This window comes from Aestuariispira insulae (assembly GCF_003385955.1).
Lineage (GTDB): Bacteria > Pseudomonadota > Alphaproteobacteria > UBA8366 > Aestuariispiraceae > Aestuariispira > Aestuariispira insulae.
In genome coordinates, this window is sequence record NZ_QRDW01000003.1 from 113592 (window position 1) to 340480 (window position 226889).

Consider the following 226889-nt stretch of genomic DNA (forward strand, 5'->3'; position numbering starts at 1 on the left):
CAGCGGTGCTTTCGCTCAACAGGGTTTCCAGCGAGCGGATCGAGGTCCGGATCTTTTCCAGGTCATTCTTGACCGCCAGATTGTCCCCCAATGCAGCTTCAACCCGTTCCAGGGCGGCTGCGACGGCGGTTACACTCACGCCTTCAGTCATGTTAACTCTCCAAATATATCAAATGCCTGATTGGCAATACTTAAAGTAATTTATTGATTTTTTGCCTTAGAGCGCTTCGCCCCGGACCAACCGGGGCAGGTCACCAACCACCCCCATGGCATGGCGCATGAAGAGCTTTTTCAAGGGCGGCAGCTTGTTGACCGCCGCCAGCCCCATGTCACGGGCCAGGCGCAGCGGTTGATTATCATTGGAGAAGAGCCGCAGCAAGCCATCGCAGACGGTCGCCAGCATCACATTGTCGAACCGGCGCCATTGTTCGTATTTTTCCAGCACCATCGGCCCCCCTAGATCCAGCCCCAACCGTTTGGCATCCACCAAGACTTCGGCCAGCGCCGCCACATCGCGGATCCCCATGTTAAAGCCCTGTCCGGCGATGGGATGAATGCCATGGCCGGAATCTCCGGCTAATACCAGGCGTTCCGACAGATAAGTACTGGCCAGGGAAAAGCTCAACGGATAGGAAAAGCGCGGCCCCGTCAGGCGGATCTTACCCAGCCAGTCCCCGAATTTTTCTGACAATTCCGCCAGAAAGGCCACATCATCAAGCGCCATCAACTGCTTAACCACTCTGGGGTCTTCCGACCAGACGATATTAGAACGGTTATCGGTCATGGGCAGCATGGCAAAGGGGCCAGTTGGCTGAAACAGCTCAACCGCGACCCCCTCATGGTCACGCTCATGCTCGACCGTGCAAACAATCGCGGTCTGGTCATATTTCCAGGTCGTCTGGCTGATACCGGCCGCTTCACGGATCGGGGAAAACTTGCCATCGGCCGCCACCGCCAGATCTGCCCGGATCACCCGGCCGTCGGACAAATGCGCCTCGGCATAACCCCGCTGCCGGTCCAGGCTCTCAACTGCCACAGGAGAGATCAGAATCAGATTCTCCAGCGTTTGCGCCAGTTTGAACAGGCCGACCCGGGTCACCCGGTTCTCAATGATATAGCCCAGAGGCTCATCGCCCAGATCACGATGGTCATAATGCAGAAACAGCGGTGAAATCCCTTCAATCTGGTTACCATCCACCACACGCACATCACGGATCGGGGAAACATCCGCCTCAATCAGATCCCAGAGGCCGATCCCCTTGAAAACCTGGGCGGACCCATAGGAAATGGCAGAGGCTCGGCCATCATAGGCTCCTTCCTGCTGTTCGGCCGGCGCATCGCGGTCAATCACCACGACATCAAGGCCGGCTTTTGCCAGGGCACAGCCCAGGGTCATGCCGACAAGGCCTCCCCCCGCGATCAGGACATCATGGCGGGCAGGGATTTGTTTTGGTTCAGCAGGGGACATGTAAGGCAACCGCTTAGCTGGATTGACGATGCCCTAGGAATAGCCAATTGCCCCCATAAGTCCAGATGCAAAAGCGCCGCACCATTGTGATTATAATTTAATCACTTTTTATATAGTGACTAATATTTAATCATCATGAAGCACATTAATCCTAATTGATTAGTTTAGATATCTTTCATTAATAACTGTTTTATTTATGTTTTATGCCAAGTTCATAAAACTGGCACAGCCCTTGAAATAGAGTGGGAAATGTGATTGTGCGCCGCACCAATCCGATGGCGGACACCGGAACAACCACTCCAAGGGAGGCAAGCCATGAAGCTTGTGATGGCCATTATCAAACCCTTCAAGCTGGAAGAAGTCCGTGAGGCTCTTACCACGCTTGGCGTGACCGGGATGACGGTAACCGAAGCCAAAGGGTTCGGACGTCAGAAGGGACAGACCGAAATATACCGCGGCGCTGAATATGCCGTGAATTTTCTGCCCAAAGTAAAGCTGGAGGCCGTCGTATCCGACGATCAGGCCGCCAGCGTCGTTGAAGCAATCCAGAATACCGGGGCAACCGGGCGCATTGGCGACGGCAAAATCTTCGTGCTCGACGTAGCCCAGGCCGTTCGCATCCGGACCGGCGAAACCGACGATGCGGCCCTGTGACGGTAAAAGGAATGGAATGATGACAATGATCAAAAAACTTTCGAAAAATGCGGGAAAGATCACCGGCCTGGGCGCTGTGCTTGCGTTGGCTTTCTCAGCACCCGCCCATGCCGAAGTTTCCGCTGAAACCGGCTATATCCTCAACACCTTCTCTTTCCTGGTGAATGGCGCGCTGGTCATGTGGATGGCCGCAGGTTTTGCCATGCTTGAATCCGGCCTTGTCCGATCCAAGAACACCGCCACCATCTGTTTGAAAAACATCGCGCTCTATTCCATCGCAGGCTTGATGTTCTATCTCGTCGGCTATGGCCTGATGTATACCGATGTTTCCGGATATATAGGTTCACTGGCCGGTGCCTTCTACAACCCGAGCGACGCCGAATTAGCGCTGCTGGGTGCGGAAGAAGCCACCGCAGAACAGGTCGCAGCCGTGGTCGGGAACGGTTATTCCGTTGCCTCCGACTGGTTCTTCCAGATGGTTTTTGTCGCCACTGCGGCCTCCATCGTGTCCGGTACCCTGGCAGAGCGCATCAAGCTTTGGCCCTTCCTGATCTTCACCATCGTTCTGACCGGCATCATCTATCCGATCCAGGGATCCTGGACCTGGGGTGGCGGCTGGCTCTCCGAAATGGGTTTCTCCGACTTTGCCGGTTCTTCCATCGTCCATAGTGTTGGCGGCTGGGCGGCCCTGGTCGGGGCCATCATCCTGGGTTCCCGCCGGGGCAAATATGGCAAAGACGGCTCCATCCATCCGATGCCGGGTGCCAATCTGCCCCTTGCCACGCTTGGCACCTTCATCCTGTGGCTCGGTTGGTTCGGTTTCAACGGCGGTTCCGTGCTGGCCCTGGACAGTGCCGCCAATGCCACCTGGATGGCGATTGTCTTCACCAATACCAACCTGGCGGCGGCGGCCGGCGTTGTGGTCGCCATGATCCTGACCCAACTGATTTATAAAAAGATCGATCTGACCATGTCACTCAACGGCGCCATCGGCGGTCTGGTTGCCATCACCGCCGGCCCGGATCTGACAAATCACTTTCTGTCGATCATTGTCGGCGGCATTGGCGGCGTTCTGGTTGTGGTCAGTGTGCCGGTGCTGGACAAACTCAAAATCGACGATGTTGTCGGCGCGATCCCGGCGCATTTGGTATGCGGCATCTGGGGCACGCTGGCGGTCGGCATCTTCGGGGCAGGCGACATTGGCACCCAGATCATCGGTATCCTGGCGATCGGCGCCTTTGCCGCCGGCACCAGCACCATCTTGTGGCTGGCCCTCAAATTCACTGTGGGCATCCGTGTCCATGAAGAAGACGAGATGCTGGGCCTGGATAAGGTCGAGCTGGGCATGGAGGCCTATCCCGAATTCGGCAGCGGCTCCCAGACCATCTAAGGAAACCAATTTCCAGAATTTTCAACCTCCTCCAACTAGGGACTTCCGAGACCCGCAACTTGCCCCGGTGCATTGCACCGGGGTCTTTTTTTAGGGGACCTAAGCCTTTGTAAATCCAATGAGAGAGTAGGGGAGGGGAGGGGAGGGGCGGGCAGGCCCCCCTGTCATTCCGCCTCTTTTGGCAGCGGGGGTGCCTGTGCCGCAATACGCCGCCTGGCTTCCTCATATTCCTCTTGGACGATCCTTGAAACCGTGCCGTTACGCCGCAACGCCCCCAGGGTTTCATTGAAACCGTCCACGAGGGCGGCACAGGGATTTTCGGCAGCAAACCCCATGTGGAGCAGCATGATATTCACGTGGTTATGCAACATGGAAAACCGCTGCCGGTAGGTCGGGATTCCATCAAGGGCAACACAGAATAATAGCGGTGCAGCCCGAAATCCGCCCGCCCGACCAGGACCATGCGCATCACATTATCCAGCCCCGGCACTTGATAGACCGTGGCTTCCTTTTCCAGGAACGCGTCCAAAAACTCACCCCAGCTGTTCCCACGGGTGGTGGCAATGGTCAAATTGCGCATATCGTCCCAATTTACATAGCTCAAAGCCGCGTCCCACCTTTTGACCAGAACCACCTCATCCACGGCATAAAACTCTGTGAAACGGATGAAGGTTTCGCGTTTTGACGTTTTGGGCAGCGCCACCAGAAGATCCAGCTCGCCCCCGCGCAAAAGGGCGATATTGCGCTTCAAAGGCCCGGTGAAACGAACATTTAGCTTCACTCCGTTGGCCTCGGCGACCTGCTCTGCGATCCGGATGGAGGCGCCACGCAACTCCCCGCCATCCTGCCAGGACCAGGGCGCGAATTCAGGATTGCCGGAAATGCGCAGGGTCTTGCAACCCGCCATTGGATCGGCATGTGTGACGTCCGGAACTTGCATTCCCAGCAATGCAGCCAACATCATCCCGAAGCGGTAAATCATCTCTCTCCCGCAGTTTGCCGATCTCTGTCCCACCCCCTGACTGCCCGATTATCCAATCCAAGCGTTAAATAATCATCAAGATTAGCCGCTTGCTGAGTGCCATCCCAGCCGCTAACTTAGGCGCCCCGGATTCACCTCTTGTTCCCCTTTCAGACCAGTTATGAAAACCCATGCCACAGTCCGAACTCACGCAGCTTCATGATTATCCCTACCGCCGCCTGGCGGCATTGCTGGGCGATGCCCCGGCGGGAATGGATGTCATCAACACCCATATCGGAGAGCCGCAAAACCCGGCCCCTGCGATGGTTGCTGACACGGTCGCCCAACATGCCGACCTCTGGTCGAAATACCCACCGCTGAAGGGCACAGCCGACTATCGGCAGGCCGTTGCCGATTTTTTGACCCGGCGCTATCGCCTTGATGCGGGATTCATCGATCCCGACAAAAACATCCTGCCGGTGGCCGGGACACGCGAAGCCCTGTTCCAGACGGCCCTGCTGGCCGCCAGTCGCAAGCGCGACCGGCTTGATGCCGGGCAGACACCGATTATCTGCCTGCCCAATCCGCTCTATCATGTTTATTTCGGCGGCGCCCTCATGGCCCATGCGGAGATCATTGCAGTCGATGCCGTTGCCGAGAATAATTTTGTACCGGATTATGAAGCCCTTTCGCCGGAGATTCTGGACCGGATCGCGCTTGTCTATCTGTGCAGCCCCGGCAATCCGACCGGCACGGTTGCCAGCCTGGACCGGCTCAAGGCGATGATCACCGCCGCCAGACGCCATGATTTCATTCTCGCGGTCGACGAATGCTATTCGGAGATCTGGTTCGATACACCGCCCGCCGGCGGCGTGGAGGCCTGTGCGGCGCTCGGCGGCGGACTGGAAAACGTGATTGTGCTCAATTCCCTGTCCAAGCGTTCCTCCGCGCCAGGCCTCCGCTGTGGCTTTGTGGCCGGCGAGGCTGGCCTGATGGAAGATTTCGCCATGCTGCGCGGCTATGGCGGGGTGCAGGTGCCTGGTCCACTGATGGCAGCGGGCACAGCGCTCTGGCAGGATGAACGCCACGCCCAGGAGAACCGCGACCTCTATGCCAATCTTGTCGCGACCGCCGAACGGATCCTTGGCGAATATCCGGGGTTCCAGCGGCCCGAAGCGGCCTTTTTCCTGTGGCTGGATGTTTCCCACGCCGGATTGACCGGCGAAGAAGCCGCCAAGCGATTGTGGGAGGAGCAGGCGCTCAAATGCCTGCCCGGGCGCTATATGTCGCGCCGCAGAGCGGACAATACCAGCCCCGGTGACGCCTTTATCCGGGTGGCGCTGGTGCATGACAATGCTATTGTGGAAGAGGCCTGCCGCCGCATTGCCGCCATATTGGAATTGTAAACGGGCCAAGCCGGAACATTCCGGTCTTTTACGTGAAGCTGGAACGACTATTTTAAGACAGGTTTGGGAATTGGGGCCGAACATTCATTCGGGGTTAGTGTAAAAAAGAGCCATGGCAAAACTGAAGGGTAAAGAAAAAACAAGATTCCTGCCGCAAGGGGTCGCGGAAAACCTGAGAAACCGGGGCCTGGAAGGCATTGGGGTTTTGTTGATTGCCGCAGCCCTGGTCTATGCGGCCAGCCTGATCACCTATCATCCGACCGATCCGTCCTTGAACCGGGCCACCGGTGGCGAGATTGGCAATATTCTGGGCATGAGCGGTGCCATCACCGCCGATCTGATGCTGCAGACGCTGGGCCTGGGCTCGGCGGCCCTGGTGCCGCTGTTGGCGGCATGGGGCTGGCGGTTTGTGGCAGATCATCAGCTCTCTTTGCCCTGGATGCGCCTGGCGCTGGCTCCCCTGGTGCTGCTGGTTTGCAGCATCGCCTTTTCCGGTTTTTCCGTATTCGATTCCTGGCCGCTGGATCCCGGGCTCGGCGGCATTACCGGTGACTTCATCATCGCTTCCCTGGTCCAGAATATTCCCCAGGCATTGCCCTATCACTACGGTCTGGGTTTCGGTTTTTCCGGATTGATCCTGCTGCTTTATGTCATGGGCATTCCGGCACGGGAATGGATCGCTGGCCTGCGCGGTTTGCTGGGGCTGGGCATGCATGCCAAATCCGCCGTCGAGCAGGCCGGCCAGATGCGCCACAAGGTCTCTGACGCGGCCCAGGCAGCTGTGGCGCGGGTCAAGGGCGAGAGGATGGAACCGACCCTGTCTGCGCCTAGCAAACCGCGCGACAAGGTGGTTCAGGAACCGCCAGAGCCGAGACCGGTTAAAAAAGACCGTATCGCCGCGCCGGAAGAAAAACCGAAACCTGGCAAACGGGTGGTCGCGGAAAAACAGATCACGCTCGATCTGCCCGATGATGGCGAATATCACCTGCCGCCGATTGATCTGCTGGACGATTATTCAGACCATCCGTCGAAAGCCAACCATGATACGGAAAGCCTGGAACAAAATGCCCGCCTGCTGGAAGGGGTCCTGGAGGATTTCGGGGTCAAGGGTGAGATCGTCAAGGTGCGGCCAGGGCCTGTTGTCACACTCTATGAACTGGAGCCGGCCCCCGGCACGAAAACCAGCCGTGTGATCGGCTTGTCCGACGATATCGCACGCTCCATGAGTGCCATTTCAGTGCGTATTGCGACAGTACCCGGCCGTTCGGTCATCGGGATTGAAATGCCCAATGCCGACCGCGAGATGGTCCATCTGCGCGAGCTTCTGGCGTCCAGCAAATATGAAAATACCAAGGATAAGCTGCCCATGGTGCTGGGCAAGGATATCGGCGGCGGGCCGGTGATTGCAGACCTGGCGACCATGCCGCATCTGCTGATCGCAGGGACCACCGGTTCGGGCAAATCGGTCGGTTTGAACGCAATGATCCTGTCCCTGCTCTATAAGCTACCGCCGGAGCGTTGTAAATTCATCATGATCGATCCCAAGATGCTGGAACTATCAGTCTATGACGATATCCCGCATTTGCTGGCCCCCGTTGTGACCGACCCGAAAAAGGCGGTTGTCGCCCTGAAATGGACCGTGCGGGAGATGGAAAATCGATATCGCTCCATGTCCAAACTTTCTGTCCGCAACATCGAGGGCTACAACAAGCGGGTGACCGAAGCCGCGAAGAAGGGCGAGACCATCAACCGCCAGGTCCAGACCGGCTTTGACCCGGAAACCGGGGAAGCAATCATCGAGGAGGAACCGCTGGACCTGACCCCACTGCCCTATATCGTAGTGGTGGTCGATGAGATGGCGGACCTGATGCTGGTTGCCGGCAAGGATATCGAAGCCTCGATCCAGCGCCTGGCCCAGATGGCCCGTGCGGCGGGCATCCATATCATTATGGCGACCCAGCGCCCATCGGTCGATGTGATCACCGGTACCATCAAGGCAAACTTCCCGACCCGTATTTCCTTCATGGTGACCTCCAAGGTCGACAGCCGTACCATTCTCGGCGAACAGGGCGCAGAACAGCTGCTGGGCCGTGGTGATATGCTGCATATGGCCGGTGGCGGTCGGGTTGCCCGTGTCCATGGTCCCTTTGTTGATGACGCCGAGGTGGAAGAAGTCTGCAACTTCTTGAAAGCCCAGTCCGCGCCCCAATATCTGGATTCTGTCACGGATGAAGACGACATGTCCGGCGGATTCGAAACCGATATCTCCGGGGCTTCGGCGCCAATTGGCGGCGGTGACAGCGGGGATGCACTCTATGATCAAGCTGTTGCCCTGGTGGCGCGGGAGAAAAAAGCCTCCACCAGTTTCATACAACGACATCTGCAAATCGGTTATAACCGCGCTGCGAGGATCATTGAGCAGATGGAGAAAGAAGGTGTGGTCAGCCCTGCAAACCATGTCGGCAAACGCGAAGTGCTTGTGGCAGACCATAGCAGCTAAAGTGAAGGTTTTTATGAAAAAAACAATTTCGGCGTTGATCGCCACTCTCATGATCGGCGCTGCGTGGACCGGCCCTGCAACGGCAGAAACCGCCAAATCCGCCGTCGATTTGAAAAATCCGGAAGTCGTGGGCACCCTCAATCAGCTGGAAGATTATCTGTCTTCAATCACGACAATCAAATCCCGCTTCATTCAGGCCAATCCCGACGGCTCCTATGTGGAAGGCACCATGTATATGAACCGGCCGGGCAAGGCGCGGTTTGAATATGATGCCCCCGTGCCAATCCTGCTGGTGGCGACCGGCAATTTCTTCATCCATGTGGATAAGGAATTGAAACAGGTTACTCATATTCCGCTTTCCTCCACCCCGGCCTATCTGTTGCTGCGCGAGGATATCAATTTTCAGGACAACCTGGAAATCACCGGGTTTGAGCGGCGTAACGGTTTGATAAGACTCAGCCTGGTGGAACGGGAGAACGAGGATTATGGCGAGGCCAGCCTGATCTTTTCCGAAAGCCCATTGGAGCTCAAACAGTGGACCATTACGGATGCGCAACAGCTCCGAACCACGGTGACATTGATGAATTCCGAAGAAGGGCTGGAACTGGATGAGGATCTGTTCCATTTCCATAATCCCTGGGACGGCATTGGCGTGAATGACAACTGACGGCTGGATGACCCGATGGATGGAGACAGACAACCGCTGATCGGTGTGACCGGCAACAGCCAGGCAACCGACAATGCCATGGCCTATTCTGTCGGGGATAAATACATCCTCTCTGTGATTGAGGCCGCGAATGCGCTGGCGGTGATGATCCCGCCCGTTAGCGACCGTCAGGACGCTGATGCCTTGGTTTCCCGGTTGGATGGGATTGTCTTCACCGGTGCCCCGGCCAATCTGGACCCGGCGCTTTATGGCCAACCAGCCGAAATTGACCAGGATGAATGGGATCCCGCCCGGGACGCCACCAATTTGCCGCTGATCCACGCCGCAATCCGGGCCACGTTACCTATATTCTGCATCTGCCGAGGACATCAGGAACTGAACGTGGCGCTGGGCGGCAGCCTGCATCAAAAGGTTCAGGATCTGCCCGGCAAGCTGGATCACCGGTCCGACAAAACACTGCCCCCGCCAGATCGCTATCGACCCCGCCATCGGATCAAAATTGCCCAGGAGGGCAGGTTGGAGGCGATCACCGGCTATTCCGGCGAGCATCAGGTCAACAGTCTTCATCAACAGGCCATCGACCAACTCGCGGACCGTCTGGCCGTTGAAGCGGTCTCGGAAGACGGCTTGATCGAAGCGGTTTCCCTCCGGGAAGCCGGGTTTTTCAACATTTCCGTCCAATGGCATCCCGAACATCCCGACGCCTTAAGCGACCCGTTCAATAAACGCCTGTTTGAATCCTTTGGCAAAGCCGCCTATAGACATAGTCAAAGCAAATAGGGCTAACCCGCCCCACAAATTTTCTTCTCCGACCCAACAGGGAGTTCTTCATGCGCCTGGTTACCTGGAATATCAATTCCGTGCGTCAACGTTTGCATCTCATCCAGGAATTCACCGACCTCTATAATCCGGATGTCATCTGCCTGCAGGAGACCAAGGCGCAAAACACCGATTTCCCGATCAAGGAAATCCGGGCCATGGGCTATGATCATACCGAAATCCACGGCATGAAAAGCTATAACGGGGTGGCCATCCTGTCCCGGCACAAACTCGACAATCTCCACAGCCACGAATGGGTCGGCAAAAAGGACTGCCGCCATTTATCCGCCACCCTGCCCAACGGGATCGAGGTGCATAATTTTTATGTGCCGGCCGGGGGTGACATCCCGGACCGCACAGTCAATGACAAATTCGACCACAAGCTTGATTTTGTTGATGAAATGGCTAGCTGGTTCCCGGCCAACAAAAAGAACAGCGACCCGATGATCCTAGTGGGCGATTTGAATATCGCGCCCCTGGAAAATGATGTCTGGTCCCATAAGCAACTGTTGAAGATTGTCAGCCATACCCCGATTGAGGTGGAAAAACTGAATAACGCGCAACAGGCATTCGGTTGGGTAGATGCCATGCGACACTTTGTTCCGGATGAGGAACGTTTATATAGCTGGTGGAGCTATCGGGCCCGCGATTGGCGTAAGGCGAATAAGGGACGCCGGCTTGATCATATCTGGGTCACCCCGCCGTTAAAGGAAAAACTGGTTTCCATGGACGTGGTCAAAGACGCCAGAGGCTGGGAAAAGCCTTCCGACCATGCACCTGCAATGATCGAAATAAAAGACTAAGCTTTCCAGTACTATAATATAAGTTATTTAATGTTATACATGAAATATCTGCCGGGTGAGATTCCGTCCGGCAGATCCATTTGGAACGCCTGGTAGCAACGCATTTCCTGGTCACAGACAATCACGGCATCCGGTGCCAGAAACGGCCGCAGCGCTGGTCCCAGCCAATCCGCGAAGGCCCGGTTGCGCTCTTCATCCCCGGTCCCGATATCCGCATGGATCAAAACGGCGCTGCCTTTCAAGCGATCCTCCGCCTGCAGCAGGGTTTCACGCATATCCCCCAGAAACAGATGATCCTGGTCGGGCACACAGTCCGGATGAGCGCGCACCTCACGTTCAAAAACATGAATTTCATGATCCGGCAACCGGTCGCGCAGATGATCAAAGGTGCGCCCGTTGCCAAGCCCCATTTCCAGTATCACGCCCTGTTTGCCTGCCACATTCTCTGCCGCGCAATCCAAACAGGCGCGCTGCGCTTGTAATCGACGGATGACACTGTCCAGTCTGGACATGATACTTCCCCCTTTTGCCCGAATGGGATCCGGCGCCATTACAGCTCTGCGGTTGTTTCACCCATGCAATCCCGCAGCCGCGCGGTTGTATTTTCCAATTTATGAGCCAACTCTCGCAATAGCTCCAGCCCGATCGCCGGAAACTCTTCAATCAAACGGTAGAACAGATCCTTCGAAATGATCAATGCAGACAATTCTTCGCGGGCGGTAACCGTCGCCGTTCTTGGAATATCGCACAACAGGGCAATTTCCCCGACGATTTCATTGGCTCCCAGCAAGTTGACTTCCTGCGGTCCATCCGGGCTTTCCACCGAAACACAGGCGGACCCCTTGATGATGATATAGGCCGCATCCCCCGGATCCCCTTCCCGGAAGAGCACCTGGCCGGGCTCGTAGGTCATGCGTTCGCTGGTGAATGCGATCAGCTTGAGTTTTGAGGGCTCCACTTTGGAGAAAAGTGGAATATTCCTCAACAAATCCACTTCTTTTTGAAGGGTCATGTATCTGGGACTACCTTATACCGTCATGTTCGCGCATTAGCCTGCCAACAGCGCAGGTTCCCTGCAATATGACAGTTTCAGGTAAAGACGCAAGCCACTGTCCATTCTCTCCCGATATATCGGTGGAAGACTGATCAACAGTAATTGATCCGGAAATTTTTTAGTTTCTCCAACAGCCAAAAAGACTTAAAATGCCGCTGCTGTTTTGGATTGGCTGCTTCTTGAAGAGTGATCGCGTTTTCCTGCGATCTGCAATCCCAGCATTGAAGGCAAAGAAATAAGGAAATTCACGGTGGTCACACAGAGAAGGCATATCCGTGTCTTGATGTATAGTCATGACACGTTCGGCCTGGGCCATCTGCGCCGAACCCGTGCCATTGCCCATTCCCTGGTTGAGCAGAATGAGGATCTGTCCGTGCTGATCCTCACCGGTTCACCGATCATCGGCAGTTTTGATTTCCGGTCCCGGGTAGATTTTGTCCGCATTCCCGGCGTGATTAAGCTGAAAGACGGCAATTACACCACGTTGAAATTGAAAATGGCGATCGAGGATACGCTCGCCATGCGGGCCTCCATCATCAAACATACGGCAGAAGCGTTCAATCCGGACCTGTTCATTGTCGATAAAGAACCGCTGGGCTTGCGCGGCGAAGTGCATGACACCCTAATTTCCCTGAAGGAGCGGGGAACACCGCTGGTCCTGGGCCTGCGTGATGTGATGGATGATCCAGACCTTCTGGAACCGGAATGGAAGCGCAAGAATGTCAATCCGGCCCTGCGGGATCTTTATGACCAGATCTGGGTCTATGGTTTGCCCCAGATCTGCGACCCGCTGGAAGGGGTGACCATCTCGGATTCCGCCCGCCGAAAAATGGTCTATACCGGTTATTTGAAGCGACAGCTGCCCGCTACGGCCGATCTTGAATATCAGCCCGGTAAAATCACCCCGCCCTATATCCTGGTGACGCCGGGCGGCGGCGGGGACGGCGACGCCATGGTAGATTGGGTACTGCGCGCCTATGAACATGACCCCAACCTGCCGCATCCGGCGCTGGTGGTATTCGGTCCCTTCATGAAATCCGACCGGCAATCGGAATTCATGACCCGTGTGGATCGCCTGTCCAATGTGGAGGCCATCACCTTTGATGCCCGGATGGAAAGCCTGATGGAACCCGCAGTCGCCGTGGTCGCCATGGGCGGGTACAACACGTTTTGTGAGATCCTGTCTTTTGACAAGCGGGCGCTGATCATTCCGCGCACCCGACCGCGCATGGAACAATTTATCCGTGCCAGCCGGGCCCAGGATCTGGGGCTTGTCACAATGCTGGAAGACCGGTCCGACCGCGATCCGATCATGATGGCCACCGCCTTACGCCAGCTTCCGCAACAACAGCGGCCTTCCGAAGTGGTGGTGCCCGGGCTGATGGATGGTCTCTCCAATGTCAACCGCCTGGCGGAGAACCTGGCGTCCGCCTCCTGCCGTTATCCGCAACGCCTCACCAGTACCGCCGACTGATATCACCCCAAACGCAATCCAGGGTTTAAACCTGCATGTCTGTTGCATTCGTTCTCAAAGGCTATCCCCGCCTGTCCGAAACATTTATCGCCCAGGAAATCCTTGGCCTGGAAAAACGGGGGCTGGATATCCGGATCATTTCCCTGCGCCACCCGACCGACAAGGCGGCGCATACAATCGTTTCCGAGATCCAGGCTCCAGTCAGTTACCTGCCGGAATATCTCCATAACGAGCCGGCCAGGGTGTTGAAAAGCCTGGTAAAAGCAAAAAAACTCAGCGGTTTTTCAAATGCTTGGCACGCTTTTCAACGGGATTTCGCCCGCGACCGGACCCGCAACCGCATCCGCCGGTTCGGCCAGGCCTGCGTGTTGGCGGCGGAATTGCCCGATGATGTGACCCGCCTGCATTTCCATTTCCTACACACACCGGCATCGGTGACGCGCTATGCCGCGATCATGCGCGGCCTTCCCTGGTCCGGATCGGCCCATGCCAAGGATATCTGGACCAGCCCTGATTGGGACTTGCGCGAGAAACTCGCGGAAATGGACTGGCTGGCTACCTGCACCGCCTATGGCGCGGAACATTTGCGCGCCCTTAGCAATGATCCGAAAAAGGTGGATCTAACCTATCACGGCCTTGATTTCAGCCGTTTTTCGGACGTGAAGAAGAGTTATTCGAAAGCCGATGGCAGTGATCCGAACCATCCCGTCCTGCTGCTGTCGGTGGGTCGTGCAGTTGCCAAGAAAGGCTATGATGATCTGCTCGAAGCACTGGCCCTTATCCCAACCGGCCTTTATTGGAGATTTATTCATATCGGTGGCGGAACATTATCCGGAACACTGAAGGAAAAAGCCCGGAAATTGGGAATCGCCAGCAAAATTGAATGGCGCGGCGCCCAGCCGCAGGATGTGGTTCTGGAAAGCCTGCGCGATACCGACCTTTTCGTATTGGCGAGCAAAATTTCCGAAGATGGTGACCGGGACGGCCTGCCGAATGTCTTGATGGAAGCACAAAGCCAGGGCCTGCCCGTTCTTTCCACTGCGGTTTCCGCCATTCCCGAACTGATCCTGCCCGAGGAAACCGGCATCTTGGTCCCGCCCGCTGACAGCGCCAAGCTGAGTGAGCAGCTGGAGCGGTTGATCCGGGACCCAAAATTGCGCAAAACTCTGGGTAAGAATGGGAAAACCCGCGTACGATCGGAATTTGACGCCCATCACTGCCTGGGGGATCTGGTCCGCCGGTTCGGACTTTCCGACCATCAGGATCAAGGAGCTAATACCGATGCGGATGGCGATACGGGAAACAATGCCGCATGAAAATTGCTTTCTATGCGCCGCTGAAAGCCCCGGACCACCCGGTTCCCAGTGGGGACAGACGGATGGCCCGCTTGCTGATGGCCGCATTGGAGAAAGCCGGGTTCGACGTAGAGCTTGTCTGCCGCTTTCGCAGCTTTGATGGCAAGGGCGACGGCGCGAACCAGGAAAAACTGCGCCGGGAGGCTGAAACCGAGGCCGATTGGCTTTGTGACCATGTGGAAGCCGATCTCTGGTTTACCTATCATCTTTATCATAAGGCACCGGACTGGATCGGGCCGGCGGTCTCAAGCAAGCTGGGGATCCCCTATTGGCTGGCCGAAGCCAGTTTTGCCCCCAAACAGCTGAATGGCCCCTGGCATCAGGGGCATCAAGCGGTTGAGGAAGCCATCCGCCAAGCAGACGGGATCTTAGAGCTGAACCCGACGGATCATGGCGGCATCGCGCCATTGCTGAAACCAGAGGCCAAATGCCTATCCGTTAAACCCTTCCTGGATGCAGCACCCTATCTTGCAGCCGCGGCGAACCGGACGAATACCCGGGAACAACTCGCCCGCCGCTTAGGTCTGGACAGCGGCAGGGTTTGGATCGCCACCACCGCCATGATGCGGCCAGGTGATAAATTGCAATCCTATCAGTTGCTTGCAAATTCACTTTCGGCGATAGGCCACCATGATTGGCAATTACTGGTCATCGGCGACGGCCCGGCCCGGGGAGAGGTTGAAAAAGCATTCACCGAAACCGGACGCGTTGCTTTTCTGGGCCTCTGTGAAGAAGGGGAACTGCCGGAAATCCTGTCGGCCTGTGATTTATTCGCCTGGCCGGGCATCAAGGAGGCTTTTGGCCTGGCCATGCTGGAAGCGCAGGCGAGCGGCCTGCCGGTGATCAGCGCCAACCGGCCCGGCATTGCTAATATGATCCTTCAGGGCAAAACCGGGCTGTTGAGCACAGAGGGGGATATAGATGGGTTTTCCACTTCCTTGGCGTGCTTGCTGTCCGACCCGGACCGGCGCCGGGAAATGGCGCAAAACGCCGTGAAAAACATCAAAAAAAGCCATGATATCCAGATTGTGGCAGCGCTGCTGAAGCAGGAGCTGAGCCGATGATCCAATTGCTGGCCATCCGTCACGCCCCCACGGCCTGGAATGCCGAAAAACGCCTGCAGGGCCATACCGATATCCCAATCACGGCCGAGGCCCGCGACTGGGTGAGCCGATGGCAGCTGCCTCGGGATTTTGATGGTTTTGACTGGATCTCCAGCCCGCTTAACCGGTGCCGAGTCACGGCGGAAACCCTGCGTGGCATGCCTGTTGCAGCCGAACAACGCCTGATCGAGATGAGTTTCGGTGAATGGGAAGGCCAAATTCTACCGGATTTGCGGGCAAATCTTGGATCCGAAATGCAAGAGAATGAGGATCGTGGTCTCGATTTCCTGCCTCCCAATGGGGAAAGCCCACGCATGGTACAGACCCGCATTGCCCCTTTGCTGATGGAACTGGCCGCCCGCGGTCAACATACCGTCGCCGTTACCCATTTCGGTGTCATCCGGGCGCTAATGGCGCGGGCATATGATTGGCCGATGCTGGGAAAACCGCCGGTCAAACTGCGCCAGGGCTGTGCCCATCTCTTTGAACTGGATGAAACCGGTCATCCGTCCGCTGTAGCCATGAACATCCCGCTGACGGAAGAGGAAGCACCATGACCAGGCCGTACCGGCTTTTTTTCCATGTCCAGCATCTTCTGGGCATAGGGCATCAGATGCGGGCGGCCGCCATCGCACGGGCTTGTGCGGCGGCAGGGATCGAGGTTCATTATGCCACCGGTGGTTTTGAAGACAGGGACTGGGATCTGGGTAGTGCCGAGGTGCATCAATTGCCACCGGTCCGCGTCCGAAACCGGGATTTTTCCCAGTTGGAAGACGATACCGGCCAATTGGTTGATGACCAATGGTGGGACCGGCGCGGAGCCTTCACCCTGGATCTTTTCAAACGGCTGAAACCAGATTTTCTGCTGCTGGAGGGGTATCCTTTTGCCCGGCGCAAATTTGGCCGCGAGCTTCTGCCAGTCATGGCGCTGGCCCGCTCAGTGGGCATTCCAGTGGCCAGTTCGATCCGGGATATCCTGGTGCCACCGTCCAAGGATCAAAAACGCCTAAAAGCCTTGGAAATCGCCGATTCCATGCTGGATCTGATGCTGGTTCACGGAGATCCGGCCTTCACCCCCCTGGAGGCCAGCCTGCCCGGTGTGGAGGCACTATCCCAAAAAATCCGCTATACCGGTTATGTGGATGGCGGGGACGGATCCGTTCAGGCTTCCGACCATCGGCAGGGAATTGTGGTTTCCGTCGGCGGCGGGGCCGTTGGGGAGCATTTACTGCGCCAAACCGTTCAGGCCGCTCGGCAGATCAACGATCCGGATCTTCACTGGCGTTTCCTGGCCGGGCCAAACCTACCCCTTGCCGTCCAGCAGGCTTTGCAGGAAGAAATCTCTGGATTGAATGCCACACTCGAACCGGCCAGGCCTGATTTCCGCGCCCTGCTGGCCAAAGCCCGTTTGTCCATCAGCCAGGCCGGTTATAATACGGTGATGGATATCCTGGCGGCCGGATGCCCGGCACTCCTGGTGCCCTTCAGCACAGATGGAGAAAGCGAGCAGCCGATGCGCGCAAATCTGTTGGCCAAAAGCGGATATGCCCGGGTCGTTGATGAAGAGACGGCCGATACCGGACAAATGACCAGCACCATCAAAGCCATGTTGGCATCACGAGAAAAAACCCCACCCCCCCCGTTTTCACTGGATGGCGCCGAAAAAACAGCCGATATCCTGCTGGCAGTAATGAGAAGGAAGGGTTGAATGTCGATCTGGGATGAATTGGGCCAGGAATTGGATCTCTGGCAGGATATCGGGCTGGTGGCGGAATTCTGGTGGCGCGATGACGACGCGATTGCAGCAACCGATGCCCTGGAACAGCTTCTGGCAAGCGCCGGTGAAACACCGATCAATATCGCGGTGATCCCGAAATTCGCCGAAAGCGGCCTGTCACAGCGGCTACAAAAAGAAAAAAATGTTACGATATCGCAACATGGATGGCAGCATGTTAATCATGCCCCCAAAGGTCACAAAAAGGCGGAGTTTAAGGAAGGTCGGCATAAAACCTTGCAATCAAAGGATATTATCCAGGGGCACCAACGGTTGACCCAACTGTTTGATCAGCAATTCCTGCCGGTATTTGTCCCGCCATGGAACCGAATAGATGCCAGTGGTGCCGAAGCTCTGGCAGAAGCAGGGATCAAACTGCTCTCGACCTTCAATGCCCGCAGCGGCCGGGAGCCCGATATCGCGCGCTTGAACACCCATATGGATATTATCGATTGGCGCGGCAGCCGCGGCTTTGCCGGCGATGATTTCGTTCTTGCCCAGGCATTGACCCATCTCAAAGACCGGCGCTTGCAAAACCGGATAGACCCGGCAGAGCCGACCGGCCTCTTGAGCCATCACTTAGTCCATGATCCGGGATGCTGGTATTTTTTAAATAAATTCAATAATTTCATACGAAAACATCCGGCCGCCTGCTGGATTGGCGCTGATACAGAATTGAACCGCCGGGAGCAGACTTCGTGACCGAAAACCTGCATTATTCAAAAAAATCGATCCAATTGGATTTCCTGCGTGCCGGTGCCGGTTTGGCCTGTACTTTGCTGCCGCTGGCTCTGGTTGGCCCGCTGGTTTGGGTCGGCTGGATCTGTGCCGCGCTGGCATTTATCTTCGCACTATACGGCGTCAGAACCTATTATCGCGCCCGCACCGTTGCCCGTCTGGAACAGGACGGCCTTTATTGGCGCGATTGGCGCGAAAAACAGATCCTCTGGGAAAAGCTGAATAAGCTGAAACTGCGCTATTATTCAACCCAAAGAAATCGTGAGAATGGCTGGTTTCAGTTGCAATTGGAAACAGATAGCGAAAGAATTAAACTCGATACAAATCTGGAAGAGTTCGACCGGATTCTGGCGACAGCCTTTCGCGCTGCTCAGGGTCACAAACTTTCACTGGATACAGCGACACGGGAAAACCTGATCGCCCTGAACCTGATGGAGCGGGCGTGACGGTTCGGGAATAGACCGAAAATGGTTCGATCCGGCAGCCGCAGGGGATAATTCGGCACCGGATCCAAGGGAAACGGGGAACGTTATGATGGATGCCGACCGGGAAAAGAACCGGGTGGGGGAAAACCGTGCCGATGCGCCGGATCTTTTATCGATCCGCGATTTACGCATCAGTTTCCATTTGCCCGAAGGTACCATCCAGGCGGTCAAAGGTATCAATTTCCGTATCCCGCCCGGCAAGACCGTCGCCTTGGTCGGGGAATCCGGCTCCGGTAAATCCGTTGTCAGCCAGGCCATCATGGGCATTCTGCCAAAAACCGCAAAGATCGACGGCGGGAAAATAGATTTTTGTGATGAAGCCGCTCTGGCCGCCGGCGCACCAGTGGATATCGCCAAACTGAACCGCAACAGCGCGAATATGCGGAAAATCCGCGGCGGCCGCATCTCCATCATCTTTCAGGAACCCATGACGTCGCTCTCCCCGCTTCACACAGTGGGGGACCAGATCATTGAAGCGCTGGAGCTGCACCGGTCGGAACGGGGCAAGGCGTCCGAAAAACTGGCCCAGGACATGCTGGCCATGGTTGGTTTTCCTGATCCGGAACGGGCCTTGAAGACCTATCCGTTTGAATTGTCCGGCGGTCTGCGCCAACGCGCTATGATCGCCATGGCCCTGGTGTGCCGTCCGGCCCTCTTGATCGCCGATGAACCGACCACCGCGCTGGATGTAACCATCCAGGCCCAGATCCTGAAACTGATCCGGGATCTTCAGGAAGAATTGGGCATGGCGGTTTTGATCATCACCCATGATTTGGGCGTTGTCGCCAATGTGGCTGACGAAATTGTCGTGATGTATCACGGTGAAATTATGGAAGCAGGCACAAAAGAAGATATCTTCAACAACCCCCAGCATCCTTATCTGAAAGCGCTTTTGAAGGCCGTGCCGCGCTTTGACATGGAACCGGGCGAGCGCCTGGTACCGATCCGGGAGATCAAATCCAAGACCGGCCATTTGTTGAAGATGCGGGACGCCGTGCCGATCGTCAGCGATTATGATGCGCCAATCCTGAAGGTTGAGGGCCTCACCAAGACCTATACCATCAAGAAAGGCGGTTTCTTAGGCGCGAAGAAACGCAACCAGGTCCGGGCAGTCGATCATGTGAGTTTTGAGATCCCGCGTGGCAAATGCCTGGGCCTGGTCGGGGAAAGCGGCTGCGGCAAAACCACCCTGTCCAAGATCCTGATGCGCGCGCTCAGCCCGGATGAAGGCACCGTCACCTTTCATGATGGCGGCGTGGATCTGGATGTTCTCTCCCTCAGCAGGGATGCGTTGATTCCGTTCCGGCGCAAAATGCAATTCATTTTTCAAGACCCGTTTTCATCCCTCAACCCGCGCATGACGGTGTTTGACATCATCACCGAACCCCTGGTGATCCACAAAGTCGGTGATCGGACGGAACAGCGGGAGATGGCTGCGGAACTCATGGAACTGGTCGGGTTGGATGTGCGCCATCTCAACCGTTATCCACACAGTTTCTCCGGCGGCCAGCGCCAGCGGATCGGCATTGCCCGTGCGCTCGCGCTGAAACCGGAATTGCTGATCTGTGACGAACCGGTCTCCGCGCTGGATGTTTCAATCCAAGCGCAAATCCTGAACCTACTCAAGGATTTGCAGGCCAAGCTGGGCCTTTCCTATCTGTTCATCAGCCATAATCTGGCCGTGGTGGATTATATCGCCGATGATATCGCGGTCATGTGCCGCGGTCGGTTGGTGGAGCATGCGCCGCGTGAACTGCTGTTCCGCAACCCCATGCACCCCTATACCAAGGGGTTGCTGGCAGCGGTGCCGGAACCCAGTCTGGACAAGCCCCTCGATTTTGCCCATCTCATGAATGAAAAAGCATCGATTCCGGACCAATGGCCAGCCCCTTTCACGGATCTGGGTGATGGACAAAACCGAATGGTGGATATGGGCAACGGCCATTTCGTCCGTGTACAGCCCGAGGCAGCCAGTGGAGCATTGGTGGCATGAATCAGGCAATCACCCCACTCCGGACCGCCATGGCCATCGTGGCTTTTGCCACTATTGTCATCCTGACAGTATCTCAATCCCCGGCCCAGAATTTTGTCAGCCCGCCCTTCCTCAGCGACCGGGAGGCTGACGGCCAACTGCCGTCAGTGGAAAACCGGCTGCCGGAAAATCCGATGGTTCTGAATGTCAGGGCAATGGGTCTGATCCCCGGCCGACATGGCGGCACCTTGCGCATGGCCATGCAAAAAAGCAAAGACACCCGGCAAATGGTTGTCTACGGCTATGCCCGCTTGGTGAAATATGACCGCCATTTCAATATTATTCCGGATATTCTTGAATCCGTAGATGAAGAAAATGGCCGAATATTCACCCTGCATCTGCGCAAAGGCCATAAATGGTCCGATGGCCATCCTTTCACCGCTGAGGATTTTCGCTACTGGTGGGACGATATCGCCAATAACAAAGAACTCTATCCGGCCGGACCGCCAGCCCGGCTGAAAATCAGTGGCAAATTCCCCAAAGTCGAAATCCTGGATGATCATACCGTCCGCTATAGCTGGCCAAGCGCCAATCCGACCTTCCTGCCGTCCCTGGCCCAGGCCAGCCCGCTTTATATCTATGCGCCCGCCCATTATCTGCGGCAGTTTCACGCGAACCATACCGATGAAACCGTGCTGAATGCCCTTGTGAAAGAGGACGGCTCAAAGAGTTGGGCCTCACTTCATAACAAAGTTTCCAAAAGTTACAAAAACAGCAATCCGGATCTGCCAAGCCTACAGCCCTGGGTGTTGGCCGGCGATTCCGACGGCCAGCGGTTTGAGTTTCTACGCAATGCCTATTTCCACCGCATTGACGAAAACCGGCGTCAATTGCCCTATATTGATCGCTGGATCTTCTCCATGACCGAGAAGAAACTGATCCCGCTGAAGGCCGCCACAGGCGAGATTGATCTTCAGAGCCGGAACCTGAAATTCGAGGACATTTCGCTTCTGAAACAAAATGAAGATCAATATGGTTTCTCCACAAGGCTGTGGCGCACGGGAAAGGGCGCACATATGGCGCTGTTTCCCAATCTCAACCATGCCGATGAAAACTGGCGCAAGATCTTACGCGATGTCCGGTTCCGCCGCGCACTCAGCCTGGCGATCAACCGCTATGAGATCAACCGGGTGATCTATTTCGGTCTGGCCGTTGAAGGCCAGAACACATTGCTGCCGGCCAGTCCGCTCTACAAACCCGAATATCGCAAACGCTGGACCCATTTCGACCTGAAACAGGCCAATGAGTTGCTGGATGAGATGGGTTTGCGTGAACGCGACGGTCGCGGCGTGCGTCTGATGCCCAATGGCGAGCCTCTTGAGATCATTGTGGAAACAGCCGATGCCGGCACCGAACAGCCCGATGTCCTGCAATTGATCGCCGACAGCTGGCTAGATGCCGGCATCAAACTGCATATCAAACCGACTTCCCATGATGTGCTGATCCCAAGGATTTATTCAGGCCAGACGCTCATGACCATCTCGTCGGGCTGGGAAAATGGGTTGGCGACCGCCGATATGGCACCCCGGGACCTGGCACCGGTCACCCAGGATCACTATCAGTGGCCCAAATGGGGCCAATATATTGAAACCGGCGGAAAATCCGGTCAGGAGGTTGACCTGCCCGCCGGTGAGGAACTGCTCCGGCTTTATCGCCGATGGTTCCAGGCGGACCAGCGCGCCGAACGGGTCGCCATCTGGGAGCGGATGCTGGATATCCAAACCGATAATGTCTTTACCATCGGCATTGTTGCCGGAATCCTGCAGCCCGTGGTGGTCCGGGACGGTTTAATCAATGTACCCGAGGAAGGCATGTGGAATTGGGATCCGGGCGCGCATTTCGGGGTCTATGACACCGATCTTTTCTGGTTTGAAAATGGGGCAGATCGCAGCTGATGTTTGGTTATATTGTCCACCGCCTGTTCGTGATGATCCCGACCCTGCTCGTGATCAGCGCCCTGGTTTTCATCATCATCCAGTTGCCGCCGGGTGATTATCTGACCACCATGATCAATGAATTACGCGCTCAGGGCGAAGCAGGACAGGATAAAATAGCCTTTCTGCGCAAAGAATACGGCCTGGACCAGCCCATGGTGGTGCAATATCTGACCTGGGTCGGGTTATGGCCGACAGAAGTGAATGGTGAATATGTCTTCAACGGCATGCTGCAAGGTTATTTCGGTTACAGTTTTGCCGAAGATAAACCAGTCGCAGACGTCATTGGTGAACGGATGTTCCTGACCTTCGTGTTGAACTTCTTTACCATCCTGTTCATTTACATTGTCGCCTTTCCGATCGGCGTCTATTCCGCCGTCCGGCAATATTCAGTCGGGGATTACGGCCTGACCTTTATCGGTTATCTGGGCCTGGCAACCCCCAACTTCCTGTTGGCGCTGATCCTGCTTTATGTGGCAAAATCGCAGTTTGGTGTGGATGTGGGTGGATTGATGGATGAAGAATATATCGGTCAGCCCTGGTCCATTGGCAAAGCGGTTTCGGTGCTCGAACATCTGATCGTGCCCGTGATTGTGATCGGAACATCCGGCACGGCCGCCATGATCCGACGGTTGCGGGCCAATCTGCTCGATGAATTGCACAAGCAATATGTCATCACTGCCAAAGCCAAGGGCCTGCCGCCGGGCAAGGCGCTCCGGAAATACCCTTTGCGCATGTCGCTCAACCCCTTCATTGCCGATATCGGCAACCTGATCCCCGATGTGGTTTCCGGCTCGGCCATTGTCTCAGTCGTGCTGGGTCTGCCGACCACCGGCCCGATGCTGCTGAATTCATTGATTAACCAGGATATCTACCTGGCCGGCAGCTTCCTTATGTTCGTCGCCTTCCTAACTGTGGTCGGGATGCTGGTTTCCGATCTGGCGCTGGCTTTGCTGGATCCCAGGATCCGGCTGGGAGCGGAGGCGTCGAAATGAGCAAGCTGGACCATTACGTCAATAAGGCCCCGTTTGATCCCCATCGCGCAGTTGTGCTGACGCCGGAGCAGGAACGCTATTACATGGCGTCGCAATGGCGGCTGATGTGGTGGAAGCTGAAGCGCCATCGGCTCGGCCTGGCCAGCGGCATCATCCTGGTCCTGGTTTATTTTTCGCTGCTGATCTCGGAATTTCTCAACCCCTATAACCCGTCCCACCGCCATACGGACTATCTCTATATGCCGCCGCAAAGCGTGCATCTGTTCCATGAGGGCGAGTTTATCGGCCCCTTTGTCTATGGCATCACGGTGGATCGCGACCTGACCCGTATGCAATGGGTCTATGGCGAAGATAAAACCGATATCCAGCCGATCCGCTTTTTCTGTTCAGCCGGTGACTATGCCGGGGCGGAGTATGAATTCTGGGGGCTGATCCCGGGCGACACCCATCTTTTCTGCCCGGCCGAGGGCGGCCAACTGTTCCTGGCCGGAACCGACCGATTGGGCCGGGATATGCTGTCCCGCATGGGTTATGGCGGGCGTATTTCGCTGACTGTGGGCCTGGTCGGTGTGATCATCTCCTTCGCGCTCGGCATATTCTTTGGCGGGATCGCCGGATATTATGGTGGGTTTGTCGATGGTTTCATCCAGCGCATGATCGAGATTATCCGCTCCTTCCCGCATCTGCCCTTGTGGATGGCCCTGTCCGCCGCTTTGCCGGTGACCTGGAGCCCGATCTGGGTATTTTTCGGCCTAACCGTGATCCTGGGCATGCTGGACTGGCCGGGACTGGCCCGGGCGGTCCGCTCGAAACTGCTGAGCCTGCGGGAAGAGGATTTTGCCGTTGCCGCCGAATTGATGGGGGCCAGGCCCAAACGCATCATCATGCGCCATCTGATGCCAAGCTTCATGAGCCATCTGATCGCCTCGGCCAGCCTGTCGGTTCCGGCCATGATCCTGGGCGAAACCGCGCTCAGCTTCCTAGGTCTTGGCCTGCGTCCGCCCGTGGTCAGCTGGGGGGTGATGATGAATGAGGCGCAGAATATCAATGTGGTGGATCTGTATCCCTGGCTGATCCTACCCATGTTCTCGGTGATCCTGGTGGTGCTGGCCTTCAATTTCCTCGGCGATGGTCTCCGGGATGCGGCGGATCCTTACAAATAGATTGGCCGCCGCATCCTGAAATTTAGCCCTGAACATTCCTTAATGTGCAGGATCAACGACCTGCGACCGCTTGATATCGAAAGGCATGAAGCAGGCAACACAGGATATCACCAGCAAACCCACCAACAACCACAGCCCCATCACCGGGCTGGCCTGGCCGACCAGCAGGGTGACCGCGCCGATCATCAGGGCTTTGACCAACTGCATCAAGGCAGGCAGCGCGGTCGACACACGGCCCAGATAGCGCGGTTCGATATGGTTCATCATCCAACTGTTGCGGCTGATCCGGATGATGCTGTTGGCCGTGCCCAGGAAAATAGCCATCCAGACCAAGGTTACCTCGCCTGGCCAGATCGCTTGCAGGATCATCACCGTGGTGAAAAGAACCATACAGCTATTGATCATCAGTCTATTGGTATAGCGGCGCGCCAGGAATGGGACCAGCAGGCCCGCCATAACCGCACCGCCGCCAAACATCATCTCATAAAGCGCCAGTTCCTGGACGCTGGCCTGCACCACCCGCACCAGCAGAACGGGCAGGAGGAAATTATTGGTCTGGACACAAAGATAGGGCATGAAGCTGCCGCACAAGAATAGGAACCGGCCTGGATGATGGATCAAATGGCGCAGACCGCCAAAAAACCCTTCCCAATAGCCATCAACCGAGGGTTCCGCCACATGGTTCGCGTTTTCCCCCATGTTCTTTCTCTTCAACAGGCCAACCAAAACGGTTGACCCGGCAAACAATGCCATATTGACCAGGATGATCTCGGCAAGGCTCCATCGGTCCAGCATCAAGGCCGCAACACCGCCGGTGATCACCGCCGCCAGTTGGCCCTCGATTTCGATCACCGAATTCAGCGCCTGATAGCTTTTTGGGTCATAGTTTTCCTGGATAAAGGCGGTCCTGGCCCCCTGGTTCAGCATTAAAAACAAGCTAGAGAGCATGAAATAAGCCGATAAAAGCCAGCTGATCGCATTGTCCCCGGCGGGTGCCAGCAACAGCATCGCCGCCAGGATAAGCAGCATCACCAGCCGGAAGGCAACCAGAACCCGTTTCCGGTCATAGCGATCGATGAAAACCCCCAGGAAAGGGCCGGTCAGGAAAATCAGGAAGTAAGCAAGAAAGGCGATAAAACCAAAGCGGGCCTCGCCACCAGGCTGGTTGATCAGAAGCCAGGGAATGGCAATCAGCGCGATCCCATAGCCCATGGAGGTCAGAAGATTGGCCCCGACCAGCAGATATACATTTCGATCACGGAACAAACTAGATTGGAACATGAGCCATACTCCGCGGCAGAGGTTCTTAAAAGAGTTCCGAAACAGCTATTCCTTTTCTCCATGATGCATAATATGTATAAATCCGGAACTTATTTTTCTTTTTCGGAAATAATCATCATGCGCCGCAGTTTTGACCGGCACCATCTCATGACCGTGTTCCAGTCCGTTGCCCGGCAGGGCAGTTTCAGCCGGGCAGCCAGGCATCTGGGATTACCTGTATCCTCGGTCAGCAAGTCGGTAACCAGCCTGGAAGACAGCCTTGGGATCAAACTGATCTATCGCACCACCCGCCATCTCAGCCTGACCGACGAAGGCCAACGGTATCTTGGCAAGGTCGATCAGATCCTGAACCTGATCGACGATGCGGATGATGAAGTGAGAGGATCCCAGGGACAGCCTGCCGGACGCCTTCGGATTGTGGCCCCCACCATCTGGGGCCAGTTCCGCCTGGCTCCGGCCTTGAGCCGTTTCATGATGCTCTATCCGGATATCAAGCCGGAATTATGGCTGGAGGACCGCACCCTTGATCTGGCGGAAGAGGGGATTGATGTGGCCTTCCGGCCAAAGCTTACACCCGCTGACCAGGATCATTTCTGCCGGCCCTTGCCGCCCTCCCGGCAAAGGCTGGTGGCATCACCCGGCTATATCGCGGGAAACCCGATGCCGCTCGCCACACCGGAAGACCTGCTGCACCATCGGACCCTGAGCTACCAGGGCCATGACCGGGTCGCCCCCTGGCAGTTTTGGGATGACGAAGGTAACAGCCATTCCATCAAAACCGACCCGGTTTTAGGGTCCAACAATTATGGCGTGGTTCTGCAGGCGGCCCTGGACGGGGTCGGCATCGCCAGGCTTTACGATTATATCACGGAAAAAGCCCTCGACAGGGGAGAGCTGATCCCTTTGCTCACCAAATATCAGCAACCGGAAAGGGATCGATATCTGGTCTACCAGCAACGCCGTGTCGGCTCTGCCAAGCTGGCGGCTTTCCTGGATTTTATTGAAACCGAATTGGGGACAAAAACCGCTTACGGCGCGGGTTAGCGCCGTTTGCGCAACCAGATGCTGGTTTCATAGGCGCTATCCGGCTTATGCAGGGAAGAGGCCACCGATTGCCCCACCGCATCCTTCATCCGGCTGGCAACATAGTGCGAAGACCATTCAAGATCATATCCACCCCCGGTGATCATCGGCACAACGCCCTGTTGTTCGTTGTAATTCCGCCAGTCCCAAAGAACCGGATAATCATCCGGCAGGGTGATATCATGGATATGCACCAGCACCCCGTCCGGCAGTGACGGCATCACATGATTGAACAACAGATCCACATCCGTACCCGGCATCAGGATATGGCTTGAATCAATGAATAAGACATCCCCGGCTCCCAGCTGGTCGAAAATCGACAAATCAACCTGCTGCACCGGTTTGTTGATGATCGCAACCCCCGGCAGCGCCCGGATATCGGCACGCGGCGCCGGATCAATCGCCGTGATTTCGGTCGCCAGCCCTTCATCCGCCAGCGCCCGGGCCATGAAGCGGGTCGAATGGCCGGATCCCACTTCAATGATGCGGCCGGGTTTAAAACGCCGGACAAGCGCATATGCCATGGCCCCATCCAGCCTTGGAAACCAATCCTGTTCAAATCTTGGGGCCGGCGGTTTGGTACCATGAAACCCATTCAGGTCGTCGGCATATTCCGAAAGGGCATCGAGATGTCCCTGAAACCGGTCTTCCGCCGCCCGACAGATCTCGGCCACGCTCCGGTAAACCGGCCTATGACCGGCCTGCAGATCGCTGGCCGCATAGCGATAAGGAATGAAATAGCCCTGTTTCGACCACCCCAGAACGGTTTTGAGGCCGAGTTTCATCCGGCGCCATTTCTTGGAAAAAGACATAGAATTTTACCTTCGGGAGCAAACGGGGCTGATAAGACGCCTGTTACAATGTGAGGGTTTCCCCCTCTTTGGCAACAATCGTACCGGGGCGGACTTTTTCAACTTCCGCAGCGATGCCATCCATGAAAACATCGTTATGGGAGGGATCATGGTGGAATACAACCAAACGGCCTACATTAGCCGCATCTGCCAGCCGGACGCCTTCCGACCATGTGGAATGGCCAAAGCCGACAAACCGGTCAAATTCCTCATCTGTATATGTTGAATCATAAATTATCAGATCGGCATCCTGAACCAGATCCAGGATATTCTGATCGGGTCGGCCTGGCACATGTTCGGTATCGGTGATGTAGCAGACACTTTTCCCTGCAAAATCAACACGATATCCGGTTGCCCCATTGGGGTGATTAAGCGGTGCTGTCCGAATTTTGATGCCATCACCCACATCTGGCGGGCTCTGGGGCTCGAAATCATGAAAGGCCACATCCGCCTGGAAAATCTCCGGCGGGATCGGAAATAGCGGCGGTGCCATCATATCGGACAGGGTTTGTTTCAACGTCCTGTTCGGCAGAAGATGCCCCGCCCATAGCCGCACCTGGTTCCCTGGAATATGAAGCGGCGCAAAAAACGGGATACCGACAATATGATCGAGATGGGTATGGGTCAGCAAAAGATCCACCGGCAATTCGGATGGCACCGGCTCGGTCATGATTTTGCGCCCCAGGTTGGGCAACCCCGTGCCACCGTCAAAGATCAGGCGCTTGTTTCCGCACATCACTTCCAGGCAGGAGGTGTTGCCGCCATAGCGGATCGTATCTGGCCCGGGACAGGCGATTGAGCCCCGGGTTCCCCAAAAGGTAACGGACAGATTGTTATTTACCTCAGCCACTACAGGCCGCCTCCCGATTGCTTACTGCCCCAGAACCATGGTTTACGGCACCAATTTGTAGCCACCTGGCTCTGTCACCAGGATCTGGGCATTGCCTGGATCCCGCTCGATCTTCTGACGCAACCGGTAAACATGGGTTTCAAGGGTATGGGTCGTCACACCGGCGTTATAACCCCAGACTTCTCCCAGTAGGGTATCGCGGGCGATAACTTTTTCCCCGGCGCGGTAAAGATATTTCAAAATGGCGGTTTCTTTCTCCGTCAGCCGGACCTTTTGATTGTTATCCTCATCCATCAGGATTTTCTGGGACGGTTGGAAAGAATAGGGGCCGATGGCAAAAACCGCGTCTTCACTTTGCTCATGGGTGCGCAATTGCGCCCGAAGCCTGGCCAGCAGAACATTCAGACGGAACGGTTTGGCCACATAATCATTGGCCCCGGAATCCAGGCCCAGGATCTGATCGGAATCGGAATCATGGGCGGTCAGCATGACGATCGGGCATTTCACATCATTACGCCGCATCAGGCGGCAGGCCTCACGCCCATCCATATCAGGCAGTTCAACGTCGAGCAGCACCGCATCGAAATGTTCCGACTTGGCCTTTTCAATACCGTCCTTGGCATTGGCGCATTCCGTTGTCAGGAATTCTTCATGCAGTTGGAGCTGTTCTGCGAGCGACTGGCGCAACGCGTCATCATCATCAACCAGCAGGATTTTTTTTCCGGTCATTCATCCACCCGTAGAAGCCTGATTTTCCCGGCGGCAGCTTTTGACCTGCAACCGCACGGCAATATCTCTCATATTTCATTGGACGCTACTTTACCATGGCAATTGGCCATGGCGAGAGTAAAACGTGGAATCAACCGCTTATCAAGGGTTTGCCCTATATCGTGACGATACAGGGTGAGCAATCATCCCCGCTTGGCACCGGCTTTGCATCTTCTTTCCGCGAGGAGATTGAGACAATGCTGAACAGCCCGTCAAGCTATGACCGGATTGCTGCGCCGTGGTCGCTGATGACACCGGAACCGCCGCGCCTTTCCCCACCAAATGCTCAAGCCGTTGAAAAAAGCGGGACACAATCCAATACCAAGGGTCCTACGCCGGTAGACGGGAAGGATATGTTTGGTGAGGATGGCCTGTCCTTTTCCGATTTCTTGGACGTGATCAACCCGCTGCAGCATATTCCGTTGGTATCCTCGCTCTACCGGGCCGTCACCGGCGATGAAATTTCACCGGGGGCCCGGATGGCCGGGGGCACCCTCTATGGCGGCCCCATCGGTCTGGCAGGGGCGGTTGTGGTCAATGCCATGGAAGAACATTCCGGATCCAGCGTTGAAGAACGGATGCTGGCATTGTTTGATTCAAATGACAAAAAAGACACAGCGGCCAAACAGATAGCGGAAACGGAAACCGCTACCGAAACGGCTGTTTCCCAGCCGACAGTTACAACAAGCGGCAACGAATCCGCCATTGTTGATCTCGATCCTGAGATGGCGGCCAGATTGAATGCATTCATCACCGCCAGCGGCGGCAACCGGACCGCCCGGGCTCCGAGCCAGGCAGCGGCGGGCCAGCCAGCAACGGGAATTGCGCCCGGTTCCGTTGATTTCAGCCATCTGGTCCCCAAGCCTGTGCCAATAACCGGCAATCCCGAACCCGCGCCCGCCAATCCTATGAATATGGCGGCCAATTCTGCCGCACCGGCAACCGGGGAAACGATTGCGTCTCCCTCCGCCAACCCGATCCCGGCTTTGTCATCCCGGTCCAGATTATCGCCGGATATCGCACAGCAACTGGCCCGTGTGGTCCATCGACGCCGGGCCCTGGGACAGGAACAACTGCACAGCCAAAATCCACCACCTGGCATTGGCACTTCCACCGAAAATCCGGGATCTTCCGCAGCCACCAAGCCTGAGCGATCGGCCCCTAACGCTCCGCAGACTGCTGCTTCCACACAGCAGGCGCCTATTAAAAAACCGGAGCGGACGAAGAATGATCAGGTTCCATCCTACATGCCGGACCCGGTTCCCCTGCAAAATGTTCCGGAAGCCATGAAAGCGGCATTGGAAAAATATCAGGCCATGCTTTCCAAGCCCTGATGGATCAGCAAGATTAGACTGACGCGGCAAATAATGTCTCTTGAAGTAGGCCTAGAGTCAGGAAACCCCTATGGATTACCAATCACTTATATATGTTGATGGCAACGGATTGACCATGCCGGACGGCCATTTGGTCAAATGCGCGTTGGGGCGCGGCGGGATCGGTCCGAAATCCGGGGAAGGGGACGGCATAACACCCGTTGGTACATGGCCCATGCGCCGTTTCCATTACCGGGCGGATCGGATCCAAAAACCGATAACCGGCCTGGAAGGGCGGGCCATCGCCCCCGATGACGGCTGGTGCGATGCATCCGACCATCCGGATTATAACCGCCTGGTGAAGCTGCCCTTTCCGCACAGCCATGAAAAAATGTGGCGCGAGGATCGGCTCTACGATCTTGTCATTGAACTGGGTTATAACGATGATCCGGTTATACCGGCAGGTGGCAGCGCGATTTTTATGCATGTCGCCAGGCCAGATTTCAGCCCGACCGAAGGCTGTGTCGCCTTGCCGATCGAAGATCTAAACAAACTCATCGGCCATTGCGGACCCGGCACGCAGTTGGTCATCCGTTGTTAATCCGCCAGGCCGCTTCCCACTTCAGGTGGAATAGTCCCGGGCACCGAAGATAGCAGACCCCACCCGGACATGGGTGGCACCAAATTGCACGGCAACATCAAAGTCACCGCTCATGCCCATGGATAGCTGAGTAAGGCCGTTGCGCCGGGCGATCTTGCGCAGCAACGCAAAATGCAGGGACGGTTCCTCATCCACCGGCGGAATGCACATCAAACCGGTGACGGGCAAGTTCAACTCATCCCGGCAATAGGCGATAAACTCATCCGCTTCCTTCGGGAGGACGCCCGCCTTCTGATCCTCCTCACCGGTATTGATCTGGATAAAACAGGTCGGACGCTTTGCCTGTTTTTCCATTTCCGAAGCCAACGCACGGGCCAGTTTCGGGCGATCGACTGTTTCGATCACATCAAAAAGCTCAACCGCCTGCCGGACCTTGTTACTTTGCAGCGGGCCAATGAGATGCAGCTCGATCCCATCAAATGCCGCGCGCAATCCCGGCCATTTGGATTGGGCTTCCTGCACCCGGTTCTCCCCAAAGACCCGATGGCCTGCGGCCAGGGTCGGATGAATGGCATCCGCGTCAAAGGTCTTGCTAACCGCCACGAGCGTGACCTCTGCTGTTTCTCGATCAACCGAAGCCGCTGCGGCATTGATTGCCGCCACAACCTCATTCAATTGTTCAACCGCATATTCGGCCATCACACCCTCACCTGATAAATACTAATATATGATGCGTCGGATTGTTGGATCTCGATCACAGGGCAAAAACCGGCATAAGGGCCCTTCCCCCCCCCTGGAGAACCTTTCCAGATTGTTTCAATCTAACAAATGCCTTTCCAGGATCAAGCGAAAGCACAATCTGGTCCGGGCCAATCAAAATGCCCGCAAATTCTTCTGGTTTTGCCCCGAATACACTTTGTTGCAATTTTGCCACAGGTGATTTCAAAAGCTCTCAAACCCCCATCAACGCCGTTGCAGTGGGAAAGCAGTCCCGGTAATTAAGATGGCGGAAGCAGGTTATGCGATGTGGTTATCGCTTGCTGTGCTTCGAATGAACAAGGTCTTAATTGTCGTAGACCACACGTTTTGGAGATAAATAATGCGCAAAACTCTTCTGGCGACCTCTGCCCTGATCGCAGCTGGCGTACTGAGCGGCCAGGCAATGGCTGAAGTTAAACTGACCATCAGCGGCGGTGCTAAATACGAAATCGATTTCGTTTCCGACGACGCTGGTTCCGGCGGCACCGAAGTTGACGATCAGAGCGTTAAAGAAGGTCGTTCTTCCACTCAGATCTTCTTCACCGCTGAAAACACCGCCGACAACGGCCTGACCTACGGTTACAAATTGGACCTGCGTCCGAACTCCACCGCAGACTCCTCCGCTCCGAACACCGATGAGTCCTACATGTACTTCTCCGGTAACTGGGGTACCTTCCACATCGGTCAGGACGACAACGTCATTGACAACCAGGTTGTAACCGGTGCTGACGTACTGGCTGGCGCTGCTGGTTTCGACGGTTCCATCGGTACCCGCGGTTCCCACATCGGTACCGCTAAAGTAGCTCCGGACCTCGCCACCTCTGAAGGCGACGATTCCAAAGTTGCTTACTACTCCCCGAAATTCTCCGGTTTCCAGGTTGCTGTTTCTTACGCTCCTGAAGTTGGCGGCGCATCCACCCGCGACAACATTGTTGCTTCCGCCATCAACTACTCCGGCGAATTCGGTGACGTAAACGTTTCCGGTGGTGTTGGTTACCTCTTCGGTGATCACGACGCTGACCAGCAGGACTACGAAGGTCTGCAGGCTGGTTTGAATGTTGGCTTCGGCGCATTCTCCTTCGGCGCTGGTTACACCACTGACTTCGACTCCGTTGTTTCCAACGCTAGCACCCTGACCCCGATCGCTTCCACTTCTACCGCTTCCGGCGCAGAAACCTGGGACTTCGGTGTTGCTTACAACTACGGCGCTGGTAAAGTTTCCCTCGGTTACCTGTACTCTGAAGCTGACGACGGCGCTAACGGCACCGACAACGCTCAGGTATTCGTAGTCGGCGCTGACTACAACGTTGCTGAAGGTCTGGTTGCTTACGGTGAATTCCAGTACAGCGAATCCGAAGACGACTCTGCAGCTGCTAACGCTGACGAATACGAAGCTTCCGCTTTCGTAATCGGTACCAAACTGAGCTTCTAATTTTTAGAAACTTAGTCTGAGTTTTAAGGGCCGGGGGCATCAACAAGAGTTGATGCCCCCGATCCTTTTTGGCTACTATACGGCCCGAACTGTCTTATCCCTTTAACGGTGCCCAATCTTATGCCGATTTTCCGCATTCTATTTTTGACTTTCATTACTCTTTTTATGGCTTCCTGCACTTATGAAGGTGTCGAACCGGTCAGGGACAAAAATGAAAAAAGAGCCGACCAATCCGGCAAGCTCTTTGGCGAAGGCCTATCCTCAACCAATCTGCTGAGCAACGATAGTGACAGCGCCAACGGCGGCGGTGTTTCGGTCAACAGTTTCCTGTGGCGTGCATCGCTCGATACACTTTCATTTGTGCCGCTTTCCCAGGTCGATCCCTTTGGTGGCGTGATCATTACCGATTGGTACAGCCCGCCGGAAACACCGAATGAGCGCTTCAAACTGAATGTCTATATCCTGACTCGCCAATTGCGCTCAGATGGCATCCGCGTTTCGGTCTTCAAACAACAACAGGTTGCTGTCGGCGTTTGGCGAAATATCACGGTGAATGAAAAAACCGCGGCACAGTTGGAAAACTCGATCCTGACCCGCGCCCGTCAAATGCGGATCAGCTTTGACCAAGGCCAGGTTGAATAACGGCCGGGACTGTCGAAACGACGGTCCGGATCGGCACAAGACCGGTCCATTTTTTTGTATTTTCAGGCTGTGGGCCTAGATTGAACGGCCCGCGGCTTCTTTTGTTGAGCAGGATTAAGCGCGATCATGGTTCAGTATAACTTCTCCGATGTCGAAGCCCGCTGGCAGGAAACCTGGCAGGACCAGAAGGCATTTGAAGTCAAAACCGACAAAACGAAACCGAAATACTATGTTCTGGAGATGTTTCCCTATCCCTCCGGTCGGATCCATATGGGGCATGTTCGCAACTATACTCTCGGTGACGTGGTTGCCCGCTATAAACGCGCACGGGGCTTTAACGTGCTCCATCCGATGGGTTGGGATGCTTTTGGCCTTCCGGCGGAAAATGCCGCGATCGAAAATAATGTTCCACCAGCGAAATGGACGCGGGAAAACATCGCTTCCATGCGCGCGCAGCTCTCCAAACTGGGATTGAGCCTGGACTGGTCGCGGGAAATCGCAACCTGTGAACCTGACTATTACCGTCATGAACAAAAGATGTTCCTGGATTTCCTGGAAGCGGGCCTGGCCTACCGCAAGGAAAGCCTGGTCAACTGGGATCCAGTGGAAAACACTGTGCTGGCAAACGAGCAGGTGATTGACGGCAAGGGCTGGCGCTCCGGCGAGCCGGTGGAAAAACGCCGCCTGTCCCAGTGGTTCTTGAAGATCACCGAATATGCCGATGAATTGCTGGCCGGTATCGAGACCCTGGAACGTTGGCCGGACAAAGTCCGGACCATGCAGCGCAACTGGATCAACCGGTCAGAAGGGGCCAGGGTCTTTTTCGAACTCAAAGGCCGCGAAGACCGACTGGAAGTTTTCACGACACGCCCGGATACGCTTTATGGCGCATCCTTCTGTGCCGTTTCCGCCAATCATCCTCTGGCGGAGGAATTATCCAAGGATAATCCGGCGTTACAGGCCTTTATCGCCGAATGCAATCGCCTTGGCACAAGCGAGGAAGCGATTGAAAAAGCAGAGAAATTGGGTTTTGACACGGGTCTGAAGGTTAAACATCCCTTCGATCCCGCATGGGAACTGCCCGTCTATGTCGCCAATTTCGTTTTGATGGAATATGGCACAGGCGCGATCTTTGCCTGCCCCGCCCATGATCAGCGCGATCTGGATTTCGCCCGCAAATACAACCTGCCGGTAACCCCGGTTGTCTGCCCGAAAGGTGAGGAATCGATTGAAATCGGGTCCGAGGCCTTTGTCGGCGAGGGAACCATCATCAATTCCGACTTCCTCAATGGCCTTGGTGTCGATGATGCCAAAACCGCGGCTATTGCAAAATTGCAGGAGCAGGGCGACGGTGAAGGCACGATCACCTACCGTCTGCGCGACTGGGGTGTTTCCCGCCAGCGCTATTGGGGCTGCCCGATCCCGATCATCCGTTGCGGCACCTGCGGCGATGTGCCTGTGCCGGCCAAGGATCTGCCTGTGCAATTGCCTGAAGATGTCAATTTTGACAAGCCGGGCAACCCGCTGGACCACCATCCGACCTGGAAACATGTCGATTGCCCGAAATGCGGCAAAGCGGCCGAACGTGAAACCGACACTTTCGATACCTTTTTTGAAAGCTCCTGGTATTTCGCCCGGTTCTGCGATGCCGGAAATGAAGAAATCGCCTTTAACAAGGAAGATGTCGATTATTGGCTCCCGGTCGATCAATATGTCGGCGGCATTGAACATGCGGTCCTGCATTTGCTCTATTCCCGCTTTTTCACCCGGGCCTTGCAAAAATGCGGATATCTGAGCTGTGATGAGCCGTTTGACGGCCTGTTCACCCAGGGCATGGTCTGTCATGAGACCTATAAGGATACCCAGGGTAAATGGTTGTTCCCCAACCAGGTCCAGAAAATCGGTAAGGACGCCGTGAAGATCGGCAGCGACGAGCCGGTAAAGGTCGGTCAATCGATCAAAATGTCCAAATCCAAGAAAAATGTGGTCGATCCGGAAGATATCGTCGCCACCTACGGTGCCGATACCGCCCGCTTCTTCATGCTGTCCGACAGCCCGCCGGACCGTGATCTGGAATGGACTGAATCCGGTGTGGAAGGGGCCTGGCGCTTCATAAATCGCCTCTGGCGCATGGTAACGGCATCCGATGGCACCGTGGCTACCAAAGGGGCCGAACAGCCCTCCAGCCTCTCTCCAGAGGCAGATGCCATTTTGCGTGCAACCCACAAAACCATCGACGGCATTTCCGGGGATCTGGAAAAATTCCATTTCAACCGTGCCGTGGCCCGGATCCGGGAATTCACCAACCAGGTTGGCGAGTTGAAGGGCATGGGCGAAGACTGCGCCTGGGTCCGCCGGTTTGCCTTTGAGACCCTGACCCAGTTGATTGCCCCCATGATGCCCCATTTGGCGGAGGAACTCTGGCTTGAACTGGGGTATGACGGCGGACTGTCCAGCCAGCCCTGGCCACAAGCGGATTCATCCCTGATTGTCGATGAATTGGTAACCTTGGGCGTGCAGGTAAACGGAAAGATGCGGGCAAAAATTGAAATGCCGATGGATTCCGATGAAGCAGATGTCCGTGAAACAGCCCTGTCCCAGGAAAATGTTCAGCGCGCCCTTGATGGCAAGGAACCGCGCAAGGTAATCGTCGTCCCCAATAGGATCGTCAATGTTGTGGCATAAACTGAAAACGGGCTTATTTGCCCTTATTCTAGTCTCCTTGGCTGGTTGCGGCTTCAAACCGCTCTATGGCAATGGTGGCGGGAACGATACCGACTCCCGCCTTTTGCTCCAACAGGTGCAGATTGAATTGATCGCCGATAAGGAAGGCCAGATTCTCCACAATCATCTGCTTGATCGGTTCAATCCGCGAGGACGGCCGCAGAAACCGAATTATTTTCTATCGTCTGAGCTGACCATCTCGACCGCAAGCCTCGGTGTGACAAGGGACGATAATACGACCCGGCAGAAACTGACCGTAACCTCCAGGTTTTCCTTAAGGAATAAACAAGGCGAGAGCATCGAGTTTTCTGTGAGCCGCGTGAGCGGGTATAGCGAAACCCAGTCGGAATATGCCACCTTGGTTGCAAAGGAAGATGCCGTCCACCGCTCGTTGAGGGAAATTGCCAAAGATGCAAGGGCCCGCGTTGCGGCATTCCTAAAATCCGGGGAATTGGGATAAGATTGTGAAAATCCCAGCCGGCAAAGCAGACCATTTTGTTAAGAACCTGGATCCCGCCATTCGCGCTGTCCTGATCTATGGGCCGGATGGCGGCTTGGTGCGAGAGCGGGCCGAATTTGCCGCGAAATCAGTTGTGCCTGACCTTACCGATCCGTTCCTGGTTGCTGACTTGACCACAGAAACCCTCAAATCCGATCCCGGTCGTATTCTGGATGAGGCGGCAACAATCGCGCTAACCGGCGGCCGCCGCGTGGTCCGGGTGCGTGATGCCGACGACGGGGCCTCTGCGGCCATCACCGCTTTTCTCGATGATCCAGTCGGTGATGCCCTGGTCGTGGTTAGCGCCGGCGATCTTGCCGCAAAATCAAAACTGCGCAAGGCGTTTGAAGGGTCGAAATCCGCCGGTGCCGCCATTCCCTGCTACAGCGACGACGGCCAATCCCTGGACGCCCTGATTCGAACCACCATGCGCAAAGCCCAGATCCGGATTTCTGAAGATGCGCTGGGGTATCTTTCGGCCCATCTGGGCGCCGACCGGGCGCTGAGCCGCGGAGAGTTGGAAAAACTGGTGCTCTATGCTGGCGAGGGGGGCGAACTTGCCATCGATGACATTATCGAAGCGACCGGTGATAGTTCGGTCTATGGCATTGATACCGTGATTTACGCCGCTGCCGATGGTGACGCCAGGACGGTGGATGCCACCCTGGCAAAGATGTGGGCGGACGGCACCAATGCGGTCGCTCTGCTGCGCTCCATGTCCAACCATATCCTGCGCCTGCAACAGGTGATTGCCGAGCGGGACGGAGGCAAACCCGTAGACGCTGCCATGAAATCCCTACGGCCGCCGATTTTCTGGAAGATGGAACGCCGGTTCAAGGCCCAGTTGGGCTTATGGGATAAAAAACTCTCCGCCACGGCACTCGATCTGCTGCTCAAGGCAGAGGCCGACTGCAAAAAAACCGGTATGCCTGATCAGATTATCTGCGGTAGGGCCCTGCAACAAACCGCCGCCATCGCAAGGAAGCGACAGCGGCGTTAAGTTATTGTCGTTTTGGATTTATGCGTCTTGATTATCCAGCCACCCTGGCAAGGGACTGGAGCTACCGAAACCAGACACATATTGTTCCGGTAGCGTTTTATTAATTACATTTCAACAACTTCACTATCAGATTCAGCCGCCGCCGCGGCACGCATGCCACTCAGCCGCTCAATCACCTCATCCAGCTGGTCCAATGAGCTATATTCGATGGTCAATTTTCCTTTGGAGCCTTTATCCTCAATATGAACCTTCATACCGAGATTTTCGGCCAGGGAATGTTCCAGCGCTTCCACATTGGGATCCCGATCCACGGCTTTGCGGATCTTTTTCAGCGCCTTTTCCGGTCGGCCCTGCTTGGCCAGCTTCTCGGTTTGGCGGACATTCAGGCCCTTTTTAATCACCTCATGGGCCAGATCCTCGGCATTGGAGATCCCAATCAGCGCCCGACCATGCCCGGCGGTGAGCAAACCATCGTCAATCATGCTTTTGATCTCGTCCGGCAATTGCAGCAGACGCATCGTATTGGCTATATGAGAGCGACTTTTGCCCAAGACCTTCGCGAGAGCATCTTGGGTATGCTGAAATTCATCGATAAGTCTTTGATAACCTTCAGCTTCTTCCAGTGGTGTAAGATCCTCCCGATGAATGTTTTCGATCAATGCCAGTTCAAGAGTATCAGAATCCGACAGATCCTTGATCAGAACAGGCACTTCATGAAGCTGAGCCCGCTGGGCCGCGCGCCAGCGCCGTTCACCGGCAACAATCTCATAGGCATTGGTCTGGGTCGGATGACGGCGCACAAGGATCGGCTGGAGAATGCCCTTTTCCTTCACCGAATTAACCAGGCCTTCAATCGCGGAATCGTCAAACCGCTTACGCGGTTGATCCGGATTGGCTTTCAGGAATTCGACAGGAACCATTTTGGACAGCCGGAGCGCTTCTTCCCCGACATCGCTGTCAGCCGGCAGATCATCGCCCAGAAGGGCGGAAAGCCCCCGTCCCAGACCATGACGCCGTTTTGTTTCTTCAGCAGCCATCATGCGGACAACCTCCTCTCGCGTTTCAATATTTCGCTGGCAAGGTGGATATAGGCGCGCGAACCGCGGCAATTCACATCATAAAGCAAGACCGGCTTGCCATGACTGGGTGCCTCGGATACCCGGACATTGCGCGGGATCACGGTTTCATAAACCTTGTCACCGAAATATTCGCGCACATCAGATGCCACCATATCGCTCAGGTTATTGCGCTTGTCATACATGGTCAGCACCACACCCTGGATATCCAGCTTGGGATTGAACGCGCGCTTGACCCGCTCAATGGTACGGATCAGGTGGCTCAAGCCCTCCAGGGCATAAAATTCGCATTGCAGCGGCACCAGTACGGCATCGCAGGCGCAAAGCGCATTCAAGGTCAACAGCCCCAGGGCAGGGGGGCAATCGATCAGAATAAAATCAAACTCTTTCTCAACGCTTTTTAGGGAATCCTTCAGGCGGTATTCGCGCCGATCATAGTCGATCAATTCGATTTCCGCGCCGGACAGATCCATATCGCTGGGGATGAGGGACAGATTGGGTACATTGGTTTTTACCACGCCATCAATCGCCTGGGTGCGACCGACGATCATGTCATAGGATGTCACCGTCCGATCAGGAGACGGAATCCCCAGGCCGGTGCTGGCGTTACCCTGTGCGTCAATATCAACAATCAGTACACGCTTGTCACATGCGGCCATGGCGGTCGCCAGATTCACCGCCGTCGTCGTTTTGCCGACGCCGCCTTTCTGGTTGGCAATGGCGAGAATACGCGCCTTGCCATCCTTATTCGGCTTGGTGATCTGTTCCGGTAATTTCGCGAACATCTGAAAACCCCTTTATGAAGAGTATCGAGCCTTCCGAATCGGTTCGGCTGGGAATTCGATATTCTTTTATATGCCATATATAATTTGCTTCCGTCAATTCCTCTTTAATTCGCTTTCCTTTGAGAAAAATACACGGAGCTTGTGGTTTTATCAGGGGTTTGGCGTAAGTCAGTAAGTCCTTGATAGAAGCCAATGCTCGCGCGGTGCAAACGTCAGCTTCCAGGTTTTTAACAGTTTCGATGCGTTTATTGTGGATGGTCACGGGGGTGTCAGTGGCCCGGGCCACCTCCCTCAGAAAAGCGCATTTTCGACCATCTGATTCGATCAGGTGCACATCCGGCACGCCCAGGATAGCCAAAACCAGACCGGGAAATCCGGCACCGCTGCCAATATCAACCAACCGTTCGACAGTATCGGGGATATGTTCAAAGACCTGGGCAGAATCCAACATATGGCGTTCCCAAAGATCGGGTATGGTCTTCGGCCCGACCAAATTGATCTTCTTCTGCCATTTTTCCAACAATGCCGCGTAGGTTTTCAGTTTCTCCAGTGTTTCACATGAAACATCGGTGAGTGCCTGGAACGCATCCGCGGTCATAGTGGTCATGCAGCTTCGGCCTTTTGTTTTTTCACATAGCGGAGGAGGGCGACCAATGCCGCCGGGGTGACACCGGGAATACGCGATGCCGCCCCCAAGGTGGCCGGCCGGGTATCACCCAGTTTTTGTTGCATCTCATTCGACAGCGCGCCGACCTGGGAATAATCCAAATCATGGGGCAGCGCGAGATTTTCATCCTTTTTAAAGGCCCGGATATCCGCTTCCTGCCGCTCGATATAGCTGGCATAGCGTCCGTCAATCTCAAGCTGTTCGGCAATATCAAACCGCATGCCCGCCAGTTCCGGAAAGACCGATGACAGTTTTTCCACAGTCATCTCCGGCAAGGCCAGCAGATCATGCGCCGATCGGACAACCCCATCTTTATTGATGGTCAAACCGCGTTTTTCCAATTCATTGGGACTGGCCTTCAAAGACCTAGCGAGGGAACGCGCTTCATTCAGAGCTAGTTCCTTGCTTGCCCAAAATGTTTGACGCTCCCGACCGATACAGCCAATTTCCAGGCCAAGCGGGGTCAGGCGCTGGTCCGCATTATCCGCACGCAGGCGCAACCGATATTCAGCCCGGCTGGTGAACATCCGATAGGGTTCATTGGTCCCGCGCGTGATCAGATCATCAATCAACACACCAATATAAGCATCCGAGCGAGAGAGAATGAAGGCCTCACGACCATCGGCGCTGAGCGCAGCATTGAGCCCCGCCATTAATCCTTGCGCAGCCGCCTCTTCATATCCGGTAGTGCCATTAATCTGTCCCGCCAGATAGAGGCCCTTTAACTTATGAGTCTCCAAGGTCTGGCTCAATTCACGCGGATCCACATAATCATATTCAATGGCATAGCCCGGCTGCAGCATCACCACATTTTCCAAACCCGGGATCGTGCGCAGGAAATCCAGTTGCACCTCTGCCGGCAGGGAGGTGGAAATACCATTGGGATAGACGGTATGATCGTCGAGCCCCTCGGGCTCCAGGAAAATCTGGTGCCGCTCTTTATCGGCAAATCGTACAATCTTATCTTCGATTGATGGGCAATAGCGAGGACCGGTCCCTTCAATCTGGCCGGAATACATCGCCGACTTATCCAGATTATCCCGGATCACCGCATGGCTTTTGGCATTGGTAAAGGTTATATGGCAATCGATCTGTGGTGTCGTGATGCGATCCGTCAGATCCGAAAACGGCCTGGGATCCCGATCACCCGGCTGAGCGTCCAGGATGGAATAGTCAATGAACCGCCCATCCAGCCGAGCAGGGGTGCCAGTCTTCAACCGACCCAGATTAAACTGATATTTTTCCAATGTAGCCGACAAGCCCATGCAGGGTGCATCGCCAACCCGGCCAGCCGGGATTTTTTCCATCCCCATATGGATCAGCCCGCGCAGGAATGTACCCGTAGTCAGCACAACGGTCGGCGCGAGAAAAGCCACACCATCAGCGGACAGCACCCCTTGGATCCGATCATCACTTTCATCGATGATAAAATCCTCTACCGCAGCTTCCCGGATTTCAAGATTTTCGGTCCCAGCCAATTCATCCTGCATCGCCTGCAGATAGAGCTTGCGGTCCGCCTGGGCACGCGGCCCCTGAACCGCCGGCCCTTTGGACCGGTTCAGCATGCGGAACTGAATCCCACCCTTGTCGATACACCGGCCCATAATGCCATCCAGGGCATCAATCTCCCGAACCAGATGGCCTTTGCCCAAACCGCCAATAGCCGGGTTGCAGGACATGGCGCCGATTGTGTCCGAACGATGAGTCAGCAATAGGGTGGACGCCCCCATCCGCGCAGCCGCCGCGGCTGCTTCGCACCCGGCATGACCGCCGCCTACAACAATCACATCCCATTTATTTTGCATTTGGAATCGGTTCCGTCGCACATGTTCCTTGACCGGGGAACATACCGAAAAGTGTGGTTATCCACAAGCCGCTTTGGCGACGGACTCCAATAATTTTACACTTGATGTTTCACGTGAAACATCGGTGCTTGGAAACTCAGACGAACCGGAAACAACCCACACACGATGTTTCACGTGAAACACTGGAATTTCACACTATCATTTGCCGATACAGAAATCGCGGAAAATGACATCTAAAAGTTCTTCAACACCCACCCGCCCGGTGATACGGCCGACCGCGCGAAGTGCCATTCTGAGATCCTCCGCCGCCAAGGACACCTCCGGCGCCGTAAGTGCTCGTGCCAGATTCTCACGAGCCTCCACCAGGGCTGATCGATGTCGCTCCCGCGTGATGACAGGCGCTTCGGTCAAGCCAAAACGACTTTCCACCAAACTACCAATGTTAGCCAGCATTTCGGAAACGCCGGAACCATCCTTCACAGATATTTTGACGTTGTTTTTGGGTGCCAACGGGCCAGAGATGCCATCTGTACGGTCTGTTTTATTGAATACAACTAGATCTGCTACTTCCATATAACGCGCAATATCACCGCGTTCAGCATTTGTCGGGTCTGACAGATCAACCACCAAAACACAGATATCCGATCTCTCAGCGGCCTCAACAGCCCGGCGCACACCTTCCTTCTCAATCACATCGTCGGTATCGCGCAATCCGGCGGTATCGGAAACCACCACTGGAAAACCGCCCAGGTCCAGATGCACTTCCAATACATCCCGGGTGGTGCCGGCAATGTCGGAAACGATCGCCGCTTCTCGCTGAGCCAATAAATTCAGCAGACTGCTTTTGCCGGCATTCGGCGGACCGATCAGCGCGATATGAACACCATCGCGAAGACGCTCTCCACGCCGGTTATCATTCAGATGATTGTCGATAAGCGCGATTAGTTCGCTGATTTGTGGCTTGGTTTCTTGTCCGATATCATCGGGCAAATCCTCGTCCGCAAAATCAATTTCCGCCTCATAATAGGCAAGAATCCTAGTAATACGCTCGGCCCATTGATGATAAAGGTCACCCAACTCTCCTTTGACCTGACGCAGCGCCTGTTGGCGTTGGGCCTCCGTCTCCGCGTCGATGAGATCGATCACCCCCTCAGCCTCGGTCAGATCCATCTTGCCATTACCAAAAGCGCGTTTGGTAAATTCTCCGGGTTCCGCCATCCGCAGGCCTGGCTGCCGGTCCAGAACCTGAAACAGTCGCTGTTGAATGGCCCTTCCACCATGAATATGGATCTCAGCCACATCCTCACCGGTATAACTGGCCGGTGCACAGAACCGCAGCACCAAACCGTCATCAATCAATTCATCATTGTCAGGATCGCGCAGCCAGGCCCGGACCGCTTTTCGGGGTGAGGGGAGTGTACCCCCCAGCAGCGCGTTCAAAACCATGTCGGTATCCGGCCCGGAAATCCGGATCACCGCCACACCAGCCCGGCCCTTGCCGCTGGCCAATGCGTAAATTGTCTGCGCCATCTTCGTCACTCACATTTTTTCAACAGGAAACCGCCTGAACCATCTAGGCGCTGTATATAGTCTGGAACCGGCAGGACACAAGCCAGACTCGGCTGAAGAATTAACCCTTCTTGCCACTCTCGTCCTTCGGGTATCCGCCCATCTGGCTCCAGAAGGATTGCATCATCTTGCCCATTCCTTCCATCGCGGTACCTTCAAACCCGGGCGCCATCCACTGTTTTATCAGTTTTTCCGCATCCATCCCCCCCATGGCTTCCATCATGCGCCGTTCCATTTCAGCCATCATCTTGTCCTGCAGGGGAGCCACATCCGGCAATCCCAGAAATCGTCGGGCTTCTTCCGGCGTGCAATCCACATCAATGGTCAGTTTCATCGGGCGCTCCTTTGGAGGTGAAAAGATCGGGATCCGGCCTCGCCCGATCATACATGCAAAGATATAATTTCCCAGCGGCGCTGTAACGCCTTTGTAAAGCTTAAGCCATCTTCTATAACTATGCCATAAGGCGCTTCAAAACGGCCCTGCCGAACCACATTAATGAACAGGAATGCGCATAATGGCCAATCCGCTGTCTCAGGAAACCAGCCCCTATCTTCTACAGCATCAGGATAACCCGGTTCACTGGTATCCCTGGGGGGAAAAAGCACTCGACCTGGCCCGATCGGAAAATAAGCCTATTCTCCTTTCTGTCGGGTATGCCGCCTGTCATTGGTGCCATGTCATGGCCCATGAAAGCTTTGAAAACCAAGCTATCGCTGATCTGATGAACCGCCATTTCATCAATATCAAAGTAGATCGGGAAGAACGACCGGATATTGATAGCATTTATCAATCCGCGCTTGCCATGATGGGGGAGCAGGGAGGATGGCCCCTCACGATGTTTCTAACACCCGATGGCGAACCTTTCTGGGGTGGCACTTATTTTCCGCCGGAACAGCGCTGGGGCCGTCCCGGTTTTCCCGATATTCTTACCGCCATTTCCCAGACTTACCAGCTGGAACCGGACAAAATTACTGCCAATGTTTCCTCTTTACGGGGCGGCCTGGAGAGACTATCCACGCCCCGGAACGGCGATATGCCGGGACGGCTGGAGAGGGACCAGATCGCCTACAGCATCCTGCCGCATTTTGATGCTCACCACGGCGGTTTTGGCAGCGCGCCAAAATTCCCGCAAGCCAGCCTGCTGCGCCAGCTGTGGTATGCCGGCAAACGCACCGGGGATAAAAAGTTATCCGCGCCGGTATTGCAGGCTTTGGAAGCCATGTGTCACGGCGGGATATATGACCATCTGGCCGGGGGATTTGCCCGCTATACCGTGGATGAGGCATGGCTGATCCCACATTTCGAAAAGATGCTCTATGACAATGCCCAACTGATTGAATTGCTGACATTGGCATGGCAGGAAACAAAGCAACCGCTTTTTGCCAGCCGAATTGAAGAGACCATTGCCTTTCTCCTGCGTGATATGCTGGAAGAGACAGGCGGATTTGCCAGCAGTTTTGATGCCGATAGCGAAGGGGAAGAGGGCCTCTTTTATGTCTGGGAAGAAGTAGAAATAGATGGGATCCTGGGCAAGGATGCGCCAGCCTTCAAAAAACTCTACAACGTGACCGCTGCCGGGAATTTCGAAGGGCGGAATATCCTCAATCGCCTGTCTAGCGAGAGCCGGCCCTACAGTCCGGATCAGGAAAAGCACATGGCTCCGCTGCGGGCAAAACTCTTGGCCGTTCGGGAAAAGAGGGTCTGGCCCGGCAAGGATGACAAGGTCCTGGTCGATTGGAATGGCATGACTATCAAGGCACTGGCATTTGCCGGTCGGGTTTTTGATCAACCATCATGGATCAATGCGGCGGATCATGCCTTCCAGTTCATCCTCAATCATATGATGGAAGGAAAACGCCTGTTGCATAGCTGGCGCGATAACCGCGCCCAACATACCGCGATCCTGGATGACTATGCCCATATGATGCAGGCTGCCATCGCCCTTTACCAGGCCACGGGAAAAACCACCTATCTGGATCACGTGGAAAACTGGTTCGAAATCATCGAAACCCATTATCATGATCCCAATGGAGCCTATTTCCTGACCGCAGATGATGTGACCAATCTCATCTGCCGGACGAAAACAGCTATGGACCAGGCCGTCCCCTCCGGCAACGGCATTTTGGTGGAAGCCTTAACCGCATTCTATTGCCTGACCGGAAAAACTCTTTACCGGGAACGCGCTGAAGAGATCATAACGACCTTCTCCGGCGAGTTGAATCAGCGCGGTTTCAGCTTCTCCAACCTGCTCACCGGAGCTGAGTTTCTCGAGAACCCGATCCAAATGGTACTGGCGGGTGATCCGACGGATCCGACGGCAAAATCCTTTATTTCTGCTATTTCTTCGGCTTCCCTACCGCTGAACATTCTTGATTTCACCGGCCCCGATCGGCAACTGCCCGACAGCCATCCGGCCCATGGCAAAGCCATGATCGATGGCAAGGCAACCCTTTATCTGTGTCAGGGACCGGTTTGCTCCGCACCGATCACCAAGATCAATGACCTTGAAAAGGCTCTGTCAGCCCTCAAGTAGAGTGAAACAACTTTTTCAGGGAACAAATATACAGATGACAAAAGCTTATCGACTACACCGGACCGGCGGCCCCGAAGTCCTCTCCTTTGACGAGGTGGAAGTGGGCGCGCCCGGACCCGGTGAGGTCCGCCTGAAACAAACCGCCGTTGGCCTGAACTATATCGACGTCTATCACCGGACCGGCTTATATCCCCTGGAACTGCCAAGTGGGATCGGTCTGGAAGCCGCTGGTGTGGTGGAAGCCGTCGGGGAAGGGGTCACGGGCTTTACCCCCGGTGACCGTGTTGCTTATGCCGGTCCGCCGATCGGTGCCTATGCCGAAGCCCGTCTGATCCCGGCGAAAGCCATCGTCAAGCTGCCGGACAGCATTGATGATATCCAGGCTGCCGGCATGATGCTGCAGGGCATGACCGTGGAATATCTGATCCACCGCACCTATCCGGTAAAGGCCGGGGATACAGTTCTCTTCCACGCAGCCGCCGGAGGGGTTGGTCTCATCGCCTGCCAATGGCTGAAACAGCTGGGTGCAACAGTGATCGGCACCGCCGGTTCGGAAGAAAAAGCCGCCTTGGCAAAAGCCCATGGCGCGGATCATGTTATCCTCTACAAGCAGGAGGATATTGCAAAGCGCGTGCGCGAGATCACCGACGGTGCCGGCGTCCCGGTTGTTTATGATTCCGTTGGCAAGGATACTTTTGAAGCGTCCCTGGACAGCCTGTCTGTGCGCGGCATGATGGTATCCTTCGGTAATGCCTCCGGGCCGGTGCCCCCGTTTGATCCGGGCATCCTCTCCGCCAAGGGGTCGCTCTATTTCACCAGACCATCCCTGATGGCTTACATTGCCAAACATGATGAAATGCTGACGGCGGCGGACCGCCTGTTCACAGCTGTTGATAAAGGTCTTTCCATCAATGTGAACCAGACCTATCCGCTGAGCGAGGCGGCGGAGGCCCATCGGGCCCTGGAGGCGCGTGAAACCACCGGATCGACTGTTTTCACCGTCTAAGATGACCAAGAGTGCCGCTGGGTTATGCACCAGCGGCACTCTTTTTCTCTCCCCATAATAGGCCCAACAATTGCAAACAGATTTCCACGTCCTGATCCGGCATCCGGTCTCTGACGTAAAAACGGTGAATTCCATTCCACGCGATTAAATCCTGAGGTAGGATCAGGTGAACCGGTCAGGGAGGGTCACGCCAAATGAATGTCCCGTCCAGAATCCATCACCATCTTCGGAACGGCCTTTTTTGTGCTGTCGCCCTGCTTGGTACTGCCCTGCCTCATGCTGCATCCGGTCAGAAATTATCGCTAGAATATGAGATTTATTTCGGCGGGATGCATTTTGTCTCTTCCTCCGTGCTGCTGGAAAGAGGGACCGAGGATTACCTCATCAAAGCAACGGGCCAATCCCGGGGTATGTTTGATCTCTTCATCGGCTGGGAAGGCTCCGCCGTCAGCGCGGGGAGGATAACCAATCAGGGGCTGATTCCGGACTATCACCAGAATGAAGGGCAGTGGAAAGGACGGAAACGGGAAATCCGACTGGACTATGACCCTGAAAACGGACCTTTGGTTACCAAACTTCTTGAAACCGAACAGGACGATGCCCCGGAAGTGACAGAGGTGGACCCGGACGCGGTAAAGGATACCTACGACCCCATCAGCACCATCCTGGACCTGGCGCTGAAACTGCAAGGAAACGGTTGCGCTGCTGAACGCGAGATCTATGACGGTCGGCGTCATTACCGTATCCATATGAGCGATGCTGGTACAACCGTGATCAAGCCTTCTGACTAAAGCAGCTATTCAGGGCCTGCGAAAAAATGCGCACTGGAAGTCGAACGGCTCGGCGGTTTTATCAAAAACCCGTCACGGATGGGCCAGAACCCGCGCAATCGCATGATTTTCATCGCCAAACCGGAAAAGGCGCCGCTACCGCTACCGGTGAGAGTAGAAGTACAGACCGATTACGGATGGCTTATGATCCATCTTACGTCGATAAAATAAGTCCTCAATTGAACACAAAACTTCATTTGCAGCCGGTATAAGTAGTTTTCATTCCTTCAACGAGACGATAATAGTTCTTAAGTCAGAACACTTCCTTCCCCAACGCTGTTATTTCAATCCAATCAAAGTTGCTCATCATGAAGAAAATCTACGCCCTTATGGCCACATTGATGGTATCGGGCCTGACAGCCTGCCAAACGCCCAGCGGCAAAGCTGACCAAACGGAATTTTCCTATCCCGGCGAAATCTCTCCTTTAAGTCAGCTCATCAGAATAGAATTCAAAGAAATTCCGGAGAGTGACCTCAGCATTCGATCCAGATTCATTGCAAAGACAGGCAGTTCCCAGCTCTCGGACGAAGAACGCTACTATCATGCGAAGGTTAGCAGTGAGCAGGAAGATGGAAATGTCCGGATCGAAACCAAAATTTCTTCAGGAAGTTTCAATGGCAAACCATTTTCCTATGATCTGAACATCAATGAATTGGTGTCATCCAATGGTGAAGTGATGAAAGTAAACTATTCCGGTGCAGATGCAGAAACGGACCAGGTGGACAACACCCGTCGACTGGTTTTGTTTCAGCCACGCCGGGATCAATCCAACCCGGAAACCCCAGCGGACCTCTATCCTTTTCCCGTCAGCGGTTTTTCCCCTACCTTTCATAAGCAAGTTAGCAGGACACTCATTGGGAAAGAGCTTACGGGCATGCTCTCGCTTGCTGGAGAAGTCCTGTTTGACGGACGGAAAGCTCTATTGTTCAAGATATCTGGCAATTCAGACAGCCATTCAATCCAAGGGTACCAGATCCTCGATATGGAAAACGGCCATATCCTTAAATCAAGAGAATATCTCCGCTATAAAGGCGGAATCCTGAATGTTGATGTCACCTCAACAGAGGAATTTACCCTGACAATCAAATAATAATCTTTTAATTCACCAAAAAAGAAACCGCCCGGAAAGAGTAACTATTCCGGGCGGTCTTTTTTTTAGAAGACTGATTTCCTACTGATTCATGGAATCGAAGAAATCGTCGTTATTTTTGGTATCCTTGATCTTGCCAAGCAGGAATTCCATCGCGTCGGTGACCCCCATCGGCATAAGAATACGGCGCAGCACCCACATCTTGGAGAGCGTGCCCTTATCCACCAGCAATTCTTCCTTACGGGTTCCGGACTTGGTGATATCGATCGCCGGGAAGGTCCGTTTGTCGGACAGTTTGCGGTCCAGGATCACCTCAGAGTTACCGGTACCTTTGAATTCCTCGAAGATCACCTCATCCATGCGGCTGCCGGTATCCACCAGCGCGGTCGAAATGATGGTCAGGGATCCGCCTTCTTCAATGTTTCGGGCCGCACCAAAGAAACGTTTCGGGCGCTGCAGGGCATTTGCATCCACACCACCGGTCAGAACCTTACCCGAAGAGGGCACAACCGTGTTGTAGGCACGTGCCAGGCGGGTGATGGAATCCAACAGGATCACAACATCGCGTTTATGCTCAACCAGGCGCTTGGCCTTTTCGATGATCATTTCCGCAACCTGGACATGGCGCTGGGCGGGTTCGTCAAAGGTGGAGGAGACCACTTCGCCACGCACGGAGCGCTGCATGTCGGTCACTTCCTCGGGCCGTTCATCGATCAACAGAACGATCAGATAAACTTCCGGGTTATTCTTGGAAATTGCGTGCGCGACATTCTGCATCAGCATCGTTTTACCGGTGCGCGGCGGTGCCACGATCAGGGCGCGCTGGCCCTTGCCGATCGGCGCGATCAGATCGATCACGCGGGTCGACAGGTCTTTGTTTTTCTTGTCATCATCGCCTTCGATTTCCATACCCAGCTTTTCATCAGGATAAAGCGGCGTCAGGTTGTCGAAATTGATCCGGTGGCGAACTTTCTCCGGCTCATCAAAATTGACCGTGTTCACTTTCAGCAGGGCGAAATAGCGCTCGCCGTCTTTTGGGGCGCGGATCTGGCCTTCGACCGTATCGCCGGTGCGCAAACCGAAACGCCGGATCTGGCTCGGGCTGATATAGATATCGTCAGGGCCTGCCAGGTAGTTGGATTCCGGAGAGCGGAGGAAGCCGAAGCCGTCCTGCAACACTTCCAAAACCCCTTCACCAAAAATGGCAACGTCGTTTTCCGCCAGTCTTTTCAGACAGGCAAACATCAGTTCCTGTTTGCGAAGGGTGCTGGCATTTTCGACTTCCAGCTCTTCAGCAAAAGCGAGCATTTCGGCCGGGTGTTTGGACTTGAGTTCGTTCAGATGCATGGGAATATCGTCAGATTGCTTCAGAAATGGAGCGTGGGATCCTGGGAGAGGGAACTTAAGAAAGTTTTTTATCTTTACGCAGGATCTGTGCCGGGCTGGGCACGAAATTGAGGATGGTCTGCCGCGTCACACGGCACAATCATCCAATACAGGAGCCTTTTACAGCTGTCAAAGGGGTTAATTTGCTTCGCCGGATCACTGTTGCCTCCCTGCAACAAAAAACGGCCCTGAAACCTGTCTACAAATCAACCTTAACAGGCCAAAGGTTTAGAAGGGTTTAACGATCACCATGAAAATGATGATGAAGAGCAAAAAAGTCGGCACTTCATTGGCGATGCGGAAAAATTTCTCCGATTTCGCATTCTCGTCATTCTCAAAAGCCTTGCGCCACCGGGCGCAGGCCATATGAAAACCGGTCATACAGACAACGGCAGTCAGTTTCACATGGGCCCAGCCATCCACAATCCAATTGCCATCAATCAGCAGAAACAGCCCAAAGGCCCAGGTCGCCATCATAGCCGGGTTCATAATCGCCCGCAGCAGCCGCCGTTCCATCACCTTGAAGGTTTCCGATTTGTCGGATCCCTTTTCAGCGCTCACGTGATAAATGAACAACCGCGGCAGATAAAACAGACCCGCCATCCAGGCAATTACAGAAATCACATGAAGTGCCTTGATGATGTCATACATGAACAATGATCCCGAAGATTTTGTTTTTATGAATTTCTAATACAGCCAGACCATTGATTGCCACAGCAATATCCGCCCTTTTGACAATCCACACGGCCGTTTTCCCAATTTGATGCATCGAGGGCCAACCCGGCCAACCCGCCTATGAAGTCGTCATGATTATCAACCGTGCCGACCCTGAGATAGGTGCCAACCCCGTTTTCCCGGGCCAACTCGGCATATTCGATATCCAATTCCACCAATGTCTCGGAATGTTCGGAAACAAAGGCAATTGGGACGACCACCAGGCCAACATCATCCTGACCGGCCCGGGCGATCTCATCTTCCGTGCTGGGACCGATCCATTCCAGCGGGCCGACCCGGCTCTGATAACAAACCTGGTAATCCAGCTCTTTTGGTCCAATAGCCTTCTCGGCCATATAATTGACCACTGAGGCCACTGTGGTTTCCACCTGCTCCTGGTAGGGGTCTCCCTTCTCAATCACCTTCTTGGGCAAACCATGGGCAGAAAACAGGATCCTGAGATTGTTTGATTGTCCCGGCTCCAACTCGGCCAGTTTTTTGTGAATTTTATCCGCAACCGCTGCCACGAAACCCGGTTCCTTCGGATAACAACAGGTCAGACGGGTTGGTGCTTTCAATCCAGCCTTGTGCGCCGCGCGCATCCAGTCCTGATAGGAAGAGCCGGTGGTGGTGGTGGAAAATTGCGGATAAAGCGGCAGCAAAATCACCTCATCCGCCCCCCAGTCGCGTACTTTCGCAGCTGTTTCATCCGACATGGGGTGCCAATAGCGCATGGTGATAAAACAGCGGACTTCCCCCAACGGCTGGTCAGTCATCCCGTTTATCTGGGCTTCCAGAGCCCTGGCCTGGGCCTGGGTATTTTCCAGTATCGGTGATTTATTGCCAATCTCGGCATAAATCTCCTGCGCGGTTTTCTCCCGCCGGCTGGAAATCAGCTTGGCGAGGAACCAACGCATCGGCTGGGGTACGGAAATAATCGCAGGATCATGGAACAGATTGAAAAGAAACGGTTTTACCGCTTCCAATCGATCCGGCCCGCCCAGATTGAAAAGCACAATAGCGGTTTTCCTGCTGGTCATTTCCGTTTGATTCCCCTGAATTTAACTTAAACCCGGCCGCGGACGAGATTCATCAACCGCTCCACGTGGGATACCGGTGTTTCCTTGATGATCCCGTGGCCCAGATTGAAGATGAATGGCCCATCTTGCAGATTTTCCAGGATACGGCCAACCGATTGATCCAGCATATCGCCACCGGCAAGCAGCACCTGCGGATCCAGGTTGCCCTGGACCGGCAATTTCTTCTGAAGGGTCTCAGCCGCCCATTTTGTCGGCACAGTGGTATCCAGACCGACTGCGGTCACCCCGGTTGCTTCCACATAGGCCGGGTAATTGATACCGGCTCCCCTTGGAAAGCCAATGAACGGTATGTCCGGATGACGCTGTTTGAAACGGTCCACAATTCGTTTGGTTGGCTCAATAACCCAGCGTGCAAACGCATCTTCCGGCAAAACACCTGCCCAACTGTCAAACAATTGAACCGCTTCCACACCCTGATCGACCTGGGCACATAAATAATCGGCTGTTGCGTCTGCCACCAGATTGATCAGATCCTGAAAACTGTTGGGGTTTTGAAAGGCCCAGGCCTTGGTATTGGCAAAATCCTTACTGCTGCCGCCTTCGATCATGTAGGTGGCAACCGTCCAGGGCGCACCTGCAAAACCAATGAGCGCCGTTTGGTCCGGCAAGCGCTGTTTCATTAGGGTTATGGCCTCATAAACCGGTTCCAGCCGTTGATGGATCCAATCAGCGGAAAGCTTGGAAAGATCACTGCCATTGCGAATAGGCGCCAGTTTGGGCCCTTCACCCTCAACAAAAGTTACTTCCTGTCCAAGCGCATCGGGCAATACCAGAATGTCTGAAAACATGATTGCAGCATCAAAACCAAAGCGCCGGATTGGCTGCAATGTCACTTCGCAAGCCAACTCAGGGGTATAGCAAAGTTCAAGAAAACCGCTGACATTTTTGCGGACTTCCCGATATTCCTCGAGATATCGACCGGCTTGGCGCATGAGCCAAATGGGTGGCCGCGCCTGTGTTTCACCATGAAGGGCTGCCAGAAAAGGTTTCACTGTCTTTGTCACGTTGGATCCCCGGGGAAAAATACTTTGAATTTTGATCAAGGACTCAGGCCCTCGAAGTTACCCATCCCTATCATTTATATAATTTATTAAAAAGATTTGTTGTTGTTTATGTCGCAGGGGGTAGTGGGGATTAAATTTTGTCCACGATTCCATCCCAAGGAATAGAATTGGCAAATCAGCACTGTGGAAATTTCGCATATGACTCTTCTTAAGATATTATGAAACAACACAAAATAAGAGTGTTGATAATCTGTATAACGGATCTCTTTTTCAGGCTTATACGCGTGATGATTCCATCTGGATGACAGTTATTCATAGGCGTAAAAAGACACCTGAAATAAGTTGAATAAGGTGCGCATGTTTGCTCTATGAAGTTATGCAGATTCTTTTCCCCAGGTGATTCACAGGGTTGCCCTGTTAGTTATCCAACTGGGGCGGAAAAAGCGTCTCCGGGGGAAGATAACAGCGGAATCCTTGGCATTCCCAGGAACAGGCGAGGTCAGATATTGACAAAATTCCATGTCCATCTTGTATCGGATTCAACCGGTGAAACCGTCCATGGTATTGCCCGAGCCTGTATCTCCCAGTTCGAAGGGGTCGAGGCGGAAGAACATCAATGGCCGCTCATGCGGACTGTCGCGCAGCTTGAAAAAGTGATTGACCAGATCAAGGAAAAACCGGGCGTTGTTATGTATACCCTGGTCAATGACGAGATGCGCCAAACCCTGCATGCCGCCTGCCGCCGTTATCGCATTCCCTGCATTTCGATCCTGGATCCGGTGATCAATTTCCTGATCAATTACCTAGGGGTGAAAAGCAAAGGTGAGCCTGGCCGCCAGCATAGCCTGGATGCGGAGTATTTCTCCAGGATCGATGCCATGCATTTTGCCCTCGCCCATGATGATGGCCAGGGGCTTTGGAATTTGAATGCCGCCGATGTGATTTTGGTGGGGGTTTCACGGACCTCAAAAACACCGACCTGTGTCTATTTGGCCAACCGCGGGATCAAGGCCGGCAATGTGCCTTTTGTGCCTGGATTGGTTCCGGAAGAGCTGAAAGCCCTGGATAACCGGGTGAATGGTCCTCTGGTTGTCGGTCTGACCAAGGAACCAGGCAGCTTGGTGCAATTGCGCCGCAGCCGTTTACGAATGATTTCAGATGATGAGGAAACGGATTATGTCGACCTGGATGAGGTCAAAAAGGAAGTGATTGCCTGCCGCCGGCTTTGCACCGACAAAGGTTGGCCGGTTCTCGATGTAACCCGGCGATCCATTGAGGAAACCGCCGCGGCCGTTGTGCGCCTGCGGGAATTGCGTGATGCCAAGAGAAGGGAAACGAAACAATGACCCAGCTGGTGCTGGCTTCCGCCAGTAAAACCCGGGCGAAACTGTTGGAGGATGCAGGGGTTTCGGTCTTTTGTGATCCGGCCAATCTGGATGAAGATGGTGTCAAGGAAAGCCTGAAAGCAGAAGGTGCGACCGCAGTCCAGGTGGCGGAGACGCTCGCCGAATTAAAGGCCCGCGCGGTTTCGCGCCGCCATCCGGGGGCTTTTGTAATCGGGGGCGACCAGACTTTGGATTGCAACGGTATCTGGTTTGATAAGCCTGTGGATATGGACCAGGCGCGTGGCCATATGATGGCTCTGCGCGGCAAGACCCATCGGCTGAATGCCGCGGTTTGCGTCATGCGCGATGATGAGGTTCTCTGGCATCTGAATGACCCGGTGGAAATGGTGATGCGTCCGTTCTCTGATGATTTCCTGGATTGGTATATTGGGGAGTGCGGCACAGAAATCTGTGATTCCGTTGGCGGATATCGTCTGGAAGGCCTTGGCGCACAACTGTTTTCCGCGGTGCGCGGTGACTATTTCACGGTGCTGGGCCTGCCTTTGCTGCCACTGCTAGACTTCCTCCGGGCTAACGGAGCTCTGAAAGCATGAGCCAGGATATCTTGAAAGCCGGGGTGATCGGCTGGCCGATTTCACATTCCCTCTCACCCAGACTGCATGGTTTCTGGCTTGATCAACTTTCGATCCATGGTCGTTACGATGCCGTACCGGTTGTGCCGGAAGACCTGGCGAGTTTTGTCCGGTCCCTACCGGAAAACGGTTTCCAAGGCGTGAATGTCACGGTCCCGCATAAAGAGGCGGTCATGGATCATTGTGACAAGATTGACGATCTGGCGCTGCGCATCGGGGCGGTAAATACCTTGATTGTCGATGATCAGGGTCTAATCCTGGGATCCAACACCGACCACTATGGTTTTAAGCAAAATCTGTTGGCGAGCGGTGAAATTGCGGCGGGGCCAAAAGAACGGGCCGCTGTGGTCATCGGTGCTGGCGGCGCATCCCGCGCAATTTGCACCGCCTTGGAAGAGTTGGGTTTTCCGAAAATCCACTTGCTGAACAGAACAGTGTCACGGGCGCAATCCGTGGCCAGGGATCTGGGGGGGCCGATCTTGCCCGGGCCTTTGTCCGATCTGCCGGCTTTACTGCCCGATATAGGATTATTGGTCAATACCAGCTCCCTTGGCATGAAAGGTCAGGATCCACTGCATGTGGACCTGTCGGACTTGCCCATGGAATGTCTGGTCACGGATATCGTTTATAATCCGTTGATGACTGATTTGCTCCGGCAGGCGCGGGAGAGGGGCAATAAGGTGGTTGATGGACTGGGCATGCTTTTATATCAGGCGGTGCCTGGCTTCGAGGCCTGGTTCCGGCCAATGGAAAAACCAATGGTGACGGATGCGCTGAGGAAATACGTGCTGGCAGGAATTGCGTAACATGCCTAATAAATGAGTCCCCGTAAGGACTAATAAGGCCATCCTGCAGTGTTTTCAGTTCATCCATCACTTTTAAAGTAAAACATTAACTGTAAATTTTAAACCTGGATAAAACATGTTCATCATCGGGCTGACAGGATCGATCGGAATGGGGAAAAGCACGGCCTCTTCCATGTTCCGGCGCTTGGGGGTGGCCGTGCAGGATTCCGATGCGGCAGTGCATAAGCTGATGGCGCATGGTGGCCGTGCTGTTTCCCTTGTGGAAAGGGCGTTTCCAGGCGTCGCCCGTGACGGGCAGATAGACCGCGCGCTTTTGGGCAGTCGCGTTTTTGGGGATCCCGCAGCGTTAAAATGCTTGGAAGGTATTCTGCATCCGCTTGTAGCGCAGGAGAGGGAGCATTTCCTGCGTCAGCAGGCGTTGCAGGGCCGCCCGTTGGTGGTGCTGGATGTGCCATTGCTGTTTGAAACGGGGGGGGATCGCGATTGTGATTTGACTGTGCTTGTCACGGCTCCGCCGTTCGTGCAGGAAAGCCGGGTCCTGCGCCGGCCTGGCATGAGCCTTGAAAAACTGAACCGGATCCGCACCCAGCAGATGCCGGATCGGGAAAAAAGACAACGCGCGGACATTGTGTTGGAAACGGGTCTTGGAAAACGGCCGGTCTGGCTGGCTATTCAGGCGATTGTCAGGCAGTCTGTCCACCGAAAAGGCGCTCATTGGCCCCGCCGGGCCAAGGTGCCTGGTTGATTGAAGAGACCAAGAGTCTGCAAAAGGGAAAGATTTGAGGCAGATGCGCGAGATTGTGCTGGATACGGAAACAACGGGCTTTGATCCCAAATCCGGTGACCGGATTGTGGAGATTGGGTGTGTCGAACTGATCAACCGCATGGCCACGGGCAAGACCTATCACCAGTATATCAACCCGGAACGCGATATGCCGGAAGAGGCGTTCAAGGTGCATGGCCTGGGCATCGACTATTTGGAAAAGCTGCCAGTCATTAATGATATCATGGGGGATTTTCTGGATTTCATCGGGGATGCGGACCTGGTGATCCACAACGCGGCCTTCGACATGAAATTCCTCAATGCCGAACTTGGCTGGCTGGGATATGAGCAGTTGCCCATGAGCAGGGCAGTCGACACCCTGGCCATTGCGCGGGCCAAATTTCCCGGAGCTCAGGTTAGCCTGGATGCGCTTTGTCGTCGCTATGAGATTGATAACTCATCCCGTTCTTTCCATGGCGCGTTGCTGGATTCCGAGCTTCTGGCGGAAGTCTATCTGGAACTGACCGGAGGTCGTCAGCCAGGCCTTGAGTTGAGCGCGGAAGAGGCAGAGGCATCGAGCGGTGCTGTCAAGGAAGAGGTGACCATTAGCCGTCCGGTCAGGGAAGCCCGGCCTCATGCGCCGTTGGATGCGGAACTTGCCGCCCATGCCGCCTTCCTTGAAAGCATCACCGAACCGATCTGGAACCGGGAGTGAACAAAAATAATCCCCGGGAAATCGGACCCGGGGATTATGAATGATCGCTGAATGCCGTTTGGCCGGATCGATAAGGATCCAGCCAAAACTGGTATTACGCGGTTGCTTCTTCTTCTTCGCTATTTTCACCGGCTTCGGCCTGTGCGGCAGCCACACGGCGGCGGAACAGATCCAGGAAATCAACCGGGGCCAGCATGACTGACGGAAAACCGCCGTTGGAAACGGATTCAGCAAAGATATTCCGGGCAAACGGGAACAGGAAGCGCGGGATCTCGACAAACAGGACCGGCTGCAAAACTTCCTGGGGAACATCATTGATCCGAACCACGCCACCATAGACCATTTCCACCAGATAAATGGCGTCATCGTCTTCCTTGGCTTCACCATTCAGGTGCAGATTAACCTCAAAATCCGTGTCGGACAGCTGCTGAACGGTCACATCAACCTTGACGTCCAGCTGCGGTGTCTTGCGTTCGCGGGTGAAAACGATCGGTGCCTGCGGGTTTTCGAAGGACAGATCTTTCAAATATTGCAGCAGGATGTTGAACGGTACCTTCTGCTCGCCTGCTTCCCCGCCAGCTTCGACATTGGTGTTTTCGCTTTCAGCCATAAGCTAATACTTCCCTCAATTCATCATGGTTTCTTCGATAGAGCTGTCATGTGGCTAGCATGTGACGATCAATGGCACAACCGTTTGTGTGGCTGTTTGCGGGACACCGGTAAACAGCCACCATAAAGGATCATGCGGGCCTAACTGCCTACTTAGCTGCGTGGCGGCAGGCGGTCATTTTCGTCGTGGGCGGGCCGGTCGCTATTGTGGGCATCATTCTTGACCTCGAACTCGCCTTCAATGATATCGCCGGAGCCGCCGGGCCCGCGGTGATATTGTTGGCCCTGGGCGCCTGAAAAATCAAATCCGCCCCGAGGACCGGTCTGGAAATGGACGTTGCCCCGAGCCTTCAGGTAATCCATCACTTTCCTACCGGCGACTTTCCGGAAAGGCGGGGCCAGCAGGGTGAAACCGATGGCGTCGGTCAGGAAACCAGGTGTCAGCAACAGGGCGCCGGCAACCAGCAGGCAAAGCCCGGTGAAGATTTCCTCCAGCGGCAGTTTTTGCTGGTCGAGCGATGATTGTGCGCTGGCAAGGGCGCGCAATCCCTGGCTTCTGACCAGATGGGTCCCAATAAATGCGGTGATGATCACGGTGGCGATGGTCCAGCCAAGGCCGATCTGTTCCCCTATCTGAATAAACAGGGTAATCTCAATAATCGGGACTAAAATAAACAGAATTAGCAGCGGCATCTTGCTCTTTTTCAATGGAAAGCCTATCTAAACCCTACAGGAAACGGTTCCGGCCGGAGACAGGCTTAAAGTCTTGGACACAGCTACTAAGCTAGGCGTCCAAGGGGCCTGTTACAAGCGGTAGGGGTCCCGATTTCGTGGTGCGGACGTAAAAAACACCCGTTAATCATACAGGACCAGGTTCTTATTTATGAGCGGTACTATTCTCGAACTCGTCTTTCTCGCAGCAGTTGCTGTTTTTCTGATCTTCCGGCTGGGAAGTGTTCTTGGCAAACGGACGGGCCATGAACGGCGGCCATCCGATTTTGGCCCGGCTGATAGCAATGAGCGTTACCAGCAGGATGAGGATAACATCGTTAATCTGCCTTCCTTGGAAGAGCGGCAGATGGATGAAAAGAACGAAGCTCTGCTGCAGGGCCCGTTGGGCGAGGAATTCAAGACCCTGATCGAGGCGGACCCCTCTTTCCGGCCGGTGCAGTTCCTGGACGGTGCGGCGGGTGCCTTTGAAATGATTCTCCAGGCCTATGTGGAAGGGGACCAGAAAACCCTGAAACAGCTTTTGTCCGCGGATGTCTTTGAGAATTTCGCCAAGGCGATCCGGGATCGTGAAGCGGCCGGGCAGCGGATCGAAGACACCTTGGTCGGCATCGACAATATAGAGTTCCTGGAGGCGCGCCTGGAAGGCCGCACCGCATTGGTGACCATTAAGATTATCTCCAAACAGGTCAATGTGCTGTTCAATCCGGACGGCAGTGTCGCCGATGGCGATGACCATAAGGTGATCACCGTGACCGATATCTGGACCTTCTCCCGCGATACCCGTTCGAAAGATCCGAACTGGGTGCTTGTGGCAACCCGCAGCCCGAACTGAAGCTAATAATCCATGTTTAAGAAACGGTTTAATGGCCTGATCCTGTTGACCTTTGTTGCAGGATTGGCCGCCTGCGAACAGATGCCTGGCAAGCAGCCGGCACCTAAAGAGGGAAAAACCGTTTCCGAAGGTTTGGTGCTGGCCGCGGTCGGTTTTGATGATCTCGCCGATTGGTCGGTTGATCATCAGAAAGAGGCCTGGCCCGCCCTGCAGCGCAGCTGCGACAAATTTCTATCGTTTCCGCCGGATCGGAAAATCGGCAGTCCTGCCATCAACATGACTGCCGGGGACTGGCATGAGGCTTGCGGTGAGATTTCCGCGGCCGATGGTCTGCCCGATGATGCGGTGCGGACCCTGTTGGAAGAGCATTTTGATATATATGCAGCATCTTCCGCGTCAGGCGAAGACGAAGGCCTGTTTACCGGCTATTTCGAAGCGGAATTGAAGGGGGCAAAGCAGGCGTCCGATGCCTATCCCTATCCGCTATATGCCCGTCCGGATGATCTGGTTTCCGTCGATTTTGGCAAGTTTTCCAAAGATCTGAAGGGGCGCCAGGCCATCGGTCAGGTCTATGAAGGCCGGGTGCGCCCCTATCCGAAACGCGGTGATATTGAAAAAGGCCTGCTTTCCGGCAAGGGCCTGGAAATAGCCTGGGCGAAGGATGCGGTGGATCTTTTCCTGCTGCAGGTTCAGGGATCTGGACGTCTGATTATGGAAGATGGCTCGGTCATGCGGGTCGGTTTTGCCGCCCATAACGGTCATGGCTACAAGTCGATCGGCCGCCATCTGATCGATCAGGGGGAGCTGCAACCCCATGAGGCTTCCTGGGACGGGATCCGCAGATGGCTGGATGCCCATCCGGACAAGCATCATGAGCTTTTTGCCGTAAACCCGCGCTTTATCTTTTTCCGCGAATTGAAGGGCGATGGCCCGATCGGTTCTCAGGGCGTTGCCTTGACGCCGGGTCGCAGCCTGGCAGTGGACAAGCGTTTTATTCCCATGGGCGTTCCGGTCTGGCTGGATACGGTCTGGCCATCAGAACATGATAAGCCTCTGCGCCGTCTGATGGTGGCCCAGGATACTGGCGGCGCCATCAAAGGGGTTGTGCGCGGTGATTTCTTCTGGGGCTATGGTGCGGATGCGTTGAAATATGCCGGCAAAATGAAAAGCCCCGGGCGCTATTATCTGCTGCTGCCCAAGAGCCTTGCCGGCAAGTTGGAAACGGTTGGTTCCTGATCGTCTTCAAAAGACTGATTTAAAGTGAATACCCAGTTCTACGCTTTTGCCAATTTATGCCAATCGCGCTACTACTCTTTGATCCACAAGATAACAGGATGGGCAAACCGTCCGGATCGGGAGAGAGAGCATGACCATAGACCAGGGTGGTGTGCCAAGCGTTGGCCTGTTTGTAACCTGTCTGGCGGATCTGTTCCGACCGCAGGTGGCCTTTGCCGCTGTGCGCCTGCTGGAACAGGCGGGGTGCGAGGTAAGCGTACCGGAAGCCCAAACCTGCTGCGGACAGCCCGCCTTTAATTCCGGCGACAATGCCGACAGTCGGGCCATTGCCCGCCAGACCATTGAGGCTTTTGAGGCTTTTGATTATGTGGTCGCGCCCAGTGGATCATGTGCCGCGATGATCAAACAGCATTATCCGGAGCTTTTTGAAACGGATCCGGAATGGTTTCAGCGGGCGCAGGACCTGTCCCGACGGACATTCGAACTGGTTTCCTTCCTGATTGATATCCTGAAATATGAAAATATATCAGCGAGATATGATGGAAAGATAACCTATCATGACAGCTGTTCCGGCCTGCGGGAATTATCCGTCAAGCAACAGCCGCGCGCGCTTCTGTCCAAAGTGGAGGGGCTTGAGCTAAAGGAATTGCCGGGGTCGGAAACCTGTTGCGGTTTTGGTGGCACCTTCTGTGTCAAATATCCCGAGATATCCAACAAGATGGTGGAGGAGAAAACCGCCGATATCGTGGCAACCGGCGCGGATACTCTTGTGGCGGGTGATCTTGGCTGCCTGATGAATATGGCGGGCAAGCTTAAACGCCAGGGGCATGATATCAAGGCTCGCCATGTGGCGGAGATCCTGGCCGGCATGGGTGAACAGCCCGCGATTGGCGAGCCGGAGGGCCGTTAACCCATGGAACCAAAATCCCGAAATTTCGAAGAAAACGCCCACCAGGCGATGAAAAACCCACAGCTTCAGACGGCCCTGGCCAAGATGAAGGTGGGGTTTGTCGAGCGGCGCGCGGCTGCCGCCGATCGGCTGCCGGAATTTGATGCTCTGCGGGACCAGGCGCGCGATATCAAGAACCATGTGCTGGACAATATCGATTTCTATCTGGAACGGTTTGAAGAGAAGGTCACAGAGCAGGGCGGGCAGGTACATTGGGCGAGGAATGCGACGGAAGCCTGTGATATCATTGGCGATATCTGCAAATCGGTGAATGCCAAGATGGTCACCAAAGGCAAAAGCATGGTGGCAGAAGAAATCGCCCTCAATGCAGCACTGGAAAAACAGGGCCTGGAGGTGGTGGAAACCGATCTGGGCGAATATATTATCCAGCTTCGCAAAGAAGCCCCCAGCCATATTATCGCGCCGGCCATTCATGTGCTCAAAGAGCAGGTGGCGGAAAATTTCCGTGACAAGCATGAAGGGCTGGATCCGGACCGGGTCCTGGACGAGCCGACCCAGCTGATCCATGAGGCCAGGGAGGTTTTGCGTCAAAAATATATCGACAGCGATGTGGGTATTACGGGCGCCAATTTCCTGATAGCCGAAACCGGAACTAGTGTCATTGTCACCAATGAGGGCAATGGTGATCTGACCCAGACCCTGCCAAAGGTGCATGTGGTGATTGCCAGCCTGGAAAAGGTTGTGCCGACCCTGGAGGATGCCAGTGCCATCCTGCGTGTCCTGGCACGATCGGCCACGGGCCAGGAATTTTCCGCCTATACCACTTTTTCCAGCGGACCTAAACGGGCGGAAGACCCTGACGGGCCGGAGGAATATCATGTGGTGCTGCTGGATAATGGGCGCTCTTCCATGTTGGGCACCGAATTCCAGGAGATGCTGCGCTGTATCCGCTGCGGGGCCTGTATGAATCATTGCCCGGTTTATGGTGCGGTGGGCGGCCATGCCTATGGCTGGGTCTATCCGGGCCCCATGGGATCGGTGCTCACCCCTAGCTTCATTGGGGTGGAGGAAGGCGGCAAGCTGCCGAATGCCTCCACCTTCTGCGGACGATGTGAACAGGTCTGCCCCATGCGGATTCCCCTGCCGAAAATGATGCGTCATTACCGGGCGCAGGAATTTGAAAAAGGGTATGCCAGCAGGACCTCCCGCTGGGCGCTAAAAGCCTGGGCCTTCCTGGCACGGCGGCCGGGCCTCTATCAGGCCCTAACCGGGATCGGTATCAGGATTTTGGGCGATATCGGCCGTCGCCGCGGGACATTTTCCAAATTGCCGCTGGCCTCGGGCTGGACCGATCATCGTGACATGCCGGTACCGCGGGGCCGCACCTTCCAACAGCTATGGGCGGAAAAAAACGGTCGGCGCAGCCCCGGCAAGCGGCTGGAAAACTCTGAGAAAGAAGGAAGTGGGCAATGAGTGGCGCGCGTGGACAGATTTTGGGCTCCATCCGCCGCTCCCTTGGGCGCGGCGAGGTGCAGGGCGAGGTGCGCTCGGCATTGGAAGAACGGCTGACTAAGCCAAAGGCCGGTCTTATTCCCAAACGCAGCCAATTGAACGGGAAAGGCCTTGTCGATCTTTTCTGTGCCATGGCCGAAGGGGTCCAGGCGTCCATTGACCGGGTTGCGGATATGGAAGCCGTGCCGGAAGCAATTAACCGTTATTTGGCAGGTCAGAACCTGCCCGCCCGGATCAAGATGGCTGATCATGATCTTCTGAATGCACTGCCCTGGGACAAGGTGCCGTCGCTGACCCGGCTGACCGGTGCGACAGCGGGGGATGATCAGGTTTCTTTGTCCGCGGCCTTTGCGGGTATTGCGGAAACCGGCACCGCCATGCTTTTATCCGGCCCGGATGGGCCGACCACACTTAATTTCCTCCCCGAAACGCATATGGTAGTCTTGCCGGAAGAGGCGATCGTCGGGGCCTATGAGGAAGCCTGGGAGCGGCTGAGACAGCACCAGAAGGATAAGGGGCTGGATCATCTGCCGCGGACGGTCAATCTGATCACCGGTCCTTCCCGGACCGGTGATATTGAACAGACCATTTTACTGGGCGCGCATGGGCCGCACCGGTTGCATATTATTCTGGTAGGGGATGGCAAAGAAAAACAAGGATAGCGAAGACGGCCATCGTTTATGGAAAACGGTCAGCGATAGCGTGAGTCCGCTGGCCGACCGTGAGCGGGAATATTCCCCATTCCTGGAAGAATTTGGCCAGCCTGAGCCGGTTCCGGCGTCTAAACCGGCCACCAAGTCCAAACGGAAACCCCAAAAAACGATTGCGCAGGGGGCCGGCGCCAAACCGCTGCCGGTGCAACCATCTTTGCGTGAACTGTCCCACGGCGAGTCCGATGGGCTGGATAAGCGCACGGCGGATCGATTGCGCAAGGGGAAGCTATCCATTGATGCCAAAATTGATCTGCATGGCATGAGCCAGGAACAGGCCCACCGGGCATTAAATGCCTTTATCGAAGCCGCCTATATCAATCAGAAACGCATGGTCCAGGTGGTGACAGGCAAGGGCAAGGGAATCTTGCAAAACGCTGTGCCGCAATGGTTAAACCAGATGCCGAACCGAACCCGGATCATCTCTTTCACCCACGCGCCGCGCCATCAGGGTGGCAGCGGGGCCCTGCATGTGCTGATTAAGCGCCAGCGGGGGTTGAGATGACCCCCTTTGGCAGGAAAGTGCGGGAATTGCGCCGCGAGAAAGGCGTGACTCTTAAGGATATGGCCGCGGCGCTTCATGTCTCTTCTGCCTATCTCTCGGCCCTGGAACATGGCAAACGGGGCCGCCCCACACCGATGCTGATTCATCAGATCTGCGGCTATTTCAACATTATCTGGGATGATGCCGAGGAATTGAGCAAGCTCGCGGATCTGTCCCATCCCAAGGTCACGATTGATACTTCCGGTTTACAGCCGGCGGCCACCGAATTGGCAAATCTGCTATCCAGGAAGATCGCGCAGTTGAAAGAAGAAGAACTGGTTTCCTTATTGTCGCAGATCCGCGATGCTGAGCCTGAATAGAGTGTGGCGCGTTCCCGTTTAAATGATTAATAACTTAACCTTTTCTATAAGATTTGCTGTCACTCTGTCAGGACCATTGGGAGATTTCTAGCCGGGTTTAGTGCGTCAATATGGGAAAAACACTTCCCTCATTTTCGATATCGGGCACCGTGGAGCGCATGTTGGCGCTGGCACTAGCCTATTTTGCCGCCGGTTATTTCGGTCTCCAATTCCCCTATTTCGGCAGTACGGTTACTCTGATCTGGCCACCCAGCGGTATTGCGCTGGCCGCACTTTACTGCTGGGGCATTCGGGCCTGGCCGGGTGTGGCGCTGGGGGCCTTTGCCGTCAATATGACCACCGGAGTGCCGCTGGAGACGGTGATCCTGATCACCATCGGCAACAGCCTTGCCGCGATCATCGGTGCATGGGTCCTGAGACGTCTGATTGACGAAAACCCGTTGGAAAAGCTGCGCAGCCTGATGATCTTCCTGTCGCTTGGAGTGGTGGCAAGTCCGCTGATCAGCTCATTGAACGGAGCTGCGGTTGTATCCGCCACATTGATCGGCAATTGGGATGGGTATTTCTCTATCTGGTGGGGATGGTGGGTCGGTGATCTGATTGGGGTTTTGTTATTTGCCCCGCTTCTAATCCTGCTGTCTGAGGGCAAAGGATGGAACCGGTCGATTGTCTGGTATGCCGAGCTGTTTTTTATGATTGCCGGTGCAGTTGCGATTTCGGTGATCGTGCATCTTTCCGATATTCTCGCCCGGCAGGAGTTTCTCTTCATATTCGTCAGCCTTCCTTTTGCACTTTGGGGGGCGCTGCGCTTTGGCATGTTGGGCGTTGCCCTGGCTAATATTGCCGTTTCCATTTCTGCGATCCTGTTTCTGGCCAACGGCCTCAGCTTTTTCATCCAAGGTGATCAACAGGGCAGCCTGATCCGGTTTTACGGCTATTTCAGCTTAATGGGGGTTGCCGGTCTTTTCCTTGCGACCCTGACGGAAAAAATTCTCGACCGGGATTCCGATGAGAATGAAGGGGTCAGCAAGCGGGTACGCCAGGTCAGGGTCATGCTGGCCCTGGGGGCGGGTGCCCTGGGCCTGTCATTGTCCATTGCCGCGGCCACGATATCCCATGACCAGATCACGAAGACCGATAAACTTGAATTGCACCAATATCAATTGATCGTGGAAAACAGCCTGCGCCTGCATATGGACCAGTCCCTGGTCCCGGTCTATGCGGTCAAAACCCTGTTTGAGGCTCAACCCGATGTGCCGCGGGAAATGTTCAGGGAAATGACCAGCCCCTGGATCGATAGAAGCCCCGCCATACAGGCCCTGGAATGGGTGCCGGTGGTCAGCGCTGATCAGCGCGCCTTTTATGAGGCATTGGCGCGTGAGTCCGGATTTCCGGATTTTCAGTTCAAGGAATGGCGGGACGGTGACCTGGTGGTTGCAGCGGAAAGGAAAGAATATCGGCCGGTCTATTTCGTTGTGCCGGAAAAGGGCAACGAAGAAGTTGTCGGTTTTGATTTGAATTCCCATCCGGCGCGGCGCGTTGCCATGGAAAATGCCTTGGCCCGCCGCGGCCTATCCATGACCGAGCCGATTGAGTTGATTCAGGATACGGAAGGCATTGATGGGATACTGATTTATCTGCCGGTCTGGGCAGAGGAACAGCAGACTCTGTTGGGCTATGCGTTGGGCGTTTACCGTTTAAGCACCCTGTTGGAAACGGTGTTTCATGCGGCGAACCTGCCGTCGGGTATCGGTTTTCATCTTGTGGATTATAATGCACCGGTGGAAAAACGGTTATTGTTCAGCACTGATCCCTTTGATTTTCTTTCCAACCATAAACCGGGCATGGCGGACAGCCAAAATCAAGTGCATCACCAGTTTTATCTGGGTGGGCGCAATTGGACGATCATCCTGGAAAGCCGGGGCCCTGCCCATGGTCTGAGCTGGGATTGGCAACCCTATGCGATCCTGGTTATCGGGACCATCCTCAGCGGATCGCTCTCCTTCTACCTGCTTTCCCTCACGCGTACTGAAGATCGTATTGCGGGTCTGGTCAAGGAACGGACCAAGATGCTGCGGGCAGCACAGCTCGACGCGGAAACAGCCTTGGAGCAGGCACAGCAGGCAAGCCAGGCAAAGTCGGAATTCCTGGCCCATATGAGTCACGAACTTCGATCACCGCTAAACTCCATCCTCGGTTATGCGGAGCTGGCGCTGAAGGATAAGGAAACACCGCTAAAAGGGCAGGTGAATAACTACCTCCAAACCATTGTTTCTTCGGGAAAACATCTGGCAGCCCTGATTGGTGACATTCTGGATCTGTCTAAGGTGGAAGCGGGCCAGCTCAGTCTGGAATCCGTAGCTTTTGATATGCGTGCTCTGTTGGCGGAATTGAATAGTATCGTTTCACTGCAGGCCCGGGAGCGGGGAAACCGCCTTGAGGTGAAGATTGATCCCAGACTTGCGCAATGGACCGAAGGTGATCCGGTGCGGATCCGTCAGATCCTGATGAATCTCCTGACCAATGCTACGAAATTCACGCAAAAAGGTACCATTCTTCTGGAAGTGATTGTTTTGGAAGACGAAGATTCTGTCCAGAAATTGCGGTTCTGCGTCGTAGACAGCGGGATCGGGATTTCCAGGGACAAGCAAGAGAGTATCTTTGGTGCCTTTACACAGGCGGATATGTCGACCACACGCCAATATGGCGGCACCGGTCTGGGATTGGCCATCAACAAATTCCTGGTGGAGGCGATGGATGGCCGTATCGGTGTGGAAAGCGAACTGGGTGTGGGCAGCAGTTTCTGGTTCGAAATTCAGTTGCCAAAAGCAGAGGCTCTGCAGCCTAACCAAAATAATTCCATCGAAATAAAGCCAATGGATGCCCCTATCCTGGTGGTAGAGGATATCGAGATCAACCGGGTGATGACGGCCAAGAGGCTTGAGGCGGCCGGCTATAGCATTGAAGAGGCCTGCGATGGCAAGCAAGCCGTCGAGATGGCGTCGATCAAGCGCTATGGGGCGATCCTGATGGACATCCATATGCCGGTGATGGACGGGATAGAGGCGACCCGACAGATCCGGGCCTTCCAGGATCCGGACCTGCAATCCGTTCCGATCGTTGCGCTGACGGCCGATGCAGCCAGTTCGAATGTACGGCAATATCTGGCTGTGGGTATGAATGATTTTTGTGCCAAGCCATTGAATATGGACCATCTTTTACAGGTTCTGGGCCAGCTTGGAACACCGGCAGAATTATCGGCCGAACCGAACCGTCATTTGGTTTCCGCAACATTGAATGATGGTTTGCCGGAAGGTGGGGAGAAGGCGCTGGACCGTGTTGTGGATGAAACCAGGTATTTTTCGGTCAAAGAAGCACTGCCGGATTGCGAGGATTTGTTTATCCAGCAAACAGATGGAATCATTGATACTTTTAAAGATCTGGCCGACCGGGAAGAACGTGAAGCGTTACGGAAGGAAGCCCATGCGCTCAAAGGGGTGGCTATGAATCTTGGTTTTGATCAATTGCGTAAGATCTGTGCGGAGTTGGAAAGCCATATGAAAGGGGATGTGGACCAGCATGTCCTGAGTGATCAGATTAGCGAATTATCTGCAAAGTTGGATGGCACCCTGCAGGCAATCGATGAAATCAGAAACCGGGAGACATAGAGGTTTCTCTTCGAGAGGCCTTGAAACCTGCCTCTTTATGATTCCTTAACCGGACCTTTCTTATCCTGTCCCCCCGTCAACCGGCCAGGGAAATTGTTATGACACCGAAACAAATCGACCTTGTCCAGACAACTTTCAAGGATGTTGCCGCAATCAAGGAACAGGCTGCGGCATTATTCTATGATCGCTTGTTTGAAATTGATCCGGGCACCAGAGCGCTGTTCAAAGGGGATATGAAGGAACAGGGGCGTAAGCTGATGGCGACCATCGGTGTGGCTGTGGCAAGCTTGCGGAACCTGGAAGCGGTTCTGCCTACGGTCCGGAAACTGGCGGAAAAGCATGTGGATTATGGGGTGCAGGAATCCCATTATCAGACTGTGGGGGCGGCTCTGCTCTGGACCCTTGAAAAGGGGCTGGGCTCCAAATTCACGCCAGAAGTGAAGGAAGCCTGGACGGCAGTTTACGGAGCTCTGGCCGGGGTTATGATCGATGCAGCCCGGGAAAAGCCGATGAAGGATGAATTACTGCTGCTTTTTGCCAGGGCATTTGCCCAGCGCAATGACTTTGCCTGAGCCTTTCAGATTTACCTGATCCCGATTAAACTGAAATTCCCTCTTGATCCTCACGTTACGTCAGGTGGCACGGTGTGCTTATCGGAGAAAGGGAATGGACCGATGCAGCATGATTATTGGATCACGATTGGTGAATTTGCCAAAGAAGCGGGCGTATCCGTCAGAACCCTGCATTTTTATGAAGAGCAGGGCCTGATCGAGCCCAACCGAGATCCGGCCAACGGGCGAAGGCGCTTTAACCGGTCGGATCTGGTGCGGGTACAAAATATCACGCTTCTAAAGAAAATCGGCCTCAGCCTGAGGCAGATCCATGTGTTGTCGTCTCAAGCCTCTCCGGAAATCGCGGATGTGCTTTCGCTTCAGCTGGATCTTCTGCTGCGCCAGAAGGATGAACTGGAAGAGGCCATCCGGTCCGTGCAATGGGCGCAAACCAGGGTGGGGCACGGACAAGTGCTCACCATGGAGGAATTGTGCCATCTGATAAGGATGACCGAGATGAATGTAAGGACGAGAGAGGATCTCTATCGCAACTATCTGACCGATGCCCAGTTCGAGGTGATCGCCAAGGGGGTCGGGGATCATGGCTTTGGCTGGGAAAATGACGCGGCCTGGGGGCCGCTGGTCCTGGAAGGCGAGCGGCTGTTAGGGCTGGAAACCGATGATCCGGCGGTCCAGGATCTGGCGAAGCGCTGGTGGGGGCTATTATGGGACCAGACAGGCGGGGATATGGATCTCCTGAAAAATCTTAAGACCATGTATGACCAGATGGAAATGTGGCCGGAAGAAATTGAACGGCCTTTCAATCCGGAATTGCGTGATTTCATCAATGATGCGGTCGGGGTCTATATGCTGTCGCTTAAAGACTGCGCCTAATTTAATTCGGGAATGCCGCCCGGAAATAGAAAAGGCCGGAGAAATCCGGCCTTTTCACTTTTCTGTTTCCAAATTTCTTCCCTACAGGATGAATTTGGAAAGATCCGTGTCTTTTGCAAGATCGGCCACCTGCTCGGTGACATAATCGGCGGTGATGGTGACCGTTTCGCCACCCCGGTCGGAGGCGGTGAAGCTGATTTCCTCCAGCAGGCGCTCCAGCACGGTATGCAGGCGGCGTGCGCCGATATTCTCCACCGTCTGGTTGATCTGGGCCGCCAGTTCGGCGATCCGGTCGATGGCGGTCTCCTGGATATCCAGGGTGACATCTTCGGTGCCCATCAAAGCGACATATTGTTTGACCAGACTGTTTTCCGGCTCGCGCAGGATGCGGCCGAAATCAGCCTCGGTGAGCGGGTTCAAGCTCACCCGGATCGGCAGGCGGCCCTGCAGCTCGGCCAGCAGGTCGCTGGGCTTTGCCTGATGGAAGGCACCGGATGTGATGAACAGGATATGATCGGTTTTCACCGTGCCATGTTTGGTGGCAACCGAGGTTCCCTCCAATAGCGGCAACAGGTCGCGCTGAACGCCTTCACGGGACACATCGCCACCCTGGCGTTCGGACCGGATGGTGATCTTGTCGATCTCATCAATGAAGACGATGCCGTTCTGCTCAACATTCTCAACCGCCTGGGCGACGATGCCATCATGATCCACCAGCTTGTCGGCTTCTTCGGTGATCAGGATTTCATAAGAGTCCCGCACCGTCATGCGTTTCGGCTTGGTCTGGCCGCCCATGGCCTTGCCGAAAATGTCATTCAGGTTGATCATGCCCATGGAAGCGCCCGGCATGCCGGGGATATCCAGGGTCGGCATGTTCATGGAGCTGGTTTCCTGGACCTGGATCTCGATTTCCTTGTCATCCAGCTCGCCCTCGCGCAGTTTCTTTCGGAAGCTCTGGCGGGTGCTTTCTGACGCGGTTTCCCCGACCAGCGCGTCCAACACGCGTTCCTCCGCATGCATTTCGGCTTTTGCCTTCACTTCCTTGCGCTGCTGTTCGGTGCCCATGGTGATGGCGATCTCGACCAGGTCACGGATGATCTGTTCTACATCGCGGCCGACATAGCCCACTTCAGTGAATTTGGTGGCTTCCACCTTCACAAAGGGGGCATTGGCCAATTTGGCGAGACGCCTTGCAATCTCGGTCTTGCCGCAGCCGGTCGGGCCGGCCATCAGGATATTTTTCGGCAAAACCTCTTCACGCATTTCGCCGGTCAGCTGCTGCCGGCGCCAGCGGTTGCGCAATGCGATGGCAACGGCGCGCTTGGCCTCATCCTGGCCGACAATGAACCGGTCCAGTTCGGAAACGATTTCACGGGGGGTAAAGGATGTCATGGTTTAAAGGCTTTCCAGCGTGATGTTTTCGTTGGTGTAAACGCAGATATCGGCGGCGACCTTCATGGATTTGCGGACGATCTCTTCCGCCTCCATGCCCTCGACATCGATCAGTGCGCGCGCGGCGGATAACGCAAAAGCCCCGCCGGACCCGATGCCGATAATGCCGTCCTGGGGCTCGATCACGTCGCCGGTGCCGGACAGGATCAGGGAGATATCCTTGTCCACAACCGCCATCATGGCTTCCAATTTGCGCAAATACCGGTCGGTGCGCCAATCCTTGGCCAGCTCGACACAGGCACGCTGCAACTGACGTGGATATTGTTCCAGTTTGGCTTCCAGGCGTTCAAACAGGGTGAAGGCATCAGCCGTCGCCCCTGCAAATCCGACCAAAACACTGCCATCGGCCAATGGGCGCACTTTGCGGGCATTGGCCTTGAATACCGTGTTTCCCAGGCTGACCTGGCCATCGCCAGCCACGACAACCTTGCCGTTCTTGCGGACCGACAGGATGGTGGTGCCGTGGAAAACCGGTGCATTTGAATTATGTTCGCTCATGTCCCGGATATGAGGGATCACCCCCGAAACGTCAATGGGGGAGGGGAAATGAGGCCGTAAAAATCACAGTTCCGTCATTTCCCCCAGATGATCGGAAACCCGATAAAGCCGCTCTTAGATGAGGAAGGGCTGATAGTAGGGGTTAACCGGTTTTGAGGCAGCCTTTGATGATGAAGGTATTTCTTCCCGGACGGGATGATTGTCCGGCATGTTTCCTTTTTGCTTCAAACCTCCCGCCAGGCTTTTGTCGCGGCCCGTTAGGCGATCCAAAGCAAGCAGGCGCTTGTCTTCAACCTTCTCCAGTTTTTTCCAGAGGGCATCAGACATGTCTTCTTCCTGCACCTGGCATTCCGGCACATCATCTCCCCAGTTCAGGCAGGTGCGCTTCAATTTGCCCTCTTTGATCATCTCGCGCCGGATAACAAGCTCAGAAAGCTCGTTGAAATAATCATGAGCGTCTTGTGCGGAACTGAACTCGCCGGGTACCAGGACAAAAAATTGTTCATCGGGATATTCGCGCATAGATCCGGTCGCGGCATCAACAGAAAAACCGATAATGCCGCCGATGAGGATATTGCCAAATGTTACCGGTTCCAATTCGGACGGCACCATAACTGTTTCCGGAAGATGGCCCTTCTTTTCACAGGTGATGTATAAATCGGACCAGGAGCGATCAACGCTGACGGTTCTGGGCGTGCTTGGAATGGTGCTGACCCGCTCATTGCCCTGGGAAAGCTGACAGGTCGCGCCCGCAGGCTGTGTGGTGACTTCGATTTCTTGATCTGTACCCGTGACGATGGCGGCGCAGTTGGTCAACGCACCCAGCATCGTCAGCAGGAACAGCCTGCTGACCCATTTCATGGTATTCCCCCAATATTAAATATTCGTTTTCTAACGAAAGAATATTTCTTTAAGCCAGTTTGCGCTGTCTGGCAATCCCGGCACGGTTTTGGGCAATGATTGGCTGCGGAATAGGGGCTTAATGCTCACATTATTCCGATCATGCGTGCGCTTGAGGCCGGTTATTTCACATTTTTAACCGCATGGTGGCTGGAAACTCCTGGGCAGGACTGCTAAAAAACCGCGTCCTGCCGGGTTCGGCGTCTTGTGAGATGACGCACTCAGATTCAGGAAGGCAATAAAGTGAAGGATCAGGCCCATGCGCCAGGCGACAGTAGAACGCAATACCAATGAAACCCGCATTTCCGCCAGCGTCGATCTGGACGGTTCGGGGAAATATGACGTTTCCACCGGGATCGGGTTTCTGGATCATATGTTGGAACAGCTGTCGCGCCATAGCCTGATGGATTTGAACCTGCGGGCCCAGGGTGATCTGCATATCGATTTCCACCACACCACCGAAGACAGCGGCTATGTGGTTGGTGAGGCGGTGGCCAAGGCCCTTGGCGACCGCAAAGGTATTACCCGCTATGGTCATGCTTATATCCCGATGGATGAGACGCTCACCCGAGTGGCGATCGATCTTTCCAACCGGCCTTATCTGGTCTGGAAGGTGAAGTTCAGCCAACCGAAGCTGGGCGATTTTGATACTGAGCTGTTCAAGGAATGGTTCCAGGCCTTTACCATGGCTTCGGGCATGAATTTACATGTGGAAAACCTCTATGGAGAGAATAACCACCATATCATCGAGAGCTGTTTCAAGGGCCTGGCCCGGGCGCTGCGGGTGGCGATCGAAATTGATCCCCGCAAGGCCGATGCCGTCCCATCCACCAAAGGAACCCTCGGCGGTTCCCTTTGATACTGACAAAAGAGGCGATTTTTCCGTCTCTTAATCCCACTTACATAAAGTGAGGTCTTAGAAGATGTCCGTTGCCATTATCGACTATGGTTCGGGAAACCTGCGGTCTGCGGCCAAGGCTTTTGAACATGTCTGTGATGACCAGGTTTTGGTCACCAGTGATCCCTCCGCCGTGCGCGCCGCCAGCCATATCGTGCTGCCAGGCGTTGGCGCATTCGCCGATTGCCGAAAGGGCCTGGCTGCGGTTGCCGGCATGGAGGAGACCCTGCATGAAGTGGTGATCGAGGGTGGTCGGCCGTTCCTGGGCATCTGTGTCGGTATGCAATTGATGGCAAGCGTGGGCGAAGAATTTGGCGAAACCGCAGGCCTGGACTGGATCCGGGGGCGGATCAAGGCGATAGAACCCGCCGACCCGGCGCTTAAGATCCCGCATATGGGTTGGAATGAGCTGCATGGCCTGCATGATCATGCGGTTTTAGACGGCATTGATCACGGCGCTTACGCCTATTTCGTGCATAGCTTCCACTTTGTGCCGGATAGCAACGATCACCTGCTGGCGACAGTGGATTATGGCGGCAACCTGACCGCGGCGATCGGCCGGGACAATATGGTCGGCACCCAGTTCCACCCCGAAAAGAGCCAGGCGACGGGCCTGCGGCTCATTGAAAATTTCATCAAATGGAAACCCTGAAGGCGCGTGCAATATGATTTTATATCCGGCAATTGATCTGAAAGACGGCCAGTGCGTGCGCCTGCTGCGTGGTGACATGGACAAGGCCACGGTTTTCAATGATGACGCAGGCGCCCAGGCCAAGGCCTTTGCCGATGCCGGCGCTGAATGGCTGCATGTGGTGGATCTGAATGGGGCCTTTGAGGGCAAACCGGTCAATGCGGATGCGGTGGAAAGCATCCTGAAAAACAGCTCCATGCCGGTGCAGTTGGGTGGCGGCATCCGATCTGTCCATCAGGTGGGTGACTGGCTGGAACGTGGCCTGTCCCGCGTGATCTTAGGCACAGTTGCGGTCAAGGATCCTGCCGTAGTGATCGAGGCCTGTAAACTATTCCCTGGCCAAGTGGCGGTCGGCATTGATGCGCTCAAAGGCTATGTGGCGGTGGAAGGCTGGGCGGAAGCCACCGAAGTGACCGTCATTGATCTGGCGAAAAAGTTTGAGGATGCCGGTGTTGCGGCGATCATCTATACCGATATCGACCGCGATGGTGCCATGCAGGGCCCCAATGTGGAGGCCACAAAGGCACTGGCGGAAGCAACCTCAATCCCGGTCATTGCGTCGGGCGGGGTGTCCAGCCTGGGCGACTTGACTGCTTTGCGCGATACCGGCGTGATCGCGGGCGCGATCTCTGGCCGGGCGCTCTATGATGGCGAGATTGATCTGGCGGAAGCGCTGAAATTGTTGCGGAACTGAAACGAATAGACGTGAAGAGGCGTTAGGCCCATGCTGACAACCCGGATTATCCCCTGCCTGGACGTGAAAGACGGGCGTGTGGTCAAGGGCGTGAATTTTGTTGATCTGGTGGATGCGGGCGATCCCGTTGAACAGGCCAAGGTTTATGACGCGGCCGGCGCGGATGAGCTGACCTTCCTGGATATCACCGCGAGTTCTGACAATCGCGATACCATCTATGATGTGGTGGCAAGAACCGCCGAACAGGTCTTCATGCCGCTCACCGTCGGTGGCGGTGTGCGCACGGTCGAGGATATCCGCAAGCTTCTGCTGGCCGGCGCGGACAAGGCCTCAATCATGACAGCCGCCGTGCATAACCCGGATTTCGTGAAAGAAGCTGCCGAACGTTTTGGCAGCCAATGCATTGTGGTGGCGCTGGATGCCAAGACGGTGGCACCGGGCAAGTGGGAGATCTTCACCCATGGCGGCCGGAATCCCACCGGCATTGACGCGGTGGGATGGGCAAAACGCATGGTCGAGCTGGGCGCAGGCGAGCTGCTGCTTACCTCCATGGACCGGGACGGCACCAAGCAAGGCTTTAATCTGGAGCTGACCCGCGCGGTCTCTGATGCTGTTTCCGTGCCGGTGATCGCCTCCGGCGGGGTCGGCACTTTGGATCATCTGGTGGAGGGGGTGACAGAGGGCCATGCCTCTGCTGTGCTGGCGGCCTCGATCTTCCATTTTGGTGAATATACCATCGCTGAAGCCAAGGCCCATATGGCGGCCGCCGGGGTCAAGATCCGGCCTGTTCAAACGGCATGAGACAAGTGGCCCACCTTCAGTCAAGAGCACGGTGTTACCAGACTTTTCTGCTGGTTTTTCTGGTGTGTATATCGCTGTTTTCCACTCTTTGCCGGGCAGAGGAGTGGGACCAGCATTCCCTTTGGGATGGAGATCTAATGATCTCGGTACCTAAAGGCTATTACCTTATGCCTCTCCAAAATGAAAACGAAGATCACCCGTTTTATGACTTGGGGGATGCCATTATTATTTCCAGCACGGTCCGTGAAGATCATATGGTCCTAGCGCTTTTGAATGAGCCGATGAGAAAGGCTGATGTGGAACAGCAATTGTTCGGCTACAGCGTTCCGATGCAGGCGACCAAGTTTCTCATTTGGTGGAACGAGAGCGATGTTGTTTTTCATGAAGAGCAGTTGCGTGAGATTAACGGCCGCAAATTTGCCATACTGGATAAGGAAAGTACGGACGAGGGGGAGCGGTCCCGCAATATTACGGCTTTTACCTCCTATAAAGGCAGGATGCTGACATTCAATTATTATTCTTCTGCGGATCAGAAGGAACTGGATGTTGAAACTGCTATGAGAATTCTTGAATCCATAGAGCTGAATTAGTTTTCAGGGAGACCGCCCGTGAGCAAGAAACACGCAAACTGGAAAATCCTCGATGATCTTTATGATGAGATCGTTTCCCGCAAGGGCGGGGATCCGGAGAAATCCCATACTGCGCGCCTGTTTTCCAGGGGCACGGACAAGATTGCCCAGAAACTGGGTGAAGAAGCGGTGGAAACCGTGATTGAGGCGGTCAAGGGCAACCGGGATAAGCTGGTTTCGGAAAGCGCCGATCTTTTTTATCATCTGATGGTGCTCTGGGCGGACCAGGGGGTTGCCCCTGATGATGTGTTTGATGAATTGGCGCGCCGCCGCGGCATATCCGGCATTGATGAGAAAAAATCCCGCAAGGGCTGAATTCTAAACAGGGGAATGACGATCATGGGCTATGACGACCAGAACATCTTCGCGAAGATCCTCCGGGGCGAGATCCCCTGCGACAAGGTTTTTGAAAGCGAGCATGCGCTGGCTTTCCGGGATATCAATCCCCTGGCCCCGGTGCATGTGCTGGTTATCCCCAAAGGGGCTTATGTCTCCATGGACGATTTTTCGGCCAATGCCAGCGATGCGGAGATCGCGGATTACATCCGGGCGCTGGGCACGGTCGCGCGGGAGCTGGATCTACAGGAAAGCGGTTATCGCATTTTGGCCAACCATGGCCGCGATGCGCATCAGGAAGTACCGCATCTGCATATCCATCTCTTTGGCAAGCGGGATATGAAGGGCATGTTGCCTAAACAGGCCTAAGCCCGGGTCTTCTTTTCAGGAAATAGAGATGAAGTTGAAATTACCAAAAGCAACTCTGTTTTTGCTTGGCTTTGTTGTTCTGCTTGGTTGCAAGAGGGAATTTACGTATGAGCGGCCGACCGCAGAACAGTATCAACAGGTTATCAACGGTGAAAAAGCCTTGGTATACCTGGGGTCTCGGGGTGAATCGCGGGGGACTTATGATTTTCTGTGGCGTGTGACGTTGGTTGAAGATTCCATCCAATCCGCGAGATGGCAGGATGATTCTTCTTCCCGGAAATTCCCGGTTTATAAGCTTGCAAGCCAGTATTCTCCATTATCCTGGGCTCATGAAAACGGTGCGTTGCCGGAAAAATGGATTAGTTCTGTTGGCGGTGGTTATTTTGTTGTTTCACCCGGCAAATATAAGCTGCCGGAAATAGGATATTGGTTCCAAAAATATGACTATCATATGGTTCGATCAGATCTCCCCATTGGTGAGGTTGAAATCAATGCAGGTGAAGTTCTTGATCTTGGGACTGTGGTAGTAAACCAGGATAACTGGACTGAAGACGGGCATTTCGCACTTCTATCTGTTCTCTCAGAACGTGATTTGAGTGGAAGCATGGAAAAGATAGGTGTTCCACTGGAGTTGATAGAGAAACTCCAATCACGTCCGGTGCAACTGAATTACCGACGGGTTGATTACCCTGAATCGGAATAGCTGGAAATATTGTCGGGTCTTTTGATTTAGCGCCGAAGCAAGCGCAAAAGATTCAGGATCGACCCCAGGGCCGCCGCCACATAAGTATAGGCGCAGGCCTTGAGGATCTCCCGCGCCGCCGGCAGGTCATCCTTTGGCAGATAGCCGCCATGTTCCAGAATGGGAAGCGCCCGGTTGAAACTGGCGTCAATTTCCACCGGCAAGGTCGAGAGATGCACTATCACGCCCAATAAACCGGTCAGCAGGAAGCCAAAAAGACCGATTACGAAGGCAAGCGGCCCTGCGATGAAGAGCGAGCCGATACTGGCCACCACGATCATCACATTGCCGATCTGCTGCCAGATCCGGACGGATTTGACCAACTGGGTGCGCCGGGCCAGCGGTTTGTACCCATCCCGGTCCTGGATGGCATGGCTGACCTCGTGGGCGGCGACGGCAATAGCGGTCAGCGAGCGTCCGTGGTAATAATCCTTGGAAAGGCGCACGGCCTTGTTGATGGGGTCATAATGATCCCCCTGGTCGGTCACTTCCACGGGAATATGGGACAGTTTATAGCCGTCCAGCAGATGCCGGGCCAATTCGCCGCCGGTGCCGGGATAGTCGGGCCGGTCGGCATTATGGCGCGCCAGGACGCGCTTGGTCCATAGGCCGGGCCCAAAAATGACTGCGGCGAATAAGATGATCAGGAAAAGTCCCAGGAACGGCATTTCCAGGCTCCGACGGAAAAGAGGTCACTCTCCCCAATGTGGGGAATGGCTCCCTTTCCGGCAAGCCTGAAAACAGGGCCGGGTTCTTGTGCGGGTGTCAGAGCTTGGAAAAGCTCCAGATGCCAATCTGGACGGAAACGACCCCGCTTAACACCAGACCGGCCCAAACCAGGCTTTCGAAGCCGAACATCATCAGCCCGGCATAACCCAGGATAACGATCACACCGACAAGCGCGAGAATGATGGGTTTGAGATTTTCGGCCATTTGTCTACTCCTCAGTCTGCAGACCATTGTTGCTTTCTGAGGAGGATTGTATGGGCCAGCAACAAACGCTTCCTTGATTCAAATCAAGAAAGCATTCCCTGTGACAGCCTGCCGCAGGGCGAGGCGGCTCAGGCGCAGCCCTTCGGGGAGGACCACCAGAACAGATTGAATACACAGAGGGGGAAAATGGCCATGGCCAGCCAGAAGACGGCTTCGACACCAAAAACCATGCCGGCTGCATAGCCCGCAATCACGATCAGGCCGACCAGAACCAGCAGAACAGCCTTCATATGTTCTTTGACAACTTCCAACATAATATTTGCCCACTTTACGGCCGCGTTTTCACGGCATTTATTGATGTGTCTTCCTAGACGCACCGGGGAAATACCCTTTGTATGCTGGCAAGTCAATTGGCCATTTGCCGCACCCGGCCTAGAACCCATACCAAAGGGGCGCTATCAGGGAATAGCTCAGCCAGATCAAGAGCGCCAACGGCGTGCCCAGCCTCAGGAAATCACGGAAGGAATAGCGCCCCGGCCCCATGACCAGAAGGTTGGTCTGATAGCCGATTGGTGTGCAGAAGGAACAGTTGGCTGCAATCAGGGTGGCAATGGCGAAAATATGCGGATCCAGCCCGGTGGCGAGCGCGATATGCACCCCGATGGGCGTGAATAGCACGGCGCAGGCATTGTTGCTGATCAGGTTTGTGAAGATCATCACGATCAGGAAATGCACGCTGAGAAGGACCGCAGGCCCCTGGCCCATCAATAGACCGATGATCACCTTTTCGGCAAGGTAAACAGCGCCGCCGGTCAGTTCTAACGCAGTACCCAGGGCGAGTGACGTCGCAATGATGAAGACCAGCCGGAAATCGATATTGCGCAAGGCAACACTCAGCCGGATCGAGCCGACCAGAACCATCAGGCCAGCCCCGGCCAGCGCCGCGATGGCAATCGGCAGGATTTCAGAGATGGCCAGCGCGATCATGGTGCAAAAGATCGCAAGGCTCCGTTTGGCATGAATACGGGCGGGCAGGTCTTTTTTCGATTGCTGGAGCAGCGCGAGATCAGGATTGTTGCGCAAGGCATCGATCCGTTCGTGGCTGCCATGGAGCAGAAGGATATCGCCGGCCTGCAGGCGGATTTCATTGATCGAGGACCGGGCCATATGGGCGCGCCGTTTCAACCCGATCACCAGACAGCGATATTGGTTTTCGAAACGAGTCCCGCGGATGGTGCCGCCGGTCAGGCGGCTGCCGGGTGTGATCATGGCTTCCACCACCTGTCGGTGGGCCGAGGCCCCTTGCATGCCTTTTGCGTCCGCCGCCTGTTGTTCTTCCGGGACCAGGCCCAGTTCCAGCAGGCCGGGACTGGTGAGTATCTCCCGGGTGGCGGCGACAACCAGAATGTCGCCCGGTTCAAGCGGGGTCTGGTCAAAAGGTGGATAAAAACTATCCGGCCCGCGCAGGATCATCAAAACGGTGACATTCGGCAGGTCGCTAAAATGGCCGGACACAGGCTTAGCCCCGATCAGGGCACATCCCTCGGGCAAATGCAGATGGGCCAGAAATTGTTTCCCGTCAGTGTCGAGCAGGGAACCGCCGGAGACGCTTTCCCGCCCCAACAGCCGGGGCAGGATAAACAGCGCATAGCCAAGCCCGATGGCGGCCAGGATCACCGCGATCGGGGTGAATTCAAAGAAATGTAGCGGCTCCATCCCTAATTCGGTCAATGACCGGGAGACCAGCAGGTTGGTGGAGGAGCCAATCAATGTGGTCATGCCGCCCAGGATGGAAACGAAACTGAGCGGCATCATCACCTGGCGCAGGCTGTAGGCGGACTGGCCTGCCAGTGCGATCAGGATCGGGATGAAGATCACCACGACGGGGGTGTTATTGAGAAAGGCCGCAATGGCGCAGACCCCGGTCAAGATCAGCACAAAAGCCAGCACGGAACGTCCTCGGCTGACCTGGGTAAGGCGGGTGGCCAATTGGTTGAGTGCGCCGGTGGCGACCAGCGCCTGGCCGACAATGATCAGGGATAGGACCGTGATCAGCGCCGGATTGGCAAAACCGGCCAACAGCGCATGGGCATCCAGCATATTCGTGCCATCCGGTGCTTTCAGCGGCATCAGATGAAACAGCGTGATCATGGATGCCAGCGCCAGGACTGAGGAAAGCTCGATCGGCAGCTTTTCCCAGATATAAAGAAGGATGGTGAGGGCAATGAAGAAGAAGGTTGCCCACATATGAATCAGGGAAACAGTACTGGTTAGCTCCATGTCACGCCCATCCGCTTAAGGTTCGGAAAAGCTTATCATCTTTTCTGAAATCCGTGCAGCAATCTCATGGGTGGTGACATAAAAATGATCGGCCCGCCGGGAGGGAAAATCCGGCGGGCCGACCCAAGGGCATCGCAAAGCCCAGTGATTAAGTTCCCGTTTACTCCGCTGGCTGGGGTATGGCGCGGCTGTTGCCGATGATCACCTCATTGCCCGGTCTCGGGTCCCGGGGCACGTTAAAGGCAAGCAGCAGTGAAATCACCGCCATGCCTGCACCCGCGGCAAAGACCATCCACATGGCTTCATCCGGGAAGGCATGGCCGAAAATGACCGGGATGAAGACTGCCGGAATATGGTTGATCGAGAAGCTGACACCAGCGGTGGAGGCAATATCTTTCGGATCCGCGATCTTCTGAAGATAGCTTTTCTGCGCAATGGCAAAAGAGAAGAACAGATGATCCAGTACGTATAGAACCGCGCCCATCCAGGCCTCTGTCGCCAGGGCGTAACCGGAAAAGACCAGGATCAGACCGACATATTCCCAGATGAGCGCCCGGCGTTCGCCCCATTTGGCGATGAAACGGCCGATCTTGGGGGCCAGCCAGAAGTTGAAAGCCTGGTTGATCAGGTAAAGCATGGTTATTTCGGCAACGGAATAATCAAACTTGACCACCATCATGAAACCGGCGAAGGCGACAAAGATCTGCCGGCGTGCGCCGCCCATGAAGGTGAGCGCGTAGAACAGCCAATAGCGTTTGCGCACAATCATCTTCTTATGCTGGACCTCTTTTGCCTGATAACTGGGGAAGGCAAAAATCACGAATAAAACCAATAAAATGGTCATGGCGCCACCGGCCACATAAACCCATTCGTAATCCAGCCCGAAGAAGGTCATCACCAGCCAGATCACCGCATAGGCAACAATCGAGGCGATGGAGCGCGCCGAGATCTGACGCCCCATGGAGATGGGGGCCTGTTCCTTGTCGACCCATTGCAGGGTCAGGGACATCTGCACCGTTTCATAATAGTGGAAGCCGACCGACATGATCACGGTGGTCACATAAAGGCCAAAGGCACTGGGGAAAAAACCGGTGACCAGAACGCCCAGCCCCAGCAGGATCAACGCCATCAACCCAAAGGTCCGTTCCTTCAGGAACAATAGGAACAGGAGCGAGCTGACCACCAGCAGGCCCGGGATTTCCCGGACAGACTGCAAAATGCCGATCTCGGCCAGGCCGAAATCAGCTTTTTCCACCACAAAGTTATTCAAAAGGCTCATCCATGTGGCAAAGGAGAGCGGCATGGCAGCGGATAGTATGATCAGACAGCCTTCCGGCGTCCGCCAGACCTCCGGCTTCAGATAATGCGAGAGCGGTTTCATAAAAGCCCGTTTCCATCTTCTTCTGTTTTGTGATTGGCCCCACAATAGGGATGGCAGGCGCGGCTGTCTCGCGCTATCATGCCATATGATGTCGACAAACGGACAAAAAACTAAGTTGATTCCGGAAGACCCGCCGGCCGGTTCCGATGTGCCGCTGGTCTCACTGCCGCAGGATTCCCAGCATGCGATGGCCCGTCCGGTCCGGGTACGCGCCAGTGATATGCGCCCGGGCCGCCGTGTCCTGCCGCACAGTCATGAATGGTGTCAGCTCGCCTATGCATCGGAAGGGGTGCTGGCGGTTTATACCAGCCAGGGCAGCTGGGTGGTGCCGCCGGAACGCGCGGTCTGGATCCCGGCCCGCACCGATCACGAGGTCTATGCCCCTCATGGGGCCAAGTTTCGCAGCCTGCATCTGGATACCGATTTTGCCCGGGGCATGCCGGAAAGCTGTTGTGTGCTGACCGTTTCCACCTTGTTAAAGGAGCTTCTGATCCATGCCGCTTCGATCCGCGAGGATTATGATACCGAAGGTGAGGATGGCCGCCTGATGCAGGTGATCATGGACCAGATCCTGGCCGCGCCGACCGTGCCGCTGCATCTGCCCATGCCCCAGGATGCCAGGCTGCGCCGGATCACGGAGGCGCTGGTTGAAAATCCGGGTGACAATCGCAGTCTGGAGGAAATGGCCGGGATCAGCGGTGCTTCCAGCCGCACCTTGGCCAGGCTTTTTACCAAAGAGCTTGGGGTGACCTTCCGACAATGGCGCCAGCAATGTCGGTTGATGGCCTCGATGGAACGCCTGGCATTGGGCGAGCCGGTCACCAATGTGGCGCTGGACCTGGGCTATGACAGCCCCAGCGCCTTTATCGCCATGTTCAAACGCACGCTTGGCAAACCGCCGACGGCGTATTTTGGGGGGAAATGAAAAAGCGCGGGAAAACTATCCCGCGCTTCTTGGTTTCTGCCTTGATCCGGCTTTTACTCAGGCCGGACAAATCCGATGATGTCATAGACATCCTGCATAATCGGCTGGGTGATTTTCCGGGCGTCTTCGCCGCCTTTGCACAAGATACCGTCCAGATGGGCCGGATCGGCCATCAGTCGTTTCATCTCATCCCCGATCGGACCCAGGACGGAGACTGCCAGATCGGTCAGGTCGGTCTTGAAATCCTTGAACTGTTTTCCGCCGACCGCTTTCAGCGTTTCTTCCATGGTCAAATCGGACAGTGCGCCGTAAATACCGATCAGGTTCTTGGCTTCCGGGCGGTCTTCCAAGCCCTCTGCCTCGGTCGGCAGCGGTTCCGGATCGGTTTTGGCCTTGCGCAGTTTCTGGGCGATTTCGTCCGGGCCGTCGGCCACATTGATGCGGCTATATTCGGACGGGTCGGATTTGGACATTTTCTTGGTGCCGTCGCGCAAGGACATGATCCGGGCGGCGGTATCCATGATCACCGGTTCCGGCAGCGGGAAGAAATCTTCCGCTTCGAAATCATTGTTGAACTTGGTGGCAATGTCGCGGGTCAGTTCCAGATGCTGTTTCTGATCCTCGCCGACCGGCACATGGGTCGCCCGGTAGGCCAGGATGTCCGCCGCCATCAGGTTCGGATAGACAAACAGGCCGGTCGAGGCATTCTCCCGGTTCTTGCCCGCCTTTTCCTTGAACTGGGTCATCCGGTTCAACCAGCCCATGCGCGCGACACAGTTGAAGATCCAGGCCAGTTCCGCATGAGAGTGGTTCTGCGACTGGTTGAAAAGAATGTTCTTTTCCGGGTCAATGCCGCAGGCAATATAGGCTGCGGTGACTTCCCGGATCGAGTTTTTCAATTCAACCGGATCCTGCTTGATGGTGATGGCATGCATGTCGACCACGCAAAAGACGCATTCATAATCCGCCTGCAGGCGCACCCAGTTGCGGATCGCACCCAGATAGTTGCCCAGATGCAGATTGCCCGTGGGCTGGACGCCGGAAAAGATGCGGTTGGTCGGGGTCGGACCGGATTTGTAAGTCCCGTTCATGGGGTTTGGACTCCCTGATGGGTTAAAGTCAAAATGGTTAAACCGCCTTGGACAGCGGCCGGTTGGGGTTATGGCCGGTAAATGATGGCCGGTCAAAAGAATAAAAGAGCCCCGCCCGTTTCCGGGCGAGGCTCTCAACAATAAGCTTTAATCCCGGATCTTAGATCGAGGATTCAACCCACTGTTCCAGTTGGCTTTTCGGCATAGCACCCACTTTGGTCGCCACAACCTGGCCATCCTTAAACAGCATCAGGGTCGGGATGCCGCGCACGCCGAATTTGGTCGGTGTGTTCGGGTTTTCATCGATATTCAGTTTGGCCACGGTGACCTTGTCACCCATGCTGGCGGCCAGTTCGTCCAGAGCCGGCGCGATCATCTTACAAGGACCGCACCATTCTGCCCAATAGTCCACCAGTACCGGTTTGTCGGAATCGAGGACGGCGCTCTCAAAATCGTCGTCAGTCACTTTAACGGTGGTCATAAATTTAATCCTTACCAAGTTGCGGCCCTAAACGGTATTGCCTGCGCCTGGGCCTTAAGGGGCGATAGCGGTGATCACCCCGATGAATTCTGTTCTAGGGTGACGGAGTGTTTCCGTCGGAACCTCGATTGAATCTAGGTATGGTTTCACGCGCGGTCAAGATGCACATCATCTAGGAACATCAACTTTGGTCCTTCCGTCCAGATCAGTGCGCATCGAACCGGCCTGTCCGGGTAAAGCTGGCGCAGCACATCCCGATAGGCCGCCATCTGTTTCATATAGGCTTTCGGCACCTTGTCCGGATCCATGGGGCTGGGGCGCAAGGTCTTGAAATCCAGAATAATTACCTGGTCGTCGGTGACCAGAAGCCGGTCAACCTGGCCGGAGATTACCTGGGGTGAAAACAGGTCTTTTTTCACCATGCCGACGATGGGTACCTCGGCCCGGCTGCCGGGGCCAAAGGCGGGTGCCAGTTGGGGGTGGGTCAAAACTCTTGTGACCTCCCGTCCAATCTCATCCGCCTGGGGCGCGTCCAGACCATGGCCGGGCAGTGCCAGGAAACGACGCGCGGCCTCTTCCCGCTGCTCCGGGGGCAGATCCGGCAGGGTCTGCAACAGCCGGTGGACCAGGATCCCGCGCCGGTAGCGTCCGGTGCTCTGCTGGCCAAGGGGGGATCGGGCCGGCGGGTCTTCCTCTTCCGGCGCGCTGGGCGCAAGCGGACGCGGTGGCACCGGTTCAGCCGACGGCTTGCCACGTACCCAGTCCGGCAGACTGGCGACTGCTGTCGGGGTGGTCGCCACCGTTTCTTCCCTTGTCACCGGCTGCTCTTGTGCGTTTTCGAGGATCAGCATCTCACCGGCCCATCCGTCGGGATCGAGCGTGCGATTGTCAAAGTCAACGGCCTGCCCTTCTGTGGACAGCCCTTCCCGGACCAGATTATACCAACAATCATCGCGGGGTTTGCGGGCACCCGCCGCGCCACAGACGATCAGTCGGTCCTCGGCCCGGGTCAGGGCGACATAGAGCAACCGGCGGTATTCCTGATCCTGTTTGAGCGAGGCCATCAGACGTGCGTTGCGCCCTTCCCGCTCCATGGTCATGGTATTCGCCACCCAGAGCGGCAGTTCCGCTTTCAAGGCGTCTTCCTTGAGCCAATAAAGCTGCGCGCCCCGGCCCGGCTCCGGTTTCGAGGTGCTGTCCGGCAGGATGACCACCGGGGCCTGCAGCCCTTTGGCACCATGCACGGTCATAATCCGCACTTCATCACGTCCGGCGGCCTCCAAATCGCGCTTGATCTGGGCCTCGCCTGCGGCGAACCAATGCAGGAAGCCTTCCAGCGAGGGGGTATTGCCCTGCTCATAATTCAGGGTCATGGAGAGAAATTCCTCCAGTGGGTCTTCCGCCTCGACACCTAGCCTGGCGATCATGGCCTCGCGGCCGGTGAGGGTCCGGGTCTCCTGCCGGTCCAACGCTGGACAGGGGGCCGCCAGCAGGCCGCCGATCAGCTCAAAGGGCCGCATCCGGTCCATGCGACGGCGCAGGCTGCGCAGCCATTGGCAGGCGGCCTCGAACCGCGGATCATCGCCGCGTGCGCCATTCAGGCGCTGCCACAGGCTTTCCTGGCGGTTATAGGCCAGGGTGAACAAATCATCGTCTGTCAGGCCGACCAGGGGGGATTTCAACACGGTCGCCAGCGAGAGGTCGTCGCCCGGCATCAGCAGGAATTTGGCCAGCACCACCAAATCCATGACGGCGATTTGCTCCGAGAGGATCATCCGGTCGGCCCCGGCCACCGGCACCTGCCGGTTTTTGAGCGCGCGCACAAGCATATCGACGAAAGCGGATCTTTGGCGTACCAGGATCATGATATCGCCCGCGCGCATGGCCCTGCCCTGCGCCGGCAGCGGCTCACGGCCGATCCAATTGGCAATTTGGGCGGCCAGTAGATTGGCCAGCCGCTGTTTCGGGATCCGCTCCACCTCGCTTTCCAGCGGCAAGGTCCAGGGGTCGGGATCGGCGGCCTTTTCCGCCTCGATCAATGGCCAGACCTCAACCCGGCCTGCCTGCCCCTGCCGCCAGGCCTGATGGCGCACGGTTTCGGTCCGCTCCACCAGGCCGTCTTTGGCAAAGTCGGCGGCAAAAACCAGATCGACGGCCCTCAATACTGCGGGTGTCGAGCGGAAGGAGACATCCATCGGCACCATGTCCCAGACCTGCATGGCCTGTTTCACCCGCTCTTCGAAATGCAGGCGCATGTGATGGAATTCCGCCGGGTCAGCGCGCTGGAAACTGTAGATTGACTGTTTGACATCTCCGACTGCAAAAACGGTGCGCGCGCCGGTCTCGTCGTCATCATGGGCACCGTCGCCGGTGAAAAACTCTTCCGCCAGCGCGCCGACCACCTGCCATTGCTCGGGGTTGGTGTCCTGGGCCTCGTCAATCAGGATATGATCCAGCCCGCCATCCAGCTTGAACAATACCCAGGCGACAGCATCACTGCCCCCGGTCAGGAGATCCCTGGATTTTAGGATCAGATCGTCAAAATCCAGCGTGTCCCGGCTGTCTTTTTCCGCCTCATAGGCTTCCAGGATCGCCGCGCCCAGACGTAACAGCCCGGCGCTGGCCCCGGCGGTGATCTGCCGCTTGATTTTTTCCAGCACCCGTTCCTGGCGCTGCTGCTCCTTTTCCAGCACATCCAAAAGATCGGGCCGGTCCTCGCGCAACTTTTTGACCATCAGGTCCTTGACCGGCTCCAGATCGGTTTTTTTCAGGAAGGCCAACCGGTAATCCTCGAAGCTGGCGATCCGGCCCGCCAGGTCTGTTTCCAGCCAGCTTGCGATCAGATCACCTCTGGCCTGATCCCGGCTGCCGCTGCTGGCAATCAGCGCTTCACAGCTTGCTCGCAAACCATCCCGGTCAAAGGCCCCCTCTTCACAGGCCTGGCGGATCACATCTCCTTCCTCCAGATCCGGGGCCGCGCCGATCCTGGCAAAAAGCCTGGCAGCGGCGGCATTGATGCTGCCGGTTGCGTTAATCAGGCGGCGGATGCGGCCTCGTTCGGTGGTCAGGATCTGCATCAGCTCGCCAAACCGGTCTTCGGCGGCGCGTCTGGTGACTTGAAACAGGGCATTGCCTAGGGCCTGGTCGGTGCGTGCCCGGCGTAGCACCAGATCACGCGCCCGGGCCATCATTTCCAGTGCGCTGCGATCATCCAGTACCTGGAAATTGGGCGGCACGCCTGCCTCCAGCGGAAATCGGCCCAACAGCGACTGACAGAAGGAATGCACGGTCTGGATCTTCAAGCCGCCCGGCGTATCAAGCACGCGGGCAAAAAGCTGGCGGGCCAGCACCACGGTGGCCTTATCCGGTTCGCGGCCTAGAAGCTGGGTTAGGTCAGCGACCAGTTTATCTTCATCCTCTGTCGCCCAAACACCCAATAACCGATTGATACGGTTTGACATTTCCGCCGCCGCGGCTTTGGTGAAAGTGATGCAGAGAATACGTTCCGGCCGAGTGCCGGTCAGCAATAGGGAGAGCACTCGGTCGGTCAAAACCTTGGTTTTGCCGCTGCCCGCGCTGGCGGACACCCAAACGGAATGGCCGGGATTGGAAGCGCGCCGCTGAATTATGTTCGGATCCGTAATGAACTGGGAGAGGTTATCGGTCATTCACCATCCTCCCCGCCGGAGACGCGCCATTCTTTCTCCCGGGCCAGATGCTCAAAATCATTGTACGCTCGGGCATATTTCGGCCGCGGGGTTGGCCGGTAGGGGGTGTCGGCCTTGTCAAACCGCTCGATCAGGCTGCGCAGGCCCTCGACCGCCTCCTCCGCCAATTCCATGGCGTTGCCTTTCACCGGTTTGCGCTCACCGGCGGGATCGCCCCCGGACAGCCGCCAATATTCCAGGGTGGAAACATCGCTGCCGCGGATCTTGCCAAAGCCCCCGGCGGCGGCGATGGCGGCCTCCAGCGGCATTTGTGGCGAGACACCGGCCCTGACCAGCTTGTCCGATGGCGGGCTGCCGGTCTTGTAATCGATGATGGCCAGGCTGTCGTCGTGCATCCGGTCTATGCGGTCGGCCTTGGCGACCAGGGTGAAGGGATCCCCTTCCCCATGCAGGATCAATTCACCCCAGCTTTCGGTGTGGCTTTCCAGAATCTCTTTGCGCCGGGCTTCTTCCTGCTGGACGAACCAGGCGGCAATGCGTTGGAAGCGCGGCCACCAGAAGGTTCGCACCGCGGGTTGGTCCAGGCTGTCACCAAACGATTTTTCCCCGATCGCCAGCAGTTTTTCTTCGGCATCAGCCGGCATGGCATCGGGATAGGCCTGAACAAATGCCTCCAAAGCGGCATGGATGAAGGTGCCGCGGTCGGCCATGCCGGGTTCCGCTTCCAGCGGGTCAAGCGGCTCGAGGCTCAAGATCTTGCCGGCATAGATGCTGTAGGGGTCGCGCATCCAGGCTTCGATCCGGGTCACAGAGAGCTTGCGCGGCCGGGCGCTGACCGGTGGGCGCGGTTCGGGCATGGATATGGGCAACCCTGTGGCCTGGCCCAACCGGGCAGCCCAGTCCAGCCAGGGCGCTTGCGGAGCCAGGTCATTTTCCAGGCCCAATGCCTGCAAAACGACCTCCAGGCGGGAGAGCCAGCGCGACGGCACGGTCGGCTGGCCGTCCAGTTTTTCCGCGCGGGTCATTATTACCCGGTCGGCGCCGAAGGCCTGCGAGAAATCATGCGCGGACAAGCCGATCCTCTGTTCCGGCAGCGGCAGCCCCAGCTTGGCGCGCATGGGCCGGGACATCCAGGGATCGGCTTTGGCCTCCGGCGGCCAGATGCCTTCATTCAGTCCGCCCAGGATGACCAGGTCCGGTTGATGCAGGCGCGCTTCCAGCGGTCCCAGGATAAACAGCCTTGGATGCTGGCCATAGCGCGGGCGCACGGCCCGCCCCAACATCAGGTTTTCCAGCAGGGATGGATAATCCCGTGGCACCAGTCTGTCGAACAGGGCAGCGGATTCCTTGACTTCGGTGACAAAGCTGAGAAAGGCCTCACCGGCTTCGCCGACCCATATGCGGTCCCGGCCATGCTCCATGTCGGTTTCAGCCAGCATTTCGGCGGCGGTGAGATGGGATTCCAACAGCGCGCTCAGGCTGCATTCCGGTAATGTCATCACCCCTGCCAGCGGCGCCAGGCATCTATCCAGCCCGGTCAGGAACGCAGCCAGCTCGGCATGCCGTTCCTCGCTGATGGCGTCCTGGTCCCTCAGACTGCGCAGCCGAGCTTCCAGCCCAGCAATGCCGGGGCCGGGCCTGGGCCCGCGCAAAAGATGTTTTTCCGTCAGGCGCACCAAACGTTTATAGGGGCCGGTTTCAAGCCCCGCGCTGCTGAGCGGATGTTTGAGCAGGGCAAGCAGGGAAACCGGGGCGAATTCCCGTGCCGCCGCTTCGGCCAGCAGACGCAGGTAAACCACCGGCGGGCTGGCATTGAGGGGCACGCCAGCGGAATCATCCACATTCAGACCCCAGCGGCCAAGTTCCGCAGTAACCCGTCTTGCCAGGGTCCGGTCAGGGGTTACCAGGGCGGCTGTCTGGTTCGGTGTTTCCAGGGTCTGGCGCATCATCAGGGCGATGGCGGTGGCTTCCAACTGGGCGGTCGGACAGTCAAGGCGGCTGACCCCGGCCAGCAACCCATCGGGCTCCAGCGCGATTTTTCGCCAGGCTTCCGTGGTCTCTGCCGGGCGCAGCGCTTCGGATATCAGTTGAACTCTGCCACTGGCACATGTTGGCTTTTCAAGATCGGATTTTGGCCAGTCGCGCACTTTTGCGCGGGAAATCTCCAGATGGTCCAGCAGCCGGGCCAGGCCAAATTGCGGGTGGGTTTCATCCTGCCGGACTGCCTTCCAGGATTCATGATCCAGATGCCTGTCCAGGCCGGGCAGGATCACCATCCCGCCTTCCATGCCGGCAATGGTTTTCAACAGATCCCGGGTGGCGGGGACGGAGCCGGTGGAGCCTGCCGCGATCAGACGCCCCTTGGGCGGTGTTTGCCGCCAGGCGCTGTTTTGGGCTGCGAGAAGCCGGTTCCGCCGGTCCGCCGGATCCAAACAGCCTTCGTCTGCCAGGATGGCGGGCCAGAATTGGCGCAGGATATCAAGGAAAGCGACCGTCAGCTGCCAATGCTCGGAAAATTCCGCCGCGACCAGATCTTCGATCGCATCCAGGCTGGTCAGCTCTGTCTGGACCTGATCCAGAAGGGTTGCCAGTTCGCCTGCCAGTTTCACCGCCTGGTCTGGGCCGGGCAGCTCGCCATTGGGGTTCGGGCGTTTCAGGATCAGTTGCGCCAGCAGCAACTGGCGGCGCAAACCGCCGATGGCCGGCGATAAGCCGGTTTCGATAAACGCGGTTTCGGGGCCTGAGCCCCCGGCAAGAACCAGCTCTTCCTCGTCCACATCTCCGATTGGCTGCATGCCGGGTAGAACGAGGGCCCGGCCCTGTCCCAAACGCAAAAACGCCTCGCGCAATGACCGGCAGGCACGCCTGGTTGGCAGCAAAATCAATGTGTCAGCCAGCGCCATGACATCACCGCCAGTCTCATCCAATAGCCTTGCCGCCAGGGCTTCGACGAAGGAACGGTCGGCTGGTATGGTGAAGATGCTGTCGGATTGTTCCATGGCGATCTAGCGCGTATTGGATGTGGTCAGGCCATGCCGGATGATGTCGGTGGCGTCTTCCAAGGCGTCGGGGGTGCCCAGGTGATACCATTCGCCATCATGAACCAGGCCAAAAAGCCGCCCGGCCTTTTCAGCCTTGTCATAGATCCGGTTCAGGGAAAAGGCGCCGGGCTGTTCTCCTTCCAATAGGCCGGGCTTTAGGATCTGGACACCGGCAAAAAGAAAGGGGGCCACCTCTGTTTCCCGGCGGCGGGAAAGACTGCCCTGGCCATCCATGTGATAATCGCCAAAGCCTTGATAGCCAAAGGCGCGGAAGGTGGGTTGCATCAACAGTAATGCATCCATTTTCTTCGGATCCCAAAAGGCTTCCAGGCGTGCCAATGCAGGTATCGGGCCCTCCAGCCAGACCGTGTCGGAATTACAGACCAGAAGCGGTTTTTCACCCAGCAGGGGCAGTGCGTTTAAAACCCCGCCGCCGGTTTCCAGGATCTCTTCTTCTGGGGAAAAGCGGATGCGGGGATCGCCTTTGAAATGATCCTCGATCATATGGCCCAGATAATGGGTGTTGATCACCAGATCCTCTATGCCATGTGCCTTGATCCGGTCCAGGCACCAATCGATCAGGGCTCTGTCCAACAAGGGTACCAGGGGTTTTGGTCGCTCCAGGGTCAGGGGCCGCATGCGTTTGCCAAAACCGGCGGCTAGAATCATCCCGGTTGTGATGGCGTTTTCTGATCCCCTCGACAGTCTCATACCCTGCTTCATGCCGAGTTGTCCCCGACGAGGCCGACCAGGCGGGTGGCCCAGCGCGGATCCTGGGAGGAAAGCGTGATCAGCCGTGCGCCCTCGCCGGCCTGTCCGTCTTGCTGGATAGAGAGGTCCAGCCGGTCATAGGGCAGCCATGGGCCCAGCCGGTCCGGCCATTCAATCAATGTGACGGCGTCGGCGAACGCATCTTCTATGCCCAGTTCCAGGGCATCTTCCGGTTCTTCCAGACGATAAAGATCCATATGCCAGATTTCGCCATCGGGAATTTCATAACTTTGCACCAGAGTGAAGGTCGGGCTTGGCACATCGGTGTCCGCCCCCAGGGTTGCCTGGATGATGGACCGGGCCAGGGTGGATTTCCCCATGCCAAGATCGCCCCACAGACAGACACAGTCGCCAGGCTCCAGCAACGGGGCCAAAGCTTGGCCGAATGCGGCGGTGGCCGGTTCCCCAACGGCAGTTTTGCTCAAGAAAGGTTTAGAAGAATGATCAGACATATTCTGGTTTTAACCCTGGCCATGGGCCTCAGCAACCGTCAACTGGCCGGCAATTGCCTGAATGGATTTCAGATCACAAATCACGGCAAATCCACCGGCATGATCAGTATCAAGACTGACTTCCCCCTGATGCAGGTCGATGAGGCTTTTTGCCAGCGCCAGACTCAGCCCGGCCCCGGTCCTGAGCGCATGGGGATCGTTGCCGGTGAACCGACGGATCAGCAATTCCCGATCCTCTTCCCGATCCGGTCCATATTGCCCGGCAAAAACCAGTCGTAGCCGGTCTTCGATATGTTCCACATCCACATCGATCTGGTTGCGCGGGGCAAAGCTGACCATGGTTTCGAGGATATTGCTGATCGCCCGGGACAACCGTCCGCCATCACAATGGAAGGTGCCCTCCGCACTGCCGGTTTCGTCCTTCTTGACCCGGTTGATGACCAGATGCGACTGGCCGTTGCGCATTTCCACCTGGTGGACCGCCTGATCCAGGATATCGCAGACAGGGACTTCCTCGCATTCCAATTCCAGGAAACCGGCCTGAATTGTGGCCAGGTCCAGGATATCGTTGATCAGGTTCATCAAGGTATCGGACGCATCCAGAATATGGGTCACATGATCCATTTGGCGCGGGTTTAATTCACCGTAATACTCGCTTTTCAAAATCGATGAAAAACCCTGGATGGCATTGAGTGGCGTGCGCAATTCATAGGAAACATTCGCGATAAATTGCGATTTTAGCAAATCTGCTTTTTCGAAAGCGGCATTGCGCTCTTCCAGCGCGCGCTCGACACGGACCGTGTCGGTGACATCGGAATAAAGCACGAGACATTGGGCATCGGGCAGCGGCACGTGGGCGACATTGATGACATGGCCGTCAACGCGCGTAACCCGACGGGTCAATGGTTTGGGTTCGGTGAAATGCAGGATCAGGGACTGTTTCTGGGACGCCCATTCCTCGTCGTCGATTTTCGGGAACCAGCGGCTTCGGGTGAAATCCAGCATTTCGCTGATATGGGGGCCGCGCTTGAGAAAATTCTCATGATAGCCCCACATTTGGACAAACGGTTCGTTCCAGATCCTCAACCGGCCATCCCGGCCCCAGACCGCCACCCCTTCAAACAGGTTATTCAAAGTTGCCTGCTGTACCGCGATCAGGGTGTTGTAGGACCGTTCCAGGGCCAAACGGTTGGTCACATCCTCGAAAACCAGCATCAGCCCGCCGAACGGATGGGGCGTAGTCACCACCCGGATCGTGCGCTCGTCCGGCAGATGCAGCAATTCCTCTTCCGGTTCGATCAGCTTGATGAATTTGGATTCCTGCTCATGCTTGTAGGCAGGGAAATCAACAATTTCCGGCAATTGGCGTTGCGCACGCAACAGTTCCAGGATTTCTCCATAACCTGGATTGCCATTCAACTGGCTGGCACTCAGGCGCCAGAGTTTCAGATAGGCCTCGTTAAAGAATTTCAGGCGTTTGTCGGTGCCAAAGACGGCAATGGCGGTGGCCAGGTTTTCCAGTACCTGGTCATGGGCGGCAAGGTGCATGGCCAATGTGGATTGCATTTCTTCCAGATTGGTTACATCAACCGCGAAACCGCCGATCCGGGACCGGCCGGGACCGATGGAGGCTTCTGTGAAATCCAGCAGCCGACGGTTCGCATTCAAAACGACATAGTGGCTTTCGGACTGCGGTTCCGCCGACTTGCGTGCTCGCCGGGCAAGGGCCTGGCCCTTGTCGGTGATGCTGCCGGAGCCGAGTTCTTTCTGGGATTCGATCACCTTGTCTTTTTGCAACTCCAGCATATCGGCAAAGGCCTGATTGCAGCCAATCAGGGACAGATCCTCATCCCGCCACCAAATCGGCATCGGCAGCAGATCAAACAGGCTTTTGAAAAAACTGTTTTCACGTTCGGAATCCGCATAGGCCTCACTCAGCCATGCGGTTGTGGTAGCATCATCAATCCAGATGGTGATATCGCCCCGGCTGTTGGCGCGCCCTTCCAGGTTCAGGGTGCTGTTCCCGCTTTGGCTATCGAGGGTGAGCGAGAAGGATTCGCCCATGGTCCGCAAGGAGGCCAGGGATGGGTCGAAAATTTCCTGATGTTCCTGGCTGAAGGCGGTGAGCAGATCATCCAGGCTGTTGATTTCTTCTAGCTCCAGCAGTTCGCGCGCCAGTTTGGTGGCACTGACCCGCGGGCCGCAGGTCCAGATGATTCCGACCGGGGCCTGGATCAAGCGCTGGCGGAGCCTGTCCCGACTGCGGCGCAATTGCCAGATATAATATCCCGACAGTCCCGCGAGCGCCAAAAGAACGGCAACCAGTATGGTTTCCAGCAAGGACATGACGTCTCCATCAAAACAATTCGGCCGGGATCACTGAGCCCCTCAATGGGTAGAGTAATGGAAAGAACCGGTTTGGGACAAGCAGTTGCTGGTTCTTGTCACCAGGCACAGCATCACCGGGTAAAAAAAGACGGGCCCCTGCGTGGGGCCCGTCTCTGCTGTCAGCGGTTGCCGTAGCAAAAATGCTTAGTAGCGGTAGGTTTCCGGTTTGAACGGGCCTTCCACCGTCACGCCGATATAATCGGCCTGTTTCTTGGAGAGCTTGGTCAACTGTGCGCCGACTTTGGCCAGATGCAAGAATGCCACTTTCTCGTCCAAATGTTTCGGCAGGACATAAACCTGACGCTCATAGGCCTGGTGGTTGTTCCAAAGTTCGATCTGGGCCAGGGTCTGGTTGGTGAAGCTGGCGGACATGACGAAGCTCGGGTGGCCGGTGGCACAGCCCAGGTTCACCAGACGGCCTTCGGCCAGCAGGATGATGCGTTTTCCGTCGGCAAACTCAACTTCGTCAACCTGCGGCTTGATGTTGTGCCAGGTCATGTTGCGCAGGCCTTCGACCTGAATTTCATTGTCGAAATGGCCGATGTTGCAAACGATCGCCCGGTCTTTCATTTGACGCATATGATCGACGGTGATGATATCCACGTTACCGGTTGCGGTGACAAAAATATCGGCGTTGGGCGCAGCCTGTTCCATGGTTACGACCTCATAGCCTTCCATGGCGGCCTGCAGGGCGCAGATCGGATCGGCTTCGGTCACCATTACACGGCAGCCGGCGCTGCGCAGGGATTCCGCGGAACCTTTGCCGACGTCACCGAAACCGGCAACCACGGCAACCTTGCCCGCCATCATCACGTCGGTGCCGCGACGGATCGCGTCAACCAGGCTCTCACGGCAGCCATATTTATTGTCGAATTTGGATTTGGTCACGGAATCATTCACGTTGATCGCCGGTACCTTCAGGGTGCCTTCGCGGGCCATTTCGATCAGGCGGTGAACACCGGTGGTGGTTTCTTCGGAAATGCCTTTGATGTCTTCCAGAAGATGCGGGTATTTGTCATGCAGGATCTGGGTCAGGTCGCCGCCGTCATCCAAAACCATGTTCGGTACCCAGCCGTTCGGGCCTTCGATGGTCTGCTCGATGCACCACCAGAACTCTTCTTCGGTCAGACCTTTCCAGGCGAAAACCGGGATACCGGCCTCAGCCATGGCGGCAGCGGCCTGATCCTGGGTAGAGAAGATGTTGCAGCTGGACCAGCGGACTTCCGCACCAAGCGCGGTCAGGGTTTCGATCAGAACAGCGGTCTGAATGGTCATATGCAGGCAACCTGCGATCCGGGCACCTTTCAGCGGCTGGGAAGCGCCATATTCCTCACGCAGAGCCATCAGGCCCGGCATTTCGATCTCGGCAATGTTGATTTCTTTGCGGCCCCAGTCAGCGAGGCTGATATCCGCAACTTTGTAATCGGCAGTCATCGGGTGTCTCCAGAAAATAGGCTTGGCCGGGCCGAGACCATATCACGGACCGGTTAACGAGGTCTTATCTGGATGCTTCTATAACAGTGGGAACTGAGAGACGCAAGTGAATATAAACTTATCTTTATATATATGCGAAATTGGTTGAGATCATTGCCTGCCCCGCACCCTGTCTGGCGGTTTTCAAAAAAAATAATCTTTTGATGTCACATGCCCGCACTCTGTCTCGTCCTGATTAGGGTGACATGTGCCGGGATGCAGGTGAAGGCATTCGGTGAAGCATGATTGGTATAAACGGACAGGGAATGGATTATGTTTAGGTTTTTTATCCGGCAGATGATTTTGAAATTCGGAAAGCGTTATGACTATGACGTGGATTATATGCTCCACATGCTGGAACGGACACCGGGGGTAATGAACGGCCTGAATGCCATGTCCAAGCTTTCAAGCTATCGGAAAAAGACACCCTTGAACGCCCATATGGCGGCACGGTTGCAGGGGGTATTGATGGAAGATTGCGGCCCCTGTGTCCAATTGACGGTGGATATGGCGCTTGAGGCGGGTATGGCCCGGGATGAGATTGAAGCGGTCCTGACCGGTGATCTTGCTGCCATGGCCGAGGATACGGCGCTGGGATATCGTTTTGCCGCCGCCATCCTGGCGCGGTCAGATGACCAGGATGTCGCGCGGGCGGCGGTACGGACGGCTTATGGTGAGGAAGCGGTGATCGAAATCACGCTGGCAACCCAGGTCAGCCGCTTCTTCCCGATGATCAAAACCGGGCTCGGTTACGGTCAAAGCTGCAGCATGGTTACACTGGGAGAGCGTAAAATCACCATGGAAAAAGATGCGGCGTAAAGCCGGCCCATCGATTTTTATTGGGTGGTCAGTCTTCGTGAAAGCCAGCTTCGATCAGTTGGGTCAAGGCAGTCAGCGCCGCGTCGGCTTGCGGGCCTTGTGCTTCGATATGGACCGAGCATCCCGGGGCGGCGGCCAGCATCATCAATCCCATGATCGACCGCCCGCCAACTGATTGGCCGTCCTTTGAGACTGTGACCTGAGCGTCGAAGGTTTCCGCCAGTTTTACGAATTTGGCGGCTGCCCGGGCATGCAGACCACGGCGGTTGACGATTTCCACATCCTGTCCGTTCATGCCGGTCACTCGCCCAGGAGCTTGCTGGCGATGTTAATGTATTTTGCGCCCGCATCCTGGGCGGCGGCGACGGCGACCTCCAGCGGCTCGGTATTGCGCACGCTGGCCAGTTTGATCAGCATTGGCAGATTCAGGCCCGCGATCACTTCCACCTTGGCCTTGTCCATGATGGAAATTGCCAGGTTGGACGGGGTGCCGCCAAACATGTCGGTCAGCAAGACCACCCCCTCACCGCTGTCGACCCGGCCAACCGAGCTCATGATATCGGCGCGCCGCTGTTCCATATCGTCGTCGGGTCCGATGCAAACGGCTTCGACCTGCTCCTGGGGGCCGATCACATGTTCCATGGCGGCGACAAATTCCTGTGCCAGCTTTCCGTGGGTGACGAGAACCAATCCGATCATGTAAGTCTCATTCAGTGATTAAGGCAGAAAGGGTGGGCCGATTTCCAGGTGTTAGCGGTTAGGACCCGAACCGCCATCATTTCACGCTGTCCGGTGCCGTCAAGCCAAATTCTCTATAGGGCTATGCCGGCGGGTTTTGTCAGGCTTTTTCAAGCTCGATATGGAAGACATTGGCTTGGAAATCGCTATTCTCCCGGACCCATTTGGTCAGTCGCTCGGCTAGATAGACCGAACGGTGCTGGCCGCCGGTACAGCCGACCGCGATGGCCAGATGGCTTTTCCCTTCCGTTGCGTAGCGCGGCAGGGTCAGTCGCAACAGCCCGGTCAGCGCGCCAAAGAAGCCGGGAAAGTCCGGGTCGGCGGCGACATAATCGCCAACGGCCTTGTCCCGGCCGGTAAAGGGCTTCAATTCGGGATCGTAATGAGGGTTGCGCAGGAAGCGGACATCGAAAACCAGATCGGCATCACGCGGTATGCCCTTGCGATAGGAAAAGGAAGAGACCGAGACCGTCATGGATTTTGACTGATCCGCACCGGCCAGGGTTGAGACCTTGTCCCGAAACTGCCAGACGGTCAGGCCGGAGGTGTCGATCACATAATCGGCCCGGTCCAACAGAGGCCGCATCATCTGCCGTTCCATCCGGATGCCGTCGGCAACAGGGCGATCCTGGGACAGGGGATGCGGGCGCCTGGTTTCCTTGAAGCGGCCGATCAGGGTGCCCTCATCGCAATCGATGTATAGGACTGAGACATCATAGGGTGAGTCCGCATGCAAGCGGTCCATTTCCTCCTGGATGGCCTCGACCGAAAAATCACGGCGGCGGATATCGATGCCAACGGCGAGCGGCCTGTCCAGGCCGTGTGCCTCGGCTTCGTAGGCGGCCAGGCGGGACAGCAGGCTGAGCGGAAGGTTGTCAACCACGTCAAAGCCGCAATCTTCCAGCGCCCGAAGCGCGGTTGTGCGGCCGGCACCGGACATGCCGGTAACCAGCATAAGCCTGGGTTTTTCCATTTCCGTCATTATGTCACCTGTTGCAAAGCAATCCGTATTTTGGCGGGTGTTGATGCATGGAAACCACATACCAGAATGAGCGGGATATGAACACCGAGGAATTCCAGGTTCTGTTTTTCCGGCAGTCGTTCGATCTCATGATCCGGAACCAGCTTGGCAATCAGGCGGACCGGCAGGGCGGTTTGATGGGGCATTTCCACAATGCCGACCCCGCGTATCTCCATCTTGCCGGCAATGGTGTGTGGCGGGCTGGCCAGCAACCGGTTTTCTATAACGGTCAGACAGGTCCTGTCATCGGCAACCAATTGCGCGCCCTGGTCGATCAGGCGCAGGGCCAGATCGGATTTGCCGGTCCCGGACGGACCGGTCAACATGACCGCATGGCCGTTTATGGCAACCGTTGTGGCATGGGTCTGTTCCATCAATCCAATCCGCCGACACGAGCAAAAAAATGATCTCACCCCGTTATAGCGTCGGCGCCTCCCCTATTGAAATACCTCTAATAGGTAAAATCCCGGATGAAAGGGGTTTTCATGTCATATGGCTGTAACTATACCGGTTTCGGGTCCCTGCCTTGCGGGCCGGGCCGGTTAGCTTTTTGTAAAGTAATATTGATTTAATACAGTACCGGGCACCCTGTTGTTTTTGTTGCAGGGTCAAGTCGATCCGTCTGAAAGCATTCTGGGTTTGGGTGAAAGAAATGGGTTTATATGGAAATGCGGTTTTGAGCGGCCGGGAACGCCGTTTTCAGCCGAACCAGGTCATTGTCTCGAAAACCGATCTATCGGGCAAATTGATCTATGGGAATAACCTGTTTTATGATTTGTCGGGCTATGATGAAAAGGAATGCATCGGCCAGCCCCACAATATCATTCGCCATCCTGAAATGCCGCGGGCGGTTTTTGATCTCTTGTGGAAAACGCTGAAATCGGGTGAAGAGATTTTTGCCTATGTGAATAACCGGTCGAAAAATGGTGATCATTATTGGGTCTTTGCCCATGTTACGCCCAGCCGCGACCAATCCGGCCAGGTGATTGGCTATCACAGCAATCGCCGGGTTCCCGATCAGGCGGTGCTGGAAAACAAGATCAAGCCGCTCTATGCCCAGCTGTTGGCGGCGGAAAAATCGGCCGCCTCCCCACGTGAGGGATTAGAGAAGTCCGGTGCTGTCCTTCAGGCGCTTTTGAAGGACACGGGCATGGCATTTAACCAGTTGATGTTCTCGATGGGTATTTGAGGATTGGGGGAGTTTGACGATGTTTGGCAATAACAGCCGCGAGGTCAGCCGGGCGCTGGCGATCATGAAGAAAATCGCTGCCGGGGATTTCGAGCAACGTATCACCGATATCAAGGCAAAAGGCGAGCTTGGCGAACTTCTCCATACCATCAACGATTTGGTGGATCGGTGTGACGCCTATATCCGCGAATCCCAGGCCTGCATGAGTCATGTGAGTGACGGGGCCTACTACCGGAAAATCATTGAAACCGGCATGCAGGGTGCGTTCTTGAATGCCAGCCGTACGGTGAATGAAGCGTTGGACAGCATGAAAACTGCGACCGAGGGGTTTGTGACGGCGACCGAGGAATTCGAGAATACGGTGGGGTCGGTCGTTTCCACCGTTTCGAGTGCCTCGACCGAGCTGCAATGCGCCTCTGAATCCATGACGCGCATTGCCGGTTCCACCAGCGAGCAGGCAACGGCCGTGGCGGCGGCCTCTGAAGAAGCCTCGAAAAATGTGCAGACGGTGGCCTCCGCATCCGAGGAATTGACCGCCTCCATCGGTGAAATCAACCACCAGGTTGAAACCGCAAGCCGGGTGGCATCACAGGCCAGTGAAACCACGGCAGCCGTGACCGCTAAGGTTGAGGAATTGGAAGGGGCCGCGGAATTGATCGTGAATGCGGTCAAGATCATCACTGATATCGCCGAACAGACCAACCTTCTGGCCTTGAACGCTACCATTGAGGCGGCCCGTGCGGGCGAAGCGGGCAAAGGCTTCGCGGTGGTGGCCAATGAGGTGAAGAATCTCGCCAACCAGACCGCATCCGCCACAGATGAGATTGGTGGTTATGTGAAAGGCATCCAGGAAGCCACCCGCGAAGCGGTGGCCGGTATGACGGACGTTTCGGATATGGTTGGCCAGATCAACCAGGCCAATTCATCTGTTTCTTCGGCCGTGGCCCAGCAATCGGCGGCGACAGCGGAGATCGCCCGCAATATCGAGCAGGCATCCGCCGGCGCGCAGGAAGTGAACAGCAATATTGTTCAGGTCACTGAAGGGGCCCAGGAAACCGGATCGGCCGCCGCCCAGGTCAATAGTGCCGCCTTGGAACTGTCCCAGCAATCGGAAAGTCTGCGCAACGTGGTTGACGGGTTCCTGGTGTCTGTGCGCAAGATCCTCTGAACGTCAATTGGTGCTGCCCTCACTATCGCCGCCGTATCCGTCCGACTCGCTGCGCCGGTATTTTTCATCGCCTGCGCCAGACAGGGAAGTCCTGCGGCTGAGAAGAAATCCGACCGCGCCTGCGGGAATGTTGAACCATTGGATCATAAGGCCGGTCGGTTTTTCAAACTTTTAGGACTATATATGAAATCCATCCTCTTCGACCTCGACGGCACGATTATTGACCCCAAGATCGGGATCTTGAAATCGATCCAATATGCCCTGGAAAAACTGGGCGCGGCGGTTCCGGGGATCGAGGATCTGCGCTGGTGTATCGGGCCGAGCCTGCGGGTCAGTTTCCCAAAATTGCTGGGCATTGAGGATAAGGCCACGATTGAAGAGGCGGTGCGCCTCTATCGGGAGCGGTTCAAACCCACCGGCCTTTATGAATATGAGCCCTACCCGGGTGCGATGGATGGGCTGGCCGCGTTGGCGAGCGAATACCGCCTGTTCCTGGCAACGGCCAAGCCGCAGGTCTATGCCGCAGAGATTTTGCGCCATATGGGGGCCATTGATCATTTTGAAAAAGTATATGGCGACGATATGGAAGGCACCTTTACCGACAAAGGGGATCTTCTGGCGTTCATTCTGGAAGAACAGGGGCTTGCTGCGAATAGCTGTGTGATGATCGGTGATCGCCATCACGATATTCAGGCTGCCACACGCCATGGCATGCCGTCGGTTGCCGTTTCCTATGGTTATGCCCTGGACGGCGAATTTGACGATCACCCGCCAACCGCCATCAGCCATGGTTTCCATGACCTGTCCGATCGCATTGGTGAAATCCTAGCGGCCTGAGCCGCGAAGGTCAGGCGAATTGCCGCCGGTCCTCTGCCAGCGCGGTCTGCAGGTTGCGCAACAAACCGGCGCCGTCCTCACCATAACGCAGAACCAAATCCCCCTCTTCCTCGGCGAGCTGTTCAAACAGAGGGCTATACAGGGCGCCCGTCAGCATATGAAACTCCCAGTCGCCGAAGAACCAGTCGCCATCCTGTTGGCTTTTATCTGTCAGATGGGCAATGCCGTTGGAAATCACGCTGATCATCCAGTTGCGGCGTTTGGGGCAGTCCAGGAAGTAGTGGGCGGCGCGCACCAGGATATCGTCAGCCATGTGATTGGTTTTCGGGTCGGAATAGATCTGGTCCCAATGGAATTTCCGGCCCGCATCCTCGCGTTTTTCCAACACGATATCACGGCACTCAGCCTCACTGTCTTTCAGGACGCCGGGGCCGACCATCTGTTCCAGGGCCGCATGCAATGGTCGGATGATGGCACGGGAAAGATGCTGGCCGGGAATGGGGGTATCGCCTCTGGCTGGCAGCAGGGGGGCGAACCGGTGCACAATCATGCGATAGAGCGGATGGGTGCGATCTTCGTCCCAGATCACACTTTCAACCGTATCATGGATATCGGCCCAGCCCTTTTTGATGATGCCCTGCAATTCAGGATCTTTCATCGATTTCATATCGTTGAGCAGAGTATGCATGTCATAGCCGGAAATGTTGCCCCTTGTGGCGGCGATCTGGTCGCTTAAGCGGCTCTCCATCAAATCCATCACCTTCTTGACCGTGTCGGCAAGCTGGCTTGGGCCGATTTCACTGCTGATTTCAGGGGCGGCCGACTGGGGATGGCCGGTCTTTTTCATAGGCACCATTCTGAAAAATCCTGTCAACGAGAGGGTCCTCTGGCACGAAGACGGAAATGGCAGGGCACTGCCCGGGCCCAGCCGGTGTTCTCCTCATGGTCTTGCCGAGACATAAGCTTGAATGCCCGCCGTCGCAGAAATTGACGAGCCGGTGGGGCAGGTAGTTCTTGGATCAAAGGCCTGTTCCCCCAATGTTCCTGATGATCTTCGTCGAAATCGGCGGCCCCTGCCCCAGGCTGCCTATTCCAGATCACCTCAAGTTTATCCAAACCACGGACTACATCCTATCATAGAGTTAATGCTTTGTTAACAAAATAGGCTTGTCAGATCTGACAAATTGACCGGTAGCGAGGAGGAAAAATGAGCTGATTGTAGAGGCTATCGGGAAATGGTTAGGTCTTAATCCATGCCTTTTCCGTCTCTTTATCCAGGCAATAAAAAAACGGCCCGGAAAACCGGACCGTTTAATCTGTTGCCGATGGCAAAGGGTTTTAGCGCGGGGCCAAAACCATGGTCATCTGGCGGCCTTCCATGGTCGGCATCTGCTCGCAGCGTGCCTTTTCGTCCATTTCCTGCTTCACGCGCATCAGGACCTCCATGCCGAGCTCCTGATGGGCCATTTCACGGCCGCGGAAGCGCAGGGTCACTTTCACCTTGTCCCCTTCATCGATGAATTTATGCATGTTTTTCATCTTTACCTGATAATCATGCTCATCAATGTTCGGGCGGAACTTAAGCTCCTTAACCTCGATGATTTTCTGCTTCTTCTTCGCTTCGTTCTTTTTCTTCTGGAGCTCGTATTTATATTTACCGAGATCCATGATCTTAGCGACAGGGGGCTTCGCGTTGGGCGACACTTCGACCAGGTCAAGCCCGACACCAAAGGCACGCTCAATGGCGTCCTTCGTCGCGACTACCCCTACATTATCCCCGTTCTCATCAATCAGACGGACGTCGGGACTTTCAATCGTTTCATTGGCGCGCGGACCGGACTTCGCGGGCGCTGACGCATGCTGTGGACGGCGTATACCTTCCTCCTTGGGCCTCTCGGGACCACCTAACCAGTTCTCAAAATGGGACCGGACGGAGATTGGACCTCCATCCGGACCCTACTATACTCATATTCAGACAAATGAGTAGCGGAAAATCAAGCATTTGCCTCGTTAAGAAGGCATTTTTGCCTCTTCCGCCACCTTTTTCAGTGCCTCATCCAGCGAGAGGATCTCCTGGGCCTTGCCGCCAAGGCGGCGAATGGCCACCGTGCGTTCCTCTGCCTCACGTCCGCCCACTACGAAAATCAACGGCACTTTCTTCATGGAATGCTCGCGGACTTTGTAGTTGATCTTCTCGTTCCTGAGATCGGTTTCGACACGAAGACCCGCTTTTTTCAGGAGGTCCGCCACTTCAACCGCATAATCCTGCGCGGCATCGGTGATGGTCGCAACGGTGACCTGGGTCGGGGACATCCACAGTGGAAACTTGCCGGCAAACTGTTCAATCAGGATGCCGAGGAACCGCTCAAACGAGCCCAGGATCGCCCGATGCAGCATCACGGGACGGTGTTTGTCCCCATCTTCGGCCACAAAATGGGCATCCAGCCGTTCGGGCAACACGAAATCCACCTGCAGAGTGCCGCACTGCCAGTCACGGCCGATGGCGTCGCGCAGAACGAATTCAAGCTTCGGACCATAGAAAGCGCCTTCACCCGGGTTCAGAGTATAGGGCAGGCCTGCGGCTTCGGTCGCTTCGATCAACGCCTTTTCCGCCTTGTCCCAGGTCTCGTCCGTGCCCGCCCGCTTTTCCGGACGGTCGGAGAATTTGACCATGATCTCCTCAAAACCGAAATCTTTATAAACGGATTTCAAAAGGTCACAGAAAATCTCGGTTTCGGAGACAATCTGGTCTTCGGTACAGAAGATATGAGCGTCATCCTGAGTGAAGCCGCGCACCCGCATCAGGCCATGAAGTGCCCCATGGGGTTCATAACGGTGGCAGGAACCAAATTCGGCCATACGGTATGGCAGATCGCGATAGCTGGTGATGCCCTGCTTGAAGATTTGCACATGGCAAGGACAGTTCATCGGTTTCAGGGCCAGCATCTTGCGGTCCTGCTCACGCTCGTCAATCTCATCAACCTCGGCGATGAACATGCTCTCGCGGAACTTGTCCCAATGGCCGGAAGCCTCCCAGAGTTTGCGGTCGACCAATTGCGGGGTTTTCACCTCGTGGTAACCGGCGGCATCCAGGCGCTTGCGCATATAGGCCTCAACCGAACGGTAGAGCGCCCAGCCCTTCGGGTGCCAGAAGATCGAGCCCATGGCCTCTTCCTGCATATGGAAAAGATCCATTTCCCGGCCCAGTTTGCGGTGATCGCGCTTTTCCGCTTCCTCCAGCTGGGTCAGATAAGCCTTTAGTTCTTTTTCCGTGCGCCAGCAGGTGCCATAGATGCGCTGCAGCTGCGGATTGCTGGCGTCACCGCGCCAATAGGCACCGGCCAGCTTCATCAGCTTGAAGGCCTTGCCCAGTTTGCCGGTGGAGGGCAGATGCGGCCCGCGGCACAGATCCAACCAGTTGTCACCCTGGCGATAGATGGTCAGATCCTCGCCTTCCGGCAGCTCTCCAACCCATTCTGCCTTGAAGCTTTCGCCCTGTTCCTTGAAATAGGCAACCGCGTCATCGCGGTCCCAGACCTCTCGGACAATGGCGTCATCCCGGTCGACGATTTCTTTCATCTTTTTCTCGATGGCGTCGAAATCATCGGTCGAGAAAGGCTCTTCCCGGTGGAAATCGTAATAGAAACCGTTTTCGGTCGAGGGGCCGAAGGTGATCTGGGTGCCGGGGAACAATTCCTGGACCGCCTGGGCAAGGACATGCGCACAGTCATGGCGCAACAATTCCAGCGCCTCAGGCGCGTCCCTAGTGATGATCGAGACTTCCGTATCGGTAGTGATCGGCCGGGTGAGATCCCATTCTTCGCCGTTCACATTCACCAATACCGCAGCTTTCGCGAGACCCGGACCGATGGATTCAGCCAATTGCTGACCCGTTACCGATCCATCAAACTCGCGCACACTGCCATCCGGAAGCGTAATCGCGACCATCCTGCTTAATCCTCTGTTTGAATTGCTTTCTTACCGCCGACCGGATCGCCCGGCATGCCGCAAGGCCCGGCAAACCCTTTGCCAAGCTCGGCGTTGATAGCCCATGATCCATGGCTTCGCAAGCGATAGGCTTTGATTGCTGCCGGTTTGCAGGCCAATCGTTGCAATCATGTCATGGCAGCAACCTTAGCCGGATCGTTAGTGCTGTCATGGTATGGGAACATGACATGGGGTATAATGGCAGTTCCAGGAGACACTGAACAGAGGAGCGTGAGTGATGATGAGAGCAGATTTACGTGCTTATGCGGCGTTCCGGATGGGCCAGGACCAATCCACCGGCCAGGCCCTTGCAATGAATATGCTGCGCAAAAAAATCAAAATGCGGAAGCTGAAGCAGCAACACAGGCCCCTGTCGGCTTATGCAGCCTATCGGCTGGGCCAGGACAGGACACGTCCTACAGGCAATCACGGCCTGTTTTTCTTCCGCCGTCAGCGCCAGTCACAACCCAGCCTCTACGACTGAGGATCAGGAGGCAGAAGCCTCTTTTTCAAGGAAAGCCGTCAATAGCGACCAGACCCGATCCGGGGGGAGCTGGTCCAGGGTATCTGTGCGTTCGATCACCACGTTGGGGCCGCGCTGGCCGCAAAGCGCCGGGTCGGACGCTTTGGAATAAAGCGCCAGGCTGGGGCAGCCGGCGGCGGCGGCCATATGCATAGGGCCGGTATCATTGCCGAGCGCCAGGGCCGCACGCCGGGCCAGAACGGCGATTTCAAACAGGCTGGTTTTTCCTATCAGGCTTTTTGCCTCCGGACATGTGGCCAAGATCTCTGCCGCTTCGTCTGCTTCGGAGGCGGTGCCCAGGATGACCGGCTGAATGCCGGCGGCAGTTAAACGTTTCGCTATCGTACCGTAATGGTCGCCGGGCCATCTTTTATCCGGCCTATGGGGCGCGCCGCCGGGGATAAGAAGCGCGAATGTGTCGTCCAGTTGTAAATGGCTGATATCGGCATCCATCCACGCAAGATCAGGCGGAGGAACATCGGTTATTTCAGCCATTTCAAGTTGTTCGCGCTGTCTTTCAATCGTGTGCATAAAGTCGCGGCGCGGGTTGGCATGGGGGTGGCTGCATCCTTTTGCAATTCCCGACCATTGGGGCTTGTGCGGCCACATCAAATGGTAATAGAGGCTGGATCGGTCGGAGGTCTGCAGGTCATAAACCATGTCGAACCGCCCGTTGATCAGGAATTTCCGCAAGCGCCAGATACGCTTGATCTCACGCAATTGCGCCTTGCCATCCGGCACGACCCGGTCGAACCAGCCGCTTTTCTCCGCCAATTCCTTGTAGGGTTTGGTGGTGACCAGGGTGATATGGGCATCGGGGTGATGTTTGCGGATTGCCTGAAAAGGACCCAGCGCCTGGACGAAATCGCCCAATGCGCTCAGCTTGATGATCAGGATCCGTTCCTGCGCACTGCTGGCCGATTGCTTGCTCACGCGCGCCCCTTGTCGGCCAATAGCTCATTATAGAGTGCCAAGGTTTTGGCGCACATTTGTTCCTTGCTGAACCGGGTACGGGCATTTTCGATGGCACGTTTGTGAAAATCGGCACGCTCCTGCTCATTCAGGGACAAAGCGTTTTTCAGTGCCCGCGCCAGGTCGTCCGGGTCTCCCGGTTTGAACAGCCAGCCATCAACCCCATCCGTGATCTGTTCGACGGCGGCACCATGGCGGGGTGCCACCACTGGGCGACCCAGAGACTGGCCCTCAACAGCGACCCGGCCAAACCCTTCCGGATCGGTAGAGGCGGAAACCACCACGTCGGCCAGTTTATAGGCGGCCGGCATGTCCCGGCATTCGCCGACCAAATGGACCCGGTCATCCAGCCCAAGGGATTTGGCATAGGCCTCGACATCAGCGCGATAGGCTTCTCGGCCTTGGTCGGAACCGACCAACAGACAGACAACTTTCTGATCAATTTTGGCGAGGGCTTCCAATAGCAGGATCTGCCCTTTCCAGCGCGTCAATCTGCCGGATAGCATGACCACCGGCACCCCATCAGGCAGGCGCCAGTCGCTGGCCAGTTTGATCAGCCGGGCGCTCGGGATCGCCTGAGGATCAAAAAGCTCCATGTTGATGCCACGATGGATCACACGGATCCGGGACCAGGGTGTGCCATATTCCTGCATCATATGATCGGCGATGAATTCCGAAATGGCAATGACGCGATCACCGCGGGTCATTACTGAATTATATAGCTTTTTCAGGCGATTGGTAAAATTGTACGTGGCGTGGAAGGTGGTGATGAAAGGGGTCCCGGTCTGCTGGGTCGCCCAATAGGCACTCCAAGCCGGGGCGCGGCTTCTGGCATGAACGATATCAACATCGAAATCGCCGATGATCTGCTTCAACCGTTCGGCGTTGCTGCGCATCTTGAAAAAATTCTTGCTGTCGGTCGGCAATTGGATATGGATCGCGCCGCACCGGTCCAGCTCACGGGTCATGATGCCGCCGGAAGAAACGACAATGGCCTGGCCGCCGGCATTCATCAGGGCCGTGGCCATATCCACGGTGCCCCGTTCAACCCCGCCGGTTTCCAGTGCCGGTACCACCTGCATGACCACGGGTTTGCGACTATTGTCCGATGGTTCGTTCATCGTTAGGCTGCCCCTTCAGGCTTCATTATTCTTTTTCCCACCATCTCGGGCCGCCTGCGACCCGGCAATAAACAGGTTTCATCACAGTGACTTCTCCGCAACCGGACACAGAACAGACCCCCTCCCGCATCTTATCACGGGATGGCGGGGCATCAATCGCATACCACGCGCGCACGGGCAAGACTGTAGCGGGGGAACAAGCGCGGAAACCAGCGGTTTTCTTCCTAGGCGGGTTCAATTCCAACATGGAAGGCACCAAGGCGCGTTATCTGGACCGGTTTTGCGTGGAACAGGGATTGGGGTATACCCGCTTCGATTATCAAGGGCACGGGCAATCGTCTGGAACATTCGCGGATGGCACGATTGGTCTGTGGCGCGATGACGCGCTTGCTGTGCTGGATCAGGTGGCGGAAGGTCCGCAAATCCTGGTCGGTTCTTCCATGGGGGCCTGGATGGCGCTGTTGCTGGCGAAGGCCCGCCCGGATCGGGTGGCAGGCCTCGCCCTGATTGCCCCGGCACCGGATTTTGCGCAGAAAATCATGTGGCCCAGCCTGCCGGAAGACGCCAAGCTGGCGATCTTGAAAGACGGTTTCTGGAACCGTCCCTCGGAGTTTGAGGATGAGGATTACCCCATCACCGGCCGATTGATCGAGGAGTCCCGGGACCATAACCTGCTGGATGGGGATCCCATTGCATTTGACGGGCCTGTGAGGATTTTGCAGGGCGACCGGGATGAAGTGATCCCGGTCGCCCATGCATTGGCGACGGCAGGGGCTGTTACCTCCCAGGATGTCCAGACCACCATCTTAAAAGGCGGAGACCATCGCCTATCCAAACCCCATGAATTGTCCTTATTGGAAAAGACTATTCTGGAACTGGTTGAGACCCGCCAGGATTAAACTGGCACCAAAAGTGAAAAATATCAGGGCGATAACCCGGTTGATTCGACCCAGGATTGCCGGCTGCCGGATCAGTTTGGTGAATTGGCTTGCGACCAGAGCAAAGCAGCTGAGGGCAAGGAAGGACAAAGCCATGAAAGTACCGGTCATGGTGGCCAGCTGACCGGCAATGGATTTGCCAGGATTCAGGAAAAGCGGGAAAAGCGCGATCAGAAAGGCCAACATTTTCGGATTGGTTAGGCCAACCATCAGGGATTGCAGGAAAAGGTGACGGCCTTTGAGCATTATCCGATTGGACATTGTGCATTCATCCAGCCGGATGATCCCTCCACGCCAGGCTTTGAGGGCCATCCAGATCAGATAACCGCCACCGACCAGGCGCAGCCCCGCCAGGATCTCCGGATGGTGGTTGATGAGCGCGCCAAGCCCGAGTGAAACCGCAAGCCCGACACAGCCAATGGCCGTAACATTGCCTGCTGTTGAATAGAAGGTGCGGCCCAGTCGCTATTGCGGATGGCCAGCGCAATGGCAGGGCCTGGGGTCAACACATTCGCCCCTGCGGCCAGCAAAAATGCCAGCCAGGTTTCCAAGGTCATGGGTCCTCTCCGAAGGTTCGGTGAATATAAGAGGCCTCTGCAGGGGCAGGGCTAGATAACCGTATTTTTTCGATTAATAAAAATAGTTAGTTTCTTTAAATGTATAAAAAATAATGATATAAAGCCGGACATGGATTTTGTGGCGCTTGAAACATTTAAACTGGTGATGGATCTGGGCAGCGTGACCGCGGCCGCAGAGAGGCTGCACACGGTCCAGCCCAATGTGACGGCGCGCCTACGTAAGCTGGAAGCCGAGCTGGGGGTGATCCTGTTCAACCGGGCGCATCGCCGCCTCACCCCAACCGATAAAGCGCAAGAATTATTGGTTCATGCCAATGAAATTCTGCTCAGGGTCGATGTGGCGCGCCAGGCCGTGGCCGGCCAAGGTCTGGGCGATGTGCGCATGGGCTTTGTCAGCACCCAAGCCAGTAAATGGCTGCCGGCCTTTATCCGTGACTATCGCGCGGCCCATCCGGAGGCTGAGATCATTGTGGATACGGCGGCCACAGAAACCCTGGTGCGCGAGGTGCAGGAAAGCCGCATGGATGCCGCCATGGTGGTGGAAGGTCACGCCGGCCAGGGCAGTGGACCGGCCCTGACCGCCACCCGGCTATTTTCTGAGAAATTGGTGATCCTGGCCCCGCCCGGCACGCACAGTCCGGAACAGGCGTTTTCCTATCCCCTGATGGTTTTGCGCCAGGAACAGAAGGGCTATCGCAATTTTGCCCATGACCTGTTTCAGGCCATGGGGCGGGAACCGCCAAAGCTGATGAAGATCAGTACGCTGGAAGGGGTGATTGCTTGTATCCGTGCGGGTCTCGGTTATTCGGTGCTGCCGCGATCGGTGATTGCCGCCCGCCATCTTGAAGGAGCGCTTTCCATTCTGGAGCCGGAAGTGGCGGATATCGGGATCCACCTTGCGCTGGTCCACAGGCCTGAATTGGACCGGGACCCGCGCATGGCGCTCTTGAAACGGATATTCACGGGCTCGTGAAAGCCGGCTGTTTACAATAATGCCTTCAGCCCGCCCCGGTAGTCCGGCCATTTTAGAGTGACGCCCAGCTCTTCTTTAATGCGCTGATTTGAGACCCGTTTATTGTCACCATAGAAACTGCGCGCCATGGGGGACAGATCGGCGGTTTCGAAATCCACCAGCGGTGGTTTTTCAACGCCCAGCAGTTCACAGGCATAGGCGATCACTTCTTCCGGCGGGGCCGGATTGTCATCACAGACATTGTAGGCCGCACCGCCATTGGGATGATGCATGCTGGCATAAAGCACTTGGGTGATATCATCCAAATGGATGCGGCTGAAAACCTGGCCCGGCTTATTGACGCGCCGCGCTTTGCCTTTTCGGACGGTTTCCAGGGCGTTGCGACCGGGCCCGTAGATCCCCGCCAGCCGGAAGGAAGAAACCGCTTTGCCATCTTCCCACCAGAGATCCATCCAGCGGGCTTCGGCCGTCACGCGGCGTTCGCCCCTGGGGCCGGTCGGTTCCAGGGCGGAATTTTCATCAACCCAGCCGCCATTGCGGTCGCCATAGACCCCGGTGGTGCAGAGATAGCCGACCCATTCAAGCCCTTGCAACCGGGCAATATCATTGTAATGCCATTCCAGAACCGGATCAGCGGTTTCCCCATCGGGCGGGACGGAACTCATCAGATGGGTGGTGCCTTTCAGGATTTCAGCGGCGTTCTTCAGGGGTTTGCTGCCGTTGAACTGATAAACCTCAACCCCCTCGGCGCGGCAGTTTTCAGCGGATGTCTCACTGCGGCAAGTGCCGGCCACCGCCCAGCCCTCCGCCATCAGGCGCCGTGCCAGCGCCATGGCGCTATAGCCCAAACCGAAACAGAAAAGCCGCTTGTTGCCGTCGCTCATTTTTACCCTATCCCGCCCCTTGCCGGGGCCTGTTCTTTGGCCCATAACCTTAATGCCCACCGGGTGAGCAGGATGCCACAAACAGAAAATAGGCATCGCCCCCGCCCCTGACAACTGCCGAGTAGTGAAGATGAAATATCTGGTCCCCCTGCTGTTTATGTTGATCACCGGCCCTGCCTTGGCCCAGCAGGATTTCCTGAGCAATCAAGAATATAAACATTGCATGCAGCTGACCCGGATCAATCCCGAGCAAGCCTTTGAAAAGGCGTTGGGTTGGCAGGATATGGGCGGTGGATTGCCGGCCCGCCACTGCGCGGCGGTGGCCTTGATCTCTTTGGAGCAATATGTCCAGGCGGCGGAACGTCTGGAAGTGCTGGCCAAGGACATGCCTGATGATGCACCGGCCGGGATTGTTTCCGATCTATTGGGTCAGGCGGGTATTGCTTGGCACCAGGCGGAGGACCTGGACAAGGCCTTTGCGACATTGAGTGCAGCGCTGAAGCTCTCCCCCAACCATCCGGTATTGTTGACCGACCGCGCCGCGGTCTTGGTGGATGGCGGCAAAATGTGGGAAGCGGTGGATGACCTGAATACCGCGATTGAGACCAATCCCTATGATACCGGTGCTCTTTTGTTCCGGGGATCGGCCTATCGCCAGTTGAAAAGCTATGACCTCGCCCTTCAGGATCTCAACCGGGTGCTGGAGCTGGACAGTGACAATGGCGAGGCCCTGTTCGAACGCGGTGTTGTCTATCGCCTGACACAAAAGCCGGATCTGGCGCGCGCGGACTGGCTGAAACTGATCGAACTGCATGAAGGCCGTCCCATCGCGGATCTGGCCCGGCGCAATCTGGAAAAGCTGGATTTGAAGGCGGAGTGAATATCCGCACTCCCTTGATCGTATAATTCTCTGTCATCCCCGATCATGTCGGGGATGACGAATGGAGGGAGGTCAATCCCCCAGACCCAAAACATCCGCCATGTCATAAACGCCGTTTTTCCGGCCCTTGGTCCAGAAGGCTGCGCGTACCGCGCCGCTGGCATAAATATGGCGTGAGCTGGCTTTGTGGGTCACTTCGATCCGCTCGCCCTCGCCGGCAAAAATCACCGTGTGGTCGCCGATTACATCGCCGCCGCGCAGGGTCGCGTATCCGATCTCGCCTTTCGGCCGCGGACCGGTATGACCATCGCGCACAGCCTGTTTCACATCATCGTGGACAACATTTCGGCCTTCCGCCGCGCTCTGGCCCAGCAACAAGGCGGTGCCGGACGGCGCATCCACCTTGTGGCGATGATGCATCTCAACAATTTCGATATCGTAATCATCGTCCAGAACCTGGGCGATTTTTTTGGTCAGGGCGGATAGCAAGGTCACGCCGACACTCATATTGGCGGCAAAAACCACCGGGATATGGCGCGCGGCCAATTCAATCGCTTGTTTTTGCGCGTCATTCAGGCCGGTCGTACCGCCGACAAAGGCGCAACCCGCCTGGGCGGCAAGGCGCAAATGTTCTTCCGTGGCTTCGGGCCTGGTGAAATCGATCACGACATCGGCAGCGGCAATCACGGGCGCCGGATCATCTTGGATGATGACGCCACAAGCACCCAGCCCGGCAACTTCACCGGCATCCCGGCCGATAAAGTCCGATCCCTTGCGGTCGGTCGCCCCTGATAATACACAGCCTTCCCGGCTCATCACTTCGCGGACCAGCATCTGACCCATCCGGCCACTAGAGCCGACCACGGCAATTTTCAGATTATCGGCATTGGCGGCGCTGTTGTTATTGGCCATGGTGTTTCCCCTGCTGTCGCGAATATGTCACCCGTTGGTGATATCGGCCAAACAGTTAGCATAACGGAACAGATTTTGGAAACAGGCTTGGGAGCAATTCACTTGCGCCGATTGGTCAAAGGCAGGATTGCGGCAAGGTCAGTGAATGATCCGGTCGATCTCCTGCAGGGGGATGGTCTGACCGGTATTGCGTTGCAGATTTTTCTGGGTCAGTGACAGAGCATATTTTGGATCCAGATGCTTTTCGGTCAGCTCCAAAAGGGCTTCCCGATAGGCTTCTTTCACTGCGTTGGCAATTTCCTTTTGCGTCACTTTCTGTTCAACTTTCACAACATATAGGTGTTTAGACCTATGGGGACCACGACAAGTGGTATGCAATCTAACAGAAATTTCTTAAAAAACCGTTTCCGACTCTGAAAAAAGAAAACCCCCTTCCAGCGCAGAGGGTTTACCTAATTATTTGATTTTAATTAATTCTCATTCGGTCAGATCTTCCCAGAATTCTTTCACTTTTGTGAAGAATCCTTCGGTTTCCGGATTATTCTGGCTTTTCTTGCCGGCTGCTTCGTTGAATTCCTTCAAGAGCTCGCGCTGGCGCTTGCTCAGATTGACCGGTGTTTCAACGCGGGCCTCAATATACATATCGCCCCTGGCCTGGCTTCTAAGAACCGTCATGCCCTTGCCCGACAGGCGGAATTGCTGACCTGACTGGGTGCCTTCCGGAATTTTTACCTTGGCTCGGCCGCCATCGATGGTCGGAACCTCAATGGTGGCGCCCAGGGCCGCATCGGCCATGGAAATCGGTACCTGGCAGAATATATTCGCACCTTCGCGCTGGAACAGACGATGGGGTGCGATCGAGAGGAAGATATAGAGATCTCCGCTGGGCGCGCCGCGAAGGCCTGCTTCACCTTCGCCGGACAGGCGGATGCGGGTTCCTTCCTCAACCCCTTGCGGGATATTGACCGCCAGGTTTTTCTCTTCATGTTTGCGGCCCGATCCCTGACAGGTTTTGCAGGGATTGTCGATCATGGTGCCCTGGCCCTGGCAGTTCGGGCAGGTGCGTTCCAGGGTGAAGAAGCCCTGTTGCACACGAACCTTGCCATGACCGTTACAGGTCGAACAGGTCACAGGCCTGGAACCGTCTTCGGCCCCGGATCCGTCACAGGAATCGCAAGAAACCGAGGTCGGCACCTTAATCTCGGCAGAGCGGCCGTGATAGGCGTCTTCCAGACTGATTTCCAGATTATAGCGCAGATCGGCGCCGCGCGACTGCTGGTGGCCGGCGCGACCGCCGCCCATGAAGTCGCCGAACATTTCTTCGAAAATATCGGTGAAACCACCGAAACCCTGGCCGCCGCCAAAGCCGCCGCCACCGCCGCCCTGGGTGAAGGCGTCATGGCCGAACCGGTCATAGGCCGCCCGTTTGTCGGCGTCTTTCAGGACCTCATAGGCCTCGTTGATTTCCTTGAACTTGGCTTCTGCCTCGGCATCGCCCGGATTGCGGTCCGGATGATACTGCATGGCAAGCTTGCGATAGGCCGATTTCAGCGCAGCGGCATCGGCGTCGCGAGAAGCTCCGAGGATTTCATAATAATCACGCTTGCTCATGAGGATGACTCACTTAACCCTTTGGATGAAGAAAGGGACCGGAACGATCGGACAGAGATCTGCGCCGCGTTTCCGGTCCCATGCTCATCGGCTCAACAGAGCCCCTTAGGACTTGTCTTTTTTGCTGTCGTCGACTTCTTCGAAGTCGGCATCGACAACATTGTCATCCTGAGCAGCACCGGCATCATCACCGGCCGCTTCCGCGCCTTCTTCACCCTGCTGGGCCTTATACATGGCCTCACCCAGTTTCATGGAAGATTGGGCCAGCGTCTGGGTTTTTTCCTTGATGGCTTCCGCATCGTCTCCTTCCATGGCTTCCTTCAGGGCCGCCAGGTCGGATTCAATTGCGGATTTCTCGTCAACGGACAAGGAATCGCCATGTTCCTTCAGCGCGCTTTCGGTGCTGTGAACCAGGCCATCAGCGGCATTCTTGGCTTCAACCACATCCTTGCGCTTTTTGTCTTCGTCGGCATGGCTCTCCGCATCCTTGACCATCTGGTCGATTTCGTCGTCCGAGAGACCGCCGGAAGCCTGGATCCGGATCTGCTGTTCCTTGCCGGTGCCTTTGTCTTTTGCAGACACATGGACAATGCCGTTGGCGTCGATATCAAAGGTGACTTCGATCTGCGGCACGCCGCGCGGTGCCGGCGGCACACCGACCAGGTCGAACTGGCCAAGCAGTTTGTTATCTGCGGCCATTTCGCGCTCACCCTGGAAGACCCGGATGGTAACCGCAGACTGATTGTCTTCCGCGGTGGAGAAGGTCTGGCTCTTCTTGGTCGGGATAGTGGTGTTGCGGTCGATCAGGCGGGTGAAGACACCGCCCAGGGTTTCAATACCCAAAGACAGCGGGGTCACGTCCAGAAGCAGGACGTCTTTCACGTCACCCTGCAGAACGCCACCCTGAATAGCCGCGCCAACGGCGACAACCTCATCCGGGTTCACACCGCGATGCGGTTCCTTGCCGAAAAATTCGGTCACGGTCTCGATCACCTTCGGCATGCGGGTCATGCCGCCGACCAGGATCACTTCGTCAATCTCAGACGCTTTCAGACCTGCATCCTTGAGAGCCGCTTCACAAGGTTTGATGGTCCGTTTCACCAGGTCAGCCACCAGCGCTTCCAGTTTGGAGCGGGTCATTTTGACATTGAGATGTTTCGGACCGCTTGCATCCGCGGTGATGAACGGCAGGTTGACATCGGTCTGGGTGGCGGAGGAAAGCTCGATCTTGGCTTTCTCACCGGCTTCTTTCAGACGCTGCAAGGCCATACGGTCGGACCGCAGGTCGATGCCGTTCTCTTTTTTGAATTCGTCGGCCAGATAGTCGATGACGGCCTGGTCGAAATCTTCACCGCCGAGGAAGGTGTCGCCGTTGGTGGATTTCACTTCAAAGACACCGTCGCCGATTTCCAGGACGGAGACGTCGAAGGTACCGCCGCCAAGGTCATAGACCACAACGGTGCCGCTGCCTTTTTTCTCCAGGCCATAGGCCAGTGCGGCCGCGGTCGGCTCGTTGATGATGCGCAGCACTTCCAGACCGGCGATCTTACCGGCATCTTTGGTGGCCTGGCGCTGATGGTCGTCGAAATAGGCCGGTACGGTGATGACGGCTTTTTCCACCTTTTCGCCCAAATAGGCTTCGGCGGTTTCCTTCATCTTCTGCAGGGTCATGGCAGAGATCTGGGAGGGCGCGTATTTTTCGCCGCGGGCCTCAACCCAGGCATCGCCGCCATCGGCTTCGATGATGCTGAAAGCAGCCGTTTTACGGTCCTTAACCACTTCATCATCGGTGAAGCGGCGACCGATCAGGCGCTTGATCGCATACAGGGTGTTGTCAGGGTTGGTGACGGCCTGGCGTTTTGCCGCATGGCCGACCAGACGCTCGCCATCTTCGGTGAAGGCGACCATGGACGGGGTGGTGCGGGTACCCTCTGCGTTTTCAATCACGCGTGCGTCGCTGCCGTCCATAACAGCCACACAGGAGTTGGTGGTTCCCAAGTCGATACCGATTACTTTGCTCATTTGACCTCGTTCCTTAAGCAAGCCCCGCTTTGGCCCGAATGATCAGCACCGGCAGCAGAGCCCCTCTATGGGTAAATGGTGAAAATTATTATGCTGGGTATATAGGAAGGCTTGGCCTGCCATGCAAGCATCCTTTGGCAGAAATTACCGGTGGATTTTGGTGTTGGCGGATGGATTCATGCCCGATAGAGCCGCCAAGACGCCTTGCCTTCATGTTTGACGCCATACATGGCCTCATCGGCCATGCGGACGAGATCGGTGGGTTCGCGCGCCTGATCGGGGAAAAGGGAACAGCCCAGCGAAGCTGTTATCCTGACCTCCTGGCCACGGATGAGGAAGGGATCTGTAAGGGCGGCCAGGATTTTGTCACACACGGTTTCCAGCCGGCCACCTTCTTCATCATCCAATTCCACGATCATGACAAATTCATCCCCGCCCAGGCGGGCGACCGTATCGGATTTGCGGGTGATGCCGCGCAGGCGTTTGGCGGCGGCAATCAGCAATTCATCCCCGAATTGATGGCCATGGGTATCGTTCACCGGTTTGAACCCGTCCAAGTCAATAAAGATGACCGCCGCCTGTTTGCCCAGCCGCTCTGCCCGGTCAAGGGTATGGTCCAAACGGTCATCAAACAAACGGCGATTGGGCAGGCCGGTTAGATAATCATGTACCGCCAGGCTCAAAATCCGGTCCTGCATCCGGTTGACCTCATGGGCAATCAGGCCGATCTCGTCTGTCCGGTTTTCCGCCAAGGGATCGCAATCTATGCTGCGGCCCATGGAAACAATCTGTTGTGACAGCTGGATCAAAGGTTTGGCAATCTGCCGGTCAAGCGCCAGATACATGGCCAGGAAAATCAGAATGGATGCGACCAGCACGGTTGTCGCGTTCCAAATCAGCGCGGTCATGGCGGTATCGGTAATCTCACGCGAGGTTTCCACATGAAAACGATAAACCCGGTCGCTGTTAACCAACGGGATGTCGAACCAGATGACCCGGGCATCCGGCTGGATCTGGTCACCGCCAAGAGGATGTGTGAGGGTGCGGTCTGCCGGGTCCGGCACCAGCGTTTCAGTCCGGTAGTGGAGTTTGAGCCTTTCCGCTATTTTGTCCAGAAACCCGATATCAAGCGGCCTGATGAAGATGATCGCCCCGACGGGTGGAGCAATGCGCGTACTGTCCGTGATCGGGAGCGCTGACAGCATGGTGACAGTGTCGCCAATGAGGACAAAACCCGCCAGCCCCTCATCTGCCAACGGCATGCGGGATTGAATCAAATGCAGGATTTCTTCCGGAAAGCGCGTGAACCGGTGCCGCAGCAGGTCAAAATTCTGTGCCCAGACCGGTTGTTTTTGCGCCCCGATAAATGCAATGCCGGACAGGGAGTTGTCGATAAGGGTCGTGGCGGTCAGATTGGATCGCATATAGTCAAGATTGGTGTCCTTGACAAACTGGTAAGTATCATCCCAGTTGGCCCAGTCCGCGACAAAGACATGCAGGTTTTCCAATTCCCGATAGATGCTGCTATGCATCCGGAAGGCATTTTGTTCCGCGCTGGTCTGTTCAATCTGTTGGAAATTGGGCCAGAAGAAATAATAGGCGCTGCCGACACTGATCAGGAAGGTTGCGGCCAGCAGGGAAACCAACAGGGCCACCGTGCGCATCTTAATCGATGTGCTTGGCTTGAAGTCAGGTTTTTCCGTTTGCTGATAATCCATGACTGGCCCAGTTCACTAACCGCCCGTTCTCATAACTGGAGATGGTACCCGGATTTCGTTAAGGGCTTGTTAGCATGGGTGGGTTAAATCCATGAAAGAATTAAATTTCTGGGATGTTGCTGTCCCTCAATCAGTTTGCAGTCGGCGGAAGCTCAAGGCTTCAGCGATATGGGGACGGCTGACAATCTCGTCATCGGCCAGGTCGGCAAGCGTGCGCGCGACCTTGAGAACCCGATGATAGCCGCGGGCGGACAGCCGTAGTTTCTCGGTCGCCTGCAGCAGGAGCGCACGGCCTTCCTCATCGGCAGCGGCGATATGGGCCAGAAGATTGCCATCGGCCTGGGCATTGCAAAAAATACCTTTGGTGGAGCCGGGCACTTTCATTTCACATGCCTCCAGCCGTTCCCGCTGGCGCAAACGGGCCTTGGTAACCCGCGCGGCCACGGTCCGGCTGGTTTCTCCCGATGGGGCCCGATCCAGCTCCATCGGCGGCACCGCTTTGACATCCACAAAAAGATCAATGCGGTCCAACAGCGGCCCGGAAAGCCTTGATTGATAATCCCGGGCGCATTTTGGGGCGCGTGAACATCGGATTGCGGGGTCATCCAGATGCCCGCAGCGGCAGGGATTCATGGCCGCGACCAATTGCACCCGGGCGGGATAGGTGACATGGGCATTGACCCTGGCGACGACGGCCCGGCCGGTTTCCAGCGGCTGGCGCAGGGAATCCAGCACCTGGCGGGAAAACTCGGGCAATTCATCCAGGAACAAAACCCCGTTATGGGCGAGGCTGACCTCCCCAGGGCGCGCTTTTTGGCCCCCACCGATCAGGGCGGGCATGGAGGCAGAATGATGCGGATCCCGAAACGGCCGCACCATGGAGAGCCTGCCCTCTTCAATCTGGCCGGCGATGGATTGGATCATCGAGGTTTCCAGCGCCTCTCGCGCGGACATGGACGGCAGGATCCCGGCCAGTCGTGCCGCCAGCATGGATTTGCCCGATCCCGGCGGGCCGGACATCAGCAGGTTATGGCCGCCGGCCGCCGCGATTTCCAGCGCGCGTTTGGCACTTTCCTGTCCTTTGACATCGGCCAGGTCCAAAAGATGCTCCGGTCTTTCCGGTTTGGTCTGTTCGGGGGGCGAGAGGATCTGGCTGCCCTTAAAATGATTGATCAGGGAAAGCAGACTGGGCGCGGCCAAAATCTCGTTGTTGCCAGCCCAGGTCGCCTCGCTGCCATTGGTCGCCGGGCAGACCAGCCCCTTATCCGCGCCATTGGCCGCCATGGCCGCCAGCAAAACCCCGGATACCGGCGCAATCATACCGTCCAGGCCCAATTCACCGAGCACGATATGATGGGTTAGCTCTTCCGCCGGCAGTATATCCATGGAGACCAGCAGGCCGAGCGCAATCGGCAGGTCATAATGGCTGCCTTCTTTCTGGACATCGGCTGGGGACAGATTGACCGTAATGCGTTTCGGTGGCAGCGCTAGGCCAAGCGCACTCAGGGCGGATCGGACCCGCTCGCGCGCTTCGGAAACGGCCTTGTCGGCGAGCCCGACAATTGAAAAGGCGGGCAGGCCGCTGGACATCTGAACCTGGACATCGATCTCGCGGCTGTCCACGCCTTCAAACGCAACCGTTGTGACATGTGCGACCATATCGGTTGAATTCCCCCCGCAACCCTGCCTGCATTTATCCTGATCTGTGACAACTATGACAGGAACAAAAAGAGAATCAAGAGATTTGAAAAATGGAAACCCGCCGGCTTGGGGGGGCGGGTTTCCTGGTTGCTGCATGGTGCGGGGGCATGCAGCAACCCCGGCCGGCGGGATGGGTGCAACCCTTTTGCCGGCAGGGGCCCGGTTTTTTTGGGGGGGATCAGCCGTCGGGCAGGATCACCTTGTCGATCACATGAAGCACGCCGTTGGTGGCCATGATGTCGGCGGCCAAAACCTTGGCTTCATCCACATAGACACCATTCATGCCGTTAACCTTGATCTTGGAGCCCTGCACAGAGACAACAGAGGTCTGTTGGGCATTGACATCGGCCGCGATGATTTTGCCGGGCACCACATGATAGGTCAGGATTGCCACCAGCTTATCCTTGTTTTCCGGCTTTAGAAGGTCCTCCACGGTGCCGGCCGGCAGCGCGGCAAAGGCAGCATCAGTGGGGGCAAAGACAGTGAAGGGACCGTCGCCTTTCAAGGTTTCGACCAGACCGGCCGCTTTGACCGCGGCCACCAATGTGCCGAAATCACCGGCATGGACGGCCGTATCGACAATATCCTTGGACTTGCCGTGACCGTCGGCCTTCACCGGGGACAGGGCCAGGAAAAAAACGCTGAAAAGGGTCAGCAGGAAGGGAACAGTGCTACGGGGAAAAAGCTTGCTCATGGGAGCCTCCTGTTGGGTTTGTATGACACTGCTACGTGGGTATAGCGGGTTTGGTTCAACAAACGACCAACAGGATGGATTGGAAAACGCGGTTAGAGCTGCTTTTCAATATCGTCCCATAAAATAGCTTCCAGGCAGGTGTCATCATAGCGGTTGATTTCCTGCAGGCCGGTCGGGGATGTGACATTGATTTCGGTCAGGCAATCGCCGATCACATCGATGCCGACAAAGATCAGCCCCTGTTCGCGCAGGGTCGGGCCGATGATCTCGCAAATCTCATGTTCGCGGGCCGTGAGGTCTGATTTTTCCGCCTTGCCGCCCACATGCATGTTGGATCGTGCCTCGCCTGCCTGCGGCACCCGGTTGATGGCGCCGATCGGTTTGCCGTCGGACAGGATAATGCGTTTGTCGCCCTGGCGTACTTCCGGCATGAAACGCTGCACCATGACCGGTTCCCGGGAGGCGGCGGCGAACATTTCCATCAGCGAGGACAGGTTTTCGTCACCGGGCTTTAGATGGAAGACACCGGCCCCGCCATTGCCATGCAGGGGCTTAACGATGATGTCTTCATGTTCCAGGCGGAAGGCTTTGATATCGTCAATATTTCGGGTGATCAGGGTTTCCGGCATCAAGTCGCGGAATTTGGTCACCAGCAGTTTTTCAGGCGCGTTCCTGACTGAAACCGGGTCATTCACCACCAGGGTTTTGGGGTGCACATGTTCCAGGAGATGGGTGATGGTGATGTAGGACATGTCAAACGGCGGGTCCTGGCGCATCAAAATCACATCGATATCCGCCAGATCGACAAGTCTGCTCTCACCCAGAGTATAGTGATTGCCTGTTTCCCGGCGCAGCTGCAGAGGCCGGATATGGGCCATCACCCGGCCATGGTTATAGCTGATGTCATAGGGGTGGTAGTAGAAAAGTTCATATCCCCGTTTCAGGGCTTCCAACCCCAGGACAAAACTGCTGTCTCCATTGATATCAATGGTTTCCACGGGGTCCATCTGAAGGGCGACTTTGAGTGTCATGAGCGGGCTACCTTGGGGTTATCGGGACCGGGCCGGTCAGTCCGGGATTGCCTGGACTTAATATCGTTTTATCGGTCTTCAAGCTATTGCGCGGCGTTATTCGCCTTTTCTTGTTCGGCGAGCCGCGTCAGGCGTTCTGGCGCATCCACCATCTGCATATGGTCGATGATCCGCCGCACATAGGCAAGGGTGCGCGCATGAGCGATGACCCGGTCCACTTCGGCGCGGTTCTGGGCGATGCCAAAAAGATAGACCGTGCCGTTGGTGACCGCGATTTCGTAGTTCACGGCCTGGACATAGCGGTCAAGGGTTATGGCTGCCACCAGCTTGGTCTTGACGATGGCATCCCGGCCGGCATGGAAAATATCCCCGTCCGGGGTAACCTGGATTTCATTGATGACAATGGAAACGCCGTCTTCCTGCCAAGCCAGGCGGGCGGCATCGATGCGCATATTCTGATCGGCGACCGCCCCGGTCAGCAGGACCCGCCCTTCAACAACATCGACATTCACGTTGGCGAAAAGGGAGGTGGAATTATCTACATAGCGCTTATTGATCCTAACCGCGATTTCCCGGTCGCTGATGCTGTCGGAGAAAGAACGTTCCTCCATGGCGATTGATCCGGCGGTTGCACCGGCGCCAATGGCCGCCCCGATCGGTGTGCAGCCGGAAACAAACAAAAGAAGCGGCAGCAGGGCAGCCAGGGAAATCAGATAAGAAACCGGAAAGAAGAAACGGGTACGCATAACGCCTGAACGGACTCCCTAGGCCAAGGATACGGATCAATCCTTTGTACTTACCCAGTGTCGTGTTTCCATGCAAAATGAAAAAGCGCTGATCTGCGGCTTAGAAGGTCATCTAACGGGAAATTGAGGGATTCCGGTTTCATTTTAACCCACCGGGACGCCAGGCATCGCGGATATGGCGGGGCCAGGAACCGGGGGAGATGAAAACGGCATCGAAACGCAGATCCGGCGGCTTGTTGCTGAAAGACTTTTGTTGATGCCCTGCCAGCCACCATTCCAGGGCTTTTGCGATCCGCTGCCATTGACGCGGCGGGATTGCTTCCATCGCGTCGGCTATATGGGGCCTGGTTTTCACCTCCACCGCGACCAGAACGGTTCCGCGCTTGGCTAGAAGGTCTATTTCACCAACAGGTGTTTTCACCCGGCTGCCCAAAATGCGATATCCCTTCAGGCGCAGCCACCAGACCGCGCGGCGTTCGGCTTTCAAGCCTTTTTGATAGTTTCTGGCTCGCTCTGCCGGCACCGATCAACCATCCTTTTCGCGCGCGATTTCCAAGGCCCGGCTGTAAACCTGCTTTTTCTTCAAGCCGGTCATTTCGGCAACCTGCTGTGAAGCATCCCGGACCGAGAGGCTTTCCAAAGCCTGGTGCAGCAATTGGTCGAGATCGGCCTCACTTGATTGTGTCTCGGAGGCATCGGGCGGCCCGACCAAAATCACGATTTCACCCTTGGGCGTGTTTTCCGCCTCGTAGCTGGCGGCCAGGACATCCAATCGGTCGCGGCGAAATTCTTCATAAAGTTTGGTCAGTTCGCGTGCGACAACCGCCTGACGACCGGGCCAGAGGGTGGCCATCTGTTTCAGGCTGTCTTTCAATCTTTTGGGCGATTCAAAGAAGATCAATGTCGCTGGAATATGGCTGAATTCCTTGAGGAAAGCCTGTCTGGCCTGCTGTTTGGACGGGGGAAAACCCGCAAACAAGAAGCGGTCGCTGGGCAACCCAGCCCCGGTCAACGCGGCAATAGGGGCTGATGCGCCGGGAATGGGGTAAACCTTGTGGCCTTCGGCGGCGGCTTCGCGGACAAGCTTGAAACCGGGATCGGACACCAGCGGCGTTCCCGCATCCGTGACCAGTGCGACAATGCCGCCGCGCGCCAGCTGTTCCATGATCCTGGGCCGGATCGCCTCGGCATTATGTTCGTGATAGACCAGCAGGGGCTGGTCAATGCCATAGGCGTTCAAGAGGCGTTTGGTGATGCGGCTGTCCTCACATGCGATAACATCCGCACGGGTCAGCACATCAAGCGCCCGGATGGTGATATCGCGCAGATTGCCGATCGGGGTTGCTACGGGATAGAGGCCCGGTGGCACGGCCTGTGGCTTTCCGGCAACGGTGTAGCCACCAAATTCCGGCCTTGGTTTACTTGCGCCATCTTCCGCCTTAAAGTCGCCAGACTTGGGCGGTAATGTCTCTTCAGTGCCAGTATGGGCAGGAGCAGGTAACGGTGATTTCTTTTTCTTATCATTCATTTATTGATGCAGCCTCTGACAGGATGGCGGTGGTTTCCAGGCGGCTTGCCGTCACCGGCCTGTGCCTGGCGATGACAGCCTGTGTGATCCCGGAACTGCAATCGCCGAAGGTCAACCTACCGCCTGATGAGGATCAAGGCCAGCTTGACGCGTCCGCCCCTCCATTCTCCCCGGCGGCCGATGGCAAGCAGGCCAAGGGCACCACGGTTGATTCCGGTGCGCCGGTGCAAGGCGAAAGCCTGGAAGACCCTGATGGTTCGGATGGCCGAACGGCCACCTATGATTCCCTGGATGGCACGGGTACGCGCACGTTTCAGCTGACTCCGCCGGAAGACATTGATCTGCCGACCATCAAGGTTGCCCTGCTGCTGCCGCTGGGATCCAACGATTCCGGCCTGCGCCAGGATGCAGCGGCATTGCGGGATGCGGCTGAAATGGCTTTGTTTGACTGGCGGGATGAACGGGTCAGCCTGATGCCGCTGGACACGAAAGGCACATTTGACGGTGCGGAATCGGCGTCTGTCAGGGCGGTGGAACAAGGGGCGGATATTATTCTGGGGCCGCTGTTGCGCACATCAGTTGGCGCTGTGTCCCCCATCGCTCAGCGCGCGGATATTCCGGTTTTGAGTTTTTCCAATGACCCGTCGGTTGGAGGGAATGACGTTTATTCGCTCGGGCTGTCGCCTTTTTACGAAGTTGACCGACTGATGGCCTATGCGGTTTCCAAAGGCCTGACCCGGATCGCCCTCCTGGCCCCCGATGATATCTATGGCAATCTGATCGTTCAGGCGGCTCAGCAGTCCTTGTCCCGGTATGGCGGCGAAATCACCCACCTTTCCTTCTATAATCCCGCGGCCACGGATTTCAGTGAACAGGTCCGCTATATCTCCAACTATGATTCCAGGCGCGCGGCCTTGAAATCACGCGTCCGGGAATTGGAACAGCGCCAGGATGAGGTTTCCAAGGCGGCGCTCCGGCAGCTGAGCCGGAAAGAGACCTTGGGCAACGTGGCTTTCGAGGCGATCCTGATCCCGACCCTGGATGAGCTGACCCTGCGCACTTTGGCCGCGCAACTGGCGCAATATGAGGTGGATCAGCCGGCTGTCCGGTTCTTAGGCCTCTCTGTTTGGGATGAATTCCGCAACCTTTCCAGTGAACCGCCGTTGCAGGGGGCCTGGTATATTGCCCCGCCCGACAGCGGCTGGCGCCAATTCGCCACCCGTTTCCGGGATAATTACGGACGCCTGCCGCCCAGCATTGCCGCCCTGTCCTATGAGGCCATGGCGCTGACCATCCTGCTGGCCGGCAAGGAAGAGGTGGTGCGCTATCAGGGCAAGCTGACCAACCCGAAAGGTTTCCAGGGCGTGCGCGGTATTTTCCGACTGAACCGCAATGGTGAAAGCGAACGCGGCCTTGCCATCAAGCAGATCACCCGCAAAGGCATCGAGATCATGGAGCCAGCCCCGGGCAAGTTTGAGAATTATCTGAATTGAGCCTGTTGGACGGAAGGGGATTATCTCACCCAACCAGATAGCCGAGAACCGCATTCAGGCGATGGCGGCCCTCTTCTGTGACCTGTAGTTTTTCGGGTGTGAGGGTAAGAAGCTCTTCTGCGGCAAGAGCTTCGATACGACCGCTGTTTCTAAGCATGTTCCATTGCGGCACGGGCAGCCGATCCAGCGGCACCCCCTCTTTCAGGCGCAGGCCCATCAGCAGGGCTTCCTGGAATTGCTGTTCTTCGTCGATGGTTTCAAGCTCGCTCAGGGCTTCGCCCTTTTCTTCCACCAAACCCAGCCATTTTTCCGGCAGGCGCGCGCGGATTTCGGCCCGTTTCATGCCGTCCACCGTCAGGCGGCCATGGGCGCCGGGGCCGATCCCGGCATAATCCTGGTAACGCCAATAAACCAGGTTGTGGCGGGATTCTCCGCCAGGTATCGCATGGTTGGAAACCTCATAGGCCGGCATGCCCCTCGCTTCCAAATGGCTTTGCGTTTCTTCGTAAAGCGCGGCGGACAGATCTTCATCCGGCATCTCAAACTCACCCAGCCGGTGGCGGGTATGAAAGGCGGTCCCGGGTTCGATGGTCAGCTGATAGAGGGATAGATGATCGCCGCAAAGCTTGAGTGCCTGGTCCAGCTCATCCCGCCATTGGGCGACCGACTGTCCGGGCCGCGTGTAGATCAGATCAAAGCTGTAGCGGTCAAAAGTATCCCGGGCCAGCTCAATGGCCCCTTTCGCCTCATGGGCGGAATGCTCGCGCCCCAGGAATGTGAGCACCTGATCATCCAGCGACTGAATCCCCATGGAAAGACGGTTGACCCCGCCCCGTGCAAAGCCGCGAAACTTTTCCGCCTCGACCGAAGTCGGGTTGGCTTCCAGGGTGATCTCGATATCCTCTGCTGGTTGCCAGAGCCGCTTGGCGGTTTCAATCACGGCAGCCACCGTTTCCGGTTCCATCAGGGAAGGCGTGCCACCACCAAAGAAAATGCTGTTGAGCATGCGCGGGCCGGTACGACTGGCGGTTTCTTCCATCTCGCGCAACAGCGCTGCGCGCCAGCGGCCGTGATCCACTTGCGCGCGCACATGGCTGTTAAAGTCGCAATAGGGGCATTTCGACTTGCAGAAGGGCCAATGGACATAAAGACCGAACATGATGCCGGATTATAGGCTCAGAAACAGCGTTCTACGAGCTGTTTGAATGCGTCAGCCCGATGGCTCATCTCATGTTTTTTTGCCGGCTCCATTTCGGCAAAGCTGATCTCATGGCCTTTGGGCTGGAAGATCGGGTCGTAGCCAAAGCCCTTTTCCCCGCGCTGCGGCCAGGTGATGTCGCCCTCGACCGTACCTTCAAACACTTCAACATGGCCATCGGGCCAGGCCAATGCCAGCGCACAGACGAATTTGGCCGACCGGTCCGGATTGTCACCAAGCTCACTATGAACCCGTTCCATGGCCATGTTGAAATCACGCGGGTTTCCAGCCCATCTTGCGGAATAGATGCCCGGTGCCCCGCCCAACGCGGTAACGCTAAGCCCGGAATCATCGGCCAGGGCCGGCAGGTCGGTTGCCTCGGCGGAAACCTTCGCCTTCAAAATGGCATTGTCGATAAAGGTCAGGCCGGTTTCTTCCGGCTCTTCAACCCCCATGTCGCCGGCGGACATCACCTCGACCCCGAACGGGGCCAACAATTCGCCAATCTCGCGGATCTTGCCGGCATTATGGCTGGCGATGATCAGCTTTTTGCCGTCGAATGTGCGATGGTCAGCCATGATTTCAGGCTCCTAGGGCCTGGCGCTGGATGCGCACCAACTCGGAAACACCTTTCATGGCCAGGCCCATCAGTTCCATGAACTGATCCTGGCTGAACGGCTCCTCTTCCGCGGTGCCCTGGATCTCGACAATGCCGTTGCGCCCGGTCAGCACGAAATTGCTGTCGGCCTGAGCGTTGGAATCCTCGTCATAATCCAGATCCAGCACCGCATTGCCTTCATAAAGGCCACAGGAAATGGCCGCCACATAGTCGGTCAGCGGGATGGTGTCGATCACGCCCAGCTTCTGCATATGCTGGAAGGCCAGGTGGAGTGCAACAAAGCCGCCGGTGATGGCGGCGGTCCGGGTGCCACCGTCGGCCTGGATGACGTCGCAATCAACGCGGATCTGGCGTTCGCCGAACCCTTCCATATTGGTCACTGCGCGCAAACTCCTGCCGATCAGACGCTGGATTTCCAAGGTGCGGCCGGAACCGGCGTTTTTCTTGCGGTCCATGCGGCTGTGGGTAGAGCGTGGCAGCATGCCATATTCCGCCGTGACCCACCCCTTGCCGGAATTGCGCAGGAAGGGCGGCACGTTATCTTCGACCGTTGCGGTGCATAGAACATGGGTGTTGCCAAACTTGATCAGGCAGCTGCCTTCCGCATAGCGGCTGACCTCAGTTTCGATGGAAACGGCACGCAATTCGTCGACTTTGCGGTTGCTGGGGCGCATGGGGGAATTCTCCGGGGCAGGTTGAGCTTGTTTTTCTTCGCGGAACCTAGCGGCCCCATGCGGAAAGGTCCAGTATCATTCGGTGCCGCGCCGATCCCGGCGGGTCCGGCAATTGACGAGGGCCCAATCGCCTCCTAAATAATGAGGGCTCTGACTGTTTGGAAATGGATGACGCATGCTGACCGAACTGAATGACCGTTCCCGCGAGATCCTGCGCCTGGTGGTGGAGGCTTTTGTGGATACCGGTGCCCCGGTGGGGTCGCGCACGCTTTCACGCCAATTGTCGGAAGGCGTCAGCCCCGCCACCATCCGCAATGTTTTGGCCGACCTGGAAGAGTTGGGCCTGCTATACGCGCCCCATGTCTCGGCGGGCCGTCTGCCGACCGATGCGGGCCTGCGGCTGTTTGTCGACGGATTGCTGGAGGTGGGCAATCTCAGCCAGGATGAGCAGGAAATGATCCGGGCGCAATGCACAGGCAACGGCCGCTCCATCGACAAGGTGCTGGAAGAGGCTTCCACCATGATGTCAGGTTTAAGTCGCTGTGCCGGTCTGGTGATGGCGCCGAAGACGGAATCCAAGCTCAAACATATCGAATTTGTCAGCCTGGGCCCGGGCCGTGCCCTGGTGGTGATGGTGACCGAGGAAGGCTTGGTGGAAAACCGGGTGGTTGATCTGCCGCCGGGTGTTTCACCTTCAATCCTGGTGGAGGCGGGAAATTTCCTGGCGGCCAAACTGGTCGGGCGCAGCCTGGGGGATGCCCGTGACGAGATTTCCAAGGAAATCGAAGCCAATCGTCAGGCCATCGATGCTCTTTCCGCCAAGGTGGTCGAAGCCGGGCTTGCCACCTGGTCGGATTCCTCCGGAAATGGGGTTTTGATTGTGCGCGGTCAGGCGAATTTGTTGAATGATGTTTCCGGCAAGGCAGATCTTGAAAATATCCGTGCCCTTTTTAATGCCCTGGAAACAAAAGAAAACCTGATGCGCCTTCTGGATTTGACCCAGGGCGCGGATGGGGTGCAGATTTTTGTCGGGGCGGAAAATGACCTGTTTTCCCTGACCGGCTGTTCCCTGATTATATCGCCCTACAAGAACAGCAAACAGCAGATTGTCGGTGCAATCGGGGTTGTCGGACCGACCCGAATGAATTATGCCCGGATCATCCCGATGGTGGACTACACCGCCGAATTGGTGGGCAAGTTGTTACGCCAGGAATAAGGAATGTGAGATGAGTGAAGAAAATAGCAACGGCAACGAGCCGGAAATGAACGAAACACCGGAAAATGAAGCGCCCGAGACTGAGGCTGCTGACGGTGCGGAAGGGGCGGAGGACGCGGCGGCTGCCGCTGCCGCTGCCGCTGGCGCGGAAGACCCGCTGGCCAAGCTGCAGGCGGAAAATGCCGAACTGAAAGACCGTCTGATGCGGGCATTGGCGGAAGTTGAAAATGTGCGTCGCCGTGCGGACAAGGAACGCCAGGACCAATCCAAATTCGGGGTCAGCCCGCTGGCCAAGGAATTGATGCCAGTGGTTGATAACCTGGGCCGGGCGCTTGAACATGTGCCGGATGCCCTGAAATCGGATGATGACGCGGTCAAAAACTTCCTGATGGGTATTGAAATGACCGAAAAACAGCTGGTGGATGCCTTTGACCGCTGCCAGATCAAAAAGGTCGACCCATTGGGCGAGAAATTTGACTATAAACTGCATCAGGCCATGAGTGAGGCCACGGGGACCGAACATGCGCCGGGTACGGTTGTGCAGGTTCTGCAGTCGGGTTATGTGCTTCATGACCGGTTGCTGCGCCCGGCCATGGTGATTGTCGCAAAGGGCGAGCCGGAAGCACCGAGCGGCGATACCGCACCGGTGGATACCACCGCCTAAGCCGTTCGATATACAAAATTACTGCGTTAAGGCCGCTCCATATGGGCGGCCTTTTCTATTTGAGCAGGCAGGGCCGCCACCAGGCGTCCAGCGCATGTTTCTTGATCAAACCGCTCAGGCCAAGCCGGTCGGCATGGGCGCAGAATTGGTCTGCGTTGATCGCCTGATCCTCATATTCCGTGGCGAAAACCGCTTTGCCGGATTGCAGGAAAGGCTGCATGTCGCCGCACCAACTTTCCGCAAAACATTCTTCGGTCAGAGCCCAGTCAAACTGGTCGGCAAGCTCGGCCGCGAGATCCGGCGTGTTTTTCAAGCCGATGGAGAGGCCGCGCTTATGGGCCTCTTGGGCGAGCCAGCGGTTATAACGCAGCTGATCATCCCGGCTGATGGCAAAGCCGGTGCCGTTTTGGTAGGCGTCCATATTATCGGGTTCGATCGCGTCAAACCCCTTGTCCCGGCAAAGGTCGAACCTGGCCCGTATGATCGGGGCTAGTTGGTCTATCTGGCGGATATCCAGCCAGCGTTCCCCTTCCCAGCCGTCAAAATCGTGCCCCAGAATATCTTTCGGGAAAGCATGGCGGTCCGGACGCCAATTCTCCCAGGCACCGACATTGATGTAACAGATGGTCCGAATACCGCGTGCTTTTAGTTGGGTTACCGTTTTGGCATCCGTATCGAACAGATCCAGATCAATCACATCCAGGGTGCGGTCCAGTTTGATCGGTTCGCTCAACTGCCAGTCCCAGCGCAACTGGCCGCTGGGTTGCCAGGGGCTCTCGGCCCAAACAGCGCTGGAGGTCAGGCAAGTGGCCAGCAAGAGGAAACGGAAAAGACATACCATGATGTGATCGATGCAGCCTTTGAAATTGCGGTAATTCCGCTGCTAAGCATATCATCAATCTGAAATCCTTGAAACTTTAACAGATTTTAAATCTGCCTGGCGTATTTTCCGGCGCATATCATCGTAAGCGAATGATTGCGTGTTTGCCATATTCTTGACCATACGGTCAGTAACTGGTTTCATGCAGTCCGGCGCATATGACATGTCTGCTGTCACGCTTTCCGGGGGCTTGGAGGGTTGGAGAAGACGGCTTGTACAGGACTTTTCTTTGAAGGAACCCCGACGCGTGTTTGGCACTCTCAAAAATCTCTCGATCCGGACCAATATCCTGGGGGCGACCGTTGGCGCCCTTGTGATTGTCGTTATCACCGGTTTGGTTGGCACAATTGCGGTCACCGGTTTGAATGAAGCTGTTGAGCGGTTTACCCAGCGGGTCAATCCCAAGGTTGAGGCCGTGGTGGCCGTGGAACGGCGTGTTGTCGCGGCGGCTGCGGCCACAGAGGCCTTCATCCTGGATCCGCAGGAAGAATTGAAGGCCCGGGCTGACAAGGATATCCGCGCAATCGCCGAGGCGCTGGATTCGGCGGCCCGCGCGGCGGAAGCGGATGAAGACAAAACCCTTGCCGCCGACATTGAAACCACCCGCGGCCAGGTTGCAAGCCTGTCTGAGAAAGCGGCGCAGGCTTTCGGCCTGATTGCCCGGGATGCAGAATTGCAGCAAGAGACCCTGGCGCTTGGCAACAAGGTGCTGTTCGAAGCCCAGAAATATCCGAAAGCGGTTATGGATGCGCTGAATAATGCGGCCATGATGGACGATCTGGATGCATTGTTTGACTTGAATTCGGAAATGGCAGTGATGCTGGAGGTGGACCGCCAGGCGGCTCATCTGCGCCGGTTGGAGAGCGCCTATTTGGTGTCGCGTAAGGAGGAGGACCGGCTGAGCCTGGATGCGAAGGTCAAGGAATATGTCAACCTTCTCGGGCGCTTGGAAAACAGCATCGATGATGCTGCCCGGACCAAGATGATTGAGGATACCGCCAAGGCGCTGGCGGAGTATCAGGCCCTGCTGGATCAGTTGGTGGCCAATAATGAACAGTTGCAGGCGACCAAACAGGAACTGACCGCGTTGGCCTCCCAGGCGGTGGACAATATGAAGGCAGCGGTGGCTAAGGTGACCCAGGGCGCTGCCCTTTATGGCCAGGCCTCTGTTGAAGAGGGCCATGCCAACCTGCTGATCATGGGGGCTGTGATCCTGGCGGCCATCATCCTGATGATCGGTCTTGGCTTTGTGAATGCCAATGTGCTCTCCACCCCGGTCCAAAAAATGACCCGGACCATGACCCGGCTGGCCGAAGGGGATCTGGAAGCGGAGATCCCGGCGACGGAATATAAAAATGAAATTGGCGATATGGCCAAGGCGGTGGAGGTCTTCAAACGCAATGGTCGGGAGCAGGCAGACATGCGCGCCAAGGAAGCCCGACAGATCGAGGAGCGTGAAGCCCGGCAGAAAAAATTGGAAGATCTCACCAATCGGTTTGATGCGGCGGTGACCGGGGTTCTCTCGACCGTAACCGGGGCGATCGGCCAGATGAATGAGGCCAGCACCGCCATGAGCCAGAATGCCAAAACCACCATGGAACGCAGCTCAACCGTGTCCACGGCCACCCAGGAAGCCAGCGGCAATGTGCAGACCGTGGTTGCGGCGACAACCGAGCTATCCGCCTCGATCCAGGAAATCTCCCGCCAGATCAATCATGCGGCTTCTGCGGCGCAAGACGCGGTGCGCACGGCCTCCAGCACCAATGACAAGATCGAAAGCCTGGCGGTGAAAGCCCAGAGCATCGGCGAAGTGGTGTCCCTGATCAACGATATTGCGGAACAGACCAATCTGCTGGCCTTGAACGCTACCATCGAGGCGGCCCGGGCCGGTGACGCGGGCAAGGGATTTGCCGTCGTTGCCAATGAGGTCAAAAGCCTGGCCAACCAAACCGCCCAAGCTACTGAACAGATCACCCGCCAGATCAGCGGCATTCAGTCGGAAACCGATGGGTCGGTGATGGCGATCCGCGAAATTGTCGCCGGTGTGCGCGGGATCGAGGAATTAACCACCACGATCGCGGCGGCGGTCGAGCAGCAGGATGCTGCGACATCTGAAATCAGCCGTAATATCGAAGAAGCGGCCATGGGAACGGATAATGTGGCCTCCAATATCCGGGATGTGGCGTCCGCGGCTGAGGAAACCGGCTCCATGGCGTCGAACATCCAGTCTGACAGCGATAATCTGAAACGCGAGAGTGAGCGGTTACGCGGTGAGGTGGAGAGCTTCCTGGGCAATGTCCGGGGGCTATAGCGACCGGTTGCTCGCGCATTCTCAGGCTTGTCATCCCGGGTTTGATCCGGGGGGGCGGCAAAGAAATTAGCGTCGCCGTTTAAACTGGGTCACCGCGATCCCGGCCATGATCAGCAGGAAGGCGGCCAGACTGCTGGGGTCCGGCCGTTCCGCCAGGAAAATCATGCCCCAGATCAGGCCGAAAACCGGCACCATGTAATTATTGAGCGACAGGAAGGATGCCCCCTGCTCTTTCACAATCTTCAACAGGATGATCTGGGCTAGTGCGGTGGAGGTGACCCCCAGCATCACGACAGAGAAAACCGCGCTGCCGCTGGGGGTTAACAACCAGGGTTGGTCCGTGATCAGGGCCATGGGCACGATCAGGCTGGTGCTGGTGATCATAATGGCGGCGGCAACCCCGCGCCGGGGCAGGCCGGACAGCTGTTTCGCCATGACACTGGAAAAACCGTAACAGGCGGCACCCAGCGCCACAGCCAGCTGGTGGATGGCCTCCGTGCCGAGACTGAGCAGCGAGCTTGGCCCGATCAGGAGGATGATGCCCGTGAAACCGATAATCAGGCCGATCACCTTTTGCGTGGTGATCTTTTCATCCGACGTGAAGAAATGAGCCACCACCAGGGTGCAGAGCGGCACAATGGCCATCAATATGGCGGCAAGCCCGCTGTCGATTTCCTCTTCGCCCCAGCCGATCAGAGTGAAGGGAACCGCATTGCCAAAAATGGCAATGCCGGTGATAAAGATCCAGGCCTGGCCGAATGCCGGCAGGCGCTGGCCGGCGATGCGGGCGGCCAGATAGAGAATACCGGCGGCCAGCGCGATGCGCCCGGCGGCGATGGTCATGGGCGGGATGGTATCAATGGCAATCTTGATGAACAGGAAGGAGCCACCCCAAATGGCGGCCAATGTCACAAGCAAGGCATAATCGGTCCAGCCTGCAGGGGTTGCGGCGGCCTGGCTGCCGGTTCGTGCCATGATGGTTCCCTTCCCAAACAAAATTAATGAGGGCTCAAGCTATCGGCATGGTCCGGCTTCGACAAGCAGGGACTTGCCTCCCCCCGCCTGCTGGCCGATAAACGGGGAAAATAATGATGGATCAGCCCAACAGGACAGCGGTCATGAAGCGCGAAAATGTCGACGAATTTTTCCGGCGTCTGTCGGAGGAAAACCCCGAGCCCAAAGGCGAGCTGGATTACACCAATCCCTATACGCTGCTTGTGGCGGTGGCGCTCTCCGCCCAGGCCACCGACATCGGGGTGAACAAGGCGACTAAGGAACTGTTCAAGATTGTCGCTACCCCCCAGGATATGCTGGATTTGGGCGAAGCAGGCCTGAAGGACCATATTAAAACCATCGGACTCTATAATTCCAAGGCCAAGAATGTGATGAAGATGGCGCGCCTGCTGGTCGATAATTTCGGTGGCGAGGTGCCGGAAGACCGGGCGGCCCTCGAAACCCTGCCCGGCGTTGGCCGCAAGACCGCCAATGTGGTTTTAAATATTGCCTTTGGCCATCCCACCATTGCAGTGGATACCCATCTTTTCCGGGTCGGCAACCGCACCGGTATGGCGACGGGCAAGACCCCGCTGGAAGTGGAGAAGAAGCTGGAAAAGAAGATCCCGAAACATTGGAAACGCCATGCGCATCACTGGCTGATCCTGCATGGCCGTTATATCTGCAAAGCGCGCAAGCCGGACTGCGCCAAATGCGCTGTCATTGATCTGTGCAAATTCAAGGGCAAGACGGTGTAATACACATAGATACACATTTTTGTTGACGCTAATGAAGCATTGTGTGTATTGATGTGTATATAGTTTTAGCTTGGGATGCCCACTCAAGTTTCAGAGCATAAAGATAATCAATTAGGGAGAGCACCATGTCAGAAGTCGTTTGTATGAAGAAAAGGACTCTTAGAAATGTCACTTTCCTCCAGAGAGGTTATACGTGTTCTTGAAGCGGACGGGTGGTTTCATGTTAAAACCAAAGGGGATCACCATCATTTCAAACATCCAGTTAAGCCTGGAAAAGTAACGGTCCCGCACCCGGATAAAGACCTCAAAAAAGGTACGATCCGGAGTATCGAGCGACAATCAGGTATAAGGCTTCTGTCGTAGAAAGGCAGTAAGGATGAAACGTTATTATCCCGCAGTAATTGAATCCGATGAAAATTCGGGATTTTCGGTGTTCTTTCCGGACTTTCCCGGTTGTGTGAGCGCCGGTGACACCATTGAAGAAACCGTTCGTAATGCCAATGAAGCATTGTCTGGCCATATCGAATGTATGGCTGAGGATGGCGATCCTATTCCGGATCCAAGCAGCCTTGATGACCTGCATGTTGATGAAGATATTCAGGTTGAGCTAGTGGTTCTTATTGAAGCGAGTACTCCTGGTAGGAAACAGCGCTACAATGTGACGTTGGATACGGTACTTGTTGAAGCAATTGATCGAGTTTCAAAAAATCGTTCTGGTTTTCTGGAGCAGGCAGCTCGCGAAAAACTCAAAAACTTAGTTGCATGATTCGAATTCAGTTATGAACTGGCGGGCTTGGCAAGGCGCAGGATATGGCGTTCGCGGATGGCCTGAATCTGGCTGACCACTGCGGGGGTGTTCAGTGTTGTGTTAAAGAGATCACGCAAAAACACTGAATTTTTTAAACTTTTTGGAAACATGAGATAGCCTGGGTCAATACTGATCACGGCATCCAGAGGCACGACTTCGCCCTCTTTGTCACCCAGATAGCTTCTTTGCGCGATACGGGCGACAAAGATATCCTCAATCAGGAAATCCGCCCGGCCATGGGCGATCATCAGCCAGCAGCTTTTCATGCTGGGCGGGCGCATGCGGGTGATTTTTCCCGCATTAAACAACCGGTCCATCTCGGCAATACCTGCTGTGTGATGGGGCAAGCATTCCGCCAGGCCGGTCAGGCTCTCGGGATTTTGATAGCGGATATCCGTGTCCTTCCGAATAAAGATCTTGCTTTCCCAGCTGACGATCGGATCGCTGAACAGGAATTTCTGCTCGCGCTCTTTATTCTTTAAAAAGGGAAAAGTGGCGTGAAATGCGCCTTCCTGGGTGGTTGTGATCGCGCGCTGCCAGGGATAGAAGGATACGGTGCTATCCCGTCCCATCGCCTCAAACACGGTTTGCACGATTTCGGTTAGAACCCCGCCATTTTCAAGATCGGGTCCGGTGAATGGCTCGTAGTCGCCGGTTGCCAGCTGGATCGGCTCCGCGCGGGCAGTGATCCCGTGACCGCATATCTGGACCAAGGCCGAGATAATGATCAGCCAACGAACGCCTTTTTGGATGAGCAGCGGCAAATCGAATTCTCCATATCTGCCTCTCGGGGAAAGATAGCAGGCGCAGCATTAAGAATTCTCTAATGGGCAAGCACAAAAAAGGAGGCCGACTGGCCTCCCTTTTTCAACCGGCATCATGAGCCGGATTAGTTCTCTTCCGCTGCGCGGCGTTTCTTGTCACGCTTGCGCTCATGCGGATCGAGGATTGCCTTGCGCAGCCGGATATGGTTGGGGGTCACTTCCACCAACTCATCTGCCTCGATATAAGCGATGGCTTCTTCCAGGGTGCGCGTGATCGGGGTGGTCAGCTTGACCGCATCATCCTTGCCGCTGGCACGGACGTTGGTCAGCTGCTTGCCTTTCAGCGGGTTTACTTCCAAGTCCTGGCCCTTGTTATGTTCCCCGATGATCATGCCCGGATAGACATCAACACCGCCCGGAATGAAAAGCGGCCCGCGCTCTTCCAGGTTCCACAGGGCGTAAGCGACGGCCTTGCCTTTTTCCGCGGAGATCAAAACGCCGACCCGGCGGCCCGGAATGCCGCCTTTGAAGGGGGCATAGCCGGTGAAGATGCGGGACAGGATGCCGCTGCCGCGGGTGTCGGCCAGGAACTCACCCTGATAGCCGATCAGGCCGCGGGACGGAATGGCAAAGCGCAGGCGCACCTTGCCGCCACCGGACGGCACCATCTCCATCAACTCACCTTTACGCAGGCCCATTTTTTCAACGACGACGCCGGAAAATTCCTCATCCACATCGATCTGGGCTTCTTCCATCGGCTCCAGCTTTTCGCCGTTCTCGCCGGTCTTATAGAGAACCTTCGGCGGGCCGACGGTCACCTCGAAACCTTCACGGCGCATGGTTTCCACCAGCACGCCCAACTGCAATTCACCGCGACCGGCAACTTCAAAGCTTTCCTTTTCGGCGCTTTGCGTGATTTGGATCGCGATATTGGCTTCCGCCTCGCGATTCAGGCGATCGGCGATCATGCGGCTGGTCAGCTTGTCACCGTCCAGACCGGCCAGCGGGCTGTCATTGACCGAAATGGTCATAGACATGGTCGGCGGGCTGATCGGGCGCGCTTCCAGCGGCTCTTCCACATCCAGTGCACAGATGGTGTCGGCAACGGTGGCCTTGGAGAGGCCTGCGACCGCGACAATGTCCCCGGCGCTGGCTTCTTCGATGGGTTCGCGTTTCAGGCCGCGGAAGGCCAGCAACTTGGACAGGCGCACTTGTTCGATCCGGTCGCCCTTCTGGCTGATCGCTTTGACGGTCTCACCCATTTTCACCTTGCCACTGAAAATGCGGCCGGTGAGGATGCGGCCCAGATAAGGGTCCACTTCCAGGGTGGTGGCCAGCATGCGGAACGGGCCGTTTTCATCGGCGATGGGTTCGGGCACATGATCAACGATTTTCTCGAACAGGACGTTCAGGTCCTCACGCTCATCGCCGAGGTCATTGACGGCCCAGCCCTGTTTGGCAGAAGCAAAAAGAACCGGGAAATCCAGCTGCTCTTCGGTTGCGTCCAGGGCGACAAACAGGTCAAACACCTGATCGACGACCCAGTCGGCACGGGCGTCCGGTTTATCGGCCTTGTTGACCACGACAATGGGTTTCAGGCCCAGCGACAAGGCCTTCATGGTGACAAATTTGGTCTGGGGCATCGGGCCTTCGGCCGCATCTACTAGCAGGACCACACCGTCGACCATGGAGAGGATCCGCTCTACCTCGCCGCCGAAATCCGCATGGCCCGGGGTGTCGACGATATTTAGCCGGGTGTCTTTCCACTCCACGCTGGTGCATTTTGCCAGAATGGTAATGCCGCGTTCCTTTTCCAGGTCGCCGCTGTCCATGGCACGCTCGTCGAGCTGCTGGTTGGCACGGAAGGTGCCGGATTGTTTCAAAAGCTCGTCAACCAGGGTGGTTTTCCCGTGGTCGACGTGAGCGATAATCGCCAGGTTGCGCAAGGCCATAGCCGTTTACTTTCCGTCTTAATCCAAAATCAATTCACAATATCGGCCAACATGGCCTTCACATCGGCCTCGACCCGGGCACCGTAATGGGAAATCACTTCCGCCCCCATCATGGAGCCGATGCGGCCGCAAGTTTCCAGCGGCAGGCCCTGGGTCAGGCCATAAAGAACCCCGGCGGCATATTGGTCGCCGGCACCCGTGGTATCGATAACTTTTTCGACCGTCGCCGCCGGAATGGTGATCAGTTCTTCCGGGGTGACAATAACCGAGCCCTGTGACCCGCGGGTTACAGCCGCCAGATGGCAATCCTTGCGGACCTGGGCGATCGCGGCGTCAAAATCAGTCACTTCATAGAGGGAGAGCAGCTCATCCTCATTGGCAAACAGGATATCGATATGGTTTGCCACCAGATGGCGGAAACTGTCCCGGTGCCGGTCGACACAGAAACTGTCGGACAGGCTGAGCGACACTTTGGTATGGCCAATATGGGCGCTTTCCGCTGCGTGAACCTGCAGGCGGTCCTTGGCATGGGCGGCTTCGGCCGCTTTTACGAAGGCCTGCTTGGCTTCTTCACGATCAAACAGATAACCTTCCATATAGACAATCTTGCCCGCCTGGATCACCGCAGGGTCGACATCTTCCGGGGTCAGGCGGTTGGCCGCCCCCAGATAGGTGCACATGGTGCGCTCCGCATCCGGGCTAACCAATACCAGGCATTTGCCGGTGGCTTCGCCGTCGGTGGAGGGGCTGCTGTCGAAATCAACACCGATGGATCGGATGTCATGGCGGAAAATCTCGCCGAACTGATCATCGCGCACCTTGCCGATATAGGCGCCCTTGCCGCCCAGTGCCGCCAGGCCGGCCATCGTGTTGCCGCAAGACCCGCCGGAAACCTCGCGGGCGGCGCCGACTTTGTCATAGAGTGCGTTTGACTGGTCCAATTCGACCAGGTTCATGCTGCCTTTCGGCAGGGCATTTTCATTCAGGAAATTGTCCTCGATATCGGTAATGATATCCACCAGGGCATTCCCGATGCCCACCACGTCATAGGCCGCCATAAACCGTCCTTCTTGTCTGAATGCTTCATACGCCACGGGGGACCAATGCCAGCCCGGGCAGATTTCTGTGCCCGCTCTATAGCCCGAAGCAAGGCTTTCCGCAATGCCTGGGGGTCTCAATCGGCGGGAAATCCGCATTTCAACTTGTCTGCGGGACACCTTGCGGCTAGATCAGGGGCAGGAATTCATGAAAGGACCGCCCGATGCTCCAGCCGAAAGACCGTATCCTTGTTGCTTTGGACACGCCCGATGTCGGGGCCGCGCAGGATTTATCCCGGGCGTTGCAGGGCCATGTGGGCGGGGTCAAGCTGGGCCTGGAATTCTTCAATTTCAACGGGCCGCAGGGGGTTCGGGCCGTGACCCACGGGGATGAGGCGGAAACGCCCCGCGGCCAATCGACCCCGAACCAACCCTTTTTCCTGGATCTTAAATTCCACGATATCCCGAACACGGTGGCGGGTGCGGTGCGCGGCGTGGTGCCGTTGGGGCCGAAGATTATCAATGTCCATGCGTCGGGCGGGCCGGCCATGATGAAAGCGGCCCTGGACGCAGCCAATTTCGCGGCAGAGCCACTGGGCGTGGTGCGCCCCATGGTGATTGCGGTGACGGTCCTGACCAGCATGGATGAAGATGATCTCGGCGCGGTCGGCCAGCAGGGTCCTGCGGTCGAACAAGTGGTGCGCCTGGCGGAGCTGACCCAGAAATGCGGTCTGGATGGTGTCGTTTGTTCCGCGCGCGAGATCAGCGCGATCCGCAAGGCTTGCGGGCCGGATTTCAAACTAATCGTGCCCGGCATTCGTCCGGAAGGTTCTGATACCGGTGATCAGAAACGCACCATGACCCCGAAGCAAGCGGTTGAGGCGGGGGCCGATTATCTGGTGATCGGCCGTCCGATCACCCAGGCCTATAACCCGGTCGCAGCGGCAAAAGCCATCGCCGACAGCATCGGCTAATCCGATGGGGGTCGGGGGCATGCTGCTGGCATCCCTGGTGATGCCGATCAAACGTTTGCCGACTGTGTTGAAAGCCGGTTTTATTCCGATCCTGCTGATGGTGCTTTGGCAGTTTTATGGTATTGATCTGGTTGCCAAAAGCCCTATCGGGAAAAGCGATTTCCTCGGTCTCGCCCTGCATGCCGGGAAATGGTTTACCAGCGGTCTTTTTCTATTTGTCTGGTTGCGGGCCATCAACCGGAATGAGGGCGGTGACTGGCCGTTGGTGCCGTTCCTGTCGCTTTACGCGATCCTCTATTTTCTCTATCAGCTGTTCCAATGGCTGGCGCGGGAAGGTTTTACAACCATCCTGCGACAGATGCCCATCGAGACCCAACTGCAATTCAGTGATTGGACCGTTCAGCTGCCCTTTGCGTTGTTTGCTTCGGCATTGGCGGTCATTCCCTACATCATTTATTTCCGCCTCTCGCTTGGACTTTCAAAGATCGCTTCCGGGGAACATTGTTCGATCAATGAATCCTGGGAGCTAGGCTCGGTGGCGCCGGTGGCGCTCTCCCTTCTTGCGGCGGGAATCTATTTCATTGATCTGGGTCTGAACGGCCTCTTTCTGCTGCCGGTCATGCTATTCTTTCCGGAGGTGACAGGCATTTATTTCGACGGCATGTATGATTGGATTAAAGCCTATCATTTCATCGAGGTCGTCTATATCCAGGCCGTCTTTGCCGCTGCTCTCTTTCTTTTCTTGCGTGGAAACGAAGACTAAGTTTCTTGTCTGAGCCGGGACAATGACTAAATTAAAGGCTCTTTTTGGGAAAGATGGAATCCAGTGATGGCGGTCGAGGCAAAAATCTGTGGCATTAACGATCCCCAGGCGATGAATGCCGCCGTGCAGGCGGGGGCCGCCCATGTGGGGCTGGTGTTTTTTCCGCCGAGCCCGCGCGCGGTTTCGCCCCAGGAAGCGGCCATGTTGGCGGCCCGGGCACCGGCTTCGCTCAATCTGGTGGGATTGTTTGTGAACCCCGAAGACGGCCTGATCGACCAAGTGCTGGAGGCGGTGCCGCTGGATATCATCCAGCTGCATGGCAAGGAACCGCCCGAGCGCGTGGCTGAAATCCGGGCCCGGACGGGCCGAGAGGTGATGAAGGCGATCGGCCTGAAAAGCCGGGATGACCTGGCGGCGATCAAGGCCTATGAACCGGTGGTGGATTATCTGCTGTTTGATGCCAAGGCACCGGAGGGGGCCAAATTGCCGGGCGGCAATGCGGTGGCCTTTGACTGGACCCTGCTGGAAGAAAAGACTTGGGAAAAACCCTGGATGCTGGCCGGTGGCCTGACCCCGGCCAATGTGGCCACAGCGGTCAAGCTGACCCGCGCACCCTGTGTCGACACCTCATCCGGTGTCGAGGATGAGCCGGGGAAGAAAAACCCGCAATTGATCCGGGATTTCATCGGCGCGCTGCGCGGGCTTTGATGATTGCTACAGCGCTGTCCCTCCGGAATCATGTCCGGGGGACGTTAATGGTGGGTGTTGACGCTCACTCTTCCCAGCATTAATTTTAAACCCATCACCGGGGGTGTTCGCGATTGGCGCGGGCTGAGAAATACCCCAGAACCTGCCCTGGGTAATGCCAGCGAAGGAAGCGTGTTGCATGTCTGATATTCATTTCCAGAAGAATCCGACCGAACCCTGCTGCCAGACGCATCTGCCCGGGCTTATTTGCCTGGGAGCGGTCGGGTGTCCAAAAACAAACATATAGCGATTATTGGTGCCGGTATTGCCGGTCTGATGACGGGGTTGAGCCTGTTAAAACGGGGCTATTCTGTGACCCTGTTCGAAGCGGGCGATGCCGGCCTTGATCACAGTTGCAGCTTTGTGGCGGGCGGCATGCTGGCCCCATGGAGCGAGATGGAAAGCGCGGAAATGCGCATTCACCGCCTGGGCTGCCGGTCGATCGGCCTGTGGCGCGATCTGATGGACCGGCTTCCGGGCAGTCCCTTCTTCCGCGCGGACGGTACATTGATCGTGGCCCACGGCCAGGACCGGCCCGACCTGGAACGGTTCCGGCAGAGGCTGGATTTTGCCGGGCTGGGGGGAGAGATCAAAAATCTGCAGCCGGATCAGCTGGCCCGGTTGGAACCGGGCCTGGCCGACCGGTTTGAAAACGGTCTGCATCTGCCCCGCGAAGCCCAGATTGATCCTCGGAGCCTGCTGCCGGTTTTGATCGCCTATCTCAAACATCAGGGAGCGGCCTTTCATTTCAACCGGCCGGTCGATGCCCTGGCATTCGATCATATCCGCATTGAGGATGAGCGGCATGGCTATGACCGGGTGATTGATTGCCGGGGGCTTGCCGCCCGGGACTGCCAGCCTTTGCTGCGCGGCGTGAAGGGCGAGGTTGCGCTGATCCGCTGTGCGGATATGCGGCTCAAACGCATGGTGCGGCTGATGCATCCCCGCTATCCGATCTATATTGCGCCCCGGCCCGACCATCATTTTCTGATCGGCGCGACTTCCCTTGAGACAGAGGACAGGCGGGTGACCCTGCGTTCCACGCTGGAGCTTTTAAGTGCCGCCTATTCCCTGCATCCGGCCTTTGGCGAGGCGGAAATTATCGATATCCGCGCGCATTTGCGCCCGACCCTGCCGGATCACCGGCCCTGCCTGGAGGAACGCGACGGGGTGGTCCGTCTGAACGGGCTATACCGCCATGGCTATCTGATCGCGCCCGCTTTGGCGGAAGAGGCGGCGGATTTCGTTGAAACGGGCAGCCTGCCCCAAAACCCCTTGATGGAGGATGTGGCATGATGATCACCGTCAATGGAGAGAGCCGGAAAATCACGGCAGAGACCACACTATCAGATCTGCTGGCCCAGCTTGGCTATGTGAAGGGCTTTGCGGTTGCTTTGAATGGTGAGTTTGTGCCGCGAACGGATTATCCGGAAACCGGAATACGGACGGGGGATGCGGTTGAAATCCTCACCCCCATGCAGGGAGGGTGAGATCATGGCGGACGATTTTGACATTGGTGGCCGGTCGCTGGCCTCGCGCCTGCTGATCGGCAGTGCGCTTTATCCTTCGCCCGCGATTATGGAACAATCGATCCGGGCCTCGGGCGCGGAAATAGTCACCGTGTCGCTGCGGCGTGAGGCGGCAGACGGCCAGGCAGGCGCGGCCTTCTGGTCGATTGTGCGTGATCTGGGCGTATCCGTCCTGCCCAACACAGCGGGATGCCGGACGGTTCGGGAAGCGGTTGCGACGGCGGAAATGGCGCGGGAATTGTTTGAGACCAACTGGATCAAGCTGGAGGTGATCGGCGATGATTACAGCCTTCAGCCGGATGTTTTTGGCCTAGTCGAGGCCGCGGCGGAACTGGTCAAACGCGGTTTCACGGTCTTTCCTTATTGCACCGAGGATCTGGTGGTGGCAAAGCGCCTGGTGGAGGCGGGCTGTTCCATCTTGATGCCCTGGGGCGCGCCAATCGGCACCGGGAAAGGGCTGATTAATCCCTATGCCCTCGGCCAGCTGCGCCATGCCTTTCCGGATATACCGCTGATTGTTGATGCGGGGATCGGTACGCCAAGCCATGCGATGCAGGCGATGGAGCTTGGCTATGACGGCGTGCTGCTGAATACGGCGGTGGCCAAGGCGGCGGATCCGGTGGGGATGGCATCGGCCTTCAAGGCGGCGGTTGCAGGCGGGCGTCTGGCCCATCTGGCGGGCCGCATGCCCGAGCGCGACCTGGCCCGGCCCAGCACCCCGGTGATCGGCACCCCTTTCTGGCATCAGGCGGACTAAGACCATGAGAACAGATGGCATTTACGGTTTTTATCCTATTGTTCCGGATGTGGAATGGGTTGCGCGTCTCTTGGCTTTGGGCGTGAAAACGATCCAGCTTAGGATCAAGGGGCTGCCCCCGGCGCAGGTAGAAGAGCAGATCGGAACAGCGGTGGCCCTGGCGCGCCAACATGAGGCGCAATTGGTGATCAATGATTATTGGGCCTTTGCCCAGGCCCATGGTGCGGAATTTATCCATCTGGGCCAGGAAGACCTGGACGGTGCTGATCTCAACGCGATAGAGGCCAGCGGCATTAAACTGGGGATCAGCACCCATTCCGAACAGGAACTGGACCGGGCGCTTGGCTGTCCGTTTGATCATATCGCCCTTGGTCCGGTTTATGAGACGACCTTGAAAAAAATGCCCTGGGCGCCACAGGGATTGAAAAAACTGCGCATCTGGAAGGAAATCATCCCCTGCCCCTTGGTGGCGATCGGCGGTATCACCCTGGAACGCGCACCTAAGGTATTGGAAACAGGCGCGGATTCCATTGCTGTTGTCAGTGACGTGGTGTTTCATGAAACCCCGGAGAGCCGTGTTGAAGACTGGTTGAAGCTGTTTGAAACGCGTTGAAGCCGAACACATATCTGGACTTGCCCGGCCTGCTGTTTTATGAACCGTCGATTACCTTCTGCCGTAGAAAGTCGCTTGCCAGCGATTTCCGCGCATAGAAGGAGTGATAGGGGAATGAGAATGAGCCAGATCAACAGTTTTCGGACCGGGCCTGATGAAAGCGGGCGCTTTGGTATTTTTGGAGGCCGGTTTGTCGCGGAAACCCTGATGCCGCTGATCCTGGATGTTGAGCAGGCCTATACTGACGCCAAGAATGATCCGGGCTTTGCCAAGGAATTTTCCTATTACCTGAAGGATTATGGCGGCCGCCCCTCGCCGTTATATTTTGCTGAGCGCATGACCGAGGCTTTTGGCGGCGCGAAGATTTATTTGAAGCGCGAAGAGCTCAATCACACCGGCAGCCATAAGATCAACAATGTTCTGGGCCAGATCCTTTTGGCCCGGCGCATGGGCAAAAAACGTATCATTGCCGAAACCGGCGCCGGCCAGCATGGTGTGGCCGTGGCGACAGTTTGCGCGCTCTTTGACCTGCCTTGCAAAATCTATATGGGCAAGACCGATGTGGAGCGCCAGGCGCCGAACGTCTTCCGTATGAAGTTGCTCGGTGCTGAGGTTGAACCGGTCACCAGCGGTTCCATGACTTTGAAAGATGCGATGAATGAGGGCCTGCGTGACTGGGTCGCCAATGTGGAAGAAACCTTCTACATCATCGGCACTGTGGCGGGACCGCATCCCTATCCGGAAATGGTCCGCGATTTCCAATGTGTGATCGGGGATGAGACCAAAAAACAGATTATGGAACATGAAGGCCGTCTGCCGGATGCGCTGACCGCCTGCATCGGCGGCGGGTCCAATGCCATGGGTCTGTTTCATCCTTTCCTGGATGACAAGGATGTGGCGATCTACGGCGTGGAAGCGGCGGGCAGCGGTGTTGAAACCGGCCTGCATGCGGCCAGCCTGAGCGGTGGCAAGCCCGGTGTGTTGCATGGCAACCGGACCTATCTGCTGCAGGATGAGGATGGCCAGATCACCGAAGCCCATTCCATTTCCGCGGGGCTTGATTATCCTGGCATCGGGCCGGAACATGCCTGGCTGAAAGATATCGGCCGGGTGAATTATGTGTCCGCCACCGATGATGAGGCGATTGCCGCTTTCCAGAAATGCGCCAAGCTGGAGGGGATCATTCCGGCCCTCGAATCCAGCCATGCACTGGCTTATACCGAGAAGCTGGCCAAGGAGCTGGGCAAGGATCAGATCATTGTGGCCTGCCTGTCGGGTCGGGGTGACAAGGATGTGCATACCATCGCGGACCGTCTGGGAGTGGCGTTATGACTGTAGAATTTGCGCCGGACTCAGGCCGTATCAAAGCCCGCTTTGAAAAGTTGAAGAGCGAAGGCCGCGGCGGGCTTGTCACTTTCGTGACCGCGGGTGACCCGAATTATGAGACCGGCCTGGAGATCCTGAAAGGCCTGCCGGCGGCGGGTGCGGATATCATTGAGTTGGGCATGCCCTTCACCGATCCGATGGCGGATGGCCCGGCGATCCAGGCGGCAGGCCTGCGTGCATTGCAAAACGGCCAGACCCTGACCAAATGCCTGGATATGGTGCGGGAATTCCGCCAGCAGGATCAGGAAACCCCGGTTATTCTGATGGGCTATTTCAACCCGATCTATGCCTATGGCACGGAAAAATTCCTGGCCGATGTTAAACAGGCCGGTGTTGACGGTCTGATCATTGTTGATCTGCCGCCGGAAGAGGATTCGGAATTGTGCATTCCGGCGTTGGAAGCGGGCGTGAACTTCATCCGCCTGACCACGCCGACCACGGTGGGGACCCGGTTGCCGGTTGTTATGACAAACACCTCCGGTTTTGTATATTATGTCTCGATCTTAGGGATCACCGGCACGGCATCGGCATCTGAAGAAGCGATCCGCGAAGCGGTGAGCCGCTTGAAGTCCGCGACTGATCTGCCGGTGGCGGTCGGGTTTGGGATCAAGACGCCGGATCAGGCAAAATCCGTTGCCTCCATTGCCGATGCGGCGGTGGTCGGCTCCGCGATTGTGGACAAGGTAAATGCGAATTTGGACGAAAACGGCCAGCCGAATGACCGGCTGGTGGATTCCGTCCTGGGTTATGTATCGGAACTGGCAGGCGCGATCCGCGCGTGAAGCGCGCCGCCGGATAAACAGGTTAGCAAAAGGCTTCATCCATGAATTGGCTTACTAATTTCGTTCGCCCCAAAATCAAGGCGCTGGTCGGCGGCAAGCCGGATGTTCCGGACAATATGTGGCATAAATGTCCCGGCTGTACCCAGATGATCTTCCATCGGGACCTGACGACCAACCGCCATGTCTGTCCGCATTGCGATCATCATCTGCGTATGCCGTTGCTGGAACGCATGGATATGCTGTTTGACAACAGTGCCTATAACCGTATCGAACTGCCGAAAGTGGTGAGCGATCCGTTGAAATTCCGCGACCGCAAACGCTATACCGACCGGTTGAAGGAAGCCCGCCACGCGACCGGTGAGGATGATGCGGTGATTGTCGCCCATGGCAAGATCGGCGGCAGCAATGCGGTGATCGCAGGCCTGAATTTTGATTTCATGGCAGGCTCCATGGGAACCGCTGTCGGTGAAGGCATTATTGCCGCCGCCCGGCTGGCGGTTGTGCAGAAGGCTCCTCTGATTGTTATTCCGGCCTCCGGCGGGGCGCGCATGCAGGAAAGCATCCTCTCTTTGATGCAGATGCCGCGCACGACCGTTGCTGTTCAGGAAGTCAAGGAAGCGGGCCTGCCCTATATCGTGCTGCTGACCGACCCGACCACTGGCGGTGTTTCAGCCAGTTTTGCCATGCTGGGCGATATCCAGATTGCGGAACCGGGCTGCCTGATCGGCTTTGCCGGGCGCCGCGTGATTGAGCAGACCGTGCGTGAGGTTCTGCCCGACGGCTTCCAAACCGCGGAATATCTCTATGATCATGGTATGATCGATATGGTGGTGTCCCGGCCCGAGCTGAAAGACACGCTTTCCGGCATGATTGATCTGATCATGAATCCAAAACCCAGTGGTGAAGTGCTGCCGTTAACCCGGGAATCCATTGAGGAACATCTCGAGATTCCGGAAGAAGACGGAGTGGATCCGGATGAAAAGCCGATCGAGCAGCCGATCACTGATGCGGTCGGTCCGCGCAAAGCGGCTGATTGACGCCTCTCAGATTTGTCCTTTTAGAAGACGGGTATCGATATGGTGGAACGCAGGAGTGACGCCATCCTGGCGCGCCTAATGGGGCTTCACCCCAAGGTGATTGACCTTAGCCTTGATCGCACGTTGGATCTGCTGGACCGGCTGGGCCGCCCGCAGGATCATCTGCCGCCGGTGGTGCATGTGGCGGGTACCAATGGCAAAGGATCGACCATCGCCTTCATGCGCGCGATCCTGGAACAGGCCGGTTACCGGGTGCATGTCTATACCTCGCCCCATCTGGTGAAATTCGCCGAACGGATCCGCCTGGCCGGTGAGGTTATCCCGGAAGAAAAGCTTTCCGCCCTGCTGGAACATTGCGAAGAGGTGAATGAAGGGGTGCCGATCACCTTCTTCGAGATCACCACCTGTGCCGGGTTCAAGGCCTTTGCCGACACGCCGGGGGATGTTGTGTTGTTGGAGACCGGACTTGGTGGGCGGCTGGATTCCACGAATGTGGTGGCCAATCCGGCGGTGACCGTGATCACGCCTGTCTCCATGGATCATCCGCAATTCCTGGGTAATACGGTTGAGGCAATTGCCGGTGAAAAGGCTGCGATCCAGAAAAGCGGCACGCCGTCGGTGATCGGACCGCAGCCGGATACCGCTATGACGGTGATTGATGATTATGCCCAGTCCGTGAATGCACCCTTGGCGCGTTTTGGAGCGGAATGGCAAATCACGGAGACCGCAGACGGCCTGCAATTCACCAGCGCGCCTTTGTCCATCGACCTGCCGAAACCGGGTTTGCTCGGCCGTCACCAGACCGCCAATGCGGGCATGGCGATTGCCGCGATGCTGGAACTGCGCGACCAAGGGTTTGAGATCCCCGATGATGCCATCCGCCAGGGCCTGGCGAAGGCCACCTGGCCGGCCCGGCTGCAGCGCCTGAAAAAGGGTCCGATCGTGGATGACCGCGGGCCTGACTGGGAAGTTTGGCTGGATGGTGGCCATAATGCGGCCGCGGGCGAGGCCCTGGCAGACTGGATGGAGCAGCAGAAGCGGGATCTGCCGCTCTATATTATTTTCGGCATGTTGAATACCAAGGCCGCCGGCGATTTCCTGAAACCCTTGGCCCCCCATGTGGCCAAGGCCTGGTCGATTGCCATTCCGGGTGAGGAAAACAGCCTCACGGCGCAGGAATCCTGTGATTTTGCCAGGGAACAGTCTATCGAGTGTATTGCGGCAGACAGCGTGGAACAGGCGCTTGGCCAATTGCCGGACGGTCCGGCCCGCCTGTTGATCTGCGGCTCGCTTTATCTGGCCGGTGTGATCCTGTCGGAAAACGACTGAAGGGAACAGGGTCCATGTCGTTAAAGGAATTGATGTGGACCCGGCACCGAAATCCCTGGAGCGGCTGGACCCGCGTTCTGGTCGGGTTTGCTATGGGCCACGCGCTTTGGCTCCATGATTGGATTTATCTGGCCATCACCATTGTCGCGGTGATCACCAACCCGTTTTGGTTTCCGGCGCCCAAGCGGGAGGATGCCTGGATGACGCGGGCGGTTGATGGCGAGCGTTTATGGCTCGGGCAGGCGGACTGGCTGGATAAGGGGGTGTTTTTTGGCCCGTCGGCGGTGATGAGCCTTGTTCTGATCTGGGCGCTTTATCACCAGGATCCGATCTGGAGCGCGCTTGCAGGCGCAACCGTGGTGATCCATAAATTCCTGTTTTTGTTTTTCTGTGTGCGTTTTGTTGCCAATGTAAACCGGCTCAACTGATTTTCAGCTGGATCCTATTGCTGATAGTGGCGCGGTCCTGTTCCATGTCGCGCCGGCGGTTTGTCCTTGCCTGGTATCAGACAAAGCAGAAGCAGGAACAAGGTTCCGATGATTGGGATTGGCGGCAGAAAGGCCAGCCAGGTCGACCACCGCAGATCATTGAGACGCTTAACATTCCATTGACCCTGGAACCACAATATTCCCACCATCAGGATATAGGCGAAAACCAGTCCCGTTATATAGAGCCCCGTCCCCCAGCGGTAGAGGTTAAAGCCATCGGCCAGCCACATGGCCAGATAGTAGAAGGGCGTTACCAACAGACCGCAGAGGAAATATTCCAGGCGACCCATGGTTTCCTGTGGCCGGACGCGGCTCATGGCATAGAGATAGGTGGTTATCAGGCCGCCAATAAGAAGTACATTAATGATCATTTTATTGGGCGATGCGCTGGCGCATCTCTTCCACTTTTCTTTTGTTTTCTTCGCCAACCGTTCCGGTACGCCGGGATGATTGCTGTTCCTTTCCTGGCTTGAATAGCAGGATCAGGGATATGATCGTGCCAACCAGCGGAATGGGCAAAGTGAGCGCCATGCCCCGGGACCAGCCCAGATGGTTCATGCGCATGACGCTCCATCGGCTGCTGAAAAAGACGAGTAAAACTATCACCGCAAGTCCGAAATAAGCCATAGAGAGGCTGCTTGCCAGAAAGCCTCGAGGCTGAAGGCCCTGGTCGATTAGGATGAAGACAAGAACACTGGGCAGGATCCGCAACGCATAATCGCCCCGGTTCAGAATTGTTTCCTTGTTGGTTATGAAAATTGGCACGATTACGGCCAGGACGACCATTCCGATGAATGCGAATAGCATAACTTAATTTTTCCCCCGTTTTAACATGCCCTTGACCTCGCGAAGATCGGCAGCCCCCAAGATTTGCGCCGTGACAAGATAAAGCAGCCCGCCCCCGGCAACAAGGCCAGTAAGGCTGGCGAGGCGCAGCAGGAAATCCGCACCCTGCAGCCAGCCGGAAATCAAGCCGGTTGCGAAATAGAGCGCTGCCCCCATGAGGCCGGCGGCCACGGTCAGGCGCGGCAAGATCCTCTTCAGCCGTTGATCCAACTGAAAATGGCCGCGCCGGACCAGGATGACTGCCAGGGCGATGGTATTGGCCCAGGCAGTGACGGCAACGGCCAACGCGATGCCGACATGGGCCAGGAACTGCATCAGAATGACGGCCAGCGCGATATTCAGGGCGACATTGATCATCGCGACCCGCACCGGCGTCCTGGTATCTTCCCGGGCGAAAAAGCCCGGGCTGAGTGCCTTGATCAGGACATAGGCGGGAAGGCCGATCGCATAGGCGCGCAGTGCGTCCGCGGTTGCGACGGAGGTTGCGGCGTCAAATTCGCCCCGTTCAAACAGGACCGTGACAATGGGCCAGGGCATGGCGATCAACGCAACGGCCGCTGGTACGGTCAAAAACAGGGACAATTCCAGCGCACGGTTCATGGAATGGTTGGCGGCCCCGGTTTCACCGGCCTTTAGTTGACGGGTCAGCAGCGGCAACAACGCGATTCCCACCGCCACCCCAACCACACCAAGCGGCAGCTGATTAATCCGGTCGGCATAATACAGGAAAGAGACGGATCCCTCGCGCAACAGCGAGGCCAGCATGTCCCCGATCAAGACATTGATCTGGATGACACCGGCACCGAGCACACCTGGTGCCATCAGTATCAGCAGGCGTTTGACCCCCGGTGTCAGGCGCGGGCGCGGCAGGCGCACCATGACCCCGGCCTTGTGGCAGGCCCGGGCCAGGAATAGGAACTGGATCGCGCCAGCGATGGTGACACCGACCGCCATGGCATGGCCCGGCAGGGATACGACATCCAGGCTGATCAAGCTCAGGGTTGTGATCATCACCACATTCAAAAGAACTGGTGCGGCTGCCGCATGGGCGAATTTGCCAACCGAATTCAGCATGCCGGAAAATTGCGCGCACAAGACCATGAACAGGAGATAAGGAAAGGTGATCTGGGCGAGGGCGACGGTGAGGGTGAACTTTTCCTGGTCGTCAACAAATCCGGGGGCCACCGCCTGCATGATCCAGGGCATGGCCGCCAGACAGACGATGGTAAAAAACAGCATGAATGTGACCAGGATCGCGGCCACCTCCCCGCCAAAACGGCGGGCTTCCGCTATCCCGTCTGCCTCCACCCGGCCGGCATAGAGTGGCACGAATGCGGCATTCATGGCCCCTTCGCCAAACAGGCGCCGGAACAGGTTCGGGAATTTGAAAGCCATGAAAAAGGCGTCGGCAACCATGCCGGCACCGACCACATTGGCGATCATCACATCGCGTATGAAGCCAAGCACGCGGCTCATCATGGTCCAGCCACCCACCGTGGCCACCGAACGCAACAAGGACATGGACTGCTAAAACCCCGTTATGGAACTGATTTCCACTCTTATTAGCGGATCATTGGGGGGAAAAGAAGGCGCGATTGGCAAGGCAGGGCAAATTTGTAACCTTTGTTATCCCTGCTTGAAGCAACGGGGCGCGGGCATTACATAGTCTAAGGATTGCAGAATTAATACGGGTGAGGATGACAGAATGATCGGCGCGATTGGCAAAGCCATCGGACAATTGGGTGACCCCAGGATGCGCAGCGTCTTTTTGAAGGGCATATTGGGCGCAATCGCGGCCTTTATCGTGATCTTTTCGGTTGCCTATTACCTGTTGGGCCATGTGATCTGGGCCGACGTGCCGGTGATTGGCTGGCTGATGGAATGGATGGGTGTTGGATTTGACGTTCTGTCCGGTTTTCTGTTGGGCGGTACGGTGCTTGCGATCACCTATTTCCTGTTCCCGCCGGTTATGGTCGCGATCATGGGGATCTTCCTGGAGGAAGTCTGCGAGGCGGTTGAACAGAAACATTACCGCAACCTGGGGGAAACACGTTTCATCCCGGTGACAGAAAACATTATCAATGCACTTAAATTCCTGGGTCTTGTGATTGTTATCAACTTGCTCGCACTGCCTTTCTATCTGGCCACCTGGTGGATCGCGGGTTTGGGTTTTGTGCTCTATTACCTGATTAACGGCTATTTGTTCGGGCGTGAATATTTCGAACTGGTGGCTCATCGTCGTCTGGATCCGAAAACGGCGCGCGGACTGCGCCGGTCCAACCGTGGCAGTCTGATGCTGTTCGGTTTTGCCGCAGCTTTCGGCATGACCGTGCCGATCCTGAACCTATTTGTGCCGATCATCGCAGCCGCAGCCATGGTCCATATCTTCATGAAGATTGGCGAGCGTTCCTCCTTGACGGGTGCAACCGGGCCGATGATCAAATCGGAAACCACCTTTCCATGAAGGCTTGGCGTCTCATCCTCACCGGCGGCATTCTCCTGTCGCTTGCGGCATGCGGTACGCCGCCGGCAAATGAGTCAGCCTTGTCGGTGGCAACCCCCGCCCCGCAGGATGTAAAGACAGAGGAGAAAAAGACCAAAACAACGGCCCTGCCGTCTCCGGCGCCGGTGCAACCGGCGGCACCAGAGCCGGTCAATGACAACCCGATGCAATTCATGGATATGTCGACCCGTCAGCTTTCCGAAGCGGTGGGGCGGCCACATATGGTGCGCCGGGATGGTCCGGCCGAGGTTTGGCAATATCGCGGGGACGGCTGTGTCCTGGATCTGTTCTTGTATGATCAGGAAAACGAACTGCAGGTTAAACATGTGGATCTGCGCAGTCAAAGCCTGGCCGATGATTCCCTCAAAGCCTGTCTTGCGGACATGATCCGCAAGCGGAACCATACCAAACCGGTTGGCTGATCATTCAGCGGCTTGCGGCGTCCAGGGCGAGCATGCCGCGCTTGCGCAGCATATCCGCTTCATCGGGGTTTTCCATGACCTCTACCAGCCGGACTGCGATGCAGAGGAATGCGAAGGCAATTGCGCGTTTGTCTGCCGGTGCATTGGGTAGCGCCTTTAACAGACCGTCGGCATATTTTTCCAGTTCCTTGCGGATCTCACTCACCTTGGCGCTGCAATCGCCTTTCAAACCGATCTTGTCGGCAAAAGGCAGCATTGTACCGATCGCCTGTGCACGGTCCTCGGCCAATTCAAAGGCTCTGTCATCCGGTTCGGCGGCAAGTTTGGGAACGGTGCCGCCGCTGCGGGTTGGCAAGGCTTTCATCACCACTTTGCGAGCATCGCGCAATAAGCGCCGTTCCAGCTCTTCTGAAACTCTTTGTCGACAATTATGCATGCGTTTGCCCCATTCGCCATTGCGCTTGATTGGTATGGCTTCCACGATGGTGCGGAATCCCTCGGCAAAATAGCGGACCTTGGGAATGATATCCTCGTCGGTCAGGCTGGGGATCTGGGCAGCTTCGATAACGGCTTGCGCGTCTGCTTCCAGGGCGCTGAAGACAATATTGCCGGGGACGGCCAGGTCAGTACGCTGGATTTTGATATCGTCTGCGCCCCGGGTGACGGTCTTGATTACATTCATGATCGGAAACGGTCTTAGCAATCGTCCGGCCAACGCCAGAAGAAGCACCATGGCATCGGGTGGATTAATCGCTTCCGCCGCGGCATAAGCTTCGCTGGCCATGAACAGTTGATCCTTGCTAAAGCCAACCATGGGGTTGGGCGGTAGTTTGGCCTTCAGTTTTTCCAGTGGTTCCGCGATCCGCAGACAGGCAGCCATCAGGCGGACATCGGTTAAAATGTCATCTCCGCCCAGTTTCTTTGCCAATGCGGCATTGGCTTTTTCATCATTGCCAATGGTGTTCAGGCCATCGGTCAATGCCTTGGCCCCGATTGTCCAAAGCGTGTGGGAGAGGTCCTTGATGCCCGCATCATCACCGGCGTGCTCTGCTTCGATATAACGGGCACAGGCATCTTCGATCTGGGGGCCGGCCAAATCTCCGGTCATCCATTTCCACATCGGTATGATGCTGCTGCGATCAATCTGGCCATCCGGTCTTGGTGACGGTTTTCCACTGACCAGCATATCCTCAAACGGCAGGCAAAAGGCCCGTTGGGGAATAAGCGCACGCGGTGCGCGGATAAGCGCTAGGGAGGGCCTTAAAAGTGCCATGATGGCATTATGTGGCAGTCCAAGCTTATTGCTGTTCCGGTCCAGTTCGACTGTGGCTGCCAGCTTGCGCAACTCTTTTTCCGGCAGGGATTCAATAAAGGCCAGGACCTGGGCGGTTTTATCATCCATAACTCTCACCCTAATGGCCGCATATTACGGGAAAGCAGGGATTTGGTGTCGCTATCCAAATCCTCCAGCAGGGGCGAACGCCTCAGCCATCGCATTTGGACTGTCGCTAATTCCTCCCAGAAAGGGCGATCGGCACCCGCCAGGTCTGCCGGGACCAGAGGGATATAGAGGAAAAAACCGGTTAGGGCTTCGCGCTGTTGATAAAATTCGCCCTTTTGGGCATTTTTCCAGCGGGTGATGATACGTGGCCAGCCATCAACCAGATAGATGAGGTCGCTATGGGCGTCTCCCGCCCCTTCTTTCAGGCATTTTTCCAGTAACGGTTCGGCCAGTTTGACGGTATTCCGCAGGGCCAATGACGTGCGTTGTGCCAATTCCGCAGCATCGACCGGTTCATGGATCAGCCAGCGCCGCAGATCGTCGGCCAGAGCCCGCAGTTCTTCCAGCAGGGCCTTTAGGGAAGTAGGCTCCGTCCCGGTTATGGGATCGGTCTCTTCTCCGGCTTGTTCGGCCCGGCGCTGGCGCATGGATCGGGCCCCGCGCAGGCCGGTCAATTCGACATTCACGATAATTTCCTGGACGGTCTCCGGATCGGGATCACCAAAACCGGCGAGATCTTCCAGCAGGGCGCGGTCAAACACGCTCAAGGGCAGGATGCTGCCAACTTCCGTCAGGGGTATGAGATAACAATGGCCCTGTTTTTCGAAGCTGGGCAGGGACAGGCTTAGTCCCATGGAGGTTGCGCGCAGTCTTGCAAAAGCAAAAAACGGGGTGGTCAGGGGCAACGCAATACCCCGGGTTTCCAGGCTGGACGGAAGGATGCCAACACCCATGCCGTAAGATTAACCTCGCGAAATGACTGACATTCAGGATAAATACACCCCGATATAGGCCACAAGTCTATGACGATTCGAGTTTTTCGCAAAAATTCTAAGTTTTGATTAACATGCGAAACTGGGATCAATAGATGGCGATGGGTTTTTGGGTGGCATTGCTGGTTCAGCGGATAAGGCTGAGCAATGACGCGACGCCCATCGCGGCGATGATCAGGGCACTGACCAGGTTGATGCGGGACATGATCCGATCGCCGATCCGGTGTTGGAGCCTGGCGGAAAGACCGGCCAGAAACAACCACCATAGGGCCGAGCCCAGAAACACCCCCACAACAGTGGCGGCCTTGCCCGCCATGCCATCGGCCAGGGTAATGCCGAGGCCTGCAAATATCGCCAGAAATGAAATGATAGTTGCCGGATTGGACAGGGTGAGCAGGAAAGTGGTTAGAAAGCCGCGCGCCATATCCCGGCCACTGGCCGGTGGCGCTTCCGGGGCGGGGGTCGACCGACCGATCCGCCAGGCCAGGATCAATAGGAATATGCCCCCGATGGCCGCCCCCCAACTGCCGATACCGCCGACCATCCTGTCCAAGGAAACCAGGCTAAAGGCGGCAATGGCGCCATAGGTACCGTCCGCCGCAGCGGCCCCCATGCCACAGCTAAAACCGGCCCGGAAACCGCGGGTCAGAGATTCGCGGATGCACAAGACCCCGATCGGTCCGACCGGGGCGGCGATGGCCAAACCGATGAGAATGGATTTAAGAAAATAATACAGCATGTCAATTTTTCCCGTTTGGCATTTTGCCACCCGGCAAAGATAGCAGCCCTCCTGGAAGGCTGGAATGGTGATGTTAATGTTGAATTGGAAATTTTCTTTGGTAAAATAAGGTATAATGGAAATAAGACATTACACATGTAAATGATATGGATGATATTGATAAACGAATTATTAATGCTTTGCAGCGGGATGGCCGTTTGTCCTATCGGGCGTTGGCGGCGATCGTGGGACTCTCTACGCCTGCGGTGTCAGAACGTGTCCGGCGGTTGGAGGATTTGGGTATCATTCAAGGCTACACGGTCCAGATCGACCGTCGGAAGTTGGGGTGGAGCCTGACCGCCTTTGTGCGTCTGATCTGTCCGCAGGATCATTATCAGGCGGTATACCGACTTGCCCGTGATCAGCGGGAAATTCTCGAATGCCATCATGTGACCGGTGAGGATTGTTTTGTGATCAAGCTGATGGCCCGCGATGTGGCGCATCTTGAGCAGGTGATCGAACGGTTTCACGGCATTGGGCGGTCGATTTCCTCATTGGTTTTATCCACCGCTCAGGAAGACAAGCCGGTCAGCCCGGTATAGCCGCCGTTTAATTCCTGCTCTCGATAGGCTAGACTGGCTCCATGTTTGGAAAGCTACTGCGCCTGTTATTCATGGAAAAATCGGCCCGCGACCGTTGGGAACAGCGCAAGCAGGCGGAAAAGGCGCAAACGCGTGCGCGCAAAAAGAATGCGGCGGGCAACCAGACGAAACCGAAGAAAGCAAAGCTGGCAAAAGGGGCGGCAAAAAAGGCACCGAGTGTCACCATTCCGGAGATCCCGCGCAAAGGCGGCGGAGTGGCTGCCGATCCCAGTGAAGTGGATGTCAGCATGTTGGTTCGGCAGGCTGTTTCGGAGGCGGAACAGATATTAGATGCGGAAGATCGTGCGATTTCCCATAGCAATCCCACTGTCGGCAACAGCCGCCGGGAATTGATCAAGGCGGCCATGGCGGTGCATCGGTCAAAACAAAGCACGCTTGATGGGCTGGATGTAAATTCCAGAGCGCGTCTGCGTGCTCTTGCAGAGGTCATGATGGGTGGTAAGATAAAGAAATAAAACACCTATTTCCATATGCCCTATCTTCTTATTCCGTAGAGTATTTCCCAATGAGTTCCCAAACGCCTGAAAGTCTGGCAGACGCGGTTTTGAAGGGGGAGCGCCGTGCGATTGCCCGGGCGATTACCCTGATTGAATCCACCAGGCCCGATCATCGGGCCGATGCGGACCGGCTGCTGGAAAAGCTGCTGCCGCATGCGGGTCGCTCGATCCGCATCGGCATCTCCGGCGTACCGGGTGTCGGTAAATCGACGTTTATCGAGGCTTTTGGCAATCATGTGATCGATCAGGGGCATCGTATTGCGGTGCTGGCGGTGGATCCCAGCTCTAAAAGATCCGGCGGTTCCATCCTGGGTGACAAAACCCGCATGGAAACCTTGAGCGTGAACCAGGGCGCCTATATTCGCCCATCGCCGGCGGGCCGGACTTTGGGCGGGGTGGCCCGCCGCACCCGCGAGGCCATGTTGATCTGTGAGGCGGCGGGTTTCAACGTGGTGCTGGTGGAGACAGTCGGTGTCGGCCAGTCGGAAACCACGGTTGCTGAAATGACCGATCTCTTCATGCTGCTGCTGCTGCCCAGTGGCGGTGACGAGCTGCAGGGGATCAAGAAGGGCATTGTGGAATTGGCGGATCTGGTTCTGGTCAACAAGGCGGACGGGGATATGGCAGCGGCGGCAGGCCGGGCGGTCGCGGAATATAAGAGCGCGCTCCATTTGCTGCGCAGCGCGGCCAGGGACTGGCAGGTGCCGGTCAGGTCCTGTTCTGCGTTGACCGGCGAGGGGATTGATGCGGCCTGGGACATGGTTGCGGATTTCAGGCGCCAAATGACCGAAAACGGTTTTCTGGACGAACGCCGTCGGGACCAGAATCAGGCCTGGATGTGGAATGAGATATCCGAAAATCTGTTACAGCATCTTAAGGATAGCCCGGATCTGGCCGGGGATCTTGCCCGGTTGGAGGCGGAGGTGCGCGCCGGCCAGCAGCCTCCGGTTACGGCGGCCAGGCATCTGGTGGCCCGCTTTCTTGCCGGGCCGGGAAAGATGTGATTCCTAGAGTGACTTGAATGTCTCGGTCGCGGAGACCAGGCCTTTGACGATGCCGGGTTCGGAGGCCGAGTGACCGGCATCGGGGATCATCATCAATTCCGATCCCGGCCAGTCCTTATGCAGGCGATAGGCGGCCTGTGGCGGGCAGATCACGTCATAGCGACCCTGAACGATGATGGCCGGTAAATGGCTGATTTTATGAAGATCGGCCAGCAGCTGACCTTCCTCCAGAAACATGCCATGACGGAAATATTCCGCTTCCAGCCGGGCCAAAGACAAGGCCGTGTCGGGGTCATCCATCTGGGCAACCGCTTCCGGGTTCGGGATCAGGGTGGAGCATTTCACCTCGAAGGCGCTCCATAATCTTGCGGCCGGGATATGGACTTCCGGATCCGGGTCAATCAGGCGCCGATGATGGAAATCCAGAAGATTGTCGCTATCGCTTTCGGTGAAGGGGCTGAAAAATTCTTCAAATGCCTCAGGGAAGAAGCGCCCCATGTGATGCATGAACCAGTCGATCTCGTCATGGGTGGCCAAAAACACGCCGCGCAGGATCAAGCCCTTGATCCGGTCCGGATGGGCCTGGGCATAGGCCAACGCCAGAGTGGAACCCCAAGAGCCGCCAAACAGGACCCATTTTTCCAGGCCAAGCCGCTTCCGGATGGCTTCCAGATCGCCGATGATCTGCCAGGTGTCGTTGCGTGTCAGTTCGCCATTGGGCGTGGAGCGTCCGCAGCCGCGCTGGTCCAACAGAACGATATGGTAATGGGCAGGATCGAAATAGCGGCGGTGAACCGGGGCACAGCCGGCGCCCGGACCACCATGCAGGAACAATACAGGCTGGCCTTCCGGATTGCCGCATTGTTCAAAATAAACATGATGCAGGCCGTCCGGTTCCAGATGGCCGGTAGCAAATGGTTCAAGCGGCGGGTAAAGGTCCTGCACCATGATCGGTTCAATCCTGTCTGACAAGGTTCTCGGATTTTATTGTGGCTTGGATTATCCCGCTGATCCACCAGAACCTCAAGAAGAAGTCTCGCCAAAACTTCTCTTTATCGGCAGTATGTTGTCATCATGATAAGAGCGCTTTTGGTGTTTATGGCCCTGCTGGCATGTTCGAATGTCCGGGCTGCAGAGAACACCCCGTTTCAGCTATTGGATCCAATCACGATTGCCAGGGATGATGGCGATCGGATCCGTCTTGCAGGGTTGGCGGGGCCCAAATTGGACCCTTTCATGGACCGGGCGGGTTTGCGCCGTCTGTTGGAGGAGGCTCTGTCAGGCGGTTTTGACATTCAGGCCGAAAATTCCGTGGACCGACATGGACGGACCCATGCCCAGATCTATCTGGCAGACGGTCGATGGCTGAATGGAGAGGCCGTTGCCCGTGGGCTTGCCCGAGTTTCCGGCCAATATGATTCATCCCCGCAAATTCTTGGCCAACTGCTCACAATAGAAACGAAGGCGCGGGCGGCGGGCCTGGGGCAATGGGGCAGGGCAAGCGGCTTTCGGGTGATAGCGGCGGAACCGTTCGGCGCACGGGCCGGTCGGTTCATGCTGGTGCGCGGCCGGATCCTGGCGGTTGCTGTCCGCTCCCGCTTCACCTACCTCAATTTCGGACCGGATTGGCGCCGGGACTTTACGATCGGCATTCCGAAGGGAAAGATCAGGGCATTTCGGAAAGCAGGTATTGATCCTGCCCGGCTTGCGGGGCGGGAAATTCTGGTGCGGGGCTGGGTGGAATGGCGCAACGGTCCATTTATTGAGCTGGAAACGCCGATATTGCTGCAGATACTATAGCCAATAAGAGGGATGGGTCATTCCATGTCGTTCATCAGGTCGCCCGGATGGCGTGTTTGTTTCAAAATGGCATGTTTCAACTTGCCCAAAGCCCGGTTTTCAAGCTGTCGTACCCGTTCTTTGCTGACCCCCAGCTTGATGCCCAACTGTTTCAAGGTTGCCCCTTTCTCGCGCAGCCGCCGGTGATTGATGATAAACCGTTCCCGGTCATTCAATTCGTCTAGGGCGGCCGTTAGATATTGATTGCGGATCTCGCTGTCCAGCCGGGTGGTGGCCTGCTGTTCCGGGCCCGGTCCGCCATCGGGGAGGAAATCCTGCCGGTCGCCGTCCATCTCCGGTGAGAGCGGCATGTTCAGCGACTGGTCTGGATGGGTCAGGCGCAGTTCCATTCTCTCCACATCGATCAGGCTGACACCCAATGTCTCGGCGATGGAATGGCGGCCCTCTTCGGTCAGGCCGCCGCCCGGTGTGCTGGGCAGTTTGGCCCGCAATCGCCTGAGATTGAAGAAGAGGGACTTTTGGGCAGCGGTTGTGCCGGTGCGCACAATCGACCAATTGCGCAAAACATAATCCTGGATGGCAGAGCGGATCCACCAACTGGCATAGGTGGAAAACCGAACATTGCGGTCTGGGTCGAATTTATCGGCGGCCATCAACAGGCCGATACTGCCTTCCTGGACCAGGTCTCCAAGCGGCAGCCCGTAATTGCGGAAGCGCGAAGATATGGCAATCACCAGCCTTGTATAGGCCTGCACCAATTGGTGCAGGGCTGCAGTATCGGCGTCATTGAGCCAACGGCGCGCCAGCGCCTGCTCCTCGTTTCGGGCCAGCAGCGGTTCGCGCATCGCCGTTTTGACGAAGGTTAGGGTGGCTTTTCGGATTTGGCTGTCATCAATATGCGGCATAGGACGCCTTTCCCGCCAACAAAATGGCGGATGGTTTCCCGGGCCTTCATGGCCGAAGGGGAAACAGAAGCCTGGATCCTCAATCGATCCGGTCTTGCTTCATTCCAGTATAGGCTAAAAATGTGACCAAAAATAGAATAGGAATAGATTTTCAAATAAATATTTGAAAAATCAAACTTTAATAAGATCCAGAAGGGCTCCGTCCGGATCCAGGCAGGCTGCGGCCAGCGGGCCGCCATAACCACAACCGCCGTCCAGGGTCAGGCAGGTACCCTTTTCGGCAAGGCCCTTGTGATCAGGGTCATAGCCACGGATCACTCTGATATAGTCGTCGAACCCGTTTTCTGCCTGGGCAAAGCTGCGGCCGGCCCACCAGAAGGCATCCGCCTGCCGGTCCAGCGGCTTGGTGATGTCCAGCCCTGCATTCACCAACAGCAATTTGCCATTATCTGTTCTGGCGGCATGGCGCAGCGCGACCATGATTTGGTCATGGCCCGGGTTTTTATGAACGGTTTCTTGCAGAGCCTGGGTCCAGTGGGTCAGCGCCACTGTGCCTTCCCGCGCGAGCGTCCTGCCTTCCGCGGGGTCAAAGCCATAGGCGCGTATGGTGGCTTCCAGTCCCTTTGGCAGCATCCAGTCCAGGACCTGGTCCGGATGCCGGGCAAATTGCAACTGCAGCAGCTTTTGCCACATCTCTTCCTGCGCACCGCGCAGATAGATAATGTCATCATTATGGACAAATGGCGGGATGGACAGGAACCAGCGCCGAAAGGTCAGTAATTCATCCAGGGTCGCGCAGGATTGCGGCCCCACCCCAATCATGTTGCCGGTATAGACCAATCGGTCGCCGGGGCGCACCTTTTCCGCGATCTTGTCATGCAGGGCATAAAGTCGGGTGGCATCGCCATGGATGGCACCAACGACCCAGACCCTTTTGGCGCCGCATAATTTGGGCAGTAGATTATATTCCGTCATGCCGGGACCGGTTTACCCGATTATATTGGTTATTTTCGGGGCTTATCTTCTCTTGCCGGTAGCCCGGCTGCAACCGAATAATTTGCAACGAAAAACACCGCGGAAATAACCGCGGCGTTTTTCAGGAGTTGGATGGTTTGGAAGCCGGATCAGGCTGCCGCTTTTTGCAGCATATCTTCCAACTTGACCGTTGCATCCTCTTCATCAATTGCCTCAACTGCGGCAAATTCGCGGGCCAAACGGTTCAGGGCAGCCTGATACAGTTGGCGCTCGGAATAGGACTGGTCCGGCTGGTTGGCATTGCGGAAGAGATCCCGGACCACTTCAGCGATGGCCACCGGATCACCGGAATTGATTTTGGCTTCATATTCCTGGGCACGCCTGGACCACATGGTCCGGCGCACTTTGCTTTTTCCTTTGAGGGTCTTCAGCGCTTCCTTCATCTGGTCCGGAGAGGATAGCGACCGGAGGCCGGATTGTTCCGCCTTGGCGGAGGGAACGCGCAGGACCATGCGGTCCTTGTCGAACTCAATCACGATGAGTTCCAATTTCTCACCAGCGATTTCCTGTTCTTCGATCCCTTGGATCTTGCCGACGCCATGGGTCGGATAAACAACGTGGTCGCCCTTAGAAAAAGCAGGTTTCTTGCTCATACCCATTCCTACATATCTGAACGTGGTTTCATGCACCGAAGAAGAGGCCGGGGATTTCCAGCAATGCCGGTGGGTCAAAGAATGGCCTTAAAGTAAAAAGGCCACCCTGCCCGACGAATTGTCCGACCTGACGAATGCTCTCAGCGTCAATTTAGATTGAAAAATCCAACGAAATAAACGCCCACACCACAAAACACTTTGCCCGCTGGCCAAGTGCATCCAGTCTCTTCAGTAAGGGTAATGTAACATAATTTCGGACCGAATCCCAGTGGGGAAGGCCGAAAAAATGACAAATATGTTGCGCAGGCACCGGCCGATCGGTCAGCAATCCTGACTAAACGGTTGAATCACTGGGACTCTGTTGTGGCGAGCCCCGGTAAATTTTTTTTGCCGGTCAGGCGTCCCCTTTGCCGGGATTCGCGCTGAAATGGTCCTGGAACTTGTTTGGAACGTCTTTCCAGTCATCGGCATCTGCTGGCTGTTCGCCTTTGCGGGTGATGACCGGCCATTTTTCGGCATATTCCCGGTTCATTTCCAGCCACTGTTCCGCTTCCGGTTCGGTGTCGGGCAAAATAGCCTCTGCCGGGCATTCCGGTTCACAAACGCCGCAATCGATACATTCGTCCGGGTGGATGACCAGCGTGTTCTCGCCCTCGTAGAAACAATCCACCGGACAGACCTCGACACAGTCCTGATACTTGCATTTGATGCAGGCTTCAGTGACGACGTAAGTCATGAACCTTCTCCTTCACGTGCCGGTCTTCAAACCGGCTAATCCATCTGATCCAGCCTCCGGCCATGGCAATAAAGGGCCGGGCCGGTTAGAGTATTTTGGCTGTCTTATAACCCCGGCAGCGATATCTGCAACAGATTTCTGCTGTATCGGCTGCAGTTGCGGGGCAAATATGGGGTAATAAGACAGAAACTAAAAGGGATTAATGGAAAACAACCTGAATTGAGTGTGTAATATGGAGGATAAAAGGCTGTTTGCGCCTGCAGTAGCCCGCAATCGCGAGGCCATCGGGGCGGTCATTGACAGAATTGCGCCGGAAAAGGGGCAGGCACTGGAAATCGCGTCGGGGTCCGGGGAGCATGTCGTCCATATGGCGGGATTACGACCGAACATCATTTGGCAGCCGACCGATATTGACGATAATCACCTGGCCAGCATCGACGCCCACCGGGTTGCGGAGGGGCTTGGCAATATTCTGCCGGCAAAGTGTCTGGATGTATTTTCAGACGACTGGCCCGTGGAAAAGATGGATCTGATCTTTAACGCCAATATGATTCATATCGCACCCTGGTCCTGTTGCGAGGGGCTGATGGCCGGTGTTGGGCGCTGTCTTTCCACTGCCGGGCATCTGGTTATGTATGGACCCTATAAGCGCGGCGGGGATCATACCGCAGACAGCAACCGTTCCTTTGATGAAAACCTGCGCAGTCGAAACAGTTTATGGGGGGTGCGTGACCTTGAAGCGGTGATTGAACAGGCGGAGATGAACGGTTTGGATCTGCAAGAGGTGGTCGATATGCCGGCCAATAATCTTTGCGTGATTTATCGCAAAGTCTGAAGGCTTATGCCTCTAAGCTTGCGCCGCCGGTTCCGGCAACAGCGCCCGCGCTTCCCAAAGCGGCATCAACCGCCTGTCGGCGGGGGTCGGCATTGGGATCATTGGCACGGGCATACAGCTGACTAATCTCGCGCAGGATTGCATCAATACGGGCTTCCTGCGGTGCGGTCATGCCGACCGGGAAATCAGTTCCCGAGGCAGCGCCAAGGGCGCCGTTGAGGCTGGCTTTTAACTCGCGTGCCCGGATCTGGTTTTCGGCTGTCAGGCGTTGGATATTCTGATCACCGCCAAAAAACACCCCGCTGCTGCCCAGCAAGCGGTCCAATTCCGCATAAAGGGCGGCAACCTTCATCCGATCAAGGGGCGCGAGCATGCCGTCTGTGCCGGAGACCGGAACACCGGCCTCAGCACCCTCAGCCGGTTGCAGGCTGATTTGAACCTCGCGGAAGAGCAAGGCTAGGTTTTCCGCGGTATCGGGGTCGAATTCCGGCAGGCCGAATTTTTCGGCGATGGCATTCAACTGCTCTTCCAGGCTCAGGGTTTGACTGTCGTTCCGGCTTGCATCCGGCAGGGCTATGGCGCCGTCATCCGCTGAAATCTGGTCAGATCCGGGATCTTCCTGACCGGTTGCCTCCTGCTGTTTCTGGCCGGCAGCCTGCAGCTGCTCGACTGTAATGTCGTTGGCCTCCAGGGCACGCAGGATGGCCTGGGCCTGGGGGGAGAGGGTGACTTCCACGGCGGGGTTGGGAGCATATGTTTTCGGCTGCTGCGGCTTGGCGCGTGCGGTTTCCGCCGGATCCGGCTGGATCTGGGGGCTGCGAAACTGTTCAACCGACGTATTGATTAGTGAGCGCATCGCGTCGATCATGCGGGGGTCTCCCAATCCCTATTAAATTCGTCTGCCAGAAGGTACTCACGGATCCTTCATGCAACTTTCATACCGGAATAGGGAAAGGGTACTGGAAAGAGGGTTTCGGGGGGTAAATGTGGCTTTTTCGAGAAATATTTGCGCCGCAGCTCATCCGGGGCTGGATGTGGCGGTCCGGACAAGGTATGTCAGAAAGTCTGGTTTCCATTCCCTGCCGCCCGGCAGATATGGTATCAGGGGGAAGAATTTGCCCGTCGGTCCAGTTCCTTAAGGCCAATTCCCGTCTGTCGGGTTTATGCGTTATTGTAAGGGGCGTTGCCGGCGATAAACCGAGGTCACAGGCGCAAATCATGATGTTGCTGTATCATCTTTGGCTCTCACCAGGCTGCCGTAAGGTCCGGCTGGTCCTGGGTGAGAAGAAGCTTGAGTTTGAAATGCAGATCGAAAAGATCTGGCAGCGGGATACCGAATTTCTGGCCCTGAATCCGGAAGGGACGGTGCCGGTTCTGATTGATGAAGACGGCAGTAAGATCTGCGGCAGTCAGGTCATTTGTGAATATCTCGACGAAATGTATGGCGATCCGCTGATTGGTACCGGTGCGGTGGAACGTGCGGAAGTGCGCCGTTTGATCCAATGGTTTGACGGCAAATTCCGTGATGAAGTCATTCGCAATCTGGTTGATGAGAAAATCATGAAGCGGTTCCTTGGGATGGGAGAGCCGAATTCCAATGCGATCCGAGCGGGGAATCACAATCTGCGGACCCATCTGGCCTACATCGACTGGCTGATAGACCGCCGCACCTGGCTGGCGGGTGAAGAAATGACCCTGGCCGACCTGACGGCTGCGGCCAATCTTTCTTGTGTGGATTATCTGGGTGATGTGCCTTGGCAGGATCATCCGGCGGCCAAGGATTGGTATGCGAAGATAAAATCCCGGCCGAGTTTCCGGCCGCTGCTGACGGATCATATCCCGGGCGCGCCGCCGCCCCGGCATTATGCCGACCTGGATTTCTGATCCTGTTAAACGGTTGCAATTCGAGAAAGGGCTACCCAAGTCAAGATCATGAACATACGCGCCTATATCGAAGATAAATGGGATGCTCTGCGCTATGGCGGGGGTTCCCGGGTTTCCGGTTCGACCTTGGGCAAGATCGGTTTGGGGCTGTTGGTGCTGATCTTGCTTTATTACCCGGTCGGCATGTTGATGGTTCACCGGATCGATGACGACACCACCTTCCGACCGGAGATTTCCTCCGGCCAGTCCCAGACGGTTGCCAATGCCGTCGGGCTGGTGCGCCGTGAAGTGGATGACTATCGTTGGACCTCCATGGATCCGTTTTTCATGCCCGGTGCGGCGCTTGACAATATGCCCAATTATCAGCAGGGCATCATCTCTGCTATCAGCCGTTTTGCCATCGAAATGTCCGACCAAATCGGGCGGGTGCGGGGCGCGTCCCAGGTCGACGGTGATCTGGACAAGGCGGCCGGCCTGTTGAAATACAAACCCGATGTCTGGGTTTATGATATTTCCGAATCCCTGTTGCCGACCCGGTCTTCCGCGGAGCAATACCGCCTGGGGGCGGATGCCCTGGCGAGCTACAACCAGCGTCTTGGCGAAGGTCAGGCGGTTTTTGAAAAACGCGCGGACAATCTTCTGGCGACCCTTGACCGGTTTGCCGCGGATCTTGGTTCCGCATCAGCTGTGATCGATAATTCGGTACGCGACCTCTACACCTTTTCCACCAGCTCTGATGATGTGTTTTACCGGACCAAAGGCCGGTTATATGCCTACTATCTGCTGCTGGAGGGATTGAAGGCGGATTATGCTCAGCTGATCGCGGAGCGTAATTTGGAAACCGCCTGGGACTTGATGCTTGCATCCATGCGCGAGGCGGCTGAGATGGACCCGTTGGTGGTGATCAATGGCGATCCGGATGCTATCATGCTGCCCAGCCATCTGGCCGCACAGGGTTTCTATCTTTTGCGCGCCCGGACCCAATTGCGTGAAATTTCCAATATCCTGCTGAAATAAGAGCTGATCCGGCATTTGAAGTTGGGCCGAATACGGAATGTCATTGCGTTGGGTGATGATGTTGATAATCTGATCTTCAAGAAAGCCCCAGGGCGGAGACCGATCCAATCAAGAGAGCGGCCCGCCGGCATAAACCGAAGGGGACAAGGGAGATTAAGTGCTGTGAATGATAGACGGGAATTGGACGGACCGGATGGCAGTTTCCGGGTGTTCCTTGTTGTGGTCGACGATTCTGACGAAATGCAAAAGGCGCTGCGCTTTGCCAGCCAGCGTGCGAAAAGCACGGGTGGCAAGGTCGCCTTGCTCTATGTCCAGGAACCAACCGAATTCACCCATTGGCTAGGGGTGGATAAGATCATGCGCGAAGAAGCCCGTGAAGAGGGTGAGGCTTTGCTGCAGGAGCATTCGGAGCTGGTGGAGAGACTTTCCGGTGGTATGCCGATCATCTATATCCGTGAAGGCAACGTGGCCGAAGAGCTGTTTGCATTGATCGAAGAAGAGCCCTCCATCTCGATCGTGGTGCTGGGGGCCAGCTCCGATAGTGAAGGCACGGATCCGATCATCAGCCATCTGATTGGCAAGGGGCGTGGCAAGATGCGTATTCCCTTTACCATCGTTCCAGGCTCACTGAGCGATGATGAAATTGCGGCGGTGACCTGACGGGTCTGCTATCATTTTTGGCGGTCTTGATCCGGATATGTCTGCTTGCGCAGTTTGGTTTTTGCGGAAAAGAAATTGTGAATAGCCGGGTCACAGAAGACTGGGGCCTTGATTTGGGCTGCCATTTGCACCATCTATCTGCCGAGATCGTTGAATGAAGCGCGGTGGCAACCAGGCGACCGCCCCGCGATGCGGATGTAGCCACGAGGAAGAATTGATGTTCATCCAGACCGAACAGACCCCGAACCCAGCCACCTTGAAATTCATTCCGGGCCGGGAAGTGCTGAAAGAAGGCTCGGTTGATTTCCCCAACGCGGAAGCTGCGCTTGGCAAATCGCCGCTGGCGGAGCGCTTGTTTGAGATTGAAGGGGTGAGCGGTGTTTTCTTCGGTCATGATTTCATTACCGTGACCAAGGCCGAAGACAAGGAATGGTATGTGATGAAGCCCTCGATTCTGGGGGTCATCATGGAGCATTTCACTGCCGGACAACCGGTTTTGAGTGGCGAAGCTGAGGCGGAAACGGCGAAAGCGGGCGCTGCATCTGAAGATGATGATGAGATTGTTGTTCAGATTAAGGAGCTGCTTGAAACCCGTGTTCGGCCTGCTGTGGCCCAGGATGGTGGCGATATTATTTTCCACGGGTTTGAGGAAGGCATTGTCTATCTGACATTGCAAGGGGCGTGCGCCGGTTGCCCGAGCTCAACAGTCACATTGAAGATGGGCATCGAAAATATGCTGCGTCACTATATTCCGGAAGTGGTTGAAGTCCGTCAGACAATGGGCTGAGCATAAAGGGAATTCCTGATTTCGTAGAATTGTTCCGACTGCGAAAGTAGTTAACTCTTTCTGGACGTGCTTCCGGAATCAGGGTATCTACGACCTTCAATAAGAAGAAGCGACACCTGAAAAATGAGGTGCGCGGCAAGAGGATTGGCAGAAAATCCCTGGCAAAAAGCAGCAGCGACTTTTCATAAGCTGCGACACAAAGGTCTGTGTTTTACCGGAAGGCGCCAATAGTTGCCAGAGCCGGGTGAATAACGCGGGGGGACTTTTGGTTTGATATATTTTGGGTCAATAGAGCCGGGATGTTGCTATGGTTCGGGGAAAGGTTAATAGGATGCCAGGCGGGCTGATGGCCGCCGTTAAGAAGGCCTGGATCTTTTCTGTGATTGCCGGGTTAGGGGCTGTCGTTGCGGTGATTGCCGCATTGCAGCCGGAAAACCCCGTAGAGACGAGCTATTCCAGTTTGCCAAGGGAAGAGCCACAAAAAGTCGCGACACATACTGTTGCGAAGCTCAAAGACCGGTTCAGTCGCATTGGCTATGATCTGAATTATGTCGTTCTCAATGATATGAAGGTGCCGCGCATCTGGTCGGATGCGGTGCCAAGCGACATGCACGAAATAAAGCAGGCTGATGTCCGCAAAGAGCTTTTCCTGCAAATGATGTTGCCACTGGTCCTGATGGCGAATGAACGGATAGAGCGTGACCGTGCCCGCGTGGTGGCTCTGGCCGCGAAGATGAAAAAAGGGACCGAAATCGCCCCTGGTGACAAAAGCTGGTTGGATCGCATGTATGTCAGTTACAAGGTCAAACCGGGCAAGATTAATAATCTTCTGGCGCGTGTGGATGTCGTGCCGGTGTCATTGGCTTTGGCGCAAGCCGCGATTGAAAGCGGCTGGGGGTCCTCCCGGTTTGCCCGGCAGGGCAATGCGCTTTTTGGCGAATGGACTTGGAACGAGAATAACAAAGGCATCGTTCCGGATTCCCGCGACGAAGGGAAGACACACAGAATTCGCGCCTTCGACAGTCCGTTGGATTCTGTCGCGTCCTATCTCCATAACCTGAATACCCATCGTGCCTACCGCGAGCTGAGGTCCATCCGGGCGCTGGCCCGGCGTCAGGGTCAGATGGTCAGTGGCCTGGATCTGACGAGCGGCTTGATCCGTTATTCCGAAAAGGGCGGCGAATACGTGGATCTTTTGCAGTCGGTGATCCGCACCAATGATCTGGCGCAATATGATCAGGCGCGCCTGGCGGACCGGCAATATGCATCGGCACCGCGGGCTTGATTGATCGCGCGGCTATGCGCTCTTGCTTGGTGTATCTTTGGTTTTAGCGAACGTAAAAGAGTGAGCCGAACCAGCGCCAGCGGCCATTCGGTCCGGGAACTGTGCAATTGACGCGGGTGCGGCCCGAACGGAAAGCTTTCGAAAACCGTAATTCAACCCGATAGGGACCAAGCCGCGTCATATCCTCGATCCGGCCGGTGTCGGAATGGTAGCAGGCCAGTTCATCGCCGCGATTGATATTGCTGGGCATGGTGAAGCCCATGGCGGGCGGGTTGTCGCCTGGTGTTTGGCCAAGGTGAGGGTCAAACGGGGTGACGTCCTGGACAGCCAGGCCGAGGCTGTTGACCACCTGGCGGAAGCGGCCCGCTTCGCCGTAGCGTTCATTAATGGCAAAGCGTGGTAAATACCAGATATTGTGCGCAGGCGTGATGGCACCGCTTTGCTGGCCAAACGCAGCGAGCATGCCGGCTTCCTCAACCTGTTTCATCAGACGCAGGTCGGTTTCGCCATAAGGGTAGGCGAAAAATTCTGGCCGCTTCCCAAGCATCTCCTCAAGTCGCGCGATGGACTGGTTCACCTCACGGGCGGTGGTATCCTTGTCTAAGGCAGGCAGGTGATCATGGCTCAGGCTGTGGGCGGCGATGGTGACCCCATCTTCATGCAGGGTTTTTATCTGGTCCCAGCTCATGAAATCGGGATTGCCCTGATCCACATTGTCTGTGGCAACAAAGACCGTGAAGGGAAGGCCGGCGGCCTTGAATTTCGGCCAGGCATTATCAAAGACGGAACGAAACGCATCATCAACGGTGATGCCGATTGTGCGATCTGGTAAAACTGTGCCCGCGCGAAGGGCATGAATGATGTCCGGCAGGGGAAGGACGTTATAGCCGCCGCTGGCCAGTTCCGCGATATGGGCATCCAACTGTTCCAGGCGCACATTGGTGCTGGGGTATTGATCCTGACCAAAGCGATGATACATCAATACAACAATGGAATTGTCTGCGTTGTTTGCCGGTATGGCCTGCGCATACGCCCAGGAAGGGCAGAACAGTGATACCAGCAAGATCAAACAACCGGCCAGTGTCTCCTGTGCAAAGCGAATATTGTTGGCGCCAAACATTTCTACAAATAAAACCCAGTATTCGTCCAAATAAACAAATTAAATTTGGACATTAACTTTGTTACAGTTTTTGTTCCAGTGGAAAGTGACGCAAAAAGCGGCTTTTTTCAGGAAATCACTTGCATCCAAGCCGATCAGTGCGTCAAAAAGAGAGCCGGAATAATTGTTTCATTTGAGACTAATTTTGAGCGAAAGGGATGGCTCATGCTGGATAATGCCGCTTTGGATCTGATTTTCCGGAATGGACGGACATATACCAAATGGCTGGATCGTGAGGTTCCAGACAGTTTGCTGATCCAGGCCTATGATTTGGCAAAAATGGGACCGACAAGCATGAATTGCCAACCGCTCCGGGTGTATTATGTCCGTTCTGATGAAGCCAAGGAAAAACTGCGCCCGGCCTTGGATGAATTTAATGTTGAAAAATCCATGACGGCACCGGCCACTGCGATCCTGGCGCTGGACCCGGCATTCTATGAGCATATGCCGCGCTTATTCTCTCATTTCGACGGTGCCCGCGACATGTTTGCTGAAGACCCGGCCCTGGCAGAGGTAACTGCTTTTCGCAGTGGTACCCTTCAAGCCGCCTATTTTATGCTGGCTTGCCGTTCCTTGGGTTTGGATTGCGGTCCCATGTCCGGATTTGATCAGACGGAAGTTGATCGCTTGTTCTTTGCCGATACAGGATATAAATCCAATTTCCTGTGCAATATCGGCTATGGTGATCCGTCGGCGCTCCATCCGCGCGGTGATCGCTTTGGCTTTGATGAAGCCTGCGCCATTCTCTAACTGAACGAACTGATCTACCCAGGAAGCCGCCATGACCCGTATCCTTGCCATAGACAGTGCCTGTTCCTCCTGCTCGGTGGCGGTGCTGGATGATGGGAAGGTGCAGGCGTCTGCTTTCGAGGAGATGGCGCGCGGTCAGGCGGCGCATCTGGTTCCCATGATCGAAGATGTGCTGACGCGCGCCGGTTTCCGGGCAATGGATATGGATGCTTTTGCGGTGACCATTGGTCCGGGCGCATTTACAGGGATCAGGATCGGGCTTGCGACCGCGCGTGGATTGGGGCTTGCCTCAAATGTGCCGGTGATCGGAATCACGACAACCGAAGCCATCGCGGCGGCGGCCCGCCAGGGTGATGAGCCAATATTGGCCGTGGTTGAGACGAAGCGCGCGGATATTTACGCCCAGTATTTTTCCTCAGCCGGATCATCAGCCCCTGTTGCTTGTCCGCTGGATCAACTGCCGGGGTTGGTTGGGGAGGGGGCCGTGAAGATTTGTGGTGATGGCCATCAGCGTGCCCGACCGGTGCTGGAGGCAGCGGGCATTGAATGCCAGATATGCGATATGCCGGGCCAGCCGCAGGCGGAATGGGTGGCCAGATTAGCCCAAGGCCGGATCGATGCTGAAGGGATGGCTGTTTTTGATCATCCGCCGGCGCCACTCTATTTGCGCCCGCCGGATGTATCTCCGCCCAAATCCGGCATTCCGGGACGGGGATGAGCCGCGTGGCCAAGCTTGCTGTCACTTGTGAAGCCCTTGACCGGGGGCAGGTGCCTATTGCCACCGCTATTTATGCCCGCGCTTTTGATGAACCCTGGCCGGAAGCGGCCATTGCCGATCTGTTGAAGGGGGCCGGTTGTTGGGGGCTCATTGCTAGTGTCGGCGGGGAACCGGTGGGCTTTACCCTTTGCCGGTCTGTGCTGGACGAGGTGGAAATTCTTACCTTTGCCGTGGACCCCGAACGGCGCCGATTGGGGATCGGTCGGACAATGTTGGAAGAAGTCATTCGAATATCGGTTAAGTCGGCAGATAGTCTTTACCTGGAGGTCGGGACTGATAACCCTGCCGCACTTGGTTTATATTTGGCTGCTGGGTTCAAAGAGATTGGCCGTCGCAAGAATTATTATCGCAGGGCGGATCGTAGCCTTGTGGATGCGCTGATCATGCGGCGTGATTTGGCCATTGGCGGCCAACAATAAAAAAGCACAAAAATTCTTGAACGCAGCATGATTGCTAACAAAAGCTGCGTATTTTGGCGACTGCATCCGTAGTACTACTCAGTCATGCCAATAAAATATGAATTTTACTTCAATGATTCTTTGTATTCCGCAATCCAGTCACTATAATAATGATGATGGTGACAAAAGAACTCGATCGTTTCTGAGTGTTGATTCACCATTTGCTGTGGTGATTTCTCTATCGGGTGATCTGCAGCCGGTCATGGTTCTGGCCAGGATCGAGAATACTGGCTCGGGATATGTGAAGTATTAGAAAGGAATACTCAGGGATGTCTGAAGCACCGGAAAAGGAAATCAGTCCGGCAGAGGTTCTGGAGCTGACCTCCGATATTGTGTCTGCCCATGTGTCCAACAACACTGTCAATGTTGCCGATCTGCCTGGCTTGATAGAACAGGTTTATAAAACATTGTCCAATGTGGGCAGGGCGGATGAACCGCAAACTGACAAGCCGGTGCCGGCCGTTTCCGTGCGCCGTTCGGTGACACCGGATTACATTGTCTGTCTGGAAGATGGCAAAAAACTCAAGATGCTGAAAAGGCATCTGAAGACTGCTTATGACATGACGCCGGAAGAATATCGCGAACGTTGGGGCCTGCCGTCAGATTATCCCATGGTCGCGCCCAATTATGCCAAACAGCGGTCCCGTCTTGCCAAGGAAATTGGATTGGGGACCAAGCCGCGCCGCCGCTGATTGCGGGGTGCAGGGGCTAACGTTTCTGAAATGTTCTGATTTAGCCGCTTGATTTTGCCAGGCTGTTGGTTACTTTAACAAGTGGCGGTTCCGCTCCGTGGGGCCAAGAGATCCATCCGTACGTATGACAGGAATGATTGATGTCCGAAGCAAAAGACTCACTTCGTATTGAAAAACTGTGCGGGGAAAAGGGCCTGAAGATGACGGAGCAGAGACGGGTGATTGCGCGTGTCCTCTCTGAATCTGATGATCATCCGGATGTCGAGATGCTGCATCATCGCTCTGTTGCGATTGATCCCAGGATTTCCATCGCGACTGTTTACCGGACGGTGCGCCTGTTTGAGGAATCGGAAATCCTGACCCGCCATGATTTTGGCGATGGGCGTGCCCGTTATGAAGAAGTGTCTGACGAACATCATGACCACCTGATCAATATTGAGACCGGTGAAGTGATCGAGTTCCAGAATGAAGCCATTGAAAAGCTGCAGCACCAGGTGGCAGAGCAGTTGGGTTTCCGGCTGATGGATCACCGTCTTGAGCTGTATGGTGTGCCGCTGGACGGCAAGAAGGGCAAACGGTAACCGCCTGCCCTGGGCTGTGTCTGTTTTCTATGGAAACTAAGATGTGCCCGCTGACATAATTCCGTCATTGTGCCTTGATAAAATGCCGTTCGGTGGGAAAAGCCCGGGCGGCATTTGTTTTGCCTAGGGAAAAATCCCCGCTTATGGTATATTTCTGTTTGGAGGCCTCTATATGTTGGGGGTAATCCACCGGAGCCGGTCTGGTTCTGTCCGCCGGCACCTCTCGGGGAAAGGAAGGCAAACGCAGTTGAGACGTCGGTTTTATTTGACTTGTTGTGGCGATACGGCTTATCGGAGGGCCGTATGAATACGCAAATCGGCCCTGGGTCGTATTGTATTCCCCATAACACACAAGTGATGAAAGGTGCGCCGGGGCCTTGTTGGCCCGCCTGTGATAGCGCCGAGGACGTTCCAACGTGACCGATACCCGAAACAGCAAAAAGCTCTTTATCAAAACCTATGGCTGTCAGATGAATGTCTATGACTCCCAGCGCATGGCAGATGTGCTGGGCCCGGTCGGATATTCCATGACGGACCGGCCTGATGATGCCGATATGGTGATCCTGAATACCTGCCATATTCGTGAAAAGGCCTCGGAAAAAGTCTATTCCGAAGTGGGTCGTTTGCGGAAAATGAAGGAAGAAAAGGCCGAAAGCGGCGATCGTATGCTGATCGCTGTGGCCGGCTGTGTTGCCCAGGCCGAAGGTGAAGAGATTATGGCGCGAGCGCCCGCCGTTGATATGGTATTCGGCCCACAGACCTATCACCGCCTGCCGCAGATGATTGCCGAAGCCAACCGGGCGGCCGGCATCAAAGTGCTGGATACGGATTTCCCAGTCGAGGAAAAATTCGATCATCTGCCGGAAGAAAGCAATCACGAAGGTGTTTCCGCCTTCCTAACGGTTCAGGAAGGGTGCGATAAGTTCTGCACCTACTGTGTGGTGCCTTATACAAGGGGGGCGGAAGCGTCCCGTGCGGCGGCACCCGTGATGGAGGAGGCGCGGCGCATGGTTGCAGCGGGCATCCGCGAAATCACCCTGCTGGGCCAGAATGTGAATGCCTATCATGGTGAGGCGGCGGACGGATCTGAATGGGGCCTGGGCCGTTTGATCCGGGAGTTGGCCGAAATCGACGGCCTCGACCGGATCCGCTATACCACCAGCTATCCCTCTGAAGTCGATGAAGAATTAATATCGGCCCATCGCGATGTGCCGCAGCTGATGCCTTATTTGCATCTACCGGTGCAAAGCGGATCGGACAAGATCCTGGAAGCGATGAACCGCCGTCACACGGCTGCGGAATATCTGGAACTGGTGGATAAACTGCGTGAGGCGCGGCCGGATCTTGCCTTGTCCTCTGATTTTATTGTCGGCTTCCCCGGTGAAACCGACAAAGATTTTGCCGACACGCTCTCGATCATCAACAAGGTCGGTTATGATGCGGGCGCATTCTCCTTCAAATTCTCGCCGCGCCCGGGTACGCCCGCTGCAGCGGTGGAGACCCAGGTTCCGGAAGAGGTGAAAACAGAGCGACTGAAGGGTGTTCAGCAGCTTCTCGAGGCCCAGCAAGCGGCGTTCAATGCGTCCATGCCGGGCCAGACCCTGCCGGTTCTGTTTGAAAAAGCGGGGCGCGAACCGGGCCAGTTGGTTGGCCGTTCGCCCTATTTGCAGCCTGTTCATATCTTTGGTCCCGAACGCCTGATCGGCCGGATCATTGACTGTAACATCACCGGAAATGAAGGGCACAGCTTGTTTGGTGAGCCTGTCATGACCGGGGTGGAAGCTGGTGAAACTGAAAGGAAGAGGGCCTACGCTTGACCATGACACATGCGCCGGCGCAAATGGCTGCGCCCGTTTTCATTGAGTTCGACGACAACCGTCATTTGCCGGAATTGTTCGGAGAGCATGACAAACATCTGGTTCAGATCGAAAAGGCGCTTGGCGTGTCTTTGATCAACCGGGGCAATCAGGTGGCCATTAACGGGCCCGACGATGCGGTGAAGCTGGCGTTTATGGCTTTGGAACGATTGTATGAGCGGCTGTCTGGTGGTGAGCCCGTGGAAAAAGGCGATGTGGATGCCGCCATGCGCATGGCCGACGCGCCGAAGGATCTCTTTGGCGAACAGGAAGCGGTGATCCGCACGCCCCGGAAAACCCTGGCGGCGCGAACCCCGAACCAGTCCATATACATGGATGCGATGCGCAATTTTGACCTGACCTTCGGCATTGGCCCGGCCGGTACCGGCAAGACCTATCTGGCGGTCTGTCATGGGGTTTCCATGCTCACCTCAGGTGCGGTCGATCGGATCATCCTGTCGCGCCCGGCGGTGGAAGCAGGGGAGCGGCTTGGTTTCCTGCCCGGCGATATGAAGGAAAAGGTCGATCCTTATTTGCGGCCCATCTATGACGCACTTTATGACACGCTGCCGGCGGATCAGGTGAACCGCAAGATCGATAATGGCGAGATCGAAATTGCCCCGTTGGCCTTTATGCGTGGCCGGACGCTGAAAAATGCATTCGTCCTGCTGGACGAGGCGCAAAACACGACCCCGGCACAGATGAAAATGTTCCTGACCCGTCTGGGGGATAACAGTCGCATGGTGATCACCGGTGATATGACCCAGGTGGACTTGCCGCATACGCAGAAATCCGGCTTGCGCGATGCGCTTGAAACCCTCAAGGGCGTGGACGGGATCTATACCATGCGTTTTCAGGCGGTGGATGTTGTCCGTCATGCCTTGGTGGCGCGCATTGTGGATGCCTATGATAACCGCCAGCGTGAAGTTGGCAGCGATTGGGATTTGGATATCTAAAGCACTTACATGACTGCAGAGTTGGAAATGGATCTTGTCTGCGAGGCCGATGGCTGGCCCGCAGACGCTGAGGCGGTGGTTGAACGGGCAGTGATGGCTGCCTGGCAGGCGGAAGGCGGTGCGGATGAAGGCCGCGAAGCGGAATTGAGTTTGGTGCTGTCGGATGATGCGTCCGTGCAGGAACTGAATCGCGAGTGGCGCGGCAAGGATAAGCCGACCAATGTCCTGTCCTTTCCAGCCGATGATGAGGATGAAGCGCCGTTGCCGGGCATGCCACGCATGCTGGGTGATATTGTGCTCGCGCTCGAAACGGTTTCCCGTGAAGCCCGAGAGCAGAATAAATCTTTTGATCATCATCTGACCCATTTGGTCATTCATGGTCTTTTGCATTTGATCGGGTATGACCATATAGAGGATGATGAGGCAGAGATTATGGAGGCCTTGGAGATCAAGCTGCTGGCGGGGATGGGTATATCCAACCCCTATGAAGGCGGCTATCAGGCGCCTGATGCTGAATTCGGCCAAACTGGTTAATTGCGTGTGATTTTGTTACTGGATTGAATAAAGAAATGGCACATATACAGGCATCTAATGATGATGCTGCGGACCCCTCACCTAGTACCGAGCCCCAGAAACCTGGCGGATTAAGAAATCTGATCCGTGGTCTTTTGGGGCGGAATGGAGATGGGGGATTGCGGGAATCCCTTGAGGAAATCCTGGAGGATCATGAGGATCGGGATACGCCGATTGATGATTCCGAACGGCAGCTCCTCAACAATATCCTGAAGGTCGGCGAGACGACGGCGGAAGATGTTATGATTCCGCGCGCCGACATTGTCAGTATCGAGGCTGGCAAAAGCCTGCGCGAAGTGGTGCGCATCATGGTCGAGATGCCCCATTCAAGATACCCGATTTATCAGGGCAGTCAGGATGACGTCATCGGCATGGTCCACATCAAGGACGTGATGCGGGCTATGGAAAATCCGGAAAAGACATTTTCTCTTAGAAAGTTGCGCCGGGAGGTCCTGTTTGTGGCGCCGACCATGCGTGCGCTTGATCTTCTGCTGAACATGAGGGTCAGTCGCCATCACATGGCCCTGGTTGTGGATGAATATGGCGGGATTGACGGCCTGATTACGATTGAGGATCTGGTGGAAGAAATCGTCGGCGAGATCCAGGACGAACATGATGATGACCGGGGCCCTGAAATCAGTCAGGCCGCGGATGGCTCGGTTCGTGTTGATGCCCGCTTTGATCTGGAAGAGTTTGAATCGCTCTTTGGTCAATTCATGACCGAGGAAGAGCGGGAAGAGGATATCGATACCCTTGGCGGTTTCGTGTTCTACCTAGTGGGCCGCGTGCCGGTCAGGGGAGAGATTATCCGTCATGATGAATCGGGTATTGAGTTTGAGATTGTCGATGGGGATCCGCGGCGGATCAAACGGCTCTGTGTTCGGAATCTGCCCTGAACAAAGCTGATAAGACCGAATTCACCGGGATGTATGACTAAAAAGGCTGCCTGGCCTCTCCAACAGGGAAAATAGATATGGCGGGAACAATGTCAGGGGCGGGCGCAAGCCTGCCCATTCTCATGCCGGTGAAGATGAAGCAGGTGTTGGGCGGCCTTTCCGGCTGGCGCAGTTGGCTTGCCGCTTTTGTCGCCGGGGCGTCCGCCACACTGGCGCTGCCACCGGTCAATGCCTGGCCGGTGCTGCTGCTGGCGATGCCGATCCTGATCTGGATGCTGCAGGGGGACAGATCCAGGAAATCATCTTTTGCCATTGGCTGGTGGTTCGGGTTCGGCTTTCTTGCCGCCGGCCTCTATTGGATCAGCCATGCCCTGCTGATTTTTTCGGACCGGCTTTTATGGATGGTGCCGTTTGCGGCGCTGGGTCTGCCCGCTTTTCTGGCCTTCTATTCCGGTGCGGTTGCGCTGGCCCTGCGCTGGTTTCGTCATCCGGTGATCCAGGTATTGGCTTTTGCGCCGCTCTGGGTCCTTGGGGAATGGCTGCGCGGTATGTTATTCACAGGATTTCCCTGGAACCTGATTGGCTATGCCTGGGCCGGGTCGGATATACTGATCCAACCTGCGTCTGTGGTTGGGGCATATGGTCTCAGTTTCCTGGTCCTTGTGATGGCGGTTTTGCCGGCACTTTTGCCGCTGGTATCCCGCAGGGTTGGGGGGGGGCTTGCTTGGGTTGGTCATCTTGCTGCCGGTTATGGTATATGGATATGGATTTTTGCGACTTGAAAATGCTAATTCCATAACAGAAACAACCAATGCGATATTACCGAATATGCGGATTGTGCAACCTGCAATTCCTCAAAAAGAGAAATGGGGATCCCGCTATCGGGCTAGAAACTTCGCCGACTTCCTGCAATTGACGCAGGCAGGGCGCGGTAATGGGATCCACACGGTTATATGGCCGGAAACCGCCGCCGCATTTTTCCTTGAGGATATTCCGGAGGCCCGGCAGGCCATCGCGAGAGCGCTTCCTGAGGGCGGTGTTTTGATCACTGGTGCGCCGCGACGGGATACAGCCGCCGGCACAATCCATAATAGCGGACTCGTGCTGGATGCCGATGGCGAGGTGATCGAGGCTTATGATAAGTCGCACTTGGTGCCTTTTGGTGAGTATGTGCCTTTGCGTTCGGTGCTGCCGGTGGAAAAAGTGGCGCATGGCATGTCGGATTACACGCCGGGGCCGGGGCCCAGAACCATACATATTCCGGGTGTTCCACCCGTTAGTATCCTGATTTGCTATGAAGCGGTGTTCCCAGGCCAGGTGGTCAATGATGTTCAGCGCCCGAAATGGATGTTGAATTTGACCAACGATGCCTGGTACGGCCGCACGGCCGGTCCCTATCAGCATCTTGCCATTGTCCGCACCAGGGCGGTCGAGGAGGGGTTGCCCATGGTTCGGGCGGCCAGCACAGGCATCTCGGCAGTGTATGATTCCTATGGTCGGGAAATGGGGCGTCTGGCTCTGGAGCAAGCCGGATATCTCGATTTCGCTTTGCCGGAGCCGTTGGAAGAGGGCACCGTCTTTTCCCGGACGGGCAATGGATTGATGATCTTGCTAGTTGCTGCGATACTCGGAATGCTGGTTGTTGCTAATAACAGATTGGATTCTAAGCAATTATAGGTTGTTTCTTGCGGTTTGAAACTTGACGCCAGAAAAACCCCTCTCTATTAGAGGTCTATGTGACTACGGTAACAGAATAAACAATGAGGGCCTTAAATGGCGGAAAACGCTAAAAATGGCACCAGACGGGGGGCAATTCCGGCGGGGCGTCCGGGGATACCAAATCCGGTCGATATTCATGTCGGCGGACGGGTCCGGTTGCGGCGTACATTGCTGGGGATGAGCCAGGAAAAGCTGGGTGAAGCGATTGGCCTGACTTTTCAGCAGGTGCAGAAATATGAGCGCGGCACCAACCGTGTTGGCGCCAGCCGTCTCTATGATCTGTCAAGGGTTCTGGATGTGCCGATCCAGTATTTCTTTGATGATATGACCCAGGATGTGGCGGATCAGGCGCCGCGGTTGCGCGCCGGCCTGGATGAAATGCCGGAAGACACCTACGAGCGCGATCCGATGGCAAAGCGCGAAACCCTAGAATTGGTGCGTGCCTATTATCGGGTGAAGGACCCGGTTGTCCGAAAACGGATATTTGACCTTTGCAAGGCGATGGCCGCGGCGCACGATCCCGAAGGGGAATGAGTTCCCATTTATAAGGTCATGCCCGGATCAGGTTGAAATTCGATATTTCGGTTGACCCGTTCGGCAAACCCTGCCAAAAACCGCTTCTTAGGCGGTGCGGGTTGTGTTTGAGCACCCATTGAAGGAACATCTTCGGCTGCCCGTGAATTTCATATGATTGTTGATCGTCGCATCGAGACGCGGTTGATTCAGGCAAGAGGATAGAGAGATATGGCCAACAAAGGCGATTTCCTGTTTACGAGCGAGTCCGTCTCCGAAGGTCACCCCGATAAGGTATGTGACCGCATTTCGGACGAAATTGTCGATCTGTTCCTGTCGAAAGACCCTTATTCCCGCGTCGCCGTTGAGACCCTGGCCACCACACAAAAAGTGGTTTTGGCAGGTGAGGTTCGCTGCGCCCAGGAAGTCACCAAGGATGAAATGATCGCCAAGGCTCGTGAAGCGGTCAAGGATATCGGCTATGAGCAGGAGGGTTTCCACTGGGAAACCATGGATGTGGATTGTTATGTCCACAGCCAGTCTGCAGATATTGCTGTTGGGGTTGATGCTGCGGGTGAAAAGGATGAAGGTGCCGGTGACCAGGGCATTATGTTCGGTTATGCCTGTCGCGAAACCGACAGCATGATGCCGGCGCCGATCGACTTCTCTCATCGGATCCTGCGCTCCCTCGCCGGGCAGCGCCATGCCGAGGCCAACAGCCTTCTCGGCCCGGATGCCAAGAGCCAGGTAACCCTGCAATATGAAAATGGCAAGCCGGTTCGGGCAACCTCTGTCGTGGTCTCCACACAGCATGCCGAAGGGGCTGACCAGAAGGAAATCCGTGAGATTGTCCGCGGTCATGTGGAGCAGGTCCTGCCACAGGGCTGGATGTGCCCGGAAAATGAATTTTACGTAAACCCGACCGGCCGTTTTGTGATTGGTGGTCCGGACGGTGATACCGGCCTGACCGGTCGTAAGATCATTGTGGATACCTATGGCGGTGCGGCACCTCATGGCGGTGGCGCTTTCTCCGGTAAGGATCCGACAAAGGTTGACCGCAGTGCCGCCTATGCCGCGCGCTATCTGGCGAAAAATGTGATCGCCGCCGATATGGCCGATTTCTGCGTTATTCAGTTGTCTTATGCTATTGGTGTGGCCAAGCCGCTTTCTGTTTATGTGCATCTCGGGGATACCGGTCGTGTTTCCGAGCATAAATTGTCCGGTGCGTTGCAGGAAGTCATGGATCTCAGCCCGCGCGGCATTCGTGAGCATCTGAAGCTGAACCGCCCGATCTTCGCACCCAGTTCTGCTTATGGCCATTTCGGCCGCACACCACGCGATGATGGTGCCTTCAGCTGGGAACGCACGGATCTGGTAGATGCCCTGAAAGCGGCGATGAGCTGACCAAGTTTTCCGGGGCCCCAGTTGGGGCCCCGATATTTTGGGCCCGGATGAATTGAGATGACCCAGCCTGACGGAGCAGAAAAATTTTTCGGACGCCGCAAGGGGCGCACATTGCGTGCGCGCCAAAAGCGGCTGATGGATGAGTTGCTGCCGACGATGACCGTCGATTTGAGTGGTGAAACCGTTGATGCGGGATCGCTTTTTGACGGAAAGGCGCGCGAAGTCTGGCTTGAGGTTGGGTTTGGTGCCGGTGAACATCTTGTCTGGCAGGCCCAGAATAACCCGGATGTCGGGATTATCGGCTGTGAACCCTATATTAACGGGGTAGCCCGGCTCTTGGGCAAAGTCGAGGATGAGGGGATCACCAACGCCCGCATCATCGCGGATGATGCGCGGCTGCTGATGGATAAGCTGCCGGATCAAAGTCTGGACCGTGTTTTTGTTCTCTTTCCCGATCCGTGGCCGAAAACCCGTCATGCCTTCCGGCGCTTCATTGGGCCGGCTAATCTGGAGCGTCTGGCAAGATTGTTAAGGGATGGTGCGATCCTCCGGGTGGCCAGCGATCATAAACCTTATGTACGCTGGACCATGCTGCATGCGGCCGATCATCCCGATTTTGAGTGGCTGGACGAAGGACCTTGTGACTGGCATGTGCGTCCCGATGATTGGCCTGCAACCCGCTATGAACAGAAGGCTTTGGCAGGGCGACCTCACTATCTTCAATTCCGCCGTAAAACGAGGGTCTGACGCCCCTGTTGTCTATTCTTTGCCCTTGTGCGGATAAACCCTTGAGCTTTCCTGGGGGACTGTGTATATAGTGTGTGCCTTAGGTCGCATCCTTGACAGGGTGGCGACAGTTCGGAGGTGGGCCTTGGCCCGCCTTTTTTAATACCCAAACGGTGCTTTTAAACCGCATTTCTGCAGGAACCGCGTATGAAATCTGTTGCGCAAATCGAAGAGCTTATCCTCCCGGCACTCAACGATATGGGGTTTGATGTCGTGCGGATCATGCTGACCGGCGGACAGAAACCGACCCTGCAGGTGATGGCGGACCGTTTGGATGAAGAGGCAATCACGGTGGAAGATTGCGCGACGATTTCTCGTGCGATTTCTGCTATTTTGGATGTGGAAGACCCCATTGATGATGCCTACACGCTGGAAGTCAGCTCACCGGGCATCGACCGGCCGCTGGTGAAACCGCGCGATTTTGAGCGTTTTGCCGGATATGAGGCAAAGGTGGAGATGAATGTGGCCATTGACGGTCAGCGCCGTTTCCGCGGCCGCTTGCTGGGATTTGTTGAAGACCACATCCATTTGGAAATCGAACATAATGGCGACATGGTGGAAATTGCCTTGCCCTATGACGATTTCTATCGGGCCAAACTGGTCATGTCGGATGAGCTGGTTGCCGGCGCATCGGAACAGACCGGGACGGAAACCGACTAACGAATTGAGTTCAACGAAACGCTGTCATGGCCGAGATTAGCAGCCGGACAGCCTAACGGACGGATGGAACCATGGAAGGTATGGCGATTACTCGCACGGATATGCTGTCAGTGGCTGATACAGTAGCCCGTGAGAAGAGCATCGATCGTGAGCACGTTTTGGAAGCGATGGAACAGGCAATCCAGAAAGCCGGCCGTTCCAAATATGGCCACGAGCACGACATCCGTGCGACCATCGACCGTCGCACCGGCGAGATCAGCCTGGCGCGCTATATCGAAGTTGTTGATGAGATCGAAAATGAAGTCACCCAAATGACCTTGGGTGAGGCGCTTTCCGAAAAGCCGGACGCCAAAGTTGGTGATTTCATCGTGGATGAGTTGCCGCCGATCGAATTTGGCCGCATCGCTGCCCAGACTGCAAAACAGGTGATCGTGCAGAAAGTGCGCGAAGCAGAGCGCGAGCGCCAGTATGAGGAATTCAAGGATCGCGTTGGCGAGATCGTCAATGGTGTGGTCAAACGTGTGGAATTTGGCAATGTTACCCTGGATCTGGGCCGTGCCGAAGCTGTTCTGCGCCGTGATGAAATTATCCCGCGCGAGCATTTTAAACGCGGTGACCGTGTTCGGGCCTATATCTATGATGTGCGCCGTGAACAGCGCGGTCCGCAGATCTTCCTGTCGCGAACCCATCCGCAATTCATGGCGAAACTGTTCGCGCAGGAAGTGCCGGAAATTTATGATGGCGTCATCGAGATCAAAAAGGTTGCCCGTGATCCCGGCAGCCGCGCCAAGATTGGCGTGATCTCCCAGGACAGCTCCATCGATCCGGTCGGTGCCTGTGTCGGCATGCGCGGTAGCCGCGTTCAGGCGGTTGTCACCGAATTGCAGGGTGAGAAAATTGATATTATCCCGTGGAGCCCGGAAGACGCGACCTTCACTGTGAACGCGCTTGCGCCGGCGGAAGTGTCCAAGATCGTCATGGATGAAGAATCCGGCAAGATGGAAGTGGTTGTTCCGGATGATCAGCTGAGCCTGGCGATCGGCCGTCGTGGCCAGAATGTCCGCCTGGCCTCCATCCTGACCGGTTGGGATATCGATATCATGACCGAGGAAGAGGAATCCCAGAAACGTCAGGCGGAATTCAATGAACGTTCTGAACGTTTCATGGAAGCGCTTGATGTAGATGACGTTATTGCCCGCCTGCTGGTCACCGAAGGTTTCACCAGCGTTGAGGAAGTCGGCTATGTCCCGGTTGACGAGCTGGCCTCTATCGAAGGCTTTGATGAGTCTGTCGCGGAAGAACTTCGTGCCCGTGCTCGCACCTTCCTGGAAACCGAAGCGGAACGCCTCGATACCCGCCGCAAGGAATTGGGTGTTGAAGATGCGCTTGCCGGTTTGGCAGGGCTGACTCCGGCGATGCTGGTTGCTCTGGGTGAGGCGGAAGTGAAGTCAATCGATGATTTTGCTGACCTGGCTGCGGATGAGCTGACCGATAAGGAAGATGGAATCCTGAAATCCTTCCCGATCGGTGAGCAGGAAGCCAGCGACCTGATTATGGACGCACGTGTTGCGGCCGGTTGGTTCAGTCAGGAAGAGCTGGATGCCATGCGGGCGGAAGCGGCAGCCGCTGCTGAAGCGGAGGCTGCTGAAGCGGCCGCTGAAGCTGCAGCTGCGGAAGGCGCTGAGGAAGCCTGAGACGCAGGGGACGAACCGGTTTGATGGCATTGGAGGCGGAGATGGAAGAAAGCCTGGATGACGGTCCGGTCAGGGCCGGAAGAAAGGCGAATCCTATCCGCCGATGCCTGGCGACAGGGGAACGAAAGCCACAATCGGAGATGATCCGATTTGTGGTTGGGCCCGATAATCAGGTAGTGCCGGATTTGAAAGCGGTGCTGCCTGGACGCGGAATGTGGTTGAGCGCGACGGCTGAGTGCATTAAGACGGCGTGTAAACGCTCTTTGTTTGCCAAGGCTGCCCGCGCCAGGGTAGTTGCGCCGGACGATCTGGCGCAGAGAATTGAGGCCCTGCTGGTTCAGCGTTGTCTGAATTGGTTGGCTCAAGCAAACCGCGCCGGTGAAGCGGTCGCAGGGTTTGAAAAAGTTCGCTCAGCGCTAAAAGCGGCGCGGGCGGGTGTGGTGTTGGCGGCATCGGATGGTGCGGCTGATGGTCGTCAGAAAATCAGGGCGCTGGCAGGGGAACTGCTTGTTGTCGACCTGCTGACGGCGGAAGAGTTAGGTGGTGTTTTCGGACGGGATCACAGGGTCCATGTCTTGATCACACCCGGTGGACTGGCGGACGGCTTTGCTTCGGACGCGGCACGGTTGAAGGGGTTCCGGCATACGGCGCCCTCGGAGGAATAAGGGTAAGATGAGCGATTCCAAGGACAATGGCAGCAAGCTGACACTGGGCAAGCCCAAGACGCTTGAGTTGAAGAAAACGGTTGAAGGCGGACAGGTCCGGCAGAGCTTCAGCCATGGCCGATCCAAGACCGTGACGGTTGAAGTGAAGAAGAAGCGTACCTTTGAACGAGGGGAAAGCGGTCGCATGCGCGCTGTGGATCCCAATCGTAAAGAGGCACCGAACGGCCAGACCCTGGGTGAAGACGGCCTGTCTGATGCGGAACGCGAACGCCGGATGAAGGCGCTTGCAGGTGCCGCTCAGGAAGAAGAGCGCCGCCGCGAGGAGATGGAAGCCGTCGAACAGCGCGCCAAGGAAGCGGCTGAGCGCCGGAAGGCCGAAGAGGAAGAGCGCCAGCGCCAGGCTGAAGAAGATGCCAAGCGCGCGGAAGAAGAAGCGAAAAAATCCAAGATCGACGAGGAAGAGGCCAAGAAGATCGCGGCCGAAGCCGAAGAACGTAAAAAAGCCGAGGCGGAAGCTGCCAAGAAGCTGGCAGAGGAAGAAGCGGCAACAGCCGCGAAAAAAGCTGCCAAGGCCGGTGACGATTCCAAGCCGAAGGGCAAGCCGAAAGCTGACAAGAAACAGCAGCAACAGCAACAACAGGCACGCAGCCCGAAAGGCGGCGACCGCCGCCGTTCCGGTAAGCTGACCATCAACCAGGCGCTGGATGATGACGGCATGCCGCGTGTCCGTTCCATGGCGGCGATCAAGCGCGCCCGTGAGAAGGAAAAACAGCAGGCGCAGGAACTGCGTGCGCGTAATGAAAAAGTGAAGCGCGATGTGACCGTGCCGGAATTCATTACCGTAGGCGAATTGGCCAACCGTATGGCGGAACGCGTCGGTGACGTGATCAAGGCGATGATGAAAATGGGCGTGATGGCGACTCAGAACCAGACCATTGACGCCGATACCGCGGAACTGGTGATCGAAGAATTCGGCCATCGCATCAACCGTGTCTCCGAAGCGGATGTGGAAGATGGCATCAGCGGTGCTGAGGATAAGGCGGAAGACCTGAAATCCCGGGCGCCGGTTGTCACCATCATGGGGCATGTTGATCATGGTAAAACCTCTTTGCTGGACGCGCTGCGCCAGACCGACGTGGCCGGTGGCGAAGCTGGCGGCATTACCCAGCATATCGGCGCCTACCAGGTGAAACTGGAAGGGGGCGATCAGATCACCTTCCTGGATACCCCGGGCCATGCGGCCTTTACCGAAATGCGTATGCGCGGTGCCAATGTCACCGATATCGTGGTTTTGGTTGTGGCTGCCGACGATGGCATTCAGCCGCAGACCAAAGAAGCGATCGCGCATTCCAAGGCAGCGGAAGTGCCGATCATTGTGGCGATCAACAAATGTGACAAACCGGAAGCCGATCCGGGTCGCATCCGTAACCAGCTGCTGGAACATGAATTGGTGCCCGAGGAACTGGGCGGCGACATCATGTGCCTGGAAGTTTCTGCCAAGGCGAAACTGAACCTGGACAAATTGGAAGAAGCCATTCTGCTGCAGGCGGAAATGCTGGAACTTTCGGCGAATCCGAACCGTCGTGCCGAGGGTGCGATTGTTGAAGCCAAGCTGGAAAAAGGCCGTGGTTCCGTTGCGACGGTTCTGGTCCAGCGCGGTACCGTCCGTGTTGGTGATGTCTTTGTCGCTGGTGCGGAATCCGGTCGTGTCCGTGCATTGTTGAATGACAAGGGCCGGAATATTGAAGAGGCTGGCCCGTCCGTGCCGGTTGAGGTCCTGGGTCTCCAGGGCACGCCGCAGGCCGGTGACGATTTTGTCGTGGTCCGGGATGATACCCAGGCCCGTGAAATTGCCGAATATCGTCAGCGTAAGGCGAAGGAAGCGACCCAGGCGATTGCCGGTCGCGGCACGCTGGAGCAGATGTTCAGCCAGATCAAGGCCGGTGAAGTCCAGGAAATGCCGATCATCATCAAGACCGATGTTCAGGGCTCCCTTGAGGCGATCACCTCTTCTCTGGAGAAAATGGGCACCGAGGAAGTCAAGGTCCGTGTCCTGCATGGTGCGGTTGGCGGTATCACGGAATCCGATATCACGCTGGCAGCCTCCACCGGCGGTGTGGCCCTGGGCTTTAACGTCCGTGCCAACCCGCAGGCCCGTGAGCTGGCCCGCCGCGATGGCGTGGATATCCGCTATTATTCCGTGATCTATGATCTGATCGACGACATGAAAAAGATCCTGGGCGGTCTGTTGGCACCGGAGCTGCGCGAGACCTTCCTGGGTTACGCGGAAATCCGCGAAGTCTTCAATGTCACCAAAGTCGGCAAGGTCGGCGGTTGTTATGTCACCGAAGGCATGGTCAAGCGCGGCGCCAAGGTGCGTCTGCTGCGCGACGACACGGTCATTCACGAAGGTTCGCTCAAGACCCTGCGTCGCTTCAAGGACGATGTCCGTGAAGTTCAGAGCGGCTACGAATGCGGCATGGCCTTTGAGAACTATGATGATATCAAGCAAGGCGATGTCATCGAATGTTTCGACGTTGAGGAAGTGGCGCGGGAGCTTTAATCCCGCGCCTTCCCGGCGCATTGTTTTATAGAGAATAGGAAGTCGGACGATGAGCCGAGGAAAAGAACCCTCGCAGCGCCAGCTGCGTGTGGGTGAGGAAATCCGCCATGCGCTTTCCACTGTGCTGATGCGTGGCGAGCTGCGTGACCCGGCGCTGGCCAATGCGATGCTGACTGTGACGGAAGTACGTGCCAGCCCGGATCTGAAAAACGCCACTGCCTTCATCATTCCCATGGGCGGCGTTGCCAAGGAAAACCGCAAGGAGATCCTGGGCGCGTTGCGCAAGGCGGCCCCCTTCCTGAAGGGGCAGGTTGGCAAGACGGTGCATTTGAAATATGTGCCCAACCTGTCCTTCCAATATGACAAGAGCTTTGACGAAGGCAGTCACATTGATGACATCCTGCGCAGCCCGCGTGTGCTGCATGATCTGGATGAATTGGATGATGATGCCGATGACGCCAATCGGGACGAAGAAGAATAAGCGGCGAGCTGGATGGCACGAAAACGCAAGGGCAACCCGGTCCATGGCTGGGTGATTATCGACAAGCCGGTTGAAATGGGATCCACCCCGGTGGTGGGCAAGGTGCGCTATCTTTTCAAGGCCCAGAAAGCGGGTCATGGCGGGACGCTTGATCCTTTTGCCACGGGCCTGTTGCCGATTGCGCTGGGTGAGGCGACCAAAACCGTCAATTATGTAATGGATGGGGCCAAGACCTATCGTTTCACCTTGAAATGGGGGGCGGAGACCGACAGCTGCGACCATGAAGGGACGGTCGTGGAAACCAGCGATCATCGCCCGTCGGAAGCGGAGATCCTGGCAGTGCTCGACAGTTTCCAGGGTTTGCTCGAACAGGTCCCGCCGGTATTTTCCGCGATCAAGATTGATGGCCAGCGCGCTTATGATTTGGCACGCGCGGGCAAGCCGGTTGAAATGAAATCCCGTGAAGTGCGCTGTGACGCGGTGCGCCTCCTGGAAATCATCGACCAGGATCATGCGGTGTTCGAGGTGGATTGCGGCAAGGGCTTTTATGTTCGTGCGCTGGGCCGGGATCTGGCCCGCAAATTGGGCACCAGGGGCCATCTGACCCAGTTGAGGCGTACAAAAGTGGGGCCTTTTGACGAATCGAATGCGATTTCCCTTGATGTGCTCGAAGAAAAAGCGCATAACCCCGCGGAACTGGCAGATGCATTACTGCCAATTGAAGTGGCGCTGGACGGTATCCCGGCGTTGACTTTGAACGAGGCGGAGACGCAGCGGCTCAGAAATGGGCAGGCGGTCACGCTTCTCCGGAAGATTGATCTGGACCGTATTTCCCGACTGAAGGACGGAGATACGGCCGTTGCTTTTTTCAAAAAACAGGCTGTTGCTCTGGTTTCTTATGAAAAAGGCGCGATCAAGCCGATCCGGGTATTGGTTTATTCAGATACCGTGAAATAAGGAAGTTACAAAATGTCTATTACGGCTGAACGCAAAACCGAAGTCATCCAGGAACATGCCGCCAAAAACGGCGACACCGGTTCCCCGGAAGTCCAGGTTGCCATCCTGACCGAGCGGATCAATAACCTGACCGAACATATGAAAGACCACAAAAAGGACTTTCATTCCCGTCGGGGTCTGATTTCCATGGTCGGCAAGCGTCGTCGTCTGCTTGACTATCTCAAGCGGAAAGATGTTGAACGCTATACCGGCTTGATTGCCAAGCTTGGTATCCGGCGTTAAGTTGGATTTCGGAAGGGGCGCAGGCATAAGCCAGCGCCCCTTCTGATTTATTGCCCTGGTGGTCATTCGGACGGTCAGGGTGCAACCGGGAAAGAAACAGGTGATCCGGCACAAGGGATAAGGCAGAGAGTAAAAAGGCCAAAGGAAAACAAAGGGCATCCCAAGATTAAGTCCCCGGTTTCCACTGTTTGTTTGGTCGTGTTGACATATAGGACGGTGCGGATGTTGCAGCTGCATTCGTTTTATTTGCCAACACGACCCTCGCGGCCTTGACCTTCCCGCCAATCTCCGTTGTCTTTCCCACCATCGGCATCAATGGTTCCGACCACAGGACGTGTGGTTGGTGATGCTGGTTAGATGAATGATGAGGAAAGAAACTAGATGTTTAAAGTCCATACCAAATCAATGGAATGGGGTGGCAAGACCCTGAAGCTGGAAACGGGCATGATCGCCCGCCAGGCTGATGGTGCTGTTATGGTCACCTATGGTGACACCAAGGTGCTCTGCACCGCTGTTTTCAAAAAAGAGAAAAAAGAAGGCGTGGATTTCTTCCCGCTGACCGTGAACTACCAGGAAAAGGCCTTTGCGGCCGGTAAGATCCCCGGTGGTTTCTTCAAGCGTGAAGGCCGTCCGACCGAGAAAGAAACCCTGACCTCGCGTCTGATCGACCGTCCGATCCGCCCGCTTTTTGTCAAAGGCTTCCGCAACGAAACCCAGGTCATCACTACCGTGATGTCCCATGATCTGGAAAATGATCCGGATATCGTTGCTTTGATTGGTGCCTCTGCGGCCCTGACCATTTCCGGCGCGCCGTTCCTCGGCCCGATTGGTGGTGCGCGCGTTGGCATGATCAACGGTGAGTTCGTTTTGAACCCGACCGCCGCTGAAATGGAAGAAACCGACCTGGACCTGGTTGTTGCCGGTACCCAGGAAGGCGTGCTGATGGTTGAATCCGAAGCGCAGGAACTGCCTGAGGAAACCATGCTGGACGCTGTGATGTTCGGTCACAAAAACATCCAGCCGGTGATCGACCTGATCATCGCGCTTGCAGAAGAATGCGCGAAAGACCCCTATGACATGCCGGCCGAGGAAGACACCTCCGCTCTGGCGGCCCGCCTTGCCGAACTGGCCGAAGCCGGTCTGCGCGAAGCCTATGGCAATACCGTCAAACAGGACCGCGTGAACGCCATTTCCAAAGTGAAGGAAGAGGCGCTCGCCAAAATCGCCGAGGAAGAAGGCGATGTGGAAACCGCATCCAAGCTGTTCAAAGGCCTTGAAAGCGACATCGTTCGCGGCAACATCCTGAAAACCGGCGTCCGCATCGACGGCCGTTCCGGTGCAGATGTACGCCAGATCGATTGTAAAGTGGGTGTGATTGAACGCACCCACGGTTCCGCGCTGTTCACCCGTGGGGAAACCCAGGCGCTGGTTGTGACCACGCTGGGCACCGGCCAGGACGAGCAGATCATCGATGCGCTGGAAGGCGAATATCGCGAGCATTTCATGCTGCATTATAACTTCCCGCCCTATTCCGTTGGTGAAGCGGGCCGCATGGGTTCCCCCGGCCGTCGTGAGATCGGCCATGGTAAGCTCGCCTGGCGTGCGATCCATCCGATGATGCCGGAAAAGGAAGACTTCCCCTACACCGTTCGCGTTGTATCGGAAGTGACCGAATCCAACGGCTCCTCCTCCATGGCGACCGTTTGCGGTACCTCTTTGGCCATGATGGATGCCGGTGTTCCGCTGATCAAACCCTGTGCGGGTATCGCCATGGGCCTGATCAAGGAAGATGACGGCGTTGCGGTTCTCTCCGACATCCTGGGTGACGAAGATCACCTGGGCGACATGGATTTCAAAGTGGCCGGTACCGAAGACGGTATCACCTCGCTCCAGATGGACATCAAGATCACCTCGATCACCGAGGACATTATGAAAACCGCTCTGGAACAGGCCCGTGGCGGTCGTTTGCACATTCTGGACGAAATGGCCAAAGCCATCACGTCCGGCCGTGAAGAGGTTTCCACCCATGCGCCGCGCATCACCACCATGCAGATCCCGCGTGAAAAAATCCGCGACGTGATCGGCACCGGCGGCAAAGTGATCCGTGAGATTACCGAAGAAACCGGCGCGAAGATTGACATCGATGACGATGGCACCATCAAGATCGCGGCTGTAGACGGCGAAGCCGGCCAGAAAGCCTATGATTGGATCCAGGGTATCGTTGCTGAGCCGGAAGAAGGCGTCATCTACCGCGGTAAAGTGGTTAAGACCCTCGATTTCGGTGCGTTTGTTAACTTCATGGGCAGCCGTGACGGCCTGGTCCATATTTCCGAGTTGCAGGAAGGCCGCACCGAGCAGGTCACCGATGTCTGCAAGGAAGGTGACGAAGTTTACGTCAAGTGCCTCGGCATCGACGATCGTGGCAAGGTTCGCCTGTCCATGCGTGCGGTAAATCAGGAAACCGGTGAAGAAGTCGAAGGCTTCGAAGCCCCTGAACAGCCGAAACGCGAAGGCAAGCCGCGCCGTCCGCGTCGCGACTAAGCTTTTCAGCGATTGCTGAACATGGAAAGGGCGGCCTTTTGGCCGCCCTTTTTCTGTTTAAAGGACTGAGATGGTTTCGCCACAGATCCGCGGATAAAGCCCGGAGATGCCGTATTTTTCGGCTTGATTAAGAAACTCGTCATTACCGGGCTTGCCCCGGTAACCGGCTTAAAGGTCCTATTGGTTTGCAGATAATTCACTCCACCAGCCATCCATCGCCTCGACGGAAAAGGCGATTTCATCCCCCATATTCTCGCTCATCTCCCGCCAGAGCGGCAGGGCCGGTTCAGGGACAGACAGGATCAGCGGGATATGGGCGGCGATGATCTGCATGATCTCGTCATAGAGGCCTTTGCCCAACTGTTCCTGGCCGCCGAATTTTTCCATCACCACAAGGTCGGGCGGGTTATCCAGGATTTCCCGCAAAATAGCACTTGTTTCAATCAGGTTGCCCGCATCCAAGCCACATTCGGCCTCATGCTTCATCGGGTTCTTGATCGCGACCCGTTGGCTGGTGCGGATATCGATACTTTCGATGGTGCGCGTCTTTTCGCCCGGTTTGATATGGCTTTCCTGCAGGATGCCGGCAATCCTGACGCCATCTGCCTGCAAGCGTGCGACAAAGCTGGACAATTGGGACTTGTCCGTCTTTTTCGGCTGATAGACGGCGGCAGCAAAGGGCAGGGAAGACTGTTGGCTCACGATGGCAGGATCCTGGAATAAACGGTTTGAATTGCGCCAATTCTATCCCGCCTGAGATAAGAGGGAAAGACGGGTGCCCTGTGAAATTGGTTGCCTCAACGGCCTGGCTAAGGAAACGTTAGGAGGATCAGGTTAGAATGAAACGCTTTTGAAAAGGCGGAAAAGTGAAATGTGCATATACAGGACAGGCGTGATTCCGGATCGTTTGCTGGCCAAAACCTTGGCCTGTGCCGTTGCGTTTTTCCTATTTCCGCTTTCCCAGGCTCTGGCGGAGGACCGTAGGTTAGAGGTCCTGGCGGAGGAATTCCCCCCTTTTAACTATGTTGAAGACGGGGAGCTCAAAGGCTTTGCGGTCGATCTGGTGCGCGAAATGTTCCATCGCACCGATTTCCATGCCAAAGGCGGGCGTTTCCGGGTGCTGCCCTGGAAACGGGCCTATCTCCTGGCCCAAACCCGGCCGGATATTTTGCTGCTGACCACGACGCGCACGGAAGAACGTGAAGAGATGTTCCAGTGGGTCGGTCCCATTTACCCGCGTGAGCAATGGCTATATCGGCGGGCCGATGATCAGACTGTGAAGGTGCGCAGCCTGGAGGATCTGGAAGGGTATAACATGGTGGTGGTGGCGCAATCGGCCAATCATCAACTGTTGCTGGATGGCGGCTATGGGGAGCGCAACCATATTTTTGAGACCAGCAGCATTGAATCCAAGATCAAGATGCTGCTGCATGCGCGCGCGCAAATTGCGCCCTTCCTGCCCCTGGAAGTGGCCCATGCGCTCAGCCGCCAGAATCTGCCGCCAGGGTCCTTTGAAAGGCTGGTCAAGCTCTCCGGGCGCTATCACTATTTTCTGGCCATTAGCCGCCAGACAATGGGGGAAAAGGCTATACGGCTGCAATCGGCTCTCGACGAAATGCGGCGGGATGGTACCTACAACCGAATCCTGGCCAGGAATATGGGTGGTTCCTGACAGATTGGACAAATTCGCTTGCCTGTTGCCGTCGGGCGGTGAATCAATTGGCATGATCAAAAAGTTGGGTAAGGGGTGGATATGACGGCTGAAATAATCTTGAAGAAAGATGGTATGAGCCTTGGGCTCCGGCCGGACCTGGGCGGATGTGTCAGTTTCCTCCGCTTTGACGGCGTGAATCTCTTGCGACCGCTGGAGGGGAATAATTATCGCAGTTGTGCCAGCTATCCGCTGGTGCCCTTTTCCAACCGGATTTGTGATGCCCGATTTCTCTGGCAGGGGCGGGAGATTCAGCTGGAGCGAAATTTCAAGCCCGAGCCCCATGCCATTCACGGCCATGGCTGGCAGAATGCCTGGCAGGTGGAAAAAATCACTGAAGAGTGCGTGATTCTCTGTTATGAGCATCCGGTATCCGACTGGCCCTGGGACTATATTGCCCACCAGGAATTCAGCCTGGAGGCTGAAGGTGTCACCATGAAACTGAGCGTCGAAAACCGGTCCGACCGACCGATGCCGGCAGGGCTGGGGTTTCATCCCTTCTTTTTGAAAGGCAGTGGGGCCGAGCTGAAGATGCGGCTGACCGCCATGCATCAGGCCGAGGGCTGTATCCCGGTTGCGCGCGATGAGACTCATCCTATCTTGGGATTGCTGACCTCCGGCGGGCCGGTGCCGGAAGGATTTGACGATGGGTTTGACGGCTGGGACGGGGTGGCCGAGATCACCTGGCCCGATGAGGGGCGCCGCCTCATCATCACCGCCAGCCAAAATGCCCGCAATGTCATTTTCTACAGCCCCGAGGGCCGCGATTATTTCTGTGTTGAACCGGTGACCCATATGACCGATGCGATTAATCGCATGGGGGATCCGGACTGGCCGGACCATGGACTGGTTACGCTGGCGCCGGGAGAGTCCACGGCATTGACCATGCGCCTTGAGAGTGCCGAACTGTGACCGGCCATAGCTGGGATACCTATTACCAGTCGGTGGCGGATTTTCCGCCAAGGCCGCTTACTGTCAAGCTGGCGGCCCGGCTGGCGGACCGTCCTGAGAAGACCGCAATTGATATGGGTTGTGGGTCCGGCCGGGATTTTTCCCATCTGCTGGAAAACGGGTTTAGCGTTCATGCCTTTGATGCGGAACAGCGCTCTATTGATCTGTGCCGGGTGCGGTTTGGGGGTCATCCCCGGCTGACGCTGCGCCATTGCGGTTTTGACGGGTTCGATTATCCAAAAGCGGATTTGGTCCTGGCCTGGGCCAGCCTCTATTTCTGCCCGGCCGACAAGTTTGACCTTGTCTGGGGCCGGATCCAATCTGCGCTGAAGCCTGGCGGATATTTCTGTGGTGATTTCCTGGGCGTGAGGGACAGCTGGGTTGCGGATGAATGCCGGGCGATGGCTTCTTTCACCGAAGAGGCTTCGCGGGCCTTTTTGCAGGGGCTGGAGATTGAGATGTTCCATATCCGGGATGAGGCGGGCCAGACGGTGGCAGGGCGCGAGAAACACTGGCACACCTTCACCGTCCTGGCCCGAAAGCCGGCTAATCAGCCGGATTGACATTCGCGCCGGTCGTTTTGCACCTCGACATCGCGCTGGCGGCGATCCACTTCTGGTGTGGCGGTTCTCAGCGATCGTACGATCGAGTTGCGCAGCCCGGAGATATTATCGGTTAGGGATGCGATGGTATCGCGCACGGTTTCCGCACGCTGATCGACCTGCTTGGCTTCACTGGATACATCGGCGACCCGTTCGGTCACTTCACGGGCCCCGGCGGCGGCTTCCTGGACATTGCGGGCGATCTCGCCAGTGGCGGATTGCTGCTGGTCGACGGCAGAGGCAATGGTCCGGCTGGAATCGCTGATTTCCTCGATGATTTCCAGGATGGAGCCGATGGCGGTCACCGCTTCTTTGGTGATGGATTGCATTTCAGTGATCTGGGCGGAAATTTCACCGGTGGCTTTCTGTGTCTGGTTGGCCAATGCCTTAACCTCATTGGCGACCACGGCGAAACCCTTGCCCGCGTCGCCGGCGCGCGCAGATTCGATGGTGGCGTTGAGCGCCAGCAGGTTGGTTTGCTCGGCAATGTCGGAGATCAGCCCGACCACTTCGGCGACTTTACTGGACGCATCGGCCATGCCTTCAATGACGCCCCGGGTTTTGTCGGCCTCAGAGGTGGCTTTGCCGGCAACTTCGGCGGCATGTTCCACCTGGCCGGCGATATGCCGAATGGAGGAGAAAAGCTGTTGGGCGGAACTGGCCACCGTTTCGGAATTGACCAGGGCTTCTTCGGCGGCAGAGGCGACGGACGCCGATTCTGATTGAACCTTGGTTGAGGAGGAGGCCATTTCCCCGGCCAGTTGATTAAGCGAGTCGGAGGTCTTGGAGACTGAATCCACGGCGGCGGCGGCTTCTTTTTCCACCGTATCGGCCATGTTGCGCACCGCAGCTTCTCGCTCTGATTTTGCCTGCTTTTCGCGGTTTCTGTTTTCTTCCTCCAGTCGTTTTTTCTCGGCCTCATTGTCCCGGAATTGTTGGAGGGATCCCGCGAAGGAGCCAATCTCATCGGTGTGGTGGATATAGGGTATATCCAGATCCTGGCGGCCGCCGGCAATCTCGTCCATGCAATTTGTCAGGCGGATGAATTTCCGGATGATGCCGAAATTGAGATAGAGGCAAACCGCAATCACCACCAGAACAATGACGACCGAGATGATCAGGGAGATGAGGGCGAGCGATTGCTGACTCTCCAGGATATGTTCGGAATGATAGACGCTGTCATTGATGATCTTGTTCACATAATCGGTGATCGCGACACTGAACCGGTCCAGTTCGCCATTGATGGCTTCGGCGGCCTTGTCGAAATCGCCCATCATCTTGTTGCCGGATTCCGGTCCGCCGTCGATATAGGCCTGGGCCATGGTTTTGCCGGCTTGGTAATAGGGCGGGAAGGCCCGCTCGATACGGTTCAGGATCTCAATTTCTTCTGACAGGTTGAGCTCGATCGCGTGGCCTTTGGCTTTTTCGAGGACAGCGCGCAGGGCCGTTGCATGTTCCTCTGCCTTTTCGAAGCCATCATTCAGGCCGTCCTGGCCACGGGTCGCTGAAATATCTGTGAGCCATTGTTGGACCTCAACCACATGGAACCGGATCCGTTCGGCCTCGATGGCAAGCGGATAGGCAAGATCCCGGACCTCCCGGACCTCATTCACTTCCGTTTCAATTTCGGGAATCAGGGCTGCGATTTGGATTTCTGTATAGGCTGCCAGTCCGGCAATCATCAGGACAATGCCGGACAGCGCGGCATTCACTTTGTGGCCGATCAAGAATTTCATGAAATATACCGTTATTTTTCAAGTGGTTATCAGCCGCACCATACCCGCTGTCATCATGGCGGCAAATGGTAAACAAACGGTAAAGAAATTGCAGGAAGAAACCGGTTTGGGATCGGTATCCCGCCCGGCCAAACAGGACAGTCCGGCGATCGGGCGGGAGGGAAAACTCTAGCAGTTTATCAGAGGGAATCCTGGCGTTCCTGTTCCAGGGTATTTTTTAAACGGTTCACTTCGGACACGATTTCGAAGGTGAGCTGGGTCATGCGTTCATGCATTTTTTGCAGGCGCGCAAGCTTGCTTTCCAGATCCGCTGTTTCATGAAACTGAGTATGGGTGACGGCTTCGATCGGTGCTTTGCCACCCTCCAGCAGCCAAATGGGCGGTACACCCAGAATGCCGGACAGCGCAACCAGCTTGTTGGAACGCGGTTCGGTTTTGTCCCGTTCCCAGTTTTGCAGGGTATGCGGTTTCACACCAATCCGGCGTGCCAGCTGAGAATTGGAAAGGCCCCTGGCCAGCCGGGCACTTTCGATCCGTTCCCCCAAGGTTGATTCTTCTGCAAGCATGCTCTCTTCCTTTCGGACCTGTTGTTAATACCGCTATGCTACAAGCGTATCAGAGCCAAAAGGATAAGGCTAACGACATGCCCAGGCAAAAGAGCGGCATTCTGCCGCTCTGATGCAACAGACCGGCCCTATCTTCGCCGTCGCCGAAACACGCCAAGCCCGATCAGGCCAAAACCGATCAAAGCCAGGGTGCCGGGTTCCGGCACTTCCTGGGGGGCGATGGCAAAGGTTTCGAGCCGGCCGATGTCAAAACGGCCCCGTGTGCCGAAAAAGTCGATCGTATCCTGGCGGGTCAACTCGGAGTCACCATAGGAAAAACCGAGCGCACCGTCTCCCCAGTTCAGTCCGACCAGACCGAAGTCAGTGCCGTTGATGCCGAAACGAGGCCCGGAGACAGGATGATTATAGGTTTGATAAGCGCCATAATCATCACCGCTGGTATCCTTATTCTGGCTATGGCGAACACCGGTGGTCAGATTGAAAATGAAGGCCGTGCGGTCGGCAGGATCCGGGGTCATGACATTTCCGTTTATGGCCGCATTCCAGCTTTGCGGATTGTATCCGCCTAAAGTCATGCTCTTTCCGTTGGCAATCACTTCCATGATCACAAAAGTCGGACCTTTGTTGTCAACAGCGGCATGCCAGTTCAGGCCTGTGTGATGTTGGTGCTTTGTATAGATGTTCGTGAGGGTCAGGTCATCCATGTCCAACCAGATTTCCAACTGATTGGCATCTGCCCTGCTTAAAAGGTCACTGCCGCCTGCAATCACGGCTGCGGTTGCGGGGGTGGCCAGATAACCGGTGGCGAGAAAACCGATTGCAGATAAGATTTGCAGTTTCTTCATCGTTTTTCCCTCCTGCGCATGGCAAGGCCCATCAGCCCCAGGCCCATCAGGGCAAGGGAACCGGGGGCGGTGACATCGGTGTGTGTGTGATGTGCAATGGTAAAGGTCTCGATTTTACTAACCGCGATGCGGCGATGGCCGCCGACAAAGGATTCGGCATAATCATTGTCACCGCGCCGGGAAACATCGCCATAGCTGTATCCTAGGTTACTGCTCAGATAGTTGAGATCAGATGTGACGCGCAGATCCATGCCGACACCGAAAGCGGGGCCGAGTTGCAGGCTGTTAAAGGTCTGGAACCGACCGTAGCTGGTGGTCAGATCCTGATCCAGTTTCATCCCCAGGGAGAGGTTGTAAATGAAGGCGGTGCGATCAGCTTCATCGCGGGTTAACCGGTAAGTCCTGAGGCTGGCATCCCAGGAATAGGGGTTGTATCCGCCGACCAACATGGTTTGGGCACCGAGGTTTATTTCGATCAGGGTGAAGCTGCGGACCCGATTGTCAACTGCGTCATGCCAATCGGTGGCACGGTCGCTATCCTGTTGCTGATAGATGCTGGTCAGGGCAAGCGGACCTTCACCAAGCCAGTTTTCCAGCTGGGTCAGGTGGCTGTCGTTGAGTAAGTCGCTGTCTCCGATGATCACGCCGGCGGTTGCCTTGCCGGTCAATCCAGCGCTGGTCATCATCAGGGAAAAGAGCAGGTAAGTTAGTTTTTTCATTGTCTTCCTAGAGCGTTAAACAGCTCTGTCCCCGCAGTGAGTGTTAGCAAGGACTGTGCCGGAAGAAAAAATCAAAGGATTGCATGTGGTTAATGAATAGTAGAATGCGATCCTAGTATCAGGTTGTAAAATACATCGTCTACACCAAATGCGGTATATAAAACGGGCGGCTAATATAGCCGCCCGTTTTAGGGAAAAGATGGAGACTGACAGGTTTGGTGTTATTTCGCCCGGACAAAGGCGTGGTTCACCACCCGGCGGACTTTTTCCGTATCCCGTGCAATGGCAACAACCTTGTTCATTTCCGCCTGGCTGAGCGCCCGGCCGAATAGATACAGTGTGCCGTTGACCGATTGGTAGCGCCAGTTGGACTGGGTGACACCGGCAGTGGTGGCCAGTTTGCCAAAAAATTTCTGCTTGATCACCACATCGTCGACCAGATTGCTTTCCGCATCCGGGTCCACCACCTGCAGCTCGTTATAAACGGTTTTGCTGTCGGGATGGCTGTTGACGACTTCGGCCACTTTGATCCGGTCATCGCGGCTTTCCACTTCGCCGGTGATCATCACATTGCCTTCATAAACGTCGAAGGTGAGCAGGGCGGCCAGTTTGGTGGTCATGCGATTATTCACATCGGCAATCAGGCCGGCTTTCAGCTCTGCATCGGCGGCAATCTGTTCACCGGTCCGGTCCTCAAGCGCCATTTCGATGGCCGCGATCGGCGGCCCGCATGAGGCGATCAGCGGGCTGGCGATGGCCAGGCCGATCAGGATGGCCACTGTTCTGGCCCCCCGGAACGCCTGGAATTGAGTGGTTTGTGTCATTCAAAGACTCCTGGTTCGTTTATTTGTTGTCATACTTATAGCCAGATTATGGCAATTATCCGACAACAAGATTACGAAGTTCCCGTCCGACAACCGCCAGCATGGCCAGATCCAATTGTGGCAGGTTACCGAGCTCGCCCAGCAGCTGGTCCACCCGCTCCACCGATTCCGCCCGTTTGGCGATCCAGGCGTCGATGGCGTCACAACCGGAATCGCCATGGCTGAGGATTCTGGCGGTGAGGTCGGTCTGCAATCCCCACAGATCATCAATGATCGCGCCAAGCGCCATGCGATGCCATTGGCTTGATGCCGGGATCCGGTTGGCGGCAGACCGCAGCCAATCCATGCCAAAACGTGCGCCGACCGCGGAATAGGTATTGCCCACTTCCTTGACCGGCTGATCGGCCTTGGCGGCAAGCCGCACCACGTCACAGGCGGAAGAAAGCACCTTTAGCTGACCGATGGCCTGGGCCAGTTCATCCGGCACGCCTTTCTTCTTAAAGCGTTCGGTCCGTTTATACATATTATCCAGCGCCACCGGGCCGAGGATACTCTCCATATGTTCTTTCAGGGTTTGCACGCCGGACTGGTAGGTCTCGATATTGCGTGAGATATCCAGCGGGTGATCTTCATTGCGCAGGAACCATTCGGTCATGCGGTTGATGGTCCGACCAGTTTCCTGAAGCATCAGATACTGGATTGAGGAATCAGCGATATTGTCCAATTCCTCAATTTGGTTCCATAGCTCCCGCATGCCAAAGACTTCCCGCACAATGGTGTAGGCCCGTGCGATCTCGGGGCTGGACATGCCGGTGCGCAGGTTCATCTCGTTGACGAAACTCGGTCCGGTCCGGTTGATCATCGAGTTGGTGACAACGGTGGCGATAATCTCCCGGCGCAGCCGGTGGGTCAGGACATTGGCGTAATATTTGACCCGAAGCGGCTCCGGGAAATAGCGGATCAGGTCTTCGGACAAAAGAGTATCATCCGGCAGGTCGGAATCCAGCAATTCCTGATAGGTGACATTCTTGGCATAGGCCAGGATCACCGACAGTTCTGGCCGGGTCAGGCCCTTTTGCGCCTGCAGCCGCTCGCCGATTTCCTCGTCATCGGGGAGGAATTCCAGGCTCCGGTCCAGATGCCCGGCCCGTTCCAGCGACCGGATCAGACGCTGATGCCGGTCCAGCTCGCTGGCGGCGCGCAGATGCGTGACCGAAATGGACTGGGTCTGCTGGTAATTGTCCCGCAGCACCAGAGAGGAAACCTCATCGGTCATGGCGACCAGCAACTTGTTGCGCTGTTTTTCGGTCATGTCGCCATTGCCGACCACATCGCCCAGCAGGATCTTGATATTGACCTCATGGTCCGAGCAGTCAACACCGGCGGAATTATCTATGGCGTCCGTATTGCAGCGCCCGCCCTTCTGTGCAAACTCAATCCGCGCACGATGGGTGACCCCCAGGTTGGCCCCTTCGCCGATGACCTTGCAGTTGAGATCCGCCGCATTGACGCGGAGTGAATCATTGGCGCGATCACCGGCATCAGCATGGGTCTCGTCGCTTTCCTTGATATAGGTGCCGATGCCACCAAACCACAGGAGATCCACCTGCGCTTTAAGAAGCGCGCTGATCAGTTTGTTGGGCGGCAGCGCCTTGTCTTCTACATTCAGCAGCTTGCGGATTTCCGGGGTCAGTTCGATGGATTTCGCCGACCGGTTAAAGATGCCGCCACCCTTGGAAATAAGTTTGGTATCGTAGGCATCCCACCCTTTAACCTCTTCAAACAGACGTTTGCGCTCGGCAAAGGTCTTGGCCGCATCCGGGTTGGGGTCGATGAAGATATGCAGATGGTTGAAGGCGCCGACCAGGCGGATATGTTCGGACAAAAGCATGCCGTTGCCGAACACGTCACCGCCCATATCGCCAACACCGACCACGGTGAAATCCTGGGACTGGGTGTCATGGCCAAATTCACGGAAATGGCGTTTGACGGATTCCCAGGCACCCTTGGCGGTGATGCCCATTTTTTTATGGTCATACCCGTCTGAGCCACCGGAGGCGAAAGCATCGCCCAACCAGAAATCATTCTTGACCGAGATGGCATTGGAATAATCGGAGAAGGTCGCCGTGCCCTTATCCGCAGCAACCACCAGATAGGGATCATCCTGATCCTTGCGGATGACATCCACCGGCGGAATGACGGTGGTACCTTTCAGGTTGTCGGTAATGTCCAGCATGCCCTGGATGAAGGTCTGGTAACAGGTGATGCCTTCTTTCATGAAGGCTTCCCGGTCGGCCATGGGCGGGGCTTTCTTCAGCACAAAGCCGCCCTTGGAACCCACCGGTACAATCACCGCATTCTTGACCTGCTGGGCTTTGACCAGGCCTAAAATCTCGGTCCGGAAATCCTCCCGCCGGTCAGACCAGCGCAAGCCGCCGCGAGCAACCATGCCAAAGCGCAGATGGACCGCCTCAAACCGCGGGGAATAGACAAAGATCTCGCGCAGCGGTGCCGGCTGGGGGATCTCGTCAATTTCGCGGCTGGCAAATTTCAGCGAGACATAGGGTTTATAATGTCCGTCCTGGTCCTTCTGGTAGAAATTGGTGCGCAAGGTGGCGCCGACAATATTGATGAAGCGCCGCAAGATCCGGTCTTCGTCCAGGTTGTCGACCATATCCAGCTTGATATCAATGACATTGCGCAAACCTTCTTCGCGATGTTTGCCGTCTTCGTCCGTGTCGTCCTCGGGCTGGGCGTCGGGGTCGAAGCGGACCTTGAACAGTTTGGCGATATCGGCGGCCAGATCGGCATTCTTGGCCAGCGTCTCTTCCATATATTCCTGGGAGAAGGGGATGGAGGCCTGACGCAGATATTTGGAATAGGCGCGCAGGACAACCACATCGCGCCAATTGAGGCCGGCGGCCAGAACCAGCTGGTTAAATCCGTCATCCTCGATGTCGCCATTCCAGACCCGGCGGAAACTTTCATGGAACGCATCGCGGATCGCATGGAAATTGATCGGCGATTTATCCGATGTCTCCAGGGTGAAATCATGGATGATGATATGCTGGTCATTGTCGGTCGGATCCACCTTATAGGGGGATTCCGAGAGCACTTTGACGCCCATATTTTCCAGCATCGGCATGACCTCGGACAAGATCACCTGGTTCTGGAAATTATAGATCTTGAACCGCAGCTGGTGCTCTTCCGCTTCGATCGGGCGATAGAGATTGACCCCGATGCCCTTGCCAGAGACCACCTCTTCGATCCGGTCGATATCATAGATCGCGGTATGGACGTTGAAATTTTCCTTATAGGCAATGGAGAAACCATCGGCATAACGGCGATACAGCATCAGACCGGTTTCTTCACCGCGATTTTCGATCAAGGCCTGGCGCAGGTCATCTTCCCAGGTGCGGCCCGTTTCCATGACCCTCTTGGCAACATCGGCCGGGTCATATTCCGGCACTTTCCCCGGGGTCGTTTTGATAATGAAATGAACCCGGCTGAGCGCCTCGTCAGACATGTAGGTATAATGGGCGGCAACGGACCCTTCGAAACTTTTGGCCAGGATATTGCCGATCCGCTGGCGAAGGGTGGTTGAGAACCGGTCGCGTGGCACAAAAACCAGGGCTGAAATATAGCGCTGGAACGGATCGGGTCGCAGGAAGAGCGCGATCTTCTGGCGTTCCTGCAGATGCACGATGCCGAGCGCGATTTCCTTCAGCAGAGGCACGGAGATTTGGAACAGCTCATCGCGGGGATAGCTTTCCAGCACATGCATCAAGGCCTTGGCGGAATGGCCGCCATGGGAGAAACCGGTGAGGTCCATGACCTCTTCCACTTTCCGGCGCAGCAGCGGTATATGCTGCGGGCTTTGGTTATAGGCGGCACTGGTCAGCAGACCGACAAACAGATGCTCGCCCACCGGTTTGCCGTCGGCGTCATATTTCTTGAAGGCGATGGTGTCCATATGGACGCGCCGGTGCACGGTTGCCCGGTTATTGCCTTTCGTGACCCGGACCAGGCCCGGTTTGAAGATGGTTTTCTGGACCGCTTCCGGCAGCTTGCCCAGATTGCGCAGGCCTTCAAAAACCGGAACTTCCGGATCGCGCAGCACGCCAAGGCCGCTGTCTTTGACCACCTTCAGCCGTGCATTCTTGCCGGTGCCCTGATAATCAATCTCGCGATAGCCGAGGAAGGTGTAATGGTCGTCATAGACCCATTGCAGGAAGGCCTGAGCTTCATCAACCTTTTCCTTGGGCACGCCCTTGAATTTTCGCGGGGTCAGCTCTTTCAGCAGCGATGCGGCGCGCTCGCGCATGCTTTGCCAGTCATCGACCGAGGCGCGGACATCGCCCAGCACATTCAACAGGCCCTGCTCAATGGCTTCCAGGGCGGCGGGCAGGGTTTGCTCGTCCACTTCCAAATGCATGAAGGATTCATTGGCGGGGGCTTTTTTATTATCGGGCTCAACCAGTTTGGTTGTCTTGCCCTTGTCATCGCGGGTGACATGAAAAACCGGATGCACCACCAGATGGACCGTCAAATTCTGTCGGTTCAGTTCCATATTCACACTGTCCACCAGGAACGGCATATCGTCATTGACGATCTCAATCACCGTATGGGGAGAGTGCCAGCCATGCTGGTCATAGCGAGGGTTATAGACTCGGATTTTCGGTTCGCCCGCAGCCCGTGTCTGTCCCCAGGTCCACATGGAGATGGCGGCGCCATAGAGATCCTCCGGATCATGTTCCGCCATATCATTGGGGGCGACATTATCATAATAATGGTCGACAAAGCTCTGTGCGGCCTTGGCTTTGGCGCCGGTCATCCGTTTGGAGACCAGGCTGGCCACTTTTTCCAAGAGCTCGGTTTTCAGCGCATCAATCCGCTGTGTCATGTTTATTCTTCTCCCGCGGGGGAAACGCGGAGATGGAATTCAGTCGGGTACGCAGACATGTCGAGACGGTGCCATGCCTGTTTCATAAGCGGCTGAGGCCCTCTCCCCATATTCCAGTTTTTCTGTCCGGGGCGGGTTTTACGACGGGTTTTCCCGGCGCGCTTCAAGGCCGCCCTCTGGGTTAAAGGTATTCCTGTCTTGAAAAAATTGAAAGTAGCAGCCGGGAGATTTTTATTTTGTTAACTCAATTAGTGATACTTTTTGAGCATCAGTCATGCGGGAAAAACATGAGGGCTGGAACCGGGAGGTGAGGTTATGTCGGTTATAGAACCTGCCGCACAGGCTTTTGGGGAGCGGGTATTGAAAATCCTGCCAAGCGGCTGTGCGGATGAATTATCCATCGCCCAGCGCGCGGCGATCAAACAGGCGGCGGCAGATGCCCGCGCGGATGATTGGACATCAACCCATTCTCTGGATGTGCGCTATTCCATTCCGGCACCGGGGCGCTGGTTTTACATCCGGATCATCGCCGGGCGCGAACGGCGGCCAAGACATCGCCACAAGGCTGAAGAGGCTTACGGGTCAGGCCGGGCTGTCTTCAATATCTTGATGCTGGGTATGTTTTCAGTGGTCTTTTACACATTGGTGGCGGGCGGGTTTCTGGTCTTCAGTTCTGTTTTGCAATGACTTAACCGTTTCGCTACCCATCCGTGTGTAGATTGGAAAGAATAACCTCTTATGAACGCACTTAATGGTTGAAAAATGACGAAAATGCGGTAGAATGACACCCATTATTCGGTTGAGTGGGGTTTTGCTGGCTGCAAATCTAAACCCCCTTCTTCTCAACCATTGATTTGCATGAGTTTCGGATGCTGGGGGGAAAATGGCTTACCGACAACTTGATCATAGCTCTGCCGGCATCTACGGGTGCTGGATTGGTCCGGACAATGTGGTGCATCCTGATTGTCCTGTGCCGGTCATGCCGGGCCTATCCTATGACGCGGATGACTATCCTGAGACCGGCCTGAAAGATCGGGGAGAGCCCTATGGCGACGGGTTTGTTCAGGCCCGCTTTCAACGGGATTCCATCTTGAGTATCAGCGGCCATATCGAGGATCTGTCCCGAAGCCGGGATCAATGGCTGGCCCTGGCCAAAGCGATCCGGCGCATTCAATTGGTTCTGGTCTATGAAGAGACGGAATTACGCCAGTCGGTGATTTCGGAACCGGTTGAATTCTCTCTCCCAGAGCAGGAACAGGAATTGTTTGAATTCCTTGCTCAGCCGGGAGAATTGCAATACGCGTCGCGCTGACCTGCTTTGCCGCTTAACATCTTGTTGGCGGCAGATCTCAGTGATCGTACCAGCGTTCCCAGCTTTCCAGCGGAATATCCTCCCAATCCTGTTCCAGGCTTAAATCGTCAGACAGTTTTTTGGCTTCCCCGGCTAATCGGTTCCAGCGGCCGTCGCCATAGCGGCTGTCGTCTGCCAGATCGGAACCGTAACTGGACAGATAGCTCCGCAATTCCCGGTCATTATCAAATTGGATCTGCATGAGAGTTGCTCCTCTGTGATTTTCGTCTCTCGGGAGGATAATCAGCAGGAGTCGTGCCAGACCGTCGATTTTATAACGAATTCAATTCATTGCCAGCTGTTTGGTAGCGGTTTTCGAAGGGCGTTTTTTATGGAAACTGCATATGAAGGCAGAATTTGCCGGACGGGGATTATGGGTAGGGCATAGCACGGAAATGAAAGAAGCCCCCAAGGTTTCCCTTGGAGGCTTCATGGAGCGGGCGATGAGATTCGAACTCACGACATCAACCTTGGCAAGGTTGCGCTCTACCCCTGAGCTACGCCCGCATCGTCTGAACGGCGCGGATAATACTCGCTGGCGGCGGACTGGCAAGCCCTTTTTTTCAAAAATTTGAAACTTTTTTTGAGAGGCAGATTTTTCTATGGATTCTGCGGGTTTCGTGCGGGCATATTCCAAGGTGCCCCGCATGGGATATGCAAACTTTGTACGGAATACCGGCGCTCGGCTGGAAAAATGAGAGGGTTTTTAATCGTGAGTGGAACCGAACGAGATCAGGATCTGTATCGCCGCCTGGATGAATTGGATCTGGACCATGATACCATCAGTCACGCACCGGTCTTCACGGTGGAAGAGGCCCAGGCGATCCGGGAAGGCCAGGTGGGCGCGCATATCAAGAACCTGTTCTTGCGCGATAAAAAGAAAAACCTGTTTCTGGTCACCGCCTTGGAAACCAGCCAGGTGGATCTAAAGCAATTGCGCCATCTGATTGGGGCGTCGGGCAACCTCTCTTTCGGCAATGCGGATTTGTTGATGGAGGTTTTGGGGGTGATCCCGGGTTCCGTTTCCCCGCTTTGTGTATTCAATGATCAGGAACGCCGGGTTCATGTGGTGTTGGATAAGGGCATTCTCGACCATGAGACCGTTCATGCCCATCCCTTGCGTAATGATAAGACTACAGCGATCGGCACGCAGGATTTGCTGGCCTTTTTAAAGGCGGAGGGGTATGAACCGCAGATCCTGGATTTTGCTGCGGCCGCCCTTGAAGCGCAGGCCCAGTGAACAAATCTTTGTAAGGTCCGATCCAATCGGACCGGAAACAAATAAACAGCGAAAGCGATATCTATGTCTTCGATTATTGGCATCCAGCCGCCGAAACAGCCCGCCGGAGAAGCCCAGCCGACCGGTGACTATATCAAGGATTCCACCGACCGGGATTTCGGCCCCGACGTGATGGAGCTGAGCCAGCAGGTGCCGGTAATCGTGGATTTCTGGGCGCCCTGGTGCGGGCCTTGCAAACAGCTGGGGCCTGTGCTGGAAAAGATCGTCAATGATGCGAAAGGCAAATTGCGCCTAGTGAAGATCAATATTGACGAGAATCCGGGCATTGCCCAACAGCTGCGTGTGCAGTCGATCCCGGCGGTGTTTGCCTTCTTTGGCGGCCGCCCGGTGGATGGCTTCATGGGCGCGCTGCCGGAAAGCCAGATTAAAACCTTCACCGATAAGCTGATTGAGATGAGTGGCGGTGTGGGCGGTGATGATCCGCTGGAAGCCGCCTTGGAGCAGGCCAAGCTTTTGCTGGAAGAAGATGACATGGAACAGGCCATGGCGATCTTGCAGCAGGTCGTAGCCCACGCCCCTGAAAATGTGGAGGCCATCACGCTTTTTGCTGACTGCCTGTTGAAACAGGGTCAGTTGGAACCGGCAAAACAGCTTTTTGAAACTTTGCCGGAAGATACCCATAAGGACCAGAAAGTGGCCGCCTTGAAAGCCGCTCTGGAGCTGGCTGGCGAAAGCGAGGGGGCGTTGGCGGAGATGCAGGCGCTGCAGGCGCGCATTGATGCGGATGCAGATGATCATGAGGCGCGTATGGGCCTGGCCAGCGCGGTTTTCGCCACCGGCCGCGCGGATGTGGCCATTGACCACCTGCTGCATATCATCGCGGCTGACAGGGAATGGAACGATGGTGCCGCCCGCCAGCAGCTGTTGAAATTCTTTGAGGCGCTGGGTCATGCGGACCCGGTTACTGTGGCAGGTCGCCGCAAGCTCTCCGCGATCCTGTTTTCCTGATAGACGCTTTGGCGCTGGCAAGGTAGATAAAACCCATGAGCGAAGATACACAGATTGATCCCAAGCTGTTGGAAATCCTGGTAGAGCCCGGCACCCGCAACAGCCTGCGCTATGACCGGGAACGGCAATTGCTGATCTCCGAGAAATCAGGCCTGGCCTATCCGATCCGGGACGGCATTCCGATTATGCTGCCTGATGAAGCGATTTCCCTGGATGAGCTGGACTGACCCCATCCATGGGTGACGATCTCTATTCCACCAAGAGCTTTCCGACCAAGATCCACTATCGCAAGCAGGATCAGGTCCTGGAAGTTACCTTTGACGACGGCAATCATTTCGAACTGCCGGCGGAATATCTGCGGGTGGAAAGCCCCAGCGCGGAAGTGCAGGGCCATCATCCGGATCAGAAGGTGACCGTGTCCGGCCGTCGCCAAGTGGGTATCATCGGCCTGGAGCCGGTCGGGCGTTATGCAGTCCGGATCCAGTTTGATGATCTGCATGATTCCGGGATCTATAGCTGGCAGTATCTCTACGAGCTGGGCCATGACCATGACCGCCGCTGGCAGGCCTATCTGGCGGACCTGGAGGCCAAGGGACTGACGCGCGAGCCTTAAAATGGCAGGGGTTTCGGCCAACAAAAAACGGCCCATTGGGCCGTTATATTTTTCCAACGATTAAGAATCTCAGACGGAAAGATTCACATAACGCCCGGCACTGTTCAGGCCGGTGGTGAGCGCTTCGGTGGTTTCCTGCAGCGCCTCATCAATCTTGCCCAATTGCTGGACCTGCTGGGCCTGGGCGGCGCTCAGCGTGATTTTTTGGGCCATCTGTGCCAGTTGCGCGGCGCTGGCCGCGGCGGAAACATCCATGGGTTCAACCCTCGCGTGAATAGTCCTCCTATCATACCCGAATGAGCAAACAGGACCAAGGATAAAAAAGAAACGGCGGAAAACCGCCGTTTCTCCCTTGCATCTTGTTGATAGGCCTTAACCGAAGCTTTTGGCCATCACGTCGGCCATCCGCTGGGCGAAGGCGGCCGGGTCGGGCAGGGTTTCCCCTTCGATGATCCGGGCCTGATCCAGCAACAGATGGGCGGCGTCTGAGAGGTCCGCACCGCTCTCCGCCTGTTTGGCCAGGGCGGTGACCAGCGCATGAGAGGGGTTCAGCTCCAGGATGCGCGGGCTGGCCTGCTGCAATTGTTTATGCTGCTGCAGTAGACGCTCCAGATGCATATCCATGCCATTATCATCCGCCACCAGGCAGACAGCGGATGTGGTCAGGCGGTCGGAAGAACGGACATCGGCAACCGCGTTGCCCAGTGCTTCCTTGACGGCGGCAACCAGCTTCTCCAGATCCGCGCTTTCTTCCTTTTTGGCCTCGTCCTTTTTGTCTTCCGCGTCGGGGGCCGCTTTGATATTGCCCAGATCCGCTCCGCCGCGGGTCACGGATTTAAGCTGCTTGCCCTCATATTCATGCACGGCCGGGATCCAGAATTCATCGACCGGGTCGGTCATGAACAGGACCTCGATCCCCTTGGCGGCAAAACCCTCCAATTGCGGGCTGCGGGCGGCGGCCTCTTTGGAATCCCCGGTGATGTAGTAGATATGCTCCTGGCCTTCCTTCATGCGGGCGATATAGTCGGCAAGCGAGACAAGGCCGTCCTGGGTCGTGGATTCGAACCGTGCCAGTTTCAGCAACTGATCCCGGTCGGCGGTGGTCTCATAGATGCCCTCTTTCAGGACGATGCCGAAATTCTCCCAGAATTTCGCATATTCCTCCGGCTCCTTTTCCGCCTTGGTGCCAAGTTCGGACAGAACACGCTTGGTCAGGCCGGCACGGATTTTGGTGAGCACCGGATTGTTCTGCAGCATCTCGCGGGAAACGTTCAGGGGCAGATCTTCTGAATCCACTACACCGCGCAGGAAACGCAAGTAACTGGGGATCAGGTCATCGCATTCATCGCTGATGAAGACCCGCTTCACATAAAGTTTCAGCTTGGAAACCCGTTCCGGGTGGAACAGGTCAAAGGGGCGGCTGCCCGGCACATAGAGCAGGCCGCCATATTCAATCATGCCCTCGGCCTTGAAATGCAGCGTTAGCCACGGATCATCAAAGGCATGGGACACATGATGATAAAATTCTTTATGCTGTTCCTCGGTCACCTGTGATTTCGGTTTGGTCCACAGCGCCGAGGCATCATTCAACTGTTCCTGTTCCGGCAGCTTGGCTTCGTCATCGCCTTCTTTCTGCTCGCCCGCCACGGTTAGGCGGATCGGGAAGGGGATATGGTTGGAATAGGTTTTGACGATATGGCGCAGGCGGTCCTCTTCCAGGAACTCACCGGCATCTTCACGCATATGGAGCGTGATGGCGGTGCCGCGGGTCTCGCGCTCGCCGGGCTCGATGTCAAAGCTGCCCTGGCCGCTGGAGATCCATCGCCAGCTTTCTTCCTCGCCGGCTTTGCGGCTGTTGACCACGACCTTTTCCGCCACCATGAAGGCGGAATAGAAGCCAACGCCGAACTGGCCGATCAGGTTGACGTCTTTCTTGGAATCACCGCTCAGCTCACTGACAAAGGCGGAAGAGCCGGAGCGCGCAATGGTGCCCAGGTTGCCGATCAATTCATCCCGGCCCATGCCGGAGCCGTTATCGGCAATGGTCAGGGTGCGGCTGGCGGCATCAACCGTGATGTCGATGGCAAAATCCACATCGCCATTTGTCAGGTCGGGGCTGGCGATTGCGCTGTAGCGCAGCCGATCACAGGCATCCGCGCTGTTGGAGATCAGCTCGCGCAGGAAAATTTCGCGCTCGGAATAAAGAGAATGGGCGACAATGTCCAGCAGTCGGCCGACCTCGGCCTGAAAGCCCATGGTTTCCGTCGATGCGGAGGATTTGGTTTGTGTATCGCTCATGATCCTAGAATGCTCTTTATTACTTGTTGATACGGGACTGTTTATGCTGTTTCGATATAGGTGACCCGACCAGCCATCTCAAGGGGGAAGAACCGCTTCAATTGGCCCTGTTGCCATTTCGCACCTATCAGTAGATTGATCTTATTGATTTCAATTGAAGAAAGTGGATTGGTAAATGTCAGTTCTGGCCGATGGTGCGACCCTGTTTGTTGTGGATCTGGAATATGTGGTGCCCGTGGAGCAGGTGGAGCCCTTGATCGAGGGGCATATGGATTTCCTGAAGGATTGTTACGACAAGGGGCTGTTCCTGGCGTCGGGTCCGAAAGTGCCGCGCACCGGCGGTGTGATCCTGGCGCAGTCCACAAGCCGCGCGGCGGTGGAGGGACTGATCAAGGCGGATCCGTTCCATGAGGCAGCTGTCGCCCGCTATACCATCACGGAATTTGTGCCGCGCATGACCTGTGATGCTTTGGCGGGCTAGATCTTAGCCAGGAAAGCGGAAGCTTCCTTTAGCACCGGTTCGGATGCCTGCAGATGCGGGATATGGCGGCAGTTGGGAATGATCAGCGGTCGTGCCGGGCCGCTGACTTGACGGGTGATGGCATGGACCTGGGCGTCGGTGCCATATTCGTCCTCTGCCCCTTGCAGGGCAAGCAGGGGGGCTGTGATCTTAGCCAGCAGAGGCTCGATATTCCAATCCCGGAATTCCCGCGAAAGCCAGGTGTCAGCCCAGGCGAAGAAGATCTGTTCGGTTTTGTCCCCGTGATAGCGGGCCAGTTTTCCGGGCAAGTCCGTTTCCTGCCAGGCCGTGACCGCCTCCTTGATGCCGGAGATGCAGATATCCTCGACAAAGACATGGGCGGCGGCGGTGAGGGCGGCCGCGACCGGATAATGGGCCGCGTAGATAAGTGCGATGCTGCCGCCGTCGGAATGGCCGAACAGAACCGGTTTATCCAGTTCCAGCGTGCAAATCACCTGGCGCAGCTCGATCATGGCATAGCGATGCAGGTAATCCGGACGGCGGGCCTCAGTCAGCTTGGGCGAGAGGCCATAGCCTTGGCGGTCGTAAAGCAGGATCTCGCGGCCGGTGGCGGCGGATAGCTTTTCCGGGAAATCCTTCCATTGGGCAATGCTGCCCAATCCCTCGTGCAGCAGGATAATCGGGGCGCCGGAGGGGGGCTGATCATTGTTTCTGACCCGGCAGGCGGCCAGTGCCAGTTTTTTGCCCGCTATCTCGACCGGGATCAGGAAGTTTTCGCGCGCGGTCACAACATCAGTCCCGCGGGATCAGGATGTCGGTGCAGGTATTGTGGATGCGTTCCAAAATGTCATCGGTTTTTTCGAAAGAAAAGATCCCCTGACACATCACATAGGCATAAATCAGGAAGGCACGGCTTTCCAACTCCTCTTCCGGGAAGCCCAGCTCGCGCAGCAGGTCGGCAACATAGTTCACACGCAGGCGGTCAACGTCGGCCACCACATTTTCCGCATCATCGTCATAGCGCGCCCAGGACCGCATGGCGAGTTCCATGGAGCCGCCCAGATGTTTCGAGCCCCGCTTGCGCGGCACCACATCCAGCAGGTTGATCAGCCTGGTATAGGCGTCCCCGCCCATATGTTCGACTTTGGCGATGACATATTGGTCGTGCCATTTGTCCAGAACCGCTTCCAATAGCTCGGTGCGGTCCTTGAAATGCCAATAAAAGCTGCCTTTGGTGACTCCTAGGCGTTTGGCCAGTTTCTCCACATTGATGGAGGTGACGCCACTTTCCGTCAACAGGCGGAAAGCCGCTTCAATCCACTCGCTTCGGCCCAGTTTGCTCGTCCGTTTCGTGTTTGCTTTGGTTTCCGGCAATTTAATTTCCATACGCTAGCGTATTGACGCAATTTCATTTACAGGGTAAACCATACGGTAGCGTATGGGCAATAGGGCAAATAACAAAAGAGAAACCTTATGACCGCGCTTGTTATGGTCCCTGTTTGCGGTACCATGGCATAAAGAGAAAACCATCCCGTGAAAAGAATAAAGGGGTGGGCCATCGGGGAGGCTATTGGTCGATGAAGCGCGTTTTTCCGTTGAACGGGCGTACGTCACGAGGGTCGAAAACAAACTATCCTTGGTATCTGACTGCAAAATTGCGGTCTCCCGATGTCGTTGTTGAAGCAGATTTGACATCGCGGAGGCTCCATGAGCACGCAGACAGAAACGAATGACACATTTCCGAAACTGCTGCGCTACAATGCGCGGGTAAGGGCTGAGCGCCCCGCCATGCGGGAAAAGGATCTCGGCATCTGGCAAAGCTGGAGCTGGGCGGAGGTTTATGAAGAGGTCTCCGACTATGCCGCGGGTCTTTATGCGCTGGGGCTTCGGGCCGGGGACAAGATTGCGATCATCGGTGATAACCGTCCGCGCCTCTATTGGACCCTGACCGCCGCCCAGGTGATTGGCGCGGTGCCGGTGCCGACCTATGCGGATTCGGTCGCCGAAGAAATCCAGTTCGTGCTCGATCATGCCGAAGCCAAGTTTGCCATGGCCGAGGATCAGGAACAGGTCGATAAGCTGATCGATCAGAAGGACCATCTGCCGGGCCTGGAAGTGATCTTGTTTGATGATTCCCGGGGACTGCGCGATTACAATCAGAGTTTCTTGTGGAATTATGAGGCGGTCCTGGAAAAGGGCCGGGAGTTTCGGACCCAGAACCCGGAATTCATTGAACGCTGCATTGACGGCCGGACCGGCAGTGACGTTTGCATCATGCTCTATACCTCCGGTACGACGGGTCAGCCCAAGGGCGTGGTCCACACCCATGACAGTGTGCTGATCACCGCGCGCAATGCGGCCGAACTGGAGGGCCTGAACGAGCGGGATGAAGTATTGGCTTACCTGCCGATGGCCTGGGTCGGGGATAATATCTTCTCCTTCGGACAATCCTATGCGGCGGGTTTTTGTGTTTCCTGTCCAGAAAGCTCCGACACGGTCCTGAATGACCTATGGGAGTTGGGGCCGACCTATTATTTCGCCCCGCCTAGGATCTTTGAAAACCTGCTGACCACTGTGATGATCCGGATGGAAGATGCCGGTAAGCTGAAGCAGCGGATGTTCCATTATTTCATGGATCACGCCAAAAAGGTTGGTGTGGATATCCTGGATGGTCGTTCGGTCGGTTTGATGGACCGGATCAAATACGGGCTTGGCGAATTGCTGGTCTATGGCCCGTTGAAAAATGCACTGGGGTTGAGCCGGGTGCGTCTCGGCTACACGGCGGGAGAGGCGATCGGGCCCGAGATTTTTGAATTTTACCGCTCCATCGGGATCAACCTGAAACAGCTTTACGGTTCTACCGAAGCGGCCGTCTTCATCACCATCCAGCCCAATGGCGGGATCAAGCCCGACACGGTCGGTGTGCCGGCGCCGGATGTGGAGATCAAACTGTCGGATCGGGGCGAAGTTTTGTTCACCGGGCCGGGCGTTTTCAAGGAATATTACAAAAACCCGGAATCGACCGCCGATACCAAAACCGATGATAACTGGGTGATGACCGGGGATGCCGGTTTCTTCGATGATGAAGGGCAGTTGAAGATCATTGATCGGGCCAAAGATGTGGGCCAGCTGAATGACGGCACGCTCTTTGCCCCGAAATATATCGAGAACAAACTGAAATTCTTCCCCAATATCAAGGAAGTGGTGGCCTTTGGCCATGAGCGCGACTATTGCGCGGCCTTCATCAATATCGACCTTGAGGCGGTGGGCAACTGGGCGGAACGCAATGGCATTGCCTATGCCTCTTATCAGGAATTGGCCTCCCTGCCGCAGGTCTATGAACAGATCCAGGCCCATGTGGAGGAAACCAACCGGCAGCTATCCACAGAAGAGCGGGTGGCCGGGTCCCAGATCAAACGTTTCCTGCTGCTTCATAAAATGCTGGATGCGGATGATGGTGAATTGACCCGGACCAGCAAGGTGCGCCGCCGCTATATCGCGGAAAAATACGACGTGCTGATCGAGGCGCTTTATTCCGACAAGAAAAACTGCCGGATCGAGACCGAAGTCACCTATGAGGACGGCCGTAAGGGCAAGCTGGCTGCGGATCTTGAAATCCGGGATGCAAAGACTGTTGCGATCGGGGCCGGTGCTGCGGCCCAGGCGGCAGAGTGAGCGGGGACATCAATCATGAGTGAGATGATGGCAGATAATGAAAATGGCCGCATTGGCGGGGAATTGCTGTCGGTGGACAATATCACGCTGCGCTTTGGCGGGGTGAAGGCGCTGACCGACATCAGTTTCAATATCAATAAGGGCGAGATCCGCTCGATCATCGGGCCGAACGGCGCCGGTAAATCCTCGATGCTGAACGTCATAAACGGGTTTTACAAACCCCAGGAAGGCACCATCCGCTTCAAGGGCAAGAATGTGAATATGAAGCCGGATCTGGCGGCCAAATCGGGGATTGCCCGAACCTTCCAAAATATCGCGCTCTTCAAGGGCATGTCGACGCTCGACAACATCATGACCGGGCGGATGCTGAAGATGAAGGCGGGATTCCTCTCCCAGGCGATTTATTGGGGGCGGGCGCAGAAGGAAGAATTGGAAAATCGCGCCTTCGTGGAAGAGATCATCGATTTCCTGGAGATTCAGTCGATCCGCAAAACACCGGTGGGGCGCCTTCCCTACGGCCTCCAGAAAAGGGTAGAGCTGGCCCGGGCGCTGGCCATGGAGCCGGAATTGTTGCTGCTGGATGAGCCCATGGCCGGGATGAATCTCGAGGAAAAAGAGGATATGTCCCGCTATATCATTGATGTAAATGAGTATTTTGGCACGACCATCGCGCTGATCGAGCATGATATGGGCGTGGTGATGGATTTGTCTGATCGGGTGGTGGTGCTGGATTATGGCTGCAAGCTGGCCGATGGCTCGCCGGATGAGGTCAGCTCCAACCAAGCCGTGATCGACGCCTATCTTGGCGTGGCACATTAAGGGGAGAGATGAAATGGAAGCTTTGAACGCACTGTTTGTCACTCCCTTTGTTGAGATTTTCGACGCTCCCTGGTTTTTCATGGAGGTGCTGACCGGCGGCCTGATGGCCGGGGTCATGTATTCCCTGGTGGCGTTGGGGTTTGTCCTGATTTTCAAGGCCTCGGGCGTCTTTAACTTTGCCCAGGGCGTGATGGTCTTGTTTGCGGCCTTGAATTTTGTCGGCCTGATGGATGCCGGGGTGCCCATGATACTGGCCGGGATTATAACGATCGCAATCATGGTCGCCGTAGCCTTTGCCATCGAGCGGTTCGTCCTGCGCCCGCTGGTCAATCAGGAACATATCATTCTTTTTATGGCGACGATCGGTGTGGCCTATTTCCTGGAAGGCGTGGGCGAGATGATCTGGGGCACGGATGTGCGTCCGCTTAATGTGGGTATTCCCGATGACGTTTTCTTTGTCGGTGATGCCATGATCCAGCAGAGCGACCTGTTTGCCGCGGTGGTGGCCGGTTTCCTGGTGGTCGTGCTGGCCTTGTTCTTCCATTACACCCGCACGGGCCGGGCCTTGCGCGCGGTGGCGGATGACCATCAGGCGGCGCTTTCAATCGGTATTCCGCTCAATCATATCTGGGTGATCGTCTGGTCTGTGGCGGGCTTTGTTGCCCTGGTGACAGGCATCATGTGGGGTTCTAAGCTTGGGGTGCAATTCTCGCTCTCCGTGATCGCGCTCAAAGCGCTCCCAGTGTTGATCTTGGGCGGCTTCACCTCCATCCCTGGGGCCATTGTCGGCGGCCTGATCATCGGTGCTGGTGAAAAAGTGGCCGAGGTTTATTGGGGCGGCTTCTTTGGTGGCGCGATTGAGGAATGGTTCGCCTATATCCTGGCGCTGGCCTTCCTGTTCTTTAGGCCTCAGGGCCTGTTCGGCGAAAAAATCATCGAGAGGGTGTAAGTCATGATCTATCGCGAAGCCGGAGAGTTCAAAACATCCTATGCCGCTGATCAGGGCCTGCTGACGATCCCGATGGACCGTTGGTTCGTGATCGGGCTGGTCTTGTTTGCCTTCATTGGCATGCCCCTGGTAGGGGACGAATATTGGCTGGGATCGATCATGATCCCGGTCCTGATCCTGGCCATTGCGGCCATGGGGCTGAACATCCTGACCGGATATGCCGGTCAGTTGAGCCTGGGCACCGGTGCCTTCATGGCGGCGGGCGCCTATATGGCCTATAAAGTGGCGACCAATCTTTCTTTCCTGCCGGTGCCGGTAGCCATTTTGGCGGGTGGCGGTTTTTCGGCCATGATCGGGGTTCTGTTCGGCATACCGAGCCTGCGCATCAAAGGGTTTTACCTGGCTGTGGCAACGTTGGCGGCACAGTTCTTTCTGCTCTGGCTGTTCACCCATGTGGATTGGTTCGTGAATTATAACCTGTCAGGCGTGCCGGCCATTGCCGACTATCATTTGTTTGTCGACTGGGGGCCGTTGGTCACCGGGGCGCAGGCCAGTGTCGAGGCGCGCTATCTCTTTGTGCTGGTCTTTGCGGTTTTCCTGGCGTTGGCGGCGCGTAACATGGCCAGATGCAAGATCGGCCGGTCCTGGATGGCGATCCGGGATATGGATATTGCCGCTGAGATCATCGGCATCCGCCCGCTGCATACCAAATTGTCCGCTTTCGCCATCTCCTCCTTCTATTGCGGAGTGGCCGGCGCGCTCTGGGCGTTTTGCTTCATTAATAATGTGGAGCCGGGTGCTTATGAGATCGAACGCTCTTTCCAAATCCTGTTCATGATCATTATCGGGGGATTGGGCTCGATCCTGGGATCCTTCCTGGGGGCGGCCTTCATCTTCCTGCTGCCGATCACCTTGTCCCAGCTGCCGGGCTGGTTGGGGCTGGATGTGCCGGCGGATGTGATCACCCATCTGGAGTTTATGGTGATGGGCGTGCTGATCATCTTCTTTTTGATTGTAGAGCCCCATGGGCTGGCACGGCTATGGCAGATCGCGAAAGAAAAGCTGCGCCGCTGGCCATTCCCATATTAGGATCAATTAAAACAACAAAATGATCCCGCCCCGGGCTGTCCGGAGGCGGGGCGGCCCCGAACCCCTGCGGCATAAAAGGGGACGATGAAAACTAGAGAGCAAGGAGTATGTCATGAAATTTGGTAAATTGGGTCTGCTGGCCGCCAGTGCAGCCATGACCGTGGTTTCCACGGCAGCATTGGCCGCCGAGCAGTATATTCCGTCCCTGGTCTACCGTACCGGCCCTTATGCCAGTGGCGGCGTGCCGCTGGCCGATGGCTATGCGGATTATTTCCACCTGATCAACGAGCGTGACGGCGGTGTCAACGGGGTCAAATTCAAGGTTGAGGAATGCGAAACCGGTTATAAGACCGACCGCGGTGTGGAATGTTATGACCGCACCAAGGAAAATGCGACCATCTATAACCCCTGGTCCACCGGCATCACATACGCGCTGATCGACAAGGTTACCGCGGACAAGATCCCGTTCCTGTCCATGGGCTATGGCCGGACCAGTGCCGCTGACGGTCGGGTGTTCGAATATATCTTCAATTTTCCTAGCACCTATTGGAACCAGGCAACCGCCATCGTCCAGTATATCGCCAATGAACTGGGCGGCACGGACCAGCTGAAAGGCAAGCGGATCGGCTATATCTATCTGGATCATCCCTATGGTAAGGAACCGATCCCGACCATGGATATCCTGGCGGAAAAATTCGGCTTCACCTATGACAAATATCCGGTCGCGCCGAAATCCATGACCGAGCAGAAATCCATCTGGCTGCAGATCCGCAAAACCAAGCCGGATTATGTGATCATGTGGGGCTGGGGGGCAATGAATGCGACCGCAGTCAAGGAAGCCACCAACATCCGGTTCGATATGTCCAAATTCATCGGCAACTGGTGGTCTGCCGGGGAAGACACAGCCATTCCGTCCGGGGATAAGGCCAAGGGCTATCGCGCAGCCACCTTCCATGGCGTCGGCAAGGACGCGCCGGTATTTGGTGATCTGCAACAGCATATCGTGGATAAGGGCATGGCGTCCGGCGACGGTTCCAAAATCGGCCTGGTGCTCTATAACCGCGGCTTTGCCAACGCAGCCTATGTTGTAGAGGCAGTCCGGAAGGCCCAGGAAAAATTCGGAAACCGGGTCATGACTGGCGAGGAAGTGCGCTGGGGGCTGGAAAACCTGGATTTGACCGAAGAACGGCTTGCCGAACTGGGCCTGACCGGGCTGGTGCCGCCGACCAAGGTGACTTGTGAAAATCATGAGGGCCTCAGCCCCGCGATCAAGATCCAGGAATGGAACGGGTCCGGCTATGAGGTGATCACCGACTGGATCCCGGCGATGACGCAGGTTACCCGTCCGCTGATCGAACAGGATGCGGCGGCTTATGCGGCGGAAAAAGGCATCACGCCCCGCAGCTGCAATTAAGACGCTGTAATCATAAGAAACGCTTGAAGCCCGTACCGTGAACAAGGGAGACCCCGATGGCTGAACCGCTTTTGAAAGTGAATAATATCGAAGTCATCTATGATCATGTGATCCTCGTGCTCAAAGGGGTCTCCCTTGAGGTGCCGGAGGGCGGCATTGTCGCCCTTCTCGGTGCCAACGGTGCGGGCAAAAGCACCACGTTGAAATCCATCTCCAACCTGTTGCGCGCTGAGCGCGGCGATGTAACCAAGGGCACGATCGAGCTGAACGGCAAGACGGTCCATAACCTGACCGCCAATGATCTGGTGCGCCAGGGCTGTGTCCAGGTGATGGAAGGCCGCCATTGTTTTGAACATTTGACCATCGAGGAAAACCTTTTGACCGGGGCCTATACAAGGGGCCGGGTCAATGCGGCGGTGAAAGCCGATCTTCAGATGGTGTATGACTATTTCCCGCGCCTGTATGAGCGCCGCAAAAGCCAGGCTGGCTACACCTCAGGCGGCGAGCAGCAGATGTGCGCCATCGGCCGCGCCCTGATGGCGCGCCCGAAAATCATCCTGCTGGACGAACCTTCCATGGGGCTGGCGCCGCAGCTGGTAGAACAGATTTTTGAGATTGTGAAAAAGCTGAATAAGGAAGAGGGTGTGAGCTTCCTGCTGGCAGAACAGAATACATCCGTCGCGCTGAAATATGCCGATTACGGCTATATCCTGGAAAACGGCCGTGTGGTCATGGATGGCGATGCGGAAAGCCTTGCCAATAACGAGGATGTAAAGGAATTTTACCTGGGCGTCAGCCAGCAGGGCCGGAAAAACTTCCGGGAAGTGAAACATTACAAACGCCGCAAACGCTGGCTTTGATCATCGGGGATTTGGGGGCAGGGCATGTCTGATTTTTTTGATGCGTTGGAAACAAGAAGCCAGGACGAGCGTGAGGCATCGCAACTGTCGCAATTAAGCCTGCAGCTGGCCCATGCCAGAAATTATGCGCCACATTATCAGACCATTTTGGCCGATGTGAACCCGGCGGAGGTGGGGGCGTTTGAGGCGTTGGCCGCCCTGCCGGTCACCCGGAAATCCGATCTGATCGCGGCCCAGGCCAGCAAGCCGCCGTTTGGCGGCCTGACCGCAACCCCGGTCGGCAAGCTGAACCGGCTTTATATCTCACCAGGGCCCATCGCGGATCCGGAAGGCCATGGCGAGGATTGGTGGCGCATGGGTCGCGCGCTTCATGCCGCGGGTTTCCGCGCCGGAGACCTGGCGCTCAATTGCTTTTCCTATCACCACACTCCGGCCGGTCATATGATGGAAACCGGTGCCCGCGCGGTGGGCTGTGCGGTATATCCGGGCGGTGTCGGCCAGACAGACGCTCAGGTTCAGGCGGTGACCACCTATGGCCTGAACGGCTATATCGGCACCCCGGATTTCCTGAAGCTGATCCTGGATAAGGCGGATTCCTTGTCGGCGGATATTTCCAGCCTGAAAAAGGCCTTTGTTTCCGGAGGCGCTTTGTTCCCGTCCATGCGCGAAGAATATGGCGCGCGCGGTATTGCCACCTATCAGGCCTATGGGACGGCGGACCTGGGGCTGGTGGCTTATGAAACGGAAGCCGCTGAAGGCATGATCCTGGATGAAAATGTGATTGTCGAGATTGTTCGCCCCGGCACCGGCGAGTTGGTGCCTGATGGCGAGGTGGGCGAGGTGGTGGTCACGCTGCTGACCAATGTGGATTATCCGCTGATCCGGTTTGCTACTGGCGATTTATCGGCGATCATGGAGGGGCAGAGCCCTTGCGGACGCACCAATAAACGGATCAAGGGATGGATGGGCCGCGCCGATCAGCGCACCAAGATCAAAGGCATGTTTGTGGATCCGGCCCAGGTCGATCGGGTGGTCAAAGCCCATGCACCGATCATGAAGGCGCGGCTTGAGGTCAATCTGGTCGACAATAAGGATCAGATGGTGCTTAAGGTTGAAACGGAGGATCTTAGCGAGGGTTTCCGCGACCAGGTCGCCGGCAGTTTGCAGACCGAATGCAAGCTGAAAGGGGTTGTGGAGCTCATGGCCCCTGGCAGCCTGCCCAATGACGGTAAGGTGATTGACGATCAACGGGTTTATTAATGATCTGAAAACGAGAGATAATATGAAAACGGCCCGGTAGGTATTCCGGGCCGTTTTTCTTTTGGGGGTATTCATCTGCTGTAGGCAGACTTTTCGGGAAAGGGTCCGGGCCACCGGATGGGGGGCAGGCAGTTAAACGATAAAGCCCGGGCCCTCTCCCAAACTTGAAAATCAAGCTTTCTGGTTCAGCCTCTCGCCGCGATTGGCTTTCTCCCGGCTGATCAGGGCCTGATTATTCTGGTCGTCTTCACAATTACCCTGCAGGTTTGCCGCCAGGTCATCAATGCGGTCAAAAGACAGGCATTCTTCCATGATGACGGGGTTCAAGAGGGTCATTGTTTGCTCCTTGGTTGTTGTCGCTTTCTGATTATCAATATGAGGGAAGGGGCGGGGTCAGTTACATGGCATAGATTCCAGTGGTTTTTACCCCTGCACAAAACATTGAAAACAAACAGTTTGTTCCCGAGTTTTCTGCTTGTAGGCAATAAGTCCGCACAAAACGGTTATTCATTTACCCCCGGATGCGTGACATTAGTTCCACAGGGGTATTTCTTCAGTCTTGTAGGCGTTTGAAGAAGGAATAAAGAGAACCCCCCGGATATTTCTGTCCGGGGGGCTTTCCATGGGGGTACATGAGTTATTTTTAACAAGTGGTACCATACTAGAGACCGTGTCTGAGGCAGGGGCGGGGCTACCGGATGGGGGGCAGGCAGTTAAACGATAGGGGCCCGACCCCTTCCCCAAACACGTATCAGACGGGCTGTTTCCGTTCGTCATCCTGTTGGATGATGTCCTGGCTGATCATCGTCTGAATGGCGTCGAAGCTGGCTTGATGGTCCATCTGCGCCGCCGTGAACGCGTCGAGCGCGTCAAAGTTCAGCAACTCTTCCATGATCACGGGGTTTGAGAGGGTCATTTCAGTCAGCTCCTTTAATCAGTTGTTGTCTCCGTCTGAACAAAAGATGGGGCACAGGGCCGGGCATGTTCCATGGCAGTGATTCCAGCATCTTTTACCCCCCTGGGTGCTGGAATATTTCTTTGAATTTATTCATACTTATGAGATGGGGGTTATCAGGCGCGCGCATTGGGGTTAAAAAAACTGCCCCCTTACGTGTTGGATCAGAGGCACGAATAAACTATGGCAAAGATACCTGCCGAATATGTTGCCGATATTGAAGGCAATTCCCGCCTGGGCACACGCGTTGCCCAATGGCTGCGCGTGTATGGCGGATCGATCAAGGGGGATGCCCGGAAATTTGGTGTGGCACCGGCAACCGCCAGAAGCTGGCGCGATGGCAACCAGCCGCAGGTCCGGCATCTGGATTTGATGATTGAGGCCTGGGGCCAGCCCTTTGTTGAATATATT

At 56.1% G+C, this 226889-nt stretch carries 231 protein-coding genes and 1 tRNA gene (2 of these 232 cut by a window edge); 134 read left to right on the forward strand and 98 right to left on the reverse strand.

Annotated features, from left to right (window positions below; genetic code table 11):
* Together DFP90_RS09405 and DFP90_RS09410 are read right to left on the reverse strand one after the other, a co-directional pair.
* On the reverse strand, positions 1–151 hold the start of the coding sequence (locus DFP90_RS09405) for a hypothetical protein (protein ID WP_115936217.1). The gene continues 182 nt to the left of window position 1, outside the view; the window shows 151 of its 333 coding nt (coding positions 1–151); the start codon lies at positions 149–151; its stop codon lies beyond the left edge, outside the window.
* Positions 152–217: 66 nt separating this feature from the next.
* Positions 218–1468 (reverse strand): UbiH/UbiF/VisC/COQ6 family ubiquinone biosynthesis hydroxylase, encoded by a 1251-nt coding sequence (locus tag DFP90_RS09410; protein ID WP_115936218.1) that lies wholly within the window; start codon positions 1466–1468, stop codon positions 218–220.
* A 315-nt stretch (positions 1469–1783) separates the two neighbouring features.
* Between DFP90_RS09410 and DFP90_RS09415 the strand changes: the two genes are divergently transcribed.
* Both DFP90_RS09415 and amt read left to right on the forward strand, forming a co-directional pair.
* Positions 1784–2122: a P-II family nitrogen regulator gene (locus DFP90_RS09415; RefSeq protein WP_115936219.1), complete on the forward strand. Its 339-nt coding sequence runs from the start codon at positions 1784–1786 to the stop codon at positions 2120–2122.
* A gap of 25 nt (positions 2123–2147) precedes the next feature.
* Positions 2148–3512 carry an ammonium transporter gene (gene amt / locus DFP90_RS09420; RefSeq protein ID WP_115936500.1) on the forward strand — a complete coding sequence of 455 codons (1365 nt, stop codon included), beginning with the start codon at positions 2148–2150 and terminating at the stop codon, positions 3510–3512.
* Between the two features lie 164 nt (positions 3513–3676).
* Here amt and DFP90_RS09425 read toward each other — a convergent pair whose 3' ends face one another.
* Together DFP90_RS09425 and DFP90_RS09430 are read right to left on the reverse strand one after the other, a co-directional pair.
* The gene (locus DFP90_RS09425) at positions 3677–3883 is read right to left on the reverse strand and encodes a hypothetical protein (protein ID WP_115936220.1); all 207 of its coding nucleotides are present in this window, start codon (positions 3881–3883) and stop codon (positions 3677–3679) included.
* Positions 3865–4494: a substrate-binding periplasmic protein gene (locus DFP90_RS09430; RefSeq protein ID WP_115936221.1), complete on the reverse strand. Its 630-nt coding sequence runs from the start codon at positions 4492–4494 to the stop codon at positions 3865–3867. The genes DFP90_RS09425 and DFP90_RS09430 overlap by 19 nt, the downstream gene beginning before the upstream one ends.
* A 170-nt stretch (positions 4495–4664) precedes the next feature.
* Between DFP90_RS09430 and DFP90_RS09435 the strand changes: the two genes are divergently transcribed.
* The 5 genes from DFP90_RS09435 (at position 4665) to xth (ending at position 10668) form a co-directional block, all read left to right on the forward strand.
* Positions 4665–5879 carry an aminotransferase class I/II-fold pyridoxal phosphate-dependent enzyme gene (locus tag DFP90_RS09435; RefSeq protein ID WP_115936222.1) on the forward strand — a complete coding sequence of 405 codons (1215 nt, stop codon included), beginning with the start codon at positions 4665–4667 and terminating at the stop codon, positions 5877–5879.
* A gap of 112 nt (positions 5880–5991) precedes the next feature.
* A complete protein-coding gene (locus DFP90_RS09440) occupies positions 5992–8379 on the forward strand; it encodes a DNA translocase FtsK (protein ID WP_115936223.1) in 2388 nt (795 codons plus the stop codon).
* 13 nt (positions 8380–8392) lie between these two features.
* Positions 8393–9046: a LolA family protein gene (locus tag DFP90_RS09445; RefSeq protein WP_181905277.1), complete on the forward strand. Its 654-nt coding sequence runs from the start codon at positions 8393–8395 to the stop codon at positions 9044–9046.
* Between the two features lie 15 nt (positions 9047–9061).
* On the forward strand, positions 9062–9826 hold the full coding sequence (locus DFP90_RS09450; RefSeq protein ID WP_115936225.1) for a gamma-glutamyl-gamma-aminobutyrate hydrolase family protein: 765 nt from the start codon (positions 9062–9064) through the stop codon (positions 9824–9826).
* 50 nt (positions 9827–9876) lie between these two features.
* The gene (gene xth / locus DFP90_RS09455) at positions 9877–10668 is read left to right on the forward strand and encodes an exodeoxyribonuclease III (RefSeq protein WP_115936226.1); all 792 of its coding nucleotides are present in this window, start codon (positions 9877–9879) and stop codon (positions 10666–10668) included.
* 23 nt (positions 10669–10691) lie between these two features.
* Here the strand turns inward: xth and DFP90_RS09460 are convergent, their stop codons facing one another.
* Positions 10692–11180, reverse strand: coding sequence for a class I SAM-dependent methyltransferase (locus tag DFP90_RS09460; protein ID WP_115936501.1), 489 nt, complete (start codon positions 11178–11180; stop codon positions 10692–10694).
* Between the two features lie 38 nt (positions 11181–11218).
* Positions 11219–11680 carry a cyclic nucleotide-binding domain-containing protein gene (locus DFP90_RS09465; RefSeq protein WP_115936227.1) on the reverse strand — a complete coding sequence of 154 codons (462 nt, stop codon included), beginning with the start codon at positions 11678–11680 and terminating at the stop codon, positions 11219–11221.
* 292 nt (positions 11681–11972) lie between these two features.
* On the opposite strand from DFP90_RS09465, the gene DFP90_RS09470 reads away from it, so the two are divergent.
* The 11 genes from DFP90_RS09470 (at position 11973) to DFP90_RS09520 (ending at position 24775) form a co-directional block, all read left to right on the forward strand.
* Entirely contained in the window at positions 11973–13196 is a 1224-nt protein-coding gene (locus tag DFP90_RS09470; RefSeq protein WP_245957018.1) for a glycosyltransferase family protein, read from the forward strand.
* Positions 13197–13231: 35 nt separating this feature from the next.
* On the forward strand, positions 13232–14512 hold the full coding sequence (locus tag DFP90_RS09475; protein ID WP_115936229.1) for a glycosyltransferase family 4 protein: 1281 nt from the start codon (positions 13232–13234) through the stop codon (positions 14510–14512).
* On the forward strand, positions 14509–15615 hold the full coding sequence (locus DFP90_RS09480; RefSeq protein WP_115936230.1) for a glycosyltransferase family 4 protein: 1107 nt from the start codon (positions 14509–14511) through the stop codon (positions 15613–15615). The genes DFP90_RS09475 and DFP90_RS09480 overlap by 4 nt, the downstream gene beginning before the upstream one ends.
* Positions 15612–16211 carry a histidine phosphatase family protein gene (locus tag DFP90_RS09485; RefSeq protein ID WP_115936231.1) on the forward strand — a complete coding sequence of 200 codons (600 nt, stop codon included), beginning with the start codon at positions 15612–15614 and terminating at the stop codon, positions 16209–16211. The genes DFP90_RS09480 and DFP90_RS09485 overlap by 4 nt, the downstream gene beginning before the upstream one ends.
* On the forward strand, positions 16208–17362 hold the full coding sequence (locus tag DFP90_RS09490) for a glycosyltransferase family protein (RefSeq protein ID WP_115936232.1): 1155 nt from the start codon (positions 16208–16210) through the stop codon (positions 17360–17362). The genes DFP90_RS09485 and DFP90_RS09490 overlap by 4 nt, the downstream gene beginning before the upstream one ends.
* Positions 17363–18130, forward strand: a complete 768-nt coding sequence (locus DFP90_RS09495; protein ID WP_115936233.1) for a polysaccharide deacetylase family protein — start codon at positions 17363–17365, stop codon at positions 18128–18130.
* Positions 18127–18612 (forward strand): hypothetical protein, encoded by a 486-nt coding sequence (locus DFP90_RS09500; RefSeq protein ID WP_115936234.1) that lies wholly within the window; start codon positions 18127–18129, stop codon positions 18610–18612. Before DFP90_RS09495 ends, DFP90_RS09500 begins: the two co-directional genes overlap by 4 nt.
* Before the next feature lie 85 nt (positions 18613–18697).
* Entirely contained in the window at positions 18698–20644 is a 1947-nt protein-coding gene (locus DFP90_RS09505) for an ABC transporter ATP-binding protein (protein WP_245957019.1), read from the forward strand.
* A complete protein-coding gene (locus tag DFP90_RS09510) occupies positions 20641–22578 on the forward strand; it encodes an ABC transporter substrate-binding protein (RefSeq protein WP_218044631.1) in 1938 nt (645 codons plus the stop codon). Before DFP90_RS09505 ends, DFP90_RS09510 begins: the two co-directional genes overlap by 4 nt.
* On the forward strand, positions 22578–23612 hold the full coding sequence (locus DFP90_RS09515) for an ABC transporter permease (RefSeq protein ID WP_115936235.1): 1035 nt from the start codon (positions 22578–22580) through the stop codon (positions 23610–23612). Before DFP90_RS09510 ends, DFP90_RS09515 begins: the two co-directional genes overlap by 1 nt.
* Positions 23609–24775: an ABC transporter permease gene (locus DFP90_RS09520; RefSeq protein ID WP_115936236.1), complete on the forward strand. Its 1167-nt coding sequence runs from the start codon at positions 23609–23611 to the stop codon at positions 24773–24775. Before DFP90_RS09515 ends, DFP90_RS09520 begins: the two co-directional genes overlap by 4 nt.
* 39 nt (positions 24776–24814) lie before the next feature.
* Here DFP90_RS09520 and DFP90_RS09525 read toward each other — a convergent pair whose 3' ends face one another.
* Positions 24815–26056, reverse strand: a complete 1242-nt coding sequence (locus DFP90_RS09525) for an MFS transporter (RefSeq protein WP_115936237.1) — start codon at positions 26054–26056, stop codon at positions 24815–24817.
* 117 nt (positions 26057–26173) lie between these two features.
* On the opposite strand from DFP90_RS09525, the gene DFP90_RS09530 reads away from it, so the two are divergent.
* Entirely contained in the window at positions 26174–27100 is a 927-nt protein-coding gene (locus DFP90_RS09530) for a LysR family transcriptional regulator (RefSeq protein ID WP_181905278.1), read from the forward strand.
* On the opposite strand, the gene DFP90_RS09535 is transcribed toward DFP90_RS09530, so the two are convergent.
* The 3 genes from DFP90_RS09535 to DFP90_RS09545 are packed head-to-tail and all read right to left on the reverse strand — an operon-like array spanning position 27097 to position 29569.
* Positions 27097–27951, reverse strand: coding sequence for a class I SAM-dependent methyltransferase (locus DFP90_RS09535; RefSeq protein WP_115936239.1), 855 nt, complete (start codon positions 27949–27951; stop codon positions 27097–27099). The two genes, DFP90_RS09530 and DFP90_RS09535, sit on opposite strands and share 4 nt — an antisense overlap.
* A gap of 43 nt (positions 27952–27994) precedes the next feature.
* Positions 27995–28840 carry an MBL fold metallo-hydrolase gene (locus DFP90_RS09540; protein WP_115936240.1) on the reverse strand — a complete coding sequence of 282 codons (846 nt, stop codon included), beginning with the start codon at positions 28838–28840 and terminating at the stop codon, positions 27995–27997.
* Positions 28841–28882: 42 nt separating this feature from the next.
* Positions 28883–29569: a response regulator transcription factor gene (locus DFP90_RS09545; RefSeq protein ID WP_115936241.1), complete on the reverse strand. Its 687-nt coding sequence runs from the start codon at positions 29567–29569 to the stop codon at positions 28883–28885.
* A 95-nt stretch (positions 29570–29664) separates the two neighbouring features.
* Here DFP90_RS09545 and DFP90_RS09550 point away from each other — a divergent pair, with 95 nt between their 5' ends.
* Together DFP90_RS09550 and DFP90_RS09555 are read left to right on the forward strand one after the other, a co-directional pair.
* Complete coding sequence (locus tag DFP90_RS09550) at positions 29665–30942, forward strand: hypothetical protein (protein ID WP_115936242.1); 1278 nt, start codon at positions 29665–29667, stop codon at positions 30940–30942.
* A gap of 70 nt (positions 30943–31012) precedes the next feature.
* Positions 31013–31522, forward strand: coding sequence for a L,D-transpeptidase family protein (locus DFP90_RS09555; protein ID WP_115936243.1), 510 nt, complete (start codon positions 31013–31015; stop codon positions 31520–31522).
* A gap of 21 nt (positions 31523–31543) precedes the next feature.
* Here DFP90_RS09555 and DFP90_RS09560 read toward each other — a convergent pair whose 3' ends face one another.
* Entirely contained in the window at positions 31544–32221 is a 678-nt protein-coding gene (locus DFP90_RS09560) for a YggS family pyridoxal phosphate-dependent enzyme (protein WP_115936244.1), read from the reverse strand.
* A 400-nt stretch (positions 32222–32621) separates the two neighbouring features.
* On the opposite strand from DFP90_RS09560, the gene DFP90_RS09570 reads away from it, so the two are divergent.
* The 5 genes from DFP90_RS09570 (at position 32622) to holA (ending at position 38578) form a co-directional block, all read left to right on the forward strand.
* Positions 32622–33713: a porin gene (locus DFP90_RS09570; RefSeq protein ID WP_115936246.1), complete on the forward strand. Its 1092-nt coding sequence runs from the start codon at positions 32622–32624 to the stop codon at positions 33711–33713.
* A gap of 165 nt (positions 33714–33878) precedes the next feature.
* Positions 33879–34355, forward strand: a complete 477-nt coding sequence (locus DFP90_RS09575; RefSeq protein WP_245957020.1) for a DUF3576 domain-containing protein — start codon at positions 33879–33881, stop codon at positions 34353–34355.
* A gap of 126 nt (positions 34356–34481) precedes the next feature.
* Positions 34482–37040 (forward strand): leucine--tRNA ligase, encoded by a 2559-nt coding sequence (gene leuS, locus DFP90_RS09580; RefSeq protein WP_115936248.1) that lies wholly within the window; start codon positions 34482–34484, stop codon positions 37038–37040.
* On the forward strand, positions 37027–37539 hold the full coding sequence (gene lptE, locus DFP90_RS09585) for an LPS assembly lipoprotein LptE (protein WP_115936249.1): 513 nt from the start codon (positions 37027–37029) through the stop codon (positions 37537–37539). Before leuS ends, lptE begins: the two co-directional genes overlap by 14 nt.
* Before the next feature lie 4 nt (positions 37540–37543).
* The gene (gene holA, locus DFP90_RS09590) at positions 37544–38578 is read left to right on the forward strand and encodes a DNA polymerase III subunit delta (protein WP_115936250.1); all 1035 of its coding nucleotides are present in this window, start codon (positions 37544–37546) and stop codon (positions 38576–38578) included.
* Positions 38579–38682: 104 nt separating this feature from the next.
* Here the strand turns inward: holA and DFP90_RS09595 are convergent, their stop codons facing one another.
* From DFP90_RS09595 to DFP90_RS09620, 6 genes are all read right to left on the reverse strand, one after another.
* Positions 38683–39618: a ParB/RepB/Spo0J family partition protein gene (locus DFP90_RS09595; protein WP_245957021.1), complete on the reverse strand. Its 936-nt coding sequence runs from the start codon at positions 39616–39618 to the stop codon at positions 38683–38685.
* Positions 39615–40439 (reverse strand): ParA family protein, encoded by an 825-nt coding sequence (locus tag DFP90_RS09600; RefSeq protein WP_115936251.1) that lies wholly within the window; start codon positions 40437–40439, stop codon positions 39615–39617. Before DFP90_RS09600 ends, DFP90_RS09595 begins: the two co-directional genes overlap by 4 nt.
* On the reverse strand, positions 40399–41046 hold the full coding sequence (gene rsmG / locus DFP90_RS09605) for a 16S rRNA (guanine(527)-N(7))-methyltransferase RsmG (protein ID WP_115936252.1): 648 nt from the start codon (positions 41044–41046) through the stop codon (positions 40399–40401). The genes DFP90_RS09600 and rsmG overlap by 41 nt, the downstream gene beginning before the upstream one ends.
* The gene (mnmG, locus tag DFP90_RS09610; RefSeq protein ID WP_115936253.1) at positions 41043–42911 is read right to left on the reverse strand and encodes a tRNA uridine-5-carboxymethylaminomethyl(34) synthesis enzyme MnmG; all 1869 of its coding nucleotides are present in this window, start codon (positions 42909–42911) and stop codon (positions 41043–41045) included. Before mnmG ends, rsmG begins: the two co-directional genes overlap by 4 nt.
* A 198-nt stretch (positions 42912–43109) precedes the next feature.
* Positions 43110–44441 carry a tRNA uridine-5-carboxymethylaminomethyl(34) synthesis GTPase MnmE gene (gene mnmE / locus DFP90_RS09615; protein WP_115936254.1) on the reverse strand — a complete coding sequence of 444 codons (1332 nt, stop codon included), beginning with the start codon at positions 44439–44441 and terminating at the stop codon, positions 43110–43112.
* A gap of 100 nt (positions 44442–44541) precedes the next feature.
* Positions 44542–44814: a DUF6489 family protein gene (locus DFP90_RS09620; RefSeq protein ID WP_115936255.1), complete on the reverse strand. Its 273-nt coding sequence runs from the start codon at positions 44812–44814 to the stop codon at positions 44542–44544.
* Positions 44815–44995: 181 nt separating this feature from the next.
* On the opposite strand from DFP90_RS09620, the gene DFP90_RS09625 reads away from it, so the two are divergent.
* The 4 genes from DFP90_RS09625 (at position 44996) to DFP90_RS09640 (ending at position 49941) form a co-directional block, all read left to right on the forward strand.
* The gene (locus tag DFP90_RS09625; protein ID WP_245957022.1) at positions 44996–47014 is read left to right on the forward strand and encodes a thioredoxin domain-containing protein; all 2019 of its coding nucleotides are present in this window, start codon (positions 44996–44998) and stop codon (positions 47012–47014) included.
* A gap of 34 nt (positions 47015–47048) precedes the next feature.
* Positions 47049–48020: a quinone oxidoreductase family protein gene (locus tag DFP90_RS09630; RefSeq protein WP_115936257.1), complete on the forward strand. Its 972-nt coding sequence runs from the start codon at positions 47049–47051 to the stop codon at positions 48018–48020.
* A gap of 194 nt (positions 48021–48214) precedes the next feature.
* Positions 48215–48811 carry a DUF3108 domain-containing protein gene (locus DFP90_RS09635; protein ID WP_115936258.1) on the forward strand — a complete coding sequence of 199 codons (597 nt, stop codon included), beginning with the start codon at positions 48215–48217 and terminating at the stop codon, positions 48809–48811.
* Between the two features lie 347 nt (positions 48812–49158).
* Positions 49159–49941, forward strand: coding sequence for a hypothetical protein (locus tag DFP90_RS09640; protein ID WP_147300985.1), 783 nt, complete (start codon positions 49159–49161; stop codon positions 49939–49941).
* 81 nt (positions 49942–50022) lie between these two features.
* On the opposite strand, the gene rho is transcribed toward DFP90_RS09640, so the two are convergent.
* The 4 genes from rho to hemE all read right to left on the reverse strand — a co-directional run bounded on the left by rho (position 50023) and on the right by hemE (position 54145).
* Positions 50023–51288 carry a transcription termination factor Rho gene (gene rho, locus DFP90_RS09645; RefSeq protein WP_115936260.1) on the reverse strand — a complete coding sequence of 422 codons (1266 nt, stop codon included), beginning with the start codon at positions 51286–51288 and terminating at the stop codon, positions 50023–50025.
* 267 nt (positions 51289–51555) lie between these two features.
* Positions 51556–51978, reverse strand: a complete 423-nt coding sequence (hemJ, locus tag DFP90_RS09650) for a protoporphyrinogen oxidase HemJ (RefSeq protein WP_115936261.1) — start codon at positions 51976–51978, stop codon at positions 51556–51558.
* A gap of 26 nt (positions 51979–52004) precedes the next feature.
* Positions 52005–53081, reverse strand: coding sequence for a ferrochelatase (hemH, locus tag DFP90_RS09655; RefSeq protein WP_115936262.1), 1077 nt, complete (start codon positions 53079–53081; stop codon positions 52005–52007).
* A 26-nt stretch (positions 53082–53107) separates the two neighbouring features.
* A complete protein-coding gene (gene hemE / locus DFP90_RS09660) occupies positions 53108–54145 on the reverse strand; it encodes a uroporphyrinogen decarboxylase (RefSeq protein WP_115936505.1) in 1038 nt (345 codons plus the stop codon).
* Between the two features lie 506 nt (positions 54146–54651).
* Here hemE and DFP90_RS09665 point away from each other — a divergent pair.
* The 5 genes from DFP90_RS09665 to dnaQ all read left to right on the forward strand — a co-directional run bounded on the left by DFP90_RS09665 (position 54652) and on the right by dnaQ (position 58407).
* The gene (locus tag DFP90_RS09665; RefSeq protein ID WP_115936263.1) at positions 54652–55491 is read left to right on the forward strand and encodes a pyruvate, water dikinase regulatory protein; all 840 of its coding nucleotides are present in this window, start codon (positions 54652–54654) and stop codon (positions 55489–55491) included.
* Positions 55488–56084: a Maf family protein gene (locus DFP90_RS09670; RefSeq protein ID WP_115936264.1), complete on the forward strand. Its 597-nt coding sequence runs from the start codon at positions 55488–55490 to the stop codon at positions 56082–56084. Before DFP90_RS09665 ends, DFP90_RS09670 begins: the two co-directional genes overlap by 4 nt.
* Positions 56081–56929, forward strand: coding sequence for a shikimate dehydrogenase (locus tag DFP90_RS09675; protein ID WP_115936265.1), 849 nt, complete (start codon positions 56081–56083; stop codon positions 56927–56929). The genes DFP90_RS09670 and DFP90_RS09675 overlap by 4 nt, the downstream gene beginning before the upstream one ends.
* Positions 56930–57044: 115 nt before the next feature.
* The gene (gene coaE / locus DFP90_RS09680; RefSeq protein ID WP_115936266.1) at positions 57045–57674 is read left to right on the forward strand and encodes a dephospho-CoA kinase; all 630 of its coding nucleotides are present in this window, start codon (positions 57045–57047) and stop codon (positions 57672–57674) included.
* A gap of 43 nt (positions 57675–57717) precedes the next feature.
* Positions 57718–58407, forward strand: a complete 690-nt coding sequence (gene dnaQ, locus DFP90_RS09685) for a DNA polymerase III subunit epsilon (protein ID WP_115936267.1) — start codon at positions 57718–57720, stop codon at positions 58405–58407.
* Positions 58408–58501: 94 nt separating this feature from the next.
* Here the strand turns inward: dnaQ and secB are convergent, their stop codons facing one another.
* Both secB and DFP90_RS09695 read right to left on the reverse strand, forming a co-directional pair.
* On the reverse strand, positions 58502–59017 hold the full coding sequence (gene secB / locus DFP90_RS09690) for a protein-export chaperone SecB (protein ID WP_115936268.1): 516 nt from the start codon (positions 59015–59017) through the stop codon (positions 58502–58504).
* A gap of 152 nt (positions 59018–59169) precedes the next feature.
* Positions 59170–59709: an FxsA family protein gene (locus DFP90_RS09695; protein WP_115936506.1), complete on the reverse strand. Its 540-nt coding sequence runs from the start codon at positions 59707–59709 to the stop codon at positions 59170–59172.
* A gap of 190 nt (positions 59710–59899) precedes the next feature.
* On the opposite strand from DFP90_RS09695, the gene DFP90_RS09700 reads away from it, so the two are divergent.
* From DFP90_RS09700 to DFP90_RS09745, 10 genes are all read left to right on the forward strand, one after another.
* A complete protein-coding gene (locus DFP90_RS09700; protein ID WP_115936269.1) occupies positions 59900–60580 on the forward strand; it encodes a Tim44/TimA family putative adaptor protein in 681 nt (226 codons plus the stop codon).
* A 12-nt stretch (positions 60581–60592) separates the two neighbouring features.
* Positions 60593–61816 (forward strand): murein transglycosylase A, encoded by a 1224-nt coding sequence (gene mltA / locus DFP90_RS09705; RefSeq protein WP_115936270.1) that lies wholly within the window; start codon positions 60593–60595, stop codon positions 61814–61816.
* A 130-nt stretch (positions 61817–61946) separates the two neighbouring features.
* On the forward strand, positions 61947–62726 hold the full coding sequence (locus tag DFP90_RS09710) for a (Fe-S)-binding protein (RefSeq protein ID WP_115936271.1): 780 nt from the start codon (positions 61947–61949) through the stop codon (positions 62724–62726).
* 3 nt (positions 62727–62729) lie between these two features.
* Positions 62730–64199, forward strand: a complete 1470-nt coding sequence (locus DFP90_RS09715; protein WP_115936272.1) for a LutB/LldF family L-lactate oxidation iron-sulfur protein — start codon at positions 62730–62732, stop codon at positions 64197–64199.
* Positions 64196–64900 carry a LutC/YkgG family protein gene (locus DFP90_RS09720; protein WP_115936273.1) on the forward strand — a complete coding sequence of 235 codons (705 nt, stop codon included), beginning with the start codon at positions 64196–64198 and terminating at the stop codon, positions 64898–64900. The genes DFP90_RS09715 and DFP90_RS09720 overlap by 4 nt, the downstream gene beginning before the upstream one ends.
* Positions 64878–65453 (forward strand): Smr/MutS family protein, encoded by a 576-nt coding sequence (locus DFP90_RS09725; RefSeq protein WP_115936274.1) that lies wholly within the window; start codon positions 64878–64880, stop codon positions 65451–65453. The genes DFP90_RS09720 and DFP90_RS09725 overlap by 23 nt, the downstream gene beginning before the upstream one ends.
* Positions 65450–65812 (forward strand): helix-turn-helix domain-containing protein, encoded by a 363-nt coding sequence (locus DFP90_RS09730; RefSeq protein ID WP_115936275.1) that lies wholly within the window; start codon positions 65450–65452, stop codon positions 65810–65812. The genes DFP90_RS09725 and DFP90_RS09730 overlap by 4 nt, the downstream gene beginning before the upstream one ends.
* Positions 65813–65922: 110 nt before the next feature.
* Complete coding sequence (locus DFP90_RS09735; protein ID WP_115936276.1) at positions 65923–69480, forward strand: CHASE domain-containing protein; 3558 nt, start codon at positions 65923–65925, stop codon at positions 69478–69480.
* A gap of 98 nt (positions 69481–69578) precedes the next feature.
* Positions 69579–70052, forward strand: a complete 474-nt coding sequence (locus DFP90_RS09740; protein ID WP_115936277.1) for a globin family protein — start codon at positions 69579–69581, stop codon at positions 70050–70052.
* A 102-nt stretch (positions 70053–70154) separates the two neighbouring features.
* Positions 70155–70925, forward strand: coding sequence for a MerR family transcriptional regulator (locus DFP90_RS09745; RefSeq protein ID WP_115936278.1), 771 nt, complete (start codon positions 70155–70157; stop codon positions 70923–70925).
* Positions 70926–71006: 81 nt separating this feature from the next.
* Here the strand turns inward: DFP90_RS09745 and hslU are convergent, their stop codons facing one another.
* The 3 genes from hslU to DFP90_RS09760 all read right to left on the reverse strand — a co-directional run bounded on the left by hslU (position 71007) and on the right by DFP90_RS09760 (position 73736).
* Positions 71007–72317, reverse strand: a complete 1311-nt coding sequence (gene hslU, locus DFP90_RS09750) for an ATP-dependent protease ATPase subunit HslU (protein WP_115936279.1) — start codon at positions 72315–72317, stop codon at positions 71007–71009.
* 3 nt (positions 72318–72320) lie between these two features.
* Complete coding sequence (gene hslV / locus DFP90_RS09755; RefSeq protein ID WP_115936280.1) at positions 72321–72875, reverse strand: ATP-dependent protease subunit HslV; 555 nt, start codon at positions 72873–72875, stop codon at positions 72321–72323.
* 114 nt (positions 72876–72989) lie between these two features.
* The gene (locus tag DFP90_RS09760; RefSeq protein WP_115936281.1) at positions 72990–73736 is read right to left on the reverse strand and encodes a hypothetical protein; all 747 of its coding nucleotides are present in this window, start codon (positions 73734–73736) and stop codon (positions 72990–72992) included.
* A 298-nt stretch (positions 73737–74034) separates the two neighbouring features.
* Here DFP90_RS09760 and hisB point away from each other — a divergent pair, with 298 nt between their 5' ends.
* The 8 genes from hisB to DFP90_RS09800 all read left to right on the forward strand — a co-directional run bounded on the left by hisB (position 74035) and on the right by DFP90_RS09800 (position 78896).
* Positions 74035–74634 carry an imidazoleglycerol-phosphate dehydratase HisB gene (gene hisB / locus DFP90_RS09765; RefSeq protein WP_115936282.1) on the forward strand — a complete coding sequence of 200 codons (600 nt, stop codon included), beginning with the start codon at positions 74035–74037 and terminating at the stop codon, positions 74632–74634.
* A gap of 64 nt (positions 74635–74698) precedes the next feature.
* Positions 74699–75325 (forward strand): imidazole glycerol phosphate synthase subunit HisH, encoded by a 627-nt coding sequence (gene hisH / locus DFP90_RS09770; RefSeq protein ID WP_115936283.1) that lies wholly within the window; start codon positions 74699–74701, stop codon positions 75323–75325.
* A 13-nt stretch (positions 75326–75338) separates the two neighbouring features.
* Positions 75339–76058 carry a 1-(5-phosphoribosyl)-5-[(5-phosphoribosylamino)methylideneamino]imidazole-4-carboxamide isomerase gene (gene hisA / locus DFP90_RS09775; RefSeq protein ID WP_115936284.1) on the forward strand — a complete coding sequence of 240 codons (720 nt, stop codon included), beginning with the start codon at positions 75339–75341 and terminating at the stop codon, positions 76056–76058.
* Positions 76059–76088: 30 nt separating this feature from the next.
* Positions 76089–76859 carry an imidazole glycerol phosphate synthase subunit HisF gene (gene hisF, locus DFP90_RS09780; protein ID WP_115936285.1) on the forward strand — a complete coding sequence of 257 codons (771 nt, stop codon included), beginning with the start codon at positions 76089–76091 and terminating at the stop codon, positions 76857–76859.
* 137 nt (positions 76860–76996) lie between these two features.
* Positions 76997–77449 (forward strand): hypothetical protein, encoded by a 453-nt coding sequence (locus DFP90_RS09785; RefSeq protein WP_147300986.1) that lies wholly within the window; start codon positions 76997–76999, stop codon positions 77447–77449.
* Positions 77450–77467: 18 nt separating this feature from the next.
* Entirely contained in the window at positions 77468–77803 is a 336-nt protein-coding gene (locus DFP90_RS09790; protein WP_115936287.1) for a phosphoribosyl-ATP diphosphatase, read from the forward strand.
* A gap of 24 nt (positions 77804–77827) precedes the next feature.
* Entirely contained in the window at positions 77828–78193 is a 366-nt protein-coding gene (locus tag DFP90_RS09795; RefSeq protein WP_115936507.1) for a histidine triad nucleotide-binding protein, read from the forward strand.
* A 28-nt stretch (positions 78194–78221) separates the two neighbouring features.
* Complete coding sequence (locus DFP90_RS09800) at positions 78222–78896, forward strand: hypothetical protein (RefSeq protein ID WP_115936288.1); 675 nt, start codon at positions 78222–78224, stop codon at positions 78894–78896.
* Between the two features lie 26 nt (positions 78897–78922).
* Here the strand turns inward: DFP90_RS09800 and DFP90_RS09805 are convergent, their stop codons facing one another.
* The 5 genes from DFP90_RS09805 to DFP90_RS09820 all read right to left on the reverse strand — a co-directional run bounded on the left by DFP90_RS09805 (position 78923) and on the right by DFP90_RS09820 (position 83529).
* On the reverse strand, positions 78923–79603 hold the full coding sequence (locus tag DFP90_RS09805; protein WP_115936289.1) for a zinc metallopeptidase: 681 nt from the start codon (positions 79601–79603) through the stop codon (positions 78923–78925).
* 97 nt (positions 79604–79700) lie between these two features.
* A complete protein-coding gene (locus DFP90_RS22815) occupies positions 79701–79868 on the reverse strand; it encodes a hypothetical protein (RefSeq protein WP_181905279.1) in 168 nt (55 codons plus the stop codon).
* A 128-nt stretch (positions 79869–79996) separates the two neighbouring features.
* A complete protein-coding gene (locus DFP90_RS09810; RefSeq protein ID WP_115936290.1) occupies positions 79997–80182 on the reverse strand; it encodes a hypothetical protein in 186 nt (61 codons plus the stop codon).
* Positions 80183–80300: 118 nt separating this feature from the next.
* A complete protein-coding gene (locus DFP90_RS09815; RefSeq protein WP_115936291.1) occupies positions 80301–82148 on the reverse strand; it encodes an SLC13 family permease in 1848 nt (615 codons plus the stop codon).
* Between the two features lie 160 nt (positions 82149–82308).
* Entirely contained in the window at positions 82309–83529 is a 1221-nt protein-coding gene (locus tag DFP90_RS09820; RefSeq protein ID WP_115936292.1) for an MFS transporter, read from the reverse strand.
* A gap of 115 nt (positions 83530–83644) precedes the next feature.
* Here DFP90_RS09820 and DFP90_RS09825 point away from each other — a divergent pair, with 115 nt between their 5' ends.
* A complete protein-coding gene (locus tag DFP90_RS09825; RefSeq protein WP_245957024.1) occupies positions 83645–84454 on the forward strand; it encodes an AraC family transcriptional regulator in 810 nt (269 codons plus the stop codon).
* A gap of 53 nt (positions 84455–84507) precedes the next feature.
* Here the strand turns inward: DFP90_RS09825 and trpS are convergent, their stop codons facing one another.
* From trpS to ahcY, 8 genes are all read right to left on the reverse strand, one after another.
* Positions 84508–85545 (reverse strand): tryptophan--tRNA ligase, encoded by a 1038-nt coding sequence (gene trpS, locus DFP90_RS09830; RefSeq protein ID WP_115936293.1) that lies wholly within the window; start codon positions 85543–85545, stop codon positions 84508–84510.
* 160 nt (positions 85546–85705) lie between these two features.
* The gene (gene trxA, locus DFP90_RS09835; RefSeq protein ID WP_115936294.1) at positions 85706–86026 is read right to left on the reverse strand and encodes a thioredoxin TrxA; all 321 of its coding nucleotides are present in this window, start codon (positions 86024–86026) and stop codon (positions 85706–85708) included.
* Between the two features lie 146 nt (positions 86027–86172).
* The gene (addA, locus tag DFP90_RS09840) at positions 86173–89694 is read right to left on the reverse strand and encodes a double-strand break repair helicase AddA (protein WP_115936295.1); all 3522 of its coding nucleotides are present in this window, start codon (positions 89692–89694) and stop codon (positions 86173–86175) included.
* Positions 89691–92693, reverse strand: a complete 3003-nt coding sequence (gene addB / locus DFP90_RS09845; protein ID WP_115936296.1) for a double-strand break repair protein AddB — start codon at positions 92691–92693, stop codon at positions 89691–89693. Before addB ends, addA begins: the two co-directional genes overlap by 4 nt.
* A 6-nt stretch (positions 92694–92699) precedes the next feature.
* Complete coding sequence (locus DFP90_RS09850; protein WP_245957025.1) at positions 92700–93458, reverse strand: nucleotidyltransferase family protein; 759 nt, start codon at positions 93456–93458, stop codon at positions 92700–92702.
* Positions 93455–93958, reverse strand: a complete 504-nt coding sequence (gene tsaE, locus DFP90_RS09855) for a tRNA (adenosine(37)-N6)-threonylcarbamoyltransferase complex ATPase subunit type 1 TsaE (protein WP_115936297.1) — start codon at positions 93956–93958, stop codon at positions 93455–93457. Before tsaE ends, DFP90_RS09850 begins: the two co-directional genes overlap by 4 nt.
* Before the next feature lie 9 nt (positions 93959–93967).
* Positions 93968–96304, reverse strand: coding sequence for a PAS-domain containing protein (locus DFP90_RS09860; protein WP_115936298.1), 2337 nt, complete (start codon positions 96302–96304; stop codon positions 93968–93970).
* A gap of 186 nt (positions 96305–96490) precedes the next feature.
* Entirely contained in the window at positions 96491–97780 is a 1290-nt protein-coding gene (gene ahcY, locus DFP90_RS09865) for an adenosylhomocysteinase (protein WP_115936299.1), read from the reverse strand.
* Positions 97781–98092: 312 nt separating this feature from the next.
* Between ahcY and DFP90_RS09870 the strand changes: the two genes are divergently transcribed.
* Positions 98093–98638: a carboxymuconolactone decarboxylase family protein gene (locus DFP90_RS09870; protein ID WP_115936300.1), complete on the forward strand. Its 546-nt coding sequence runs from the start codon at positions 98093–98095 to the stop codon at positions 98636–98638.
* Positions 98639–98666: 28 nt separating this feature from the next.
* On the opposite strand, the gene DFP90_RS09875 is transcribed toward DFP90_RS09870, so the two are convergent.
* The 4 genes from DFP90_RS09875 to DFP90_RS09890 all read right to left on the reverse strand — a co-directional run bounded on the left by DFP90_RS09875 (position 98667) and on the right by DFP90_RS09890 (position 100771).
* Positions 98667–98933: an HPr family phosphocarrier protein gene (locus tag DFP90_RS09875; RefSeq protein WP_115936301.1), complete on the reverse strand. Its 267-nt coding sequence runs from the start codon at positions 98931–98933 to the stop codon at positions 98667–98669.
* Positions 98934–98938: 5 nt separating this feature from the next.
* The gene (locus tag DFP90_RS09880) at positions 98939–99337 is read right to left on the reverse strand and encodes a PTS sugar transporter subunit IIA (RefSeq protein ID WP_115936302.1); all 399 of its coding nucleotides are present in this window, start codon (positions 99335–99337) and stop codon (positions 98939–98941) included.
* A 139-nt stretch (positions 99338–99476) separates the two neighbouring features.
* Positions 99477–100358, reverse strand: a complete 882-nt coding sequence (gene rapZ, locus DFP90_RS09885) for an RNase adapter RapZ (protein ID WP_115936303.1) — start codon at positions 100356–100358, stop codon at positions 99477–99479.
* Positions 100358–100771, reverse strand: a complete 414-nt coding sequence (locus DFP90_RS09890; RefSeq protein ID WP_115936304.1) for an HPr kinase/phosphorylase — start codon at positions 100769–100771, stop codon at positions 100358–100360. Before DFP90_RS09890 ends, rapZ begins: the two co-directional genes overlap by 1 nt.
* Before the next feature lie 278 nt (positions 100772–101049).
* On the opposite strand from DFP90_RS09890, the gene DFP90_RS09895 reads away from it, so the two are divergent.
* The 3 genes from DFP90_RS09895 (at position 101050) to DFP90_RS09905 (ending at position 103591) form a co-directional block, all read left to right on the forward strand.
* On the forward strand, positions 101050–101586 hold the full coding sequence (locus DFP90_RS09895) for a PAS domain-containing protein (protein ID WP_115936305.1): 537 nt from the start codon (positions 101050–101052) through the stop codon (positions 101584–101586).
* A gap of 19 nt (positions 101587–101605) precedes the next feature.
* Positions 101606–102754 (forward strand): methyl-accepting chemotaxis protein, encoded by a 1149-nt coding sequence (locus tag DFP90_RS09900; RefSeq protein WP_147300987.1) that lies wholly within the window; start codon positions 101606–101608, stop codon positions 102752–102754.
* 183 nt (positions 102755–102937) lie between these two features.
* Positions 102938–103591 (forward strand): HAD hydrolase-like protein, encoded by a 654-nt coding sequence (locus tag DFP90_RS09905; protein ID WP_115936307.1) that lies wholly within the window; start codon positions 102938–102940, stop codon positions 103589–103591.
* 10 nt (positions 103592–103601) lie between these two features.
* Here the strand turns inward: DFP90_RS09905 and DFP90_RS09910 are convergent, their stop codons facing one another.
* The 3 genes from DFP90_RS09910 to thrS form a co-directional block, all read right to left on the reverse strand.
* Positions 103602–104447, reverse strand: a complete 846-nt coding sequence (locus tag DFP90_RS09910; protein ID WP_115936308.1) for a hypothetical protein — start codon at positions 104445–104447, stop codon at positions 103602–103604.
* A 482-nt stretch (positions 104448–104929) separates the two neighbouring features.
* The gene (infC, locus tag DFP90_RS09915) at positions 104930–105466 is read right to left on the reverse strand and encodes a translation initiation factor IF-3 (protein WP_115936309.1); all 537 of its coding nucleotides are present in this window, start codon (positions 105464–105466) and stop codon (positions 104930–104932) included.
* A gap of 135 nt (positions 105467–105601) precedes the next feature.
* Positions 105602–107539, reverse strand: a complete 1938-nt coding sequence (thrS, locus tag DFP90_RS09920) for a threonine--tRNA ligase (RefSeq protein ID WP_115936310.1) — start codon at positions 107537–107539, stop codon at positions 105602–105604.
* Positions 107540–107816: 277 nt separating this feature from the next.
* On the opposite strand from thrS, the gene DFP90_RS09925 reads away from it, so the two are divergent.
* Positions 107817–108062 (forward strand): hypothetical protein, encoded by a 246-nt coding sequence (locus DFP90_RS09925; RefSeq protein ID WP_115936311.1) that lies wholly within the window; start codon positions 107817–107819, stop codon positions 108060–108062.
* Positions 108063–108065: 3 nt separating this feature from the next.
* Here DFP90_RS09925 and DFP90_RS09930 read toward each other — a convergent pair whose 3' ends face one another.
* Together DFP90_RS09930 and DFP90_RS09935 are read right to left on the reverse strand one after the other, a co-directional pair.
* Positions 108066–109034 carry a glycosyltransferase family 9 protein gene (locus DFP90_RS09930; RefSeq protein WP_115936312.1) on the reverse strand — a complete coding sequence of 323 codons (969 nt, stop codon included), beginning with the start codon at positions 109032–109034 and terminating at the stop codon, positions 108066–108068.
* The gene (locus DFP90_RS09935; RefSeq protein WP_115936313.1) at positions 109031–110194 is read right to left on the reverse strand and encodes a glycosyltransferase family 4 protein; all 1164 of its coding nucleotides are present in this window, start codon (positions 110192–110194) and stop codon (positions 109031–109033) included. The genes DFP90_RS09930 and DFP90_RS09935 overlap by 4 nt, the downstream gene beginning before the upstream one ends.
* An 86-nt stretch (positions 110195–110280) precedes the next feature.
* Between DFP90_RS09935 and DFP90_RS09940 the strand changes: the two genes are divergently transcribed.
* A complete protein-coding gene (locus DFP90_RS09940) occupies positions 110281–111093 on the forward strand; it encodes an alpha/beta hydrolase (RefSeq protein WP_115936314.1) in 813 nt (270 codons plus the stop codon).
* Here DFP90_RS09940 and DFP90_RS09945 read toward each other — a convergent pair.
* A complete protein-coding gene (locus tag DFP90_RS09945; protein ID WP_245957037.1) occupies positions 111046–111552 on the reverse strand; it encodes a LysE family translocator in 507 nt (168 codons plus the stop codon). The genes DFP90_RS09940 and DFP90_RS09945 overlap by 48 nt on opposite strands.
* Positions 111450–111689, reverse strand: coding sequence for a hypothetical protein (locus DFP90_RS23200; protein ID WP_245957027.1), 240 nt, complete (start codon positions 111687–111689; stop codon positions 111450–111452). Before DFP90_RS23200 ends, DFP90_RS09945 begins: the two co-directional genes overlap by 103 nt.
* Before the next feature lie 139 nt (positions 111690–111828).
* Here DFP90_RS23200 and DFP90_RS09950 point away from each other — a divergent pair, with 139 nt between their 5' ends.
* Positions 111829–112683 (forward strand): LysR family transcriptional regulator, encoded by an 855-nt coding sequence (locus tag DFP90_RS09950; RefSeq protein WP_181905280.1) that lies wholly within the window; start codon positions 111829–111831, stop codon positions 112681–112683.
* Positions 112684–112694: 11 nt separating this feature from the next.
* On the opposite strand, the gene DFP90_RS09955 is transcribed toward DFP90_RS09950, so the two are convergent.
* A complete protein-coding gene (locus DFP90_RS09955; RefSeq protein ID WP_115936317.1) occupies positions 112695–113567 on the reverse strand; it encodes an SDR family oxidoreductase in 873 nt (290 codons plus the stop codon).
* Between the two features lie 130 nt (positions 113568–113697).
* Between DFP90_RS09955 and DFP90_RS09960 the strand changes: the two genes are divergently transcribed.
* A complete protein-coding gene (locus tag DFP90_RS09960; protein WP_115936318.1) occupies positions 113698–114447 on the forward strand; it encodes a tetratricopeptide repeat protein in 750 nt (249 codons plus the stop codon).
* 72 nt (positions 114448–114519) lie between these two features.
* Here the strand turns inward: DFP90_RS09960 and dapB are convergent, their stop codons facing one another.
* From dapB to rsmI, 11 genes are all read right to left on the reverse strand, one after another.
* A complete protein-coding gene (dapB, locus tag DFP90_RS09965; protein ID WP_115936510.1) occupies positions 114520–115323 on the reverse strand; it encodes a 4-hydroxy-tetrahydrodipicolinate reductase in 804 nt (267 codons plus the stop codon).
* A 174-nt stretch (positions 115324–115497) separates the two neighbouring features.
* Positions 115498–115671: a hypothetical protein gene (locus DFP90_RS22820; protein ID WP_181905281.1), complete on the reverse strand. Its 174-nt coding sequence runs from the start codon at positions 115669–115671 to the stop codon at positions 115498–115500.
* Positions 115672–115836: 165 nt separating this feature from the next.
* Entirely contained in the window at positions 115837–116970 is a 1134-nt protein-coding gene (gene dnaJ / locus DFP90_RS09975; RefSeq protein WP_115936320.1) for a molecular chaperone DnaJ, read from the reverse strand.
* A 105-nt stretch (positions 116971–117075) separates the two neighbouring features.
* Entirely contained in the window at positions 117076–118992 is a 1917-nt protein-coding gene (gene dnaK / locus DFP90_RS09980) for a molecular chaperone DnaK (RefSeq protein ID WP_115936321.1), read from the reverse strand.
* Between the two features lie 176 nt (positions 118993–119168).
* Positions 119169–120710 carry a diguanylate cyclase domain-containing protein gene (locus DFP90_RS09985; protein ID WP_115936322.1) on the reverse strand — a complete coding sequence of 514 codons (1542 nt, stop codon included), beginning with the start codon at positions 120708–120710 and terminating at the stop codon, positions 119169–119171.
* A 126-nt stretch (positions 120711–120836) separates the two neighbouring features.
* Complete coding sequence (locus DFP90_RS09990; RefSeq protein WP_115936323.1) at positions 120837–122369, reverse strand: YifB family Mg chelatase-like AAA ATPase; 1533 nt, start codon at positions 122367–122369, stop codon at positions 120837–120839.
* Between the two features lie 220 nt (positions 122370–122589).
* Positions 122590–123105, reverse strand: a complete 516-nt coding sequence (locus DFP90_RS09995) for a fasciclin domain-containing protein (RefSeq protein WP_115936324.1) — start codon at positions 123103–123105, stop codon at positions 122590–122592.
* Positions 123106–123197: 92 nt separating this feature from the next.
* On the reverse strand, positions 123198–124136 hold the full coding sequence (gene gshB, locus DFP90_RS10000; protein WP_115936325.1) for a glutathione synthase: 939 nt from the start codon (positions 124134–124136) through the stop codon (positions 123198–123200).
* A gap of 83 nt (positions 124137–124219) precedes the next feature.
* Positions 124220–124882 (reverse strand): BON domain-containing protein, encoded by a 663-nt coding sequence (locus DFP90_RS10005; protein WP_115936326.1) that lies wholly within the window; start codon positions 124880–124882, stop codon positions 124220–124222.
* 139 nt (positions 124883–125021) lie between these two features.
* Positions 125022–125405 (reverse strand): YraN family protein, encoded by a 384-nt coding sequence (locus DFP90_RS10010; RefSeq protein WP_115936327.1) that lies wholly within the window; start codon positions 125403–125405, stop codon positions 125022–125024.
* 3 nt (positions 125406–125408) lie between these two features.
* Positions 125409–126410: a 16S rRNA (cytidine(1402)-2'-O)-methyltransferase gene (gene rsmI, locus DFP90_RS10015; protein ID WP_115936511.1), complete on the reverse strand. Its 1002-nt coding sequence runs from the start codon at positions 126408–126410 to the stop codon at positions 125409–125411.
* Between rsmI and DFP90_RS10020 the strand changes: the two genes are divergently transcribed.
* On the forward strand, positions 126386–127903 hold the full coding sequence (locus tag DFP90_RS10020) for a penicillin-binding protein activator (RefSeq protein ID WP_181905282.1): 1518 nt from the start codon (positions 126386–126388) through the stop codon (positions 127901–127903). The genes rsmI and DFP90_RS10020 overlap by 25 nt on opposite strands.
* Positions 127904–127928: 25 nt before the next feature.
* Here the strand turns inward: DFP90_RS10020 and hemW are convergent, their stop codons facing one another.
* Genes hemW through rph form a run of 3 tightly spaced genes read right to left on the reverse strand, consistent with a single transcriptional unit; the run spans position 127929 to position 130394 of the window.
* Positions 127929–129062 (reverse strand): radical SAM family heme chaperone HemW, encoded by a 1134-nt coding sequence (gene hemW / locus DFP90_RS10025; RefSeq protein ID WP_115936329.1) that lies wholly within the window; start codon positions 129060–129062, stop codon positions 127929–127931.
* Positions 129063–129079: 17 nt separating this feature from the next.
* Positions 129080–129679 carry an RdgB/HAM1 family non-canonical purine NTP pyrophosphatase gene (rdgB, locus tag DFP90_RS10030; protein ID WP_115936330.1) on the reverse strand — a complete coding sequence of 200 codons (600 nt, stop codon included), beginning with the start codon at positions 129677–129679 and terminating at the stop codon, positions 129080–129082.
* Positions 129680–129683: 4 nt separating this feature from the next.
* The gene (gene rph, locus DFP90_RS10035) at positions 129684–130394 is read right to left on the reverse strand and encodes a ribonuclease PH (protein ID WP_115936331.1); all 711 of its coding nucleotides are present in this window, start codon (positions 130392–130394) and stop codon (positions 129684–129686) included.
* Between the two features lie 175 nt (positions 130395–130569).
* Between rph and hrcA the strand changes: the two genes are divergently transcribed.
* A complete protein-coding gene (gene hrcA, locus DFP90_RS10040) occupies positions 130570–131610 on the forward strand; it encodes a heat-inducible transcriptional repressor HrcA (protein WP_115936332.1) in 1041 nt (346 codons plus the stop codon).
* Positions 131611–131620: 10 nt separating this feature from the next.
* Positions 131621–132274 (forward strand): nucleotide exchange factor GrpE, encoded by a 654-nt coding sequence (gene grpE / locus DFP90_RS10045; protein WP_115936333.1) that lies wholly within the window; start codon positions 131621–131623, stop codon positions 132272–132274.
* Between the two features lie 55 nt (positions 132275–132329).
* Here grpE and DFP90_RS10050 read toward each other — a convergent pair whose 3' ends face one another.
* Positions 132330–133115, reverse strand: coding sequence for an endo alpha-1,4 polygalactosaminidase (locus DFP90_RS10050; protein WP_115936334.1), 786 nt, complete (start codon positions 133113–133115; stop codon positions 132330–132332).
* A gap of 286 nt (positions 133116–133401) precedes the next feature.
* On the opposite strand from DFP90_RS10050, the gene DFP90_RS10055 reads away from it, so the two are divergent.
* Positions 133402–135465 (forward strand): methyl-accepting chemotaxis protein, encoded by a 2064-nt coding sequence (locus DFP90_RS10055; protein WP_181905283.1) that lies wholly within the window; start codon positions 133402–133404, stop codon positions 135463–135465.
* Between the two features lie 66 nt (positions 135466–135531).
* Here the strand turns inward: DFP90_RS10055 and DFP90_RS10060 are convergent, their stop codons facing one another.
* Positions 135532–136440 carry a DMT family transporter gene (locus DFP90_RS10060; protein ID WP_115936336.1) on the reverse strand — a complete coding sequence of 303 codons (909 nt, stop codon included), beginning with the start codon at positions 136438–136440 and terminating at the stop codon, positions 135532–135534.
* A 143-nt stretch (positions 136441–136583) separates the two neighbouring features.
* On the opposite strand from DFP90_RS10060, the gene nth reads away from it, so the two are divergent.
* From nth to DFP90_RS10075, 3 genes are all read left to right on the forward strand, one after another.
* Complete coding sequence (gene nth / locus DFP90_RS10065) at positions 136584–137216, forward strand: endonuclease III (protein ID WP_115936512.1); 633 nt, start codon at positions 136584–136586, stop codon at positions 137214–137216.
* A 165-nt stretch (positions 137217–137381) separates the two neighbouring features.
* The gene (locus DFP90_RS10070) at positions 137382–137579 is read left to right on the forward strand and encodes a type II toxin-antitoxin system HicA family toxin (protein ID WP_115936337.1); all 198 of its coding nucleotides are present in this window, start codon (positions 137382–137384) and stop codon (positions 137577–137579) included.
* 13 nt (positions 137580–137592) lie between these two features.
* A complete protein-coding gene (locus DFP90_RS10075) occupies positions 137593–137982 on the forward strand; it encodes a type II toxin-antitoxin system HicB family antitoxin (RefSeq protein ID WP_115936338.1) in 390 nt (129 codons plus the stop codon).
* An 11-nt stretch (positions 137983–137993) separates the two neighbouring features.
* Here DFP90_RS10075 and DFP90_RS10080 read toward each other — a convergent pair whose 3' ends face one another.
* The 3 genes from DFP90_RS10080 to DFP90_RS10090 all read right to left on the reverse strand — a co-directional run bounded on the left by DFP90_RS10080 (position 137994) and on the right by DFP90_RS10090 (position 141798).
* A complete protein-coding gene (locus tag DFP90_RS10080) occupies positions 137994–138788 on the reverse strand; it encodes a substrate-binding periplasmic protein (RefSeq protein ID WP_115936339.1) in 795 nt (264 codons plus the stop codon).
* Positions 138789–138913: 125 nt separating this feature from the next.
* The gene (gene typA, locus DFP90_RS10085) at positions 138914–140740 is read right to left on the reverse strand and encodes a translational GTPase TypA (RefSeq protein ID WP_115936340.1); all 1827 of its coding nucleotides are present in this window, start codon (positions 140738–140740) and stop codon (positions 138914–138916) included.
* 29 nt (positions 140741–140769) lie between these two features.
* Positions 140770–141798, reverse strand: coding sequence for an adenosine kinase (locus DFP90_RS10090; protein ID WP_115936341.1), 1029 nt, complete (start codon positions 141796–141798; stop codon positions 140770–140772).
* Positions 141799–142001: 203 nt separating this feature from the next.
* On the opposite strand from DFP90_RS10090, the gene pyrF reads away from it, so the two are divergent.
* The 12 genes from pyrF to DFP90_RS10150 all read left to right on the forward strand — a co-directional run bounded on the left by pyrF (position 142002) and on the right by DFP90_RS10150 (position 152122).
* Positions 142002–142751 (forward strand): orotidine-5'-phosphate decarboxylase, encoded by a 750-nt coding sequence (gene pyrF, locus DFP90_RS10095; protein ID WP_115936342.1) that lies wholly within the window; start codon positions 142002–142004, stop codon positions 142749–142751.
* Between the two features lie 19 nt (positions 142752–142770).
* Positions 142771–143514: a hypothetical protein gene (locus DFP90_RS10100; RefSeq protein WP_115936343.1), complete on the forward strand. Its 744-nt coding sequence runs from the start codon at positions 142771–142773 to the stop codon at positions 143512–143514.
* A gap of 66 nt (positions 143515–143580) precedes the next feature.
* Positions 143581–144222 (forward strand): phosphoribosylanthranilate isomerase, encoded by a 642-nt coding sequence (locus DFP90_RS10105; RefSeq protein ID WP_115936344.1) that lies wholly within the window; start codon positions 143581–143583, stop codon positions 144220–144222.
* A 264-nt stretch (positions 144223–144486) separates the two neighbouring features.
* Positions 144487–145557 (forward strand): glycine oxidase ThiO, encoded by a 1071-nt coding sequence (thiO, locus tag DFP90_RS10110; protein WP_218044633.1) that lies wholly within the window; start codon positions 144487–144489, stop codon positions 145555–145557.
* The gene (gene thiS, locus DFP90_RS10115; RefSeq protein ID WP_115936345.1) at positions 145554–145751 is read left to right on the forward strand and encodes a sulfur carrier protein ThiS; all 198 of its coding nucleotides are present in this window, start codon (positions 145554–145556) and stop codon (positions 145749–145751) included. The genes thiO and thiS overlap by 4 nt, the downstream gene beginning before the upstream one ends.
* Before the next feature lie 4 nt (positions 145752–145755).
* Positions 145756–146547: a thiazole synthase gene (locus DFP90_RS10120; RefSeq protein WP_115936346.1), complete on the forward strand. Its 792-nt coding sequence runs from the start codon at positions 145756–145758 to the stop codon at positions 146545–146547.
* A gap of 4 nt (positions 146548–146551) precedes the next feature.
* The gene (gene thiE / locus DFP90_RS10125) at positions 146552–147160 is read left to right on the forward strand and encodes a thiamine phosphate synthase (protein ID WP_115936347.1); all 609 of its coding nucleotides are present in this window, start codon (positions 146552–146554) and stop codon (positions 147158–147160) included.
* A 114-nt stretch (positions 147161–147274) separates the two neighbouring features.
* Positions 147275–148492 carry a tryptophan synthase subunit beta gene (gene trpB / locus DFP90_RS10130; protein WP_425452156.1) on the forward strand — a complete coding sequence of 406 codons (1218 nt, stop codon included), beginning with the start codon at positions 147275–147277 and terminating at the stop codon, positions 148490–148492.
* Positions 148489–149328: a tryptophan synthase subunit alpha gene (gene trpA, locus DFP90_RS10135; RefSeq protein WP_115936349.1), complete on the forward strand. Its 840-nt coding sequence runs from the start codon at positions 148489–148491 to the stop codon at positions 149326–149328. The genes trpB and trpA overlap by 4 nt, the downstream gene beginning before the upstream one ends.
* A 41-nt stretch (positions 149329–149369) precedes the next feature.
* Positions 149370–150365, forward strand: coding sequence for an acetyl-CoA carboxylase, carboxyltransferase subunit beta (gene accD / locus DFP90_RS10140; RefSeq protein WP_115936350.1), 996 nt, complete (start codon positions 149370–149372; stop codon positions 150363–150365).
* 39 nt (positions 150366–150404) lie between these two features.
* Entirely contained in the window at positions 150405–151694 is a 1290-nt protein-coding gene (locus DFP90_RS10145) for a bifunctional folylpolyglutamate synthase/dihydrofolate synthase (RefSeq protein WP_115936351.1), read from the forward strand.
* Between the two features lie 14 nt (positions 151695–151708).
* Positions 151709–152122: a DUF6653 family protein gene (locus DFP90_RS10150; protein WP_115936352.1), complete on the forward strand. Its 414-nt coding sequence runs from the start codon at positions 151709–151711 to the stop codon at positions 152120–152122.
* Between the two features lie 14 nt (positions 152123–152136).
* Here DFP90_RS10150 and DFP90_RS10155 read toward each other — a convergent pair whose 3' ends face one another.
* Genes DFP90_RS10155 through murJ form a run of 3 tightly spaced genes read right to left on the reverse strand, consistent with a single transcriptional unit; the run spans position 152137 to position 154549 of the window.
* Positions 152137–152553 (reverse strand): DUF805 domain-containing protein, encoded by a 417-nt coding sequence (locus tag DFP90_RS10155; protein WP_115936353.1) that lies wholly within the window; start codon positions 152551–152553, stop codon positions 152137–152139.
* Between the two features lies 1 nt (position 152554).
* Complete coding sequence (locus DFP90_RS10160) at positions 152555–152989, reverse strand: DUF805 domain-containing protein (protein ID WP_115936354.1); 435 nt, start codon at positions 152987–152989, stop codon at positions 152555–152557.
* Positions 152990–152992: 3 nt separating this feature from the next.
* Positions 152993–154549: a murein biosynthesis integral membrane protein MurJ gene (gene murJ, locus DFP90_RS10165; protein WP_115936355.1), complete on the reverse strand. Its 1557-nt coding sequence runs from the start codon at positions 154547–154549 to the stop codon at positions 152993–152995.
* A 184-nt stretch (positions 154550–154733) separates the two neighbouring features.
* On the opposite strand from murJ, the gene DFP90_RS10170 reads away from it, so the two are divergent.
* Both DFP90_RS10170 and DFP90_RS10175 read left to right on the forward strand, forming a co-directional pair.
* On the forward strand, positions 154734–155492 hold the full coding sequence (locus DFP90_RS10170; protein WP_115936356.1) for an EI24 domain-containing protein: 759 nt from the start codon (positions 154734–154736) through the stop codon (positions 155490–155492).
* Positions 155489–155953, forward strand: a complete 465-nt coding sequence (locus tag DFP90_RS10175) for a hypothetical protein (protein ID WP_115936357.1) — start codon at positions 155489–155491, stop codon at positions 155951–155953. Before DFP90_RS10170 ends, DFP90_RS10175 begins: the two co-directional genes overlap by 4 nt.
* 4 nt (positions 155954–155957) lie before the next feature.
* Here DFP90_RS10175 and DFP90_RS10180 read toward each other — a convergent pair whose 3' ends face one another.
* The 3 genes from DFP90_RS10180 to DFP90_RS10190 form a co-directional block, all read right to left on the reverse strand.
* Entirely contained in the window at positions 155958–157355 is a 1398-nt protein-coding gene (locus DFP90_RS10180; protein WP_115936358.1) for a hypothetical protein, read from the reverse strand.
* 5 nt (positions 157356–157360) lie between these two features.
* Positions 157361–158188 (reverse strand): hypothetical protein, encoded by an 828-nt coding sequence (locus DFP90_RS10185; protein WP_115936359.1) that lies wholly within the window; start codon positions 158186–158188, stop codon positions 157361–157363.
* Positions 158189–158354: 166 nt separating this feature from the next.
* Positions 158355–158966, reverse strand: coding sequence for a LysE family translocator (locus tag DFP90_RS10190; protein ID WP_115936360.1), 612 nt, complete (start codon positions 158964–158966; stop codon positions 158355–158357).
* Between the two features lie 146 nt (positions 158967–159112).
* Between DFP90_RS10190 and DFP90_RS10195 the strand changes: the two genes are divergently transcribed.
* Genes DFP90_RS10195 through meaB form a run of 3 tightly spaced genes read left to right on the forward strand, consistent with a single transcriptional unit; the run spans position 159113 to position 161108 of the window.
* Complete coding sequence (locus tag DFP90_RS10195; protein ID WP_115936361.1) at positions 159113–159547, forward strand: Lrp/AsnC family transcriptional regulator; 435 nt, start codon at positions 159113–159115, stop codon at positions 159545–159547.
* A gap of 41 nt (positions 159548–159588) precedes the next feature.
* Entirely contained in the window at positions 159589–160062 is a 474-nt protein-coding gene (locus DFP90_RS10200) for a hypothetical protein (RefSeq protein ID WP_115936362.1), read from the forward strand.
* 50 nt (positions 160063–160112) lie between these two features.
* A complete protein-coding gene (gene meaB / locus DFP90_RS10205; protein ID WP_115936363.1) occupies positions 160113–161108 on the forward strand; it encodes a methylmalonyl Co-A mutase-associated GTPase MeaB in 996 nt (331 codons plus the stop codon).
* 3 nt (positions 161109–161111) lie between these two features.
* On the opposite strand, the gene pip is transcribed toward meaB, so the two are convergent.
* Positions 161112–162056: a prolyl aminopeptidase gene (pip, locus tag DFP90_RS10210; RefSeq protein ID WP_115936364.1), complete on the reverse strand. Its 945-nt coding sequence runs from the start codon at positions 162054–162056 to the stop codon at positions 161112–161114.
* Between the two features lie 150 nt (positions 162057–162206).
* Between pip and DFP90_RS10215 the strand changes: the two genes are divergently transcribed.
* Complete coding sequence (locus DFP90_RS10215; RefSeq protein ID WP_245957038.1) at positions 162207–162908, forward strand: thermonuclease family protein; 702 nt, start codon at positions 162207–162209, stop codon at positions 162906–162908.
* 17 nt (positions 162909–162925) lie between these two features.
* Here DFP90_RS10215 and DFP90_RS10220 read toward each other — a convergent pair whose 3' ends face one another.
* The 4 genes from DFP90_RS10220 to fdxA all read right to left on the reverse strand — a co-directional run bounded on the left by DFP90_RS10220 (position 162926) and on the right by fdxA (position 166177).
* Positions 162926–163813, reverse strand: coding sequence for an RNA polymerase factor sigma-32 (locus DFP90_RS10220; protein ID WP_115936366.1), 888 nt, complete (start codon positions 163811–163813; stop codon positions 162926–162928).
* Positions 163814–163984: 171 nt separating this feature from the next.
* Positions 163985–164788 carry a hypothetical protein gene (locus DFP90_RS10225; RefSeq protein ID WP_115936367.1) on the reverse strand — a complete coding sequence of 268 codons (804 nt, stop codon included), beginning with the start codon at positions 164786–164788 and terminating at the stop codon, positions 163985–163987.
* Between the two features lie 149 nt (positions 164789–164937).
* Positions 164938–165441, reverse strand: coding sequence for a CarD family transcriptional regulator (locus DFP90_RS10230; protein ID WP_115936368.1), 504 nt, complete (start codon positions 165439–165441; stop codon positions 164938–164940).
* A 394-nt stretch (positions 165442–165835) separates the two neighbouring features.
* Complete coding sequence (fdxA, locus tag DFP90_RS10235; protein WP_115936369.1) at positions 165836–166177, reverse strand: ferredoxin FdxA; 342 nt, start codon at positions 166175–166177, stop codon at positions 165836–165838.
* Positions 166178–166409: 232 nt separating this feature from the next.
* On the opposite strand from fdxA, the gene DFP90_RS10240 reads away from it, so the two are divergent.
* Positions 166410–167012, forward strand: coding sequence for a DUF938 domain-containing protein (locus DFP90_RS10240; RefSeq protein ID WP_115936370.1), 603 nt, complete (start codon positions 166410–166412; stop codon positions 167010–167012).
* Positions 167013–167016: 4 nt separating this feature from the next.
* Here the strand turns inward: DFP90_RS10240 and DFP90_RS10245 are convergent, their stop codons facing one another.
* The gene (locus tag DFP90_RS10245; RefSeq protein ID WP_115936371.1) at positions 167017–167880 is read right to left on the reverse strand and encodes a hypothetical protein; all 864 of its coding nucleotides are present in this window, start codon (positions 167878–167880) and stop codon (positions 167017–167019) included.
* A 350-nt stretch (positions 167881–168230) separates the two neighbouring features.
* On the opposite strand from DFP90_RS10245, the gene fzlA reads away from it, so the two are divergent.
* The 5 genes from fzlA to DFP90_RS10270 all read left to right on the forward strand — a co-directional run bounded on the left by fzlA (position 168231) and on the right by DFP90_RS10270 (position 172645).
* A complete protein-coding gene (fzlA, locus tag DFP90_RS10250; protein WP_115936372.1) occupies positions 168231–168896 on the forward strand; it encodes an FtsZ-binding protein FzlA in 666 nt (221 codons plus the stop codon).
* A gap of 48 nt (positions 168897–168944) precedes the next feature.
* Complete coding sequence (locus DFP90_RS10255; RefSeq protein ID WP_115936373.1) at positions 168945–169913, forward strand: DUF2333 family protein; 969 nt, start codon at positions 168945–168947, stop codon at positions 169911–169913.
* Between the two features lie 162 nt (positions 169914–170075).
* Positions 170076–170573 carry a universal stress protein gene (locus DFP90_RS10260; RefSeq protein ID WP_245957028.1) on the forward strand — a complete coding sequence of 166 codons (498 nt, stop codon included), beginning with the start codon at positions 170076–170078 and terminating at the stop codon, positions 170571–170573.
* A 217-nt stretch (positions 170574–170790) separates the two neighbouring features.
* Positions 170791–171360 carry a NifU family protein gene (locus tag DFP90_RS10265; protein WP_115936515.1) on the forward strand — a complete coding sequence of 190 codons (570 nt, stop codon included), beginning with the start codon at positions 170791–170793 and terminating at the stop codon, positions 171358–171360.
* A gap of 346 nt (positions 171361–171706) precedes the next feature.
* On the forward strand, positions 171707–172645 hold the full coding sequence (locus tag DFP90_RS10270; protein WP_181905285.1) for a glucosaminidase domain-containing protein: 939 nt from the start codon (positions 171707–171709) through the stop codon (positions 172643–172645).
* Between the two features lie 43 nt (positions 172646–172688).
* Here DFP90_RS10270 and DFP90_RS10275 read toward each other — a convergent pair whose 3' ends face one another.
* A complete protein-coding gene (locus tag DFP90_RS10275) occupies positions 172689–173765 on the reverse strand; it encodes a polysaccharide deacetylase family protein (protein ID WP_115936375.1) in 1077 nt (358 codons plus the stop codon).
* Positions 173766–173969: 204 nt separating this feature from the next.
* Between DFP90_RS10275 and DFP90_RS10280 the strand changes: the two genes are divergently transcribed.
* The 22 genes from DFP90_RS10280 (at position 173970) to pnp (ending at position 195609) form a co-directional block, all read left to right on the forward strand.
* Positions 173970–174554: a malonic semialdehyde reductase gene (locus DFP90_RS10280; protein WP_115936376.1), complete on the forward strand. Its 585-nt coding sequence runs from the start codon at positions 173970–173972 to the stop codon at positions 174552–174554.
* 31 nt (positions 174555–174585) lie between these two features.
* The gene (gene tsaB, locus DFP90_RS10285) at positions 174586–175272 is read left to right on the forward strand and encodes a tRNA (adenosine(37)-N6)-threonylcarbamoyltransferase complex dimerization subunit type 1 TsaB (RefSeq protein ID WP_115936377.1); all 687 of its coding nucleotides are present in this window, start codon (positions 174586–174588) and stop codon (positions 175270–175272) included.
* A 5-nt stretch (positions 175273–175277) separates the two neighbouring features.
* Positions 175278–175751, forward strand: a complete 474-nt coding sequence (gene rimI, locus DFP90_RS10290; RefSeq protein WP_181905287.1) for a ribosomal protein S18-alanine N-acetyltransferase — start codon at positions 175278–175280, stop codon at positions 175749–175751.
* 308 nt (positions 175752–176059) lie between these two features.
* Positions 176060–176482: a Ros/MucR family transcriptional regulator gene (locus DFP90_RS10295; RefSeq protein WP_115936379.1), complete on the forward strand. Its 423-nt coding sequence runs from the start codon at positions 176060–176062 to the stop codon at positions 176480–176482.
* 140 nt (positions 176483–176622) lie between these two features.
* Positions 176623–177063: a Fur family transcriptional regulator gene (locus tag DFP90_RS10300; protein ID WP_115936380.1), complete on the forward strand. Its 441-nt coding sequence runs from the start codon at positions 176623–176625 to the stop codon at positions 177061–177063.
* Between the two features lie 416 nt (positions 177064–177479).
* The gene (gene miaB, locus DFP90_RS10305; protein WP_281269698.1) at positions 177480–178880 is read left to right on the forward strand and encodes a tRNA (N6-isopentenyl adenosine(37)-C2)-methylthiotransferase MiaB; all 1401 of its coding nucleotides are present in this window, start codon (positions 177480–177482) and stop codon (positions 178878–178880) included.
* A gap of 2 nt (positions 178881–178882) precedes the next feature.
* Positions 178883–179875, forward strand: a complete 993-nt coding sequence (locus DFP90_RS10310) for a PhoH family protein (protein WP_115936381.1) — start codon at positions 178883–178885, stop codon at positions 179873–179875.
* 9 nt (positions 179876–179884) lie between these two features.
* Positions 179885–180409, forward strand: coding sequence for an rRNA maturation RNase YbeY (gene ybeY / locus DFP90_RS10315; protein WP_115936382.1), 525 nt, complete (start codon positions 179885–179887; stop codon positions 180407–180409).
* A gap of 158 nt (positions 180410–180567) precedes the next feature.
* Positions 180568–181344, forward strand: a complete 777-nt coding sequence (locus tag DFP90_RS10320) for a hemolysin family protein (protein WP_245957029.1) — start codon at positions 180568–180570, stop codon at positions 181342–181344.
* A gap of 77 nt (positions 181345–181421) precedes the next feature.
* Positions 181422–182126, forward strand: a complete 705-nt coding sequence (locus tag DFP90_RS10325; RefSeq protein WP_115936384.1) for a hypothetical protein — start codon at positions 181422–181424, stop codon at positions 182124–182126.
* Positions 182095–183021: an apolipoprotein N-acyltransferase gene (gene lnt, locus DFP90_RS10330; RefSeq protein WP_245957039.1), complete on the forward strand. Its 927-nt coding sequence runs from the start codon at positions 182095–182097 to the stop codon at positions 183019–183021. Before DFP90_RS10325 ends, lnt begins: the two co-directional genes overlap by 32 nt.
* A 96-nt stretch (positions 183022–183117) precedes the next feature.
* Positions 183118–183597 carry a helix-turn-helix domain-containing protein gene (locus DFP90_RS10335; protein WP_115936386.1) on the forward strand — a complete coding sequence of 160 codons (480 nt, stop codon included), beginning with the start codon at positions 183118–183120 and terminating at the stop codon, positions 183595–183597.
* Between the two features lie 210 nt (positions 183598–183807).
* Positions 183808–184980 (forward strand): methionine adenosyltransferase, encoded by a 1173-nt coding sequence (gene metK / locus DFP90_RS10340; RefSeq protein WP_115936387.1) that lies wholly within the window; start codon positions 183808–183810, stop codon positions 184978–184980.
* 57 nt (positions 184981–185037) lie between these two features.
* Complete coding sequence (gene trmB, locus DFP90_RS10345; RefSeq protein ID WP_115936388.1) at positions 185038–185727, forward strand: tRNA (guanosine(46)-N7)-methyltransferase TrmB; 690 nt, start codon at positions 185038–185040, stop codon at positions 185725–185727.
* Between the two features lie 186 nt (positions 185728–185913).
* Complete coding sequence (rimP, locus tag DFP90_RS10350; RefSeq protein WP_115936389.1) at positions 185914–186426, forward strand: ribosome maturation factor RimP; 513 nt, start codon at positions 185914–185916, stop codon at positions 186424–186426.
* A gap of 71 nt (positions 186427–186497) precedes the next feature.
* Positions 186498–188120: a transcription termination factor NusA gene (gene nusA / locus DFP90_RS10355; RefSeq protein WP_115936390.1), complete on the forward strand. Its 1623-nt coding sequence runs from the start codon at positions 186498–186500 to the stop codon at positions 188118–188120.
* Positions 188121–188143: 23 nt separating this feature from the next.
* Positions 188144–188785 carry an RNA-binding protein gene (locus tag DFP90_RS10360; protein ID WP_245957030.1) on the forward strand — a complete coding sequence of 214 codons (642 nt, stop codon included), beginning with the start codon at positions 188144–188146 and terminating at the stop codon, positions 188783–188785.
* 7 nt (positions 188786–188792) lie between these two features.
* Positions 188793–191348 (forward strand): translation initiation factor IF-2, encoded by a 2556-nt coding sequence (gene infB / locus DFP90_RS10365; RefSeq protein ID WP_115936391.1) that lies wholly within the window; start codon positions 188793–188795, stop codon positions 191346–191348.
* Between the two features lie 49 nt (positions 191349–191397).
* A complete protein-coding gene (gene rbfA, locus DFP90_RS10370) occupies positions 191398–191829 on the forward strand; it encodes a 30S ribosome-binding factor RbfA (RefSeq protein WP_115936392.1) in 432 nt (143 codons plus the stop codon).
* Between the two features lie 12 nt (positions 191830–191841).
* Positions 191842–192786: a tRNA pseudouridine(55) synthase TruB gene (gene truB, locus DFP90_RS10375; RefSeq protein ID WP_115936393.1), complete on the forward strand. Its 945-nt coding sequence runs from the start codon at positions 191842–191844 to the stop codon at positions 192784–192786.
* A gap of 12 nt (positions 192787–192798) precedes the next feature.
* A complete protein-coding gene (gene rpsO, locus DFP90_RS10380) occupies positions 192799–193068 on the forward strand; it encodes a 30S ribosomal protein S15 (protein WP_115936394.1) in 270 nt (89 codons plus the stop codon).
* A 381-nt stretch (positions 193069–193449) separates the two neighbouring features.
* The gene (gene pnp / locus DFP90_RS10385; RefSeq protein ID WP_115936395.1) at positions 193450–195609 is read left to right on the forward strand and encodes a polyribonucleotide nucleotidyltransferase; all 2160 of its coding nucleotides are present in this window, start codon (positions 193450–193452) and stop codon (positions 195607–195609) included.
* 177 nt (positions 195610–195786) lie between these two features.
* Here pnp and DFP90_RS10390 read toward each other — a convergent pair whose 3' ends face one another.
* The gene (locus DFP90_RS10390) at positions 195787–196311 is read right to left on the reverse strand and encodes a DUF2478 domain-containing protein (RefSeq protein ID WP_181905288.1); all 525 of its coding nucleotides are present in this window, start codon (positions 196309–196311) and stop codon (positions 195787–195789) included.
* A gap of 169 nt (positions 196312–196480) precedes the next feature.
* Here DFP90_RS10390 and DFP90_RS10395 point away from each other — a divergent pair, with 169 nt between their 5' ends.
* The 3 genes from DFP90_RS10395 to DFP90_RS10405 all read left to right on the forward strand — a co-directional run bounded on the left by DFP90_RS10395 (position 196481) and on the right by DFP90_RS10405 (position 198834).
* Positions 196481–197281: a substrate-binding periplasmic protein gene (locus DFP90_RS10395; RefSeq protein WP_115936397.1), complete on the forward strand. Its 801-nt coding sequence runs from the start codon at positions 196481–196483 to the stop codon at positions 197279–197281.
* 114 nt (positions 197282–197395) lie between these two features.
* Positions 197396–198232 (forward strand): aldose 1-epimerase, encoded by an 837-nt coding sequence (locus DFP90_RS10400; RefSeq protein WP_218044634.1) that lies wholly within the window; start codon positions 197396–197398, stop codon positions 198230–198232.
* On the forward strand, positions 198229–198834 hold the full coding sequence (locus DFP90_RS10405; RefSeq protein WP_115936399.1) for a class I SAM-dependent methyltransferase: 606 nt from the start codon (positions 198229–198231) through the stop codon (positions 198832–198834). The genes DFP90_RS10400 and DFP90_RS10405 overlap by 4 nt, the downstream gene beginning before the upstream one ends.
* On the opposite strand, the gene DFP90_RS10410 is transcribed toward DFP90_RS10405, so the two are convergent.
* Positions 198822–200609 (reverse strand): methyl-accepting chemotaxis protein, encoded by a 1788-nt coding sequence (locus DFP90_RS10410; RefSeq protein ID WP_115936400.1) that lies wholly within the window; start codon positions 200607–200609, stop codon positions 198822–198824. The genes DFP90_RS10405 and DFP90_RS10410 overlap by 13 nt on opposite strands.
* On the opposite strand from DFP90_RS10410, the gene DFP90_RS22825 reads away from it, so the two are divergent.
* Positions 200608–200781: a hypothetical protein gene (locus DFP90_RS22825; RefSeq protein WP_181905289.1), complete on the forward strand. Its 174-nt coding sequence runs from the start codon at positions 200608–200610 to the stop codon at positions 200779–200781. The two genes, DFP90_RS10410 and DFP90_RS22825, sit on opposite strands and share 2 nt — an antisense overlap.
* Positions 200782–200788: 7 nt before the next feature.
* Here DFP90_RS22825 and DFP90_RS10415 read toward each other — a convergent pair whose 3' ends face one another.
* The 5 genes from DFP90_RS10415 to DFP90_RS10435 form a co-directional block, all read right to left on the reverse strand.
* A complete protein-coding gene (locus DFP90_RS10415) occupies positions 200789–201175 on the reverse strand; it encodes a helix-turn-helix domain-containing protein (protein WP_115936401.1) in 387 nt (128 codons plus the stop codon).
* 128 nt (positions 201176–201303) lie between these two features.
* Positions 201304–202020 carry a PEP_CTERM-anchored TLD domain-containing protein gene (locus DFP90_RS10420; RefSeq protein ID WP_115936518.1) on the reverse strand — a complete coding sequence of 239 codons (717 nt, stop codon included), beginning with the start codon at positions 202018–202020 and terminating at the stop codon, positions 201304–201306.
* Positions 202017–202739 carry a PEP_CTERM-anchored TLD domain-containing protein gene (locus tag DFP90_RS10425; protein WP_115936402.1) on the reverse strand — a complete coding sequence of 241 codons (723 nt, stop codon included), beginning with the start codon at positions 202737–202739 and terminating at the stop codon, positions 202017–202019. The genes DFP90_RS10420 and DFP90_RS10425 overlap by 4 nt, the downstream gene beginning before the upstream one ends.
* Before the next feature lie 221 nt (positions 202740–202960).
* Positions 202961–203563: a BON domain-containing protein gene (locus tag DFP90_RS10430; RefSeq protein ID WP_115936403.1), complete on the reverse strand. Its 603-nt coding sequence runs from the start codon at positions 203561–203563 to the stop codon at positions 202961–202963.
* A gap of 55 nt (positions 203564–203618) precedes the next feature.
* Positions 203619–208466: an NAD-glutamate dehydrogenase gene (locus DFP90_RS10435; protein ID WP_115936404.1), complete on the reverse strand. Its 4848-nt coding sequence runs from the start codon at positions 208464–208466 to the stop codon at positions 203619–203621.
* Positions 208467–208781: 315 nt separating this feature from the next.
* On the opposite strand from DFP90_RS10435, the gene DFP90_RS10440 reads away from it, so the two are divergent.
* On the forward strand, positions 208782–209153 hold the full coding sequence (locus DFP90_RS10440) for a hypothetical protein (RefSeq protein ID WP_115936405.1): 372 nt from the start codon (positions 208782–208784) through the stop codon (positions 209151–209153).
* A 196-nt stretch (positions 209154–209349) separates the two neighbouring features.
* Entirely contained in the window at positions 209350–209778 is a 429-nt protein-coding gene (locus DFP90_RS10445; protein WP_115936406.1) for a hypothetical protein, read from the forward strand.
* 37 nt (positions 209779–209815) lie between these two features.
* Here DFP90_RS10445 and DFP90_RS10450 read toward each other — a convergent pair whose 3' ends face one another.
* Together DFP90_RS10450 and DFP90_RS10455 are read right to left on the reverse strand one after the other, a co-directional pair.
* Complete coding sequence (locus DFP90_RS10450) at positions 209816–210019, reverse strand: hypothetical protein (RefSeq protein ID WP_115936407.1); 204 nt, start codon at positions 210017–210019, stop codon at positions 209816–209818.
* A gap of 230 nt (positions 210020–210249) precedes the next feature.
* Positions 210250–210324: transfer RNA gene (locus DFP90_RS10455), tRNA-Gly, on the reverse strand.
* Positions 210325–210529: 205 nt separating this feature from the next.
* On the opposite strand from DFP90_RS10455, the gene DFP90_RS10460 reads away from it, so the two are divergent.
* From DFP90_RS10460 to DFP90_RS10475, 4 genes are all read left to right on the forward strand, one after another.
* On the forward strand, positions 210530–211057 hold the full coding sequence (locus DFP90_RS10460; protein WP_245957031.1) for a prolyl-tRNA synthetase associated domain-containing protein: 528 nt from the start codon (positions 210530–210532) through the stop codon (positions 211055–211057).
* A gap of 63 nt (positions 211058–211120) precedes the next feature.
* The gene (locus DFP90_RS10465) at positions 211121–212065 is read left to right on the forward strand and encodes a thioredoxin family protein (RefSeq protein WP_115936409.1); all 945 of its coding nucleotides are present in this window, start codon (positions 211121–211123) and stop codon (positions 212063–212065) included.
* A 35-nt stretch (positions 212066–212100) separates the two neighbouring features.
* A complete protein-coding gene (locus tag DFP90_RS10470) occupies positions 212101–212292 on the forward strand; it encodes a Trm112 family protein (RefSeq protein ID WP_115936410.1) in 192 nt (63 codons plus the stop codon).
* Between the two features lie 8 nt (positions 212293–212300).
* Entirely contained in the window at positions 212301–212678 is a 378-nt protein-coding gene (locus DFP90_RS10475; protein ID WP_115936411.1) for a gamma-butyrobetaine hydroxylase family protein, read from the forward strand.
* A gap of 69 nt (positions 212679–212747) precedes the next feature.
* On the opposite strand, the gene DFP90_RS10480 is transcribed toward DFP90_RS10475, so the two are convergent.
* Entirely contained in the window at positions 212748–212933 is a 186-nt protein-coding gene (locus tag DFP90_RS10480) for a hypothetical protein (RefSeq protein ID WP_115936412.1), read from the reverse strand.
* 117 nt (positions 212934–213050) lie between these two features.
* Positions 213051–214976, reverse strand: coding sequence for a molecular chaperone HtpG (gene htpG, locus DFP90_RS10485; RefSeq protein WP_181905290.1), 1926 nt, complete (start codon positions 214974–214976; stop codon positions 213051–213053).
* A 175-nt stretch (positions 214977–215151) separates the two neighbouring features.
* On the opposite strand from htpG, the gene DFP90_RS10490 reads away from it, so the two are divergent.
* Complete coding sequence (locus DFP90_RS10490) at positions 215152–215457, forward strand: YciI family protein (RefSeq protein WP_115936413.1); 306 nt, start codon at positions 215152–215154, stop codon at positions 215455–215457.
* Here the strand turns inward: DFP90_RS10490 and DFP90_RS10495 are convergent.
* A complete protein-coding gene (locus DFP90_RS10495) occupies positions 215454–216245 on the reverse strand; it encodes an alpha/beta fold hydrolase (protein WP_115936414.1) in 792 nt (263 codons plus the stop codon). The two genes, DFP90_RS10490 and DFP90_RS10495, sit on opposite strands and share 4 nt — an antisense overlap.
* Before the next feature lie 4 nt (positions 216246–216249).
* The gene (locus DFP90_RS10500) at positions 216250–216831 is read right to left on the reverse strand and encodes a TetR/AcrR family transcriptional regulator (RefSeq protein ID WP_181905291.1); all 582 of its coding nucleotides are present in this window, start codon (positions 216829–216831) and stop codon (positions 216250–216252) included.
* A 333-nt stretch (positions 216832–217164) separates the two neighbouring features.
* On the opposite strand from DFP90_RS10500, the gene DFP90_RS10505 reads away from it, so the two are divergent.
* The 7 genes from DFP90_RS10505 to DFP90_RS10535 all read left to right on the forward strand — a co-directional run bounded on the left by DFP90_RS10505 (position 217165) and on the right by DFP90_RS10535 (position 225523).
* Positions 217165–219132, forward strand: coding sequence for an AMP-dependent synthetase/ligase (locus tag DFP90_RS10505; RefSeq protein WP_115936416.1), 1968 nt, complete (start codon positions 217165–217167; stop codon positions 219130–219132).
* A gap of 24 nt (positions 219133–219156) precedes the next feature.
* Complete coding sequence (locus DFP90_RS10510) at positions 219157–219951, forward strand: ABC transporter ATP-binding protein (RefSeq protein WP_115936520.1); 795 nt, start codon at positions 219157–219159, stop codon at positions 219949–219951.
* Between the two features lie 13 nt (positions 219952–219964).
* On the forward strand, positions 219965–220900 hold the full coding sequence (locus tag DFP90_RS10515; protein WP_115936417.1) for a branched-chain amino acid ABC transporter permease: 936 nt from the start codon (positions 219965–219967) through the stop codon (positions 220898–220900).
* 3 nt (positions 220901–220903) lie between these two features.
* Complete coding sequence (locus DFP90_RS10520) at positions 220904–221989, forward strand: branched-chain amino acid ABC transporter permease (RefSeq protein WP_115936418.1); 1086 nt, start codon at positions 220904–220906, stop codon at positions 221987–221989.
* 112 nt (positions 221990–222101) lie between these two features.
* A complete protein-coding gene (locus DFP90_RS10525; RefSeq protein WP_115936419.1) occupies positions 222102–223403 on the forward strand; it encodes an ABC transporter substrate-binding protein in 1302 nt (433 codons plus the stop codon).
* Between the two features lie 56 nt (positions 223404–223459).
* Positions 223460–224263 (forward strand): ABC transporter ATP-binding protein, encoded by an 804-nt coding sequence (locus tag DFP90_RS10530; protein ID WP_115936420.1) that lies wholly within the window; start codon positions 223460–223462, stop codon positions 224261–224263.
* Between the two features lie 24 nt (positions 224264–224287).
* Positions 224288–225523, forward strand: a complete 1236-nt coding sequence (locus DFP90_RS10535) for a phenylacetate--CoA ligase family protein (RefSeq protein ID WP_115936421.1) — start codon at positions 224288–224290, stop codon at positions 225521–225523.
* 171 nt (positions 225524–225694) lie between these two features.
* Here the strand turns inward: DFP90_RS10535 and DFP90_RS22830 are convergent, their stop codons facing one another.
* Positions 225695–225859, reverse strand: a complete 165-nt coding sequence (locus DFP90_RS22830; RefSeq protein ID WP_181905293.1) for a hypothetical protein — start codon at positions 225857–225859, stop codon at positions 225695–225697.
* Between the two features lie 415 nt (positions 225860–226274).
* The gene (locus DFP90_RS22835; protein ID WP_181905294.1) at positions 226275–226439 is read right to left on the reverse strand and encodes a hypothetical protein; all 165 of its coding nucleotides are present in this window, start codon (positions 226437–226439) and stop codon (positions 226275–226277) included.
* Between the two features lie 222 nt (positions 226440–226661).
* Here DFP90_RS22835 and DFP90_RS10540 point away from each other — a divergent pair, with 222 nt between their 5' ends.
* Positions 226662–226889: the start of a hypothetical protein gene (locus DFP90_RS10540; RefSeq protein ID WP_115936422.1), read on the forward strand. The gene runs 315 nt beyond the window's last position; the window shows 228 of its 543 coding nt (coding positions 1–228); its start codon is at positions 226662–226664; its stop codon lies off the right edge, out of view.

Excerpts from the sequence above, each read along its gene's own strand:
- rph (WP_115936331.1), bottom strand. The coding sequence starts at position 130,394 with ATGCGCCCCAGCAACCGCAAAGTCGACGAATTGCGTGCCGTTTCCATC.
- hemH (WP_115936262.1), bottom strand. The coding sequence starts at position 53,081 with ATGACCAGCAGGAAAACCGCTATTGTGCTTTTCAATCTGGGCGGGCCG.
- accD (WP_115936350.1), top strand. The coding sequence starts at position 149,370 with ATGAATTGGCTTACTAATTTCGTTCGCCCCAAAATCAAGGCGCTGGTC.
- DFP90_RS09550 (WP_115936242.1), top strand. The coding sequence starts at position 29,665 with ATGGCAATTGGCCATGGCGAGAGTAAAACGTGGAATCAACCGCTTATC.
- DFP90_RS10180 (WP_115936358.1), bottom strand. The coding sequence starts at position 157,355 with ATGGATGATAAAACCGCCCAGGTCCTGGCCTTTATTGAATCCCTGCCG.
- DFP90_RS09460 (WP_115936501.1), bottom strand. The coding sequence starts at position 11,180 with ATGTCCAGACTGGACAGTGTCATCCGTCGATTACAAGCGCAGCGCGCC.
- dnaQ (WP_115936267.1), top strand. The coding sequence starts at position 57,718 with ATGCGCGAGATTGTGCTGGATACGGAAACAACGGGCTTTGATCCCAAA.
- DFP90_RS10245 (WP_115936371.1), bottom strand. The coding sequence starts at position 167,880 with ATGATCGACGCGATGCGCTCACTAATCAATACGTCGGTTGAACAGTTT.
- dnaJ (WP_115936320.1), bottom strand. The coding sequence starts at position 116,970 with ATGAGCAAGCGTGATTATTATGAAATCCTCGGAGCTTCTCGCGACGCC.
- DFP90_RS22835 (WP_181905294.1), bottom strand. The coding sequence starts at position 226,439 with ATGACCCTCTCAAACCCCGTGATCATGGAAGAGTTGCTGAACTTTGAC.
- DFP90_RS10075 (WP_115936338.1), top strand. The coding sequence starts at position 137,593 with ATGAAACGTTATTATCCCGCAGTAATTGAATCCGATGAAAATTCGGGA.
- DFP90_RS09410 (WP_115936218.1), bottom strand. The coding sequence starts at position 1,468 with ATGTCCCCTGCTGAACCAAAACAAATCCCTGCCCGCCATGATGTCCTG.
- DFP90_RS09990 (WP_115936323.1), bottom strand. The coding sequence starts at position 122,369 with ATGGTCGCACATGTCACAACGGTTGCGTTTGAAGGCGTGGACAGCCGC.
- rapZ (WP_115936303.1), bottom strand. The coding sequence starts at position 100,358 with ATGACGGAAATGGAAAAACCCAGGCTTATGCTGGTTACCGGCATGTCC.
- DFP90_RS09710 (WP_115936271.1), top strand. The coding sequence starts at position 61,947 with ATGACCATAGACCAGGGTGGTGTGCCAAGCGTTGGCCTGTTTGTAACC.
- DFP90_RS10295 (WP_115936379.1), top strand. The coding sequence starts at position 176,060 with ATGTCTGAAGCACCGGAAAAGGAAATCAGTCCGGCAGAGGTTCTGGAG.
- DFP90_RS09435 (WP_115936222.1), top strand. The coding sequence starts at position 4,665 with ATGCCACAGTCCGAACTCACGCAGCTTCATGATTATCCCTACCGCCGC.
- DFP90_RS10270 (WP_181905285.1), top strand. The coding sequence starts at position 171,707 with ATGGCCGCCGTTAAGAAGGCCTGGATCTTTTCTGTGATTGCCGGGTTA.
- DFP90_RS09490 (WP_115936232.1), top strand. The coding sequence starts at position 16,208 with ATGACCAGGCCGTACCGGCTTTTTTTCCATGTCCAGCATCTTCTGGGC.
- DFP90_RS10325 (WP_115936384.1), top strand. The coding sequence starts at position 181,422 with ATGGCGGGAACAATGTCAGGGGCGGGCGCAAGCCTGCCCATTCTCATG.
- DFP90_RS09905 (WP_115936307.1), top strand. The coding sequence starts at position 102,938 with ATGAAATCCATCCTCTTCGACCTCGACGGCACGATTATTGACCCCAAG.
- DFP90_RS10200 (WP_115936362.1), top strand. The coding sequence starts at position 159,589 with ATGTTTGGAAAGCTACTGCGCCTGTTATTCATGGAAAAATCGGCCCGC.
- rimP (WP_115936389.1), top strand. The coding sequence starts at position 185,914 with ATGAAATCTGTTGCGCAAATCGAAGAGCTTATCCTCCCGGCACTCAAC.
- DFP90_RS09525 (WP_115936237.1), bottom strand. The coding sequence starts at position 26,056 with ATGTTCCAATCTAGTTTGTTCCGTGATCGAAATGTATATCTGCTGGTC.
- DFP90_RS09745 (WP_115936278.1), top strand. The coding sequence starts at position 70,155 with ATGCAGCATGATTATTGGATCACGATTGGTGAATTTGCCAAAGAAGCG.
- DFP90_RS09720 (WP_115936273.1), top strand. The coding sequence starts at position 64,196 with ATGAGTGGCGCGCGTGGACAGATTTTGGGCTCCATCCGCCGCTCCCTT.
- murJ (WP_115936355.1), bottom strand. The coding sequence starts at position 154,549 with ATGTCCTTGTTGCGTTCGGTGGCCACGGTGGGTGGCTGGACCATGATG.
- DFP90_RS09760 (WP_115936281.1), bottom strand. The coding sequence starts at position 73,736 with ATGAAATGGGTCAGCAGGCTGTTCCTGCTGACGATGCTGGGTGCGTTG.
- infB (WP_115936391.1), top strand. The coding sequence starts at position 188,793 with ATGAGCGATTCCAAGGACAATGGCAGCAAGCTGACACTGGGCAAGCCC.
- DFP90_RS09995 (WP_115936324.1), bottom strand. The coding sequence starts at position 123,105 with ATGAGCAAGCTTTTTCCCCGTAGCACTGTTCCCTTCCTGCTGACCCTT.
- DFP90_RS09415 (WP_115936219.1), top strand. The coding sequence starts at position 1,784 with ATGAAGCTTGTGATGGCCATTATCAAACCCTTCAAGCTGGAAGAAGTC.
- DFP90_RS10060 (WP_115936336.1), bottom strand. The coding sequence starts at position 136,440 with ATGGCACGAACCGGCAGCCAGGCCGCCGCAACCCCTGCAGGCTGGACC.
- fdxA (WP_115936369.1), bottom strand. The coding sequence starts at position 166,177 with ATGACTTACGTCGTCACTGAAGCCTGCATCAAATGCAAGTATCAGGAC.
- DFP90_RS09495 (WP_115936233.1), top strand. The coding sequence starts at position 17,363 with ATGTCGATCTGGGATGAATTGGGCCAGGAATTGGATCTCTGGCAGGAT.
- DFP90_RS09860 (WP_115936298.1), bottom strand. The coding sequence starts at position 96,304 with ATGTCCTTGCTGGAAACCATACTGGTTGCCGTTCTTTTGGCGCTCGCG.
- DFP90_RS09425 (WP_115936220.1), bottom strand. The coding sequence starts at position 3,883 with ATGTTGCATAACCACGTGAATATCATGCTGCTCCACATGGGGTTTGCT.
- hisH (WP_115936283.1), top strand. The coding sequence starts at position 74,699 with ATGTCCGTTGCCATTATCGACTATGGTTCGGGAAACCTGCGGTCTGCG.
- rbfA (WP_115936392.1), top strand. The coding sequence starts at position 191,398 with ATGAGCCGAGGAAAAGAACCCTCGCAGCGCCAGCTGCGTGTGGGTGAG.
- hemJ (WP_115936261.1), bottom strand. The coding sequence starts at position 51,978 with ATGTATGACATCATCAAGGCACTTCATGTGATTTCTGTAATTGCCTGG.
- DFP90_RS09890 (WP_115936304.1), bottom strand. The coding sequence starts at position 100,771 with ATGGAACAGACCCATGCCACAACGGTTGCCATAAACGGCCATGCGGTC.
- tsaB (WP_115936377.1), top strand. The coding sequence starts at position 174,586 with ATGACCCGTATCCTTGCCATAGACAGTGCCTGTTCCTCCTGCTCGGTG.
- DFP90_RS09715 (WP_115936272.1), top strand. The coding sequence starts at position 62,730 with ATGGAACCAAAATCCCGAAATTTCGAAGAAAACGCCCACCAGGCGATG.
- DFP90_RS09985 (WP_115936322.1), bottom strand. The coding sequence starts at position 120,710 with ATGGATTATCAGCAAACGGAAAAACCTGACTTCAAGCCAAGCACATCG.
- addA (WP_115936295.1), bottom strand. The coding sequence starts at position 89,694 with ATGACCGATAACCTCTCCCAGTTCATTACGGATCCGAACATAATTCAG.
- DFP90_RS09480 (WP_115936230.1), top strand. The coding sequence starts at position 14,509 with ATGAAAATTGCTTTCTATGCGCCGCTGAAAGCCCCGGACCACCCGGTT.
- DFP90_RS09530 (WP_181905278.1), top strand. The coding sequence starts at position 26,174 with ATGCGCCGCAGTTTTGACCGGCACCATCTCATGACCGTGTTCCAGTCC.
- DFP90_RS10525 (WP_115936419.1), top strand. The coding sequence starts at position 222,102 with ATGAAATTTGGTAAATTGGGTCTGCTGGCCGCCAGTGCAGCCATGACC.
- DFP90_RS10215 (WP_245957038.1), top strand. The coding sequence starts at position 162,207 with ATGGCCCTGCTGGCATGTTCGAATGTCCGGGCTGCAGAGAACACCCCG.
- dnaK (WP_115936321.1), bottom strand. The coding sequence starts at position 118,992 with ATGAGCAAAGTAATCGGTATCGACTTGGGAACCACCAACTCCTGTGTG.
- DFP90_RS10240 (WP_115936370.1), top strand. The coding sequence starts at position 166,410 with ATGGAGGATAAAAGGCTGTTTGCGCCTGCAGTAGCCCGCAATCGCGAG.
- DFP90_RS09810 (WP_115936290.1), bottom strand. The coding sequence starts at position 80,182 with ATGTTGGAAGTTGTCAAAGAACATATGAAGGCTGTTCTGCTGGTTCTG.
- DFP90_RS10255 (WP_115936373.1), top strand. The coding sequence starts at position 168,945 with ATGAACATACGCGCCTATATCGAAGATAAATGGGATGCTCTGCGCTAT.
- mltA (WP_115936270.1), top strand. The coding sequence starts at position 60,593 with ATGTTTAAGAAACGGTTTAATGGCCTGATCCTGTTGACCTTTGTTGCA.
- DFP90_RS09735 (WP_115936276.1), top strand. The coding sequence starts at position 65,923 with ATGGGAAAAACACTTCCCTCATTTTCGATATCGGGCACCGTGGAGCGC.
- lptE (WP_115936249.1), top strand. The coding sequence starts at position 37,027 with ATGTTGTGGCATAAACTGAAAACGGGCTTATTTGCCCTTATTCTAGTC.
- nth (WP_115936512.1), top strand. The coding sequence starts at position 136,584 with ATGAAGCGCGAAAATGTCGACGAATTTTTCCGGCGTCTGTCGGAGGAA.
- rsmG (WP_115936252.1), bottom strand. The coding sequence starts at position 41,046 with ATGACCACTATGACCGCGGATGCGTTCCAGGCACTCACCGATGTTTCA.
- DFP90_RS09620 (WP_115936255.1), bottom strand. The coding sequence starts at position 44,814 with ATGAAACTGACCATTGATGTGGATTGCACGCCGGAAGAAGCCCGACGA.
- DFP90_RS10465 (WP_115936409.1), top strand. The coding sequence starts at position 211,121 with ATGTCTTCGATTATTGGCATCCAGCCGCCGAAACAGCCCGCCGGAGAA.
- grpE (WP_115936333.1), top strand. The coding sequence starts at position 131,621 with ATGAGTGAAGAAAATAGCAACGGCAACGAGCCGGAAATGAACGAAACA.
- pyrF (WP_115936342.1), top strand. The coding sequence starts at position 142,002 with ATGCTCCAGCCGAAAGACCGTATCCTTGTTGCTTTGGACACGCCCGAT.
- DFP90_RS10100 (WP_115936343.1), top strand. The coding sequence starts at position 142,771 with ATGCTGCTGGCATCCCTGGTGATGCCGATCAAACGTTTGCCGACTGTG.
- secB (WP_115936268.1), bottom strand. The coding sequence starts at position 59,017 with ATGGCTGAAAGCGAAAACACCAATGTCGAAGCTGGCGGGGAAGCAGGC.
- DFP90_RS10475 (WP_115936411.1), top strand. The coding sequence starts at position 212,301 with ATGGGTGACGATCTCTATTCCACCAAGAGCTTTCCGACCAAGATCCAC.
- hisB (WP_115936282.1), top strand. The coding sequence starts at position 74,035 with ATGCGCCAGGCGACAGTAGAACGCAATACCAATGAAACCCGCATTTCC.
- thrS (WP_115936310.1), bottom strand. The coding sequence starts at position 107,539 with ATGGTCGCGATTACGCTTCCGGATGGCAGTGTGCGCGAGTTTGATGGA.
- mnmE (WP_115936254.1), bottom strand. The coding sequence starts at position 44,441 with ATGGCGCAGACAATTTACGCATTGGCCAGCGGCAAGGGCCGGGCTGGT.
- DFP90_RS09870 (WP_115936300.1), top strand. The coding sequence starts at position 98,093 with ATGTTTAGGTTTTTTATCCGGCAGATGATTTTGAAATTCGGAAAGCGT.
- hslU (WP_115936279.1), bottom strand. The coding sequence starts at position 72,317 with ATGACATCCTTTACCCCCCGTGAAATCGTTTCCGAACTGGACCGGTTC.
- DFP90_RS09740 (WP_115936277.1), top strand. The coding sequence starts at position 69,579 with ATGACACCGAAACAAATCGACCTTGTCCAGACAACTTTCAAGGATGTT.
- DFP90_RS09465 (WP_115936227.1), bottom strand. The coding sequence starts at position 11,680 with ATGACCCTTCAAAAAGAAGTGGATTTGTTGAGGAATATTCCACTTTTC.
- DFP90_RS10435 (WP_115936404.1), bottom strand. The coding sequence starts at position 208,466 with ATGACACAGCGGATTGATGCGCTGAAAACCGAGCTCTTGGAAAAAGTG.
- DFP90_RS09850 (WP_245957025.1), bottom strand. The coding sequence starts at position 93,458 with ATGAAGCAGGGTATGAGACTGTCGAGGGGATCAGAAAACGCCATCACA.
- DFP90_RS09820 (WP_115936292.1), bottom strand. The coding sequence starts at position 83,529 with ATGAAACCGCTCTCGCATTATCTGAAGCCGGAGGTCTGGCGGACGCCG.
- thiE (WP_115936347.1), top strand. The coding sequence starts at position 146,552 with ATGAGAACAGATGGCATTTACGGTTTTTATCCTATTGTTCCGGATGTG.
- DFP90_RS10530 (WP_115936420.1), top strand. The coding sequence starts at position 223,460 with ATGGCTGAACCGCTTTTGAAAGTGAATAATATCGAAGTCATCTATGAT.
- DFP90_RS09485 (WP_115936231.1), top strand. The coding sequence starts at position 15,612 with ATGATCCAATTGCTGGCCATCCGTCACGCCCCCACGGCCTGGAATGCC.
- nusA (WP_115936390.1), top strand. The coding sequence starts at position 186,498 with ATGGAAGGTATGGCGATTACTCGCACGGATATGCTGTCAGTGGCTGAT.
- DFP90_RS10450 (WP_115936407.1), bottom strand. The coding sequence starts at position 210,019 with ATGCAGATCCAATTTGATAATGACCGGGAATTGCGGAGCTATCTGTCC.
- lnt (WP_245957039.1), top strand. The coding sequence starts at position 182,095 with ATGGTATATGGATATGGATTTTTGCGACTTGAAAATGCTAATTCCATA.
- DFP90_RS10265 (WP_115936515.1), top strand. The coding sequence starts at position 170,791 with ATGTTCATCCAGACCGAACAGACCCCGAACCCAGCCACCTTGAAATTC.
- pip (WP_115936364.1), bottom strand. The coding sequence starts at position 162,056 with ATGGTGCAGGACCTTTACCCGCCGCTTGAACCATTTGCTACCGGCCAT.
- DFP90_RS22825 (WP_181905289.1), top strand. The coding sequence starts at position 200,608 with ATGAAATATACCGTTATTTTTCAAGTGGTTATCAGCCGCACCATACCC.
- coaE (WP_115936266.1), top strand. The coding sequence starts at position 57,045 with ATGTTCATCATCGGGCTGACAGGATCGATCGGAATGGGGAAAAGCACG.
- hrcA (WP_115936332.1), top strand. The coding sequence starts at position 130,570 with ATGCTGACCGAACTGAATGACCGTTCCCGCGAGATCCTGCGCCTGGTG.
- DFP90_RS10090 (WP_115936341.1), bottom strand. The coding sequence starts at position 141,798 with ATGGCGGCCTATGACGTGGTGGGCATCGGGAATGCCCTGGTGGATATC.
- DFP90_RS09875 (WP_115936301.1), bottom strand. The coding sequence starts at position 98,933 with ATGAACGGACAGGATGTGGAAATCGTCAACCGCCGTGGTCTGCATGCC.
- DFP90_RS10220 (WP_115936366.1), bottom strand. The coding sequence starts at position 163,813 with ATGCCGCATATTGATGACAGCCAAATCCGAAAAGCCACCCTAACCTTC.
- fzlA (WP_115936372.1), top strand. The coding sequence starts at position 168,231 with ATGATGTTGCTGTATCATCTTTGGCTCTCACCAGGCTGCCGTAAGGTC.
- DFP90_RS10155 (WP_115936353.1), bottom strand. The coding sequence starts at position 152,553 with ATGATCATTAATGTACTTCTTATTGGCGGCCTGATAACCACCTATCTC.
- DFP90_RS10005 (WP_115936326.1), bottom strand. The coding sequence starts at position 124,882 with ATGCGTACCCGTTTCTTCTTTCCGGTTTCTTATCTGATTTCCCTGGCT.
- DFP90_RS10225 (WP_115936367.1), bottom strand. The coding sequence starts at position 164,788 with ATGACGGAATATAATCTACTGCCCAAATTATGCGGCGCCAAAAGGGTC.
- DFP90_RS09600 (WP_115936251.1), bottom strand. The coding sequence starts at position 40,439 with ATGTTCGCGAAATTACCGGAACAGATCACCAAGCCGAATAAGGATGGC.
- DFP90_RS09445 (WP_181905277.1), top strand. The coding sequence starts at position 8,393 with ATGAAAAAAACAATTTCGGCGTTGATCGCCACTCTCATGATCGGCGCT.
- DFP90_RS09440 (WP_115936223.1), top strand. The coding sequence starts at position 5,992 with ATGGCAAAACTGAAGGGTAAAGAAAAAACAAGATTCCTGCCGCAAGGG.
- ahcY (WP_115936299.1), bottom strand. The coding sequence starts at position 97,780 with ATGACTGCCGATTACAAAGTTGCGGATATCAGCCTCGCTGACTGGGGC.
- rsmI (WP_115936511.1), bottom strand. The coding sequence starts at position 126,410 with ATGAATGATAAGAAAAAGAAATCACCGTTACCTGCTCCTGCCCATACT.
- DFP90_RS10050 (WP_115936334.1), bottom strand. The coding sequence starts at position 133,115 with ATGGTATGTCTTTTCCGTTTCCTCTTGCTGGCCACTTGCCTGACCTCC.
- DFP90_RS10070 (WP_115936337.1), top strand. The coding sequence starts at position 137,382 with ATGTCACTTTCCTCCAGAGAGGTTATACGTGTTCTTGAAGCGGACGGG.
- trpA (WP_115936349.1), top strand. The coding sequence starts at position 148,489 with ATGACTGTAGAATTTGCGCCGGACTCAGGCCGTATCAAAGCCCGCTTT.
- rpsO (WP_115936394.1), top strand. The coding sequence starts at position 192,799 with ATGTCTATTACGGCTGAACGCAAAACCGAAGTCATCCAGGAACATGCC.
- DFP90_RS10505 (WP_115936416.1), top strand. The coding sequence starts at position 217,165 with ATGAGCACGCAGACAGAAACGAATGACACATTTCCGAAACTGCTGCGC.
- DFP90_RS09935 (WP_115936313.1), bottom strand. The coding sequence starts at position 110,194 with ATGAACGAACCATCGGACAATAGTCGCAAACCCGTGGTCATGCAGGTG.
- DFP90_RS10160 (WP_115936354.1), bottom strand. The coding sequence starts at position 152,989 with ATGCTATTCGCATTCATCGGAATGGTCGTCCTGGCCGTAATCGTGCCA.
- DFP90_RS09635 (WP_115936258.1), top strand. The coding sequence starts at position 48,215 with ATGAATGTCCCGTCCAGAATCCATCACCATCTTCGGAACGGCCTTTTT.
- DFP90_RS09960 (WP_115936318.1), top strand. The coding sequence starts at position 113,698 with ATGAAATATCTGGTCCCCCTGCTGTTTATGTTGATCACCGGCCCTGCC.
- DFP90_RS09520 (WP_115936236.1), top strand. The coding sequence starts at position 23,609 with ATGAGCAAGCTGGACCATTACGTCAATAAGGCCCCGTTTGATCCCCAT.
- gshB (WP_115936325.1), bottom strand. The coding sequence starts at position 124,136 with ATGACACTCAAAGTCGCCCTTCAGATGGACCCCGTGGAAACCATTGAT.
- DFP90_RS09895 (WP_115936305.1), top strand. The coding sequence starts at position 101,050 with ATGGGTTTATATGGAAATGCGGTTTTGAGCGGCCGGGAACGCCGTTTT.
- DFP90_RS09695 (WP_115936506.1), bottom strand. The coding sequence starts at position 59,709 with ATGCCGCTGCTAATTCTGTTTATTTTAGTCCCGATTATTGAGATTACC.
- DFP90_RS09515 (WP_115936235.1), top strand. The coding sequence starts at position 22,578 with ATGTTTGGTTATATTGTCCACCGCCTGTTCGTGATGATCCCGACCCTG.
- DFP90_RS09725 (WP_115936274.1), top strand. The coding sequence starts at position 64,878 with ATGGCAAAGAAAAACAAGGATAGCGAAGACGGCCATCGTTTATGGAAA.
- DFP90_RS09815 (WP_115936291.1), bottom strand. The coding sequence starts at position 82,148 with ATGGAGCTAACCAGTACTGTTTCCCTGATTCATATGTGGGCAACCTTC.
- DFP90_RS09800 (WP_115936288.1), top strand. The coding sequence starts at position 78,222 with ATGAAGTTGAAATTACCAAAAGCAACTCTGTTTTTGCTTGGCTTTGTT.
- DFP90_RS10230 (WP_115936368.1), bottom strand. The coding sequence starts at position 165,441 with ATGAGCAAGAAACCTGCTTTTTCTAAGGGCGACCACGTTGTTTATCCG.
- thiS (WP_115936345.1), top strand. The coding sequence starts at position 145,554 with ATGATGATCACCGTCAATGGAGAGAGCCGGAAAATCACGGCAGAGACC.
- xth (WP_115936226.1), top strand. The coding sequence starts at position 9,877 with ATGCGCCTGGTTACCTGGAATATCAATTCCGTGCGTCAACGTTTGCAT.
- DFP90_RS10470 (WP_115936410.1), top strand. The coding sequence starts at position 212,101 with ATGAGCGAAGATACACAGATTGATCCCAAGCTGTTGGAAATCCTGGTA.
- DFP90_RS09785 (WP_147300986.1), top strand. The coding sequence starts at position 76,997 with ATGATCTCGGTACCTAAAGGCTATTACCTTATGCCTCTCCAAAATGAA.
- DFP90_RS10430 (WP_115936403.1), bottom strand. The coding sequence starts at position 203,563 with ATGACACAAACCACTCAATTCCAGGCGTTCCGGGGGGCCAGAACAGTG.
- DFP90_RS10310 (WP_115936381.1), top strand. The coding sequence starts at position 178,883 with ATGACACATGCGCCGGCGCAAATGGCTGCGCCCGTTTTCATTGAGTTC.
- DFP90_RS09570 (WP_115936246.1), top strand. The coding sequence starts at position 32,622 with ATGCGCAAAACTCTTCTGGCGACCTCTGCCCTGATCGCAGCTGGCGTA.
- DFP90_RS10145 (WP_115936351.1), top strand. The coding sequence starts at position 150,405 with ATGGTGGAACGCAGGAGTGACGCCATCCTGGCGCGCCTAATGGGGCTT.
- DFP90_RS10300 (WP_115936380.1), top strand. The coding sequence starts at position 176,623 with ATGTCCGAAGCAAAAGACTCACTTCGTATTGAAAAACTGTGCGGGGAA.
- ybeY (WP_115936382.1), top strand. The coding sequence starts at position 179,885 with ATGACTGCAGAGTTGGAAATGGATCTTGTCTGCGAGGCCGATGGCTGG.
- DFP90_RS10535 (WP_115936421.1), top strand. The coding sequence starts at position 224,288 with ATGTCTGATTTTTTTGATGCGTTGGAAACAAGAAGCCAGGACGAGCGT.
- DFP90_RS09430 (WP_115936221.1), bottom strand. The coding sequence starts at position 4,494 with ATGATTTACCGCTTCGGGATGATGTTGGCTGCATTGCTGGGAATGCAA.
- addB (WP_115936296.1), bottom strand. The coding sequence starts at position 92,693 with ATGGAACAATCCGACAGCATCTTCACCATACCAGCCGACCGTTCCTTC.
- DFP90_RS10170 (WP_115936356.1), top strand. The coding sequence starts at position 154,734 with ATGATCGGCGCGATTGGCAAAGCCATCGGACAATTGGGTGACCCCAGG.
- pnp (WP_115936395.1), top strand. The coding sequence starts at position 193,450 with ATGTTTAAAGTCCATACCAAATCAATGGAATGGGGTGGCAAGACCCTG.
- rho (WP_115936260.1), bottom strand. The coding sequence starts at position 51,288 with ATGCATCTGAACGAACTCAAGTCCAAACACCCGGCCGAAATGCTCGCT.
- DFP90_RS09560 (WP_115936244.1), bottom strand. The coding sequence starts at position 32,221 with ATGGCCGAATATGCGGTTGAACAATTGAATGAGGTTGTGGCGGCAATC.
- DFP90_RS10150 (WP_115936352.1), top strand. The coding sequence starts at position 151,709 with ATGTCGTTAAAGGAATTGATGTGGACCCGGCACCGAAATCCCTGGAGC.
- DFP90_RS09575 (WP_245957020.1), top strand. The coding sequence starts at position 33,879 with ATGGCTTCCTGCACTTATGAAGGTGTCGAACCGGTCAGGGACAAAAAT.
- DFP90_RS22830 (WP_181905293.1), bottom strand. The coding sequence starts at position 225,859 with ATGACCCTCTTGAACCCCGTCATCATGGAAGAATGCCTGTCTTTTGAC.
- DFP90_RS10105 (WP_115936344.1), top strand. The coding sequence starts at position 143,581 with ATGGCGGTCGAGGCAAAAATCTGTGGCATTAACGATCCCCAGGCGATG.
- DFP90_RS09475 (WP_115936229.1), top strand. The coding sequence starts at position 13,232 with ATGTCTGTTGCATTCGTTCTCAAAGGCTATCCCCGCCTGTCCGAAACA.
- DFP90_RS09900 (WP_147300987.1), top strand. The coding sequence starts at position 101,606 with ATGTTTGGCAATAACAGCCGCGAGGTCAGCCGGGCGCTGGCGATCATG.
- DFP90_RS09805 (WP_115936289.1), bottom strand. The coding sequence starts at position 79,603 with ATGCCGTTCCTGGGACTTTTCCTGATCATCTTATTCGCCGCAGTCATT.
- DFP90_RS10415 (WP_115936401.1), bottom strand. The coding sequence starts at position 201,175 with ATGCTTGCAGAAGAATCAACCTTGGGGGAACGGATCGAAAGTGCCCGG.
- DFP90_RS09700 (WP_115936269.1), top strand. The coding sequence starts at position 59,900 with ATGAGCGGTACTATTCTCGAACTCGTCTTTCTCGCAGCAGTTGCTGTT.
- DFP90_RS10490 (WP_115936413.1), top strand. The coding sequence starts at position 215,152 with ATGTCAGTTCTGGCCGATGGTGCGACCCTGTTTGTTGTGGATCTGGAA.
- trpB (WP_425452156.1), top strand. The coding sequence starts at position 147,275 with ATGAGAATGAGCCAGATCAACAGTTTTCGGACCGGGCCTGATGAAAGC.
- trxA (WP_115936294.1), bottom strand. The coding sequence starts at position 86,026 with ATGACCACCGTTAAAGTGACTGACGACGATTTTGAGAGCGCCGTCCTC.
- metK (WP_115936387.1), top strand. The coding sequence starts at position 183,808 with ATGGCCAACAAAGGCGATTTCCTGTTTACGAGCGAGTCCGTCTCCGAA.
- hisF (WP_115936285.1), top strand. The coding sequence starts at position 76,089 with ATGCTGACAACCCGGATTATCCCCTGCCTGGACGTGAAAGACGGGCGT.
- hemW (WP_115936329.1), bottom strand. The coding sequence starts at position 129,062 with ATGTTCGGTCTTTATGTCCATTGGCCCTTCTGCAAGTCGAAATGCCCC.
- DFP90_RS09925 (WP_115936311.1), top strand. The coding sequence starts at position 107,817 with ATGATGAGAGCAGATTTACGTGCTTATGCGGCGTTCCGGATGGGCCAG.
- truB (WP_115936393.1), top strand. The coding sequence starts at position 191,842 with ATGGCACGAAAACGCAAGGGCAACCCGGTCCATGGCTGGGTGATTATC.
- hisA (WP_115936284.1), top strand. The coding sequence starts at position 75,339 with ATGATTTTATATCCGGCAATTGATCTGAAAGACGGCCAGTGCGTGCGC.
- DFP90_RS09670 (WP_115936264.1), top strand. The coding sequence starts at position 55,488 with ATGACCCAGCTGGTGCTGGCTTCCGCCAGTAAAACCCGGGCGAAACTG.
- DFP90_RS09505 (WP_245957019.1), top strand. The coding sequence starts at position 18,698 with ATGATGGATGCCGACCGGGAAAAGAACCGGGTGGGGGAAAACCGTGCC.
- DFP90_RS23200 (WP_245957027.1), bottom strand. The coding sequence starts at position 111,689 with ATGACCTTGGAAACCTGGCTGGCATTTTTGCTGGCCGCAGGGGCGAAT.
- meaB (WP_115936363.1), top strand. The coding sequence starts at position 160,113 with ATGAGTTCCCAAACGCCTGAAAGTCTGGCAGACGCGGTTTTGAAGGGG.
- DFP90_RS09555 (WP_115936243.1), top strand. The coding sequence starts at position 31,013 with ATGGATTACCAATCACTTATATATGTTGATGGCAACGGATTGACCATG.
- DFP90_RS10280 (WP_115936376.1), top strand. The coding sequence starts at position 173,970 with ATGCTGGATAATGCCGCTTTGGATCTGATTTTCCGGAATGGACGGACA.
- DFP90_RS22815 (WP_181905279.1), bottom strand. The coding sequence starts at position 79,868 with ATGGCCGAAAATCTCAAACCCATCATTCTCGCGCTTGTCGGTGTGATC.
- DFP90_RS10360 (WP_245957030.1), top strand. The coding sequence starts at position 188,144 with ATGGCATTGGAGGCGGAGATGGAAGAAAGCCTGGATGACGGTCCGGTC.
- DFP90_RS10335 (WP_115936386.1), top strand. The coding sequence starts at position 183,118 with ATGGCGGAAAACGCTAAAAATGGCACCAGACGGGGGGCAATTCCGGCG.
- DFP90_RS09450 (WP_115936225.1), top strand. The coding sequence starts at position 9,062 with ATGGATGGAGACAGACAACCGCTGATCGGTGTGACCGGCAACAGCCAG.
- DFP90_RS10195 (WP_115936361.1), top strand. The coding sequence starts at position 159,113 with ATGGATGATATTGATAAACGAATTATTAATGCTTTGCAGCGGGATGGC.
- DFP90_RS10410 (WP_115936400.1), bottom strand. The coding sequence starts at position 200,609 with ATGAAATTCTTGATCGGCCACAAAGTGAATGCCGCGCTGTCCGGCATT.
- DFP90_RS10395 (WP_115936397.1), top strand. The coding sequence starts at position 196,481 with ATGTGCATATACAGGACAGGCGTGATTCCGGATCGTTTGCTGGCCAAA.
- DFP90_RS09625 (WP_245957022.1), top strand. The coding sequence starts at position 44,996 with ATGGCCAATCCGCTGTCTCAGGAAACCAGCCCCTATCTTCTACAGCAT.
- DFP90_RS10185 (WP_115936359.1), bottom strand. The coding sequence starts at position 158,188 with ATGGGTGTTGGCATCCTTCCGTCCAGCCTGGAAACCCGGGGTATTGCG.
- trpS (WP_115936293.1), bottom strand. The coding sequence starts at position 85,545 with ATGAACGGGACTTACAAATCCGGTCCGACCCCGACCAACCGCATCTTT.
- DFP90_RS09675 (WP_115936265.1), top strand. The coding sequence starts at position 56,081 with ATGAGCCAGGATATCTTGAAAGCCGGGGTGATCGGCTGGCCGATTTCA.
- DFP90_RS10190 (WP_115936360.1), bottom strand. The coding sequence starts at position 158,966 with ATGCTGTATTATTTTCTTAAATCCATTCTCATCGGTTTGGCCATCGCC.
- hslV (WP_115936280.1), bottom strand. The coding sequence starts at position 72,875 with ATGAGCGAACATAATTCAAATGCACCGGTTTTCCACGGCACCACCATC.
- DFP90_RS09795 (WP_115936507.1), top strand. The coding sequence starts at position 77,828 with ATGGGCTATGACGACCAGAACATCTTCGCGAAGATCCTCCGGGGCGAG.
- DFP90_RS09535 (WP_115936239.1), bottom strand. The coding sequence starts at position 27,951 with ATGTCTTTTTCCAAGAAATGGCGCCGGATGAAACTCGGCCTCAAAACC.
- DFP90_RS10480 (WP_115936412.1), bottom strand. The coding sequence starts at position 212,933 with ATGGATGTTTCCGCCGCGGCCAGCGCCGCGCAACTGGCACAGATGGCC.
- DFP90_RS09730 (WP_115936275.1), top strand. The coding sequence starts at position 65,450 with ATGACCCCCTTTGGCAGGAAAGTGCGGGAATTGCGCCGCGAGAAAGGC.
- DFP90_RS10425 (WP_115936402.1), bottom strand. The coding sequence starts at position 202,739 with ATGAAAAAACTAACTTACCTGCTCTTTTCCCTGATGATGACCAGCGCT.
- DFP90_RS10400 (WP_218044634.1), top strand. The coding sequence starts at position 197,396 with ATGAGCCTTGGGCTCCGGCCGGACCTGGGCGGATGTGTCAGTTTCCTC.
- trmB (WP_115936388.1), top strand. The coding sequence starts at position 185,038 with ATGACCCAGCCTGACGGAGCAGAAAAATTTTTCGGACGCCGCAAGGGG.
- DFP90_RS10120 (WP_115936346.1), top strand. The coding sequence starts at position 145,756 with ATGGCGGACGATTTTGACATTGGTGGCCGGTCGCTGGCCTCGCGCCTG.
- DFP90_RS10420 (WP_115936518.1), bottom strand. The coding sequence starts at position 202,020 with ATGAAGAAACTGCAAATCTTATCTGCAATCGGTTTTCTCGCCACCGGT.
- DFP90_RS10440 (WP_115936405.1), top strand. The coding sequence starts at position 208,782 with ATGTCGGTTATAGAACCTGCCGCACAGGCTTTTGGGGAGCGGGTATTG.
- DFP90_RS09640 (WP_147300985.1), top strand. The coding sequence starts at position 49,159 with ATGAAGAAAATCTACGCCCTTATGGCCACATTGATGGTATCGGGCCTG.
- leuS (WP_115936248.1), top strand. The coding sequence starts at position 34,482 with ATGGTTCAGTATAACTTCTCCGATGTCGAAGCCCGCTGGCAGGAAACC.
- DFP90_RS09510 (WP_218044631.1), top strand. The coding sequence starts at position 20,641 with ATGAATCAGGCAATCACCCCACTCCGGACCGCCATGGCCATCGTGGCT.
- DFP90_RS10520 (WP_115936418.1), top strand. The coding sequence starts at position 220,904 with ATGATCTATCGCGAAGCCGGAGAGTTCAAAACATCCTATGCCGCTGAT.
- DFP90_RS09595 (WP_245957021.1), bottom strand. The coding sequence starts at position 39,618 with ATGATGGCTGCTGAAGAAACAAAACGGCGTCATGGTCTGGGACGGGGG.
- DFP90_RS09545 (WP_115936241.1), bottom strand. The coding sequence starts at position 29,569 with ATGACCGGAAAAAAAATCCTGCTGGTTGATGATGATGACGCGTTGCGC.
- rdgB (WP_115936330.1), bottom strand. The coding sequence starts at position 129,679 with ATGGCTGACCATCGCACATTCGACGGCAAAAAGCTGATCATCGCCAGC.
- amt (WP_115936500.1), top strand. The coding sequence starts at position 2,148 with ATGATCAAAAAACTTTCGAAAAATGCGGGAAAGATCACCGGCCTGGGC.
- DFP90_RS09910 (WP_115936308.1), bottom strand. The coding sequence starts at position 104,447 with ATGGTGCCTATGAAAAAGACCGGCCATCCCCAGTCGGCCGCCCCTGAA.
- typA (WP_115936340.1), bottom strand. The coding sequence starts at position 140,740 with ATGGCCTTGCGCAACCTGGCGATTATCGCTCACGTCGACCACGGGAAA.
- DFP90_RS09880 (WP_115936302.1), bottom strand. The coding sequence starts at position 99,337 with ATGATCGGATTGGTTCTCGTCACCCACGGAAAGCTGGCACAGGAATTT.
- DFP90_RS10445 (WP_115936406.1), top strand. The coding sequence starts at position 209,350 with ATGGCTTACCGACAACTTGATCATAGCTCTGCCGGCATCTACGGGTGC.
- htpG (WP_181905290.1), bottom strand. The coding sequence starts at position 214,976 with ATGAGCGATACACAAACCAAATCCTCCGCATCGACGGAAACCATGGGC.
- mnmG (WP_115936253.1), bottom strand. The coding sequence starts at position 42,911 with ATGCAAAATAAATGGGATGTGATTGTTGTAGGCGGCGGTCATGCCGGG.
- DFP90_RS10275 (WP_115936375.1), bottom strand. The coding sequence starts at position 173,765 with ATGTTTGGCGCCAACAATATTCGCTTTGCACAGGAGACACTGGCCGGT.
- DFP90_RS10515 (WP_115936417.1), top strand. The coding sequence starts at position 219,965 with ATGGAAGCTTTGAACGCACTGTTTGTCACTCCCTTTGTTGAGATTTTC.
- tsaE (WP_115936297.1), bottom strand. The coding sequence starts at position 93,958 with ATGTCTGATCATTCTTCTAAACCTTTCTTGAGCAAAACTGCCGTTGGG.
- DFP90_RS10510 (WP_115936520.1), top strand. The coding sequence starts at position 219,157 with ATGATGGCAGATAATGAAAATGGCCGCATTGGCGGGGAATTGCTGTCG.
- DFP90_RS10175 (WP_115936357.1), top strand. The coding sequence starts at position 155,489 with ATGAAGGCTTGGCGTCTCATCCTCACCGGCGGCATTCTCCTGTCGCTT.
- DFP90_RS09955 (WP_115936317.1), bottom strand. The coding sequence starts at position 113,567 with ATGAGCGACGGCAACAAGCGGCTTTTCTGTTTCGGTTTGGGCTATAGC.
- DFP90_RS09630 (WP_115936257.1), top strand. The coding sequence starts at position 47,049 with ATGACAAAAGCTTATCGACTACACCGGACCGGCGGCCCCGAAGTCCTC.